220 protein-coding genes, 9 tRNA genes, 3 rRNA genes, 1 pseudogene and 1 other annotated feature (2 of these 234 running past the window's edge) are annotated in these 224,937 nt (G+C 59.3%); of the genes and pseudogenes, 91 read left to right on the top strand and 142 right to left on the bottom strand.

Going from position 1 to position 224,937, the window contains the following annotated elements:
- Positions 1-285 carry the 5' portion of a nuclear transport factor 2 family protein gene (locus EDY99_RS01665; RefSeq protein WP_033651063.1) on the bottom strand. 120 nt of this gene lie to the left of the window's left edge, so the window shows 285 of its 405 coding nt (coding positions 1-285); it begins with the start codon at positions 283-285; its stop codon lies off the left edge, out of view.
- Positions 286-381: 96 nt separating this feature from the next.
- On the opposite strand from EDY99_RS01665, the gene EDY99_RS01660 reads away from it, so the two are divergent.
- Positions 382-1,125, top strand: coding sequence for an AraC family transcriptional regulator (locus EDY99_RS01660; protein ID WP_047572480.1), 744 nt, complete (start codon positions 382-384; stop codon positions 1,123-1,125).
- A gap of 36 nt (positions 1,126-1,161) precedes the next feature.
- Here EDY99_RS01660 and aroL read toward each other — a convergent pair whose 3' ends face one another.
- From aroL to EDY99_RS01640, 4 genes are all read right to left on the bottom strand, one after another.
- A complete protein-coding gene (gene aroL, locus EDY99_RS01655; protein WP_060659886.1) occupies positions 1,162-1,686 on the bottom strand; it encodes a shikimate kinase AroL in 525 nt (174 codons plus the stop codon).
- Positions 1,687-1,795: 109 nt separating this feature from the next.
- Positions 1,796-2,314 (bottom strand): GNAT family N-acetyltransferase, encoded by a 519-nt coding sequence (locus tag EDY99_RS01650; RefSeq protein WP_123061413.1) that lies wholly within the window; start codon positions 2,312-2,314, stop codon positions 1,796-1,798.
- 53 nt (positions 2,315-2,367) lie between these two features.
- The gene (locus EDY99_RS01645; protein WP_123061412.1) at positions 2,368-4,491 is read right to left on the bottom strand and encodes a TonB-dependent siderophore receptor; all 2,124 of its coding nucleotides are present in this window, start codon (positions 4,489-4,491) and stop codon (positions 2,368-2,370) included.
- Entirely contained in the window at positions 4,484-5,599 is a 1,116-nt protein-coding gene (locus EDY99_RS01640) for an ABC transporter substrate-binding protein (RefSeq protein ID WP_046688335.1), read from the bottom strand. Before EDY99_RS01640 ends, EDY99_RS01645 begins: the two co-directional genes overlap by 8 nt.
- Positions 5,600-5,815: 216 nt before the next feature.
- Between EDY99_RS01640 and EDY99_RS01635 the strand changes: the two genes are divergently transcribed.
- Complete coding sequence (locus EDY99_RS01635) at positions 5,816-6,277, top strand: GNAT family N-acetyltransferase (RefSeq protein WP_033642028.1); 462 nt, start codon at positions 5,816-5,818, stop codon at positions 6,275-6,277.
- Here the strand turns inward: EDY99_RS01635 and EDY99_RS01630 are convergent, their stop codons facing one another.
- Positions 6,278-6,835, bottom strand: coding sequence for a class I SAM-dependent methyltransferase (locus EDY99_RS01630; RefSeq protein WP_033642027.1), 558 nt, complete (start codon positions 6,833-6,835; stop codon positions 6,278-6,280).
- Positions 6,836-7,075: 240 nt separating this feature from the next.
- Entirely contained in the window at positions 7,076-7,360 is a 285-nt protein-coding gene (locus EDY99_RS01625; RefSeq protein WP_033634035.1) for a YdgH/BhsA/McbA-like domain containing protein, read from the bottom strand.
- A 310-nt stretch (positions 7,361-7,670) separates the two neighbouring features.
- On the opposite strand from EDY99_RS01625, the gene EDY99_RS01620 reads away from it, so the two are divergent.
- Positions 7,671-8,846, top strand: coding sequence for a low temperature requirement protein A (locus EDY99_RS01620; RefSeq protein WP_123061411.1), 1,176 nt, complete (start codon positions 7,671-7,673; stop codon positions 8,844-8,846).
- Positions 8,847-9,047: 201 nt separating this feature from the next.
- On the opposite strand, the gene EDY99_RS01610 is transcribed toward EDY99_RS01620, so the two are convergent.
- Entirely contained in the window at positions 9,048-10,409 is a 1,362-nt protein-coding gene (locus EDY99_RS01610) for an esterase-like activity of phytase family protein (RefSeq protein ID WP_069099941.1), read from the bottom strand.
- A 426-nt stretch (positions 10,410-10,835) separates the two neighbouring features.
- On the opposite strand from EDY99_RS01610, the gene aqpZ reads away from it, so the two are divergent.
- Positions 10,836-11,531 carry an aquaporin Z gene (aqpZ, locus tag EDY99_RS01605; RefSeq protein ID WP_033642023.1) on the top strand — a complete coding sequence of 232 codons (696 nt, stop codon included), beginning with the start codon at positions 10,836-10,838 and terminating at the stop codon, positions 11,529-11,531.
- Positions 11,532-11,588: 57 nt separating this feature from the next.
- On the opposite strand, the gene EDY99_RS01600 is transcribed toward aqpZ, so the two are convergent.
- A complete protein-coding gene (locus EDY99_RS01600; protein ID WP_069099942.1) occupies positions 11,589-12,359 on the bottom strand; it encodes a class I SAM-dependent methyltransferase in 771 nt (256 codons plus the stop codon).
- Between the two features lie 117 nt (positions 12,360-12,476).
- Between EDY99_RS01600 and EDY99_RS01595 the strand changes: the two genes are divergently transcribed.
- From EDY99_RS01595 to EDY99_RS01585, 3 genes are all read left to right on the top strand, one after another.
- Positions 12,477-13,280 (top strand): helix-turn-helix transcriptional regulator, encoded by an 804-nt coding sequence (locus tag EDY99_RS01595; protein WP_033642020.1) that lies wholly within the window; start codon positions 12,477-12,479, stop codon positions 13,278-13,280.
- A gap of 107 nt (positions 13,281-13,387) precedes the next feature.
- Complete coding sequence (locus EDY99_RS01590) at positions 13,388-14,119, top strand: DUF2076 domain-containing protein (protein WP_033642019.1); 732 nt, start codon at positions 13,388-13,390, stop codon at positions 14,117-14,119.
- 95 nt (positions 14,120-14,214) lie between these two features.
- Positions 14,215-14,763: a GNAT family N-acetyltransferase gene (locus EDY99_RS01585; protein WP_123061410.1), complete on the top strand. Its 549-nt coding sequence runs from the start codon at positions 14,215-14,217 to the stop codon at positions 14,761-14,763.
- Here the strand turns inward: EDY99_RS01585 and EDY99_RS01580 are convergent.
- The 5 genes from EDY99_RS01580 to EDY99_RS01560 form a co-directional block, all read right to left on the bottom strand.
- Positions 14,754-15,005, bottom strand: coding sequence for a hypothetical protein (locus EDY99_RS01580; protein WP_033642017.1), 252 nt, complete (start codon positions 15,003-15,005; stop codon positions 14,754-14,756). The two genes, EDY99_RS01585 and EDY99_RS01580, sit on opposite strands and share 10 nt — an antisense overlap.
- Positions 15,006-15,091: 86 nt before the next feature.
- A complete protein-coding gene (locus tag EDY99_RS01575) occupies positions 15,092-15,544 on the bottom strand; it encodes a thiol-disulfide oxidoreductase DCC family protein (protein ID WP_033642016.1) in 453 nt (150 codons plus the stop codon).
- A 75-nt stretch (positions 15,545-15,619) separates the two neighbouring features.
- Complete coding sequence (locus EDY99_RS01570) at positions 15,620-15,949, bottom strand: hypothetical protein (RefSeq protein WP_123061409.1); 330 nt, start codon at positions 15,947-15,949, stop codon at positions 15,620-15,622.
- A gap of 151 nt (positions 15,950-16,100) precedes the next feature.
- Positions 16,101-16,727: an isochorismate family cysteine hydrolase YcaC gene (gene ycaC, locus EDY99_RS01565; RefSeq protein WP_004928476.1), complete on the bottom strand. Its 627-nt coding sequence runs from the start codon at positions 16,725-16,727 to the stop codon at positions 16,101-16,103.
- 116 nt (positions 16,728-16,843) lie between these two features.
- Positions 16,844-17,725, bottom strand: coding sequence for a pirin family protein (locus EDY99_RS01560; RefSeq protein ID WP_016928920.1), 882 nt, complete (start codon positions 17,723-17,725; stop codon positions 16,844-16,846).
- A gap of 125 nt (positions 17,726-17,850) precedes the next feature.
- Between EDY99_RS01560 and EDY99_RS01555 the strand changes: the two genes are divergently transcribed.
- Complete coding sequence (locus EDY99_RS01555; protein ID WP_043135578.1) at positions 17,851-18,759, top strand: LysR family transcriptional regulator; 909 nt, start codon at positions 17,851-17,853, stop codon at positions 18,757-18,759.
- Here the strand turns inward: EDY99_RS01555 and EDY99_RS01550 are convergent, their stop codons facing one another.
- Positions 18,760-19,143, bottom strand: coding sequence for a VOC family protein (locus EDY99_RS01550; RefSeq protein ID WP_089194336.1), 384 nt, complete (start codon positions 19,141-19,143; stop codon positions 18,760-18,762).
- Between the two features lie 2 nt (positions 19,144-19,145).
- A complete protein-coding gene (locus EDY99_RS01545) occupies positions 19,146-19,928 on the bottom strand; it encodes a DeoR/GlpR family DNA-binding transcription regulator (RefSeq protein WP_033642011.1) in 783 nt (260 codons plus the stop codon).
- Between the two features lie 138 nt (positions 19,929-20,066).
- Between EDY99_RS01545 and EDY99_RS01540 the strand changes: the two genes are divergently transcribed.
- Together EDY99_RS01540 and EDY99_RS01535 are read left to right on the top strand one after the other, a co-directional pair.
- Complete coding sequence (locus tag EDY99_RS01540; RefSeq protein WP_033651048.1) at positions 20,067-20,756, top strand: hypothetical protein; 690 nt, start codon at positions 20,067-20,069, stop codon at positions 20,754-20,756.
- 106 nt (positions 20,757-20,862) lie between these two features.
- The gene (locus EDY99_RS01535; protein WP_033642009.1) at positions 20,863-21,480 is read left to right on the top strand and encodes a hypothetical protein; all 618 of its coding nucleotides are present in this window, start codon (positions 20,863-20,865) and stop codon (positions 21,478-21,480) included.
- A gap of 35 nt (positions 21,481-21,515) precedes the next feature.
- Here the strand turns inward: EDY99_RS01535 and EDY99_RS01530 are convergent, their stop codons facing one another.
- The 3 genes from EDY99_RS01530 to pagP form a co-directional block, all read right to left on the bottom strand.
- Positions 21,516-21,779, bottom strand: coding sequence for a DUF333 domain-containing protein (locus EDY99_RS01530; protein ID WP_019454261.1), 264 nt, complete (start codon positions 21,777-21,779; stop codon positions 21,516-21,518).
- Between the two features lie 51 nt (positions 21,780-21,830).
- The gene (locus tag EDY99_RS01525) at positions 21,831-22,319 is read right to left on the bottom strand and encodes a DUF2501 domain-containing protein (protein ID WP_033651046.1); all 489 of its coding nucleotides are present in this window, start codon (positions 22,317-22,319) and stop codon (positions 21,831-21,833) included.
- Positions 22,320-22,445: 126 nt separating this feature from the next.
- Complete coding sequence (gene pagP, locus EDY99_RS01520; protein WP_033642007.1) at positions 22,446-23,036, bottom strand: lipid IV(A) palmitoyltransferase PagP; 591 nt, start codon at positions 23,034-23,036, stop codon at positions 22,446-22,448.
- A gap of 1,047 nt (positions 23,037-24,083) precedes the next feature.
- Between pagP and EDY99_RS01515 the strand changes: the two genes are divergently transcribed.
- Entirely contained in the window at positions 24,084-25,763 is a 1,680-nt protein-coding gene (locus EDY99_RS01515) for an alpha-keto acid decarboxylase family protein (protein ID WP_123061408.1), read from the top strand.
- A 52-nt stretch (positions 25,764-25,815) separates the two neighbouring features.
- Here the strand turns inward: EDY99_RS01515 and EDY99_RS01510 are convergent, their stop codons facing one another.
- Complete coding sequence (locus EDY99_RS01510) at positions 25,816-26,919, bottom strand: DUF1615 domain-containing protein (RefSeq protein WP_089191235.1); 1,104 nt, start codon at positions 26,917-26,919, stop codon at positions 25,816-25,818.
- 178 nt (positions 26,920-27,097) lie between these two features.
- Here EDY99_RS01510 and tehB point away from each other — a divergent pair, with 178 nt between their 5' ends.
- Complete coding sequence (gene tehB, locus EDY99_RS01505) at positions 27,098-27,985, top strand: SAM-dependent methyltransferase TehB (protein ID WP_123061407.1); 888 nt, start codon at positions 27,098-27,100, stop codon at positions 27,983-27,985.
- On the opposite strand, the gene EDY99_RS01500 is transcribed toward tehB, so the two are convergent.
- On the bottom strand, positions 27,980-28,693 hold the full coding sequence (locus EDY99_RS01500; RefSeq protein ID WP_103101592.1) for a 2OG-Fe(II) oxygenase: 714 nt from the start codon (positions 28,691-28,693) through the stop codon (positions 27,980-27,982). The two genes, tehB and EDY99_RS01500, sit on opposite strands and share 6 nt — an antisense overlap.
- The gene (gene ada, locus EDY99_RS01495; RefSeq protein ID WP_042783753.1) at positions 28,690-29,745 is read right to left on the bottom strand and encodes a bifunctional DNA-binding transcriptional regulator/O6-methylguanine-DNA methyltransferase Ada; all 1,056 of its coding nucleotides are present in this window, start codon (positions 29,743-29,745) and stop codon (positions 28,690-28,692) included. Before ada ends, EDY99_RS01500 begins: the two co-directional genes overlap by 4 nt.
- Before the next feature lie 237 nt (positions 29,746-29,982).
- Here ada and leuE point away from each other — a divergent pair, with 237 nt between their 5' ends.
- On the top strand, positions 29,983-30,621 hold the full coding sequence (leuE, locus tag EDY99_RS01490) for a leucine efflux protein LeuE (RefSeq protein ID WP_004940625.1): 639 nt from the start codon (positions 29,983-29,985) through the stop codon (positions 30,619-30,621).
- Positions 30,622-30,780: 159 nt separating this feature from the next.
- Positions 30,781-32,280, top strand: a complete 1,500-nt coding sequence (locus EDY99_RS01485) for an aldehyde dehydrogenase family protein (protein WP_042783752.1) — start codon at positions 30,781-30,783, stop codon at positions 32,278-32,280.
- 33 nt (positions 32,281-32,313) lie between these two features.
- Here the strand turns inward: EDY99_RS01485 and feaR are convergent, their stop codons facing one another.
- Complete coding sequence (feaR, locus tag EDY99_RS01480; RefSeq protein ID WP_123062154.1) at positions 32,314-33,213, bottom strand: transcriptional regulator FeaR; 900 nt, start codon at positions 33,211-33,213, stop codon at positions 32,314-32,316.
- A gap of 223 nt (positions 33,214-33,436) precedes the next feature.
- Here feaR and EDY99_RS01475 point away from each other — a divergent pair, with 223 nt between their 5' ends.
- The gene (locus EDY99_RS01475; RefSeq protein ID WP_033641998.1) at positions 33,437-34,159 is read left to right on the top strand and encodes a phosphatase PAP2 family protein; all 723 of its coding nucleotides are present in this window, start codon (positions 33,437-33,439) and stop codon (positions 34,157-34,159) included.
- 35 nt (positions 34,160-34,194) lie between these two features.
- Here EDY99_RS01475 and EDY99_RS01470 read toward each other — a convergent pair whose 3' ends face one another.
- Positions 34,195-34,836, bottom strand: a complete 642-nt coding sequence (locus EDY99_RS01470) for a DsbA family protein (protein ID WP_033651040.1) — start codon at positions 34,834-34,836, stop codon at positions 34,195-34,197.
- A gap of 233 nt (positions 34,837-35,069) precedes the next feature.
- A complete protein-coding gene (locus EDY99_RS01465) occupies positions 35,070-35,474 on the bottom strand; it encodes an Exc2 family lipoprotein (RefSeq protein ID WP_033651039.1) in 405 nt (134 codons plus the stop codon).
- Between the two features lie 192 nt (positions 35,475-35,666).
- Between EDY99_RS01465 and EDY99_RS01460 the strand changes: the two genes are divergently transcribed.
- Complete coding sequence (locus tag EDY99_RS01460; protein WP_004940639.1) at positions 35,667-35,915, top strand: hypothetical protein; 249 nt, start codon at positions 35,667-35,669, stop codon at positions 35,913-35,915.
- Here the strand turns inward: EDY99_RS01460 and EDY99_RS01455 are convergent.
- The gene (locus tag EDY99_RS01455) at positions 35,912-36,679 is read right to left on the bottom strand and encodes an NAD(P)H-dependent oxidoreductase (RefSeq protein WP_033651038.1); all 768 of its coding nucleotides are present in this window, start codon (positions 36,677-36,679) and stop codon (positions 35,912-35,914) included. The two genes, EDY99_RS01460 and EDY99_RS01455, sit on opposite strands and share 4 nt — an antisense overlap.
- Positions 36,680-36,763: 84 nt before the next feature.
- Between EDY99_RS01455 and EDY99_RS01450 the strand changes: the two genes are divergently transcribed.
- From EDY99_RS01450 to EDY99_RS01425, 6 genes are all read left to right on the top strand, one after another.
- Positions 36,764-37,144 (top strand): helix-turn-helix domain-containing protein, encoded by a 381-nt coding sequence (locus tag EDY99_RS01450; RefSeq protein WP_042783750.1) that lies wholly within the window; start codon positions 36,764-36,766, stop codon positions 37,142-37,144.
- A gap of 128 nt (positions 37,145-37,272) precedes the next feature.
- A complete protein-coding gene (locus EDY99_RS01445; RefSeq protein ID WP_042783749.1) occupies positions 37,273-38,874 on the top strand; it encodes an ABC transporter substrate-binding protein in 1,602 nt (533 codons plus the stop codon).
- 277 nt (positions 38,875-39,151) lie between these two features.
- The gene (gene cybB / locus EDY99_RS01440) at positions 39,152-39,676 is read left to right on the top strand and encodes a cytochrome b561 (RefSeq protein WP_123062153.1); all 525 of its coding nucleotides are present in this window, start codon (positions 39,152-39,154) and stop codon (positions 39,674-39,676) included.
- Between the two features lie 53 nt (positions 39,677-39,729).
- Positions 39,730-41,016: a hypothetical protein gene (locus EDY99_RS01435; protein WP_123061406.1), complete on the top strand. Its 1,287-nt coding sequence runs from the start codon at positions 39,730-39,732 to the stop codon at positions 41,014-41,016.
- On the top strand, positions 41,013-42,188 hold the full coding sequence (locus tag EDY99_RS01430) for a hypothetical protein (RefSeq protein ID WP_123061405.1): 1,176 nt from the start codon (positions 41,013-41,015) through the stop codon (positions 42,186-42,188). Before EDY99_RS01435 ends, EDY99_RS01430 begins: the two co-directional genes overlap by 4 nt.
- A 16-nt stretch (positions 42,189-42,204) precedes the next feature.
- Positions 42,205-42,909 (top strand): hypothetical protein, encoded by a 705-nt coding sequence (locus EDY99_RS01425; RefSeq protein ID WP_123061404.1) that lies wholly within the window; start codon positions 42,205-42,207, stop codon positions 42,907-42,909.
- A gap of 3 nt (positions 42,910-42,912) precedes the next feature.
- On the opposite strand, the gene EDY99_RS01420 is transcribed toward EDY99_RS01425, so the two are convergent.
- Positions 42,913-44,010 (bottom strand): hypothetical protein, encoded by a 1,098-nt coding sequence (locus tag EDY99_RS01420; protein WP_123061403.1) that lies wholly within the window; start codon positions 44,008-44,010, stop codon positions 42,913-42,915.
- 503 nt (positions 44,011-44,513) lie between these two features.
- On the opposite strand from EDY99_RS01420, the gene EDY99_RS01415 reads away from it, so the two are divergent.
- Entirely contained in the window at positions 44,514-45,047 is a 534-nt protein-coding gene (locus tag EDY99_RS01415; protein ID WP_033641986.1) for a hypothetical protein, read from the top strand.
- Between the two features lie 50 nt (positions 45,048-45,097).
- Here EDY99_RS01415 and EDY99_RS01410 read toward each other — a convergent pair whose 3' ends face one another.
- The 8 genes from EDY99_RS01410 to gpt form a co-directional block, all read right to left on the bottom strand.
- Complete coding sequence (locus EDY99_RS01410) at positions 45,098-45,316, bottom strand: TM2 domain-containing protein (RefSeq protein WP_033641985.1); 219 nt, start codon at positions 45,314-45,316, stop codon at positions 45,098-45,100.
- 429 nt (positions 45,317-45,745) lie between these two features.
- Positions 45,746-46,525, bottom strand: a complete 780-nt coding sequence (locus tag EDY99_RS01405; protein WP_123061402.1) for an alpha/beta hydrolase — start codon at positions 46,523-46,525, stop codon at positions 45,746-45,748.
- 262 nt (positions 46,526-46,787) lie between these two features.
- A tRNA-Thr gene (locus tag EDY99_RS01400) sits at positions 46,788-46,863 on the bottom strand.
- Between the two features lie 190 nt (positions 46,864-47,053).
- Entirely contained in the window at positions 47,054-48,307 is a 1,254-nt protein-coding gene (gene proA / locus EDY99_RS01395) for a glutamate-5-semialdehyde dehydrogenase (RefSeq protein WP_015376739.1), read from the bottom strand.
- Positions 48,308-48,316: 9 nt separating this feature from the next.
- Positions 48,317-49,420 (bottom strand): glutamate 5-kinase, encoded by a 1,104-nt coding sequence (proB, locus tag EDY99_RS01390; protein ID WP_047572529.1) that lies wholly within the window; start codon positions 49,418-49,420, stop codon positions 48,317-48,319.
- A 116-nt stretch (positions 49,421-49,536) separates the two neighbouring features.
- Positions 49,537-49,938: a sigma factor-binding protein Crl gene (gene crl / locus EDY99_RS01385; protein WP_047572530.1), complete on the bottom strand. Its 402-nt coding sequence runs from the start codon at positions 49,936-49,938 to the stop codon at positions 49,537-49,539.
- Between the two features lie 60 nt (positions 49,939-49,998).
- The gene (frsA, locus tag EDY99_RS01380; protein WP_047572531.1) at positions 49,999-51,246 is read right to left on the bottom strand and encodes an esterase FrsA; all 1,248 of its coding nucleotides are present in this window, start codon (positions 51,244-51,246) and stop codon (positions 49,999-50,001) included.
- Positions 51,247-51,549: 303 nt separating this feature from the next.
- A complete protein-coding gene (gene gpt, locus EDY99_RS01375) occupies positions 51,550-52,008 on the bottom strand; it encodes a xanthine phosphoribosyltransferase (protein WP_025301674.1) in 459 nt (152 codons plus the stop codon).
- A gap of 337 nt (positions 52,009-52,345) precedes the next feature.
- Here gpt and pepD point away from each other — a divergent pair, with 337 nt between their 5' ends.
- Positions 52,346-53,806, top strand: a complete 1,461-nt coding sequence (pepD, locus tag EDY99_RS01370; protein WP_046688291.1) for a beta-Ala-His dipeptidase — start codon at positions 52,346-52,348, stop codon at positions 53,804-53,806.
- A 42-nt stretch (positions 53,807-53,848) separates the two neighbouring features.
- Here pepD and dinB read toward each other — a convergent pair whose 3' ends face one another.
- Complete coding sequence (dinB, locus tag EDY99_RS01365; protein ID WP_047572536.1) at positions 53,849-54,910, bottom strand: DNA polymerase IV; 1,062 nt, start codon at positions 54,908-54,910, stop codon at positions 53,849-53,851.
- Between the two features lie 183 nt (positions 54,911-55,093).
- Here dinB and EDY99_RS01360 point away from each other — a divergent pair, with 183 nt between their 5' ends.
- The 3 genes from EDY99_RS01360 to EDY99_RS01350 all read left to right on the top strand — a co-directional run bounded on the left by EDY99_RS01360 (position 55,094) and on the right by EDY99_RS01350 (position 57,103).
- Entirely contained in the window at positions 55,094-55,990 is an 897-nt protein-coding gene (locus EDY99_RS01360; protein ID WP_033651023.1) for a glycerophosphodiester phosphodiesterase family protein, read from the top strand.
- Positions 55,991-56,378: 388 nt separating this feature from the next.
- Complete coding sequence (locus EDY99_RS01355; RefSeq protein ID WP_072022492.1) at positions 56,379-56,897, top strand: type VI secretion system amidase effector protein Tae4; 519 nt, start codon at positions 56,379-56,381, stop codon at positions 56,895-56,897.
- On the top strand, positions 56,894-57,103 hold the full coding sequence (locus tag EDY99_RS01350; protein ID WP_033651022.1) for a hypothetical protein: 210 nt from the start codon (positions 56,894-56,896) through the stop codon (positions 57,101-57,103). Before EDY99_RS01355 ends, EDY99_RS01350 begins: the two co-directional genes overlap by 4 nt.
- Before the next feature lie 136 nt (positions 57,104-57,239).
- Here the strand turns inward: EDY99_RS01350 and EDY99_RS01345 are convergent, their stop codons facing one another.
- The 9 genes from EDY99_RS01345 to EDY99_RS01300 all read right to left on the bottom strand — a co-directional run bounded on the left by EDY99_RS01345 (position 57,240) and on the right by EDY99_RS01300 (position 64,945).
- Positions 57,240-57,659 carry a putative T6SS immunity periplasmic lipoprotein gene (locus tag EDY99_RS01345; RefSeq protein ID WP_047572539.1) on the bottom strand — a complete coding sequence of 140 codons (420 nt, stop codon included), beginning with the start codon at positions 57,657-57,659 and terminating at the stop codon, positions 57,240-57,242.
- Positions 57,660-57,835: 176 nt separating this feature from the next.
- A complete protein-coding gene (gene nqrM, locus EDY99_RS01335; protein WP_016928987.1) occupies positions 57,836-58,063 on the bottom strand; it encodes a (Na+)-NQR maturation NqrM in 228 nt (75 codons plus the stop codon).
- Positions 58,064-58,070: 7 nt separating this feature from the next.
- Positions 58,071-59,102 (bottom strand): FAD:protein FMN transferase, encoded by a 1,032-nt coding sequence (locus EDY99_RS01330; RefSeq protein WP_047572543.1) that lies wholly within the window; start codon positions 59,100-59,102, stop codon positions 58,071-58,073.
- A complete protein-coding gene (gene nqrF, locus EDY99_RS01325) occupies positions 59,103-60,326 on the bottom strand; it encodes an NADH:ubiquinone reductase (Na(+)-transporting) subunit F (protein WP_047572546.1) in 1,224 nt (407 codons plus the stop codon). It lies immediately after the preceding gene.
- Positions 60,327-60,341: 15 nt separating this feature from the next.
- Positions 60,342-60,938 (bottom strand): NADH:ubiquinone reductase (Na(+)-transporting) subunit E, encoded by a 597-nt coding sequence (gene nqrE / locus EDY99_RS01320; protein WP_004930235.1) that lies wholly within the window; start codon positions 60,936-60,938, stop codon positions 60,342-60,344.
- A gap of 6 nt (positions 60,939-60,944) precedes the next feature.
- Positions 60,945-61,574: an NADH:ubiquinone reductase (Na(+)-transporting) subunit D gene (locus tag EDY99_RS01315; protein WP_004930232.1), complete on the bottom strand. Its 630-nt coding sequence runs from the start codon at positions 61,572-61,574 to the stop codon at positions 60,945-60,947.
- On the bottom strand, positions 61,567-62,361 hold the full coding sequence (locus EDY99_RS01310) for a Na(+)-translocating NADH-quinone reductase subunit C (protein ID WP_033641975.1): 795 nt from the start codon (positions 62,359-62,361) through the stop codon (positions 61,567-61,569). Before EDY99_RS01310 ends, EDY99_RS01315 begins: the two co-directional genes overlap by 8 nt.
- Positions 62,351-63,592 (bottom strand): NADH:ubiquinone reductase (Na(+)-transporting) subunit B, encoded by a 1,242-nt coding sequence (locus EDY99_RS01305; protein ID WP_016928991.1) that lies wholly within the window; start codon positions 63,590-63,592, stop codon positions 62,351-62,353. The genes EDY99_RS01310 and EDY99_RS01305 overlap by 11 nt, the downstream gene beginning before the upstream one ends.
- A gap of 3 nt (positions 63,593-63,595) precedes the next feature.
- Positions 63,596-64,945: a Na(+)-translocating NADH-quinone reductase subunit A gene (locus EDY99_RS01300; protein ID WP_042783737.1), complete on the bottom strand. Its 1,350-nt coding sequence runs from the start codon at positions 64,943-64,945 to the stop codon at positions 63,596-63,598.
- Between the two features lie 552 nt (positions 64,946-65,497).
- Between EDY99_RS01300 and dpaA the strand changes: the two genes are divergently transcribed.
- A complete protein-coding gene (gene dpaA / locus EDY99_RS01295; RefSeq protein ID WP_033641973.1) occupies positions 65,498-66,265 on the top strand; it encodes a peptidoglycan meso-diaminopimelic acid protein amidase in 768 nt (255 codons plus the stop codon).
- Here dpaA and EDY99_RS01290 read toward each other — a convergent pair.
- Positions 66,200-67,003 (bottom strand): class II glutamine amidotransferase, encoded by an 804-nt coding sequence (locus EDY99_RS01290; RefSeq protein WP_019454310.1) that lies wholly within the window; start codon positions 67,001-67,003, stop codon positions 66,200-66,202. The genes dpaA and EDY99_RS01290 overlap by 66 nt on opposite strands.
- 102 nt (positions 67,004-67,105) lie before the next feature.
- The gene (lpcA, locus tag EDY99_RS01285; protein WP_004930220.1) at positions 67,106-67,687 is read right to left on the bottom strand and encodes a D-sedoheptulose 7-phosphate isomerase; all 582 of its coding nucleotides are present in this window, start codon (positions 67,685-67,687) and stop codon (positions 67,106-67,108) included.
- Positions 67,688-67,933: 246 nt separating this feature from the next.
- Here lpcA and fadE point away from each other — a divergent pair, with 246 nt between their 5' ends.
- Both fadE and EDY99_RS01275 read left to right on the top strand, forming a co-directional pair.
- A complete protein-coding gene (gene fadE, locus EDY99_RS01280; protein WP_004930218.1) occupies positions 67,934-70,390 on the top strand; it encodes an acyl-CoA dehydrogenase FadE in 2,457 nt (818 codons plus the stop codon).
- Between the two features lie 289 nt (positions 70,391-70,679).
- A complete protein-coding gene (locus EDY99_RS01275; RefSeq protein ID WP_004930217.1) occupies positions 70,680-70,832 on the top strand; it encodes a Hok/Gef family protein in 153 nt (50 codons plus the stop codon).
- 73 nt (positions 70,833-70,905) lie between these two features.
- Here the strand turns inward: EDY99_RS01275 and EDY99_RS01270 are convergent, their stop codons facing one another.
- The 10 genes from EDY99_RS01270 to mtnK all read right to left on the bottom strand — a co-directional run bounded on the left by EDY99_RS01270 (position 70,906) and on the right by mtnK (position 80,111).
- Complete coding sequence (locus EDY99_RS01270; RefSeq protein WP_052133748.1) at positions 70,906-71,949, bottom strand: HoxN/HupN/NixA family nickel/cobalt transporter; 1,044 nt, start codon at positions 71,947-71,949, stop codon at positions 70,906-70,908.
- Positions 71,950-71,989: 40 nt separating this feature from the next.
- Complete coding sequence (yut, locus tag EDY99_RS01265) at positions 71,990-72,967, bottom strand: urea transporter (RefSeq protein WP_033651015.1); 978 nt, start codon at positions 72,965-72,967, stop codon at positions 71,990-71,992.
- Between the two features lie 19 nt (positions 72,968-72,986).
- On the bottom strand, positions 72,987-73,934 hold the full coding sequence (locus EDY99_RS01260) for an urease accessory protein UreD (RefSeq protein ID WP_047572551.1): 948 nt from the start codon (positions 73,932-73,934) through the stop codon (positions 72,987-72,989).
- On the bottom strand, positions 73,931-74,566 hold the full coding sequence (gene ureG, locus EDY99_RS01255; RefSeq protein ID WP_047572554.1) for an urease accessory protein UreG: 636 nt from the start codon (positions 74,564-74,566) through the stop codon (positions 73,931-73,933). The genes EDY99_RS01260 and ureG overlap by 4 nt, the downstream gene beginning before the upstream one ends.
- A 19-nt stretch (positions 74,567-74,585) precedes the next feature.
- Positions 74,586-75,272: an urease accessory protein UreF gene (locus EDY99_RS01250; protein ID WP_042783734.1), complete on the bottom strand. Its 687-nt coding sequence runs from the start codon at positions 75,270-75,272 to the stop codon at positions 74,586-74,588.
- Positions 75,269-75,865 (bottom strand): urease accessory protein UreE, encoded by a 597-nt coding sequence (ureE, locus tag EDY99_RS01245; protein WP_047572557.1) that lies wholly within the window; start codon positions 75,863-75,865, stop codon positions 75,269-75,271. The genes EDY99_RS01250 and ureE overlap by 4 nt, the downstream gene beginning before the upstream one ends.
- A gap of 12 nt (positions 75,866-75,877) precedes the next feature.
- A complete protein-coding gene (locus EDY99_RS01240; protein WP_033641966.1) occupies positions 75,878-77,593 on the bottom strand; it encodes an urease subunit alpha in 1,716 nt (571 codons plus the stop codon).
- Positions 77,594-77,596: 3 nt separating this feature from the next.
- Entirely contained in the window at positions 77,597-78,043 is a 447-nt protein-coding gene (locus EDY99_RS01235) for an urease subunit beta (RefSeq protein WP_033641965.1), read from the bottom strand.
- Between the two features lie 55 nt (positions 78,044-78,098).
- The gene (locus EDY99_RS01230) at positions 78,099-78,401 is read right to left on the bottom strand and encodes an urease subunit gamma (RefSeq protein ID WP_025160087.1); all 303 of its coding nucleotides are present in this window, start codon (positions 78,399-78,401) and stop codon (positions 78,099-78,101) included.
- A gap of 510 nt (positions 78,402-78,911) precedes the next feature.
- Positions 78,912-80,111: an S-methyl-5-thioribose kinase gene (mtnK, locus tag EDY99_RS01225; protein WP_069099965.1), complete on the bottom strand. Its 1,200-nt coding sequence runs from the start codon at positions 80,109-80,111 to the stop codon at positions 78,912-78,914.
- A 146-nt stretch (positions 80,112-80,257) separates the two neighbouring features.
- On the opposite strand from mtnK, the gene mtnA reads away from it, so the two are divergent.
- Positions 80,258-81,286 (top strand): S-methyl-5-thioribose-1-phosphate isomerase, encoded by a 1,029-nt coding sequence (gene mtnA / locus EDY99_RS01220; protein WP_033641962.1) that lies wholly within the window; start codon positions 80,258-80,260, stop codon positions 81,284-81,286.
- 17 nt (positions 81,287-81,303) lie between these two features.
- On the opposite strand, the gene EDY99_RS01215 is transcribed toward mtnA, so the two are convergent.
- Genes EDY99_RS01215 through EDY99_RS01205 form a run of 3 tightly spaced genes read right to left on the bottom strand, consistent with a single transcriptional unit; the run spans position 81,304 to position 83,143 of the window.
- On the bottom strand, positions 81,304-81,846 hold the full coding sequence (locus tag EDY99_RS01215; RefSeq protein WP_033641961.1) for an acireductone dioxygenase: 543 nt from the start codon (positions 81,844-81,846) through the stop codon (positions 81,304-81,306).
- Positions 81,843-82,532 carry an acireductone synthase gene (gene mtnC / locus EDY99_RS01210; protein WP_046688277.1) on the bottom strand — a complete coding sequence of 230 codons (690 nt, stop codon included), beginning with the start codon at positions 82,530-82,532 and terminating at the stop codon, positions 81,843-81,845. Before mtnC ends, EDY99_RS01215 begins: the two co-directional genes overlap by 4 nt.
- On the bottom strand, positions 82,529-83,143 hold the full coding sequence (locus tag EDY99_RS01205; RefSeq protein WP_122016495.1) for a methylthioribulose 1-phosphate dehydratase: 615 nt from the start codon (positions 83,141-83,143) through the stop codon (positions 82,529-82,531). The genes mtnC and EDY99_RS01205 overlap by 4 nt, the downstream gene beginning before the upstream one ends.
- Before the next feature lie 164 nt (positions 83,144-83,307).
- On the opposite strand from EDY99_RS01205, the gene EDY99_RS01200 reads away from it, so the two are divergent.
- Both EDY99_RS01200 and EDY99_RS01195 read left to right on the top strand, forming a co-directional pair.
- On the top strand, positions 83,308-84,468 hold the full coding sequence (locus tag EDY99_RS01200; protein WP_033641958.1) for a pyridoxal phosphate-dependent aminotransferase: 1,161 nt from the start codon (positions 83,308-83,310) through the stop codon (positions 84,466-84,468).
- Positions 84,456-85,229, top strand: coding sequence for an amidohydrolase (locus EDY99_RS01195; protein WP_033641957.1), 774 nt, complete (start codon positions 84,456-84,458; stop codon positions 85,227-85,229). The genes EDY99_RS01200 and EDY99_RS01195 overlap by 13 nt, the downstream gene beginning before the upstream one ends.
- On the opposite strand, the gene hpxK is transcribed toward EDY99_RS01195, so the two are convergent.
- From hpxK to EDY99_RS01160, 7 genes are all read right to left on the bottom strand, one after another.
- Complete coding sequence (gene hpxK, locus EDY99_RS01190; protein WP_123061401.1) at positions 85,230-86,474, bottom strand: allantoate amidohydrolase; 1,245 nt, start codon at positions 86,472-86,474, stop codon at positions 85,230-85,232.
- The gene (locus EDY99_RS01185) at positions 86,471-87,715 is read right to left on the bottom strand and encodes an alanine--glyoxylate aminotransferase family protein (RefSeq protein WP_033641955.1); all 1,245 of its coding nucleotides are present in this window, start codon (positions 87,713-87,715) and stop codon (positions 86,471-86,473) included. Before EDY99_RS01185 ends, hpxK begins: the two co-directional genes overlap by 4 nt.
- A gap of 46 nt (positions 87,716-87,761) precedes the next feature.
- Positions 87,762-88,505 (bottom strand): amino acid ABC transporter ATP-binding protein, encoded by a 744-nt coding sequence (locus tag EDY99_RS01180; RefSeq protein ID WP_033641954.1) that lies wholly within the window; start codon positions 88,503-88,505, stop codon positions 87,762-87,764.
- On the bottom strand, positions 88,486-89,142 hold the full coding sequence (locus tag EDY99_RS01175; RefSeq protein WP_033641953.1) for an amino acid ABC transporter permease: 657 nt from the start codon (positions 89,140-89,142) through the stop codon (positions 88,486-88,488). Before EDY99_RS01175 ends, EDY99_RS01180 begins: the two co-directional genes overlap by 20 nt.
- The gene (locus tag EDY99_RS01170; RefSeq protein ID WP_033634112.1) at positions 89,142-89,807 is read right to left on the bottom strand and encodes an amino acid ABC transporter permease; all 666 of its coding nucleotides are present in this window, start codon (positions 89,805-89,807) and stop codon (positions 89,142-89,144) included. Before EDY99_RS01170 ends, EDY99_RS01175 begins: the two co-directional genes overlap by 1 nt.
- A gap of 12 nt (positions 89,808-89,819) precedes the next feature.
- Positions 89,820-90,611, bottom strand: coding sequence for a transporter substrate-binding domain-containing protein (locus EDY99_RS01165; RefSeq protein WP_033641952.1), 792 nt, complete (start codon positions 90,609-90,611; stop codon positions 89,820-89,822).
- Between the two features lie 216 nt (positions 90,612-90,827).
- Complete coding sequence (locus EDY99_RS01160) at positions 90,828-91,667, bottom strand: MurR/RpiR family transcriptional regulator (RefSeq protein ID WP_033644199.1); 840 nt, start codon at positions 91,665-91,667, stop codon at positions 90,828-90,830.
- 142 nt (positions 91,668-91,809) lie between these two features.
- Between EDY99_RS01160 and EDY99_RS01155 the strand changes: the two genes are divergently transcribed.
- From EDY99_RS01155 to hpxZ, 4 genes are read left to right on the top strand one after another with little or no spacing between them, the layout of a single operon-like run.
- On the top strand, positions 91,810-93,396 hold the full coding sequence (locus EDY99_RS01155; RefSeq protein ID WP_103101617.1) for a gamma-glutamyltransferase family protein: 1,587 nt from the start codon (positions 91,810-91,812) through the stop codon (positions 93,394-93,396).
- A 24-nt stretch (positions 93,397-93,420) separates the two neighbouring features.
- Positions 93,421-93,612 (top strand): oxalurate catabolism protein HpxX, encoded by a 192-nt coding sequence (gene hpxX, locus EDY99_RS01150; protein WP_033651000.1) that lies wholly within the window; start codon positions 93,421-93,423, stop codon positions 93,610-93,612.
- The gene (locus tag EDY99_RS01145; RefSeq protein ID WP_033650999.1) at positions 93,609-95,003 is read left to right on the top strand and encodes an AtzE family amidohydrolase; all 1,395 of its coding nucleotides are present in this window, start codon (positions 93,609-93,611) and stop codon (positions 95,001-95,003) included. The genes hpxX and EDY99_RS01145 overlap by 4 nt, the downstream gene beginning before the upstream one ends.
- Before the next feature lie 3 nt (positions 95,004-95,006).
- Positions 95,007-95,396, top strand: coding sequence for an oxalurate catabolism protein HpxZ (gene hpxZ / locus EDY99_RS01140; protein ID WP_033641948.1), 390 nt, complete (start codon positions 95,007-95,009; stop codon positions 95,394-95,396).
- A gap of 48 nt (positions 95,397-95,444) precedes the next feature.
- On the opposite strand, the gene EDY99_RS01135 is transcribed toward hpxZ, so the two are convergent.
- Complete coding sequence (locus EDY99_RS01135) at positions 95,445-96,323, bottom strand: siderophore-interacting protein (protein WP_047572593.1); 879 nt, start codon at positions 96,321-96,323, stop codon at positions 95,445-95,447.
- Positions 96,324-96,552: 229 nt separating this feature from the next.
- On the opposite strand from EDY99_RS01135, the gene EDY99_RS01130 reads away from it, so the two are divergent.
- A complete protein-coding gene (locus EDY99_RS01130; protein ID WP_046688270.1) occupies positions 96,553-98,793 on the top strand; it encodes a TonB-dependent siderophore receptor in 2,241 nt (746 codons plus the stop codon).
- A 105-nt stretch (positions 98,794-98,898) separates the two neighbouring features.
- On the opposite strand, the gene EDY99_RS01125 is transcribed toward EDY99_RS01130, so the two are convergent.
- Positions 98,899-98,975, bottom strand: a tRNA-Asp gene (locus EDY99_RS01125).
- A gap of 144 nt (positions 98,976-99,119) precedes the next feature.
- Entirely contained in the window at positions 99,120-99,863 is a 744-nt protein-coding gene (gene dnaQ / locus EDY99_RS01120; RefSeq protein WP_033641945.1) for a DNA polymerase III subunit epsilon, read from the bottom strand.
- A 72-nt stretch (positions 99,864-99,935) separates the two neighbouring features.
- On the opposite strand from dnaQ, the gene rnhA reads away from it, so the two are divergent.
- A complete protein-coding gene (gene rnhA, locus EDY99_RS01115) occupies positions 99,936-100,403 on the top strand; it encodes a ribonuclease HI (RefSeq protein WP_033641944.1) in 468 nt (155 codons plus the stop codon).
- Here rnhA and EDY99_RS01110 read toward each other — a convergent pair.
- Positions 100,400-101,119, bottom strand: a complete 720-nt coding sequence (locus tag EDY99_RS01110) for a class I SAM-dependent methyltransferase (protein WP_116287022.1) — start codon at positions 101,117-101,119, stop codon at positions 100,400-100,402. The genes rnhA and EDY99_RS01110 overlap by 4 nt on opposite strands.
- Before the next feature lie 44 nt (positions 101,120-101,163).
- Between EDY99_RS01110 and gloB the strand changes: the two genes are divergently transcribed.
- Together gloB and mltD are read left to right on the top strand one after the other, a co-directional pair.
- On the top strand, positions 101,164-101,919 hold the full coding sequence (gloB, locus tag EDY99_RS01105; protein ID WP_047572599.1) for a hydroxyacylglutathione hydrolase: 756 nt from the start codon (positions 101,164-101,166) through the stop codon (positions 101,917-101,919).
- A gap of 71 nt (positions 101,920-101,990) precedes the next feature.
- Positions 101,991-103,373, top strand: a complete 1,383-nt coding sequence (mltD, locus tag EDY99_RS01100) for a murein transglycosylase D (protein ID WP_033650995.1) — start codon at positions 101,991-101,993, stop codon at positions 103,371-103,373.
- A gap of 52 nt (positions 103,374-103,425) precedes the next feature.
- On the opposite strand, the gene EDY99_RS01095 is transcribed toward mltD, so the two are convergent.
- Together EDY99_RS01095 and EDY99_RS01090 are read right to left on the bottom strand one after the other, a co-directional pair.
- On the bottom strand, positions 103,426-104,220 hold the full coding sequence (locus tag EDY99_RS01095) for an endonuclease/exonuclease/phosphatase family protein (protein WP_025160092.1): 795 nt from the start codon (positions 104,218-104,220) through the stop codon (positions 103,426-103,428).
- A 241-nt stretch (positions 104,221-104,461) separates the two neighbouring features.
- Positions 104,462-105,637, bottom strand: coding sequence for an MFS transporter (locus EDY99_RS01090; RefSeq protein ID WP_046688268.1), 1,176 nt, complete (start codon positions 105,635-105,637; stop codon positions 104,462-104,464).
- 105 nt (positions 105,638-105,742) lie between these two features.
- Between EDY99_RS01090 and yafC the strand changes: the two genes are divergently transcribed.
- The gene (gene yafC / locus EDY99_RS01085; protein WP_004930183.1) at positions 105,743-106,630 is read left to right on the top strand and encodes a DNA-binding transcriptional regulator YafC; all 888 of its coding nucleotides are present in this window, start codon (positions 105,743-105,745) and stop codon (positions 106,628-106,630) included.
- Between the two features lie 47 nt (positions 106,631-106,677).
- Here the strand turns inward: yafC and dkgB are convergent, their stop codons facing one another.
- The 9 genes from dkgB to rluD all read right to left on the bottom strand — a co-directional run bounded on the left by dkgB (position 106,678) and on the right by rluD (position 117,934).
- Complete coding sequence (gene dkgB / locus EDY99_RS01080) at positions 106,678-107,481, bottom strand: 2,5-didehydrogluconate reductase DkgB (RefSeq protein WP_033650993.1); 804 nt, start codon at positions 107,479-107,481, stop codon at positions 106,678-106,680.
- A 214-nt stretch (positions 107,482-107,695) separates the two neighbouring features.
- Positions 107,696-107,772: transfer RNA gene (locus tag EDY99_RS01075), tRNA-Asp, on the bottom strand.
- A 94-nt stretch (positions 107,773-107,866) separates the two neighbouring features.
- Positions 107,867-107,982, bottom strand: a 5S ribosomal RNA gene (rrf, locus tag EDY99_RS01070).
- Positions 107,983-108,157: 175 nt separating this feature from the next.
- A 23S ribosomal RNA gene (locus EDY99_RS01065) occupies positions 108,158-111,065 on the bottom strand.
- A 239-nt stretch (positions 111,066-111,304) separates the two neighbouring features.
- A tRNA-Glu gene (locus EDY99_RS01060) sits at positions 111,305-111,380 on the bottom strand.
- A gap of 88 nt (positions 111,381-111,468) precedes the next feature.
- A 16S ribosomal RNA gene (locus EDY99_RS01055) occupies positions 111,469-113,010 on the bottom strand.
- Together the 16S, 23S and 5S rRNA genes with 2 tRNA genes alongside form the textbook arrangement of a ribosomal RNA operon.
- A 511-nt stretch (positions 113,011-113,521) precedes the next feature.
- On the bottom strand, positions 113,522-116,095 hold the full coding sequence (gene clpB, locus EDY99_RS01050) for an ATP-dependent chaperone ClpB (protein WP_025301647.1): 2,574 nt from the start codon (positions 116,093-116,095) through the stop codon (positions 113,522-113,524).
- 130 nt (positions 116,096-116,225) lie between these two features.
- Positions 116,226-116,957 carry a purine nucleoside phosphorylase YfiH gene (gene yfiH, locus EDY99_RS01045; protein WP_033641938.1) on the bottom strand — a complete coding sequence of 244 codons (732 nt, stop codon included), beginning with the start codon at positions 116,955-116,957 and terminating at the stop codon, positions 116,226-116,228.
- Complete coding sequence (gene rluD / locus EDY99_RS01040) at positions 116,957-117,934, bottom strand: 23S rRNA pseudouridine(1911/1915/1917) synthase RluD (RefSeq protein ID WP_004932452.1); 978 nt, start codon at positions 117,932-117,934, stop codon at positions 116,957-116,959. The genes yfiH and rluD overlap by 1 nt, the downstream gene beginning before the upstream one ends.
- Before the next feature lie 131 nt (positions 117,935-118,065).
- On the opposite strand from rluD, the gene bamD reads away from it, so the two are divergent.
- From bamD to pheA, 4 genes are all read left to right on the top strand, one after another.
- The gene (gene bamD, locus EDY99_RS01030) at positions 118,066-118,797 is read left to right on the top strand and encodes an outer membrane protein assembly factor BamD (protein ID WP_123061400.1); all 732 of its coding nucleotides are present in this window, start codon (positions 118,066-118,068) and stop codon (positions 118,795-118,797) included.
- A 312-nt stretch (positions 118,798-119,109) separates the two neighbouring features.
- On the top strand, positions 119,110-119,451 hold the full coding sequence (gene raiA / locus EDY99_RS01025) for a ribosome-associated translation inhibitor RaiA (RefSeq protein ID WP_004932457.1): 342 nt from the start codon (positions 119,110-119,112) through the stop codon (positions 119,449-119,451).
- Between the two features lie 122 nt (positions 119,452-119,573).
- Positions 119,574-119,700 (top strand) — a sequence feature (Phe leader region).
- Complete coding sequence (locus EDY99_RS01020; protein ID WP_101428074.1) at positions 119,575-119,622, top strand: hypothetical protein; 48 nt, start codon at positions 119,575-119,577, stop codon at positions 119,620-119,622. Its footprint overlaps the feature before it by 48 nt.
- A gap of 42 nt (positions 119,701-119,742) precedes the next feature.
- Complete coding sequence (gene pheA / locus EDY99_RS01015) at positions 119,743-120,900, top strand: bifunctional chorismate mutase/prephenate dehydratase (protein ID WP_033641936.1); 1,158 nt, start codon at positions 119,743-119,745, stop codon at positions 120,898-120,900.
- 54 nt (positions 120,901-120,954) lie between these two features.
- Here the strand turns inward: pheA and tyrA are convergent, their stop codons facing one another.
- Both tyrA and EDY99_RS01005 read right to left on the bottom strand, forming a co-directional pair.
- Positions 120,955-122,076: a bifunctional chorismate mutase/prephenate dehydrogenase gene (tyrA, locus tag EDY99_RS01010; RefSeq protein WP_033641935.1), complete on the bottom strand. Its 1,122-nt coding sequence runs from the start codon at positions 122,074-122,076 to the stop codon at positions 120,955-120,957.
- Between the two features lie 3 nt (positions 122,077-122,079).
- Complete coding sequence (locus EDY99_RS01005; RefSeq protein ID WP_016929016.1) at positions 122,080-123,156, bottom strand: 3-deoxy-7-phosphoheptulonate synthase; 1,077 nt, start codon at positions 123,154-123,156, stop codon at positions 122,080-122,082.
- A gap of 495 nt (positions 123,157-123,651) precedes the next feature.
- Here EDY99_RS01005 and EDY99_RS01000 point away from each other — a divergent pair, with 495 nt between their 5' ends.
- Positions 123,652-124,416 carry a YdiY family protein gene (locus EDY99_RS01000; RefSeq protein ID WP_033641933.1) on the top strand — a complete coding sequence of 255 codons (765 nt, stop codon included), beginning with the start codon at positions 123,652-123,654 and terminating at the stop codon, positions 124,414-124,416.
- A 46-nt stretch (positions 124,417-124,462) separates the two neighbouring features.
- Here EDY99_RS01000 and EDY99_RS00995 read toward each other — a convergent pair whose 3' ends face one another.
- Entirely contained in the window at positions 124,463-125,359 is an 897-nt protein-coding gene (locus EDY99_RS00995) for a helix-turn-helix domain-containing protein (protein ID WP_103101724.1), read from the bottom strand.
- Between the two features lie 242 nt (positions 125,360-125,601).
- On the opposite strand from EDY99_RS00995, the gene EDY99_RS00990 reads away from it, so the two are divergent.
- The 22 genes and pseudogenes from EDY99_RS00990 (at position 125,602) to EDY99_RS00885 (ending at position 144,203) form a co-directional block, all read left to right on the top strand.
- The gene (locus EDY99_RS00990) at positions 125,602-125,907 is read left to right on the top strand and encodes a hypothetical protein (RefSeq protein WP_089196602.1); all 306 of its coding nucleotides are present in this window, start codon (positions 125,602-125,604) and stop codon (positions 125,905-125,907) included.
- A gap of 78 nt (positions 125,908-125,985) precedes the next feature.
- A complete protein-coding gene (locus EDY99_RS00985; RefSeq protein ID WP_033641931.1) occupies positions 125,986-126,207 on the top strand; it encodes a TraR/DksA C4-type zinc finger protein in 222 nt (73 codons plus the stop codon).
- Complete coding sequence (locus EDY99_RS00980) at positions 126,191-128,287, top strand: replication endonuclease (protein WP_123061399.1); 2,097 nt, start codon at positions 126,191-126,193, stop codon at positions 128,285-128,287. Before EDY99_RS00985 ends, EDY99_RS00980 begins: the two co-directional genes overlap by 17 nt.
- 63 nt (positions 128,288-128,350) lie before the next feature.
- Positions 128,351-128,545: a hypothetical protein gene (locus EDY99_RS00975; RefSeq protein WP_033641930.1), complete on the top strand. Its 195-nt coding sequence runs from the start codon at positions 128,351-128,353 to the stop codon at positions 128,543-128,545.
- 191 nt (positions 128,546-128,736) lie between these two features.
- Positions 128,737-128,940, top strand: a complete 204-nt coding sequence (locus tag EDY99_RS00970) for a tail protein X (protein WP_033641929.1) — start codon at positions 128,737-128,739, stop codon at positions 128,938-128,940.
- Positions 128,941-128,943: 3 nt separating this feature from the next.
- Positions 128,944-129,162, top strand: a complete 219-nt coding sequence (locus EDY99_RS00965) for an HP1 family phage holin (protein ID WP_033641928.1) — start codon at positions 128,944-128,946, stop codon at positions 129,160-129,162.
- Positions 129,146-129,658 (top strand): lysozyme, encoded by a 513-nt coding sequence (locus EDY99_RS00960; protein ID WP_046688264.1) that lies wholly within the window; start codon positions 129,146-129,148, stop codon positions 129,656-129,658. The genes EDY99_RS00965 and EDY99_RS00960 overlap by 17 nt, the downstream gene beginning before the upstream one ends.
- Before the next feature lie 53 nt (positions 129,659-129,711).
- Positions 129,712-130,176, top strand: a complete 465-nt coding sequence (locus EDY99_RS00955; protein WP_046688263.1) for a phage tail protein — start codon at positions 129,712-129,714, stop codon at positions 130,174-130,176.
- Positions 130,177-130,261: 85 nt separating this feature from the next.
- A complete protein-coding gene (locus EDY99_RS00950; RefSeq protein ID WP_047572604.1) occupies positions 130,262-130,897 on the top strand; it encodes a phage baseplate assembly protein V in 636 nt (211 codons plus the stop codon).
- Complete coding sequence (locus tag EDY99_RS00945) at positions 130,894-131,244, top strand: GPW/gp25 family protein (protein WP_033641924.1); 351 nt, start codon at positions 130,894-130,896, stop codon at positions 131,242-131,244. Before EDY99_RS00950 ends, EDY99_RS00945 begins: the two co-directional genes overlap by 4 nt.
- A gap of 4 nt (positions 131,245-131,248) precedes the next feature.
- Entirely contained in the window at positions 131,249-132,157 is a 909-nt protein-coding gene (locus EDY99_RS00940) for a baseplate assembly protein (protein ID WP_123061398.1), read from the top strand.
- Positions 132,150-132,671: pseudogene (locus EDY99_RS24940) on the top strand (phage tail protein I); the annotation flags it as partial. The gene EDY99_RS00940 and the pseudogene EDY99_RS24940, both read left to right, overlap by 8 nt.
- Positions 132,672-135,439: 2,768 nt before the next feature.
- The gene (locus EDY99_RS00930; protein ID WP_033641921.1) at positions 135,440-137,317 is read left to right on the top strand and encodes a phage tail protein; all 1,878 of its coding nucleotides are present in this window, start codon (positions 135,440-135,442) and stop codon (positions 137,315-137,317) included.
- Positions 137,317-137,874 (top strand): tail fiber assembly protein, encoded by a 558-nt coding sequence (locus EDY99_RS00925; protein WP_050594401.1) that lies wholly within the window; start codon positions 137,317-137,319, stop codon positions 137,872-137,874. The genes EDY99_RS00930 and EDY99_RS00925 overlap by 1 nt, the downstream gene beginning before the upstream one ends.
- A gap of 140 nt (positions 137,875-138,014) precedes the next feature.
- Complete coding sequence (locus EDY99_RS00920) at positions 138,015-139,184, top strand: phage tail sheath protein (protein WP_033641920.1); 1,170 nt, start codon at positions 138,015-138,017, stop codon at positions 139,182-139,184.
- Between the two features lie 12 nt (positions 139,185-139,196).
- The gene (locus tag EDY99_RS00915) at positions 139,197-139,706 is read left to right on the top strand and encodes a phage major tail tube protein (RefSeq protein WP_033641919.1); all 510 of its coding nucleotides are present in this window, start codon (positions 139,197-139,199) and stop codon (positions 139,704-139,706) included.
- Between the two features lie 64 nt (positions 139,707-139,770).
- The gene (locus EDY99_RS00910) at positions 139,771-140,058 is read left to right on the top strand and encodes a phage tail assembly protein (RefSeq protein WP_033641917.1); all 288 of its coding nucleotides are present in this window, start codon (positions 139,771-139,773) and stop codon (positions 140,056-140,058) included.
- Between the two features lie 32 nt (positions 140,059-140,090).
- Positions 140,091-140,213, top strand: a complete 123-nt coding sequence (locus EDY99_RS00905) for a GpE family phage tail protein (protein WP_033641916.1) — start codon at positions 140,091-140,093, stop codon at positions 140,211-140,213.
- Positions 140,206-142,299: a phage tail tape measure protein gene (locus EDY99_RS00900; protein WP_116287064.1), complete on the top strand. Its 2,094-nt coding sequence runs from the start codon at positions 140,206-140,208 to the stop codon at positions 142,297-142,299. The genes EDY99_RS00905 and EDY99_RS00900 overlap by 8 nt, the downstream gene beginning before the upstream one ends.
- Positions 142,300-142,321: 22 nt before the next feature.
- Entirely contained in the window at positions 142,322-142,795 is a 474-nt protein-coding gene (locus tag EDY99_RS00895) for a phage tail protein (RefSeq protein ID WP_116287063.1), read from the top strand.
- Positions 142,792-143,886 carry a phage late control D family protein gene (locus EDY99_RS00890; RefSeq protein WP_116287062.1) on the top strand — a complete coding sequence of 365 codons (1,095 nt, stop codon included), beginning with the start codon at positions 142,792-142,794 and terminating at the stop codon, positions 143,884-143,886. Before EDY99_RS00895 ends, EDY99_RS00890 begins: the two co-directional genes overlap by 4 nt.
- A gap of 89 nt (positions 143,887-143,975) precedes the next feature.
- Positions 143,976-144,203, top strand: coding sequence for an ogr/Delta-like zinc finger family protein (locus EDY99_RS00885; protein WP_033641912.1), 228 nt, complete (start codon positions 143,976-143,978; stop codon positions 144,201-144,203).
- 143 nt (positions 144,204-144,346) lie between these two features.
- On the opposite strand, the gene rplS is transcribed toward EDY99_RS00885, so the two are convergent.
- From rplS to ffh, 5 genes are all read right to left on the bottom strand, one after another.
- Positions 144,347-144,703 carry a 50S ribosomal protein L19 gene (gene rplS / locus EDY99_RS00880; protein ID WP_015376707.1) on the bottom strand — a complete coding sequence of 119 codons (357 nt, stop codon included), beginning with the start codon at positions 144,701-144,703 and terminating at the stop codon, positions 144,347-144,349.
- A gap of 48 nt (positions 144,704-144,751) precedes the next feature.
- A complete protein-coding gene (gene trmD / locus EDY99_RS00875; protein WP_033641911.1) occupies positions 144,752-145,519 on the bottom strand; it encodes a tRNA (guanosine(37)-N1)-methyltransferase TrmD in 768 nt (255 codons plus the stop codon).
- A gap of 52 nt (positions 145,520-145,571) precedes the next feature.
- Positions 145,572-146,120: a ribosome maturation factor RimM gene (rimM, locus tag EDY99_RS00870; RefSeq protein WP_019455135.1), complete on the bottom strand. Its 549-nt coding sequence runs from the start codon at positions 146,118-146,120 to the stop codon at positions 145,572-145,574.
- A gap of 18 nt (positions 146,121-146,138) precedes the next feature.
- Complete coding sequence (rpsP, locus tag EDY99_RS00865) at positions 146,139-146,387, bottom strand: 30S ribosomal protein S16 (RefSeq protein ID WP_004932501.1); 249 nt, start codon at positions 146,385-146,387, stop codon at positions 146,139-146,141.
- Between the two features lie 214 nt (positions 146,388-146,601).
- On the bottom strand, positions 146,602-147,963 hold the full coding sequence (gene ffh, locus EDY99_RS00860) for a signal recognition particle protein (RefSeq protein ID WP_116287061.1): 1,362 nt from the start codon (positions 147,961-147,963) through the stop codon (positions 146,602-146,604).
- Between the two features lie 169 nt (positions 147,964-148,132).
- Between ffh and EDY99_RS00855 the strand changes: the two genes are divergently transcribed.
- Both EDY99_RS00855 and EDY99_RS00850 read left to right on the top strand, forming a co-directional pair.
- Positions 148,133-148,924 (top strand): inner membrane protein YpjD, encoded by a 792-nt coding sequence (locus EDY99_RS00855; RefSeq protein WP_004932506.1) that lies wholly within the window; start codon positions 148,133-148,135, stop codon positions 148,922-148,924.
- A 42-nt stretch (positions 148,925-148,966) separates the two neighbouring features.
- Positions 148,967-150,256, top strand: a complete 1,290-nt coding sequence (locus EDY99_RS00850; RefSeq protein ID WP_016929024.1) for an HlyC/CorC family transporter — start codon at positions 148,967-148,969, stop codon at positions 150,254-150,256.
- Positions 150,257-150,321: 65 nt separating this feature from the next.
- Here the strand turns inward: EDY99_RS00850 and luxS are convergent, their stop codons facing one another.
- The 14 genes from luxS to pncC form a co-directional block, all read right to left on the bottom strand.
- Positions 150,322-150,837: an S-ribosylhomocysteine lyase gene (gene luxS / locus EDY99_RS00845; RefSeq protein ID WP_033641910.1), complete on the bottom strand. Its 516-nt coding sequence runs from the start codon at positions 150,835-150,837 to the stop codon at positions 150,322-150,324.
- Between the two features lie 166 nt (positions 150,838-151,003).
- The gene (gshA, locus tag EDY99_RS00840; RefSeq protein WP_033641909.1) at positions 151,004-152,566 is read right to left on the bottom strand and encodes a glutamate--cysteine ligase; all 1,563 of its coding nucleotides are present in this window, start codon (positions 152,564-152,566) and stop codon (positions 151,004-151,006) included.
- 82 nt (positions 152,567-152,648) lie between these two features.
- Positions 152,649-153,077: a YqaA family protein gene (locus tag EDY99_RS00835; protein WP_004932520.1), complete on the bottom strand. Its 429-nt coding sequence runs from the start codon at positions 153,075-153,077 to the stop codon at positions 152,649-152,651.
- Entirely contained in the window at positions 153,074-153,640 is a 567-nt protein-coding gene (gene yqaB, locus EDY99_RS00830) for a fructose-1-phosphate/6-phosphogluconate phosphatase (protein ID WP_033641908.1), read from the bottom strand. Before yqaB ends, EDY99_RS00835 begins: the two co-directional genes overlap by 4 nt.
- A 315-nt stretch (positions 153,641-153,955) precedes the next feature.
- Positions 153,956-154,032: transfer RNA gene (locus tag EDY99_RS00825), tRNA-Arg, on the bottom strand.
- A 75-nt stretch (positions 154,033-154,107) separates the two neighbouring features.
- A tRNA-Arg gene (locus EDY99_RS00820) sits at positions 154,108-154,184 on the bottom strand.
- Between the two features lie 190 nt (positions 154,185-154,374).
- Positions 154,375-154,451, bottom strand: a tRNA-Arg gene (locus EDY99_RS00815).
- 61 nt (positions 154,452-154,512) lie between these two features.
- Positions 154,513-154,589 (bottom strand) — tRNA-Arg (locus tag EDY99_RS00810).
- Positions 154,590-154,592: 3 nt separating this feature from the next.
- Positions 154,593-154,685, bottom strand: a tRNA-Ser gene (locus tag EDY99_RS00805).
- A gap of 310 nt (positions 154,686-154,995) precedes the next feature.
- Positions 154,996-155,181, bottom strand: coding sequence for a carbon storage regulator CsrA (gene csrA / locus EDY99_RS00800; protein WP_004091602.1), 186 nt, complete (start codon positions 155,179-155,181; stop codon positions 154,996-154,998).
- Between the two features lie 252 nt (positions 155,182-155,433).
- Entirely contained in the window at positions 155,434-158,061 is a 2,628-nt protein-coding gene (alaS, locus tag EDY99_RS00795) for an alanine--tRNA ligase (protein WP_033641907.1), read from the bottom strand.
- Positions 158,062-158,194: 133 nt separating this feature from the next.
- A complete protein-coding gene (gene recX, locus EDY99_RS00790) occupies positions 158,195-158,710 on the bottom strand; it encodes a recombination regulator RecX (RefSeq protein ID WP_033641906.1) in 516 nt (171 codons plus the stop codon).
- 60 nt (positions 158,711-158,770) lie between these two features.
- Positions 158,771-159,835: a recombinase RecA gene (recA, locus tag EDY99_RS00785; protein ID WP_004932541.1), complete on the bottom strand. Its 1,065-nt coding sequence runs from the start codon at positions 159,833-159,835 to the stop codon at positions 158,771-158,773.
- 111 nt (positions 159,836-159,946) lie between these two features.
- On the bottom strand, positions 159,947-160,435 hold the full coding sequence (pncC, locus tag EDY99_RS00780) for a nicotinamide-nucleotide amidase (RefSeq protein ID WP_033641905.1): 489 nt from the start codon (positions 160,433-160,435) through the stop codon (positions 159,947-159,949).
- Between the two features lie 243 nt (positions 160,436-160,678).
- On the opposite strand from pncC, the gene EDY99_RS00775 reads away from it, so the two are divergent.
- On the top strand, positions 160,679-162,058 hold the full coding sequence (locus EDY99_RS00775; RefSeq protein WP_033641904.1) for an MFS transporter: 1,380 nt from the start codon (positions 160,679-160,681) through the stop codon (positions 162,056-162,058).
- Positions 162,059-162,067: 9 nt separating this feature from the next.
- Here the strand turns inward: EDY99_RS00775 and chbG are convergent, their stop codons facing one another.
- From chbG to EDY99_RS00745, 6 genes are all read right to left on the bottom strand, one after another.
- Positions 162,068-162,829 carry a chitin disaccharide deacetylase gene (gene chbG, locus EDY99_RS00770; RefSeq protein ID WP_033641902.1) on the bottom strand — a complete coding sequence of 254 codons (762 nt, stop codon included), beginning with the start codon at positions 162,827-162,829 and terminating at the stop codon, positions 162,068-162,070.
- Positions 162,830-162,977: 148 nt separating this feature from the next.
- Complete coding sequence (chbR, locus tag EDY99_RS00765; RefSeq protein ID WP_004932550.1) at positions 162,978-163,826, bottom strand: transcriptional regulator ChbR; 849 nt, start codon at positions 163,824-163,826, stop codon at positions 162,978-162,980.
- 15 nt (positions 163,827-163,841) lie between these two features.
- A complete protein-coding gene (locus tag EDY99_RS00760; RefSeq protein WP_060659937.1) occupies positions 163,842-165,227 on the bottom strand; it encodes a glycoside hydrolase family 1 protein in 1,386 nt (461 codons plus the stop codon).
- A gap of 43 nt (positions 165,228-165,270) precedes the next feature.
- A complete protein-coding gene (gene chbC, locus EDY99_RS00755; RefSeq protein WP_033641899.1) occupies positions 165,271-166,632 on the bottom strand; it encodes a PTS N,N'-diacetylchitobiose transporter subunit IIC in 1,362 nt (453 codons plus the stop codon).
- 12 nt (positions 166,633-166,644) lie between these two features.
- A complete protein-coding gene (locus tag EDY99_RS00750) occupies positions 166,645-166,962 on the bottom strand; it encodes a PTS sugar transporter subunit IIB (RefSeq protein ID WP_004932561.1) in 318 nt (105 codons plus the stop codon).
- A 417-nt stretch (positions 166,963-167,379) separates the two neighbouring features.
- A complete protein-coding gene (locus EDY99_RS00745; protein WP_123061396.1) occupies positions 167,380-168,273 on the bottom strand; it encodes a LysR family transcriptional regulator in 894 nt (297 codons plus the stop codon).
- A 106-nt stretch (positions 168,274-168,379) separates the two neighbouring features.
- On the opposite strand from EDY99_RS00745, the gene EDY99_RS00740 reads away from it, so the two are divergent.
- The 5 genes from EDY99_RS00740 to EDY99_RS00725 all read left to right on the top strand — a co-directional run bounded on the left by EDY99_RS00740 (position 168,380) and on the right by EDY99_RS00725 (position 171,999).
- On the top strand, positions 168,380-169,180 hold the full coding sequence (locus EDY99_RS00740; protein WP_049866646.1) for an SDR family NAD(P)-dependent oxidoreductase: 801 nt from the start codon (positions 168,380-168,382) through the stop codon (positions 169,178-169,180).
- A 12-nt stretch (positions 169,181-169,192) separates the two neighbouring features.
- Complete coding sequence (locus EDY99_RS00735) at positions 169,193-170,164, top strand: aldo/keto reductase (protein WP_033641894.1); 972 nt, start codon at positions 169,193-169,195, stop codon at positions 170,162-170,164.
- A 29-nt stretch (positions 170,165-170,193) separates the two neighbouring features.
- On the top strand, positions 170,194-171,015 hold the full coding sequence (locus tag EDY99_RS00730; protein ID WP_232094646.1) for a hypothetical protein: 822 nt from the start codon (positions 170,194-170,196) through the stop codon (positions 171,013-171,015).
- On the top strand, positions 171,002-171,187 hold the full coding sequence (locus EDY99_RS24740; RefSeq protein WP_232094645.1) for a hypothetical protein: 186 nt from the start codon (positions 171,002-171,004) through the stop codon (positions 171,185-171,187). The genes EDY99_RS00730 and EDY99_RS24740 overlap by 14 nt, the downstream gene beginning before the upstream one ends.
- Positions 171,188-171,381: 194 nt before the next feature.
- Positions 171,382-171,999, top strand: a complete 618-nt coding sequence (locus EDY99_RS00725; RefSeq protein ID WP_089191196.1) for a Fic family protein — start codon at positions 171,382-171,384, stop codon at positions 171,997-171,999.
- Here the strand turns inward: EDY99_RS00725 and EDY99_RS24455 are convergent.
- The gene (locus EDY99_RS24455) at positions 171,996-172,163 is read right to left on the bottom strand and encodes a hypothetical protein (protein WP_164489250.1); all 168 of its coding nucleotides are present in this window, start codon (positions 172,161-172,163) and stop codon (positions 171,996-171,998) included. The genes EDY99_RS00725 and EDY99_RS24455 overlap by 4 nt on opposite strands.
- A 394-nt stretch (positions 172,164-172,557) precedes the next feature.
- Here EDY99_RS24455 and mutS point away from each other — a divergent pair, with 394 nt between their 5' ends.
- Positions 172,558-175,113: a DNA mismatch repair protein MutS gene (mutS, locus tag EDY99_RS00720; RefSeq protein ID WP_033644194.1), complete on the top strand. Its 2,556-nt coding sequence runs from the start codon at positions 172,558-172,560 to the stop codon at positions 175,111-175,113.
- 79 nt (positions 175,114-175,192) lie between these two features.
- On the opposite strand, the gene rpoS is transcribed toward mutS, so the two are convergent.
- The 8 genes from rpoS to ftsB form a co-directional block, all read right to left on the bottom strand.
- A complete protein-coding gene (rpoS, locus tag EDY99_RS00715; protein ID WP_019455119.1) occupies positions 175,193-176,191 on the bottom strand; it encodes an RNA polymerase sigma factor RpoS in 999 nt (332 codons plus the stop codon).
- 54 nt (positions 176,192-176,245) lie between these two features.
- Positions 176,246-177,244: a murein hydrolase activator NlpD gene (gene nlpD, locus EDY99_RS00710; RefSeq protein ID WP_160880184.1), complete on the bottom strand. Its 999-nt coding sequence runs from the start codon at positions 177,242-177,244 to the stop codon at positions 176,246-176,248.
- A 325-nt stretch (positions 177,245-177,569) separates the two neighbouring features.
- On the bottom strand, positions 177,570-178,196 hold the full coding sequence (locus tag EDY99_RS00705; RefSeq protein WP_004932585.1) for a protein-L-isoaspartate(D-aspartate) O-methyltransferase: 627 nt from the start codon (positions 178,194-178,196) through the stop codon (positions 177,570-177,572).
- Positions 178,190-178,951: a 5'/3'-nucleotidase SurE gene (gene surE / locus EDY99_RS00700; protein WP_060659942.1), complete on the bottom strand. Its 762-nt coding sequence runs from the start codon at positions 178,949-178,951 to the stop codon at positions 178,190-178,192. The genes EDY99_RS00705 and surE overlap by 7 nt, the downstream gene beginning before the upstream one ends.
- Positions 178,932-179,978 carry a tRNA pseudouridine(13) synthase TruD gene (gene truD, locus EDY99_RS00695; RefSeq protein WP_033641888.1) on the bottom strand — a complete coding sequence of 349 codons (1,047 nt, stop codon included), beginning with the start codon at positions 179,976-179,978 and terminating at the stop codon, positions 178,932-178,934. The genes surE and truD overlap by 20 nt, the downstream gene beginning before the upstream one ends.
- Before the next feature lie 4 nt (positions 179,979-179,982).
- Complete coding sequence (ispF, locus tag EDY99_RS00690) at positions 179,983-180,456, bottom strand: 2-C-methyl-D-erythritol 2,4-cyclodiphosphate synthase (protein ID WP_004932594.1); 474 nt, start codon at positions 180,454-180,456, stop codon at positions 179,983-179,985.
- A 10-nt stretch (positions 180,457-180,466) separates the two neighbouring features.
- Entirely contained in the window at positions 180,467-181,174 is a 708-nt protein-coding gene (gene ispD / locus EDY99_RS00685; RefSeq protein WP_004932598.1) for a 2-C-methyl-D-erythritol 4-phosphate cytidylyltransferase, read from the bottom strand.
- A 3-nt stretch (positions 181,175-181,177) separates the two neighbouring features.
- Positions 181,178-181,498: a cell division protein FtsB gene (gene ftsB, locus EDY99_RS00680; RefSeq protein WP_016929043.1), complete on the bottom strand. Its 321-nt coding sequence runs from the start codon at positions 181,496-181,498 to the stop codon at positions 181,178-181,180.
- 403 nt (positions 181,499-181,901) lie between these two features.
- Here ftsB and EDY99_RS00675 point away from each other — a divergent pair, with 403 nt between their 5' ends.
- The 3 genes from EDY99_RS00675 (at position 181,902) to EDY99_RS00665 (ending at position 184,212) form a co-directional block, all read left to right on the top strand.
- Entirely contained in the window at positions 181,902-182,672 is a 771-nt protein-coding gene (locus tag EDY99_RS00675) for a basic amino acid ABC transporter substrate-binding protein (RefSeq protein ID WP_033641887.1), read from the top strand.
- Positions 182,673-182,786: 114 nt separating this feature from the next.
- Complete coding sequence (locus EDY99_RS00670; protein WP_042706788.1) at positions 182,787-183,506, top strand: amino acid ABC transporter permease; 720 nt, start codon at positions 182,787-182,789, stop codon at positions 183,504-183,506.
- The gene (locus EDY99_RS00665; protein WP_089194290.1) at positions 183,490-184,212 is read left to right on the top strand and encodes an amino acid ABC transporter ATP-binding protein; all 723 of its coding nucleotides are present in this window, start codon (positions 183,490-183,492) and stop codon (positions 184,210-184,212) included. The genes EDY99_RS00670 and EDY99_RS00665 overlap by 17 nt, the downstream gene beginning before the upstream one ends.
- A 52-nt stretch (positions 184,213-184,264) precedes the next feature.
- Here EDY99_RS00665 and EDY99_RS00660 read toward each other — a convergent pair whose 3' ends face one another.
- The 5 genes from EDY99_RS00660 to cysG form a co-directional block, all read right to left on the bottom strand.
- A complete protein-coding gene (locus EDY99_RS00660; RefSeq protein WP_016929047.1) occupies positions 184,265-184,591 on the bottom strand; it encodes a DUF3561 family protein in 327 nt (108 codons plus the stop codon).
- An 84-nt stretch (positions 184,592-184,675) separates the two neighbouring features.
- Positions 184,676-185,365 (bottom strand): adenylyl-sulfate kinase, encoded by a 690-nt coding sequence (gene cysC, locus EDY99_RS00655; RefSeq protein WP_079656228.1) that lies wholly within the window; start codon positions 185,363-185,365, stop codon positions 184,676-184,678.
- Positions 185,304-186,731, bottom strand: a complete 1,428-nt coding sequence (cysN, locus tag EDY99_RS00650; RefSeq protein WP_033641884.1) for a sulfate adenylyltransferase subunit CysN — start codon at positions 186,729-186,731, stop codon at positions 185,304-185,306. The genes cysC and cysN overlap by 62 nt, the downstream gene beginning before the upstream one ends.
- 11 nt (positions 186,732-186,742) lie before the next feature.
- Positions 186,743-187,651, bottom strand: coding sequence for a sulfate adenylyltransferase subunit CysD (cysD, locus tag EDY99_RS00645; RefSeq protein ID WP_123061394.1), 909 nt, complete (start codon positions 187,649-187,651; stop codon positions 186,743-186,745).
- Between the two features lie 22 nt (positions 187,652-187,673).
- Entirely contained in the window at positions 187,674-189,104 is a 1,431-nt protein-coding gene (gene cysG, locus EDY99_RS00640; protein WP_123061393.1) for a siroheme synthase CysG, read from the bottom strand.
- A 261-nt stretch (positions 189,105-189,365) separates the two neighbouring features.
- Here cysG and EDY99_RS00635 point away from each other — a divergent pair, with 261 nt between their 5' ends.
- Entirely contained in the window at positions 189,366-190,436 is a 1,071-nt protein-coding gene (locus EDY99_RS00635; RefSeq protein ID WP_060660852.1) for an aminopeptidase, read from the top strand.
- Positions 190,437-190,491: 55 nt separating this feature from the next.
- Here the strand turns inward: EDY99_RS00635 and EDY99_RS00630 are convergent, their stop codons facing one another.
- From EDY99_RS00630 to cysJ, 3 genes are all read right to left on the bottom strand, one after another.
- Positions 190,492-191,226, bottom strand: coding sequence for a phosphoadenylyl-sulfate reductase (locus EDY99_RS00630; RefSeq protein ID WP_047025218.1), 735 nt, complete (start codon positions 191,224-191,226; stop codon positions 190,492-190,494).
- Positions 191,227-191,287: 61 nt separating this feature from the next.
- Entirely contained in the window at positions 191,288-193,003 is a 1,716-nt protein-coding gene (cysI, locus tag EDY99_RS00625) for an assimilatory sulfite reductase (NADPH) hemoprotein subunit (RefSeq protein ID WP_123061392.1), read from the bottom strand.
- Positions 193,003-194,802, bottom strand: a complete 1,800-nt coding sequence (gene cysJ / locus EDY99_RS00620; RefSeq protein WP_033651649.1) for an NADPH-dependent assimilatory sulfite reductase flavoprotein subunit — start codon at positions 194,800-194,802, stop codon at positions 193,003-193,005. The genes cysI and cysJ overlap by 1 nt, the downstream gene beginning before the upstream one ends.
- A gap of 436 nt (positions 194,803-195,238) precedes the next feature.
- Between cysJ and queD the strand changes: the two genes are divergently transcribed.
- Positions 195,239-195,598 (top strand): 6-carboxytetrahydropterin synthase QueD, encoded by a 360-nt coding sequence (gene queD / locus EDY99_RS00615; RefSeq protein ID WP_004932638.1) that lies wholly within the window; start codon positions 195,239-195,241, stop codon positions 195,596-195,598.
- Positions 195,599-195,624: 26 nt separating this feature from the next.
- Here queD and EDY99_RS00610 read toward each other — a convergent pair whose 3' ends face one another.
- Positions 195,625-196,134 (bottom strand): GNAT family N-acetyltransferase, encoded by a 510-nt coding sequence (locus tag EDY99_RS00610; protein ID WP_049866645.1) that lies wholly within the window; start codon positions 196,132-196,134, stop codon positions 195,625-195,627.
- 43 nt (positions 196,135-196,177) lie between these two features.
- On the bottom strand, positions 196,178-196,849 hold the full coding sequence (queE, locus tag EDY99_RS00605; protein ID WP_033641878.1) for a 7-carboxy-7-deazaguanine synthase QueE: 672 nt from the start codon (positions 196,847-196,849) through the stop codon (positions 196,178-196,180).
- 327 nt (positions 196,850-197,176) lie between these two features.
- On the opposite strand from queE, the gene EDY99_RS00600 reads away from it, so the two are divergent.
- From EDY99_RS00600 to EDY99_RS00585, 4 genes are all read left to right on the top strand, one after another.
- Positions 197,177-198,517 (top strand): aromatic acid/H+ symport family MFS transporter, encoded by a 1,341-nt coding sequence (locus EDY99_RS00600; protein WP_089191193.1) that lies wholly within the window; start codon positions 197,177-197,179, stop codon positions 198,515-198,517.
- A 375-nt stretch (positions 198,518-198,892) separates the two neighbouring features.
- On the top strand, positions 198,893-200,584 hold the full coding sequence (gene hutU / locus EDY99_RS00595) for a urocanate hydratase (protein ID WP_123061391.1): 1,692 nt from the start codon (positions 198,893-198,895) through the stop codon (positions 200,582-200,584).
- The gene (hutH, locus tag EDY99_RS00590; RefSeq protein WP_025301604.1) at positions 200,581-202,116 is read left to right on the top strand and encodes a histidine ammonia-lyase; all 1,536 of its coding nucleotides are present in this window, start codon (positions 200,581-200,583) and stop codon (positions 202,114-202,116) included. The genes hutU and hutH overlap by 4 nt, the downstream gene beginning before the upstream one ends.
- A gap of 102 nt (positions 202,117-202,218) precedes the next feature.
- Entirely contained in the window at positions 202,219-203,613 is a 1,395-nt protein-coding gene (locus EDY99_RS00585) for an amino acid permease (RefSeq protein ID WP_123061390.1), read from the top strand.
- Between the two features lie 36 nt (positions 203,614-203,649).
- Here the strand turns inward: EDY99_RS00585 and EDY99_RS00580 are convergent, their stop codons facing one another.
- From EDY99_RS00580 to rlmD, 9 genes are all read right to left on the bottom strand, one after another.
- Positions 203,650-204,846, bottom strand: a complete 1,197-nt coding sequence (locus EDY99_RS00580; RefSeq protein WP_123061389.1) for a methionine gamma-lyase — start codon at positions 204,844-204,846, stop codon at positions 203,650-203,652.
- 30 nt (positions 204,847-204,876) lie between these two features.
- Positions 204,877-205,281, bottom strand: a complete 405-nt coding sequence (locus EDY99_RS00575; RefSeq protein WP_080280870.1) for a hypothetical protein — start codon at positions 205,279-205,281, stop codon at positions 204,877-204,879.
- On the bottom strand, positions 205,278-206,468 hold the full coding sequence (locus tag EDY99_RS00570) for an FAD/NAD(P)-binding oxidoreductase (RefSeq protein ID WP_123061388.1): 1,191 nt from the start codon (positions 206,466-206,468) through the stop codon (positions 205,278-205,280). Before EDY99_RS00570 ends, EDY99_RS00575 begins: the two co-directional genes overlap by 4 nt.
- 284 nt (positions 206,469-206,752) lie before the next feature.
- Positions 206,753-208,048: a phosphopyruvate hydratase gene (eno, locus tag EDY99_RS00565; protein WP_004932670.1), complete on the bottom strand. Its 1,296-nt coding sequence runs from the start codon at positions 208,046-208,048 to the stop codon at positions 206,753-206,755.
- An 81-nt stretch (positions 208,049-208,129) separates the two neighbouring features.
- Complete coding sequence (pyrG, locus tag EDY99_RS00560) at positions 208,130-209,767, bottom strand: glutamine hydrolyzing CTP synthase (protein WP_004932674.1); 1,638 nt, start codon at positions 209,765-209,767, stop codon at positions 208,130-208,132.
- Between the two features lie 393 nt (positions 209,768-210,160).
- Positions 210,161-211,024, bottom strand: coding sequence for a hypothetical protein (locus EDY99_RS00555; protein ID WP_033651656.1), 864 nt, complete (start codon positions 211,022-211,024; stop codon positions 210,161-210,163).
- 71 nt (positions 211,025-211,095) lie between these two features.
- Complete coding sequence (mazG, locus tag EDY99_RS00550; protein ID WP_033651657.1) at positions 211,096-211,890, bottom strand: nucleoside triphosphate pyrophosphohydrolase; 795 nt, start codon at positions 211,888-211,890, stop codon at positions 211,096-211,098.
- 99 nt (positions 211,891-211,989) lie between these two features.
- Positions 211,990-214,221 (bottom strand): GTP diphosphokinase, encoded by a 2,232-nt coding sequence (gene relA, locus EDY99_RS00545; RefSeq protein ID WP_033641872.1) that lies wholly within the window; start codon positions 214,219-214,221, stop codon positions 211,990-211,992.
- A 9-nt stretch (positions 214,222-214,230) separates the two neighbouring features.
- Positions 214,231-215,580 carry a 23S rRNA (uracil(1939)-C(5))-methyltransferase RlmD gene (gene rlmD / locus EDY99_RS00540; RefSeq protein ID WP_033641871.1) on the bottom strand — a complete coding sequence of 450 codons (1,350 nt, stop codon included), beginning with the start codon at positions 215,578-215,580 and terminating at the stop codon, positions 214,231-214,233.
- Positions 215,581-215,646: 66 nt separating this feature from the next.
- On the opposite strand from rlmD, the gene barA reads away from it, so the two are divergent.
- Positions 215,647-218,373: a two-component sensor histidine kinase BarA gene (barA, locus tag EDY99_RS00535; protein WP_033641870.1), complete on the top strand. Its 2,727-nt coding sequence runs from the start codon at positions 215,647-215,649 to the stop codon at positions 218,371-218,373.
- Between the two features lie 68 nt (positions 218,374-218,441).
- Here barA and degP read toward each other — a convergent pair whose 3' ends face one another.
- Both degP and dgt read right to left on the bottom strand, forming a co-directional pair.
- On the bottom strand, positions 218,442-219,884 hold the full coding sequence (gene degP, locus EDY99_RS00530) for a serine endoprotease DegP (protein WP_033641869.1): 1,443 nt from the start codon (positions 219,882-219,884) through the stop codon (positions 218,442-218,444).
- Between the two features lie 181 nt (positions 219,885-220,065).
- Positions 220,066-221,583 carry a dGTPase gene (gene dgt, locus EDY99_RS00525; protein ID WP_099785551.1) on the bottom strand — a complete coding sequence of 506 codons (1,518 nt, stop codon included), beginning with the start codon at positions 221,581-221,583 and terminating at the stop codon, positions 220,066-220,068.
- Between the two features lie 128 nt (positions 221,584-221,711).
- Here dgt and mtnN point away from each other — a divergent pair, with 128 nt between their 5' ends.
- From mtnN to EDY99_RS00510, 3 genes are read left to right on the top strand one after another with little or no spacing between them, the layout of a single operon-like run.
- Positions 221,712-222,413 (top strand): 5'-methylthioadenosine/S-adenosylhomocysteine nucleosidase, encoded by a 702-nt coding sequence (gene mtnN / locus EDY99_RS00520; RefSeq protein ID WP_019455094.1) that lies wholly within the window; start codon positions 221,712-221,714, stop codon positions 222,411-222,413.
- Position 222,414: 1 nt separating this feature from the next.
- Positions 222,415-223,221 (top strand): vitamin B12 ABC transporter substrate-binding protein BtuF, encoded by an 807-nt coding sequence (gene btuF / locus EDY99_RS00515; protein WP_123061387.1) that lies wholly within the window; start codon positions 222,415-222,417, stop codon positions 223,219-223,221.
- A complete protein-coding gene (locus EDY99_RS00510) occupies positions 223,221-223,835 on the top strand; it encodes a TRIC cation channel family protein (protein ID WP_033641866.1) in 615 nt (204 codons plus the stop codon). The genes btuF and EDY99_RS00510 overlap by 1 nt, the downstream gene beginning before the upstream one ends.
- A gap of 164 nt (positions 223,836-223,999) precedes the next feature.
- On the opposite strand, the gene erpA is transcribed toward EDY99_RS00510, so the two are convergent.
- On the bottom strand, positions 224,000-224,344 hold the full coding sequence (gene erpA, locus EDY99_RS00505; RefSeq protein WP_033641865.1) for an iron-sulfur cluster insertion protein ErpA: 345 nt from the start codon (positions 224,342-224,344) through the stop codon (positions 224,000-224,002).
- 89 nt (positions 224,345-224,433) lie between these two features.
- Positions 224,434-224,937, bottom strand: the 3' portion of a protein-coding gene (gene clcA, locus EDY99_RS00500) for a H(+)/Cl(-) exchange transporter ClcA (RefSeq protein WP_033641864.1). It continues 936 nt past the right edge of the window; only the last 504 of its 1,440 coding nucleotides appear in the window; the start codon falls outside the window, past its right edge — the gene reads right to left on this strand; its stop codon occupies positions 224,434-224,436.

The following is a 224,937-nucleotide window of genomic DNA, read 5'->3' as shown; positions in this document are numbered from 1 at the left end:
GCGGCTGCAGGTGCCGTCACGCTTTTCCACCTCGACCAGATGGTGGGTCAGCACCGACTCATCCTGCGCCGCCGCCGCGAGCACCTTCAGCGTCATGCGGCGGGTTTGCCGTTTCAGCAGCGCCATATGTTGCTCAAACTGCTCGAAGTTCAGCACCTTGCCATCCACCTGCTGGCGGTAGCCTGCGCTGAAACGGGCGGCGAGCTGCGTCGGCCGATGCTCCGGGCTGGCGACCACCTGCTGCAGCGTATCGAGCACCAGGTTCAGCGGGGTAAGTTGAGTCATCACGTTTCTCCGAAATGGGGTGAATGGCGATCCTATCCCGGCCAGGCGATGGCATAATAACCGCATTAAGACTTTCAATAACGTTAAACGGCCAACATGACGCAGATCCGCAGCCAACGCCTTCAGCATGAAAGAAAGCACCTGACGCCCTGGCACCGGCACGACGGCGGCCAGATCTATCTCTTGACGCGCGGCATGCTGGCGCTGGAACTGCCTGGCCGGCAATGGGCGATCACCGGCGGTGCGCTGGGCTGGCTGCCGCCGGGGTGCCCCCATCAGGCGCTGGCCTGTGGCGATGTGGCGGGCTGGAGTCTGTATCTGCCGGTGGAAAGCGCGCCGGAGATGCCGCCGCAGCCGCAGCTGTTCACCGCCTCAGCGCTATTGCAGGCCCTGGTGGAACGCATCGCGCAGTTCTCCGCCGGCCCGATGAGCGCGCCGCAACGGCGGCTGCTGCAGGTGCTGCTGGATGAAATGCACACGGCAAGCCGCGCGCCGTTGCAATTGCCGCTGCCGCAGGACGCCCGGTTGCTGAACATCGCCCGGGCGCTGCTGAACGATCCCGCCAGCCTGCACAGCCAGCGCGACTGGGCCGCCTGGGCCGGGCTCAGCCCACGCACCCTGAGCCGCCGCTTTCTGCAGGAAACCGGCATCAGCTTCGCGCTGTGGCGCCAACAGGCGCGGGTATTGCGTTCACTGGAGGGATTATCACGCGGCGAAGCGGTCAGCGAGGTGGCCGACGCCTGCGGCTATGACAACGTCAGCGCCTACATCGCCGCCTTTCGCCGCCGCTTCGGCGTCACGCCCGGCGCGTACTTTGCGGCCGCTCGGCAAAGGGAATAAGAAAACGGGCGCCCAGCGCCCGAAGAGAAGAAAAGGTTATTTCACCGTCTCGCGCGGCAGCACCGCGAGGATTTGTTCCACCACCTGCTGAGGATCGGCGGCGCCGTCCATCACGTAATGCGCGGCATCCTGATACAGCGCTTCACGCGCGGCCAGCACCTCGAGCATCTCTTCGGCGATCGGCCTGCCGGTGAGCGTCGGGCGCTGCGCATCTTCCGGGTACTCTTCCAACCGCTGCGCCAACACGCTGGCCGGCGCGCGCAGGTAGATAACGGTGCCATGCTGGCGCATAAACTGGCGGTTTTCCTCCGCCAGGATCGCCCCGCCGCCGGTGGCAACTATAGTTGACGGTTTGGTCACGGTTTGCAACGCGATGGTCTCGCGGCGACGAAACCCCAGCCAGCCCTCGCGCTCGACCATTTCCGCCACGCTCATCTGCGCCGCCTGCTGCATAAACAGATCGGTATCGACGAACTGATAGCCCAACGCCAGCGCCAATGCGCTGCCTACCGTGGTCTTGCCGGCTCCGCGAGCGCCTATCATGAACAGGGTTTGTGTCATTACGGGTTGTCCCTTATGCGGTGACTTGAGTGCATTGCATACCAAAATACCGAGCGGGTGCGATGGCGTGGTGGCAGCATCATACCCCGCCCGCTCTGTATTTCAATATTTACGATAGTGTAAATTCCATGGCACAGCGACTGCCAGCGGCAAAGCCGTGCGCCAGATCCTCATCCAGATGCCGCCGCAAGGCGGCCGTGAGCCGCGCGTCGTCGAGCGGCCGGAACCCCAGCCGCCGGTAATAAGGCGCATTCCACGGCACGTCAACGAAGGTGGTGAGCGTCAGGCGAGCGGCGCCCTGGCGTTTGGCTTCTTCCGCCACCGCCCCGATCAGGCGGCGGCCGACGCCCTGCCGTTGCCAGGCACCGGCGACCGACAATTCGGCGATATGCCAGTCTTTTCCCTGAGCCTGCACGGCGATAAAACCGGCGCACTCGCCGTTGTCGCTTTCGGCCAGCCATTCACGGCGTTCGGCGATAAACGCGGCGTGCTGTTGCGGGCTCATCACCTCGCCTTCGGCGATAAAGCGCCACGCCGGCTGCTGGCGAAACAGCTGCGCCGCCGAGCGTTCAACCGCCATCAGATGCGCGATATCCCGCTGCTGCGCCAAACGAATTTGCAGGCTCATGGGTTCTCCTTAACGTTGGGGCGGTTATTTAAGCAAATTTCACCGCCCGCGGCTCAGAAATCGATACTGCCGCGCAGCACCACCTCACGCGGTTCCCCCACCGCCACGCGCAAATTGCCGCCGCTGGACGGGTAATAGGTTTTATCGAACAGGTTCTTCACGTTCAGCTGCCATTTCACCCGATAGCCGTTGATCGGCATAGTGTAAGCGGCGAACGCATCGGCAACGGTGTAATTATCCAGATTGAAGCTGTTGGCGGCGTCGCCCGGACGGCGGCCCACGTAGCGCGCGCCGGCGCCGATACGCACCTCATCGCCGCTGTACAGGCCGGGGCTGCCCAGGTTCTGGGTCAGGAACAGCGAGGCGGTATGGCGCGCCACGTTGGTCATCTCTTTGCCCTTGTTGTCCGGATCGTCCACCACGCGCGCGTCAGTATACGCATAGGAACCGATCAGGCTCAGCGAGTCGGTGAGGTTACCGGCCACGTCCAGCTCCACGCCCTGCGAACGCACGCGCCCGGCGGTGCGCGTCACGGTTTCGCCCTCCACCAGCTCATTGACCATCACGTTGCGCTTGGTGATGTCGAACAGCGCCAGCGTGCCGGTGACGCCGTTCGGCAGCGCCAGCTTGCCGCCGACTTCCCACGACTTGCCCTGCTCCGGCGGCAGCGAACCAATTTGGGTGGCGATGGAGGAGTTAGGCTTGAACGACTCGGTATAGCTGCTGTACAGCGACACGTAAGGCGTCAGCTTGTACACCACCCCGGCGCGCGGCACCAGCTTGCCGTCCGAGCTGTCGGTATTGGTCTGGAACGGCCGCCCCTTGCCGGCATAGACGTCGAAAGCGTCGTAGCGCAGCCCACCCATCACCAGCCATTTATCGGTCAGTTGGATGGAATCCTGCATAAACCAGCCGTAGCTGGTGAGATTTTCCCGCTGATCGCTGTCTTTGGCGCTGACCGCGGTCGAGGGCGGCATCAGGCCGTATACCGGATGATAGATATTGAAATCGCTGTTCTTTTTGCCGCGGATCATGTCGCCGCGGTAGGTGCGGTTATCTTCAAAATCGAAGCCGAACAGCATCTGGTGGTTGATACGCCCCCAGTCCACGTCGCCATTGAGCGTCAACTGCACCGCGTTGGCGTGGCTGACGGCATGGGCGGTCGAGTCGGCCTGGCGAGTCAACACGCCAGTCACCGGATTCAGCGCCGTGGCGCGCGCCTGGTTGTCGCTGTAGCTGTTGCGGCTGTAGGCGTAGGTCAGCGAGCTTTTCCAGCGCTCGTTGAGCGTTTGATCGATCTGCAGGGTAATGCTGTCCTGATCGCCGCGGGTGGCGTTATAGGCTTCGTCGAAACGGCGATCGCGCGGCGTATTCACCGGTTTGCCGGTGCGCGAATCGATAATGGTGCCGCGATCGAACGGCACCCGATATTCCATATGTTCATAGGCCAGCCGCACGGTGGTGTTCTCGCCGTACCACATCAACGAGGGCGCGATCACCGTCTGGCGGTTGCGGCCGAAATTGCGCCAGTAGTCGGTTTCATCGTGATCGACGATCATGCGATAGGCGAAGCCCGACGTGCCGAGCGGCCCGGTAACGTCGAGCTGACCGCCGCCGCCGTTGAAGCTGCTGCCCCAGCCTTCCACGTGGGTATGTTGCTGCAGCTGGGGTTTTTTGGTGATCATGTTGATCATGCCGCCCGGTTCCCCCATGCCGTACAGCATCGAAGCCGGCCCCTTGAGCACCTCTACCCGCTCGGTGGTCGGCGTGAAGTTGCGCGCCTGCACCGAGCGCACGCCGTCGCGCAGAATGGAGCCGTCGCGGTTGTCGCCGAAACCGCGTTTCATGACCGCGTCCTGGGTGCCGCCCAGCGTGTTGGCCTGGGTAATGCCGCTGACGTTGTACAGCGCTTCATCCAGGCTGCTGACCGCCTGATCGGCAATCACCTGCTGCGGCACCACGTCGATCGCCTGCGGCACGTTCAGCAGATTGGTTTCGCTGCGGGTGCCGGTGACGCTGGTCAACGGCTGATAGCTCTGCACGCCGTCGACGTCTTTGCGGCCGATCACCACCAGGCTTTCTTCCTGCGACGCGGTTTTTTCCGCCGCCCACGTCGGCGATGTCGCGCAGGCCGCCAACGGCAATGCGCACCACCAACCGCGTTTGTTGTTATTCATTATCTAACTGACTCCAATAGGTCCCTGAAAAAGGTAACGGCAAAAACTGCTGATAAAGCTGTTGGAAGGTCTGCTGCGGGTTGATGTCGGCGAACAGATCCGGGTAAAACGCTTTGGCGAACACCTCGACCAGCACCACGTGGTACGGGCTGAGGTAAAAGTTGTGCCAGACGCTCCAGGCGCGGTGGTTTTTCACCGCCTGCAGGTTGGTCAGCATCGGCTGTTTGGCGATCAGCCGGCGGAAGCTGTCGGCGGCCTCTTGGCGGCTGACCTGCGGCCCGAGGCGCAGATCGGACAGCCGTTTGCCCTGCGGCCCGGCCATGCCGGTGGCGAGGTACACGTCGGGATTGGCGCTCAGAATGGTTTCCGGGTTCAGCTCGCCATACACCCCTTTGACGCTGGCGTTGGCGATGTTGTCGCCGCCGGCGAAGGTCAGCAGATCGCCAAGGTTGCCATGCGCGGCGGTGGTGCAGCAGGTGTCGCGCCGCCCCAGATGCAGGTGCAGCATCACTTTGGGCTTCGGCCCCTGATAGCCCGCCAGGCGTTGCTGAATCACCGCCATGTGCTGCTGATAAAACTGGATGAACTGCTCGGCGCGCTGCCGGCGATTGAGCACGTCGCCCAGCAGCCGCACGCTCGGCACGGTGTTGTTCAGCAGATCGATGCGCAGATCGACGTAGATCACCGCCACGCCGGCCTTGTTCAACGCAGAAACCAACCGATCGTTGTCGCCGTCTTCACGCGCATAGCGCGCCAGGATCACCAGATCCGGTTTCAGCTGCAGCAGGCTTTCGACATTGACCTGGCGAAAGTTATTGCCGCTGATGACGGGGATCTGGGCTATCTGCGGAAACTGCTGCGTATAAAGCTGCCAGCTTTGCGCATCGAAACGCGCCAGATCCGCCGGCCAGCCGACGATGCGCTGCGCCGGGTTGCCCGGCTCCAGCAGCGCCAGCGTATACAACATGCGGCTCTCCCCCACCACGATGCGCTGCGGATTGTCCGGCACCACAACCTGACGGCCGGTGATATCGGTCACCGTCTTCGCCTGGGCGGAGAACACGCCGAACCACAGAGAAAGCAGCAGTAAAATGAGGAAATTGCGCATGATTGAGCCGAAAGGGGGAAATAATGTGCGCATGATAATCACTCTCATTAGCACTTGCAATCCCGCGCCGCCATTGCCAAAAGAAATCCGGGAAACGGCGCCGGGCGTGCGGCAAACACGGCGAAACCGCTAAAATAACGGCTTTAAAAAGTTAAAAAAATGGCGGGGAAATCGGTTAAATAGAACGGGGAAACAGCTAAAAACCGGGAGACCTCCATGACTCAACGCATCATTCCGCTGTCGGATTGCCCGCAGTTTGCCGATGTGTGCGCCGCCTGGGCATTCGGCCAGTGGGGTTCACAGCGCGGCGGCTCGCTGGAGCGCACCCAGCTGCGTTTCGCCCAATGCAGCCGACCGGGCGACGACCACCTGACGCTGATGATGATCGACGGCGATCGTCCGGTGGGCATGGCCAGCCTATGGCCCAGCGACGACCATCAGCGCCAGGATCTCACCCCGTGGCTGGCCGGCGTCTTCGTGCATCCCGATCACCGCCGCAAGGGCATCGCCCGCCGTCTTGAAATGGCCATCGTCGAGGCGGCGCGGCAGCGCCATCACTCGGTTCTGCATCTCATTACCGACAAATCGGAAGCGCTGTACGCCGGCTGGGGTTGGCAACCTCTGGAGCGCCGGCGGCAGCATGACGAAGAGGTGGTGGTGATGGAGAAAAAACTGTAGCTAACGCGGCGTACAGACATACACCAGCGCCGGCGGGAAGTTGCGCACCACCCGCAGGCGCTTCCAGTGAAAATAGCGCGACAGCAATTTTTCCGACAGGTGGCTGTATTGGAACAGCACCAGCGTGCCGTTGCGCGCCAGCAGCCGCTGCCGGGCCTGCTGAAGAATGCGCACGCTGATCCTGACCGGGATCGACAGCAGCGGCAGGCAGGAAAACACCACGTCGTAATCCGTGGCCATCCGGGTCGCCGAATGGCCCATCACCTGCAGCCGCCGATCGTCAATCCCGCGCAGCCGATGCACGAAATGGGGTTGGATCTCGAAGGCCTCCAGCGCCGCATCGGCGCGCATCCGCCCCAGAATGCGTTTGGTCAGCACGCCGTCCGCCGCGCCCAGTTCCGCGATCGACAGCGCCCGGGTCCATTCAACCTGATTCAGCATCGCCTGACACAGCCACGGGGAAGAAGGCGCCAGCGTACCGACGGTGCGCGGTGAAGCCATAAATTGCTGCAGGTAAGCGAAGTGATTCATCAGTTGCAGTCGGGTCGCATTTAACATTGAGGCCTCCTTGGGTTAAGCCCTCAATGTGAGCCGAATTTCTTAAGTAATCATTAACATGATTCCGAAAGCGGCGGACACAGTTGTAATAAAATGCAACCTCATCAGCGGCGCGCAAAGAAAAACGGTCGCAATAATGATCTGAGAATAAGCGGTTTATGCGCCGACCGTTCAGATAATTATTGCGACCGTTTATTTTTTTGGCCGCGTTGCCGCGGCCAGAGGGTAAAAAGCTAACGCTTAGCGATAAATTTCCGCATTGCCGCGCCAGTTGCTGGAGTCCCCGGGGGTGTCCAGACCGATAATGCGATAATGACTGGCGCCGTCCGCCGCGGCTTTTTCTTTCAGGGCGGTGATGGCGTCATGCGGTGAGCCGCTAACGCCGGAAACCGACACGACGCCGAGGCTTTGCAGATTGGCGGCCTGCTCGCTGTTGACCTGTTTTACCGACGACAGCGGCGCGGCGAAAGTGGAAAATGAAGCGGCGGCGATCAATACGGCTGCGATGCTTGGGATAAGTTTCATGATTGACTCCAGGTGTTCTTGTTTATTCGCTCGTTGTCAGTGATGTTAATTATCCGCTAGCCAATGAAAACGGACGTCATGCAACGTAAAGAACATCAATCATTGTGAGGAGAATAAGGAGGAAGTGAGAGCGGGTGTGTATTTTCAGGCGAGAATGACTTTATAGGCTTCACCTTACCCCTATTTGATGAACAATTAAAGACGGCGCGTGATAAAGAATGCGCGCCGCGTCTATTTAAGATTTTTTACCCGCCGGAGCGCGCTGAGCTACGCTGAATTTTGTGGCTTACCCTTTTAAGGAAGAACGCTTATGTCGCAAAACCTGCTGCGCGTGCGTGACGGTCAGGGCGCATCGGTCTCATTTTCCGAGCTGCTGTTCGATCTGATCTACGTTTTCGCCGTGACCCAACTTTCCCACTATCTGTTGCATCACCTGACGCTGACCGGCGCGCTGGAAACCCTGCTGCTGTGGTTTGCCGTCTGGCTGGCCTGGCAATACACCGCCTGGGTCACCAACTGGTTCAATCCGGATACCCGCCAGATCCGCCTGTTGCTGTTCGCGATCATGCTGCTGGGGCTGTTCGCCGCCGCCGCGTTGCCGCAGGCGTTTGGCGAACGCGGTCTGATCTTCGCCCTGTTCTACGTCGCCATTCAGGTCGGGCGCTCCGCCACGGTATTGCGCCTGCTGGCGCCCGATCATCCGTTAAAACATAACTTTCGCCGCATTCTCGGCTGGCTGTGCATCTCCGCCGTCTTCTGGATCGCCGGCGGGCTGGCGGAAGGCCATGCTCGCCTGGCGCTGTGGGCGATCGCCGTCTTGTGCGAGTACGTCTCGCCGATGTTCGGTTTTCACCTGCCGGTGCTGGGGCGCTCGGACAGCAGCAGCGAATGGACCATCGAAGGCCACCATCTGGCGGAGCGCTGCCAGCTGTTCGTGATCGTGGCGCTGGGGGAAACCATTCTGATCACCGGCGCCACCCTGAGCGAAATGGAAAGCTGGAGCCTGCCGGTGCTCATCGCTTCGCTGGTGGCCTTTCTCGGCAGCCTGGCGATGTGGTGGGTTTACTTCGACACCAGCAGCAAAGCCGGCAGCCACGCCATCAGCCAGGCGGAAAATCCCGGCCAGCTGGGCGCTTATTTCCATTATGTGCACGTCGCGCTGGTGGGGGCGATCATCGTCTGCGCCGTGGCCAACGAGCTGGTGATCGCCCATCCCGACGGCCGCATCCAACACGCCACGGCGGCGGTGCTGCTGCTCGGCCCGGCGATTTACCTGTTCGCCAACGCGCTGTACAAACGGCTGGTGTATCGCCGCTTCCCGCTGTCGCATCTGGTCGGGCTGCTGGCGCTGGGGGTATTGGCCCCGATCGCCTATTTAACCGACCTGCTGATGGTCAATGGCCTGACGACGCTGATCATGGTGGTGGTGGCGGCGTGGGAGAGCATCTCGCGCGGCAAAGCGCCGCAGCGGCACGCACAAGCCTGAATCAAACGGGGGCGCAATCGCCCCCCAATGTGAGATTGATGACAAACCTCATGCCATTACCGGGTTTGTAGAGAGCAGCGGATAAAAAAACAAGGAAAATCAATTTATTGATTTTCGACTGATGGCCACAAAGGAGGAAAAACCACGTTTTTTCCTCCTTTGTCAACGGTCTGACGGGGGCGCAATCGCCCCCGATATCGGTCACTTCAAGGATTGCGGCAAGGTGAGCACCCAGAGCTCACTCAGCGATTCCGGCTGCTCCAGAGGGCGCAATTCGATGTGGGCGTCGGTTTTGTCACCGTCGAGGCTCAACCGCCCTCCTTTCTCCAGCTGATAGTCGCCGATTTTCTTGCTCTTTGGCGACGCATCCACCAGCGTGGCCTGCAAGCCGAAATCGTTGTCATTGATCACCGCCAGCGTGCGATCGTCGATCAGCGCCAACCCTTCCGCTTTCTCCTGGCGCCAGCCCAACTGACGCAGATCCGCCACTTCCCGTTTCTGCGCCAGCTTCACGCCGCGTTTAGCCAGATCTTTCGCATCGTCGAACTCCAGCGCTTTACCCTGGCCGTCAAACGCGCTCAGATCGCTGGCCTGCGCGAGATCCACCAGATAGATCTTGTTGATCATCGACTTATCTTTACCGGTTCCCTGTTCAATCAACAGGATGCGCTGGTTGTCCAACGCCACGACATCGCCAATTTTGGCGTCTTTGGCTTTTTTATAGCTGTCGATATCGATGGGATAGCCGTACATGGCGGTTTTGCCACTGCGCGGATCGAAGCTCACCAGCCGGGTAAACTGCGCCTTGTTTTTGCTTTTGCCATCGACATCCAGCGTGCTCTGCACCGCCGCCAGAATTCGCCCGTCCGGCATCCGGGTCAATCCTTCAAAACCGCGGTTGGGCTGACGCCATTTCAGGATGTTCGGCAAACCGCCCGCCACCGCTTGTTCGCCGGCCTGCGGCGTTGGGCCATATTTGGCGAGGATTTTACCTTTGCCGTCGATATGGATCAGAAACGGGCCGTACTCATCACACAGCCAATAGCCGCCGTTGCCGTCACCGGTCACCCCTTCGGTATCCAACCCGCGGCGATCGCCGGACAGCGGCTGCAACGCGTCGTTCAACGCCACTTCGTTTGTAGAACCAATCAGCTCGCCCGGCAACGGCAGCCCGCCGATCGGCCCTTTTTCGTCGTGCAAGGGCCGCGCATTCTCGGCTACGGCCTTGCCGCCGCCGATACGAATGTCCATCAACAGAGGCGTGAATTGCGGATTGGCGAAAATCTTGGCCTCTTGCTTGTCTACCGCCGGGGCATCGGCATTCGGGCCGCGATCGGTCAGCGTCGTCAGCACCAAATCGTCGCCCTGCTTCTTGTTGAACATCAATCCGGAGCCGATCCCTACCGGCAATCCCTGCGGGAAATGCTTGGCGAACGCCCCCTGATAGGCGACGCGTTCCCCGCCGGGGAAGCCGACCACATAACGCGCCACCTCAATGTCGGCAGCGTGAGCCAATACCGGAAACAGTGAAGCCAACAGCAGGGAGAGCGATTTTATTTTCATATTTTTTACCCGAGGTTAAATGAAGCGTTGTCAGGCAGAAGACGATATTAATTTAGCATGACACTTAGATGACAATAGGCAATTCGTCAAATGCACATCAGGCAATAAGGTTGGCTGGCAAATAGAAATTAGCAATTAACCTGAGCGTATTGAATGGAGAAAACCGCTGGAAAAAACCGCCCGGAAATAGCCCGTCGTTTTGCTTAGGGTAAATTCTTATAACAAAGATAAAAAAATCGGCAAACGCGCGTCAACACGCCGAAAAACGGTGTTTTTCTCATAGACAAAATAAAATGTCAGGGATTTAATACCGCCGTTATTCAAGGTGCATTAAGAAAATTCTATAGAATATCTGCATGAACTTAAAAAGCTGTTCTATAGTTTTTAGTGCTAACGCCCGTTAGTCTATTCCGCAGGATGGAATCTATGTCAAAGCGACTTTTTGCTGAATTTTTTGGCACATTTTGGTTGGTGTTTGGTGGTTGTGGTAGCGCAGTATTGGCAGCGGCATTCCCACAGCTGGGTATTGGTTTCCTCGGCGTCGCGCTCGCTTTCGGTCTGACCGTAGTGACGATGGCCTATGCCGTCGGCCATATTTCCGGCGGGCATTTTAACCCGGCGGTCACCGTCGGCTTATTCGCCGGCGGCCGTTTCGCGGCGAAAGACGTGATCCCTTACGTTATCGCACAGGTGATCGGCGGTATCGCCGCAGCGTCGGTGCTGTATTTGATCGCCAGCGGCAAAGCCGGTTTCGACGCCACGGCAGGCGGTTTCGCCTCCAACGGTTACGGCGAACACTCACCGGGCGGTTACTCTCTGCAAGCCGCAATCGTGATTGAGCTGGTGCTGACCGCCTTCTTCCTGATCGTTATTCATGGCGTGACCGACAAGCGCGCGCCGGCAGGCTTTGCCCCGCTGGCTATCGGCCTGACGCTGACGCTGATCCACCTGATCAGCATCCCGGTGACCAACACCTCCGTCAACCCGGCGCGCAGCACCGGCGTAGCGATCTTCCAGGGCACCTGGGCGCTGCAGCAGCTGTGGGTGTTCTGGCTGGTGCCGCTGGTCGGCGGCATTATCGGCGGCCTGATCTACCGCTGCCTGCTGGAAGACAAAAAATAAGCGTATCGCAGTCGATCGCGTTTCACGGGGCAGCCTTCATCGGCTGCCCCGTTGCTTTCAGCCCTTCGTCACTTCAAACATCATGATATCGCTGGTGAAGGAGCCGTCCGGCTGGATGGCGAAATGCTCCGCCACCTCCTGCGACACGCTTTGCTGCAGCGCGCGGATCGCGGTGACGAAATGCGCCGGCGTGCGCATACGCGCCACCCAACTGCCGAACTCCAGCGTCAATCGATCCGCCGTCACCTCGCGTACCACCAGCCCGGCCTCGGTCAGCAACGTCAGCCACTCGCCCGGCGCATAGTTGCGCACGTGCGAGGTGTCGCGCAGCACTTCCACGGTTTGCAGGTAGATATCCAGCAGCGGGTGCCCCGGCGAGACCACGTCCATAAAGATCGCGCTGCCGCCCGGTTTGAGTACCCGCCTGACCTCGCGCAGCGCCTGACCGACATCGCGCCAGTGGTGCGCCGAATAGCGGCTGATGACCAGATCGAAACTGGCATCCTCAAACGGCAAAGACTCCGCCACGCCCTGCTGCTGCTGAATGTTGTTCAGGCCTTTTTCCGCCGCCGCCTGCTTCACCACCGCCAACATTTGCGCCGACAGATCGTAGGCCACCACCTGCGCTACGCTGGCCGCCGCGGTGAAGCTGGCATGCCCGGCGCCACAGCCCAGATCGAGCAAGCGCGCTTCGGCGTGCGGCGCCAGTAACTGCGCCAGACGTTGCAAATCCTTGCCCTGCGCATGCACCGCGCTGGTTAAATAGGCGTTGGCCTGCTCGCCGAACTGCCGGTCTACCGCATTGTTATGGCTGTTGCTGTTGCTCATGTTTGCTCCTGTTATTATCCGGCTTGCGCCTGTGCCTGAAGGCTTTCGGCTACTATAATCAGGCTACTATACGGGTACAATATGAGCAGTTATCCTGGTATAAATAGGTACCATGCTATGTCATCAGAAGCCTTATCCGGGCCAAAAGCCCTCGGCGCGTTTCTGCGCGCGCACCGCGAACGCATCACGCCGGAAATGATCGGCCTGCCCAGCTCTTCGCGCCGCCGCACCAGCGGCCTGCGCCGCGAAGAGCTGGCGCAAATCAGCGGCATCAGCGCCACCTGGTATACCTGGATCGAACAGGGCCGCGAGGTGTCCATTTCCCCTTTCACGCTGGCGCGCATCGCCAAAGCGCTGCGGCTCGGCCCGGCCGAACGCCACTACCTGTTTACCCTGGCGCGTATCGCCGACCCCGAGCAGGAAGCGCACCGCGAAACCGCCAATGACGCGGTGCTGCAAAGCGTGCATCAGATGACGGTGCCCTGCTATCTGCTGGACGTGAGCTGGAACGTCGTCGCCTGGAACCCGCAGGCGGCGGCGCTGTTCAGCGGCTGGCTGGATGTGGCCAACAGCCCCAACCTGCTGCACTTCATGTTCTTCCACCCGTTGGCGAAAACGCTGGTCAGCGATTGGGAAGAGCGCGCGCGCCGCGTGGTGGCCGAGTTTCGCGCCGAGACCAGCCATCATCAAAATACCGAAGAGATGCGCGCCTTCGTGCGCAACATGACGCACAACAGCGCGGACTTTAATCACTGGTGGAAGCAACATGACGTCATGGCGCGCGAAGGCGGCGAAAGAGCGTTCGAGCATCCTCAGCGAGGCGCGCTGCGCTATCGCCAGCTCACCTTCCATCCGGCGGAGCATGCCGGTCTGAAGCTGGTGATGCTGATCCCGCTGCCGCAATTGGTAACAAATTCATAGGCAGGTTTACCCGCCATTTATTTATTGGTTCATGTAAACGCGCTAGGGTAATTGATATCGATGATAGTGATCATCCAGCACCGTTATTTATCTCCTGAGGTACTCCTATGCAATCCGAAGAACAACGCCTTATCGATGGTCTGTTTGGCCGCCTGAAAGAAGCCGAGACCAAGACGGGCCCACGGGATCTCCAGGCAGAGCAGCAAATCAACCAGCATATTCGCGAGCAGCCTTCCGCCCCTTATTACATGGCGCAGGCGATGATTATTCAGGAAGCGGCGCTCAAGCAGATGGATCAGCGGGTCAAAGAGCTGGAGGCCCAGGTGGCGCAGCTGCAGCAAACCGCCAACGGCCAGCAGAGCAGCGGCGGCTTCCTGGCCGGCTTGTTCGGCGGCGGCAGCCGCAGTACGCCAAGCCCGCGCGAACAGTATCAGGCGCAGCAGCAAAATACGGCGGCCTGGAACAACGCGCAGCAGCCGCAGCAACCGGCCTATGCCCCACCGCAGCAGGCGGCGCCTTCACGCGCCGGCGGCTTCCTGGGAGGCGCCTTGCAAACGGCGGCGGGCGTCGCCGGCGGCGTAGTATTGGCCGACATGCTGACCGGCATGTTCCGCCATTCACAACCACAGGAAATCGTAAATATTATCGAGGAAACCCCGGCGCCGCTGGACGACAGCGCAATGCGCAATTTCGACGCCTCCAACAACCTGGATACCTTCAACAACGGCGATGGCGGTAGCTTCCTCAACCAGGACAACGGCTTCCAGAACGCCAACTATCAGGACGACACGGACTACGCCGACGACGATTACAGCGACGACGACGACTCCTTCCTGTAATTCCCTTCGCCCCCTCTCACCCGCAGAGGGGGATTTCCCGTTTCGCCATTCTGGTCTACAGTGAACACTGTTCATTTATCCAGCAGAGAGAAACGATGACAAGCTTTAATCCTTCCACCCCTTTCTTCAGCGAACACCTGCAGATGCGCCCACCGGTGATGGCGGATCTCGCGCGTTTCTACGCCATCTTCGGCGATCCGCAAACGCAGCGTTTCAATCCCGCCGGCCCACTCACCAGCGAAGCGCAGGCCGCATCGGCGCTGCAAGAGAGGATTTCCGGGTGGCAACAACACGGTTACGGTTCCTGGGCGATCGCTCTGCGCGAACGGCCGGATTGGATTATCGGCTTTGGCGGATTGTCCCGGAAACCGCTCGGGGCGCAGCGCACCGTGAACCTCGGCTATCGCTTCGATACTCGCGTTTGGGGCATGGGATTGGCCACCGAGATGGCGCGGGCATCGCTGCAATACGGTTTTGCCGGATTGGCGCTGGAGGAGATTTCCGCCATTGTGCGTGCGGAGAATCAGGCGTCGTGGCGAGTGCTGGAAAAGATCGGCATGCAGCGGGTGGATACACTGGATGACGTGCCCGGCGCGGCGCCGAGCCTGGTGTATACGCTAAAGCGCTGCGACTATCAGGGCTGATCGTCGCTGATTTTGGCCAACGCCATGCGGTAAGATTTGACCTTCTGGCGCTTTTTCAACCAGGTGGCGGTAGAGACAATGAATACCGCGCCCGACATCGCCAATACGCCGGTTGGATGGCCATAAAACACCATCAAGGCAAAGTAGACGGCGGAAACGATCGCCACCCATTTCGCCGTATTGCCCATGTCGTTTTTCTCTTGGGTCAAACGGCGGATGTGCTCTTCTTCACTGATTCCCATACGCGCTCCTTGTTGGCTGAATGCCCCATTATATGGAGCTGGAGTGCTGATATTTCAAGCGGTTGGATGGTAAAGAAGCGTAAAGCTCAGGCCGGCGGCTCCCGCCGCCGAGGCAGATAGCGCCCGGGCTGGTCGGCACCCGGCAGGCCGCTGCCGTCGTTGCGGCCAAACAGCCGGTAGCGATTGCCGGCGACCGCATCGTAGATCTTGTCCGCCAGTCGCGGCGGCAAGCAACGCGCCAGCGCCAGCGCGCGGTACGGCCATCCCACTTGGCGCAGCGCCCGAAACAACGCCGCCGAACGCAGCCAACAGCGCCCCTGTTCCACATAGACCACGGAATCGAAACGGTCGGTCGGCAATCCCAGCGCCTGCAGGATTGCCTGCCCTTCGACGGATTGCACCGTCGCCAACAGAATGCGCCGCTGCCGATCGGCGCGAACAAGGTATCTCACCAGCCCATGACACAGGTTGCATTCGCCGTCGAACAACAACGCGCGATCGCCGGGCTGCAGATAAGGCAGCTGTGATAAAGGGGTCATCCCGCCTCCCGAAAAATGCTCGCCTTAGCCTAACGCGCCTGGTGCGCCCAGGCCAGAGCGGGATGACGGGGCGTGTTAAGGCCCGGGCGGTGCGTCAGGCACCGCCACCACCGCGACGCGCACTTCGTAATGTTTGGCGCTGCCCGCCGGGATCACCGCCGTCAGTTTGTTGATGGTTTCCACCGGATTGTCGCTGGCCGAGGTGGCGCAGAACAGCTCACCGCCGCGGCAGAACCCCGGCTTGGGCGGGTGCCCGCCCGGGAAAGGCGGCATGCGCATCGGTTCATCCGCCACAGTCGGCAACGCTTTGGCCGCAGGCGCCTCGGGGGCAGACATCGCGCTCGCACTGAACAACAGCGCCATGCCCATGCAGGGCAGCGCCAGGATCTTGATTGCTTGTTTCATTGAATTAGCCTCATTTGCCGGGTTCGGGATTACGCTACCCCGCCCCCGGCCCATGAGAAAGCCGCTTTTCGCTACCTTTTCGCCCCGCTGCGCTTTGCTTACACGCGCTTAACGTGATGAGAGGCAAAAGGTTGGGTAAAGGGCCGTCGCGTTACTTGCCGTTCGTCAGCGTGTTGTAACTGGTCATCAGATTGCGGTAGTCCGGGATATGGTTGGAGAACAGCGTGCCCAGGCCTTCGATGTCGTTGCGCCAGTCGCGGTGCAGCTCGCAGGCGACGCCGAACCAGGTCATCAGCTGCGCGCCGGCGGCCTCCATGCGGCTCCAGGCCGACTGACGCGTCAGCTCATTGAAGGTGCCGGAGGCGTCGGTCACCACAAAGACCTCGAAACCTTCATTGAGCGCCGACAGCGCCGGGAATGCCACGCACACTTCGGTCACTACGCCGGCGATGATCAGCTGCTTGCGGCCGGTGGCTTTTACCGCCTTAACGAAATCGTCATTGTCCCAGGCGTTGATCTGGCCAGGGCGAGGAATGAAGGGGGCATCGGGGAATTGGGCTTTCAGTTCCGGCACCAGCGGGCCGTTGGGGCCGTTTTCGAAACTGGTGGTAAGAATGGTCGGCAGGTTGAAGTACTTCGCTAAATCACCCAGCGCCAGCACGTTGTTTTTAAACCGATCGGGATCGATATCACGCACCAGCGAAAGCAGCCCTGCCTGATGATCCACCAGCAATACGGCGGCCTGGTCTTTGTCGAGGCGCTTGTAATTTGCAGTCATGGTTTTACTCCTGTGGGGTTGATGTTGCGGATGAAACGCCCCGCCGCAGGGCGGGGCGTTGAGGTTTAAGTGTAGCGCCTGAGCCGGGGAACACTGTCCGCCCCAGGCGCCAAGGTTCAACCGGCGCTCGCTTCGGCGTTCATGCTGCCGAACTTGCCGCTGTTGAAATCGCGGAACGCCTGCTGGATTTCCGCGTCGCTGTTCATGACGAACGGGCCGTAGCCGACGATAGGCTCATCGATCGGTTCGCCGCTCAGCACCAACAGCGCGACGTCGTTGTTAGCTTCGATGGTGATCGAATCCCCCGCCCGGTCGAAACGCACCATTTGGGTTTCGCGCACCACGTCTTCACCGTTAACCAGGATCGCGCCGTGCAGCATCACCAGCGCCAGCGTATGGCCTTCTTTCACCGTCAGTGTGGTGGTATGGCCGGCATTCAGCTTCATGTCCCACACGTTAAGCGGGCTGAAGGTGCGCGCCGGGCCGGCGTGGCCGCCAAAGTCACCGGCGATCACCCGCACCTGCCCTGCGCCGTCCGCCAGAGGAACCACCGGAATATCGGCGTTCAGCAGCGTCTGATAGCCCGGCTCGGCCATTTTGTCCTTGGCCGGCAGGTTGACCCACAGCTGTACCATTTCCATGGTGCCGCCCTTGCGCGAGAAGTCCCGCGAATGGAACTCTTCGTGCAGAATGCCGGAGGCGGCGGTCATCCACTGGACGTCGCCGGGGCCAATCACCCCGCCGCTGCCGGTCGAGTCGCGGTGTTCCACTTCGCCCTGATAGACGATGGTCACCGTTTCAAACCCGCGATGCGGGTGCTGACCCACGCCACGGGTGCCGGAGGCGGAGCGGAATTTGGTTGGCGCTGCGTGATCCAGCAGCAGGAACGGGCTCATTTCCGCTCCCAAATCGTTATAAGAGAACAGCGAATTCACCAGGAAACCGTTACCGACCCAATGTGCTTCCGGGCTGTTGTGAATACCGAGGATTTTTTTCATCTTGAACTCCCGTTTCAGACCTCACGGCCTTAAGTTGATGTCAGAAGTTTAATCCGCCGGGGTTTGCTGCAGTAGTAGGCAAGATGTACACTCATCGTTCTACTGGTAGAACGATAAGGGATGCGATGCTGACCGATCTGAACGACCTGTTTTTCTTCGCCAGCGTGGTCGATCACCAGGGATTCGCCCCCGCCGGCCGGGCGCTGGGCATTCCCAAATCCAAACTCAGCCGCCGCGTGGCGCTGCTGGAAGAGCGGTTGGGCGTGCGCCTGATCCAGCGCTCGACGCGGCGCTTCTCGGTGACCGAACTCGGCCAAACCTATTACGCGCACTGCAAGGCGATGCTGGTGGAAGCGGAAGCCGCGCAGCAGGCGATCGAGCAGACGCGCGCCGAGCCCTGCGGCACGGTGCGCATGTCCTGCCCGGTGGCGATCCTGCACACTCGCGTCGGCAGCATGGTGGCAGCCTTTATGGCCGATTATCCCAAGGTGACGGTGCATCTGGAGGCCACCAACCGCCGGGTGGACGTGGTGGGGGAAGGGTTGGATCTGGCGATCCGCGTGCGGCCGCCGCCGCTGGAGGACAGCGATCTGGTGCTGAAGATCCTCGCGCAGCGCACCTGGTGCGTCGCCGCCAGCCCGGCGCTGGTGCGCACCCTCGGGCCGGCGCAAACGCCGGAAGACCTGCGTAAATACCCAACGCTCGATCTCGGCCCGGCGCGCGCTCAGCACCAATGGCGGCTGACCGGCCCACAGGGTGAACGGGTGGAGTGGGAGCACACGCCGCGGCTGGTCACCGACGACATGCTGATGCTGCGCACCGCCGCCATCGCCGGCGCCGGCATCGTACAACTGCCGGCGATGATGATGCGCGACGACATGCTGCGCGGCGAGCTGGTGCAACTGTTGCCGGGCTGGCAGCCGCAGGGCGGCGTGGTGCACGCGGTCTACCCGTCGCGCCGCGGCCTGCTGCCGGCGGTGCGGCTGCTGCTCGACTATCTGGGTGAGCAGTTCGCCAGCATTGAAGAAGAGTGATCAGGCGGTGATTTCGATCGCGTTGCCGTCTGGATCGCGAATGACGGCCTCGTAGAAGCCGTCGCCGGTCCAGCGCGGCGCGGACAGCAAGATGCCCTCCTGCCGTGCGCGCTGCGCCAACCGATCGACCTGCAGCTCATCCCCCAGCGACAGCGCGATGTGCGCCCAGCCTACCCGCTCCTCCTGCGCCTGCGCAGGCAGCAACGTCGGCACGCGCATGATCTCCAGCGTCGGCCCGGCCGCCAGATTGACGAAGCGGGAAACGAACCCCGGCCGATTGCGGCTGACGTACTCCTCCCCCGCTTCACCGTTGAAATAGCGCTGCCAGAACGCCAGCTGCGCGTCGATGTCACGGGTCCACAGGGCAACATGGGCTATTTTCATCATCATTCTCCGGTCGATAAATCGCTGTGCCAGATCTGGCCGCCGCCCTGCGCCACCTGCTGCTCAAGCTGCGGGTGCGCGCCGCGCGCCGTCACCAGATGATCCACCCGCCCGGCGGGCAGGAAGGGGTAGGGGGCGTAGGTATTGAGTTTGTCGCGGGTGCACAGCACCGCCACGCTGCCGGCGCGCGTCAGCAACCGCTTTTTGAACGTGGCGTCCTGGTAACTCAACGCGGAGAAGCCGCCGGCCGGGTCGTAGGCGCAAATGCCGGTGAACACCAGATCGAAATGAAATCCGTCGATCTCTTCCGCCGCCTTGGCGTCCACGCAGCCGCCGACCTGCGCATCCAGTTCGCCGCCGATCAGGATGGTGCGGATCCCCGGCCGTTCCAGCATTTTGCCGGCGATGCTCAACGCATTGGTTACCACCGTCAAACGCCGATCGCGCGGCAACAGATCCGCCAGATACAGGTGGGTGCTGCCGGCATCGAGGAAGATCAGCTGTTCTTCGCCGATCACCCCCAGCGCGGTCTGCGCCAGCGCCAGCTTCTCATCGCCGCTGAGGGCAATGCGCGCCGCAACGGGGCCTTCGGCCGGCGTCGGCGCCAGCGCACCGCCATAGATGCGTTTGCACAGATTCTGTGCCGCCAGCTGACGCAGGTCGCGGCGGATGGTCGCTTCGGTGGTATTCAGCCGCTGCGCCATCTCCAGAGCCAGCACTCGCCCCTGTTGGCGGAGCGTGTCGAGAATGGCCTGATGGCGCTCATTCGGTAACAGTTTGGACATCATGTCAATCCGGCGATGCTAAAGTGATCATGAATGTACACAAACGTACACAATCGAACAAACACTTTTTTGGCAACACTCAAGCGGCGGCGCTCGTCTAGACTGAAAGTGACATCACAGATAAGGGATTATGACGCGATGACTTCCGCCGTGCTTTATACGCTGTTTCCCGCCGCAGCCACCGTCGTCGGCGCAGCGGTGGCGCTCTATCGCCGCCCCGGCGACGCCGCGATGCGCGTCATCCATCACTTTACCGCCGGCATCGTGTTCGCCGCCGCCGCCACCGAAATCTTGCCCGATCTCAAACAGCAGTCGCCTTTGGCGGTGTTGCTGGGCGGCGCTGTGGGGGTGCTGTTAATGTTGCTGGTTCGGCGGCTGGGCGAAAAAGCGCAGGGGCCGGTCGGTTTTATCGCCGCGGTCGGCGTCGATATCTTTATCGATGGGCTGGTGCTGGGCATTGCCTTCGCGGCCGGCGCCAAAGCCGGCCTGCTGTTGACGCTGGCGTTAACGCTGGAAGTGCTGTTCCTGGGATTGTCGATCGTCGGCGATTTGCAAGACTTTCTCGGCAGGCGGCTGCGCGTCATGGCGGCGATAGTCGGCCTGGCGCTGCTGTTGCCCATCGGCGGCCTGCTGGGGGCGCCGGTGGCCATGCTGGGCGCATTTTGGCTGACCGCCTTTCTGGCCTTTGGCCTGATCGCCCTGCTCTACCTGGTGACCGAAGAGCTGCTGGTCGAAGCGCATGAAGGCGGAAAGGAAACCCCGTTCGCCGCCGCGATGTTCTTTGCCGGCTTCCTGCTGCTGTTGCTGTTGGAAGAAGGTTTAGGATAAAAAAACAGGAATTTCATGGCGCATGCCGCCCGGTGGCAACGCTTTGGCTATACTGAGGCAAGCGAAGTTACCGCAGACGTAACGGCTTGGGCGTAAAGGGAAAACGATGTTATTGACGATCGCAAGGTGGCTGTTTCAATTACCCGGGAAGCTGTTTGGGCTGATTTTTAAAAATCGCCTGAGGGTATTTCTGTTCTTCATGCTGGTCGCCCTCGGGGTGCTCGGCGTCAAGCGCTATCTGCTCACCCACCAGTATGACGACGAATTCAGCCTCGCCGCCCCCACCGATTACAACCGCGCCATCAAGCGCGAAATGCCGCAGCGCGAAGCACGTGAGCAATGCGGCGGGCCGCTGCACGATAATGCCGGGCAACCCTGGCCCGCGTCAGCCGGCTATCTGCATCAGCCGACCGGCCTGCCCGCAACCGGCCTGCATCGGCTGACGCTGGACAATCAAGGCAACGATTTCGCGGTGTTGGTCAAAATGGAAACGCCCGCCGCGCCGCAGCAGCTGGCGGAAGTCTTTATTCCGGCCGCCGGCAGCTTCGAGGTTAAAATGAATGCGGATGCGGAACACGTGATGAAAATCAAGAACATCAAGACCGGCTGCATGTTCCGCTCCAGGCCGTTCAACCTGGATAAACGGAGCGATTGGCGCATACCGTTATCGCTGCAAAAGGACGGCAGCCTGCAGCTGCAGTCGATAGGCGATCGGCAATTCTGATCGGGCGCCGGGCAGAGTCGCCGGCGCCGCAGAGGTTACTTTTTCACCGGGTGATCGCGGCGGAACAGCTCCCAACTTTCAATTTCCTGCCCATTCGGCAGCGTACAGGTCGAATACTGGCCCGCCGCGTTTTCTTTGGCGTTCAGCTTGCCGCCGATTTTGGTGCAATACACGTCGGCCGGGTTCGCCATGCCGATCGGTTTCACCTGCGGCGGTGGCGGCGCATCGTTAGATTTCACGGAACACCCCTGCAACATCGTCATCCCTGCCAGCAGGGAAAGCATCAACGTTTTTTTCATTTTTCCAGCTTATGCAAAATACCCACGGCGGAACGCTCCGCCGTGGGTTGATCATGAAATAAAGGATTTGCCCTGTTTCAGCACCAGATCGCAGGCTTTTTGCTTCACCTTCTCGGTGATCTGCGAGGTGCCCAGGCTGTTGAGATCCAGGCTCTTGCCTTCACCGGTCTGCAGCAAGCCACCCAGGCCCTGCTGATAATCCTGGCTCTTGGCGTTTTCAGTGCTGGTGATGCCCAGTTTGCTGAGCAACTGATCTTTCACCCCTTCGGCGCCGTTAGCCGACAGCACGTTGTTTTTCACACAGTACTGCAGGATGCCGGCGGCGTTGGTCATGCTGCTGGAGCTTAACGCCTTGTCGCCGCCGTTCAGCAGGCCGGTCAACGAGGAGAGCGACATGCCGCCGCCGCTTTCGCCGCCAGACTTGCTCAGTTCGCCCGCCGCGCTGTTGAGAGAATCCATCAGACCGGCGGCCTGGGTGGCGCCGCTGGCCAGGGTCGCGGACAGCGCCAAAGCCAGCAGTAAACGATGTTTGGTGATCATAGTGATAAAACTCCTGTAAGAACGGCATGCAATCGGCGCAGCGCGCCGGGATACCTCTCCGACGCCGCCTGCGGCGACAAGTTCCTTTTATCTCGCCGCCGCGCCGTTTTTCGGAATTCAGGAAGTTTAGAACTGCCAGCGCAGCCAGGCGAAGAACACGTTGCCGTTGTTATAGGTGCCGGGAATGTAGGTCGCCTGGAACGTCAGCCGCTGATAGCCGATAGAAGCCAGCGGCAGCGGCGCCGGGATAGGAATATATTTCCAGTTATCGCGCGCGGTGACGCTGGCGGTGAAACCCAGCCCCAGGCGGAAATCCTTGTCATCCAACGGACGCCAGATCTTCTCGTAGGCGTAGCCGCCGATCGGCTCCCACTTGTTGAAGGAGTCCTTGAACGCCATGATGTAGATGCCGTGCCAGTCACCGTCGCTGTCGTAGCGGGAGATGCCATAACCGGCGCCCCACGGGCGCTCGTTGTACTTATCGATATGTTCGTCATCGTAAGTCCAACGGTTATGCCAGGTGATGGCCGGAATATAGAGATCGTGGTTCGGCGAATTGTTCCAGGTCTCCGACACGTTATGGGTAAAGCGCTGCCATAGACCCGGTTTTTCGGCCTGCGCGGTATTGCCACTTTCTGTACTAACCTCAGCGTAAGAAGGCAGTGCAGGAAATATCAACGCCAGAGAACATGCCAACAGAGTCCGTTTGAGAAACATGGTAAAGCTCCTGTAAAAATACGGCCGAAGATTTTTACCGATAGCCCAGGCAAGATCAAGCTGTATCCAATTTATCCAACGCCCGTTTCGCCTTGGTTAAGCTTAGCATCGGAAAATTCGCATTGGTTTATAACGGGTTGCACCGACATCTGCATGTTAGCGCCTTTCGGACGGCAAAACCGTGGGAAAAGTCCGCTTTGTCGTTCGCTACTCGCGGGCCAGGTGCTTGACCAACACATCGACATCGAGGCGGTTCACGAACGCCAGAGAATAAGGCCGAACAGTCGATTTTAAAACGCCGAAGGGTGACGCGCGGCAACGGCAACCCATCACGCTCGTCGTGGATCAGCACCAGCACATGTCGATAGCTTTTCATGGCTATTTCCCCCTCAGACGAGCCCCGCTGGGACGCAGGCCCTTTGGTAGGTATACGCCATCCAGGCGCACGTAGAGAAAAGTTTACGTATCGGCCCCAAGGAATGTGATGGTCGCCACGTTATATTAGCGCCCGTAACGACGCTTGTTTACGCCGGCCCGAGGCGGCGCGCATTGCAGCCCCGTAAAATAAAACTGACAACACGACGCGAATAAAAAAGCGACATTGTTAATTTTTTGTTTTTGATTGGTTACGCGATGGTTTCATGAAATAAGCGTGCGGTGGATCACCAAAATGCCCCTTTGCGCCGGCTTCTGCCTTTCTTTACCAGCAAAAGAGCGTTACGCCACCCGATGGGATTTAACGCGGCGTCAAAAGTACCGGATGATTCGCTCTGCATCATGATAAATGCCAATACGCCGCCATTTTTCTGTCGATATACCGCCAGGGAAAAATACCGCACCGTCCTCCTGCATAATAACCACACTATTTATACATTATTCAATCGCGTAAAGCGCCGAATACAAACCGCCTATTCATCGGCTGCCACGCCTGTCTTGAACAAGCCGACACTTTAAATAACTGTTAATGCTAACGACACAACATCGCCAGCAATTTATTTTTGCTGATTTTCGCCTGACAAAATAAAGATAAATAATTCGGAGCAATCAATGAAAATAACTATCGGGTCATTCATTCTGCAACAGCTTCACGCCCTGAACGTCGATCGTATTTACGGCGTGCCCGGCGACTATAATCTCAGCCTGCTGGAGCTGCTGGAAAACGACGAGCGGCTGGCGTTTGTCGGCAACTGCAATGAATTGAACGCCTCCTACGCCGCCGACGGTTACGCCCGCATGAAAGGCGCCGGCGCGCTGATCGTCACCTACGGCGTCGGCGATCTGGCCGCGCTGTCCGGCATCGCCGGGGCCTATGCCGAATCTTCGCCGGTTATCTGCATCGCCGGCACGCCGCCGCTGCATGCGATGAAAAATCACCAGCTCTTGCACCATACCCTGGGCGATGGCAATTTCGACAACGTCATGAACTGCTTTAAACAATTCACCGTTGCGCAAGCCTTGATTACGCCGGAAAATGCCGCACAAGAAATCCCACGCGTTATTTCCCGCGCCTGGATAGAGAAGAAACCGGTGTATTTACAGCTGCCGTCGGATATTTGCGATGTGGAAATTGAAATCGCCGCGGCGGCGACGGCACCGCAATTACCGGCCAGCGATAAATACAATGTGCAATTAGCGGCGATGGCGCTGTTAACCAAAATCAAACGCGCACAGCGCCCAATCATGTTGGTCGATCAAATGGTGGATCGCTACCAGTTGCAGCAGTTGGTCATCGCGGTCGCTCACCGCTTCGCCATTCCGCTGACCAATATGCCCACCGCCAAATGCATTATCCCGGAAAACACCGCCGGTTGGATGGGCGGCTACAGCGGCAATCTGTCGCGCCCCGAACTGTATGAACACATGGCCCACTCGGACTGCGTGCTGAGCTTCGGCGTGCGTTTGGTGGATTCCACCACCGGCTATTTCTCCCAGCACATTCCCGCCGCCGCTCAGGTGGACATCCAACCGTTCTCAATGAAGCTGGGCAACACCTCCTACCCGGCGGTGTCGACGGCGGATCTGCTGCAGGCGCTGTTGGATCTGAGCGAAGACGCGCCGGCGCAGCCCCTGACGCCGTTGGCCAGCCCGCATGAGAAGCTGGCGACGCCGAGCGACGCGCCTATCGACCAGGCCTATCTGTGGCGGCGCATCCAACGCTTCATCCGGGCGGATGACGTGGTGGTGGTGGAAAACGGCACCTCCGGCGCGGCCATCGGCGGCATGCGCATGCCGGACGGCGTCAAGGTGGTCAACCAACCGATTTGGGGCTCAATCGGCTATACCCTGCCGGCGCTGCTCGGCACCCTGATGGCGGCCCCTGAACGCCGCCACCTGCTGTTCATCGGCGACGGCTCTTTCCAGTTGACCGCGCAGGAAGTGTCCACCCTGCTGCGCTGCGAGCAAAAGCCGATCATCTTCCTGATCAATAACGACGGCTACACCATCGAACGCTATATCCTCGGCGAAAGCTCGTCCTACAACGACATCAGCCCGTGGGACTACGCCAAACTGCCGGCGGTGCTGAATACTCGATCGCAGCCGTTCAGCGTGGCGGTGGAAACCACGCAACAGCTGGAAATGGCCCTGGAACACGCCTCGCGGCAGGATAGGCTGGCGTTTATCGAGGTGAAAGTGCCGATGATGGACACGCCGCCGGTGATGAAAGAGTTCTGCAACCGTTGCAACAGCTTTAACTTCGGCCTGACCAACCCGCGCCGCAGCGCCTGATGCGCGATCGCGCCGCCGGTGACTCAGGCCGCCGGCGGCGTTTTCTTTAGGGTTAACCGCCGGCGCGCGCCATGCAGCGCTGGCGGCGTTCATCCACCCGCTTGGCGAACCAGGCGGTGGTCAGCTTGCGGGTGATTTTCGGGCTTTCCAGTTGGATGCCCGGCAGCATCTCGCGCGGCAGCTTGCCGCCCGCCAGCGCATAGACCTTCTTATACAGGTCGGTATCGGCAAAGTCGGCCGTGTCGCCTTTCTCCAGCGCCCGGCGAATGGCGCTGTCGCTCATGTTCAGGCGCTTGCCGAGCGTGCGCACCGCCAGCTCGGTGGAGCCGGGCTTGTCGCTGCCAAAGTCGATCAGATCGCCGTCCAGCGCCAGCGGAATGGCGCTCGCCCGGCTGACCGCGTTTTGGAACGCCGCGTTGCGGCTGGCGTACCAGCCGGCGTTGAAGTCGGCGAAGCGGTAGATTGGCCGGCTATAGTCGGCCGGGTACCCCAGCAAATGCATAATGCCGAAGTACATGCCGCCGCGTCGGCTGAAGACTTCGCGCCGAATCGAACCGTCAACCGGATAAGGATACCCTTTGGCATGCGCCTCGGCGAAGGCGACGCTCACCTGCATCGGGCCGCCGGTATGAACCGGGTTCAAATGACCGAACAGCTTCTGCCCCATCGGCACGCGGTCGATCATGTCATCGAAGATATCGCTCAGATCCTTTTCGGTGCGCACCTTATCCAGGCGCTCGCTGTAGCTCTGGCCGTTCGACGACGAGATCTTCAACGCGGTATGCACCAAAAAGTTCGGGATGTGCATCTGATCGGCGCGGCGGTCGATCTCCTTCCAGGCGATCTTCGGCAGCCCCGGCACCTGCGGGTTAGCCTGGAACGTCGACTCCTGTTCGGTGACCGCCAGCACCGAGCACAGGTTCTCATCGCTCGGCTCGATGCCCTGCGCGGCGAACGCGGCGGTGATATCGGTGGCCCAACCCTGACGATCGCCGGCGTTGGCCGGGATCAGCGTCATCAGTCGCGCTTTGACGTCGGCGGGGCGCGCCGCCGGCGAGGTGGTGGTGGTTTTGCTGGTACAACCCGCCAGCGCCAGCAGCGCGGCCAGGCTCAGCAAACTGAGGGGCTTCGGGTGGCATAAACGGCGTATCGGCATCTTTTCCCTGAACGTGATGACATGAACAGCACTGAAATTAGCCCAGCCGCCGCGCACAATCCAGTATAAAGATCTCCCCGCGCCTTTCCTTCAGGCTGCTATGTTCAAACGAACCATAAAGATGTATTTTATATGCATCATATAAATCACTTTGCTTGCCCAGCCAGAGGAGCCCCCTATGGAGCAGCAGTTGCTTTGCTATAAAACCCTGCCGGAATGGAACAGCGAAACCCTGCCGGAATGGAACAGCGACACGCTGCCGGAAGCCTTTCGTCAGCGCCACAACACCCAGAGCGGCACCTGGGCGAAGCTCACCGTGCTGAGCGGCAGCCTGACGTTCGCCATGATGACCGAAGACGGCGCCACCACCGAGACCTGGCAGTTCAGCCCTGAAAGCCAGCCGCCGTTTATCGCCCCCCAACAGTGGCATCGCATCGTTTCCTTTTCGGACGACATGACCTGCCGGCTGGCGTTTTACTGCACGCCGGAAGATTACTACCACAAGAAATACGAACTGACGCGCACTCACTCCGAAGTGGTTGAGGCGGCGGCGCGCATCGCGCCGGGCAAGGCGCTGGATCTGGGCTGCGGCGGCGGGCGCAATTCGCTCTACCTCAATCTGAAAGGTTTCGATGTCACCGCCTGGGACAAGCATGCGCCGTCGATAGCCCGCCTCAACCAGATCGTCGACGCCGAGCAATTAACCCGCCTGAGCGCCGGGGTGCAGGATCTCAACACCCACCGCTTCAGCGGCGACTACGACTTTATCCTGTCCACCGTGGTCTTGATGTTCCTCGAACGGCAGCAGATCCCGCATATCGTGCAAGACATGCAGGACAGCACCGTGCGCGGCGGCCATAACCTGATCGTGGCGGCGATGGATACCGAGGATTATCCCTGCCCGCTGCCGTTCCCGTTTACCTTCCGGCCGGGTGAGCTGAAGCATTATTATCGCGACTGGGAGATCCTCAAATACAACGAAGACGTCGGCCAACTGCACAAGACCGACGCCGCCGGCAACCGCATCTCGCTGCGCTTCGCCACCCTGCTGGCGCGCAAGCTATAGCGCGTCGTGAAAGATAATCCCCAGCGAGTGGCGTTGGCCGGCGCGTATTCGGCTGACGCCGTGGCGCAGATTGACCCGATAACAGCCTTTCACCCCCGCCACCGGCCGGTGATGCACGGCGAACACCACCGCGTCGCCCTGCTGCAGCGGCACCACCTCCGCCCGGCTCTGCATCCGCGGCCGCTGTTCGGTCAGCACGAACTCGCCGCCGGTGAAGTCCTGCTCGGGGGCGGAGAGCAGAAACGCCACCTGCAGCGGAAACACCCGCTCGCCGTACAGGTCCTGATGCAGACAGTTGTAATCCCCCGTTTCGTAGCGCAACAGCAGCGGCGTCGGCCGCCGCTGGCCGGCCCGGTGGCATTCCGCCAGGTAGGTTTCATGTGCGGCGGGATAACGCGTCTCCAGCCCCAACAAGGCGTTCCAACGGTTGGCCACCGGCGCCAGCCGCGCATACATCAGTCTGCGCGCTTCGGCCACTGGCGGCGGCAGCGGATAGGCGAAATAGCGGTACTCGCCGCGGCCAAAACCGTGCTTCGCCATCACGACGCGGCTGCGAAAATGCGCATCCTGCGGGTAGAGCGCCGAAAGCTCGCGGCACAGCTCTTGGCTGAGCACGCCCGGCAGACGCACGCAGCCCTGCGCATCGAGTTCACGTTCAATTGCCGCCCAGTCCAATTCGGCCAGCCGGGTCACCAGCGCGCCGCTCATCGCTGCGCCTCTTTTTCCAGCAACGCTTTCTTGCGATCGACGCCCCAGCGGTAGCCGGACAGCGTGCCGTCGTTGCGCACCACCCGGTGGCAGGGGATCGCCACCGCCAGCATGTTGGCGGCGCAGGCGCCGGCTACCGCGCGCACCGCTTTGGGCGCCCCAATGCGCCGAGCGATATCGGCATAGCTGACGGTTTCGCCGACCGGTATCGCCTGCAGCGCCCGCCAGACCCGCTGTTGAAACGCGGTGCCGCGAATATCCAGCGGCAGCGCCAACCCGTTCTCCGGCGCTTCAATCAGGCCCACCACCTGCGCCATCAGCGCTTCATACTGCGCGTCGCCGCCGATCAGCTCGGCGTTGGGGAATTTGTCCTGCAGATCCTGCACCAGTTGCTGCGCATCGTCCCCCAGCAGAATGGCGCAGATGCCCACCTCGCTCTGGGCCGCCAGGATCTCGCCCAGCGAACAGCGCCCGACGGCGAAATGGATGCGCATGCCTTTGCCGCCCGCCCGATAGGCCTTCGGCGTCATGCCCAACGCGGCGTTGGCCTGCTGGTAGAAGCGGCCGTTGGCGCCATAACCGGCGTCGAAGATCGCGTCGGTCACCGTTTCCCGCTGCGTAAGACCGGCGCGTAAGCGTTGGCTGCGCTGCGCGTCGGCGTAGCCTTTCGGCGTCAGGCCGGTGATCGCTTTGAACAGCCGGTGGAAATGGTATTGGCTCAACCCGACGTGGCGCGCCAGCGTCTGCAGCGACGGCGCTTTTTCCGCCTGCTCGATATAGCGGCAGGCCTCAGCTATCTGCCGCGCATGCTGTTCCGTCAGCGGCGTCAGCCCCTGCCGGCAGCGTTTACAGGGCCGATAGCCGGCCGCCTCCGCCTGCTCCGCGTCGTCAAACAGCTCCACGTTTTGCCGATTCGGTTGGCGTGACGGGCAGGAAGGCGAGCAATACACGCCGGTGGTTTTCACCGCGTAGATAAAGCGGCCGTCGGCGTGCTTGTCGCGGCTGACAATCGCCAGCCAGCGCGGATCGGCGCTGTCGATTACGTTTTTCATCATCCGTTCCTCACTGCGGTTTCGATGTTAACCAGCATAGTGACGGGCCGTTGGCGAAACACGCCGACTCTTGCTTTTTAATTCGGCGCCGACGTTTTCAACAATCTTTCGACAATTTTTAACCAACAACATGAAGTTTATTACGTTGCCAACCCGGTTGCACGGCGTTAGGATCGCGGCCGGCCACGGGCGTGGCCAGTGTTTCTGCCTGTTAGTTGCGCGCATGGAGAGGTTATTGTGTTAGAGAGTTTTGGCGTCCTGAATTTATGGACCTATTTGGCCGGGGTGGTCTTCATCATCATTCTGCCGGGGCCGAATACGCTGTACGTGCTGAAAACCGGCATATCGCGCGGCGTGCGCGCCGGCTATACCGCGGCGCTGGGCGTGTTTATCGGCGATGCGATCCTGATCTTTTGCGCCTATATAGGCGTGGCTTCGCTGATCCGCACCACGCCGTTCCTGTTTACCCTGGTGCGTTTTCTCGGCGCGATTTACCTGCTGTTCCTTGGCGCAAAAATCCTCTACGCCACCTTCGTGCAGAAGGCGCAGGCGCAACAGCAACAGATTGAGGGCGGCCACAGCATTCTGCGCAAATCGCTGACGCTGAGCCTGACCAACCCGAAAGCTATTCTGTTTTACGTGTCGTTCTTCGTGCAGTTCATCGATTTCAACTACGCGCACACCGGGCTGTCGTTCACCATTCTGGCGCTGATCCTCGAAGCCGTCAGCTTTATCTACATGAGCACGCTGATCTTCTCCGGCGCGATGCTGGCGCATTTCTTCAACCACAAGAAAGGCCTGGCGAAGCTCGGCAATGGCCTGATCGGCCTGCTGTTCCTCGGTTTCGCCACCCGTCTGGCAACCCTGAGTTCGTAATCCTTCCCGGCCGGCGCCCGCCGGCCGCGGTTTACTGTTCCGTCACGGCAAAATGACACGCAGGACAAATCGAATGTCAGGCAGAGCAAAGCCGCCGCTTTACCGCTGATCTAGACTCTCAGGGTTAACGATAACCTGATGAATCTGATCGGAGGATGTATGTCTGACAATACCGTAGCCGTGCTGGATAGCGTGTCGCGTTTTCTCGATCGTCAGCATGGGCTGTATATCGACGGCCAGTGGCGCGCGTCCGCTGCGGAAGGCCGCCTGGCGGTGTATAACCCCGCCAATGGGCAGCAAATCGCCACCACCGCCGACGCCAACGAACACGACGTGGCGCAGGCGGTGGAGTCCGCCCACAAAGCCTTCAGCGAAGGCGTCTGGGCGCAGCGTCTGCCGGTCGAGCGCGAACGCATCCTGCTGCGCTTCGCCGATCTGGTGGAGCAGCACGCCGAAGAGCTGGCGCAGCTCGAAACCCTGGAGCAGGGCAAATCCATCAACATCGCCCGCGCTTTCGAAGTCGGCAGTACCCTGAACTGGATGCGTTACACCGCCGGGCTGGCGACCAAAATCACCGGTCAGACGCTGGACGTGTCCATTCCGATGCCGCCGGGCGCCAAATATCAGGTTTATACCCGCAAAGAGCCGATCGGCGTCGTCGCCGGCATCGTGCCCTGGAACTTCCCGCTGATGATCGGCATGTGGAAAGTGATGCCGGCGCTGGCGGCGGGCTGCTCCATCGTCATCAAGCCGTCGGAAACCACCCCGCTCACCCTGCTGCGCATCGCCGAACTGGCGAGCGAAGCCGGCGTGCCGCCGGGCGTGTTCAACGTGGTCACCGGCCGCGGCACCGTGTGCGGCAAGGCGCTGACCGAACATCCGCTGATCGCCAAAGTCAGCTTTACCGGCTCCACGCCGGTGGGCAAAAGCATCGCGCGCGCGGCGGCGGATCGCCTGACCCGCGTGACGCTGGAGCTGGGCGGTAAAAACCCGGCCATCGTGCTGCAAGATGCCGATCCGCAGCAGGTGATCGAAGGCCTGATGCTCGGCAGCTTCCTCAACCAGGGGCAGGTGTGTGCCGCCAGCTCGCGAATTTATATCGAAGCGCCGATTTACGATCGGTTGGTGGCCGGATTCGAACAGGCGGTGAAATCGCTGTCAGTCGGGCCGGGGATGGATACCGGGGCACAAATCAACCCGCTGGTGTCGCTCGCGCACCGCAACAAGGTGGCGGCCTACCTGGACGACGCCCGGGCGAAAAACGCCGAGCTTATCGGCGGCGCGGCCGGCCCGGACGCCAACGGCTTCTACATTCCGCCGACGCTGGTGATCAACCCGGATGACCGGCTGAACCTGACGCGCGAGGAAGTGTTCGGCCCGGTGGTCAACCTGATCCGGGTGGCGAGCGCCGAAGAGGCGCTGAGCAAAGCCAACGACACCGACTTCGGGTTGACCGCCAGCCTGTGGACCACCAGCTTGCAAAAGGCGATGGCGTTTACGCCGCGCATTCAGGCCGGCACCGTGTGGGTCAACACCCATACGTTGATCGACCCGAACATGCCGTTCGGCGGGTTCAAACAGTCGGGCAGCGGCCGTGATTTCGGCCCGGATTGGCTGGATGCCTACACCGAGTCGAAATCGGTCTGCATCCGCTATTGAGTGCAGCGGCGCGGGCCTGGCCCGCGCCCTGACTTATTGATACTGTCGACGGTACTCGCTCGGCGACATGCCGAAACGCTGCTTGAAAGCGGTCGAGAAATGGCTGTGATCGGCGAAGCCCCAGTCAAGACCAATGCCGGCCAGCTTTTCCTGCCCGGCGGCGCTGCGCAGCGCCTGCGCGCACAGATCCAGCCTGCGGTTCCTGATGTACTGCGCCACCACCAGCCCCTGACGGGCGAACAGCCGATACAGGCTGCGTAACGATACCCCCAGCTCGGCCGCTACCCACTCAGGACGCAGCTGCGCCGACTGAATATGCCTGTCGATCAGCGCCAGCGCCTTGTCAAAGACCGGGTGCTGCCCTTCCGGCCGCGCCTGTTCGAGCGCCAGAGCCGGGCGCAGCAGCGCCGCCAGCGCATTCAGCACCGCCTCGCTTTCCGCCGCGGCGAGCTGAGGATCCTGCATACTGCTCAGCACCAGCTGGCGGCTGAGGCGCACCGCGCTGAGCTCGGCCCCGAGACGCTGGGCGCAAGGCGGCGGCACCGGCAGGCAGCCGCGCGGCAACAGCAGAGAGATTTGGCGCGAATCGCGCTGGAAGGTGAAGCTGCTGGGCTGTGAGGTGTCGATCAGCGTCATGTCGCCGGGAGAGAGCATCGTTTGACGATCGCCCTGCTCCATCAACGCGCTGCCGCGCAGCTGGAAGACGGTAAAAAAGTGCGCGCCGTCGCTGCGGGCGATTTCACGCGGCGTGCGATACAGCCGGGCCTGGGCCACGTCGACCACGCTCAGACGCAGCGCATGGGCGCGGAACTCCTGCATCGCCCCGCTGAAACCCGGCCCCAGCGTTTTCGCGCAGAACCTGCCGCAGGCGGTGTTGATTTTGCCCAGCCACTCTTCGAAGCCGGCGTCGCGGAGCGTTGCCAATGCCGTCATGATCTCTCCCTTCAAACGCCGGCGGCGCTGCGCCGTTGAACAGAAAATCACCATAACAACCCGTTAACACACAATCAATGGCGAGCGGGGGATTTGGCACCGCGATCACAGTTCGCCCGGCGCGTCGTCATCAATCCGTCACGAAATCGTCATCTCATCTTCACAGGCCTCGCCAAAGATACAGGCTGCTCCCCCTTCACGTTGACACCCTGGACATGACCCGATGAAATCATTGCAAAAATCTGTTTTAGCGCTGTGTTTGTTTACCACCAGCGCCCTGGCCGCGTTCCATGCGCAGGCGGCAGAGGAAGCCCAACCGTTCACCACCGCGCAGCAGGTGGATCTGACCCACATCCTGCCGCCGCCGCCGGCCAACGACTCGGCGCAGACCCAGCGCGAACTGCGGGAAGTCCTCGACATGCAGCAAAAACGCACGCCGGAAATGGCCAGCCAGGCCAAGGCGGATGCGGAAGAGAACGTCTGGGTGTACAGCAATGTGATGGGGCCGAAGTTCAACGCCAAAGCGTTGCCGGCCGTGAGCGCTTTCTTCGATCGCATCGTAGCGACCGAAGCGGCGGTGGTCGATCCGGCGAAAGATTTCTGGAAGCGCCCGCGCCCGCATATGCTGGACAGCCGCATCGAGCCGATCGTCAAGCGCTCCAGCTCCGGCTCCTGGCCTTCCGGCCACACCACGCTGGGCACGCTGATGGGCATCACCCTGGCCAACATGGTGCCGGAGAAGCGCGCCGCCATCATGACGCGCGCCTGGCAATATGGCGACAACCGGGTGGTGGCGGGGATCCACTACCCTTCCGATATCGAGATGGGCCGCATCGCCGGCAGCGTGATCAGCCAGCAGCTTTCGCAACAGCAGGATTTCCAGCAGCAGTATCGGCAAGCCCGTGATGAGCTGCGTCAGGCGCTGGATTTACCCGCGGCGAAATAGACCCGGCGGCTGACACCGGGCCCTAACGGCCCGGTTTACGGCTGTTTGTCCAACAGGTAACGCACCACCGCCGCGTACTCTTTGGCGTAGCCTTCAACACTGGTGGCGGCCATGCCGGCATTGTCTATCTTGTATTGGCCGGCCACGTAGAACGACGGGGTGCCGCGCACGTCAAACGCTTTCACCGCTTCATTCTGCTTGGCGATCAACCCTTTGACCAGCAGGCTGTGGCGCGCGTTTTCATAGGTGGCAGCATCGATGCCGGCCGCCGTGAACACCCGCTGAATATCGTCGGCGCTGTTAACGGCGCGCTGTTTTTGCACCGCGTCGAACATCGCCCCTTCAATCTTGTCTTCCACGCCCAGCACCGTCGCCACCGCCCAGGCTTCGGTCAGCGCATTGCCCAGTTTGCCCATCAAGCTGACGTGATATTTGGTGACTTTCTCGCCCGCGGGCAGCGCCTGCGCCACGGTGCTGCCCACGCGGTAAGTTTCGGCGAACTGATAACAAGGGCCGCAGTAGAAGGAGAAGAACTCCACCACCGCCGGCGCGGCGGCCACCGGCTTATCCAGCCGGGTGTATTGCTCGCCCGCGCGGTAATCCGCGGCCTGAACCGCGGGCAGCGCCAACATCAATACGACGGCGGCGGCGAACGAACGCTTAACTTTTGCCAACATAAACACTCCTGGTTTCATCTATGAACATCGTCCTTAGCGGCGGTTTTTATAATCAAATAACCGCCAGAAGACCAGTTTTTATTACCTTCTATACCCTAAATAATTGGAGTTGCATCACGGCGGCAAGAGCGGGAATCCCCAGGAGCTTACTCAAGTAAGTGACTGGGGTGAGCGCTCGCAGTCAACACAGATGCAGCTTCAAGTATGACGGGTATATTTGTGAGGGATTATGTTCAGCGCCCTTCGTAACCGTCCCAGTACGCGCCCACCGCTTCCTGCGAGAACACCTGGCGGCGTTTAGGGTTGTCGGAGCCGCTGTAAGTGCGGTTGATGAAAATGGTTTTGTGTTCCATGTTCTGCTGGAATTCCGGGCTGGCCAGATAGTCAGCCTTTTTCTGCGCCTCGCTGCGCGCCACGCCTGCCGCGCGATCCTTTTTCCCCAGCTGGTAGAACTGTTCGAACATCGGCACGGCGTTCTTAATACTGCCGTTCACATCGGTGCGGAATTGCGGATCGAAATCGTCGCGGGTTTGATAAATGTAGTGCTTGGCATGCAGCTCGGCGCTGCTGAGGTGATGGGTGCAGGCGCTGAGCGCCAACAGCGGCAACAACAGCGCCGCGCTTTTCAGTCTTTTCATGTCGTCTGTCCCTGTCAGTGAGGAAGGTTCCTTTAGCGCCTAGAGCATAGCGCCGGCCCCCGGCGAACGTCAAACGACAAAACGCGCATCACCTTGTTTTATATTAATATTATATACATTGATTGGTATTCATTGCCTGAAACACTATGCTTTAACAGACAGGATAAACACTCACCGACAGCGAGGCGGCCAATGAAACCGATCGACAAAAGCGTGGGAGAGTACGACCTCACGGCGGAAAAAAAAGCGGGCATGATCACCGGCACCATCCGCGGCGAACTGCCGGACAGCGACGCGAACCTGCCGCTGCTGCCCTTCTCCGGCACCTTCGCCGGCCCGAGCGTGGCCGAAGCCATCGCCGATATTCAGCAGCAGTTCCCCGACATCGAACCGGCGATTATCGACGATTTGCGCGAGGAACTGCTAAAGGCCGGATTCTAATCCGGATCGCAATGCCGCACGAACGGGCTGTACACCGGCGCGCCGGGCTTCAGCGCCAGATCGGCGTCAAAATCTTCATTGCGGTTGAAGGGCACCGCCGGCCAGGCGGAAAACGCGTTCAAACCGTCCCGGTACGCCTGCGTCACCTGCGCCAAAGCGGCGTTTTGCGCCTGCAGAGCCTCGCCCGCCAACCCGCCGCGCACGCCATAGACCAGGAACGGCTCCAGCACGCTAAAGCCGATATAGTGCAACGCATGCATGATGGGCCACAGCATCAGCCGCATATCGCCGTCGCGCCCGTTCGGCGCGCAGGCCTGTGCGGAAGCGCCGGCGGTGACGGTCAGCAGCGCCCGTTTGCCGCGCATTACGCCGTTCTCATGGCGGTGGCGGCTGTCGTAGATCCCGCCGTAAACGAACACCCGATCCATCCAGCCCTTGATGATAGCCGGCGCGCCGAACCACCAGAAAGGAAACTGCAGCACCAGCGTATCCGCCCAGTGCAGCAGCTCGATATGCCGCCGGATCTCCGCCGGCAGCGCCTGAGTCGTCCAGTGATGGCGCTGCTCCTGCATCGCATCAAATCTGTCCGCCTGCTTTCTGCTGGGGTAATGGCCGGCGCCCTCGCGCGGATCAAATCCCTCCTGATACAGATCGACCGTCTTCACCTGATGCCCCTGCGCCAGGCAGGCCTGCCGCGCCTGTTCGGCCAAATGAGCATTGAAGGAATGCGGCTCGGGGTGAGCCAGCACAATCAGCACGTTCATCCTGTTTCTCCCGTTGTAAGGTGGTGCTGCTATGCTGTGGCTTTATCGCACCCTTGGCAATTACGCACCTGAAGGTAACCCCCAATGGCTTATCCCGGCGACGTCTATTCGAGCAAGTGCTCCGCGCGCGATGCGCTGGCGCTGATCTCCGGCAAGTGGGTGATGTTGATCCTGCCTGCGCTGGCGCAGCGCCCGATGCGCAACGGCGAACTGCTGCGCCGCATCGACGGCATTTCGCAGAAGGTGCTGACGCAAACGCTGCGCCAGCTGGAACGCAACGGGCTGCTTGAACGGCTGGATTTCAGTGAAAAAAATCAGGCGCATGTGGAATATCGGCTCAGCGCCGTCGCCTGCTCGCTGGTCGAGACGCTGACGGCGCTGGACCGCTGGGCGGAATACCATTTCCCCGAGCTGGACGCCGCTCGCGAGCGCTATGATGCCGACCACAAGCGCGAGAGCGAGTAAAGCGGTTTGGCAAGCAACGCCCGGCGCACAGAATGCGCAGGTGAGACGCTTGTTCCCGGTCTCGCCATCCGTTATCTATAGTTAATTCAATTCGCCGGTAACGGCCCACTCCACCTGAGGATCTTGCCTTGACGTTTTTAAAACACCCAATCGCCGCGCTGGTGCTGGCCGGCTGCGGCCTGCTGTCGGCGGGCGGCGCGCTGGCCGCTTCCGATGCGCTGGTGTACTGCACCGTTGCCTCGCCGGAATCGTTCAACCCGCAGCTCTCCAGCTCCGGGCCGACCTTTATCGCCACCTCGCAGGTGCTGTACAACCGCTTGGTGACGCTGCGCGAAAGCGATAAAACGCCCGCCCCGTCGCTGGCCACCGAGTGGAGCGTCAGCCCGGACGGCAAGACCTACACCTTTACCCTGCGCCAGGGGGTAAAATTCAACAGCAACAAATACTTCACCCCAACGCGCGACTTCAACGCCGAAGACGTGGTGTTCACCGTGATGCGGCAGAAGGATCCGGCCAACCCGTATCACAAGGTCTCCGGCGGCAACTATGAATACTTCACCGACATGGGTCTGGATAAGCTGATCACCAAGGTGGAAGCGGTGGACGAACACCACGTGCGCTTCACGCTGAGCCAGCCCAACGCCGCGTTCGTCGCCGACTGGGCGATGGATTTCGCCTCGATCCTGTCCGCCGAGTACGCCGACGCGATGCTGAAAAAGGGCACGCCGGAATACGTCGACAACTGGCCGATCGGCACCGGGCCGTTTGCGCTGCAACAGTACAAGCAGGATTCGCTGATCCGCTACATCGCCAACCCGCACTACTGGCAGGGCGAAGTGGCCAGCAAGCACCTCATCTTCTCCATCACGCCGGATCCGCAAACCCGGCTGGCCAAGCTGAAAACCAACGAATGCCAGATCATCCCCGCGCCGCTGCCGGAACAGTTCGCCGCCATCAAGGCCGACGGCAACCTGCAGTTGCACGACATTACCGGGCTGAACGTCGGCTATCTGGCGTTCAACACCCAGAAAAAACCGTTCGACAACCTGCTGGTGCGCCAGGCGTTGAGCTATGCGGTGGACAAGAAAGCGATCGTCGCCGCGGTGTTCAAAGACAGCGGCACGCCGGCCAATTCGCTGCTGCCGCCGGGCATGCTGGGCTACAACGACAAGCTGCCGGAATACGCCTACGATCCGCAGAAGGCGCGCGAGCTGCTGAAGCAGGCCGGGCTGGAGCAGGGCTTTGAGACCGACATCTGGTCGATGCCGGTACAGCGCCCTTACAACCCGAACTCGAAGCGCATCGCCGAGATGATCCAAAGCGACTGGGCGAAGGTGGGCGTGAAGGCCAAGATTGTCACCTGGGAGTGGGGCCAGTATCTGGCCGGGCTGCGCAAAGGCGAGCAGCAGAGCGCACTGTACGGCTGGGTCTCGGACAACGGCGATCCGGACAACTTCGCCACCCTGCTCGGCTGCGCCGGCGTGCAGAGCGGCGCCAACGTGGCGCGCTGGTGCGATAAGGATTATGACAGCCTGATCCAGCAGGCGATCCAGGAGAACCAGCCGCAGGCGCGCGCCAAGCTGTACCAACAGGCGCAGGTGATCTTCGCCAAACAGGCGCCGTGGCTGCCGCTGGCCACCGGCAAAGTATTCTACGCCACCCGCAGCAACCTGAGCGGCTACGTGGTGGACGTGAACGGCAGCGATTTCGCCAAGGCCAAATTGAACTGATCCCAGGCGCCGCAGCGAGGGCTGCGGCGCAACCCGTGTCATCGCTTAATAAGCTGCCGGCCTCGGAATCTACCGCCTGTTAACTTCATACCTTACGACGCTCACGGCCTCCCCTGCCGTCAGGCGCATAACCCACTAAACCAATCGCTTAATAAGTGAGTTGAGCCTGGCGTTTTGCCTAAATTGCGCGCACGCGCTTTCCTCCGATGTAACATTTCGTTACCATCGGCGCACAGACCCTTTAACATCAAAAGGTAACCCGGTGCAGAACACCTATATGCCGTGGCAAATTCGCCTGCACTGGCTGGTGGCTATCCTGCTGGTCATCACCTGCGTCACCATCGAGCTGCGGGGCTTTGCCGAACCGGGCAGCGCCCCCTGGTACGCGCTGGTTGTCACCCACTTCAGCTGCGGCGTAACGGTGTTTGCGCTGATGCTAGCTCGCCTGTTCCTGCGCTGGCGCCGCCCCTCGCCCGCCATTGCGCCCAAACCGCCGAAGTGGCAAACCGGCCTGGCGCACCTGACGCATACCCTGATTTATCTGCTGCTGCTGACGCTGCCGGTGCTGGGGGTGTATTCGCGCTATCTGGGCGGCAAGGAGTGGTATCTGTTCGGCCTGTCGATGCCGTTCACCGACGTGGCCGATCGGCCGCAGGCGCGGATGATTATCGGCTGGCATAAAACGCTGGCCTCATTCGGCTACTGGCTGATCGGCCTGCATGCCGCCGCCGCGCTGTTCCATCACTACATCGTCAAGGACAATGCGCTGGTGCGCATGCTGCCATTGATGAAAAAACGCTGAATACCCGGCGCCAGGGATGACTTTTCGGGCCACGCCCGCTGACAGGGAATGACATGCAAACCCAATTTTTTAATGTGACCGTCGAACAATGCGCCTGCCAGCAGACGGCGCCCGACAACCTGGTGAGGATCATCGCCTCCGGCCAGACGTTCTTTTTTTACCGTGACGACTTCAGCGACAGCGAAAATCTGCTGGCCACGCTCGCCGCCGGCGATCGGGTGAAGATCGGCGCTCACCGCCTGCGTGACGGCAGCTACTGGCTGCACTGGCTGCTGCACGGCACGAAAGGCCGGCTGGAACCCGACAGAACGCTGAAATACAAGCTGAAATACTTCGCCCTGCTGGTGCTGGGCGCCGCGTTGGCCGGTGGCTTCCCGGCTGCCTTTTTCATCATGGACCGGGAAGATTCCTGGCTGACCATTGTCCTGTTCTTTATCGCCATCATCGCCGGCCTCATCGGCATCGGCATAGTGCTGTTCGTCGGTTCGGAGCTCTTGCTGATCGGGCATCGCGGCCGCAGGCGCCTGCTCCGGGCGCTGGATCGCGTGCTGCTGGGGCAAGACGTCACGCCGCCCGGCTCGCTCAGCCTGAAAATCCCCGGCATCAAATACCGGGCTGTCCGCGCAGACGCTGTGCCGGCAACCGCACCGCTGCAGACCGCGCCCCCCCTCCCGGACGGCGTCGAGGCCTCCGGCATCGAGACGGTCAACGCCCTGAACTACGAACTCTGCCAATATGAGATCCCGCGGCAGGTGCAGTATTTGGATACGTATGCGTGGCGCCAGAAGGAGACGCACTTCGCGGTGACGACCCGCGCGCTCAACGTCCCCAATACCAAACTGCATCCGGTATTTCGTCGGCAACATCCGCTTTTCATCGCCAAAGGCGATCCGCTGCAGGTGCTGTATTGCGAGAACGACGTCATTCCCGAGTTGCCTAAAGTGCGTGGGATCATCAATCATCGCGATCGCCAAACCTATCTCATCGGCGGCAATCGCTACTTCACCGAAGCCGGTCTTAACCTGTGCGCGCGCGTTGTCTTCATTTTTGGGGCAATCGTGGCGTGTTTTGTGCTCGGCATGATGGTGGTGGATAACGCCGATACCCCGGCCGGCTTTCACCTGGATGCTTGGACCCTGAAGCGTCTCGGCAGCGAATTGCCGCCGATTATTCTGCTGCTGATGCTGATGGTCAGCGGCCTGGCGCTGTTGATCGAGGGGTTCGCCCAGATCTGCCGCCTCTACGCGTTTGACCAGCACCGCACGTTTAAAACGTTCAAATACCTGCGCCATCTGCGCCGCAGGCTATGGCGGCAGGCTCAGGTGACGGAGCTGAAATGATGACGTTAGCGCTTTATAAAAGACCCCTTATTATCCTGACGCTGTTTTTGGCCAGCGCGCTGGGCGTCTATTTGCTCGCCCCTGAGCAACGCTATGCGCAGTGGCAATGGACTCAGGGCGACCAGGCGTTGCCGACGATAGCCCGTTATGATCTCATCCACAGCTACCCGGCGCAGGACGGCGCCCTGCTGCTCACCAGCAAAAGAAGTGAAGACCGCGCGTACAATAGCTTTTACGGCTGGGCGGCCAACTACCTCAGCCAGGTGCTGTTTGCCGGCCCAAAAGGGTTACAGATGCTGGGGGAACTCGACGACTTGATCCACGATGCGGTGTGCGGCGAACAGGAGTGCGTGCTTTTTCTCTCTGAGGGCCGCAGGCTGGTTGATGTGCAACGGGGCACCATCGGGGCGCTGATCCCCTGGCCGGAGGGCGACGACAACCGGCCTTCCTTTGTCGGTGGCAAACTGGTGGCGCAACCGGGAAAACGCGCGCTGTATCTCATCAGCACCGAAGGCGTATTCTACAGCCCGGACTTCGGCGCCCATTGGCGGCAGACGCTGGAGCTGCCGGCGCTGCTGGACGCGCGGCAACTGCTGGGCTTTGAGCGCGGCGAAGAGGACTCACCGACGGCTTACGCCTCCGGTAAGCGCAAATCCATGCCCGAGATTTTTACCGCCGTTGATGGCGATCGCGTGCATTTCTGGATGAACCCGGTGCTCGGCTCCGGCGCGTTACACATCGCCGTTAACGGTAAAACCGGCGAGGTGACTGAACTGCATTGGCTGCTGGTGCGCGTCAAGGAAAGCGCGCAGGCTCCGGATGGCGGCATCTACCTGATCGCGCAAACGCTGGACAGAGGGCTGTATCAGCTCCTGCGTTATCAATCCGACGGGCAGTTGGCGATGCTGTTGGAAAACGGCGATAAATCGCTGTATCAGCTGTGGGCGGGCAACGACAAGCTGGTCGCTCAAACGGATAACGGCGATGCGCGCCTTTCGCTGATTTTCGATCTGCGCTCATCCGACGTGCGCTACCGACAGCCGTTGGAATACCGCTACAACGGGCGCGACGACGCACGCCAAACCGTGATCGAACCGGAAAGCCACTATGGCGATGACGGGAAGACCCCGCCGCTGCCCTACTTCGTTCGCTATCGATCCACCACGCCATGAACATGAGGAACCTGCCATGCTGTTAGGCTATGGCGCCGGCGCCGCGGGGCTGGTGGCGCTGTTGTTGGCGCTGCTGCCCACCGGCATCCTGCTCGCCTGGTGGGGCTGGCGCTACGCCGCCGCCCGCTGCGGCCGCCCGCGGCCGCCGCTTTCCTGGCTCGGCTTTCTGCTGGCCTCGGCGCTGGCGGTCTATCCGGTGGCGTGCGTGCTGATGCTTATCGGCATCGCCATCCAGGATATCAAGAGCCAGCGGGCGGAAGAACACTGGAATCGGCGCAGCTACCTGACGCTCGAGTCGGCAAAACCGTTCGGTGAAATCACGCTGCCGAAAGGCAGTTGGGTGAACCGCCAGGAACCACGCCAGCCCGGCACCGAAGACAGCCCTATCACGATGAACGGCGTGACCGCCGTGCGTTTTCCTCAGCCACAGAGCGTGGCCGGCGTGCCGATCATCGCCTTCGAGGTTTTACCGCCGGTGATGGAGCTGGCAGGTGCGCATACCTTCACCCGTCCAACCGGCCAAACGGTGCACTGCGAAGCCGGTTGGCTGGTCTCTTTCTCTTTACCGCCGGATAAGCCGACCCCGCAGTGGGAGGAGTGGCAGGCCGGGCTGCCTGCGGCGGCGTTTCGGCCCAGCGACTGGATCTTTAGGGAGTGCTTCTCCGGCAGCCCGATCGCGGTGCTGACCTTGCACAACGGCGAAGTCAGGGTGCTGCCTTAAGCCTTACGCCGTGGCGTTGGGCAAACGCACGGTCACGCGGTTGTTGGCCGTTGGCAACTGCAGCGGCGTTTCCTGCCAACTTACCGCGATAACCAATACCGGCGGGGCCGGCACGCGCGGCTCACGCCCGCCTGGCCCCACGCTGTAGGCATCCCATTCAATCACAAACACCCCGCCGTCTTGCGGCTCGACCCGCTCGACGAAAAAGGTGGTGTCCGAACCGCGCCCGCCCGCCGGTTTATGCGCATAAGAGAGCAGGCTGAACCACTCGCCGGCGAAGTAGAGATGGTATAGGCCATCGACGATATGCTCGCCGCGGAACTGGCAGCCGCCGACGCTCAAACCGTCACCCGACGGGGATTCCGCCACGCGTTCGAGATCGCGCACGAAGCGATCGGTCGGCCTGTTATCCAACAACAGTTCATAAGGCGGCGTGTGCAGCAGCGCGGCAGGATCGTCCGCCTGGCGCAGATCCGCCGGCAACATCGAGCGCGCCGCCAGCACGCGGCCGCTGGGCAACGTGATCTCCAGCCGATCCGCCGGATCCGCTACCCACTGCGGCACCCACAGACCGCGCACAAGGTGCAACGGCGTGGCCTCCACCTGCCGACACGTCGCCCGCAGCCGCACCAGCGCCTCAGCGGAACCGGCGGCCAAGGCTCCCAGCTCGCGATCGGTCAACGCAGGCAGCGCATACATCGCCCGGGCGGCGGGCTCGTATACCGTCAGCTCCTCTCCCTCGCGGCTGCGGGTCGGTATCAGGCGCAGCTTGCCATCGTCCACGTCCTGCGGCGCGGCGCATGCGCCATGCACAATCGCCCCGTCGCGCAGCAGCAGCGTCCAAAAGCTGGGGCCGCCCATGCCCAGTTCCCCCACGCCGCCTATCTGCCGGTCGCTGTCGCCGGCGTGCGCCATCTCAATCGGCTGCGAACGCCAGTCGGTCTTGCGCCACTCTGTCGCCTCTTCGGGTTCTTGCCCGCTTTTAGCGGCGCACTTCGCCCATTGCAGCACGGCAAACAGCGCGATGCACAGCACACCCCAAACCGAGTGATCCTGCCAAATCAATAACCAACCGACGATCAAAAGCGCCCAGGCGGCCATGGCGATATCCTTTTCGAAGAGAAAACCGCCTGATTCTAGCTCAGGCGGTTAGTGGGGTTGAAGCCTATGCCATGAATAATTAGCCGCTAAATAGAAAGGTAATAATTTCAGCGTTATTTCTGTGACTATGAAGATCACATAAATAATGCTTCACTGCGTGATTTTAACGTAGAAAAGACAACTCCCTGTTTCTCAATGCAATATTTATAACCCTGTTAAAAAAAGAAAAATGAAAGTGAAAAAAACCGCAATAATTTGTGCATATTCTAAACATTGACTATGTTTATACATACTCTTTATATGCAGGTAAACAGACTGAAAAACAAAAGATAAAGACTCTCAATATAATTAAACAAACCTCGCGTACCGCGTGGGTGAAACGCTATTTATTATAAAAATTCCGAGGCTATTTTATCTCCACGGAACGGGTCACTTTGCGTTTTATCAGGCCAATAGGCTACACACCGCAATTAATATCATTATTAGCATTCCGGAGACCGACAATGAAAATCGTTACGGGCATTATCCTTACCTCTGTGGCCGCCTTCAGCGGCGCGGCTTACGCGGCCGATGCACAACCTACCACCGGCAACGCGGAAGTGATGCTGGAACACGTGCACGCCGTGATGGAAAACGGCAGCCCGGCGCCGCAGCACGACGCCGCCTGCCAAAAAGAACTTTCCATGCCGGAATCGAAATATATGGGCATGAAGGTCAAAACCGATTACACCATCAACAGCAGCACTATGATGATGTCGGCCAAGTCGATGTTCCCATCGCCGGATTCCATGAAACCCATGGAGCTGACGGTCGATCTCTCTGCGCTGGGCCTGGCGGATATGTATGCCTTCGGCGCCTTTAAACCGGCTGCACTACCGCAGGCCTATATTTATTTCACCATCGACAAGGATTTTAAAAATCCGGTCAGCACCTTTATGATCATTAACCAAGGCAAGCAATATAACTGCGTGATCTCCAGCTCGAATAAAATGATGAGCAAAGAGATGCGCGGCAAGATGATGATGAAGAAACAGTAACGGAATGAAAAACGGCGCTTCCCTTAGCAGGAAGCGCCGTCAGAAAAGCCTTAAATCAGACCAGGATTGTATTTCTGGTTGAATTTCTCTTCCGATTGGAACAGATAAATAATGCCTTCGATAAAGCCGACAATCGATGGGATCCCCGTCCAGCAGAACAGCAGGTAGAACAGCCCCCACCACTTCATCCCTAAGTAAAACTTGTGAATGCCCAGTCCGCCCAGGAAGATGGCCAACAGGGCCGCCGCAAGCTTGTCTTTTCTGCTCATAGTTCACTTCTCCTAACTTCTCACCGAACCACCGGCATGCCTAAAAACGGATGCCGCTCCACAGAGCGCCGCATCGCAATGCTTGAGGAGGAAAACATTCATCCATCAAGGCTCAACAGGGGTAATTATAACAGCGATTAATTAAACGGTTGTTTAACCGGCGAAAGGATAAGCAGGGGGATGCATGGAAAGTGAGGCTACAGATACTCGGTTTCGGCTCAAAAAAACACGCACGCTCGCAGGAGCTCGTCGGCATAATAGATGAGCGAAAATTATCCCGCAGCCGTCATTGTAAGATATAAGGTTAAAACAGATTTTCATTGCCTGATATCGGCATATCGTTATAATTTTTAGTTTCCCTGGTGAATGCCTGCAGACGATTAATAGCAGCTCACTTGCAGGTGTTCAAAAAATGATTATATCACGACGCTAAAGCCCATCACGTTGAGTATTATGCGCCGCAATCGCATTCGCCATCAGTGCATAATCCTTGATGACCCCTTGGTGACGACGCCCTGAGCAGAAAATAAAATCACAGCGTTGCTCATCTTCGATCAGTTTTTTTGCCAGATGCCTGACTCGCAATTTGGGTGTTGCATTAATTCTGGTCACCCGCCCTCTTTCAGTTTCATTACTTTGCGGATGAACCTTTTCCTCATACTCGCCAATCATCAGGGTTATTTTATTAACGCTTTCAGCGATTGTTAACTTGCCATCAGGAAGCAACGCCCCATTCCCCCACCAGATCGATGGACTGGCCGCTAGATAATTTTGAAACGCGTCAGGATGGTTCAACAGCGTATAAAGTACAAAATGCCCGCCATGTGAATGACCTGCCAGCGTTTGTTTGTCTGTATTGATTGGGTAGCGTGACTCAATCCAGGGCTTAACGCATGTGGTGATAAACTGATAAAACGCCGGCGCTCCGCCACCGTCAATAAACTCTTTATCATCAGAGGGAACCGTATAGTCGCGGGTTCTTGCTTTTAGTATATCCACCCCATCCTGATAGCCGATGCCCACATAAAGAATATTGTCGTTGTTTCTACTCTGATGGCGTTCGGTCAGCTTGGTGAATTGAGTATTGGCATCGAGAAAGTAAAGCGCGTTTAAATCGCCATGCGCTTGCTTGTCATGAGCAATAAAAACCCTATAACGTTGACCATTAAAGTTAAAGTCCTTCGTTCTTGAAATCAAACATCCACGCATAACAACCTCACTTTATAAATAAGCCAGTGATTTAACATTGGCGATAATGTCTTTTCCCAGATAAAAAAAGACGGTGAGGTTCAACCGTAGCAACGTATTATTCTGCTTACGACGCTTGCTGGTTGTGTGAGTGATTAAACAAACACGTTTGTATTATACCTTGCAGCGCATTGCCACGTCGCGATAAGCAGAAATATCAACCGCAAGCGTTGCAGACGCCAGTGCTGCGTATTTTTACTAAGGAAGGCAGTGAAACTTGAAATGGTGCCGATAATAGGAGTCGAACCTACGACCTTCGCATTACGAATGCGCTGCTCTACCAACTGAGCTATATCGGCATCGAGCCGGGCCTGCGGGGCAAGCCGGAAGTGCGTTGAACAAGGTAGACCTGCGCGCGAAATGAGTCAATAGCCGCCGGGGCGTTTGGTTGTTTTGCAAGCAACCAGACTGTCGTGCAGTCCCCCTTTTCCAAAAACAATCAGGGCGCAGCATGCTGCGCCCTGACCTCTTTATGACCGCAATGCGGCCTTAGCTACGCACCAGATCGTCGCCGTAGCCAATCCACTTGTAGGTGGTCAGCGCGTCCAGGCCCATCGGGCCGCGGGCGTGCAGTTTCTGGGTGCTCACCGCCACTTCAGCGCCCAAGCCGAACTGGCCGCCGTCGGTGAAGCGGGTGCTGGCGTTGACGTACACCGCCGAGGAGTCCACCGCGCGCACGAAGTGCTCGGCGCTGCTCAGCGAACGGGTGAGGATCGCGTCGGAATGGTTAGTGCCGTGGGTGCGGATGTGATCGATGGCCTGATCGATATCGTCCACCAGCAGCACGTTCAGATCCAGCGACAGCCATTCGTCGTCGTAATCCTCCGCGTTCACCGGCACCACCGTCGCCGGGCCGCCCTGCAGCAGCGGCAGCGCGTTTTCCGCCGCGTGCAGCGTCACGCCCGCCGCCGCCATTTTGGCGCTCAGCGCCGGCAGGAACTCGGCGGCGATGCTGCGGTTCACCAGCAGCGTCTCCAGCGAGTTACAGGCGCTCGGGCGCTGGATCTTGGCGTTTTCAATCACCGTCAGCGCCTTGTCGAAATCAACGTCGGCATCCACATAGGTATGGCACACGCCGATGCCGCCGGTGATCACCGGGATGGTCGATTGCTCGCGGCACAGCTTGTGTAGGCCGGCGCCGCCGCGCGGGATCAGCATGTCGACGTAGCGATCCAGGCGCAGCAGTTCGTTCACCAGCGCGCGATCCGGGCTGTCGATCGCCTGCACCGCCGCCGCCGGCAGGCCACACTGTTCCAACGCCTGCTGGATCACTTTCACCGTCGCCTGGTTGGTGTTGTGCGTCTCTTTACCGCCGCGCAGGATCACTGCGTTGCCGGTTTTCAGGCACAGGCTGGCGACGTCGATGGTGACGTTCGGCCGCGCCTCGTAAATCACGCCGATCACGCCGAGCGGCACCCGCCGGCGCTCCAGCTTCAGCCCGCTGTCCAGCAGGTTGCCGTCCAGCACGTGGCCGACCGGATCGTTCAGGCGGCACACCTGGCGCACGTCGTTGGCGATCGCCGCCAGCCGCGCCGGGGTCAGCAACAGGCGATCGAGCAGCGCTTCGCTCATGCCGGTGGCGCGCGCCTGCGCCATGTCTTGTTCATTCGCCAGCAGGATCGCTTCACTGTTGGCTTCCAGCCTGTCGGCCATCACCGACAGCACCTGATTCTTCTTCGCCGTGCTCAGCACCGCCAGCTGCCAGGAGGCCTGCTTGGCGGCCTTCCCCATCTGCTCCAGCATGCTCACTCCTTAACTGACAATCATATCGTCGCGGTGCACTGCCACCGGACCGTATTCATAACCGAGGATCTCGCTGATTTCCTGCGAGTGGTGCCCGGCGATCATGCGCATCGCGTCGCTGTTGTAGCGGCTGACGCCGTGCGCCAGATCGCGCCCCGTCAGGTTGCGGATACGGATCACTTCGCCGCGCGAGAAGTCGCCCTTCACTTCGCGGATGCCCTTTGGCAACAGCGAGCTGCCGCGCGCCATCATCGCTTCCACCGCGCCGTCGTCGACGGTGATCTCACCGGCCGGTGGCGCGCCAAAGATCCAGCGCTTGCGGTTTTCCAGCGGGGTTTCCAACGCGTGGAAACGGGTGCCCACCGGTTTGCCTTCGATCACGTCCGCCACCACGCCCGGCTTGCTGCCCGCGGCGATCACCACGTCGATGCCGGCGCGGCAGGCCACGTCGGCCGCCTGCAGCTTGGTGCCCATGCCGCCGGTGCCCAGACCGGAGACGCTGTCGCCGGCGATGGCGCGCAGCGCGTCGTCGATGCCGTGCACTTCACGGATCAGTTCGGCCTGCGGATTGTTGCGCGGATCGGCGGTGTAGAGGCCCTGCTGATCGGTCAGCAGCAGCAGTTTGTCGGCCCCGGCCAGAATGGCCGCCAGTGCCGACAGGTTATCGTTGTCGCCCACCTTGATTTCGGCGGTGGCGACGGCGTCGTTCTCATTGATTACCGGCACGATGCGGTTGTCCAGCAGCGCCGTCATGGTATCGCGCGCGTTGAGGAAGCGCTCGCGGTCTTCCAGATCGGCGCGCGTCAGCAGCATCTGCCCGACGTGGATACCGTAAATGGAGAACAGCTGTTCCCACAGCTGGATCAGCCGGCTCTGCCCCACCGCTGCCAGCAGCTGCTTGGAAGCGATGGTGGCGGGCAGCTCGGGGTAGCCCAGGTGTTCGCGCCCGGCGGCGATGGCGCCGGAAGTGACGATGACAATGCGGTGGCCCGCGGCGTGTTGCTGCGCACATTGGCGCACCAATTCGACAATGTGGGCGCGGTTCAGACGCAGCGATCCGCCGGTCAACACGCTGGTGCCCAATTTCACAACCAATGTCTGGCTGCCGTTCATAGTATTTCTGCCGTGTGTAATGATGAGAAGAAGAGTGCAAAGGTCTTTGTAACAGGAGAGACGCGTTATGCCAACAGGCACAACGCGAAATCAGCACAATACGTGGTCAAACGGGGTCAGGCGGAGAGTTTGATCAGTTTTTCTTTGAAATCGTCGGCGGGTTCCAGCCCCAGTTCCATGGTCGCCAGCAGTTCGCCCAGGCGGCGATGGAAGTCGCGCAGGGTGTCTTCCAGCTTGGCGTTCACTTCATCATCCTTAATGTTTTCCGCCGTCCAGTCGCCTTCCTTGTCGAACAGGCCGAATTGGTACGAATAGGTGAAGCGCGCCTCTTCCGCCTGCAGCTCCATCCACCAGCCCCAGAACTCGCGCTTCTCCGGAGCGGGCTTTACATTGACGCAGACGGCCAAACAATCAAAGAAAAACCGGTCGTTCTCACATTGCCCTTCACGCAGGTACGGCCCCAAGCTGGCAAAACGTTTCATTAGTCGGCTTTTAGGGTGACCACTCGGTAACGTCATTCTCTAACCTCCTCAATGTAGACCACTCTTTTTAACAAATTGTTAAAATTTAGCAACTAATTAACGCATTTTATCCTTCAGCCAACCGGACATCTGCAACAACGCCCGGTGGAAGCTATCGTAAACCGGGGTGCGCGGGATGGCGATCAGCTTGCCGCTCACCGAAGAGGTGACGATCAGCTGCGACTCTTCTTTCGGGCTGAGCGTATCGCGCTCCCAGTAGCCGGAGATCATCGGCGTCGGGCAACGGCGCCCCAGCAGCCCCTGCATTTTCAGCGAGTAGCTGTTCAGTTCCACCTTCAGCACGTTGTCCGAGGCATTGGCCATGCCCATGCGGCTGGCCAGCACGTCCATATACATGTCCGGCACGTTCAGCTGGGTGCTGCTGTCACACAGCAGGCGATGTACCACCGGCCCCAGGCAGGCCACGCCGCGCAGCCGCTGCGGCTCCAGATAGGCCAATCGCACCGCCACGTTGGCGCCGAAGCGGAAGCCGAAGGCGCTCACCCGCTGATGATCCACCCACGGCACCGAGGCCAGCTGGATCAGCACCTGCTGGTGCAGGTAGCTGGAGTCCTGCGTCAGCTTCCATTTGCACGAAGAACCGATCGACGGCATGTCGAGCGTCAGCATGGCGATGCCGTGCGGCGCCAGGTAGTCGCGGAACAGGCGATGATAGTCGGTCTGCAGCGTGTCGAGGCTGCCGCACATCAGCACCGTCGGGAACGGCGCTTCGCCCTTCTCCGGCATGTGCAGGAAGCCGGTGACGCTGGCGCCGCCTTCAATGCGAAACTCCAGCTCTTTCAGCTGATACGGCAGCAGCAGCGCCGCCTCTTCGTACGCGCGGTTGGCGAGCATCTCCGCCTGTTCGGCCAATTCGTCGCCCTTCAGGTGCGGGTAACCGGCGATGCTGTACAGGCTCGCGGCCTTCAGCCAGTATTCGCCGCCGAGCAGCGGATCCTGCTGCTCCGTCGCCCGCTGCTGCCACTGCATGCCCTGATGGATCCACTCGTAGATCCAGTTGCCATTGCGGTAGCCCACCACGGTATCCAGCCGCTGCGGATTGCTGCGCTCGGCGTCCGAGGCGGCGATACGCGCCAGCACTTCGTGGATTTCGATCGGGCTGACGCCGCGCCAGGCCCACAGCAGCGGGTTCAGCATGCGATACCAGCTGCCGGTAGTGTCGCCTTCCAATGCGGAATGCATGGCGGCGCTCACTTTGTTGCGCGCGCGCAGCACCAGCGTCGAGGTTTCAGGGTGTTTGAATTTGGGCTTGAAAAGAATTTCAGAAAGGTTGGCCTGTGCCATGGTAACAACAGCCTCCGTAAATCTGGCGATAGGCCGCAAAAGGCCTACTTAACTGGAGGTAGTGTACCTAACTCTGGCGGGATAAACCAAGATAACGCAAACGCCCGGCATAACCGGGCGTCAGGCGGCTGACAAAGGAGGAAAAAGCGTGGTTTTTCCTCCTTTGTGGTCAATGGCCGAAAATCAATAAATTGATTTTCCTTATTTTTTATATCTTGCCTTCGGTAAGCCTGATAATGCCATCACGTTTATCATTAAACAAACGCCCGGCATAACCGGGCGTTGACTTGGAACTGGCTGGGCTTAGCGACCGCCGATAGGGGGAACGAAGCTGACGCCCATGTCCCACGGCTGTTCGATCCAGGTATCCTGCGGAATGTCGACCTCGTAGTCGTCCACCAGCGGACGGCCCGCTGGTTTGGCGAAGATGGTGACGAAATGCGCTTTCGGGTACATATCGCGGATCGCTTTCGCGGTGCCGCCGGTATCCACCAGATCGTCCACCACGATGAAGCCTTCACCGTCGCCTTCGGCGCGCTTGAGCACTTTCATTTCGCGTTGGTTGTCATGGTCATAGCTGGAAATGCAGACGGTATCCACATAGCGGATGCCCAGTTCGCGCGCCAGCAGGCCCGCCGGTACCAGACCGCCGCGGCTTACGGCAATGATGCCTGTCCATTTGTCGGCAGGCAGCAGGCGGTGCGCCAGCTTGCGTGCGTGCATTTGCAGCATATCCCAGGTAACAACGTATTTTTCGCTCATAGAATCGTGTCCCAGCCGGCGGTGAAGCGGCTTATTTATAGTTCAGGGGAAAAAAGGTTGCGCGAGATTATAGAGACTGGCCGCATTGAATTCCAGCTGTACCGAGGAAAACCTCGTGATTTCCGCCGGGCGGCTTTTCGGTGATTGATGCTGAAAAAACGAACGTTCCCGCCGCGAAGCCGTGTGATCAAGCGCTTAAACCGCACAATACGGGGCGCGCACCGCCGGAAATAAAGTGATATTCTCTGACGATCGTGCCACGACGCACAGATACCCGCTCACCTTAACCGCGCGGCACGCCCGTCCTGTCGGAGCTTGCCGTCACAGGAGACTTATAGTGTCTGAATTGTCTCAGCTTTCGCCACAGCCGCTGTGGGATATTTTCGCCAAGATCTGTTCTATCCCGCACCCTTCTTATCATGAAGAAGCGCTGGCGCAGCACATCCTCACCTGGGCCAAAGAAAAGAACCTGCACGCCGAGCGCGATCAGGTCGGCAATATCCTGCTGCGCAAACCGGCCACCAAAGGCATGGAAAATCGCAAGCCGGTGGCGCTGCAAGCGCACCTGGACATGGTGCCGCAAAAGAATAACGACACCGTGCACGACTTCGCCAAGGATCCGATCCAGCCTTATATCGCCGGCGAGTGGGTGAAAGCGCGCGGCACCACGCTGGGCGCCGATAACGGCATCGGCATGGCCTCCGCCCTTGCGGTGCTGGCCGACGACAGCGTTGAGCACGGCCCGCTGGAAGTCCTGCTGACCATGACCGAAGAAGCGGGGATGGACGGCGCCTTCGGGCTGCAGCCGAACTGGCTGCAGGCGGACATCCTGATCAATACCGATTCCGAAGAAGAAGGCGAAATCTACATGGGTTGCGCCGGCGGTATCGACTTCATCACCACCCTGCCGCTGCAGCGCGAAGCGGTGCCGGCCGGTTACCAAACCCTGAAGCTGACCCTCAAGGGCCTGAAAGGCGGCCATTCCGGCGCCGAGATCCACGTCGGGCTGGGCAACGCCAACAAACTGCTGGCGCGCTTCCTGTTCGCCCATGCGGAGGCGCTGAACCTGCGCGTGCTGGACCTGAACGGCGGCACCCTGCGCAACGCCATCCCGCGTGAAGCCTCCGCGGTGGTAGCGGTACCGGCGGAAAAAGCCGACGCGCTGAAAGCGCTGAGCCAAGAGTTCCTGGCCGTGCTGCAGAACGAACTCTCCGCCAAAGAGAAGAACATCACCGTGTTGCTGGAGCCGACCACCAGCGCTTCGCAGGCGCTGAGCGCCGACAGCCAGCAACGCTTCCTGGCGCTGCTGAACGGCACGCCGAACGGCGTGATCCGCATGAGCGACGCGGTGAAAGGCGTGGTGGAAACCTCGCTGAACGTCGGCGTAGTCACCACCAGCGAAAACGAAGCGGAAATCATCTGCCTGATCCGCTCCCTGATCGACAGCGGCAAAGATTACGTTGTCGAGATGCTGACCGCGCTGGGCCAGCTGGCCGGCGCCAACGTGGCGCCGAAGGGGGGCTACCCGGGCTGGCAGCCGGACGCCGACTCGCCGGTGATGCACCTGGTGCGCGAGCTGTATCAGGAGCTGTTCAACAAGACGCCGAACATCATGGTGATCCACGCCGGTCTGGAATGCGGTCTGTTCAAAAAGCCGTATCCAAACATGGATATGGTATCGATCGGGCCAACCATCACCGGCCCGCACTCGCCGGATGAGCAAGTGCATATCGAAAGCGTCGGTCTGTACTGGAAGCTGCTGACCTCGCTGCTGAAAGCGATCCCTGAGCGCGCGTAATCTGCGCGCTTAACGCAAAAAGCCGGCGACTCGCCGGCTTTTTTATTCCCAAGGCAGCGCCAGCTGCCGCTCCAGCTGCGGATCGAGCAGCGTCACATGCAACCCCACCAGCCGCACGCCGCGCCCTTCGCGCCGCTCGCGCCACGCCTGCCGCGCCACCTCCAGCAAATCCTGCCGGTTCAACACCGGGAAGACGTGCTCCTGGGTGGTTTGCTGAAAATCCTGAAACTTCAGCTTCACGCCCTGCCGGGCGATGTGCAGATCCGGCTTTACCTTGCGCAGCCGCATCTCCAGCTCGGGATAGAGTTTGTCGATAATCAGCGTTTCGCAGTCTTCCCAGTCGTGAATGTCTTCCGCCAGCGTGCGCTCCACCCCCACCGATTTGCGCAGCCGCTCCGCCGAGATTTCGCGCCGATCGATGCCCTGACACCGCTCCCACAACACCCGGCCAAACTTGCCGAAGCGCTTGAGCAGCTGCGCCAAATCGTATTGCTGCACGTCGGCGCAGGTGATGAGCCCCACTTCCTCCAGCCGTTTGGCGGTCACTTTGCCGACGCCGGGGATCTTGCTGAGCGGCAGCTGCTGCAAAAACGCCGGCACCTGCGCCGGCGTGATCACGTATTGCCCGTTCGGCTTGTTCATCTCGGAGGCGATTTTGGCGAGAAACTTGATCGGCGCGACGCCGGCCGACGCGGTCAGGTTCAGCTCGTCGGCAATCGCCTGACGGATTTCCTGGGCGATCAGCGTCGCCGAGCCGTTGCATTGCCGGCTGTCGGTCACGTCGAGATAGGCTTCATCGAGCGACAGCGGCTCGATCAGCGGGGTATAGCGAGCGAAGATTTCGCGGATGTGCAGCGAAGCCTCTTTATAGGCCGCCATGCGCCCCGGCAGCAGGGTGAGATGCGGACACAGCTTGAGCGCCATCGCCGTGGACATGGCGCTGTGTACGCCATAGCGCCGCGCCGGGTAGTTGGCGGTGCTGATCACCCCGCGCCGATCGGCGCTGCCGCCAATCGCCAGCGGAATATCGCGCAGGCTGGGATCGTCGCGCATTTCCACCGCCGCGAAGAAGCAGTCCATATCGACATGAATGATTTTACGCATCGCACCCTCCAGTAACACTGTATAAGTATACAGTCAGATACCGAAAGCTCAAGGCCGCGGAGCTCGAGGAAAGCGGCGTTTCCGCCAGATATTTCCGCGTTGTTAAAAAAGCTTAATTTTTCAATAGTATGATTTCCGCCATCCCGTGCGGCTCTCCACAACGATAACGACAAGGTATCCTACATGATCAGATTTTCTCATTTGCTGCTGGCTTCCGCGCTGTCGCTGAGCGCGCTGGCGGCCAGCGCCGCCGCCGGTCATGCGCCGGCGATCGTCGCCCACCGCGGCGGCACCGCCGATGCGCCGGAAAACACCCGCATCGCTATCGAAACGGCGTTGAAAAACGGCGCCGACGCCATTTGGATCACCCTGCAAGAATCCAAAGACGGCGTCATCGTGCTGTACCGCCCCTCGGATCTGAAAGCGTTGACCAACCGGCAGGGCCCGGTCTCTGCCTATACCGCCGCGCAGCTGGCCGAGACCGATGCCGGCTGGGCCTTCGCCAAGGGTGACGCCCACCCGTTCCGCGGCCAGGGCATCGGCATTCCGCGCCTCGACGACGTGCTGAAGGCGTTTCCGCACGTCACCTTTTATCTGGACATCAAATCCCCGGACGCCGATCCGGCGCAGTTTGGCCAGGCGCTGCTGGCGACGTTGCAAAGCACCGACAGCCTGAACCGCACCCGCGTCTACTCTACCGACGCCAAATACCTGCAGGCGCTGCCGCCGGCCATCCCGCGCTTTGAAAGCCGCGACGAGACCCGCACGCTGCTGGCCAACGTCACCATGGCGCACCAGTGCGACGTCAAACCGGACAACCGGCAGCCGCGCTGGTACGGGCTGGAGCTGAAGCGCGAGGTGGAGGTGGTAGAGAAATATACTCTCGGCGAAGGGCGTTCGAAGGCGTTTCTGACCTGGGATAAAGAGTCGATGGACTGTTTCCGCTCGCAGGGCCCGGCGCACATCATCCTGTTCGGGGTCAACTCGCCGCAGGAATATCAGCAGGCGCTGGCGCTGGGCGCCGACGGCGTGATGGTTAACTCCCCGGCCGAGGCGAAAAGCTTCCGCAAGGCGAAATAACAATAGAACACCGGAGAAAATCTGAGGAAATGGGGATACTCATGCTCCCCAATGAAGGGAATTCCTCCGGGATTTCACAATCAATCAATATTAACATTTTATTTATTATCAATTAAATATATTAAAAATAAAACGTATAGCCACATAATATTCGGTGCATAAATATCCTCTTCTCATAATGCGATCAACGTCTGTTTTTCGAACAAAACATCACCATTAGTGACGGCAATACTCTAGGATCTGGCCATCTTTGGAAAGACGCCAACAATCAGTCTTTCTTAGACTTTTCTAAATAGCACCTCCACTCATCTAAATAGCTCTACGGGTATCAACATATGCTATGGCATCGGAGGGCTAGAGAATAATGGAATGCTTTAAAAGGAATTATATGTCGATAACTTTTAACAAACTTTGGGAAAAACATCCTCAAATCAATGGGGATGAGTATCCATGCCGCACTGTCCATGGTGATAAAGCCTTTGATGATCAGTGTGCTATACGCATCGGTGCAGCTTTGGTTCATTGTGGGTATGATGTCAGTAAATTGTCAGGCGTGAACTTTTGTTGGTTACACAAGAAAAGTGAGGGCCATATTTTGCGTGCTGAAGAACTGGCAAATGCTTTAGCACGAACACCGATACCGGGGCTAGGACGCATGGTAAAAGTCACACCCAACCAGTTTGAGCGGGTGCTGAAAGGCAAAACCGGCATTATCTTTTTTAAAGATTACTGGCAGCGAGGGAAAGAAAACTTTCGCAATCGCTCGGGAGATCATATAGATCTGTGGAACGGTTCTCGTTTAACCACACTATCGAGCTATTTTCGTATTCAATGGGGGCTTTCTTGGGATGGGCGTTTTAGCGATTTTTTTAAATCAAAAGAAGTCTGGTTCTGGCAGGTGATATGAAACGGATAGCAGCAATTATTGCCGGTGCGATAATAGGTATCGGCCTCATGCTCCTGGCTTTTCCCTTTCTCTCAGACTGGATTATTGGCCACGTTGAGGGCGAGGATCAGATGTCGGCTAACTTCGAGTTACTGGCGATTGGCCTGGTGTTGTGCTGTTTCGTGGGAGGTTCACTCGGCAACCTGGCCTATTCCAAAAGTAAATAACCCCTCATAAATGAATGCGTTGAACACTGATGCCTTACATCGATACGAAAAGCTTCCGCAAGGCGAAATAAGTAACCGGCTACGGCATAAGGCGGTTCGACATCCCACCTTATGCCCGTATGGCTTTCAACATCCGTTAGCGAGCAGGAACTACCTGGATGAAGCCATTTTCATTGCGAACACTAAACCCAACGCCGAATAGCCGGGCGGCAGGCTCAAGGCCTTTATTTCGTTTATCCGGCGACAACAGCGTCACCGATACCCCGTAAGACTTCCCGTCTTCGAATTTATAATTATCGCCGGGAATGCACGTAGCCGCGGTGACCGCAGGCATCTCGTTATCCGTGAAGTGCTTGCCGAAGATAGCGTTGGCGTTGCCGATTTCTTCGATAATAACGCCGGCCAACCGCTCGTCCCCTTCAGGTTGAACCCGCACACAAACGTGGTTATCAACGACAGTGACGTTGGCCGCGTAGTTTTTTGGCCTCGGATCGTTCATGTGCATGCAGCCGGCGAGCAGCAAAGTTAGCGTTCCAACCAAAATAATGCGGTTCATCCTGTTACCTCTGCTTAAGAAACTGAGAAAGCGTATATTCGTATTTTCTGGCGATCGTTTTATCCGTTACGCCCTGAAAATTCACGCCATTGTTAATCGCACCCAGCCAAACGTTCATGCGCCTTTCGGCAAGGCCTCAAATAAAAAACCCGGCCAAGGCCGGGTTTTCGCTACAGCTACAGAATGCGGTGCTTTTCCAACTGCTCGCGCCGCTGCGCCGCTTTGGCTTCGCGTTTTTTGCGCGCATCGCACGGCTCCGGGCAGTCGCAGACTTTCTCCATGCCCAGCGCGGTGATGCCGCCGCAGCTGCCCTGCAGGCTTTTGCGTTTGAACACATAGCCCAGCGACATGCCGCCGACGATCAGCAGAAACAACACGAAGGTAGCGGCGAATACCGTCAACATAGCAACCTCACGAACGCTTTTTCAGATAGGGCTTGAACGCGTCTGAATAACGCTCCTCAAAGCCGTCGGCGGTTTTCACGATCATGAACACCGGGATGCCGAGCAGGTTGGCCAGCGCCATGCCGCGCTCCGGCCCCATCACGTTCAGGCCGGTGGACAGGCCGTCGGCGGTCATGCAGGTCGGGCTCAGCACAGTGATCGACACCAACCGATGATGGATTGGGCGCCCGGTGACCGGATCGATGGTGTGCGAATAGCGCATCCCGTCTTGCTCGAAGTAGTTGCGATAGTCACCCGAAGTGGCGATCGACATCTCCCCGGGTTGGATCACCAGCTGCGCCTGCTGCTGCGTACCGGCGGTCGGGCGCTCGATGGCGATGCGCCACGGCTTTTGTTCGCCGTTATGCCCGCGCGTGCGCACCTCGCCGCCGATATCCACCATGTAGTTCTTCACATGCCGGGACTGCAGATATTCCGCCACCACGTCCACGCCATACCCTTTGGCGATCGACGACAGATCGACGTACAGCTCAGGGATGCTTTTCACCAGCGCGCTGCCCTGCACCGACAGTTTGTCGGCGCCGGTCCAGGCGCGACGATGCTCCAGCTCCGCCTCGCTCGGCACTTTGTCCGGCCGCCCTTCCGGGCCGAAGCCCCACAGGTTGACCAGCGGCCCGACGGTCACGTCCAGCGCGCCATCGGTGACGCGGTTGATGCGCAGCGCTTCGCGCACCACTTCGGCGGTGGCCGGCGAAACCGGGAACGGCCGGTCAATGTCGCGGCTGGCGTTGAAGCGGCTCAGCTCGGAATCCGGCCGGTAGGTGGACATCTGATCGTTCACCTGCTCCAGCCGTTTGTCGATCTCCGCCTGCATCTCGCGCGCCGACGGCGTATCTTCGCCGGTCACGTAACGGATCGAATACGAGGTGCCCATGGTTTTACCCGTCAGGTCCACCTGTTCCGGCCCGCAGCCGGTCAGCAGCAGGGTGGCGCTCAGCGCCACGCCCGTCAGCCAGTTCTTCATCGCCAATGCGCGCATTTAGCCACCAAAGTCATCCAGCATGATGTTTTCGTCTTCGACGCCCAGATCTTTGAGCATCTTGATCACCGCGGCGTTCATCATCGGCGGCCCGCACATGTAAAACTCGCAGTCCTCCGGCGCCGGGTGGTTCTTCAGGTAGTTCTCCAGCAGAACATTATGGATAAAGCCGGTGTAGCCGGTCCAGTTATCTTCCGGCTGCGGATCCGACAGCGCCACGTGCCAGGTGAAGTTTTCGTTCTCCGCCTGCAGCTGGTTGAAGTCGTCTTCATAGAACATCTCGCGCAGCGAACGCGCGCCGTACCAGAAGGTGATCTTGCGTTTCGAGTTCAAACGCTTGAGCTGATCGAAGATGTGTGAACGCATCGGCGCCATGCCCGCGCCGCCGCCGATAAAGATCATTTCGGCGTCGGTGTCCTTGGCGAAGAACTCGCCGAACGGCCCGGAGATGGTCACCTTGTCGCCCGGCTTCAGCGACCAGATATAGGAAGACATGATGCCCGGCGGCACGTCCGGATTGTTCGGCGGCGGCGTGGCGATACGCACGTTGAGCATGATGATGCCCTTCTCTTGCGGGTAGTTGGCCATCGAGTAGGCGCGCACCGTGGTGTCGTTCACCGTCGAACGGTAGCGAAACAGGTTGAACTTGTCCCAGTCGCCGCGATACTCCTGCGGCACGTCGAAGTCGGCGTAACTGATGTCGTGCGCCGGCGCTTCGATCTGGATGAAACCGCCCGCGCGGAACGGCACGTCTTCGCCATCGGGGATCTTCAGCTTCAGCTCTTTGATAAAGGTGGCTTTGTTATCGTTGGAGATAACCTCGCACTCCCATTTCTTCACGCCGAAGATCTCTTCCGGCAGCTCGATCTTCAGGTTCTGCTTCACGTTCACCTGGCACGCCAGGCGGCACCCTTCTTTCGCTTCGCGCTTGTTGATGTGCGAGAGCTCGGTCGGCAGGATATCGCCGCCGCCCTCTTTGATCACCACCCGGCACTGGCCGCAGGAGCCGCCGCCGCCGCAGGCCGAGGAGACGAAGATCCCCTGGCTGGAGAGCACGTTGAGCAGCTTGTCGCCCGCAGGCGCATGGAAGCTTTTATCCAGATCGCCATTGATTTCCACCGCGATGTCGCCGGTGTTCACCAGCTTCGATTTGGCGAACAGGATCAGCAACACCAGCACCATCACGATGGCGGTGAACATCGCTACGCCTAAAATAATTTCCATAAATTCTTCCCGCCTTTACAACTGAACACCGGAGAAGGACATGAAGCCCAGCGCCATCAGTCCGGTGGTGATAAAGGTAATGCCCAGACCGCGCAGCCCTGCCGGCACGTTGGCATACTTGAGTTTTTCGCGGATCCCCGCCATGGCAACGATCGCCAGCATCCAGCCGGTGCCGGAACCAAAGCCGTACACCACCGATTCGGCGAAGTTGTAGTCGCGCTGCACCATGAAGGACACGCCGCCGAAGATGGCGCAGTTCACGGTAATGAGCGGCAGGAAGATGCCGAGCGCGTTATACAGCGATGGGAAGAAGCGATCGAGGATCATCTCCAAAATCTGCACCAGCGCCGCAATCACGCCGATGAAGGTGATGAAGTTGAGGAAGCTCAGATCGACGCCCTCCACCAGCGCGCCGTCGCGCAGGATCAGGTTGTAGACCAGGTTATTCACCGGCACCGAAATGCCGAGCACGATGGTCACCGCGATGCCCAGGCCAAAGGCGGTCGACACCTTCTTCGACACCGCCAGGAAAGTACACATCCCGAGGAAGAACGCCAGCGCCATGTTCTCGACGAACACCGCGCGCACAAACAGGCTGATATAGTGTTCCATCGGCCTTTACTCCTTTTCGATCTGCGCCGGCTTCAGGGTGCGCAGCACCCAGATCAGCAGGCCGATGATGAAGAACGCGCTCGGCGCCAGCAGGAACAGGCCGTTCGGCTGATACCAGCCGCCGTTCTGCACCGTTTCCAGCACCGGAACGCCGAACAGCTTGCCGGAGCCAATCAGCTCGCGCAGGAAACCGACCAGCACCAGGATCACCCCGTAACCCAGCCCGTTGCCGATGCCGTCCATAAAGCTCTCGATCGGCGGCGACTTCATGGCGTAGGCCTCGGCGCGCCCCATCACGATGCAGTTGGTGATGATAAGGCCGACGAACACCGACAGCTGCTTGGAGATCTCGAACGCATAGGCGCGCAACAGCTGATCGACCACGATCACCAGCGAGGCGATGATCGCCATCTGCACGATAATGCGCACGCTGTTGGGAATATGGTGACGGATCAGCGAGATGAAGAAGCTGGAGAATGCCGTGACCAGCGTCACCGCAATGGTCATCACCACCGCCGTCTCCAGCTTGGTGGTCACCGCCAACGCAGAACAGACGCCCAGCACCTGCAGGGCGATCGGGTTATTGTCGAACAGCGGCCCCAGCAGGACCCGCTTTATCTCTTTGGAATCAGCCATTTTTCAGCGCTCCTTCACGAACTTTTTTCAGGAACGGGCCGAAGCCGTGCTCGCCCAACCAGAAATCAAACGTATGCTGCACGCCGTTGGAGGTCAGCGTGGCGCCGGACAGGCCGTCCACCCCGTGTACGTCCCCCTGACGCGCGCCGCCTTTCACCACGCGGATCGCCGGCTGGCCGTTGTCGTCGAACAGCTGCTTGCCGACCCACTGCTGGCGCCAGGACGGGTTCTCGACCTCACCGCCCAGCCCCGGCGTTTCCCCCTGATCGTAGTAGGTGATGCCCTTGACCGTGTTGCCGTCGTTATCCAATGCCACGAAGGCGTACATCATCGACCACAGACCGGTGCCGTATACCGGCAACACAATCTTATTCACCTGGCCGCTTTCATCGCGCACCAGGTAGATTTCCGCCTGGTTGCTGCGGCGCTTGATGCCGGCCGGATCGTCGCCCGCGGGCAACGCCACGCTTTTGGCGTCGTCGCGCAGCGCAGCGCCCAGATCGAACGCCGCCGCCTTGCCGGCGACAAATTCGCCGCTGTTCAGATCCACCAGGCGCGGTTCGATGCGCTCGCTATACAGGCGCTTGACCTGCTCGCTCTCCATTTTCGGCTGCAACAGGCCGGCTACGTCGAGAATATTGCGCTGCTTGTCGAGCAGCTTTTGCTCCTGCTGTTTGGACTTCAGGCCGACGGCGGAGCCCGCCACCACCACTGAACACACCAGACACAGCAGCAGCACTACCAGCAGCGTTTTACCGATGCCGTCGTTTTTCGCTTCATTCGCCACGGGCTTTTCTCCGCTTGATGTTGGCCTGCACCACCAGGTAATCGAACAGCGGCGCGAACAGGTTGGCGAACAGGATCGCCAGCATCATGCCTTCCGGATAGGCGGGGTTGACCACCCGGATCAGCACGCACATCACGCCGATCAGAATGCCGTACCACCATTTCCCCTTGTTGGTGAAGGAGGCGGAAACCGGGTCGGTCGCCATAAAGATCATGCCGAAGGCGAAGCCGCCCAGCACCAGATGCCAGTACCACGGCATGGCAAACATCGGATTGGTGTCCGAACCGATGGCGTTGAACAACAGGGCGGAAGCCACCATGCCGAGCATCACGCCGGCGACGATGCGCCAGGAGGCCACGCGGCCGAACAGGATAATCGCCCCGCCGATCAGGATCATCAGCGTGGAGACTTCACCGATGGAGCCGGGAATGTTGCCGAGGAAGGCGTCCAGCCAACTGATGGACTGGCCGGTGGCCACGTTGCTCAGGCTGTGCGCCCCGCCTGCGCTCCACTGCGCCAGCGGCGTCGCGCCGGAGAAACCGTCCGCGGAGGTCCACACCAAGTCGCCGGAGATCTGCGCCGGATAGGCGAAGAACAGGAAGGCGCGGCCGGCCAGCGCCGGGTTGAGGAAGTTGCGCCCGGTGCCGCCGAAGATCTCTTTGGCCACCACCACGCCGAAGGTGATGCCCAGCGCGGCCTGCCACAGTGGCAGGGTCGGCGGCACGATCAGCGCGAACAGGATAGAAGTGACGAAGAAGCCTTCGTTGACCTCATGCTTGCGGATAATGGCGAACAACACTTCCCAGAAGCCGCCGACGACGAACACCACGGCGTAGATCGGCAGGAAGTAACAGGCGCCCAGCACCATCTTGCTGACCCAGCCGGCGTCGGCCGCCAGCGAGGCGCCGAGCCACTGCGCCAGGCGATAATGCCAGTCGCCCGCCAGCACCTGTTGCAGCGCGTCGCCGCTGTACAGATGGTGCAGCGCCGGGATCGCCTGCTGGCCGACGTTGTACATGCCCCAGAACATCGCCGGGAACACCGCCAGCCACACCAGGATCATCATGCGTTTCAAATCGATGGCGTCGCGCACGTGCGAAGCGCCGCGCGTCACCGTGCCGGGGGTATAAAACACCGTGGTGGTCGCTTCATACAGCGGGTACCACTTTTCCAGTTTGCCGCCCGGCGTGAAGTGATGCTCTATCTTCTCAAAATAATTCTTCAGGCCCATCGGTTATCCTTCCTGCTCAATCTTGGTCAGCACCTCGCGCAGCACCGGCGCGTACTCATACTTGCCGGGGCAAACGAAGGTGCACAACGCCAGATCTTCCTCGTCCAGCTCCAGGCAGCCCAGCGCCTGCGCACTGTCGCTGTCGCCCGCCAGCAAATCGCGCAGCAGCAGCGTCGGCAAAATATCCAGCGGCATCACCCGCTCATAGTTGCCGATCGGCACCATGGCGCGTTCGCCGCCGTTAGTGGTGGTCGAGAAGGCGAACAGTTTGTTTTTCAGGAAGTGGCCCAGCGTGGTGCGGGTAATGGAGAACTTGTTCGGCGACGGCACGATCCAGCCGAACAGCTCTTTGTCGCGCCCTTCTTCCAGCACCGACACCTGCGAGTGGAAACGGCCCAGCCAGGCGTTCGGCCCGGCGGCCTGCATACCGTTCAGCACCGAACCGGAGATCACCCGGTTCTCGCCCTCTTTCAGGCGGCCGGCGGTCAGCTCATCGAGGCTGGCTCCCAGGCGGGTGCGCAGCAGCGTCGGCTGCGCCACCTGCGGCCCGGCCAGCGCCACGACCCGGCGGGTATCGAGCTTACCGGTGGTGAACAGGGTGCCGATGGCGATCGCGTCCTGGTAACCGATGTGCCAAACGGTTTTCTTCAGGCTGACCGGTTCAAGGAAGTGAATGTGGGTGCCCACCAGCCCGGCGGGATGCGGGCCGGCAAATTCGCTGTAGGCGATCTGCGGGCCGCTCTGCTGGCCAACCGAGGCGCCGGCGGCGTGGCATACGTGTACCTTACCCGCCGTCAGACGCGCCAAGACCACCAGCCCGGCGTTGAACGCCGCCTGCTGTTCGGCGATGATCACTTGCGGATCGGCGGCCAACGGTTGGGTATCCATCGCGGTGACGAAAATGGCGCGCGGTTCGCTGCCGGGGCTTGGCGTTTTGCTGAACGGGCGGGTGCGCAGCGCGGTCCACAGGCCGCTGGCGATCAGTTCGCTTTCGACCTGTTCGCGCGGCAGTTGGCTGAGTTCACCCAACGGATAATGCGCAAACTCAAGCTGATCGTCGCCGCCGTTTTCCAGCGCAATCACCACCGATTGCAAGACGCGCCGCTCGCCGCGGTTAATCGCGACGATGCGGCCGCTGGCGGGAGCCGTGAAGAAAACCCCGGGGTTTTTCTTATCTTCGAACAACGCCTGGCCTTTCTTAACGGTATCGCCTTCCTGCACCAGCATGGAGGGACGCATTCCGACATACTCTTCCCCAAGCAGGGCGACATGCTGAATGTTCGGGCCATCTTGGATCGCCTGAACCGGGGCTCCGGCTATCGGCAGATCTAACCCTTTTCTGATCTTAATCATAGGATTTATACGATGTAGTTTGGTTTACACGTCTGACCGGCCCCAGAGGCGGGTGCTGACGATGCCAGGATTGCCGGGCAGTGCGCACAACGGCACGCCCAACATGAACTTTCTCGCAGTGAAAAACTGGGGTAACGCGCATTCCCTTGAATCCCCCTTCCGTTGTTTGCGCGACAGTCGATGTGTTAACGGCATGTAGCCAAATAACCATCAAAACGGCCGGGTTATATGCAATAACTCTTGCCGCTTCAATCGCCACAGCGCGTTAAATTGAAGAGAGAATATTAACATTGTTCGCAACATTGTTCTGCGTTCCGTCGTGACTTGTGTCAAGCAAACGCAATTAAATTTCGCCTGTTTTTCACTACTTATCGTTAAAATCTGCCGGTCATTTCACTTTTATCGAGCTTTGTCGTTTTTTTATACATATCACGTATTGCTAAAAATAAACGCGCTGGTAATCTGGCGGTGTTTTGCAGCAGTAAAAACAATAATCAGTGGCACGCTGGCCAATCTCATTGCGCCGGCAGATAAATATAAGCAGGAATAATAATGAGCAAAATCGCGCTGTTGTTTGCGATGCTTGTTTCTATGCCGATGATCACGGCCTGCAGCGCCAGCGAGCAGGTACCCGAAGCGCCGGTAGTTAAACAGCAATTATTGGGGTCGCCGGTCTATATTCAGATCTTCAAAGAGGAACGCAAGCTGGAATTGTATGCCAAAATGGGCAATGAATTCCGCTTGGTCAATACGTTCCCGATCTGTAATTTCTCCGGCGGGCTGGGTCCTAAACGTCGTGAAGGCGACTTTAAAAGTCCGGAAGGCTTTTATAGCGTTGACGCGCGCCATCTGAAACCCGACAGCAAGTATTATCGGGCGATCAATATCGGTTTCCCTAATGATTACGATAAGTCACAGGGCTATTCCGGCGCTTATCTGATGATCCACGGCGAATGTAAATCGATCGGCTGTTACGCGATGACCAACACCTATATGGATGAGATCTATCGCTACGTCGAAGCCGCCTTCGCCTATGGCCAAAGCCGCGTCGACATCAGCATCTACCCGTTCCGCATGACCGAACAGAACCTGAAGCGCCATGCGTCATCCAGCTATATCGCCTTCTGGCGCCAGCTGAAGCCGGGCTATGATTACTTCGCGAAGAACCACCAGCCGCCGATGATGACCGTGGACAACGGCCAGTATGTGCTGGGTCAACCGTTGATGAGCAGCGGCCAGATGACGCAGTACGCGTCAACCAGCCCGACGCCCAACACCAATCCCTTCGCTCAGAACAAGCCGCTCACCGAAGTGAAATAACGCGAACTCGCCTGGCTCAATCTTGTGCCAGGTTTCGTTGGCGGTCAGCGGTTGGGTGGCGATCACCGTGACCACATCGTTCGGTGTGGTCTGCTGCTGAAAATCGATCTCCACGTCCTGATCCAGTAGCGTCGCCTTGCCGAACGGCGCGCGGCGCGTGATCCAATACAGGTTGGTGGAGCAATAGGCCATCACGAAGCGCCCGTCCGACAACAGCATGTTGAACACCCCTTTCTTGCGCAGCTGGCTCGCCAACAGGCCGATATAGCGGAACACCGCCGGCCACTGGCTCGGGGTGCGCGGGTATTTCAACGCCAGCTGATGCAGCAGCCAGCAAAACGCGTATTCGCTGTCGGTCTGGCCGACCGGGCGAAACGTGCCGGTATCCAGCTGGCGATAGCCTTTCAATTGGCCGTTGTGCGCGTAGGTCCAGTTGCGGCCCCACAGTTCGCGGGTGAACGGATGGGTGTTTTCCAGCGCCACTTCGCCGCGGTTGGCCTGGCGAATATGGGACACCACCGCGCAAGACTTGATCGGATAGTCCTGCACCAGGCGGGCGATCGGCGAGTTGAAGCTCGGCTGCGGATCCTTGAATGTGCGGCAGCCGTTCCCTTCATAGAAGGTAATGCCCCAGCCATCCTTATGCGGCCCGGTGCGGCCGCCGCGCTGTACCAGGCCGGTAAAGCTGAAGCAGATATCGGTCGGTACGTTTGCGCTCATCCCGAGCAGTTCACACATCGCCAGCACTCCTTAACCACACTGACATACGCTGTGCGGGCGCGGCATGCATGCGGCGCCCGCCGTCTTATTCCTGGGGGAGCCGGAGCCCCCCGAAGGCTATCAAGCCTTAACCATCTCTTTTTCGATCAGCTGAATCAAGATGTGAATCGCTTTGATGTGGATTTCCTGAATGCGATCGGCGTAGCCGAAGTGCGGCACACGGATTTCCACATCGGCGGAACCCGCCATTTTGCCGCCGTCCTTGCCGGTCAGGGTGATCACTTTCATCCCCTTGGCGCGCGCCGCGTCGATGGCCTTGATGATGTTGCCGGAGTTGCCGGAGGTGGAAATGCCCAGCAGCACGTCGCCTTCGCGGCCCACCGCTTCCACATAGCGGGAGAACACATACTCATAGCCGAAGTCGTTGCTGACGCAGGACAGATGGCTCACGTCCGAGATGGCAATCGCCGGGTAGCCCGGGCGGTTTTCACGGTAGCGGCCGGTCAGCTCTTCGGCGAAGTGCATCGCGTCGCAATGGGAACCGCCGTTGCCGCAGGAGATCACTTTACCGCCGGCTTTGAAGGAGTCCGCCAGCAGCACCGCCGCGCGTTGGATGGCGTCGATGTTGGCGTCGTCATTGATAAATTTCGCCAGGGTATCAGCCGCTTCGTTCAGTTCACTGCGAATAAGGTCGTGGTACATGAGGAACCTCTTGTTATCGTCAAATCTTCCGCTCCGCAGTGTACCGGATCGCGGAAACAGCGAGAAGCATTCTCAGCCAAACAGCGCGCCAGTTAAGGAAGCGGAGAGGTTTTTGATGATTGGTGCTGTCAGTTTGTGACCTGAGTTGTAATTAAACTGTAAACGCATTGATAAAAATTCTGCCTTGTACTAAAACCTATTACATACATACAACAGGTCAGACCTCTTACTACTTCGGAGCTTCTTATGATGGTTCTTAGTATTGTCGTTTTACTGGCTCTCCTCGGCGTGGTGTTCTACCACCGAGTGAACCTTACCCTCAGCAGCCTGATCCTGGTAGCGTACACCGCCGCCATGGGCGCGATCGGCCTGTGGAGCTTCTGGCTGTTGCTGCCGCTGGCGATCGTGCTGCTGCCGCTGAACCTTTCCTCTGTGCGTCGCTCTCTGCTCTCCGCGCCGGCGCTGCGCGCCTTCCGCAAGGTGATGCCGCCGATGTCCACCACCGAGAAGGAAGCGATCGACGCGGGCACCACCTGGTGGGAAGGCGATCTGTTCCGCGGCGCGCCGGACTGGAACAAGCTGCACAGCTACCCGAAACCGCGCCTGACGGAAGAAGAGCAGGCGTTTATCGACGGCCCGGTGGAAGAAGCCTGCCGCATGGCCAACGACTTCCAGATCACTCACGAACTGGCCGATCTGCCGCCTGAACTCTGGGCGTACCTGAAAGAACACCGTTTCTTCGCGATGATCATCAAGAAAGAGTACGGCGGTCTGGAATTCTCCCCTTACGCTCAGGCGATGGTGCTGCAAAAACTGGCCGGCGTTTCCGGCATCCTGGCGATCACCGTCGGCGTGCCGAACTCCCTCGGCCCAGGCGAACTGCTGCAGCATTACGGTACCGAAGAACAGAAAAACCACTATCTGCCGGGCCTGGCGCGCGGCGACGAGATCCCTTGCTTCGCGCTGACCAGCCCGGAAGCGGGCTCCGATGCCGGTGCCATTCCAGACGTCGGCACCGTGTGCATGGGTGAATGGCAAGGCAAGCAGGTGCTGGGCATGCGCCTGACCTGGAACAAGCGCTACATCACGCTGGCGCCGGTCGCCACCGTACTGGGTTTGGCATTCAAACTGCATGACCCGAACCGCCTGCTGAGCGACAACGAATCCCCGGGCATCACCTGTGCGCTGATCCCGACCAGCACGCCGGGCGTGGAAATCGGCAACCGCCACTTCCCGCTGAACGTGCCGTTCCAGAACGGCCCGACCCGCGGCACCGACGTGTTCGTGCCGATCGATTACATCATCGGCGGCCCGAAAATGGCCGGCCAGGGCTGGCGCATGCTGGTTGAATGCCTGTCGGTCGGTCGCGGCATCACCCTGCCGTCCAACTCCACCGGCAGCCTGAAATCCATCGCCCTGGCGACCGGCGCCTACGCGCACATTCGCCGTCAGTTCAAGATCTCCATCGGTAAAATGGAAGGGATCGAAGAGCCGTTGGCGCGCATCGCCGGCAACACCTATGTGATGGACGCCGCCGCTTCGCTGATCACCTACGCGCTGGTGCAGGGCGAGAAACCGGCCGTGCTGTCGGCCATCGTCAAATACCACTGTACGCACCGCGGCCAGCAGTCGATCGTTGACGCCATGGACATCGCCGGCGGTAAAGGCATTATGCTGGGCGAATCCAACTTCCTGGCTCGCGCTTATCAGGGCGCACCGATCGCCATCACGGTGGAAGGCGCGAACATCCTGACCCGCACCATGATGATCTTCGGTCAGGGCGCGATCCGCTGCCATCCTTATGTGCTGGATGAAATGGCGGCGGCGCAGAACAACGATCTGAACGCCTTCGATAAATCGCTGTTCGGCCACCTGGGCCACGTCGGCAGCAACAAGGTACGCAGCTTCTGGCTGGGCCTGACCAACGGCCGCACCAGCGCCACGCCGACCAAGGACGCGACCCGTCGTTACTATCAGCAGTTGAACCGCCTGAGCGCCAACCTGGCGTTGCTGTCGGACGTTTCCATGGGCGTGCTGGGCGGCAGCCTGAAGCGCCGCGAGCGCATCTCCGCTCGCCTGGGGGATATCCTCAGCCAGATGTACCTGGCTTCCGCCGTGCTGAAACGCTTTGACGACGAAGGCCGTCAGAAAGAAGATCTGCCGCTGGTGCATTGGGGCGTGCAAGACAGCCTGCATAAAGCCGAACAGGCGCTGGATGATCTGCTGCGCAACTTCCCGAACCGCTTTATCGCCGGCGCGCTGCGCTTCGTGGTCTTCCCGTTCGGCCGCGTGCATACCGCACCGTCCGATCGCCTGGATCATCAGCTGGCCAAGATCCTGCAGGTGCCTTCCGCCACCCGCAGCCGTCTGGGGCGCGGCCAGTACCTGACGCCGAGCGAGCATAACCCAATCGGCCTGCTGGAAGCGGCGCTGGCCGACGTGATGGCCGCCGAGCCGATTCACGAACGTCTGTGCAAGGCCGCCGGCAAAAACCTGCCGTTCACCCGTCTGGATCGTTTGGCGGAACGCGCGCTGGAAGAAGGCAAGATCAGCGCCGACGAAGCGAAGATCCTGGTGAAAGCCGAAGAGAGCCGTCTGCGCTCCATCAACGTGGACGACTTTGCGCCGGATGCGCTGGCGGCCGCCAAGCCGGAAAAGCCGGCGGCGCAGTCTAAGCGCCAACAGCAGACCGAAGCGGCTTAACGCCAATTCCTACTCCACGCATCCAAGGGGCGATCATCATCGCCCCTTTTTCTTTTCTTGCATCACGAACTGCGCACCGCGCCGCAGGTTGGCGCAACGGCGGATTTCACGGGAAGGAAGTTCGGGTAGACTGCGCAGCGGGTGCTCTGGATCTTTCTGTCCGGAGCCTTGGCAAAGGAGAGAAAGAGAAAGGCCCCGAGTCGATATTATCAACCCGAGGCCACTCTGATGCCAAGCAACATCAGGTTAGCCTCTTACCCGCCGCAAGGCAAGGATAGGGAGGTCAAAAATGCAGCAAAAACGGGTCGTGCTTAAGCTGGTGATCGTCTGTATGACGCTGATCGCGTTCATCTGGCTAACCCGCGGTTCGCTGTGCGAACTGCGCATCAGGTTGGGAGACTCGGAGGTTGCGGCCACTTTGGCTTACGAATCCGAACGGTAAGGCAACCCAACGGCGGGGTTCGCCCCGCCCGTTGGCGGATGGTGTCAGGCAGGATCCACGAGCACCCGCCTTTTCAGCCGCTGACCGTCAGCTTGTCATAGCCGCGCAGGCGGTAATTCACCACCGACACCAGCCAGCAGAAAATGAACACGGCGATCACCCAATAACCCATCTCCCCCAGATGATCGTTGAGCCGCGCCACGGCGTCCCACAGCGGGCCGGACAGCGCCAGCTTGTCGGCGATAAGTCCGAGCGCTTCGATGCCGCCGATAAACACCGCGATGATCACCGACGCCGCCGTGATGGTCATGTTGTAGTACAGTTTGCGGATCGGTTTGGAGAACGCCCAGCCGTAAGCGCCAATCATCACGAAGTTGTCGATGGAGTCGATCAGCGCCATGCCGGCGGCGAACAGCGCCGGGAACAGCATGATGCTCCACAGGTTCATGCCGTGGCCGGCGCCGGCAGCCGAAATCCCCAACAACCCGACCTCGGTGGCGGTGTCGAAGCCCAGGCCAAACAAGAAGCCCACCAGGTACATGTGCCAGCTCTGATTCACCAGCCTGAACAGCGGGCGGAAGCAGCGCGCCAGCGCACCGCCGCCGCTCATCAACAGATCCAGCGATTGATGCGCAGGCAGCTCGCCCGCCTTCACCTGCCGGAAAGCGCGCCACACGGAGATCAGCACCAGCAGGTTGATAAAGGCCACCGTCAGCAGAAACAGCGCGGACACCAGCGTGCCGATCAAACCGCCGGTTTCGTGAAACCAGCCCATCTGTCGGCTGAACATCATCGCCGTGGCGGCAATGGCGGCCGAGGCCAGCACCACGATGGTCGAGTGGCCGAGCGAGAAGAAGGTGCCGACCGCCACCGGCGTTTTGCCTTGTTGCATCAGCTTGCGGGTCACGTTGTCGATCGCGGCGATGTGATCGGCATCCACCGCATGGCGCAGACCAAAACTGTAGGCCAGCAAGGCGGTGCCCATCAGCGCCGCATTGTCTTTGAACACCGCCAGCGCCAGCAGCCAGACAACGACGTTGACCGCCACCAGCCCCAGCAGCAGGGATACAGCCCGCTGCCGGGCCGCGCCATGCAATCCTTCGGAAATTACCGCCATACCCACACTCCCGTTTTCTCGTTATGTTGAAATCAATGGATTAGCGCCGCGCCGCGATCACCGCCGGATTGGCGCTCAAAAACAGCCAGGACGCGATCACGAACGGCATGGTCAACGACGGCATCCCCAGCGGAGCCAGCAAGGTATTGAAAGCCCCCTGCACCAGCACCGTGAAAATCACGCCGAGCAGCGTATAGATAAGCACCCGCCGGCCGGGCGGGTTGAAGACGGAACCCAGCGCCACCGCCGTCAGCACCGCGCTGAAAGCATATAGCCCGGCGAAGACCGCCTGCGGATCGGCGCCGATCGCCAGCGCGGTGATCACCGCCAGCAAGGCGCCGAAAAAACCCAGCGCCATCGCGCGCGGCGACGAAACCGCCAGCCCGAGCAACAGCAGCACGCCGCCGCTCACGCTGCTGCACAAAAAGACCTGGGAGACGCCGTGCAACGCACCGCTCAACACCTCCGCCAGGTCGGGATGCGGGTTGAACACCGCGCCGTCGGCCGGGATGGCCGCCGGCGGCAACCGCACATGCCGCAGATGGCTGAACGGGTAGCTGGCCAGCAGCACCGTCCAGGTGGTCAGCACGAAAGGCGCGGTCAGCGCCGCGATCTTCCAGGTACGCAGCAGCCGATTGAGGCCGACGGTGACGATCACCGAGATCGCGCTGCTGAAGATCACGCCGATCCACAGCCAGACAGAGGGCAGCAAAAAAGTCGGCAGCGCGGCGCCGACCAGGCAGCCGTTGTAGCCATAGAGACCGGTGCGCAACGCTGCGCGATCGTCCACCAACCACGCCGCGCTGAGCGTCGCCGCCGCCGTACCCAGCAGGCAGCCGAAGGCCACCTGCGGCAGCCCTTCTTCCCAGGCGCCCACGAAAATGGCGATGAAAAACAATAATCCGGTCAAAGGGTTATTTTGAAACATCACCTGCGAACAGCCGCGCAGCACCGCATCCGTCACCGCCGCTATTCGGCTGCGGGCGCACAACGCCGCCCAACTCCACTTTGTCGTCATGACCGCTTCCCGCTGCAGACTAGCGCCAGATAAAAGGCTCGGGCAGCGTCACGCCCAGGATTTCCTCCCGGGCGACGCGCCAGAAAGCGCGAATCGCCGCCTTCACCTGGCGCGCCTCTTTGCCCAAAGCCTTAAAGATCAGCCCGCACTCATTGGGCAACCGGCTGACGCCGCTGGCGATCCCCTCAGCCTCGTCATAGCGGGGCGCGATGCGATCGAGGATCCGCTGATGATGCTCGGGCGGCGTCAGCAGGATCACATTGCCGAACACATCGAACGGCCCCATCACGCCGACCCCGTTCAACGGGTGTTTATGCGGTTCCAGCACATAGCGCTCGACAAACAGCATGTTGCCCGCGGGGCGACAGGCGCTAATGCGCGAAGAGTAAATGTCGAATCTGAAACCGCGATCCGCCTGATGGTGTTTGCGCCCCGACATCAGGATCTCGCCATAGAGCAGCGTCGCCGTGGGGTGCAGCGTAATGCGGGTATCGGTAATGAAGCGCGAGCCGCAGTGAGGGATCACCGGATCGGGCATCATCTCCAGATAGCTGCCCTCTTCGAGCGTCAGCGTCTGCATCTGCGCCGCGTAGTTATTTTCCATGGCGTGGATCTTGGTCGCCGATTGAGTGGTGACATGCCCGCAGGCCCGGGAGGCGACCTGCACCTCGAGCGTCAGGCGATCGCCCTGCAAGATGCAGCCCGAGGTGGAGATGACGAATACGCACGGCATCTGCGGCAGCGCCTCGTCCCAATACAGCGCCCGCTGCACCAGAAACGGCACGCGCCGCTCCATTTGCCGCAGCACGCTGCGATGCCCGTTCAGCGCGAACCCCAGCCGCAGATAGCCGGTTTTGCCCACGCCGCCGCTGGCCATCTGCGGCGGTTCGTCCTGGTAGGCGGCCAACTCCGGCGCGTCGGCGCCGAGTTGCGCCACGCGCCTCGCCGCTTCGCTGACGGCCGTCATACCGCCGCCGACGGCGCGTGGGTGAACAGGAAATCACGCATGATCATATCCACCAGTTCGTCGATGCCTTCGCCGGTTTTGCAGTTGGTGAGGATATAAGGCCGCTCGCCGCGCACCACGCGCGTATCGTGTTCCATCACCGCCAGGCTGGCGTCGACGTACGGCGCCAAATCGATTTTGTTGATCACCAGGATGTCGGCCTGAACCAGGCCCGGGCCGTTTTTGCGCGGGATCTTTTCCCCTTCGGCGACGTCGATAACGTAGATGTAAAAGTCCGCCAGCGCCGGGCTGAAGGTCAACGTCAGGTTATCGCCGCCGCTCTCGATCATCACCACGTCGCTGTCCGGGAAACGGGCCTCCATCTCCTCCACCGCGGCGATATTCATGCTCGGATCCTCGCGCACCGCGGTATGCGGGCAGGCGCCGGTTTCCACGCCCAGAATTTTCTCCTCGTCGAGGATCCCCTTGAGCGTGCGCTTGACCTGTTTGGCGTCTTCGGTAGTGACGATGTCGTTGGTGATGATTAACGGGCTGATGCCCCGTTCGATCAGACGCGGCGTAATGACTTCGATAATCGCGGTCTTGCCCGAGCCTACCGGGCCGCCGATGCCAATGCGGGTAATTTTCTTCACTCTGCTCGTTCCTTTATCATTAGTTGCTGAACAGTCGGGTAAATGCGCCGACGTGCAGCGCGGCCAGGACGTCGGTCACCGGCGCGTAAGAGGCCATTTGTTCAACGCCGCCGCGTTCGGCTTCGTCACAAAAAACGTCGATGTCCCGGTTGAGTTGAAACAGGATGCGTTGGGTGTCGATATGGGTGACGCGCATCAGGCGCATGGCGGCGCTGAGAATGGTCATCGCCACGCCGTACTGATGCATCACCGCCACCTCGCGCGGCCCCGCGCCCAGCGCCGTCATCACTACCGCCTGCGTCACCGGATAGGTGCCGGCGGCGCGGCCGGTTTTGATCTGCTCAAGCCACCAGACCACCTGGGGCTCATCACAGATGGCCGCCGTCATTTCCGCCAGCTTCTTTCCCATCCTCACCACCATGCTGCGGCCTTCTTCATTCAGCTTGCGGTTGAACAGCGCCCAGTCGTGCCCGATAACCGCCTCGCGATCGCCCCCCTGCAGCGCCCGGCAGGCCGCCGCGACCGCCCGGCCGTCGCCGCCCGCCGCCTGTTGTAAAGCGGTGCGGGTGAACGATTTCAGCGTGTCGACATCGCGCACGATGCCGGCCTGGATCGCCGACTCGACGCCATTGGAAAAGGCAAACGCCCCCACCGGCAGCACCGAGTCGGCAAACTGCAGGATGCGAATCAGCTGAACAGCGTTCATTTCAATTTGATCACATGCTGACCGAGGAATGGGCTGTCAACATGCACATGGGTCGCGGAATCCTCCGCGCCGCCGAACAGCAGGCGCGCTTCGGGCTGGGTCAGATGCGGCAAAATGCTTTCGCCCTTCACGAACGAATAAGGCAGCGCATGAAAGCCGTGGGTTTTCATCACCGAATCCATCACCTTGGTCGCCACCGTCAGCGGAATAAAGATGCGATTCCCTTTGATGACCGATTTCCAGTGCTGATTGCCCAGGGCATGCCCCAGTTCGAACGCGGTCTTCAGCACCGTCGCCATATCGGTCGCCAGCAGCGACTCAAGATGGATTACCATCACATCGCGCAGGTTCATCTGCACCACCACCGCGCTGCGGTTCGCTTCGTCCCAGAGCAACACGTCGCCGTCGGCCAGCACCTGGTGACGATCGAGGGAAATACCGAGGTCCTGGCCGTCGCGGGTGGTTTTGCGGCAGCGGCTTTTCTGCGCCTCCCACTGCGAGAGCGCCAGCACGTCCAGCGAGGCATGTTGCAAGCGCTCACGCCAGTCGGCATCCCGTTTGATATTGCCGAGTATCTTTTCAATCACGATCATGAGCGGCGGTTCCTAGCTGAAGAAGTAGCGTTGATTAAGCACGGCGGTGGCGATCGGCTTCACCGTGGCGTGTTCGCCGTTGACCTTGACGGCGAAGGTTTCGGGGTCCACCTCGATGTGCGGCGTTTCCGCATTGCGCACCATGTCCTGCTTGGAGATCGCGCGGCAGTTATGCACTGCCATCACCTGCCGCTCCAGCCCCAGTTTCTCTTTGATGCCGTCGTGCAATGCCGCGCCGGAGACGAAGGTGACGCAGGTTTCCTGCAGCGATTTGCCCATGGCGCCGAACATCGGTCGGTAGAACGTGGGCTGCGGCGTCGGCAACGACGCGTTGGGATCGCCCATCACCGCCCAGTTAATCATCCCGCCCTTGATCACCAGCTTCGGCTTGGCGCCGAAGAAGCGCGGCTCCCACAACACCAGATCGGCCATCTTGCCGACCTCGACCGAACCCAGCACGTGGCTGATGCCCTGCGCGATCGCCGGGTTGATGGTGATCTTCGCCACGTAGCGCAGCACGCGGAAGTTATCGTGTTCCGCCGCATCTTCCGGCAGCTTGCCGCGCGCGGCTTTCATCGCGTGCGCCGTCTGCATCACCCGCAGCCAGTTTTCGCCAACCCGCCCCATCGCCTGGGAGTCGCTGGAAAACATCGACAGCACGCCCATGTCGTGCAGCACGTTTTCCGCGGCGATGGTTTCCGGCCGCACCCGGCTTTCGGAAAACGCCACGTCGGCCGGCACATTGGGGTTGAGGTTGTGGCACACCATGATCATGTCGAACAGTTCGGCCTGACTGTTGATGCCGAACGGCAGCGTGGGGTTGGTGGAGCTCGGCAAGACGTTCATCTGCGCGGCAACCTTGATGATATCCGGCGAGTGCCCGCCGCCGGCGCCTTCGGTGTGGAAGGTGTGGATAGTGCGCCCTTCGAAGGCGTCGATGGTGTCCTCGACGTAGCCGCCCTCATTCAGGCTGTCGGTATGCACCGCCACCTGAATATCCATGTCGTCGGCCACCCGCAGCGCGTGGCGCAGCGCGGAGTTGGTGGCGCCCCAGTCCTCATGCACCTTCAGCCCGGCCACGCCGGCGGCGATCTGTTCGACCAGCGGCGCAGCGTGCGAAGCGTGCCCCTTGCCGAGCATCCCCACGTTGACCGGCATGCTCTCAAAGGCGCGCAGCATGCGGTGGATATGCCAGGGCCCGGCGGTCACCGTGGTGCCGTTGGAACCGTCGGTCGGCCCGACGCCGCCGCCGAAGAAGGTCGTCACGCCGTTGGAGAGCGCATGTGCGGCCTGCTGCGGCGAAATGAAATGAATGTGCGTATCGATGCCGGCGGCGGTCAGGATCAGGTGTTCGCCCGAGATGGCGTCGGTGCTGACCCCCACCACCATGCCGGGCGTGACGCCGTTCATCATCGCCGGGTTGCCGCTTTTGCCAATGCCGGCGATCAGGCCGTTTTTAATGCCGACGTCCGCCTTGATCACCCCTTGCCGGGCGTCCAGAATGGTCACATTGGTAATGACCAGATCCAACACATTGTCGCTGGTTAATCGGTTATCGGCGCCCATGCCGTCGCGCAGCGACTTACCGCCGCCGTAGACCGATTCCTCACCGTAACCGCGCAGATCTTTTTCTATTTCAATAAACAGTTGCGTATCGCCCAAGCGAATTTTATCGCCGGTGGTCGGGCCGAACAGCCCGGCATATTCCTGCCTGGAGATCGTTGGCATGCTTTATTCCTCGTCCGTCTTGATGGGCGCCTGATCGCGGTTTTTATAACCCAGCTCAATAGCTCGCTTTACATCTATAGTTTTCTTTACTCTTTCACCGGCGGCTACCGGGCTGTCGCCCGCCCAACCGTCCACCAGATTATTAAAACCATAAACCGTTTGCTTGCCGCCGATGGCAATAAGCGCTACCTCGATTTCATCGCCGGGTTCAAAACGGATCGCCGTCGTGGCGGTGATATTTAACCGTTTGCCAAAGGCGGCGGCGCGATCGAACTGCAGCGCTTTGTTGGCTTCGAAGAAATGAAAGTGTGAGCCAACCTGAATAGGCCTGTCGCCGGTATTGCGCACCGTTAAAATAACCGTCTCGCGATCTTCATTGAAGGTGATGGGACTTTCGGACAGGATATAGCCGCCTGGCGGCACGTGCTTTTCTTTGTCATGCTTTTTCATCGGAATACCTGTGCTGATAAGATTCGTCCATGGGATTCAGGAAGGCCATCGGCGCTTATTGAATAGGATCGTGCACCGTCACCAGGCGGCTGCCGTCGCTGAATATCGCCTCGACCTGCACATGCGGGATCAAGTCCGCCACGCCGTCCATGACGTCATCGCGGCTCAAAACCTGCCGCGTGTCGTTCATGACTTCTTCCAGCGTTTTTCCCTCGCGGGCGCCCTCCAGCGCCGCGGTGGTAATAATGGCCACCGCCTCGGGATAATTAAGCTTTATCCCTCTGGATTTTCGTTTTAATGCGACGTCAGCCAGGGTATAGACCATCAGCTTTTCGATTTCTCTTGGCGTTAATTGCATGTAGCACTCCGATCTCGATAGAAATAATCAGACAAAGTGAGGCCAAAGGTTACTTATAGTTAATAACCTTGCGTTATTTATTTACGGTTGTCCGATACTCGAATAATCTAGGGGGTAATATTGAGATAATCAACCCGCTGCTTTATTCAAACCCGAGCATGAGCTATCCCATTTCCTAAAAAAGTAACGGCGACGTGATAGTTTTTATCGATAAAAAGTCTTTTTTCATCTCCCCACTCCCACAATAAAACGATCAAAAAAAGAACGGATGGCGTTTTTTTATTTTAATTACCGTCATGAAATCCAGATAAATAAGCACTGTCCTTATGGATGGCATTAATATTAAAGACATGTAACCAACGGTCAGAAAATATAATTAAATTTACAAATAAGACGCGAGTGAAAATACCTTTTTAGTTAAAAACAATTTATCTATTCTGTTACTGATGCCAATAAGTTATTAAAAAAAAACCGGCCGCAGCCGGGTTTGCCTCATTACTGTCGGGCTCTTCAGCCTTGCTGACGAATGCGCGCCAACAGCGCGTCGATATGCTCGATCTGCGGCGCATTGACGATCAGCGTGCGCCCCAAACCCAGCGCATGACGCTGACAGTCGAGGCGCATGTCGGCGTCGGCGATGCTGTCCAGATCGGCGACGTGCGCCAGGCCGATAGTGCGCCGAATCAGCTCGGCGCCGCAGTACCCTACCGCATCAATCCAGACCTGCTGCAGGAACTGCTCGGCGTAACCCGGCGTCGCCAGCGCCGCATCACGGCTTTGCTGATGGCACAGCGCCAGGAAACGATCGGCAAAGATCAGCCACAGCTCGCGCACATCCTGCAGACGCTGCTCGCGCCCGGCGGCGGCGTCGCGCGGCCCGAACAGCCCAGGCTGGCCGCAATAGTTGAGCAGCAGATTGCCTAACGCAGTGCCGACATCAAAACCGATCGGGCCGTAGAAACCGAATTCAGCGTCGATCGCTTTCAGTCGCCCTTCCGCCACGAAAATTGAACCGCTGTGGATATCCCCGTGCAACAACGCCTCCGCCTTGCTGAGAAAGCGGTGTTTCAGGCCGGCGACCGCCAGCTTCAGCGGCGCATCCTCACGCAGCGCCTGCACCTGCGGCAACAGCGCCGCCTCGAACTGATTGCGCTCATGGTCGATATAGGGATCGGTAAAGAACAGATCTTCGGTGATCTGGCACAGCTCGGGGTTGGTGAAGCGGCTGACTTCCGCTTTTTTCTGCTGCGCCGACTGATAAAAATCGGAGGTGTGGAACAGCGTCTGCGCCAGGTATTCCGCCAGCTGACCGGCCGCCAGCGGATGATAGTTCCCCTGCACCAGTTCGCTGCGCCAGATGCGATGATCGGAGAGATCTTCTTGCACCATCACCGCCAACTCGGGATCGTGGTGCAGGATTTTTACCGTATGTCGCGGGCAGAAACCGCCGTGGATCAACAGCGTTTCCGCTTCGATGCGCGCCCGATCCAGCGTCAGCGGCCAGGATTCGCCCACGCAGCGCACGTACGGCAACGCCTGTTTGACGATCACCCGGCTCACGCCTTCGCGATCGCGGATCTTGAACACCAGGTTCAGGTTGCCGTCGCCGATCTCGTCGGCGCTCACCAGCGCTTGCGGATCGGCCACCTGCCCGTATTGGCGGGCGTATTCAACGGCATCGGCAGCCGTAAACGTACGATAAAGCGACATTCCCCAACCCCTCTGTTCTCTCTCGCTGCCCCCAGCGATTCTGTTTATTTAGACGTAAAAGCATTTGGACGTCTATACATCTGGAAGTCATGTTGGCAGAATAGCGTTTCAGATGCAATAACCTCGCAACAAGGAATTAACCGCCGATGCAAGCGCTTAACACCACCAGTTTGACCCTGCGGGACAACCGCCTTTGGATCCTCGATCAGCAAGCCCTGCCGCAGGAAAAGCGGTGGCGCACCTGCGACAGCGTGGAGGAGTTGGTCGGGCACATTCACAGCCTGCGGGTGCGCGGCGCGCCGCTGATCGGGCTGTCCGCCAGCCTGCTGTTGGCGCTGCTGGCGGAACGCGGTGTGCCGCGCGCCGAGCTGGAACAGGCGCTGCACACGCTGCGCGCCGCCCGCCCGACGGCGGTTAACCTGATGAACAATCTGGATCGCATGAAGCTGGCGCTGGCGGAGCCGGACTGGGCGCCGGCGATGGTGAACGAAGCGCTGCGGCTGGTGGAGGAAGATCGCCGGCTGTGCGATCGCATCGCCGATCACGGCGCTGGGCTGGTCAAGCCAGGCAGCCGCCTGCTGACCCACTGCAATACCGGCGGGTTGGCCACCGCCGGCGTCGGCACCGCCATCGGCGTGCTGCTGCGCGCCCACCAGCAGGGCAAAGTGCAACAGGTATGGGTTGATGAAACCCGGCCGTTGCTGCAGGGCGGCCGTCTGACCGCCTGGGAACTGGGCGAGCTGGGCATTCCCTATCGCCTGATCTGCGATTCGATGGCCGCCAGCCTGATGGCGCAGGGCCAGGTCGATGCGGTGTGGGTCGGCGCGGATCGCATCGCCGCCAACGGCGACGTCGCCAACAAGATTGGCACCTACAGCCTGGCGGTGCTGGCGCACTACCATGGCATTCCATTCTACGTGGCTGCCCCACATACCACCCACGATCCGCACTGTCCGGACGGCGCCGCCATCCCGATCGAGCAACGCGCGGCGGCCGAAGTCACCGGCGTTTCAGGCAGCTTCGGCGCCTGCCAGTGGGCGCCGGCCGATGCGCCGGTCTGCAATCCGGCGTTCGACGTCACGCCGGCCAAGCTTATCAGCGGGTGGGTGTTCGACAGCGGCGTGATCACGCCGCAGCAGGTTGAAGCGGGGATTTTCCAGCGGGCGCTGGGTTAACGCCCGCCGGTTGACGATCAGTCCAGGCGCGGATAGGCATCGGCGATCGTGTCGCCGGTGAAATGCGCCACCCAGCCTTCCGGGTTGTCAAATACCCGGATCGCGGTAAAGTGCGGCGCCGAGCCCATATCGAACCAGTGGCGAGTGTTGGCCGGCACCGAGATCAGATCGTTCTTTTCGCACAGGATCTGGAAGATCTTGCCGTCCAGATGCAGGCAAAACAGCCCCGCCCCTTCAACGAAAAAGCGCACTTCATCCTCGCCGTGCGTGTGTTCGGACAGGAATTTTTCGCGCAGCGCCTGACGCTGCTCGTGGTCCGGCCGCATGCTGATCACGTCCCAACTCTGGTAGCCCTTTTCCGCCACCAGCCGGTCGATCTCATGCTGATAGGCGGCGATCACCGCCTCCGGCTGCGGGTTGTCGCCCAACTCGCGATCCGCCTGCCAACGCTCAAAGCGCACGCCGATCTGCGCCAGCTGGCGCTGGATTTCCTGCGCGTCGCGGCTCTGCCACAGCGGCTGCTGCGGTGCTGTATCACTGAAAATGGTCAATCCACTCATGAGACAAACTCCCCTAAATCGATGTGATCAAAACGGCTGACCTGCGGATGCCGGCTCTGTGCGTCCGCCTCATCGCGGATCAGCTGGCAGGTATGCCAGCCGGCGGCCTGCGCGGCGTCCAGCTCCTGGTGAATATCGGACAGGAACAGCAGTTCGTCGGGCGCGATGCCGATAGCCTGCGCGATGTTGCGGTACGACGCGGTTTCACGCTTGGCGCCGACGCGGGTGTCGAAATAGCCGCTGAACAGCGGCTGCAGATCGCCGGCGTCGCTGTGGCCGAACAGCAGCTTCTGCGCCTCCACCGAACCGGAGGAATAAACGTAAAGCTTCAGCCCCTGGCGCTGCCAGGCAGCCAACTGCCCGGCGACCTCCGGATAAAGATGTCCGCGGAAGTCGCCCTCGCGATAGCCGCTGCGCCAGATGATGCCCTGCAGCGCCTTGAGCGCGGTGGATTTGCGATCTTCATCCATAAAGCGATACAGCGCGGCGATCAGCGCATCGAGATCCGCCTGCGGCTGGTCAATTTCAGCGCGCAGCGCCGCCAACGGCGCGGCGACTTCGCTCTCCGTGGCGTGACGGCGTACAAAATCCGCCAGCCGCTCGCGGGCATAGGGAAACAGCACCTGATGCACGAAGCGAATATCGCTGGTGGTGCCTTCAATATCGGTCACGATAGCGCGGATCATTTCGCCTCCAGCAAGCGACGTTGCAGTTCACACTGGAACAGGAATTCCAGCCCTTCGAGATGGCGGCGGGCTTCCGCCACCTGACCTCCCCAGCAATAGAGACCGTGGCCGCGCACCAGAAAACCGTACTGCAGCGGCGTGACCTCGGCATAGGCCGCGACGCGCGACGCCAGCCGGGGAATGTCCTGATCGTTATCGAAAATGGGGATCGCCACGCTGTCCAGGTGGCTGCGCTGACCGGCGAGCGACTTTTGCATTTCGTACCCCTGCAGCACCAACGCATCGCCGCGTTCCACCCGCGACAACACGGTGGCGTTGACGGAATGGGTATGCAACACCGCGCCAAGGTGCGGGTACAAGCGATAGAGCAGCGTATGCAGCCCGGTTTCCGCCGACGGCGTACGGCCGCTCGGCACGTGATTGTCAGCGATATCCACCCGCAGAAAATCGGCGGCGCTCAGACTCCCTTTGTCTTTGCCGGACTCGGTGACCAGGCACTGGCGTTCGTCGAGGCGCAGCGACATGTTGCCGCCGGTCGCCGGACACCAGCCTTTGTCGCCAATCCAGTGGCAGGCCGCCAGTAATGCGGTAAGTTGCGGATTCTCCGTCATTGTTATCGTTTCCCGTTCGGTATAGCGGTCAGCAGGTGAGGCTTAGCCGGCTGCGCGACAGGCTAAGCACTTTTTCGCATTTAGCCATCTAAGCGTCTTGATTGCCAAATACTAGCATCGTGTTATATTGACGGCAATATAAGCGCCTGGAGTATTCACCTGCTATGAGCACTTCCGCATTGATTCCCGACAGTAAACTGCCTGCCCTGGGCACCACCATCTTCACCCAGATGAGCGCGCTGGCGCAGCAGCATCAGGCGATCAACCTGTCGCAGGGCTTCCCTGATTTTGACGGGCCGGACTACCTGAAAGCACGCCTGGCCTGGCACGTCGCCCAGGGCGCCAACCAATATGCGCCAATGACCGGCGTGGCGGCGCTGCGCGAAGCCATCGCCGACAAAACCGCCGAGCTGTATGGCTGGCAGCCGGATGCCGGCAGCGAAGTGACCGTCACCGCCGGTGCCACCGAAGCGCTGTTCGCCGCCATCACCGCGCTGGTGCGCCCCGGCGATGAGGTGGTCTGTTTCGATCCGAGCTACGACAGCTACGCGCCGGCGGTGACGCTGGCCGGCGGCGTACTCAAACGCCTCGCCCTGCAGCCGCCCGCATTTGCCGTGGATTGGCAACGGTTCGCCGCCGCGCTGTCGCCGCGCACCCGTCTGGTGATCGTCAATACGCCGCACAACCCGTCCGCCACCGCCTGGCAGGCGGAAGACATGCAGCAGCTGTGGCACGCCATCGCCGAGCGCGAGATCTACGTGCTCAGCGACGAAGTCTACGAACACATCTGCTTCGCCAAAGGCGGGCACGCCAGCGTGTTGGCCCACCCACAATTGCGCCAACGGGCGATCGCGGTGTCCTCCTTCGGTAAAACCTTCCACATGACCGGCTGGAAAGTGGGTTACTGCGTGGCGCCCGCCGCGCTGAGCGCCGAGGTGCGCAAGGTGCATCAATACCTGACCTTCTCGGTCAACACCCCGGCGCAGCTGGCGCTGGCGGATAGCCTGCGCGCCGAGCCGGAGCACTGGCGACAGTTGCCGGCATTCTACCGCGCCAAGCGCGACCGCTTCGTGCAAGCGCTGGCGAGCAGCCGACTGGAAATTTTACCCTGCGCCGGTACATACTTCTTGCTGGCGGACTACAGCGCCATCTCCGATCTGGACGATGTGGCGTTCTGCCATTGGTTAACCGAGCACGTGGGCGTGGCGGCCATTCCGCTGTCGGTCTTCTGTGCCGATCCTTTCCCCCATAAATTGATCCGGCTGTGCTTCGCTAAACAGGACGCCACGCTGGATGCAGCTGCGGAGCGGTTATGTCGACTTTAAAAATTACCCTGTTGCAGCAACCTCTGGTCTGGCGCGACGGCCTCGCTAACCTGGCCGCCTTCGACGCGTTGCTGGCGCCGATCGTCGGGCGCGATCTCATCGTCTTGCCGGAAATGTTCACCACCGGTTTTGCCATGGATGCCGGCGAGAGCGCCCTGCCCGAACAGCAGGTGATCGACTGGCTGCACGGTTGGGCGGTGAAAAGCCACGCGTTGATCGGCGGCAGCGTGGCGCTGAAAACCGCCGAAGGCGCGGTCAATCGCTTTCTGCTGGTGGAGCCGGGCGGCCAGGTGCATGCCTATGATAAACGCCATCTGTTCCGCATGGCCGGCGAACACCTGCACTATCAGGCCGGCAACCGGCGCGAAATCGTCGAGTGGCGCGGCTGGCGCATTCTGCCGCAGATCTGCTACGACCTGCGTTTCCCGGTCTGGGCGCGCTATCAGCAGGATTACGATCTGGCGCTGTACGTCGCCAACTGGCCGGCGCCGCGCAGCCGCCATTGGCAAACGCTGCTGGCGGCGCGGGCGATTGAAAATCAGGTGTATGTGGCGGGCTGCAACCGGGTGGGCGACGATCCGAACGGCCTGAACTACAGCGGAGACAGCCTGATCATCAGCCCGCAGGGCGAGATCCTGGCGGATGCCGAGCCCGGCGCAGCCGCGCGGCTGGACGCCGAGCTGTCGCTGGAAACCCTGCAGAGTTACCGCAGCGCCTTTCCGGCCTGGCGCGATGCCGACAGCTTTCTGCGTCTTGACTGATTAAACGCGATCCCAGCCGGCGATCGCCAGGCAATAGGCCTGGATCGCCAGCGCTACGTCAGCCTGCCGCACCGCTTCAGCCGGATGATGGCTGACGCCGCCGGCGCAACGCACGAACAGCATGCCGACCGGCCATTGCGCCGCCACGGCGATGGCGTCATGACCAGCGCCGCTCGGCAGCGCCAGACTCTGCCCCTGTACCTGCTCGACGGCCGCCTGCCAGCGGCGCTGCAGATCGCTATCGCAGGCGGTGGCGTCAATGCGGTAAAACTCCTCGCTGGCGAAGCGCGCTCCGCGGCGTGCGCAGATCGTCTGCGCCTGCGCCAGCAACGTCGCCAACAGCGCCGCCAGCGGCGCATCCTGCGGGCCGCGCACGTCGAGCGTCAATCGCACTTCGCCCGGGATCACGTTGGCCGCGCCCGGCAGGCTCTCGATGCAGCCGACGGTGGCCACCAGATGCGGATCGGCGGCGAGGGTCAACGTTTCAACCGCCGTTATCCATTCCGCCGCGGCCGCCAGCGCGTCTTTGCGCTGCCCCATCGGCACCGTACCGGCATGGCCCGCCTCCCCGCTAAAGACGCAGTTAAGCCGACGCGCGCCGTTGATCGCCGTCACCACCCCCAGCGCCAGGTCGGCCGCCTCCAGACATGGGCCCTGTTCGATATGCAATTCCAGATAAGCGCGGATTTCCTGCGGCGCGCGGCGCGCCTGCGCGATCGCCGTCGGCTCCAGCCCAAAGTCGCGCATGGCCTGCGCGATGCTCACCCCGTCCGCGTCAGTCTGCGCCAGCCATTCCTGCGGCCATTGGCCGGTCAAGCCGCGGCTGCCCAGCAACGTCACGCCGAAGCGAGCGCCCTCTTCGTCGGCAAAGCCGATCACCTCCAGCGCCAGCGGCAAACGACGCCCCTGGCGGTGGTATTGCGCCACCGTTTCCAGCGCCGTGAGCACGCCGAGCATGCCGTCATAACGCCCGGCGTTGCGCACCGTGTCCAGATGCGAACCCAGCAGCAGCGCGGGGGCGCCGGGCGTTAGCCCTTCATAACGGCCACAGATATTGCCGACGCTGTCTTGCCACACCCGCATGCCGCTCTCGCGCATCCATTCGCCCACCAGAACGTTGGCGCGCCGATGTTCCGCAGACAGATAAAGACGCGTCAGTTTACCGGGCTCCGCGCTGATCGCCGCCAGCTCGTCACAGCGCGCCATCACCCGCGCGGCGGCCTGCTGCGCCTCCTGCGGCGTCATTCTGGCCGTCCTGCATCGTACAGGTTCCAGGCCGCCTGGAGGGCCTCCCCCTGTTGCGTGGCGAAGCCCAACCGGTTCAACACCGCCTCCAGCGCCGCCAGCGTTTGCAGCACGCAATCTTTGCGCGCGTTGTAGCCCATGGTGCCGATGCGCCAGATCTTGCCCTGCAGCGGGCCGAACGAGGTGCCGATTTCGATAGCGAAATCGTTCAGCATCATCTGCCGCACCTGCTCGCCGTGCACCTGCGGCGGGATCATCACGCCGAGCACGTTATTCATGCGGTGCTCGAGATCGCCGAACACCGCCAGCCCCATGCCTTGGATGCCCGCCAGCATCGCCGCGCCGTGCAGCCGGTGGCGGGCAATGGCCTGATCCAGCCCTTCCTCGAGGATCACCCGCGCGCATTCTCGTGCCGCGAACAACATGCTGGTGGCTTCGGTATGGTGATTCAGGCGTTCCGGCCCCCAATAATCCATGATCATGCCGAGGTCGAAATAGTTGGAGTAGATCATCTCGTCGTCGCCGTCGGCATGTTCGGCGGTGCGGATCCCCTCCTCCACGCATTTGCGACGGCGCACGATCTCTTCAAACTGCGGGCTGAGGGTGACCGGCGAACTGCCGGAAGGGCCGCCCAGGCACTTCTGCAGCCCGGCGGAGACCGCATCCAGCCCCCAGGCGTCGGTCTCCAGCGGGTTGCCGCCAAAGGACGCCGTCGCATCGGTATAGAACAGCACGCCGTGGCGGCGGCAGATATCGCCCAGCTCATGCAGCGGCTGCAGCATGGTGGTGGACGTGTCGCCCTGCACCGTCAGCAGCAGGCGCGGGCGCACCCGCTTAATCGCGTCTTCGATGCGATCGGCGCTGAACACCTCGCCCCACGGCGCGTCGATCGTGTGTACCTCGGCGCGACAACGGCGGGCAATTTCGCACAGCAGATGTCCGAAGCGGCCGAATACCGGCACCAGCACCTTATCGCCCGGACGAATGGCGGAAACCAACAGCGCCTCGATGCCGGCGCGTGAGGTGCCGTCCACCAGCATCGTCCAGCGGTTTTCGGTGCGGAACAGCGCGCGATACAGCGCCATGACCTGATTCATGTAACCGGTCATTGCCGGATCGTACTGGCCGATCAGTTGGCTCGACATGGCGCGCAGCACGCGCGGATCGGCGTTGATCGGCCCCGGCCCCATCAACAGGCGCGCCGGCGGGTTAATCTGTTCGAACTGCGGAGTAGTTAGCATGTTATTTCCTTACCAGCTTAATAACTTGTCATTTTATTTGCCGAAATCAGGCTTCTGACAACCCGCGCACAGAAGCGATAAACTGTTTCAATTCCTGCGTTTGCGGATTGGCGAACAGCGTGCGGCTATTTCCCTGCTCCCACACCTTGCCCTGGTGCATAAATACCACCCGGTCGCCCACCTCGCGGGCGAAGCTCATTTCATGAGTGACCAGAATCAGCGTCATGCCCTCTCGCGCCAACTGTTCCAGCACCTTCAGGACTTCACCCACCAGCTCGGGATCCAGCGCCGAGGTGATCTCATCGCACAGCAACACCTTCGGTTTCATCGCCAGCGCCCGGGCGATCGCCACCCGCTGCTGTTGCCCGCCGGAAAGGTTGGCCGGCGCGTAATGCATGCGCTCACCCAATCCCACCTTGTTCAGCATCTGTTCGGCCAACTCGCGGCACTCGGCAGCGCTTTTTTTCAGCACCCGGCGCGGCGCCAGCATCACGTTTTCCAGCGCCGTCATATGCGGGAACAGGTTGAAGTTCTGAAACACCATGCCAATCGAGCGGCTGATTTCACGCGCCTGCGAATCGCGATCGGTGATGGTCATGCCGCCCAGTTTGATGCTCCCTTCCTGATACCCTTCCAGCCCGTTGATGCAGCGCAATAGCGTGCTTTTACCAGACCCGCTGCGGCCGATGATCGACACCACCTGCCCCATGTCGATATCCAGATCCACGCCCTTCAACACATGATTCTGACCGTAATATTTTTGAACCTGATTAATGGTGATGATCGGCATGGCATTTCTTCTCCAGATAATGGCTGTAACGCGACAAGGGATAGCACATCAGGAAATAGCCCAACGCGACCAGACCAAACACTTTGAAGGGCTGATAAGTCACATTGTTCAGCATGGTGCCGGCCTTGGTCAGCTCGACGAAGCCAATGATCGACGCCAAGGCGGTGCCCTTGATCACCTGAACCGAGAAACCGACGGTCGGCGCAATGGCGATACGCACCGCCTGCGGCGTGATGACGCGCATCAGCGTCTGCGTGAAACTCAGCCCGAGACAACGGGCTGCCTCCCACTGACCTTTCGGCAAAGCGGCGATGCTGCCGGACCAGATATCCACCAGAAAAGCGCTGGTGAATAGCGTCAGCGCCAGTGCGGCCGCGGTCCATGGGCTGACGTCGACGCCGAACAGCGCCAGACCGAAAAACGCCAAAAACAGCTGCATCAGCAGCGGCGTGCCCTGAAACAGTTCAGCGTAAACGCGGACAAAACGCATTGCCCAGCGGCGCTTGCTCAGGCGCATCAACACCAGCGGCAGCGCCACCAGCGTGCCGCCGAAGAACGCCGTCAACGACAGCAGCAGCGTCCAGCGAGCCGCCAACAGCAGATTGCGCACGATGTCCCAATCGGTAAACGTCAGCATCAGTTCCGGCTCCCTAAAAAACGCCGCCCGGCGGCCAGTAACAGTTGACGCATCAACAGCGACAACAACAGATAAAGCAGCGCCGTCACCAGATAGACTTCAAAGCTGAGGAAGGTGCGCGACTGGATCAGGTTGGCGGCGAAGGTCAGCTCTTCGAATGAGACCTGCGACACCACCGAGGATCCCAGCATCACGATGATGCACTGGCTCACCAACGCCGGATAAATACGCTGCAGCGACGGCGGCAGTACGATGCGTAAAAAGGTCTGGCTGCGGCTGAGCCCCAACACGCGTCCCGCTTCCCACTGCCCCTTCGGCGTGACCTGAATGCCGGCGCGAATAATTTCGGTGCTGTAGGCGCCAAGGTTGATCACCATCGCCAGCAGCGCCGCCTGCCCGGCCGTCAGTTTCCAGCCCAGGCTCGGCAGGCCGAACACGATGAAGAACAACTGCACGACGAACGGCGTGTTGCGCACCACTTCGACGTAAACGCCCCAGAGGCGGCTCAGCGCGCCGGCCCGGCCGCTGCGGATCGCCGCGCCGCAAATGCCCAGCGCAACCCCCATCAACGTCGCCAGCGCCGTCAGCGCCATCGTCGTCAGTAACCCCGCCAACAGCTCAGGCATGTAGGGCCAGAGCGCGGAGAAATTCAGCTGATAGGTCATCCGCCGCTCCCGTTATGCGCCAAAACCATCGGGCAGCGGCGCCTTCAACCATTTCTCCGACAGGCCATTCAGCGTCTTGTCCGCCAGCGCCTGTCCAATCAGCGCATCCACCGCCGCTTTCAAGGCCGGTTCTCCCTGGCGCAACCCCACGAAGCACGGCGAATCTTTCAACATGAACTTGGCGGCCGGCGCCTTGCCCGGATTCTGGCGCGCCAGGGCGCTCACCACCATGTTACCGGTGGCGATGTACTGCACCTGCCCGGAGAGATAGGCCGACAGCGTCGTGTTGTTATCCTCATAACGCTTGATCTGCGCCCCTTTAGGCGCGCCGTCGCTCAGCACCATATCCTCCACCGCACCGCGCGTGACGCCGACGGTCTTGCCATCGAGCTGCGCCATGTCCGCCAACGCGCCGTCTTTAGGACCAAAGACCCCCAGGAAGAACGGCGCATAGGCGCGGCTGAAGGCGATGGTCTTTTCACGCTCCGGATTTTTGCCCAGGCTGGAGATCACCAGATCCACTTTATTAGTCTGCAGATAAGGCACCCGGTTGGCGCTGGTGACCGGCACCAACTGCAACTTAAGTTTCATCTTATCGGCCAGATAACGCGCCATATCGATGTCATAACCCTGGGGCTGCAGATCGGTGCCCACCGAGCCGAATGGCGGGAAATCCTGCGGCACCGCCACGCGCAGGACGCCGCGCTGCCGGATCTCTTGCAATTGATCCGCCATGGTCGGCGCGGCCTGCGCCAGCAAGGCGATCCCAGTGAAAACCGTCCACAGCGTTTTTTTGATGTTCATAGCGTATCCCCGATGGTGAAAAGATGAAACAAAAGATTCTTACACCACAAGCTCTGCAACTAATGTGCCAATCGAAAATACGTCGAACCCATGCCTTAACTGGCGCTGATTAACGAGAAAAAACCTGCCGACCTCAGCGGGCCGGCGACGGAGAAAGGGAAAGCAGGCAGGCCAGAGCCGCACTAAAAGTGTGCATCAGCACCAAAAAAGCGCCGGTTAGCGCGGTTCCAGTTCGTCCAAATCCTGATACAGACCGGCAATATGATGAATACGCGATCGCCCCTGCTCCAACATCTCATGCAGCAGGGCGTTGCTGAGCAGGTTACATAAGCTCATGGCGGCTGAATAGCTGTCGAAGGCGGAGACGCTGTCCAGCGAAGCGGCCAAATGCCAGTCCGCCAGCGGGATCAGCGACTGCGCCTGCGGTTCGCAGATCAACAGCGTCGGCACCCGGCGAGTTTGCAGTTGCGTCAGTATCGCCTTGAGCTGACGCGGCCGGCGCCGAAACGCCACCACCACCGCCATATCCTGCGGCGCGAGATCCACCAGCTCCTCCGCCAGCGTCTGGCCGGGCTGCGGCATCAGCAGCACCCGCTCCCGCACCTGCATCAGCTGCTGACGCAGATGCATGGCTATCGGATAGCTGTTGCGAAATCCCAGCAGCGCGACCCGCCGCGCCCGCGCCAACGCGGCGATCACCGCGCCGAATTGCTCCACATCGAGATGGCTCACCCAGTGCGAGAGGTTAGCCATTTCCTGCTTGTAATGCCGCGCCAGCAGCGTATTGCCCTGCACCGCATGCCTCTCGTCGGTCACCGGCATGCCGCTCTGGCGCAGGGTGCGCAGCTCAGCGCGCATGTCCTTGTAGCTGCGATACCCCAACCGCTTGAACAGCCTGCTGACCGTGGCTTTAGAAACCCCGCTCAAGCGCGCCAACTCGGCGCTGTTGTAACTGATCAGGTCATCGAAATGATCGAGGATAAAGTCGGCGACGCGCTGTTCCTGCGGCGCCAATTGCGGATATTCGTTGCGCAGGCGTTCATCGAAGGGCTGCATCATCACTCTCGCTGTAACTTTTGTTTCACCGGAACATAGCACGCCCCGGCCCCTCTCTGACAAGCAATTAATCGTCCTGATTAAAAGTGGAACGCCTCTTGCTTCTGTTACCCGAACGCTCACCTCAGACAAGGGCAGAAACATGATTAACAGCAATACCGCGCCACAGGGCATGGCGGTCACGCCACACCATCTCGCCAGCGAAAGCGCGCTGGCGGTGCTGCGCGAAGGCGGCAACGCCATTGAGGCGATGGTGGCCGCCGCCGCGACCATCGCCGTGGTCTATCCGCACATGAACGGCATCGGCGGTGACGGTTTCTGGCTGATCGTGCCGCCGCAGGGCGAGCCGCTGACCATCGACGCCAGCGGCGCCGCCGGCTCGCTGGCGACGCCGACGCTGTACGCCGGAGAAAACCGCATCCCGCAGCGCGGCCCAAAAGCGGCGTTGACCGTGGCCGGCACCGTCGGCGGCTGGCAGGAGGCGTTGGCCTATTCGGCCGAACTGGGCGAAACGCCGCTGCCGCTGTCGCGGTTGCTCGCCGACGCCATACGCTACGCCGCCGACGGCATTCCGGTCACCGCCTCCCAAGAGGCGGCGACGCGCAGCAAACGCCACGAGCTGGAGGAGTTCGCCCCCTTCGCCCGCATTTACCTGCCGCAGGGAAAGATCCCGCTTGCCGGCCAACGATTCTGCCAACCGCAGCTGGCCGATACGCTGATCGCACTGAGTGAGGACGGGCTCGACAGTTTTTATCGCGGGCCGCTGGCTGAAAGCATGGCGGCGGACATGGCGATGTTGGGCATGCCGCTCACCGCTCATGATCTGGCGAGTTATCGGCCATGCCGCCGTCCTCCGCTGCGCCTGGAACACCAAAAAGGTGAAATATTCAATCTGGCTCCCCCGACCCAAGGGCTGGTGTCGCTTGCCATCCTCGGGCTGACCGACCGTCTGCCGCTGGTCGGACAGAGCGAAGGCGCCGTGGTGCACGCCGTGGTCGAGGCCACCAAGCTGGCGTTCGATCTGCGCGACCGTTTCATCACCGATCCGCGCCACATGACGCAGGATCCGCAGGCGCTGCTGGCGGCCGACCATTTGGATAGGCTGGCCGGGCGCATCGACGGCCAAAAAGCGGCCGACTGGGGCCAGGGCAAAGGACCCGGCGATACGGTCTGGATGGGGGTGATGGACAGCAGCGGGCTGGCGGTCTCCTTCATTCAGAGCATCTACCACGAATTCGGCAGCGGCATGGTACTGCCGAACAGCGGCGTCCTGTGGCAAAACCGCGGCGCCTCTTTCAGCCTGGACGCCGATCATCTGCTGGCGCTGGCGCCGGGCAAGCAGCCGTTCCATACGCTGAACCCGGCCGCCGCCCGGCTGTATGACGGACGCACGCTGATCTACGGCTCGATGGGCGGTGACGGCCAGCCGCAGACTCAAGCGGCGTTGTTCGTGCGGCACGTGGTGCAAGGGCTGCCGCTGCAGCAGGCGATCAGCGCGCCGCGCTGGCTGCTGGGGCGAACCTGGGGCGAAAGTTCGGACTCATTGAAGCTTGAGGGGCGCTTTAACGCGGCGACCCTCGACTATCTGCGACAGCGCGGCCACGCCGTTGAACTGCTGCCGGCGTTCAGCGAAACGGTCGGCCATGCCGGCGCCGTCGTACGCCACACCAACGGCATGTTCGAAGGCGCTTTCGATCCGCGAAGCAACGGCAGCGCCGCCGGCTTCTGACTCTCTTATTTATCGGGATCGCTTATGAACAATCAACACGCCGCCGATTGGGCGGCCTATATCCACCAGATGGAAACCGTGCTGGCCGTGGAACTGGACGATGTCCGCCGCCGGGAACTGTTGAAACAGATCGAACGCATCGCCGCGCTGGCCGAACCGCTGATGGCCTTCCCGCTGGATCCGCGCCAGGAAATCGCGGGGGTATATCGCCCATGAATCCCTTAAGCGCCCTGTCGCTCGCCGAGATCCGTACGGCCCTTGAACGCGGCGCGCTCTCGGCGCGCGAGATCGTCCGGCATACGCTCGATCACATCGACCGTCAGAATCCCGCGCTGAACGCCTTTACGCACATCACCCGGGAACGCATGCAAAAAGAAGCCGATCGCCTTGACCGTTCGCGCGCGCTTGGGCAAACGCTGCCCGCTTTGGCCGGCATTCCCTATGCGGTAAAAAATCTGTTCGACGTCGCCGGTGAAAACACGCTGGCCGGCGCCCGCCTGTTCAGCGATCGGCCACCGGCCGGCCGCGACGCCTGGGGCGTCTCCCGGCTGGCGGATCAAGGCGCGTTGCTTTGCGGCATGTTGAACATGGACGCCTACGCCTACGGTTTCACCACCGAGAACAGCCATTACGGCGCCACCCGAAACCCACATGACCTCGGGCGCATCGCCGGCGGCTCTTCGGGCGGCTCGGCCGCAGCGGTGGCAGCCGGCCTGGTGACCTTTTCGCTCGGCAGCGACACCAATGGCTCAATACGCGTGCCCGCCTCGCTGTGCGGCATTTATGGTCTGAAACCGACCTTCGGCCGTCTTTCGCGCAGCGGCAGCCAGCCGTTTGTCGACAGCCTGGATCACATCGGCCCGTTCGCCCGCCGGGTGCACGATCTCGCGACGGTGTATGACGCGATGCAGGGCATCGACGCCGAGGATCCGTTCCAGAGCGATCGGCCGATTTCCCGCACCGAAGCGTTGCTGGCACAGGGCAGCCAGAACCTGCGCTGCGCCGTGTTAGGCGGCTATTTCCTGCAATGGTGCAATGATGACGCCAAAGCCGCAGTCAACCAGGTGGCGCAAGCGCTGGCAGCCAGCGCCGAAGTCGAGCTGCCGCAGGCCGAGCTGGCCCGATCGGCGGCCTTTATCCTCAGCGCCTCAGAGGGCGGCCATCGCTATCTGCCGCAGTTGCGCAGCCAACCCGAACGCTTCGAGCCACTGTCGCGAGAACGACTGCTGGCCGGCGCCATGCTCCCCGCCACCTGGTATTTGCAGGCACAGCGCTTTCGTCACGCGTTTCGCCGGCAAGCCGCGCCGCTGTTCAAGCACTGGGACATTTTGATCGCCCCGGCGACGCCGTGCAGCGCCACGCCGATCGGCCAGGAAACGATGCGCATCAACGGCGTCGATCTGCCGATCCGCGCCAGTATGGGCATGCTGACGCAGCCGATTTCCTTCCTTGGCCTGCCGGTCGTGACGGTTCCTTTGAAAAGCGCATCCGGTCTGCCGATCGGCCTGCAACTGATCGCCCCGCCGTGGCGCGAAGATTTGGCGCTGCGCGCCGCCTATGCGCTGGAATGCGCCGGCATCGCCACTTGCGTCTGCAAACAGGAGTAATCAATGAACAGTGAACATATCGATCGGCCGGCGGTGCTGGCGGAGGTCAACGCCGCCTTTTACCGCTATGAGCAGGCGTTAATCAGCAATGACATCGATGTGCTGGACGAGTTGTTCTGGCACGACGCGCGCACGGTGCGCTATGGCGCCACCGAAAGCCTCTACGGTATCGACGAAATCCGCGATTTTCGTCAACGGCGCCCGGCCAACGGACTGGAGCGGCTGTTGGAAAACACCCAAATCACGACTTTTGGTGAAGATATGGCGGTGGCCAGCACGGAATTTCATCGGCCGGGCAGCAACCGCAGGGGGCGGCAAATGCAAACCTGGGTCAAGCTGCCCTGTGGCTGGCGCATCGTAGCGGCGCACGTCAGCCTGCTCGACGCGCCTTAGGCCTCCAGGCGGTAGAGCCCATGATGGAGGCGCACGGCGGCGGCCGACTCAGCACCAATAGGCCATGAAGTTGACGGTGGAGCGATCCAGATCGCGTTCGCCAATCAGGTAACGCCGCAGCGTTTTCACCGCGGAAGATTCGGCCGCCACCCAGGCATAGAAAGCGTTGCTGCCGGCCGCCCGCTCCCACAACACCTCATCGCTCAGGCTGCTTTCCGCCAGGGACTGCGCTTGCGCACAGGCCGATGCGGGGATATCCACCCGCTGGCGCACCGCTTCCACCAGCAGCGTGCCGTGCACCAGCTGGCGGCCGACGTCACGCGGCAGCCAATAAACGTCGGCGAACGGGAAATGCGCCAAATCCAGGCAATCCGCCGCCACCGGCACCTCGAAAAACGCCTGCACCCGCGGCGGATTGGCCTGCAGCGCCAGCTGTTCCAGAATCGCCATCGCCGCCGGCACCGCCGTCTCATCGGCGATCAGCAACGCCTGTTGCAACTGCGCCGGCGGCGCCCATTCGTAACCGCCGCTGTCGCCGTCGAAGTCACCGTTGGGGGCGACCGTTTGAATCGTGTCTCCGGGTTCGGCATGGGTCGCCCAGGCTGAAGCCGGGCCGTTCACGCCATGCAGCACGAACTCGACGTCCATCTGATTCTGCTCGCGGCGCAGCGCACGCAGCGTATAGGTGCGCATTACCGGACGCTGTTCTTTGGGGAGCGCCATGTAATCGCCGTACCAGTCCGGGCCGTTGGCCAACGGCGTGATCTTGCCGTCCGCCGCCGGGAACAGCAGTTTGATGCGCTGGTCAGGCGCTTCCAGCTTCATGCGATGAACATCCGCACCTTCAAACACGCAGCGCAGCAGCGAGGGCGAAATCAGCGTTTTGCTTTTCAGGGTGATATCAAAAATTCTGTAGCTGGCGGACATGTTCTCGACTCTCCGGCAACGGCTGTCGCTTTTACGTATGACCGATCGGCTGCCGTGTTGGCGGCGTGGCCGCGCGATCGCGCAGCGGATAAATGTTAATAAAACTAATTAATTACGTTAATGCATAGCAAAAAATCATATCATGATTTTATTGATAACAAGAAACGTTATTGATAAAAGAAGCATTCTCAAAAAACAACGTAACGACAATATCACCTGGGAAATAACGATGAAACGCAAACCTCTTTGGGTATTAAACCCATGTCTGCTGGCGTTGCTTGCGCCGGCGGCCTGGGCAGAAGATCAGAAAAACGGCAGCGAAGAGCAGGTGGTCGTCTCCGCCAGCCGTTCGCACCGCAGCGCGGCGGAAATGGCGCAGACGACATGGGTGATCGAAAGTCAGGAGATCGAACAGCAGGTCCAGGGCGGCAAAGAGATCAAGGACATGTTGGCTCAGCTGATCCCCGGCATGGACGTCAGCGGCCAGGGCCGCACCAACTATGGCATGAATATGCGCGGCCGTTCGATGATGGTGATGATCGACGGCGTACGCCTGAACTCGTCGCGCAGCGACAGCCGCCAGTTGGATTCGATCGACCCGTTCAATATCGACCATATTGAGGTGATTTCCGGCGCGACCGCACTGTACGGCGGCGGCAGCACCGGCGGCCTGATCAATATCGTGACCAAGAAAGGACAGAAAGAGCAGCAGGTCGAATTGCAGGTCGGCGGCAAAACCGGCTTCGGCGGCCATAACGATCACGACGAGAACGTGGCGGCGGCGGTCAGCGGCGGCAACGACAACGCCTCGGGGCGGCTGTCCGTTTCTTACCAGCGTTACGGCGGCTGGTACGACGGCAAAGGCAACGAGGTGCTGATCGACAATACTCAAACCGGCCTGCAGTATTCCAATCGCCTCGATGTGATGGGCACCGGCACCCTCAACATCGACGATCATCAACAGCTGCAGCTGACCACCCAATACTACAAAAGCCAGTCCGACGGCGATCACGGCCTGTTTCTGGGGGAAAACTTCGCGGCGGTGACCGGCAATGCCAAGGCGTACAACAGCGGTAACTTAAACTCCGATCGCATCCCCGGCACCGAGCGCCACCTGATCAACCTGCAATATTCCAACACCGATTTCCTCGGCCAGGATCTGGTGGCGCAGGTCTACTACCGCGACGAAACGTTGACCTTCTATCCGTTCCCAACGCTGGCGGGTAAAGCGCCGAACTATTACGTCAGCAGCATTGGCGCTTCGCAGCAAAAAACCGATTTTTACGGCGGCAAACTGACGTTAAACAGCAAACCTGTCGACGCGCTGACGCTGACTTACGGCATCGACGCCGAGCATGAAAGCTTCAACGCCAACCAGCAGTTCTTCAACCTGGCGAAGGCCCAACAGTCCGGCGGCATGACGCTGGAGAACGCTTACGGCACCGGCCGCTACCCGAGCTATACCACCAGCAACCTGGCGTCGTTCCTGCAGGCCAGTTACGACATCAATCCCATCTTCACCCTGAGCGGCGGCGTGCGTTACCAGTACACCGAAAACAAGATCGACGACTTCGTCGGCTATAACCAGCAGCAGGCGATCGCCACCGGCGTCGCCGCCTCCGCCGACGCCATCCCGGGAGGGAAAACCGACTACAACAATGCGCTGTTCAACGCCGGTCTGTTGGCGCACTTGACCGAGCGTCAGCAAACCTGGTTCAACTTCTCTCAGGGCTTCGAGATCCCGGATCCGGGCAAGTATTACGGCAACGGCACCTACGCGTTGAACGGCGGACATTACCAGTTGCTGAAGAGCGTCAACGTCGGCGATTCCAAGCTGGAAGGCATCAAAGTCAACGCCTACGAGCTGGGCTGGCGCTATACCGGCGATAACCTGCGCACGCAAATCGCCGCCTACTACTCGTTGTCCGACAAGAGCATCGCCATCAACAAAACCGACATGACCATTAACGTCAATGCGGACAAGCGGCGCATATATGGGCTGGAAGGTGCGGTGGACTACTTCTTCGAAGACAGCGACTGGAGCGCCGGCACCAACTTCAACTTCATTCGTTCTGAAACCAAGGTCAACGGCGAATGGAAGAAGCTGGTGGTCGATACCGCCAGCCCATCGAAAGTCACCGCTTACGTCGGCTGGGCGCCGGGCGACTGGAATCTGCGCTTGCAGTCGCAGCAAACCTTCGACGTGTCGGACGACGGCGATTATACCAAGGCCAACTCCACCCAAGGCCGCAAAATAGATGGCTACAACACCCTCGATTTCCTCGGCAGCTATGCCCTGCCGGTGGGGAAAATCAGCTTCAGCGTGGAAAACCTGTTGGATAAGGAGTACACCACCGTTTGGGGCCAACGCGCGCCGATCCTGTACAGCCCGACCTACGGCTCACCTGAGCTGTACAGCTATAAAGGCCGCGGACGCACCTTCGGTTTGAATTACTCGGTGTTGTTCTGAGGATAAGGGGCCGGTCTGCCGGCCCCGTTCCCTGGGCCGCACCGTTTTGCCGAGAGCGGAAACGACGAAGCCCTGAGTTATCGCTAACTCAGGGCTTCTGAATAGTGGCGGAACGGACGGGGCTCGAACCCGCGACCCCCTGCGTGACAGGCAGGTATTCTAACCAACTGAACTACCGCTCCGCGCCATTCCCTCTTGCGGGGGAACGAGGCGCATATTACGGACGCCTCTCGGTTCCGTCAACGCCTTTTTCTCCGCAAATGAACCGTTTGCACAGTTTTTCAACGAAGGGTTGCCCAGTGCGTTTTTTTCGTGCAAAAACGCCGTTATTCCGCCGGCGCCCCGCGCCACAGGCAGCTGCCGCCCTTCTTCGCCACCAGATCCAGACGCGCCTCGTGCGCCTTTATTTCTTCGTCGCTGGCGTAGACCACTTTCATCGCCGTAGCCGGGCGGACGATACGCTGTATTTCTTGCGCGGCATCGTTTTGCTGGGTGTCGCCTTCCATTTGGAACGCTATCGACGTCTGACCGCCGGTCATCGCCAGATAGACTTCCGCCAGGATCTCGGCATCGAGCAATGCGCCGTGCAGCGTACGCTTGCTGTTGTCTATCTCATAGCGGCTGCACAAGGCATCGAGGTTGTTGCGCTTGCCCGGGAACAGGCGGCGCGCCATCATCAGGCTGTCGGTGATGGTGCAGAAGGTCTCGGTCTTCGGGATCCCCTGCTGCAGCATGCGGAATTCGTGATCCATAAAGCCGATATCGAACGCCGCGTTATGGATCACCAGCTCGCCGCCGCGGATAAAGTCGAGGAATTCGTCGGCAACCTGATCGAAGGTCGGTTTGTCGGCCAGGAAGTCGTCGCTGATGCCGTGTACGCCGTACGCTTCCGGATCCACCAGCCGATCCGGCTTGATGTATACGTGGAAGTTGCGCCCGGTCAGGCGGCGGTTAATCACTTCCACCGCACCGATTTCGATGATGCGGTGCCCTTCGTAGTGCACCCCAAGCTTGTTCATACCGGTGGTTTCGGTATCGAGGACAATCTGTCTGGTGGTTGTAGAGATCATATTGCAGTGCTCACAGCGCTCGTTTATGTCAGACTTGGCTTTTATAAAACTGATAGGAAGAGTCTACCAGAGATGCTCAAACAGGTAGAAATTTTCACCGACGGCTCCTGCCTTGGCAACCCTGGCCCCGGTGGCTACGGCGCGATACTGCGCTATAAGCAGACGGAAAAAACCTTCAGCGAAGGATTTCGTCTGACCACCAATAACCGCATGGAAATGATGGCGGCGATCGTGGCGCTGGAAGCGCTGACGGTGCCTTGCGCCGTGACGCTCAGCACCGACAGCCAGTACGTGCGCCAGGGCATTACCAGCTGGATCCATAACTGGAAGAAACGCGGTTGGAAAACCGCCGACAAAAAACCGGTCAAGAATGTCGATCTGTGGCAGCGGCTGGATCAGGCCATTCAGCGCCACACCGTTAAATGGGAGTGGGTCAAGGGCCACGCCGGCCATCCGGAGAACGAACGCTGCGACGAGCTGGCGCGCGAGGCGGCGGGTAAACCGACGCAGGATGACGTCGGCTACCAACCGGAAGCCTAAGGCAGCTTGCGATAACTCTTGGTCGCGCCCACCGCGCGGCTGAGAGACGGCTTTCTCGCCCCCAGTTTCATCGGCGTGGGCGTCAGCGGCAAGGTGCGCTTGCGCGCCACAATCACGCTCATGCAGCCCAGCGCCGGCAAATGGGTGCATAAAAACTTGCCGCCCTTGCGCTGCCACGGCAGCACGTGAAAACGCGCCTGGTGCAACACCTCGTAATTCAGCAGGCTGAGCCAATCCAACAACCGCATCTGGGTAAACATGCGGCTGACATAGGGCTGACGATGGCGCAATCCGGGCACCAGTTTGCCCAATCCCAGCAGGCTGAACGGATTGAAGCTGCTGACAACCAGCCAGCCGTCGTCGATCAACACCCTATCCACCTCACGCAGCATCCGATGCGGATCGTCCGCGTAGGACAGCGTATGTGCCAACAGGCAGGCATCCACCGATTTGACGGCGAACGGCAGTTGATAGGCGTCGGCGATCACCTGCAGCCCTTCCCCCTCCAGCCCTACGTTGACCTGGTGGGAGATTGCGCATTTATCCGTGGCCAGCTCGGCGCTGAGCATGCCCATCTTCAGCAGATGGAAACCGAACAGCTTGGGCCACCAGGGTTGCAACTGCCGCTCGAGCGCTTCACGATAGTACTCCCCCCACGGCAGCTCAGCCCAGGACTGCGGGCCGGTGAGCTTTTGTAGAGTATGGGCTGGTTTCATGATTTATTATCTTCTTTCAAGCCGTTGCCAACGAGAGGTACACCATGAATCTTATCAGCATTCCCGCCTTCCAGGACAATTACATTTGGTTATTGGATGACCGGCAGGGGCGCTGCATTATCGTCGATCCGGGTGAAGCGCGGCCGGTGCTCGAGGCGCTGCAGCGCCTGCAGCTGGCGCCGTCGGCGATCCTGCTGACCCACCACCACCACGATCACGTCGGTGGCGTGGCGCAGATTGTCTCACAATACCCGGGCCTGGCGGTCTACGGGCCGCAGGAAACCGCTGGCAAAGGCGCCAACCACGTCGTCCACGACGGCGACACCTTTGATATCGATGGCCGCCAATACAGGACTATCGCCGTTCCCGGCCATACGCTGGGCCATGTGGCATTCTATAGTGCCCCTTATCTGTTCTGCGGCGACACCATTTTCTCCGCCGGCTGCGGCAGGCTGTTTGAAGGCACCGCAAAACAAATGTACGACTCATTTCAACAACTCGCGCAACTTCCCGATAACACCTTAATTTGCTGCGCGCATGAATATACTCTTTCAAATCTTAAGTTTGCGCGGGCTATTTTGCCGGAAGATCGAGAGATTGAAACATATCAACAACATGTTGAAGCGTTAAGGGCAAAAGGCCAAGCTAGCGTGCCGACCACATTGCAATTAGAGCGCAAAATTAACCTGTTTTTACGTTGCCATGACACTGATTTACAAAATAAATTAGGCTTTAATTCACCACCAGAAAGCCTTCATTCAGTTTTTTCCGAATTACGCCTGCGGAAAGATAACTTCTAAGCTTTTAGTTGTGTTATTTGGCGAAGCAAAGTATTATTGCTCGTCTTTTAAGCAACTACATTGACACACACATGAAGGCTAAAGCGATATTTCTCGCCTCGGTCTTGCTAGTGGGTTGCCAGTCGTCCAGGCAGGACGCACCGGCGCCAGAACAGCATGCACAGAGTTTGTCTTCGGCTGGTCAAGATGGTGAAGCAGGAGAGTACACAGGAAATGGCCGAGCGAGCTCGGCGCGGTGGTTGGATAACAACAGTCCCGCCGCGCAACAGGACCTGTGGAACTTCATTAGCGACGAGCTGAAGATGGAGGTTCCGGAAAATTCCCGGATCCGTGATCAGAAAAGAAAGTACTTAAAAAGTAAGAGCTATCTCCACGATGTAACATTACGGGCAGAGCCGTACATGTACTGGATAGTCGGGCAGATTAAGAAACGTAATATGCCGATGGAACTGGTACTGCTACCCATAGTGGAGAGCGCTTTTGACCCACACGCCACGTCAAGTGCCAACGCCGCAGGGCTATGGCAAATCGTGCCGCAAACGGGTCGCAATTATGGTTTGAAAAACAATCAGTGGTATGACGGTCGACGCGATGTCGTCGCCTCGACAACCGCTGCGCTTAACATGATGCAGCGCTTGAACCGCATGTTTAACGGCGACTGGTTACTGACCGTAGCCGCCTATAACAGTGGTGAAGGCCGCGTGATGCAAGCGGTGAAGGCAAACAAACGCCAGGGTAAGCCAACCAATTTCTGGGCATTGTCGCTTCCGCGTGAAACGTCAATCTATGTCCCGAAAATGCTGGCGCTGAGCGACATCATCAAGAACAGCAAGAAGTACGGCGTGAAACTCCCGAAAACGGATGAAACCCGTGCGCTGGCTCGTATCGATGTCGGGCAGCAGATCCAGCTGACTCAGGCGGCTGAGATGGCTGGGCTTTCAGTCACCAAGATGAAAGCGTATAACCCAGGCTACAAAAAAGGCGTTACGGCACCCAACGGGCCCCATTACATCATGGTTCCCAAAGGGCATGCCGATCAGCTGAAAGACTCGCTGGCCGATGGCCAGATCGCCGTGACTCAGCCAACGACGCAGTTGGCGAAGAACAGCGGTTTGTCCGGTGGCAGTTCGTATAAAGTTCGCTCCGGCGACACCTTATCGGCCATAGCCAAGCGGCTGAACGTTAAGACCAGCGATTTGCAGAGTTGGAACAACTTACGCGCCAAGAGCGCCTTAAAAGTTGGGCAAACCCTGCAAGTGGCCAGCAATACTGGCAGTAACAGCAGTATCACCTACCAGGTTCGTAAAGGTGATTCGCTCGCCAGTATCGCACGTCGTCACGGCGTCGATATTAACGACGTGATGCGTTGGAATTCAACGCTCGCCAAAGGCAACCTGCAGCCAGGTCTGAAGCTGACCCTGTTTGTCGGCAACAAGATGACGCCGGATACTTAAATGTTCGGCACAAAAAAAGCACCCTTCGGGGTGCTTTTTTATTAGCTGCGATTCACCATACCGGCGAGTCTTTCTCCGGATGAAACTCCACCAACAGCGGGTTGTGATCCGATGCGCTGGTCACCAGCACCGACGCCTCCACCACTCCCAGATTGCGGTAAAATACGAAATCCAGTGGACGACCGAAGGCCTTGCGGCGATGGTCGTCGGTGAAACTCACCTCGCGCAGCGCCATCTCTCCGGCAAAGTCATACAGCGCATTGATGCGCTTGCGGCTCCAGGCGTTGAAATCCCCCGCCATAATCACCGGCCCCCGGTGACTGGCGATCTGTTCGCCTATCGGCCCCAACTGCTTGCTGTAGACGTCGACGCCTAGGCTAAAGTTCACCGCATGGATGTTCACCACCATCAACAGCTCGCCGTTGTACAGCGGATAAACGGTGATCAGAGCCGACTTGGAAAGCCGCAGCAGCGGCTCCCGCTCACGCAGCGGGCAACAGTAAACAGGATGAGCGGCAGCCAGCGTCATCACGCCGGAAGGGTGCTGCGGCAGCACAAAGGCCGGCACCTGATCGGCCGCCAGATAGTTGGCGGTAGCGTAGCTCACCAACTCTGGCGTGGTTTGCGCCTCTTGCAACAATACCAGCTGCGCGTCTTTGCCATGGTTCTTCAGCACCGAAAGCCAGTCGGCTCGCTGCTGTTTGAAAATATTCCATACCATGACGCGCAGGGCGCCGGTCGTCGGCAGCGCCGCCCCTGGCGGCAACGGCTGGTTAACGGCACCAGGAAAGATTCGCTCAACTGGCTGACCTGCAACATACCTCATTGCATAAGTTCGTTTCGGCACGCGATTCGCCTATTACCCATTAACATGAAAACTGGCGATGAACACTCGCCAACGATGAATTGATTATACGCCTACCCTGCATAGAGGGCATGGCTTTTGCGGGCATCACCTTTTCAGTTATAGGGGCCGCCTGCAGCGATTTCAATCTTCTGACGGTATAGCTGTGTAAAGGTGAGGGGTAATAGGTGAAAAATGCGAAAAGGCCCGCAAAATGCGGGCCAGGCAGCAAGAGTTTTACGTATTAAGCCGTTTGCAGCTGAGACTTTTTATCCAGGCGACCGCTGAAGCTAACCAGTAACAATGCAACCACCACGATCAACGCGCCAATCCAGGGGGTCTGCGCCAGCCCCAGTGAGGCAACGGTCTGGCCGCCAATCACCGAGCCGAGCGCAATGCCGATGTTGAACGCCGCGATGTTGAGACCGGACGCCACATCCACCGCATTTGGCGTGTATTGCGCGGCTTTCTGCACCACATACACCTGCAGCCCCGGCACGTTGCCGAAAGCGAACACGCCCATCACAATCACCGTCAGCAACGCGGCAATACTGTGGCTGGCGGTAAACTGGAACACCAGCAACAAAATGGCCAGCGCGGCAAAGATAAAGCTCAGCGCACGCACGGCCCCATGACGATCGGCCAGCTTGCCTCCCCAGATGTTACCCACCGCCACCGCGACGCCATAAGCCAATAGTATCCAGCTCACGGTCGGAGCAGAGAAGCCGGCCAGTTCCTGCATCATCGGCGCAAGGAAGGTAAAGGTCGTGAAGACCCCGCCGTATCCCAATGCGGTAATCGCGTAAATCAGCAGCAGACGAGGATGAGTCAGCACTTTCAGCTGTTCCCGCACGCCGGCGCTGCCCTGGTTCTTGATATTGCTCGGTACCAGAATAACGCTGGCCAGCGTGGCGACAGCGCCAATCAGAGAAACGGCCAGGAAGGTCTCACGCCAGCCAAACTGCTGGCCGATGAACGTCCCCAGCGGTACGCCGGTCACCAACGCCACCGTCAGGCCACCAAACATGATGGCGATGGCGGAGGCCGCCTTCTCTTTCGCCACCAGGCTAGTGGCGATAGTGGAGCCGATAGAGAAGAACACGCCGTGAGCCAGGCCGGTCAACAACCGAGCCACTACCAGCGATTCATAGCTGGGTGACTGCCAGGCCAGCAGGTTGCCGAGAGTGAACAGCACCATCAGGCCAACCAGCAGCAGTTTGCGAGGTATGCGGCTGGTCAGGGCCGTCAGCACCGGCGCACCAATGGCCACGCCGAGGGCATAGATAGTCACCAGCAATCCAGCGGACGGTACGGTCACCCCAAGCTGCTCCGCGATAGTCGGGATCAACCCGACTATCACGAACTCGGTCGTGCCGATAGCAAAAGCGCTGATGGTTAAGGCAAGTAATGCGAGTGGCATTTTTTACTCCGAAATAGCATTCAAGTTGATGACGGCTATTATCGGCCTATGCTTAAATGATAAAAATGCTCAAAATTTCAAATTAACTTTGCTATCGGAGCAAAAATGAAAGCAAACTCTGACGAGTTGATCACCTTTGTCACCGTCGTAGAAAGCGGCAGCTTCAGCCGGGCGGCCGAACGCCTGGAACAAGCGAACTCCGTAGTCAGCCGAACGGTGAAAAAACTGGAAAGCAAACTGGGCGTAACGTTGCTCAACCGCACCACGCGCCAAATCAGCCTGACTCAGGAAGGAGAGAATTACTTTCGCCAGGTGCAGAAGGTACTGAACGACATGGCCGCGGCGGAAAATGCGCTGATGGAAAGCCGCCAGCGCCCGCAAGGCCTGCTGCGCGTCGATGCGGCAACGCCGGTGGTGCTGCATATGCTGACGCCTTTAGTGGCCGAGTTCCGCGAACGTTATCCAGAAATGTCGTTATCGCTGGTGTCTTCGGAAAACTTTATCAATCTGATCGAGCGAAAAGTGGATATCGCGATCCGCGTAGGCGAGCTGACCGATTCTACGCTGAAAGCACGCAAACTGATGACCAGCTACCGACATGTGCTCGCCTCCCCCGCTTATCTGGCTCAGCACGGCACGCCGCTAACGGTAGAAGATCTTGCACATCACTGCTGTATCGGTTTCAACGACCTGCCCAGCTTGAACCGTTGGCCACTGGCTTGTTCAGATGGCAGCCAGTTGGAAATCACCCCCGGTTTGACCACCAATAGTGGAGAAACCCAGCGCCATCTCTGTCTGCATGGCAACGGTATCGCCTGCCTGTCCGACTTTATGAGCGACGAAGATATCAAACGTGGAGATTTGGTCCCGATTCTGGTGGAAGCGACACTGCCGGTCGCCATGCCGATCAACGCGGTTTACTACAGCGACAGCGCCGTCAGCAACCGTCTGCGCAGCTTTATTGATTTTGTGAGTGAATACCTGAAACGATAAAAAAGGCGCCCCGATGGACGCCTTATGCTGACTACTGCGAGGAATGATTAATCCCAGTTTGGCGCCAGGCCTTCCGGACTAACCAGACGGCCGTTGCACTCCAGTGCGGCGATCTGCGCCATATCTTCGTCGGTCAGCGTCAGTTGCTGTGCCAATAGGTTGCTCGCCAGGTTTTCACGCTTGGTCGAGGAAGGGATCACCGCATAACCCAGCTTCAATGCCCAAGCCAGGACCACCTGTGCTGGGGTCGCATTGTGACGAGCAGCGATGCTTTTGATCGTTTCATCCTGCAGCGCTTTGCCGTAGGCCAACGTCATGTAAGAGGTGATGGCGATGCCGTGCTGCTGTGCAAATTCGACCACCTTGCGGTTCTGCAAGAACGGTGACAGCTCGATTTGGTTGGTGGCGATTTCATCGGCGCCAATCGCGTCAATCGCTTGCTGCATCAAATCGATGGTGAAGTTAGATACGCCAATTTGACGGGTCAGCCCCAGCTTTTTCGCTTCCAGCAGCTCAGCCATAAATTCGGCAACCGGCACTTCGTCGTGGGGTGACGGCCAGTGGATCAACGTCAGATCAACGTAGGACGTTTGCAGTTTTTTCAGGCTTTCTTGCAGGCTTGGGATCAGCGCGCCTTTCGCCAGGTTCGCGATCCAAATCTTGGTGGTGATGAACAGGTCTTCACGTTTCACACCGCTGGCAGCGATAGCCTGGCCAACAGCCGCTTCGTTTTCATAGATCTGTGCGGTATCGATAGTGCGATAGCCCAGCTCGAGTGCGGTGCTGACAGAATCGATAACAACCTGATCCTGAAGGCGGAAAGTACCTAAACCAAATGCAGGGATGCTCATAATGTTTTCTCTCATTAACGGGTAGATGCGGTATGAGGAAGATTATGGCAACTTTTTTATTGATCAAAAACGCCTGGTTCGGCATAAGACTTTTGATCTAAAGGCAACAATATGGAGAAAGCAAGGCTGTCAGGAGGGACAATTCCAGCCTGAGAAGCGCAAAATTCAGATATGAAAAAGCCCTGAGTCAGAGACTCAGGGCTTATCAATTAAGTGGCGGAACGGACGGGGCTCGAACCCGCGACCCCCTGCGTGACAGGCAGGTATTCTAACCAACTGAACTACCGCTCCACCGATTCTTTTACGTTGCATCTTTCGATGCCGGCAATATCGCGCTCTGCGATTTGCGCATTACCAGTCGTCACACTGATAACGTTTGTTTGATGCCTGGCAGTGTCCTACTCTCGCATGGGGAGACCCCACACTACCATCGGCGCTACGGCGTTTCACTTCTGAGTTCGGCATGGGGTCAGGTGGGACCACCGCGCTATTGCCGCCAGGCAAATTCTGTTTCATTCCAACCGCCTCACTTCCGTGAAGCCATCAGAACCAATCTTGGAACGTCGCTGAAAATTATTCGTATCATCCTGATACTCACCCCTTCGGGGCCAACGCTCCTCGTTGTTCAAAATCGTTCCCGACGATTTTGTCTCTCTAAAAACACCTTCGGTGTTGTAAGGTTAAGCCTCACGGATCATTAGTACTGGTTAGCTCAATGCATCGCTGCACTTACACACCCAGCCTATCAACGTCTTAGTCTTAAACGTTCCTTCAGGGGCCTTGAAGGCCCAGGGAAGACTCATCTTGAGGCAAGTTTCGCGCTTAGATGCTTTCAGCGCTTATCTTTTCCGCACTTAGCTACCGGGCAATGCCATTGGCATGACAACCCGAACACCAGTGGTGCGTTCACTCCGGTCCTCTCGTACTAGGAGCAACCCCTCTCAATCTTCCAACGCCCACGGCAGATAGGGACCGAACTGTCTCACGACGTTCTAAACCCAGCTCGCGTACCACTTTAAATGGCGAACAGCCATACCCTTGGGACCTACTTCAGCCCCAGGATGTGATGAGCCGACATCGAGGTGCCAAACACCGCCGTCGATATGAACTCTTGGGCGGTATCAGCCTGTTATCCCCGGAGTACCTTTTATCCGTTGAGCGATGGCCCTTCCATTCAGAACCACCGGATCACTAAGACCTACTTTCGTACCTGCTCGAGCCGTCACTCTCGCAGTCAAGCTAGCTTATGCCTTTGCACTAACCTCACGATGTCCGACCGTGATTAGCTAACCTTCGTGCTCCTCCGTTACTCTTTGGGAGGAGACCGCCCCAGTCAAACTACCCACCAGACACTGTCCTCACCCCAGATTATGGGGCCGAGTTAGAACATCAAACATTAAAGGGTGGTATTTCAAGGATGGCTCCACGCAGACTGGCGTCCACGCTTCAAAGCCTCCCACCTATCCTACACATCAAGGCTCAATGTTCAGTGTCAAGCTATAGTAAAGGTTCACGGGGTCTTTCCGTCTTGCCGCGGGTACACTGCATCTTCACAGCGAGTTCAATTTCACTGAGTCTCGGGTGGAGACAGCCTGGCCATCATTACGCCATTCGTGCAGGTCGGAACTTACCCGACAAGGAATTTCGCTACCTTAGGACCGTTATAGTTACGGCCGCCGTTTACTGGGGCTTCGATCAAGAGCTTCGCCTTGCGGCTGACCCCATCAATTAACCTTCCAGCACCGGGCAGGCGTCACACCGTATACGTCCACTTTCGTGTTTGCACAGTGCTGTGTTTTTATTAAACAGTTGCAGCCAGCTGGTATCTTCGACTGGCTTCAGCTCCATCCGCAAGGGACTTCACCTACATGCCAGCGTGCCTTCTCCCGAAGTTACGGCACCATTTTGCCTAGTTCCTTCACCCGAGTTCTCTCAAGCGCCTTGGTATTCTCTACCTGACCACCTGTGTCGGTTTGGGGTACGATTTAATGTTACCTGGAGCTTAGAGGATTTTCCTGGAAGCAGGGCATCAACTACTTCTGCACCGTAGTGCATCGTCATCACGCCTCAGGGTTAGTATGCAACCGGATTTACCAGGTCACACCCCCTACACGCTTAAACCGGGACAACCGTCGCCCGGCCAGCCTAGCCTTCTCCGTCCCCCCTTCGCAGTAACACCAAGTACAGGAATATTAACCTGTTTCCCATCGACTACGCTTTTCAGCCTCGCCTTAGGGGTCGACTCACCCTGCCCCGATTAACGTTGGACAGGAACCCTTGGTCTTCCGGCGAGCGGGCTTTTCACCCGCTTTATCGTTACTTATGTCAGCATTCGCACTTCTGATACCTCCAGCAACCCTCACAGGCCACCTTCAACGGCTTACAGAACGCTCCCCTACCCAACAACGCCTAAGCGTCGCTGCCGCAGCTTCGGTGCATGGTTTAGCCCCGTTACATCTTCCGCGCAGGCCGACTCGACCAGTGAGCTATTACGCTTTCTTTAAATGATGGCTGCTTCTAAGCCAACATCCTGGCTGTCTATGCCTTCCCACATCGTTTCCCACTTAACCATGACTTTGGGACCTTAGCTGGCGGTCTGGGTTGTTTCCCTCTTCACGACGGACGTTAGCACCCGCCGTGTGTCTCCCGTGATAACATTCTTCGGTATTCGGAGTTTGCATCGGTTTGGTAAGCCGGGATGGCCCCCTAGCCGAAACAGTGCTCTACCCCCGAAGATGAGTTCACGAGGCGCTACCTAAATAGCTTTCGGGGAGAACCAGCTATCTCCCGGTTTGATTGGCCTTTCACCCCCAGCCACAAGTCATCCGCTAATTTTTCAACATTAGTCGGTTCGGTCCTCCAGTTAGTGTTACCCAACCTTCAACCTGCCCATGGCTAGATCACCGGGTTTCGGGTCTATACCTTGCAACTAGTCGCCCAGTTAAGACTCGGTTTCCCTACGGCTCCCCTATACGGTTAACCTTGCTACAAAATATAAGTCGCTGACCCATTATACAAAAGGTACGCAGTCACACCACGAAGGTGCTCCCACTGCTTGTACGTACACGGTTTCAGGTTCTATTTCACTCCCCTCGCCGGGGTTCTTTTCGCCTTTCCCTCACGGTACTGGTTCACTATCGGTCAGTCAGGAGTATTTAGCCTTGGAGGATGGTCCCCCCATATTCAGACAGGATGTCACGTGTCCCGCCCTACTCATCGAACTCACGACCTGTGCATTTTAGTGTACGGGGCTATCACCCTTTGCTGCGCGACTTTCCAGACGCTTCCACTAACACACAAGCCGATTCAGGTTCTGGGCTCCTCCCCGTTCGCTCGCCGCTACTGGGGGAATCTCGGTTGATTTCTTTTCCTCGGGGTACTTAGATGTTTCAGTTCCCCCGGTTCGCCTCATGCCACTATGTATTCATGACATGATAGTGTGTCGAAACACACTGGGTTTCCCCATTCGGGTATCGCCGGTTATAACGGTTCATATCACCTTACCGACGCTTTTCGCAGATTAGCACGCCCTTCATCGCCTCTGACTGCCTAGGCATCCACCGTGTACGCTTAGTCACTTAACCTCACAACCCGAAGATGTTTCCATCGTTCGCGCTGCAAACATTTGAGAGACTCTATGACAGGTTACTCTTCATCCCAATACATCTACGGAGGGATAAATTTCAGCCGTCATGTTTCAATTTTCAGCTTGTTCCAGATTGTTAAAGAGCAATATCTTAAACATGACTCGGAAGTCATCTTTAAGATATGGTGTATCGTCAGATACTTGAGACCGCCGCTTTCACCGGGTGGGTCGGAAGCTTGGCGTCCCCTAGGGGATTCGAACCCCTGTTACCGCCGTGAAAGGGCGGTGTCCTAGGCCTCTAGACGAAGGGGACACGACACCGTACTTTTATGACGCTTTTGCTCGTTACTTTTTCATCAGACAATCTGTGTGAGCACGCCACTCGAACTAATATCTTTAGGTAAGGAGGTGATCCAACCGCAGGTTCCCCTACGGTTACCTTGTTACGACTTCACCCCAGTCATGAATCACAAAGTGGTAAGCGCCCTCCCGAAGGTTAAGCTACCTACTTCTTTTGCAACCCACTCCCATGGTGTGACGGGCGGTGTGTACAAGGCCCGGGAACGTATTCACCGTAGCATTCTGATCTACGATTACTAGCGATTCCGACTTCATGGAGTCGAGTTGCAGACTCCAATCCGGACTACGACGTACTTTATGAGGTCCGCTTGCTCTCGCGAGGTCGCTTCTCTTTGTATACGCCATTGTAGCACGTGTGTAGCCCTACTCGTAAGGGCCATGATGACTTGACGTCATCCCCACCTTCCTCCAGTTTATCACTGGCAGTCTCCTTTGAGTTCCCGGCCGAACCGCTGGCAACAAAGGATAAGGGTTGCGCTCGTTGCGGGACTTAACCCAACATTTCACAACACGAGCTGACGACAGCCATGCAGCACCTGTCTCAGAGTTCCCGAAGGCACCAATCCATCTCTGGAAAGTTCTCTGGATGTCAAGAGTAGGTAAGGTTCTTCGCGTTGCATCGAATTAAACCACATGCTCCACCGCTTGTGCGGGCCCCCGTCAATTCATTTGAGTTTTAACCTTGCGGCCGTACTCCCCAGGCGGTCGATTTAACGCGTTAGCTCCGGAAGCCACGCCTCAAGGGCACAACCTCCAAATCGACATCGTTTACAGCGTGGACTACCAGGGTATCTAATCCTGTTTGCTCCCCACGCTTTCGCACCTGAGCGTCAGTCTTCGTCCAGGGGGCCGCCTTCGCCACCGGTATTCCTCCAGATCTCTACGCATTTCACCGCTACACCTGGAATTCTACCCCCCTCTACGAGACTCTAGCTTGCCAGTTTCAAATGCAGTTCCCAGGTTGAGCCCGGGGATTTCACATCTGACTTAACAAACCGCCTGCGTGCGCTTTACGCCCAGTAATTCCGATTAACGCTTGCACCCTCCGTATTACCGCGGCTGCTGGCACGGAGTTAGCCGGTGCTTCTTCTGCGAGTAACGTCAATTGATGAGCGTATTAAGCTCACCACCTTCCTCCTCGCTGAAAGTGCTTTACAACCCGAAGGCCTTCTTCACACACGCGGCATGGCTGCATCAGGCTTGCGCCCATTGTGCAATATTCCCCACTGCTGCCTCCCGTAGGAGTCTGGACCGTGTCTCAGTTCCAGTGTGGCTGGTCATCCTCTCAGACCAGCTAGGGATCGTCGCCTAGGTGAGCCATTACCCCACCTACTAGCTAATCCCATCTGGGCACATCTGATGGCAAGAGGCCCGAAGGTCCCCCTCTTTGGTCTTGCGACGTTATGCGGTATTAGCTACCGTTTCCAGTAGTTATCCCCCTCCATCAGGCAGTTTCCCAGACATTACTCACCCGTCCGCCGCTCGTCACCCAGGGAGCAAGCTCCCCTGTGCTACCGCTCGACTTGCATGTGTTAAGCCTGCCGCCAGCGTTCAATCTGAGCCATGATCAAACTCTTCAATTAAAAGCTTGATGTGCTTCCACTCGAGAAGCGATGCTCAAAGATTTACTGCATGAATTTTACTTCAGTTAGTCACTCTTCAAGACTTGATATTTTTTTGCATCCGAAGATGCTGGATATCGTCTTGTGGAGTGCCCACACAGATTGTCTGATAAATTGTTAAAGAGCAGTGCCGAGAAACTCATCGGCGCGGGCTGCGTATATTACGCTTTTCACCCGGAGAGTCAAGCGTTTATTTCGCTTTCTTCTCGCTGACCCGGCGGCTTGTCAGTCGTTGTTCCCGGTCAGTGGAGGCGCATTATAGGGAGTTCTCGGCGGGCCGCAACCCCTAAATGCAAAAAACTTTTCAAGCGTTCAAATAATCACCAAAAACGCCTTTTTAGGATGTTTATTAGTCAGAAAATACCGGTTTTAGCACAGTAATAGCGGCAAACCCTGTAAACAGGGACAAACGAAGGTAAAGAAAAGGGAGCGGTCACCCGCTCCCTTTCATCTTTATTATCCTTAATTGCCGTTATTGTCGGGCAACGATATGGTCGTTTTCCACATCCAGCGTTACCAGCTTGCCGGGGATCAGCTTGCCGGACAGGATTTGCTGCGCCAGCGGGTTCTCGATTTCCTGCTGAATAGCGCGTTTCAACGGGCGTGCGCCATATACAGGGTCGTAGCCGGTTTTGCTTAACAGCGCCAGGGCCGGTTCGGTCATGGTCACTTCGTAACCGCGCTCTTCCAAACGCTTGTACAGACGCGACAACTGAATCTTGGCGATCGCGGCGATGTGTTTCTCGCCCAGCGGGTGGAACACCACCACTTCGTCGATACGGTTGATGAACTCTGGACGGAAGTGGTGACTCACCATCTCCATCACCGACTCTTTCATCTGCGCGTAGTTCATCTGACCGAAATGCTCCTGGATCAGATCGGAACCCAGGTTGGACGTCATGATCACCACGGTATTGCGGAAATCGACGGTGCGGCCTTGACCATCGGTCAGGCGGCCGTCATCCAACACCTGCAACAGAATATTGAACACGTCCGGGTGCGCTTTCTCGACTTCATCCAGCAGAATCACCGAATAAGGCCGGCGACGTACGGCTTCCGTCAGGTAGCCGCCCTCTTCATAACCGACATAGCCCGGAGGCGCGCCGACCAGACGCGAAACGGAGTGTTTCTCCATAAACTCGGACATATCGATACGCACCATGGCGTCGTCGCTGTCGAACAGGAACGAAGCCAGCGCCTTGCAAAGCTCGGTTTTCCCTACCCCGGTCGGACCGAGGAACAGGAACGAACCGATCGGTCGGTTAGGATCGGACAACCCCGCACGGCTGCGGCGGATCGCATTGGAGACTGCGCTGACCGCTTCGTCCTGGCCAATCACTCGCGAATGCAGTTCTTGTTCCAGGCGCAGCAGCTTGTCGCGCTCGCCTTCCAGCATTCTTGCGACCGGGATCCCGGTGGCACGCGCCAGCACTTCGGCAATCTCCGCATCGGTCACCCGGTTGCGCAGCAGCTTCATGCTCTTGCCTTCGGCCTGCGTGGCGGCGGCGAGCTGTTTTTCCAGCTCAGGGATTTTGCCGTACTGCAGTTCCGACATCCGCCCCAGATCGCCGACGCGACGCGCCTGCTCCAGGGTGATTTTGGCCTGCTCGAGTTCTGCCTTGATATTCTGGGTGCCGGAGAGCGACGCTTTTTCCGCTTTCCACTCTTCTTCCAGCTCCGAGTATTCGCGCTCTTTCTGCCCCAGCTCATCGCTCAGCATGTCCAGGCGTTTCTTGCTGGCGTCGTCAGACTCTTTATTCAGCGCCTGCTGTTCCAGTTTCAATTGGATGATGCGGCGCTCAAGCCTGTCGAGCGACTCCGGCTTGGAGTCCATCTGCATGCGAATGCTGGACGCCGCTTCGTCGATAAGGTCAATAGCCTTGTCCGGCAATTGACGATCGGCGATATAGCGGTGCGAAAGCGTTGCCGCCGCCACAATGGCCGGGTCGGTTATCTGCACGTGGTGGTGCAGTTCGTAACGCTCTTTCAGGCCGCGCAGAATAGCAATGGTGTCTTCCACGCTCGGCTCCGCCACATATACTTTCTGGAAACGACGTTCGAGCGCCGCATCCTTCTCTATATATTGACGGTATTCATCCAGCGTGGTGGCACCAACGCAGTGCAGCTCGCCGCGCGCCAGCGCCGGCTTCAGCATGTTGCCTGCGTCCATCGCGCCATCCGCCTTACCGGCGCCGACCATGGTGTGCAGTTCGTCGATAAACAGGATAACGCTGCCTTCCTGCTTGGCCAGATCGTTGAGCACGCCTTTCAGACGCTCTTCAAACTCGCCGCGATATTTGGCGCCGGCGATCAAAGCGCCCATATCGAGGGACAATACGCGCTTGTGCTTCAGTCCTTCCGGCACTTCGCCGTTAATGATGCGCTGCGCCAGGCCTTCGACGATGGCGGTTTTACCCACACCAGGTTCGCCGATCAACACCGGGTTGTTTTTGGTACGGCGTTGCAGCACCTGAATGGTGCGACGGATCTCTTCGTCACGGCCGATCACCGGGTCAAGTTTGCCCTGCTCAGCACGTTCGGTCAGATCGATAGTGTATTTCTTCAATGCCTGCCGTTGGTCTTCGGCGCCTTGGTCTTCCACGCTGTCACCGCCTCTCATTTGTTCAATGGCTTTGCTGATTTTATCGGCCGTCGCGCCGGCCGCTTTCAACAAGTCGGTCAACGAGCCGCGGTCTTCCAGCACCGCAAGCACAAACAGCTCGGAAGAAATGAATTTGTCCGCACGCTTTTGCGCCAGCTTGTCGCACAGGTTCAGAACGCGCACCAACTCGTGGGACGGTTGAACGTCGCCACCGGTGCCTTCTACCTGCGGTAAACGGGACAGCGCCTGTTCGATCTCGGTGCGTACACGCCCGGCATCGATACCTGCGGAAGTTAATAGTGGACGAACCGTGCCCCCTTCCTGATTGAGCAGGGCGCTCATCAGATGTAGCGGTTCAATAAACTGGTTGTCGTGCCCAAGGGCTAGTGACTGGGCATCGGCGAGGGCAAGCTGGAATTTGTTGGTAAGACGATCCAGACGCATAACACCTCCAAGATGGGTCGAAATTGCTACTGGAGATTAAATGAGGTCATCCCTCAAATTTTCAAGGTTATCTCGACGCTAAATTTTCGGTACAACGCCATGCGTCGTTGGATCGTCCTAATTCAATAGGTTATATCAGCCAGATTAAACTTGCCAGACGTCCGGTTATTCCATCGCGTCGATAGGAGAAAAAATGGCTCATTTCGTTAACCGTACAGCGGTCGCCGCCATAAATGGCCTGAACGCCCGCACGCAACAAGCGTTGGCGAGCCAGCAAGTAGATATTAGCCAAAAACTTATCGCCATGCGGGGTAAATGCCGCTGCGGCCTCAGCGTCTTCCGCCATGAAAGCGGCGCGCACCTCCGGCCCGACCTCGAACTGCTGCGGGCCGATCGCCGGCCCCAGCCAGGCGCTGATTTGGCCCGGTGCGGCGCTGAACGCCGCCACGGTTTGCTCCAGCACGCCGTGGCATAGCCCACGCCAACCGGCGTGAGCGGCGGCCACTTCGTCGCCTTGCTGCGAGCAGAACAGCACCGGCAGACAATCCGCCGTCATCACTGCGCACACCTGACCCGGCACGTTGCTGTACACCGCATCCGCCCGCAGATCGGCGGGCGCTTGTCCCGTCAACGTCACCACGCGGGTGCCGTGCACCTGCTCGAGCCATACCGGCATCTGCGGCAAGCCGGCGGCGGTAACCAACCTTTCCCGATTGCGCTTCACCGCTTGCGCCTCGTCACCCACGTGAGCGCCGAGGTTCAGCGAGTCATAAGGTGGCAGGCTGACGCCACCATCGCGCGTGGTGCTGCAAGCTTTAACGCCGGGAGGCAACGGCCAGTCGGGCAGAATGAGCGAGCGCATTACCAGTCCATCTGATCTTTGAATTCTTCGGTGTCCGCCTTCAGCGCGTTGATCAGATCAACCATGTCCTGCGGCAGCGGCGCATGCCACTCCATCTGGATGCCGCTGATCGGGTGATACAAACGCAGCATGGTAGCGTGCAGCGCCTGGCGGTCAAAGCCGCGCAGCGTGTTGATGAAGGCCTCCGAAGCGCCTTTCGGCGGACGCGGACGGCCGCCGTACAGCGGATCGCCCACCAGCGGATGGCTAATGTAAGCCATGTGCACGCGGATCTGGTGAGTACGGCCGGTTTCCAGGCGCAGGCGCAGACGAGTGTGCGCGCGGAAGTGCTCCATAATGCGATAGTGCGTCACCGCCGGCTTACCCATCGGGTGCACCGCCATGTGAGTGCGCTTGGTGGAATGGCGCGCGATGGGTTCTTCTACCGTACCGCCTGCCGTCATGGTGCCGATCGCCACCGCTTCGTATTCACGGGTGATTTCGCGCGCCTGCAGCGCCTCCACCAGCCGGGTTTGCGCCGGCACGGTTTTCGCCACCACCATCAGGCCGGTGGTGTCTTTATCCAGACGGTGCACGATGCCGGCACGCGGCACGTCGGCGATTTCCGGGTAGTGATGCAGCAGCGCATTGAGCACCGTGCCGTCCGGGTTACCGGCGCCAGGGTGCACCACCAAATCGCGCGGCTTGTTGATCACCAGGATATCGCTGTCTTCATAGACGATATCCAGCGCGATATCCTGCGGCTCCCAACGCGCTTCTTCTTCTATCTGTGCATCGATGGCGACTGTCTCTCCGCCCAGCACCTTCTCTTTCGGTTTGTTTGACGTTTTGCCATTGACCTTCACCCGATCGCCCAGGATCCACTCTTTTATGCGAGATCGTGAATAATCAGGGAACAATTCGGCCAAAGCCTGATCTAAACGTTGTCCGAGTTGAGATTCGGCCACCGTTGCGGTGAGTTGTACTTGTTGTGCCATATGCAGCTTCTTCGTTAACGTTGGGTTTTCACGGCGATGCCGTTTAATATAATGTGCTATTGTACCTGGTCTTTGTCGGGAGCTTAACGGACAGTCTCCCGGAATAACACCCTGAGGATAATCAAAACGTCATGACGCGTATGAAATATCTGGTGGCGGCAGCCACGTTGAGCCTGGCGCTGGCAGGTTGCTCCACATCCAAGGATGCGGTTCCCGACAACCCGCCTTCGGAAATCTATGCTACCGCGCAGCAAAAACTGCAGGACGGTAACTTCAAGGGCGCGATTACGCAACTCGAAGCGTTAGATAACCGCTATCCTTTCGGGCCGTATTCCCAGCAGGTCCAGCTGGATTTGATTTACGCCTATTATAAGGCTGCCGACTTGCCAATGGCTCAGGCATCCATCGATCGCTTCATGCGCCTGAATCCGACGCACCCGAACATCGATTACGTGATGTACATGCGCGGCCTGACCGACATGGCGCTTGATGACAGCGCGCTGCAGGGCTTCTTCGGGGTTGACCGTTCGGACCGCGATCCTCAGCACGCTCGCGCTGCGTTCCGCGACTTCAGCCAGTTGATTCAGCAATACCCGAACAGCCAATACGCGACCGACGCCAACAAGCGTTTGGTGTATCTGAAAGATCGTTTGGCCAAGTATGAGCTTTCGGTGGCGGAATACTACACTAAACGTGGTGCTTACGTCGCGGTCGTTAATCGCGCCGAGCAGATGTTGCGTGAATTCCCGGATACCAAAGCGACGCATGACGTGTTGCCGCTGATGGAAAATGCCTACAGGCAGCTGCAGCTGAACGGCCAGGCTGACAAAGTGGCCAAAGTGATCGCCGCCAACCCACAATAAGCGCGCGTCGGCAGCGGCAGAAAAACCAAACGGCAGCCAAGGCTGCCGTTTTCATTGGCGTCGACCTGGTTTTTACTGGAAAAATACACAAGTAAAAACACGGTGTTAGCTAGCGCTCCTCACCGGTCAACTCATCGATAATGCGCCATCCGGCGGCAACTCTCAAGCATTAGATAGCCAATTCAAATGCTGAATCACAGATTGAACTAACTTTGCAAAAAGTGACAAAAAATCGTGATTTACATCACGCATTTAAACAAAAAGCGGGGTATGCTGGATTCACCAAGACGGAAAGACAGAGAGGTAAGTTATATGACATTGAACATTACCAGCAAACAAATGGATATCACTCCCGCAATCCGCAATCACGTCGAAGACCGTCTCACCAAACTGGAAAAATGGCAGACCCAGCTGATTAACCCGCATATCGTCTTATCCAAAGAGCCGCAAGGGTTTGTCGCCGACGCTACCATTACCACGCCTAACGGCCCGCTGGTCGCCAGCGCCAAACATGATGACATGTATACCGCCGTTAACGAGCTGATCGCCAAACTGGAGCGCCAGTTGAACAAGGTGCAGCACAAAGGCGAAGCGCGCCGCTGCAATGCCAGCGTGAAAGACATCGTGCCGGAAGTCACGCAAGAGCAGGAATAACCGTCCGACAGCGATTGCCGCATCAAACGCGCCCGAGGGCGCGTTTTTTGTCGGGTATTTTTGTTGACGAGGTAAAAACCAGCGGTTACTTTAAAACCTGTTCGCATTAACCTTAGGTAGACCATGCCACGCACACCGTTTTTCTTCGCATTCTTTTTTACCTTCCCCTGACTGGGAGGCGTTTCGTCGTGTGAGAAAGAATGCGAAGACGAACAACAAGGCCTCCTGGAAACAGGGGGCTTTTTTTATGGCTGTTTTACAACGAATAAGAACTGAAGGCGGAAGCTGATTATGACTGACAACCCGTTATTGGTGCTGCGCGAGCGCATCAGCGCACTGGACTTGAAACTGTTGGCCTTGCTGGCGGAACGCCGTGAGCTGGCGATCGAAGTCGGCAAGACTAAGCTGCACTCTCACCGCCCGATCCGTGACAAAGAGCGCGAACGCGATCTGCTGGATGCGCTGATCGCCGCCGCCAAGCCTTACGACCTGGACGGTTTCTACGTCACCCGCCTGTTCCAACTGATCATTGAAGACTCCGTTCTGACCCAGCAGGCGCTGTTGCAGCACCAGCTCAACCCCGTCAGCCAGCATTCCGCCCGCATCGCTTTCCTCGGCCCGAAAGGCTCTTATTCACATCTGGCGGCACGCCAATACGCTGCCCGCCACTTCGATCGGCTGATCGAATGCGGCTGCCAGAAGTTTCAGGATATTTTCGCCCAGGTGGAAACCGGCCAGGCGGACTATGCGATTTTGCCGATCGAGAACACCAGCTCCGGTTCGATAAACGAGGTCTACGATCTGCTGCAACACACCAGCCTGTCGATCGTCGGCGAACTGACTAACCCTATCAACCACTGCGTTCTGATCGCCGGCGACAGCGATCTGAGCCAGATAGAAACCGTCTATAGCCATCCGCAGCCGTTCCAACAGTGCAGCCAGTTCCTTAACCGCTTCCCGCACTGGAAAATCGAATACACCGAAAGCACGGCGGCCGCGATGGAGAAAGTCGCCAAGCTGAATTCACCGAAGGTGGCTGCACTGGGCAGCGAGGCCGGCGGCGCGCTGTACGGGTTGCAGGTGCTGGAACACAATCTCGCCAACCAGCAGCAAAACATCACTCGCTTCATCGTGCTGGCGCGCAAAGCGATCGATGTCTCCGAACAGGTGCCGGCAAAAACCACGCTGATCATGGCGACCGGCCAACAATCCGGCGCGCTGGTCGAAGCGCTGCTGGTATTGCGCGATAACGGCATCATCATGACCAAGCTGGAATCACGTCCGATCAACGGCAATCCGTGGGAGGAGATGTTCTATATCGATGTGCAGGCCAACCTGCGCGCCGAGGCGATGCAAAAAGCGCTGCGCGATCTGGCGCCGATCACCCGCTCGCTGAAGGTGCTGGGCTGTTACCCAAGCGACACCGTGGTGCCGGTCAACCCATCCTGAAACTGTAAAAAAGGGTTCGGCCAAGCCGAACCCTTTATGTTTACTGCCCGCGTTTTACTGCCGGCTGTCGTTAGCCTGCCGCAACAACGTACGGCTCTCCACCAGGAAGCGCTGGGCGTAATCGCCGAACCAATGCTCTACCTTGCGGAAGCTCTCGATAAACGCCTGTTTGTCGCCATGCTCCAACAGCTTTATCGCCTCGCCGAAGCGCTGGTAGTAACGCTTAATCAGCGCCACGTTTTCTTCCGACGACATAATGATATCGGCGTACAGCTGCGGATCCTGCGCGAACAGGCGGCCAACCATCGCCAGCTCCAACCGGTAGATTGGCGAAGAGAGCGCCAGCAGTTGCTCCAGTTGCACGTTCTCTTCCGCCAGGTGCAGCCCGTAGGCGAAGGTAGCGAAGTGCCGCAGCGCCTGAATAAACGCCATATTCTGATCGTGCTCGGCCGCGCTGATGCGATGCAGCCGCGCGCCCCACACCTGCAACTGTTCAAGCAGCCACTGATACGCCTCCGGCTGGCGGCCGTCGCAGTAGACCACCACCTGCTTGGCCACGCTGCCCACGTCCGGGCCGAACATCGGATGCAGACCGACCACCGGGCCGCTGTGCGCCGCCAACATCGCGTGCAAAGGCCGGTTCTTCACCGACGCCAGATCCACCAGAATACAATCGGCAGGCAGCGTCGGCAGGCGGCTTATCACCTGCTCGGTCACGTGGATCGGCACGCTGACGATCACCATGCCGGCATCCGCCAACAGCTGCTCCGCCTGCGGCCAATCTTCCTGATCCAACACCCTGACCTGATAACCCGACAACGTCAGCAAGCGATTGAACAGCCTGCCCATTTGGCCGTTGCCGCCGATAATGACGATCGGCCGCAGCTGCGGGCACAGGGTTTTAAAGCCCTTATCGTTCTCGCTGACGTAAGACTCGCGCATCACGCGGCGCAACACATCTTCGATCAGATCCGGCGGCACGCCGAGATTTTCCGCCTCCCGGCGGCGCGAGGCCAGCATCGCGGCTTCGCGCTCCGGCACATAAACCGGCAAACCGTGGCGGCTTTTGACTTCGCCCACTTCCGCTACCAGATGCAGGCGTTTCGCCAGCAGATCCAGCAGCGCTTTATCCACCTCATCGATTTGATCGCGCAGCGCGGTCAGTTCTGCCACCATAACTTACTTTTCTCCCGTGCGGGCCGTCAGCGCAGCGCCGAGTTCCTGATGCATATGGCGCAACAGGGTTTCCGTACTCTCCCAGTTGATGCAGGCGTCGGTGACGGACACACCGTAACGCATGTCTGCACGCGGCTGTTCGGAAGACTGATTGCCCTCATGCAGATGGCTCTCCAGCATAATGCCGGTGATTGAGCGGTTACCCGCCTTGATCTGCTCCACCACGGACTCGGCAACCGCCGGCTGACGGCGATAGTCTTTATTCGAGTTGCCATGGCTGCAATCTATCATCAAGGACGGGTGGAGTCCCGCCTCAAGCATCTGTTTTTCACAGGCCGCAACGTGCTCAGCGCTGTAGTTCGGAGTTTTGCCGCCGCGCAGGATCACGTGCCCATCCGGGTTGCCCTGAGTCTGCAGCAGGCAAACCTGGCCTGCCTGGTTAATGCCGACGAAGCGATGCGGCATGGCAGCGGCGCGCATGGCGTTGATGGCGGTGCCCAGGCTGCCGTCGGTGCCGTTTTTGAACCCGACCGGCATCGACAGGCCGGATGCCATTTCTCGGTGGGTCTGAGATTCGGTGGTACGCGCGCCGATCGCCGACCAGCTGAACAAATCACCCAGGTACTGCGGGCTGTTCGGATCCAACGCTTCGGTAGCCAACGGCAAGCCCATGCCCACCAGATCCAGCAACAGGCGACGCGCGATATGCAAGCCTGCTTCAACATCAAACGAACCGTCCATGTACGGATCGTTGATCAAACCTTTCCAGCCGACAGTGGTTCTGGGTTTTTCAAAGTAGACGCGCATAACGATATACAGCTGATCGCTCAAGTCAGCCGCCAGGGTTTTCAAACGACGGGCGTAGTCCAGCGCCGCATCCGGATCGTGGATCGAACAAGGCCCACACACCACCAACAGGCGATGATCGCGCCCCTGCAAAATGTTGGCGATGGTGTTACGCGCAGTGGCGATTTCATTTTCGTCGTCGGCGCTGAGCGGGAACTGGTTCTTCAGCTCCTCCGGCGTGATGAGAACCTGTTCTGCACTGATGTGTACGTTATTGAGCGCGTCTTTTTGCATGATGCTATTCCTGTCGTTTGGCGTTATGCGTTGAAATGGAACATTGAGCGTTTCAGGGGTCTACCCTATCACGATATGTAAAGTTTTCAATCCATTTTCCGTAAATAAAAGATTACCGTCATTATCTTGCTTAAAACACCTTTGAATCAGGGTTGCGAAAATAGATTTAAACTAAACAAATACAATATATTAAACAATTAAACAGCCCATCATCACGCTGTAACCCCTCCTGCCTAACAAAGCCATTTATCGTAAACATATTTGTACATTATATTTTACAGCGAGGATGCACGCCCCATCTCGGCACCGGCGGGCGGGCGAAGCAGGATCAGCACGAAATGCCGTCGAAAGCGATGAATTTAAGTAGAAGAAAAGCGAATAAATGAGGGATAAAAATTAAAAACTTAAGCTAATGGCGGCTATTTTTGTCGCCGAAATGAACCGATATAATGTGACCGTCATCAACAATAATCACCCTTAACAACTGGATCCAAGATGCTCTCTTCCCGCGCTCGTCGCGCTTTTCCGCTGTATATTTGCTGCTTAACGACTTTCACCAGTGTTTCAGCCCTTGCCGACAATACGCTTTTCACCGCGATGGACGATCCGGCCACCGCCAAGAAACCGTTCGAAGGCAACGTGCAGGCGGGCTACAACGCCCAGTCCGGCAACTCGCAGAGTTCCACTCTGTTGGCCAACACCAACATGACCTGGTTCAACACCGACGCGGCGTACAGCCTGTGGGGGGCGGCCAACAACACCACCTCCTCCAACGTGCGCTCGTCCGAAAAGTATCAGGCCGGCGGCCGTACGCGCTATAACCTGACCGATCGCAACTACCTGTTCGGCCAGGCCAGCTGGCTGAGCGACCGTTTCAACGGTTACGACTCACGCTCCACGCTGACCAGCGGCTATGGCCGTCAAATCCTCAACGGGCCGCTCAGCGACCTGCGGGTGGAATTCGGTCCCGGCGTGCGCCATGACGAATACCATGGCGGCGGCCGCTCGACCAAAGGGCTGGCCTATGGCGCGGCCAACTATTCCTATCAGCTCACCGACAACACCAAGTTCATTCAGGGCGTCTCCGCACTGGCGAACGAAGAAACCACGCTGAACTCGGAAAGCGCGTTGAACGTGGCGATCAACGATCGCTTTTCACTGCGCGTAGCTTACACCGTGACCTACAACAGCAAGCCACCGGCCTCCGCGCCGAAGAATACCGACACGACAACCTCGGTCACGCTGGTCTACGGCCTGTAACCTGCCCGCCCATGATTTCTCGAAGCCCATCATCGATGGGCTTTTTTTATGCCTGCGGCGTCAACGTTAACCAGACCATGCCAAGCGCTTTCAATGCATCCGGAGAACATTGAAAGTCGACGTTGCCGCCGCTGACCCGCACCTGGTTACCCGGTAAACGCGCTATATCGTATACGTCCAGGTTACCGTCGATGTCCACCAGCCAGCGGCCATTGGCGATATGCGTAACGGCCAGATCCACCAGCCAGGATACGCGCCCGCCATCAACATAAGCCGGCTGAGCCACGCCGTCAGGAATCAAAGAACAGTCTGCCGACCACTGCCCCCCCTCTTTCAACTGCCCGGCGAGCAGGCGATATTTCGGTATCGTGCGAACTCCGGATACCGGAACCGCCGATGCGGCATCACCCCACATCTCCCCCTGGCCCGTCGCCAGCCACAGCAGCGAGACGCCTGTATCCAGAGCACAGGTCACCACGATATCGCCGGGGAAGTAGTTGCGGCGGACCCAGGTGCTCATCGTGCCTGAAGAGATACCCAGCAGGTCGCCCAATTCTTTTTGCAGATTGAAACCGTAAGCATCCAAAATGCGGCGCAATACCCCTTTCCCGCCGGAAGCCAAAACGCGATCGTAAAGCGCTTTACCTTGCGCAGATGACGCAGGCTTGCGATTTACTTTTGAATTTGCAAGTTCACCAGTCATCAGCCAGGCCAGGTCTGCTCCCGTAGTTAACGCGCAGTTGATAATGACATATCCGGGAACACTACCCCGCTGTTGCCAACTACTGATGTTATTCGGCGCTATCCCAAGGATTTCACTCAATTCCTTCTGCGTGCCAACGCCATAAGATGAAAGAACTCTCTCAATTACCGCTCCCACGGAGGTGTTGTTGTTTGTTGCATCTTCACGCATATCATCACCGATTAAAAATGAAATTCGCATTTACAAGTCGCATTTTGCGATTTAAAGTACCATCAATTCGCCGTCACTCGGCATGTCGATCGCTTTAGTTAAGATGATGCGACATGGGTGATGAAAATGCAAATACCGCAAGGCGACAACAATCTTGCGTAATCACTTTGTTTACAGCGTGTTTACTCAAGTTTTCGCCTTTAAACGACGGATAACCAAACCTTGCTTTTGCGAGTATTCATCCATCATCAAATTCAGATAAGGAGGCTGTCATGCTACTGGCCAGCGAGGAGCAACGGGCTATCGGCCTGCGGCGTATTGCTGAAATCCGCCGCACACTGTTTGCCCGGCAACCCAACCATGCCGAAGAGATTTACGACACGGCGCCGCTGCACCTGCGCCATACGTTTTGCTTCCACGCCGGGCTGACTGAACGCTATGTGTGGTTAAAGTTTCACGAAATGGGTTATGCCGAACGGCGGAAAATCGTCGCGGCACTCAATGAACTCATCTCGCTCAGTCAATCGTTGCCGCGCTATATCAGCGAAACAGACTGTCTGTTACCCCCAAAAAAATAACCTTTCGAATCAAGCTGGCGTGCAACCCGCCGGGCACCGCTCGGCCCAAATTCACCCTATTAAATACTGGAAAATATTATGGCTGATACTATTGATATGGCGCAGGAGCGCCAGGCATTGATGCTCGAGAAACAAATTGCGTATGCCAGGCCGGTTGCCACAGCGCCCTCGGCGTTCTGCTGTGCCGATTGTGACGCGGCGATTCCTGTGGCGAGACGCATTGCGATTCCCGGCGTCAGCCGCTGCGTGACCTGCCAGCAGCTATCAGAAGCCAAGCAACGTCATGTCGCTCGCCGTTAAAAATAGGCCGGCGGAGCATCTGCCGGTCAACGCCTCTGCCATACAACACGCAGCGTACGGTGATTACGCCTATCCATGGAATGCCCCACGACGTGCGATAGGGCGCGAAGCGGCGCTGAATCGCGACCAACTGCGCCAATGGCAAGCGATACTGCAGTGCATTCATGACCTGCCTTATTATTTGCGCACGCCGTTCCTTGAGCGCCACCGCCAACTGCTCAGCCAGAAGGGAGCCCACGCCGCCTGGCATTATCTGGTGCGAGTTTTCCATCGGCGGATATGGCCACGCATTCAGCAGGTAAATAATAATTTCGGTTTGGATCAACGCAAATCACTGCACTTTAGCAGCGAAGCGGACAGCTATAGCGCACTGCCCGCGCTGGGCGATAAAGCGCTGGAGCAGTTGGCGCGGCGTATCGGGGGCCAACTTTCTGCGCTCTACCAGAGTGAATGTGACGCCTTGCTGGCGAAGCATGGCAATAATGCCGAGATCCTGCTACACGCGGATATACAGCGCCGCCTCTATCGCCAAATCGCCACGATGGCCCGCGCCTTCAATATCCAGCCCATGCACTGGCGCTGTTATCGTAAAGGCAAGTTGGACAGCGAGCGGGCAATTGCGGCGCTGTCGCGCCTGACCGACGATCGCTGGTGGCTGCGGCGTCTCAAAATGCAACGCATGCAGTGGCGCGAGGCGCTGCAAATCGCGATAGGCAACGTCCGCAACAACACGTCACCTTATGCCAGCAGACAGGCCCTTCACGATGTCAAGGCTCGGCGTCAATCGAACCTCGATTATCTTCACCGTTGCGAGCTGGAAAACGTCGCCACGGGCGAGCGCGCCGATCTTATGGATAAAGTGCTCGGCAGCATCGCCAATCCCGCCATTCGTCGTATGGAGTTGATGAATACCCTCGCCGGTATAGAAACCTACGCCACTCGCAACGGCCACTGCGGGTTGTTTATCACGTTGACGACGCCGGCACGCTTTCACCCTATCCAGCATGTCGGCACACGAGGCAAAATGCGCTTCAATACACGCTGGCAAGGACAAGCCCTAACACCGAAGGATGGCCAGCGTTATCTGGTTGCCCAGTGGGGGAAAATGCGAACCGCCTTCAAGGATCGCCGTCTGCAGGTCTACGGTATGCGAGTGGTTGAGCCTCATCATGACGGCACGCCGCACTGGCATCTGATGATGTTCACTCCACAAATGCAACGTCAGGCAGTGCTTGACATCATGCAGCGTTATGCGCTGCAACAGGATGCAGCAGAACCTGGCGCCCAACAACATCGTTTCCAGAGCAAACACCTCAACCGGGGTGGCGCAACCGCCTATCTGGCCAAATATGTCGCAAAAAACCTCGATGGATATGCATTGGAGGAAGAGCTCGATCGCGAAACCGGCGCCCCGCTGAGCGATACCGCCCGCGCGGTCAGCGCCTGGGCCGCCACCTGGCGCATCCCCCAGTTTCATCCCTTCGGCCTGCCCGGTCTCGGGGTCTACCGCGAATGTCGACGTATTCGCGGCCAAAACCTGACGCCGCAGTTTGACGCCGGCACCGAAGCCGTGCGCGCCGCTGCCGACGCCGGCGACTTTGCCGGTTACATACAGGCGCAAGGCGGCGCCAATGTGCCACGCAGCCACCAGTGGGTGCGTGTCGCGCGCGAAGCCTCAGAAACCCGGAACGCTTATGACGAGCCCGTCACAAAAGTTGTCGGCATTTATGCACCGCATTTGGGAATTGAGCGGGTATACCGAACGCGCACCGTACAATGGCGGATCGTCGCTAAAACACTCGCCGCCGCGACGCCTTGGAGTTCTGGCAATAACTGTGGAACGCGCGCTCTTTACTTGCCGCCGGCACCCGCGCCGTCGGCTCGTTTGACGCCGCCACAGCGGCAGCATTGTCTGAATATTGCCCGCAAACTTCGAGGTATTGGCATAGAACCGCAACGCTGGCAGTTGGAGGTTCTCGCACGCGGCGGCAAAATTCATTTTGACGGCCTCCTTGTACAATTTCCGCTAATCAATGATTGGCCGTATTTTTACTGCACAAATGATAAGTCCAACCATTGACGCCTTTAGCGTTTTGCTTAATACTGTATAAATACACAGTATAATCAAGAGAGGGCAAAAACAGTGGAAATTATGGATAAACAACAAGTAACACTGTCCCGCATCCAATTCATCGCCGATGTTTCACAGGCTGCGCAATGCAGTGCCTCCGAGTTTCTGATCGCCATGTCGCTGATCTCCGATTTGGCCAGTCAGGTGCTGCCGAACAATGATTATCAAGAAATATTTTATCCCGCTGACGAACACCCCCCCTGCTAATCCCTCCAGCCAAACGTTTTTCATCCCCCCGCCGCCGGCGGGGTTTTTATTTCTGCCGGCGGCACTTTTGCGCCTCAGTTGTGCCATCTCATCCACAACCCCCTCGCGTTGCCCCTCCCTCCCACGCGCGCGAAACTGAAGATATCCGGGGCCACAGCCCTCTCTCCCAACGCTATCGCAGGATGGTAATGATGAAAATTTATGCACAACAAGGTGACACCATTGATGCGATTTGCTGGCGCTACTACGGCAGCACGCAACGCCAGGTGGAACAAGTCTATCTGGCTAACCGTGGCCTCGCCGATCTGGGGCCCCTGCTGCCGCACGGTCAACCGGTGGAATTGCCGGACCTGCCTGCGGCGGCCCAACGAGAAACCGTCAAATTGTGGGATTAAGCGATGGAGAAACTCACTTCAACCCTTGCCTATTTCGTCGCGGCTTGCCTGGCCTGGTTAGGGAGCCACTCTGCACAGGACATTGCCATCCTGGTCGGCGCCGCAGTCGGCGTCGGTACCTTTGCAGTGAATTGGTACTACCGGCGTAAAAGCTACCAGTTGCTGAAATCGCTAAAAAAAAACGGCCTGAAACGCGGAGTCTACGATGAGCTCACTCGCTAAACGCTGCAGCGTGGCGGCTATTTTAACCCTCGCTGCCCTGCTGCCTCAGTTCAATACGCTGAAAACCTCTGAGGAAGGTTTGCGCCTGATCGCCGATTTCGAAGGCTGCCGGCTTTCACCCTACCAATGCAGTGCCGGCGTCTGGACCAACGGCATCGGCCACACCGCCGGCGTGAAGCCGGGCGCCGTCATCAACGAACGCCAGGCGGCCGCCCATTTGATCGACGATGTACGCGCCGTAGAGCGCGGTCTCGCGCGCTGTATGGATGTCAAGATGCCGCAGCCGGTTTACGACGCCGTCAGCGCTTTCGCTTTCAACGTCGGCGTCAACGCCGCCTGCAATTCAACGCTGGCCACCTTTGTCAAACGTCGTCAGTGGCAGGCGGCTTGCGATCAACTGCCTCGTTGGATTTATGTCAACGGCGTCAAAAACAAAGGACTGGAGCGCCGCCGCACGGCCGAACGTGCGCTATGTCTGAGCGGCATCTCACGCTGATCGTTTTTCAACAAACGCCCACTCAAACCGCTCCCTTTTTCAGGAGATACATCATGTTAAAACCCGAACAGCTCCGTGCAGCACTGTTCAATGCCATTCCCGTGTTGCAGCAAAACCCCGAACGATTGCGCCTTGGCATTGCTAACGGCCGCGTGATCTCAACGCTCGCCCCCTCGCTGTCCTTCGAATATCGCTATCAGCTCAATCTGGCGCTGGATGGGCCGTCAGCTGACGACGACCGGGTCATGGTCGCCGTACTGGCCTGGCTGCGCAGCCACCAACCAGACCTTCTTGCCAATCCGGACAAGCGTAAAAATGATTTTTCGTTTCAGAGGGATATAGACACGCCGAACCAGTTGATATTGCAGCTGCAACTCACCGAACGAATCCGGGTGGAACTGCGCGATGGCGCATTGCATATCACCCCGCTGGCTGAACCTCCCGAACCGGAGAACGTCGTTCGCTTCACCCAGGTTTATTTGCACGGAGAGTTACTCAGCGAATTTGGTCAGCCGTAGCGCCCTACAGGCAGCTTCGGTTGTGCCGGCGGCAGCCAAACGCCGTCGCGTTGTCCCCCTTTTCATCCAGCGGCATTCTTGAGACATGAACACAGACAACTTCGATATTCAGCGCCTGGTGCGCAACCTGATACGGATCGGGACCGTCAGCGAGCTCGACTTGGAACGCGGGCGCTGCCGCGTCGCCACCGGCGGCAATCTTACCGACTGGCTCAACTGGCTGACCGGACGGGCCGGCGACGCACGCAGCTGGTGGGCGCCCAGCATTGGTGAACAGGTCTTGGTGCTGTCACTTGGCGGGGAACTTGAAACCGCTTTCGTGTTGCCCGGCGTATTTTCCGATGCTCACCCCGCACCGTCGGCCTCAGCACAGGCGGCGCATATCGCTTTTCCTGACGGTGCAGTGCTCGAATACGAGCCGGCTACCGGGGCGCTTAAGGCCGTCGGCATACAAAGCGCCACCATTGAAGCCGCCGAGCGGATCACTCTGACGGCGCCAAACATCACCTGTATCGCCAGCGGAAAAATTACGCTGGACGCTCCCGAAGTGGAGTGTACCCAGCAACTCACTACCGGCACCATCGCCATCCATCAGGGCGGCTCGATGACCGGCGATCTCAATCACACCGGTGGCAGCATCAGCTCTAACGGCATTGTGGTGCATACCCACACCCACGGTGGAGTGCAAAACGGCGGAGGCCAAACGGACAAACCAGCATGAACAACGCGAAATTTCTTGGCATGAATCGCGGCAACGGCCGCGCAATCGCCGATCTCGAGCACATTCGCCAGTCGGTGAGCGACATCCTGATTACGCCTATCGGCTCACGCGTCATGCGCCGCAGCTACGGTTCGTTGCTGTCCGAGTTGCTGGATCAGCCGCAAAACGACGTACTGCGATTGCAAATGATGGCGGCCTGCTACAGCGCACTGCTGCAGTGGGAACCACGCATTCGGTTGACGGGCATCAGTTGCAACACCACCTTTGACGGAAAAATGGTGGTCGACATTACCGGCAACCGCACAGATACGCCGGATGCCTTTTCTCTTTCTATTTCAGTGAGCTGACACCATGGCAACCATTGACCTGAGTTTATTACCCGCCCCGACGGTGGTGGATCCTCTCGATTACGAATCGCTGCTGGCCGATCGCAAGGCCACGCTGATTTCCCTTTACCCGGAAGAGCAGCGCGAAGCCATCGCCCGCACATTGGCGCTGGAATCGGAGCCGATCGTCAAACTGTTGCAAGAAAATGCTTACCGCGAACTGCTGTTACGCCAGCGCGTGAATGAAGCCGCAAAGGCCGTGATGCTGGGTTATGCCAGCGGCAGCGACCTCGACCAACTGGGCGCAAACTTCCAGGTGCGACGCCTGGTGGTGCAACAGCCGGATGACAGCGTCATCCCGCCCTTGCCGGCGGTCATGGAATCGGATAGCGATTTCCGCGTGCGCATCCAACAGGCATTCGAAGGCTTAAGCGTGGCTGGATCCAGTGGCTCTTACGAGTATCACGGTCGTTCCGCCGATGGCCGGGTCGCCGACGTTTCCGCAATAAGTCCGAGTCCGGCCAACGTGCTGATTTCCGTACTGTCACGCGAAGGAGACGGTACCGCCAGCGCCGAACTGGTGGCGATCGTCGATAAAGCGTTGAACGATGAAGATGTGCGCCCGGTGGCCGATCGCGTCACCGTCCGCTCTGCCAACATCATCAGCTACAACATCGATGCCATACTGTACCTCTACCCTGGCCCTGAAGCAGAACCGGTACGTCGCGCTGCCGAAGCCAAACTGAAAAATTACATCAGCGCCCAGCACCGTTTAGGCCGTGACATTCGCTTGTCGGCAATCTACGCCGCACTGCATGCCGAAGGGGTGCAACGCGTTGAATTGAAGACCCCGCAGGCCGACATCGTATTGGACAAAACCCAGGCGTCACATTGCGCTTCTTATCGTCTGACGGTGGGAGGCTCCGATGAGTAACCGTCTGCTGCCGGTCGGCTCTTCCCCGCTGGAGGTCGCGGCTGCGGCCGCCTGTGCCGAACTGGCCGCCATGCCGGTGCCGCTGCGCGATCTGTGGGATCCAGCCACCTGTCCGGTCAATCTGCTGCCGTACCTGGCCTGGGCCTTCTCGGTCGATCATTGGGATGAAACCTGGACGGAAGATGCCAAACGCAGCGTCGTAGCCGCCGCTTTCTTCATCCACCGTCACAAGGGCACCATCGGCGCTATTCGCCGTGTGGTGGAACCGTTGGGTTACCTGATCAAACTGCGCGAGTGGTGGGAAACCAACGGTGAGCCCGGCACCTTCACGCTGGATATCGGCGTGTTGGAGAACGGTATCACCGAAGAGATGTATCTGGAAATGGAGCGGATGATCGCCGATGCCAAGCCGGTCAGCCGCCATCTGACAGGCCTGGCGCTGAACCTCGAAGCCGCTGGCGCAATCGACGTCGCCGGCGGTCAATATGATGGAGAGCTTACTACCGTGTACCCCGACTATGCCAGTCTCGCCCTGCAAATGCTGGAGGGACATTACCAATTCTTGCAACGCAATACCGGCACCACGCTGGACTCGACTCAGCAACACTTCGTGTTCAACGACGAACATGTTTTGGCCGATTCCCGTCATGAACGCGAGCTGTCGCGCATGGCGGGGCTGCCTAACGACGCCACCACCGAAGGACAGGCTCTGCAGATCCTTGGCTATGCCCATGCGTATCTGGCGACCGGAGAACAAAAATATTTGGATCAGGCCATCGCCTGTTTTGACGCCTATGTGACCTACTTTTACGACGGTGCGCCGATCCCTGACAGCCCTCAACGCTGGATCGCCAACTGGATCGTCAACGCCAAAGAGCCTGTGCCCGCCAATTGGCCGGTCGATACGAGGGATCCGACGCATAGCGGTTTCAAAGGTATTCCGCTAACGTTCAACAAGGGCCGTACGCAGATCCCTCACGGCGCGCCCTACTGGGGTGAATATCTCGACATCGCTACTTTCGCCTTCGACGGCGCGCTGGCCTGGGATGCCGTCAACGCCCAGGTGCGCGCGGTCAATGCCGCCGGTGAAATCGACTGGAATAACGACGGTACACGCTATGACGTGGACTGGATCATCAATTGGCAGGGTTACCAGATCGGCGCCGACGGCGAGATCCTGGCCAAAGGACTGCCCGCTGAACAAATCGGTACGGTGCAATTAAAAGACGCCACGCTCGGCGGCAATCACAAGCTGAATTTCGCCAATCGCCAACCGGTCGAACACGGCGGCGTGTTAATCGAACGCAATCAGGTACAGCATAACCGTCCGCTGCATGTGCCGGTCCCGCACAACGCCATGGGCAACGCGGCCGATGCCGAGCTGTGGTTTGCCGACGCCTGCTATCTGCTACACAGCATCACCGGCGAGCAGCGCTATTTCAACGCCTGGAAAAGCGTTGAATTCACCGCGATGGAATATACCGATATTGATGCGCAGGATAAGTTCTTTCGCCAGAGCCGCAGCGCCAATACGCCGTTTACCGACGGCATCTCCTACGATTGGTCATACCCTTCCGGTGCGCCGGTAAGCTACGGCCGCAGCGCCGAAGGCATGATCACCATTCGCAAAGAGATAGCATCGCAACAATCGCTGGAACAACAGGCAATCTGGTTCCGCATTAATCGCCAGTCAAAAATCCGCACCTGCTTTGGCGGCGTCGACGATCAGAATCAGCCGATCTCCTGCAAAATACAGCTGTCTATAGCACCGGAAAAAAACGCGGCGAGCACCACGGAATGGGGCATCGGCCTGCCGCAGTCGCTCCAACCTCAGGTAAAAACTTACGACATCGCGCTCAGCAGCCTGGCGGCGCTGACGAAAGAAGACGGCAGCGACTATCTGCTGGCCGATCTGCGCGCAGTGACCGACTACGGCGGTTGCGCGATCGCCAGCCAATTTGAGGAACAGGTTTACGACAGCCGCAGCGCGACAGTGATCCAAGCCCGTTTCCCCAATGACGACGCAGGTATGGTGATCGGCGCCTGGTTGACCGCAGAGGAAAGTTTCCCCGTTACGCAGTTGGTCTATCGCGCGGACGCCGACTTCAACCTGCGGCTCGAAGATGATGACAAATGGCGCTGGTATTGGATGCTGCCCGCCACCGGCGGCAAATGGCAAATCGCAAATTTCGCCCCGCAAGCGGCTACGCTGAGCGGCTATCAGCCGGACCATCAGGATGTCGAGCCCAAACCGGCTGCACCTCGCTTCAGCCGCGTCAAGCAAGTAACCATTCTGCAAGACGGAAATGTACCGGACGCCACGTTCAGCTACTACGTACTGAACGACATTCCACCGACGCTCAACGCCGATGACGGCTACACGATCCGCTATCGCATCACGTTCCAGGCGGCACACCCCTACACCGCGCTGTTGGGAGACTGCACCCTCCTGAATCACCGCCGCGACGGCCTGTTCTGTACGCCGGGCGTCATGCCGTTCTCCAACATTTATCAGGCGGACAGCCAACAGTTCGATGGTTGGCACGGCATGCCTTATCCGGGCTACCAGTACCCGTTCATTTTCGTGCACGCCGCCGCCGATCCCGACGGGGTGATGCTCAACAACATGGTCGAGTTTCTGTGGCAGTCGCAGCAGTGGTATCAGCAGCAATTCGGCGTGCTGGGCCCCAGCGCATCGGCCTATATCTGGAACCGTTGGGACAATCTGAGTTACGGTCCGGCGGATACCTGGACCATGTATCACTGGGGTGACGGCACGGCCTGGTCCGGCTATCAGCCACGCGCCTTCTTCGGTGCCGCGCGCGCCTGGCTCGAGTTACAGCAGGCGAGCAAAACGCCACCGCTCAAGCTGGTGGAATATGTCGAAAACTGGCTGCGCTGGCTGATTGATTTTACCAATGACGCCGGCGGTGTCACGCCGACCGATTTCCCGATGGCCGGCCTGCCGCAGCCCGATGCACAGGATTTTACCGGCCACATGTGCGGCCTGTGGCTGGCTGGCGCGGTGCTGGCAAGAATGGCCGGCAGTGAAATTGAGGGCCTCGAACACTTTATCGAACAATGCGTTACGGAATTACAAAGACATTACCTCTCCACCGGTGACGTGATGGACGGCGGCTGGTCGCCCGCGCCGCGTCTCGGCACCGATAACGGCATGTTCTTCGGCTTTTGGTCAGGCGAGATCCTGCGCGGATTGAGTCTGTATGTGATGTATAAAAACGGCCTTACCTACCCGGCCGGCAAACAGAAGAGAACCACACCATGACAGCAAAATACCGCGCCCTGCTCACCGAACAGGGCAAAGCGCTGCTGGCTAACGCTGCAGCAACCGGCCAAAAGCTGGAAATTACGCATATGGCGGTCGGCGACGGCGGCGGTTCGCCAACGCAGCCCGATGAAAGCCAGACCAAGCTGGTGAACGAAAAACGGCGCGCCGAGCTGAATTCACTGCAGATAGATACCGGCAACAGCAACCAAGTGATCGCTGAACAAGTGATCCCGGAGGACGTTGGCGGTTGGTGGATCCGCGAGCTGGGGCTGTATGACAAAAACGGCGTGCTGGTGGCGATCGCCAATACGCCCGACACCTACAAGCCGCAGTTGACCGAAGGTGCCGGCCGCACCCAGGTCGTGCGCATGGTGCTTCTGGTAAAAGGCGACGCCAATGCGGCGATCGTCGCAGACAAGACCGCCTTACTGGTCTCGCGCGATACGCTGAGTGCAGCCATTGCCGAACATGCCCGCTCGCGCAATCATCCTGACGCCACCTTGCTGGCAAAGGGTTTCACTCAATTGAGCAACGACAGCAATAGCGGTAGCGAAACGCTGGCCGCTACCCCGAAAGCCGTCAAAGCGGTTAACGATGCCTCGCTGAAAATCGCGGCGAACCTGAAAGACCTGCCAAACAAGTCCGTCGCGCGCGGCAACCTGGAGCTGGGTACTGCCGCCACACGCAACGTCGGCGCGCAAAAAACCAACCTGATGGAGGTGGGCGCGTTCGGTTTGGGGGGGGGCCCGATACATCGCGAAGACGCTCTGAGCAACCGTGGCGAAATCTATCGGGTTACGGGTGCATCGAAAAATGCGCCGGGCGGCGGTGTTTATGGCGTCTTGAACCTGCCGTGTGACGGCGGCCCTTCCAGCGGCTATCTGGCGATCCAGCCTAATGGATCATCTTACATCGGCACGTCCACGACCCCTGACAAACCGCTGAACTGGTACCGAATTTACACTACCGGCTTTAAACCGACGGCCACAGACGTCGACGCCTACAGCAAGGCGGAAGCCGACGGGAAGTTCGTCAAACAGAGCGGCGATACCATTACCGGCGCTTTAACGGTCAATGGAGCGATTGAGAGTAAATCCGGCCTCACTACACCCTCTTTAGCCGTAAATGGCAGCGTAACCATCGCCGGAGCGTTGACCACAAAAGCCGGTGTCGAGCTGTTCGGTACCACCCCCTATCTGGATTTTCATTACGGCAATAGCAACGGTGACTTCGATGTCAGACTCATCAATGACAACAAAGGCACCTTAGCCTTTCACGGCAATGAATATTACGTCAATGGCAAGCTGAGCGCGACGGGTGATGCCTGGATAGGCGGAAAGGCCAATATCAACGGTATGGCCGCTTTTTATAGTTCTGATTTTATTACTAAACAAGGAAATCTTACTCATCCCGACGGCAATCGCCAAACAAACGGTATGCGTCTACAGGGGCAAGGTAATCTGCTCGTCGATCTTTACCACTATGAGAAGGTCGGGAGCCACCATGAGTTCGGTATCCATGTTGCCAACGGCGGGGCCGATGGCTGGTTCAGCTTCCGTAATAACGGTGAACTCCGCGCGAACGGCACCTTATTTGCTGCAGGTGCCGCTTATCAAACAGACGGCAATATTAACGGCGGCATTTGGGGAGGCTATTTAAGCAACTATCTCAATCACAACTTTGTGCGGGATGTTCGCCTGGGTAATGTGGAAAGTATCGCTACCTGGCGAGGCCCCGGCTATTCGGATAGCGCGGGTTATGTCCTGACCGGCGCAGCAAACAACAACGTGGATGAATACATCGACGTAATTTTCCGTCGTCCGCTGCAAAAACACATTGGTGGCAATTGGGTTACCGTCTGGAGCGTATAATGATGAATAACATGAAAAACTTTACCCTCGCCGCGCCGGAAACGGTAGAACAGAAACAGCTGGCCGCCTCGCACGGTGTTTTGTTTTTAAAATCCGATGCCGGGGAAGACTGGTATGAATGTCAAAAAAGCTTCCGTCCTGAGACGGTAAAACTGATGTATGACAAGGACGGGATCATTCGTTCAATCACCGCGAAACCGAATGCCGAAGGCCATTATGACGTTTCCGGATTTTTCCCAGAAAATATGAGTGTGGCGGAGGTCGAAAACTTGCCGGAAGGCGCTGATATCAACGGCCGCTGGATTTTTGATGGAGAAAACATCATACCAAGATCGTATTCAACTCAGGAGCTACGGCAACAGGCCGCCAATAAAAAACAAGAGTTGATTAAGCAAAGTTCGCTGCAGATAGAAACGCTTAACGACGCTACTGACCTGGGAATGGCGAGCGAAGAGGAACTGCGGCTGCTGACCCGCTGGAAAACCTACCGCGTATTGCTTAATCGGGTCGATCCCGAAGCGGCCCCGGATATCGACTGGCCGCAACCACCGCAATAACGTCGTTCAACGCCCCGCCCGGGGCGTTTTTTTTCTTTATTTTTCCTGCTGTTGTACCAGTTATCCCACACCCCGAATGAGATGCGGCACCACCTCCCAACAGGCATGCTGTCATCACCAACCACAAACGGAGTAATGCTATGGGTGACTATCACCACGGCGTGCGTGTCCTCGAAATCAACGAAGGCACCCGCGTAATTTCCACCGTCTCGACGGCCATTGTCGGCATGGTTTGTACCGCAGAAGATGCCGATGCAACCCTGTTTCCTCTCAACACCCCGGTGCTGATTACCGACGTCCTGGCCGCCAGCGGCAAAGCAGGTAAAAAAGGGACGCTGGCGCGTTCGCTGCTGGCGATCGCCGAGCAGACTAAGCCGGTAACCGTCGTGGTACGCGTGGCGGAAGGGAAAGACGAGGCCGAAACCACGTCCAATATCATCGGTGGCGCCGATGAAAACGGTAAGTACACCGGCATGAAAGCGCTGCTGGCCGCTCAGGCCGAGCTGGGCGTGAAACCACGCATTCTGGGCGTACCGGGCCATGATAATCAGGAAGTGGCGACCGCGTTGGCCGGCATCTGCCAGCAGTTGCGCGCTTTCGGCTATATCAGCGCTTACGGCTGTAAAACCGTGTCCGACGCCATCAAATATCGCGCCAACTTCAGCCAGCGCGAACTGATGCTGATTTGGCCGGACTTCATCAACTGGAATACCACCACCAACAGCAGCGACATCGCCTTCGCCACCGCTCGTGCACTGGGGCTGCGTGCCAAGATCGACCAGGAGACCGGCTGGCATAAAACCTTATCCAACGTCGGCGTCAACGGTGTGAGCGGTATCTCGGCCAGCGTATTTTGGGATCTGCAAACCGCAGGCACCGACGCCGATCTGCTGAATGAAGGTTGCGTCACCACCCTGATCCGCAAAGATGGCTTCAAGTTCTGGGGATCTCGCACCTGCTCCGACGAGCCGCTGTTCCAGTTTGAAAACTATACCCGTACCGCGCAGGTATTGGCCGACACCTTGGCCGAAGCTCATCTGTGGGCGGTTGACCGTCCGCTTACCCCGACGCTGATCCGCGACATGATCGACGGCATCAAGGCCAAGTTCCGCGAACTGAAATCCGCCGGTCTGATCATCGACGGTGACTGCTGGTATGACGAAAGCGCCAACGACAAAGAGACCCTGAAGGCCGGCAAGCTGTTTATCGATTACGACTACACCCCGGTACCGCCTCTGGAGGATCTGACTCTGCGTCAGCGCATTACCGATCGCTACCTGGCGAACTTCGCCGCATCCGTGAACAGCTAAGGAGACTGAAGCATGGCACTGCCAAAAAAACTGAAATACCTGAACCTGTTTAACGACGGCTTCAACTACATGGGCGTGGTTTCCTCAATGACGCTGCCGAAACTGACACGCAAGCTGGAAAAATTCCGCGGCGGCGGCATGAGCGGCGCAGCCTCGGTGGACTTCGGCCTGGACGACGATGCGCTGGTGGTGGAATGGACCATGGGCGGCATTGACGAACTGGTGCTCAAGCAATGGGGCCGCGTCGATGCGGTACCGCTGCGCTTTACCGGCTCTTTCCAACGCGACGATACCGGCGACGTCTCTGCGCTCGAAGTGGTGATGCGCGGCCGTCATAAAGAGATCGACAGCGGCGACTTCAAGCAGGGTGAAGATACCGAAACCAAAGTTTCCACCGACTGCACTTACTTCAAGTTGAGCATCGACGGCAAAGAGCTGATCGAGATCGATACCGTCAACATGATCGAAAAAGTCGACGGCGTAGATCTGCTGGCAGCGCACCGCCGCGCCATCGGCCTGTAATTTTTCACCTCAAACGGCCAGCCCCGCGCTGGCCCCCTTTTTCCGACTGAAAACTGGATACCCCATGGAACTGAATGCATCCCAGGAAAACACCGTCGTCCTGAATACTCCGATTAAACGTGGCGATAGCGAAATCACTCGCGTGCAAGTGACCAAGCCGAATGCCGGCAGCCTGCGCGGCATCGGTCTGGCCGCGCTGGCCAACGCCGATGTCGATGCGTTGATCACTATTCTGCCTCGGGTCACCTACCCGAACCTGACCAAGGAAGAGTGTGCCCGTTTGGAACTGCCTGACCTGATTGCGCTGGCCGGCCAGGTGATCGGTTTTTTGTCGCCGACATCGGCCGAGTAACGGTCGATCCTACTCTGACAGTAGATGACCTGATGGCGGATATCGCGGTGATTTTCCACTGGCCGCCGTCAGAAATGAACGGCATGACGCTGGCGGAGCTGATCGGCTGGCGCCACAGAGCGCTGCAACGTAGTGGAGTAAAAACAGATGAGTAACAGCAGACAGGAGCTGGAGTCACAAAACGAGATTGTCATCGGGCTTCAAGCGATAGCCAAGCAGAGCAAAGAACTGATGAGGCAGTTGCGCAGGCCCACCGGGGATAAAAACCTGTACAACAGTCTGGGACAGGATATCCAACGAGCAGAGAAAAAAGTCAAACATCTGCGCCGGCAGGAAAATGACATCGACGCTTTCCAAAAGACGAACCAGTCGCTGGCTGAGACCAATAAGTTGCTGGCAGCGTCGCGCAAAAAATCCGCCGCGCTGGCAATGCTGACGAAATATCGCGAGCCAAGCCAGCGTTCCCGATTTATGAACAAAGAGATTGCGCAGGTCGCGGAGACGATAAATGCCCTGGAAAAGAAACGTGATCTCCTCGCCGCAATCGATAAAAGCCAGCGCCATCATCTTACCCAGCAAGGGATTAATCTACAATCGCTCGGCAATGAGCGCAAAAATCTGCGTGACGGCAGAATTAATGCCGGCGCCGCTATCGTTACCCTAAAAGAACAACGGCAATCGATAGCGCAGGAGCGCTATCGATCCGCACAGGCAGGCAATCAAGCGCGCCTCGACAAGCTGGAAAAATTACGCAACACCAGCAGCGCAGGCTTTTCTGTCGCCAAAAGTGCCGCCATAGGGGGAGCTAACCTGCTGGCGCCGGGAATCGAATTTGAAAAACAGCTTTCTCAACTGCGGGCACAGCTGAATCTGGGCAAGTCCGATCCGCAGCTCACGGCTCTCGAGCAGCAGGCTCGCGGTATGAGCCAATCCGGTTATACCCCGGATCAAGCCCTACAAGCGCAAACAGCGCTGGCAAAACAAGGGTTGAATGCCAAGGAAATTTTAACGGCTTCGCCCGCCGCACTGACACTCTCCGCCGCGACGGGCAGCAGCGTCAACGAAATCGTCGCAACGATGACGGAAATGCAGCGCAGCTTCAATCTGGGCCCCGATCAATTCGATCGTATTGCCGATGTATTGGCGCTGGCCAGCAATCAATATGGCATGGATGTTCGGGCCGTTGGTGCAGCCATGAAAAGTAAAGCCACAACAGGTGCCGATATCTTCAGTGCGGCGCAACAGATTGCGCCTTTGGGCAGAGAAAAACTCCAGGCCAACCAGGTTGCCGGCTCAGCGCAGCACTTGGTCACCGTCAAAGGCGACAATATAGAGGGTGATATCCAAAAGCTTTTTGCCTCATGGGATAGCCTGAGAATCAACTTGTTTACCGGCCAAAACGCAGCCCTGCGGGAACTGACCCAAACGGCGACAGAGTGGCTGGTAAAACTGAATACCTGGATAACCAATAATCCGGCGTTAGCCGGCACCTTGCTGCAGGTCGCCGGTGGGCTCACGTTATTGCTCGGCGGCCTCAGCGGCGTCAGCCTGGTCGCCACCCAGGTACTCTCAGGGTTCTCTATTATCAGCGGCGCGATCCTAAAGGCCGGGCAAGCCATGATGTGGCTGGGGCGTATAGCGATGGCCAACCCGCTGCTGGCCATTGTCGGCCTGGTTGCGCTTGCCGCTTTCACCCTGATTGAAAACTGGGACAAGGTCGGCCCCTTCTTTAGCCACCTTTGGGAGCAGATATCGGCAGGGTGTGAGGCGCTGAAGAATTACATTTCAGACACCATTGATGGCTGGATAAAACAACTGACTTCATTGACCGAATATCTTCCCGACTGGATGCAATTTGGCGATAAGAGCGGCACCTCTGGCAATGCCGAAAACGGCAGCGCCTGGTTTGCCGGCAAGTTCGATCGCGGGGGAGACATTCCTGCCGGACAATTCGGCATTGTAGGTGAAAACGGTCCTGAGTTGGTCAGCGGCCCCGTTCAAGTGACCGGCCGCCGCCATACGGCCGCCATGTCGGCGGCTTTACTGTCGCTCAGCGCGCCTGTAATGCCGGCCTCACCGGTAGCAGGTTCGCCGGTAACCCAAATCCAGGTTCCGTCGGTCACTATCAACATCACTGCCGGCGCCGGTCAGAATGAACAAGACATCGGCCGCGAAGTCGCGCGGCAATTTGAATTGCTTGCTCATCGCCAAGCGGCAAACGCCCGCAGTCGGATGAGTTAATCTCGCGAATAGGAGAAATATGATGATGCTGACCCTCGGCATGTTTGTTTTTATGTTGAAAACCGTGCCTTATCAAAGCATGCAACGCAGCGCCAATTACCGCTGGCCGACCCTGCCGCGCATCGGCCAGCGCCCTGCCGCGCAGTTTCTGGGAGTAGACAATGAGAAAATAACGCTGACGGGAGTCTTGGTACCGGAAGTAACCGGAGGGACATTATCATTGATGGCGCTTCAGCTCATGGCTGCCCAAGGCAGAGCCTGGCCGCTGCTCGAGGGCAATGGAACTATTCATGGGATGTATGTCATTGAAAGCATAGTCGACACGAAAACCCAGCTTTTCTCGAACGGCAGCGCGCGACAGATAGAGTTTACGATCAATCTGATGCGCGTTGATGAATCGCTGATCGCCATGTTCGGCGATCTGCGCCAACAAGCCTCTGACCTTGCCGATAAAGCAGGTCAGGCTGCGGCGCGGCTCGGGGAGATGCTGCCGTGATCACGCAAACCCCCTTCCCTATTGGCGCGCTCATTGCGCCAGACTATGCCCTGTTTTTACAGCAAGCGGACATCACGGAGGCTTTCCGCCACCGTCTGCTCTCATTGACGTTAACCGATAATCGCGGTTTTACCGCGGATCGATTGGATCTTGAGCTCGACGATGCGGATGGGCAAATCGCCATGCCCAAACGCGGCCAAACGCTCACCGTGAAGCTCGGCTGGAAAGGACAAGCCTTGATCGACAAAGGCAAGTTTATCGTTGATGAAATCGAACATCGTGGCGCACCGGATAAACTCGTCATTCGAGCCCGCAGCGTCGACTTTCGAAACTCGATGAACGTGGCGCGAGATCATTCCTATCACGATCGCACCCTTGGTGACATCGTCAACGAAGTGGCCAACCGTAACCGGATGGGGCATACGCTGGCGGCAGGACTGGCAGAGATCAAAATCACGCACATCGATCAGTCTCAGGAAACGGATGTCGCCTTTCTTACCCGGCTGGCGACCATGAATGGTGCCGTCGCCGCCATTAAAAATGAACGCCTGCTGTTTCTGGTCCCAGGTTCCGGTCTAAGCATCTCGGGCAAACCTCTGCCGTCACTGACTTTGGAACGCAGCGATGGCGACCAGCACTACTTCAATGTGGCCGATCGAAACGCTTACACCGGCGTTATTGCCAAATGGCAAGATATTCAGCATGCCAGGCAACAACAGATGACAGTACAACGTGAGGAAGGGAATACCACAGATGAAAATGCGGCTTCAAGCTATCTGGCAGGTGAAAGCAATAACGTTTTTACCCTGCCGACGCTCTACGCGAACAAAGAAAGCGCAATGCGTGCGGCAAAAGCGAGGTGGGCAAACATTCAACAAGGGAATGTGCAATTTTCCATAAACCTCGCCGTCGGCCGGCCTGATCTCAGTCCAGAAACGCCGATCCACCTAAGTGGATTCAAAGAGGTTATCGACAGACAACCTTGGATCATTAGTCAAGTCGTTCACACGCTTAATGATCGAGGTTTCTCCACCAGCCTCGCATTAGATGTACTGACTCAACGCATGGAGTTTGCAATCACGGAGGGGTGATAATTCATTTGCATCTTAATCTTGCTTTTGCGAGTTAATGAGCTATTATAAGTCATATAACCTGATGTAGCAGAACGAGGGATTCAACTATGATGCACTGTCCATTATGCGGTCACGTGGCCCACACTCGCTCCAGCCGCTATCTGAGCGAGTCGACCAAAGAGCGTTACCATCAATGCCGCAACATCAATTGCAGCTGCACGTTCGCCACGCACGAGTCCGTCGCGCGGGTGATCGTCAAACCTGGCGATGACATTATCCCGGCGCAGCCTCACCCGCCGGAGAGTCAGCAGAAACAAAGCGCCGCGGCGCTGTAATGCAAAAAGCCTGCTTATGCAGGCTTTATTATGTTGGCGGTGCGCAGACGAAATCTCGCAAATGCAACGCAGCCGGATTTTCAGATAAAAAAAGGGGTTGGCATAGGCCAACCCCTGATAACTATTAACTTTTGGATGCAGCGTTAGTTAACGCGGTTCAGACGCTCTTTGATACGAGCAGCCTTACCAGTACGTTCACGCAGGTAGTACAGTTTAGCTTTACGAACGGCACCACGACGTTTAACAGTAATGCTGTCGATTACTGGGGAGTGAGTCTGGAATACGCGCTCAACACCTTCGCCGTTGGAAATCTTACGAACAGTGAATGCAGAGTGCAGACCGCGGTTACGGATAGCGATAACCACGCCCTCGAATGCCTGCAGACGTTTTTTGCTACCTTCAACGACCCATACCTTCACTTCCACGGAATCACCCGGACGGAATGCAGGTACGTCTTGTTTCATCTGCTCTTGTTCAAGTTGCTTAATAATGTTGCTCATAATATGTCTCTTACCCTAGGTAAACTGATATATCGGTCCCGTCTGATGTCAGACGTTTCCTTCATAGTCCTGTTGCCTGGTCTGATGTTCCCGTTGGAACTCAGCCAGCAACACCGCTTGCTCGTCAGTCAGAGCTAGGCTTTCTAGAAGTTCAGGTCTTCTAAGCCAGGTTCGGCCCAGCGACTGCTTTAAGCGCCAGCGACGTATCTCGGCATGGTTGCCCGACAGCAGAACTGGCGGTACTTCCATTCCTTCCAACACCTCGGGGCGGGTATAGTGCGGGCAGTCCAGCAATCCGTCGGCGAAGGAGTCTTCCTCCGCTGAGGCCTGATGGCCCAGCACACCCGGTATGAAACGGGCGACTGAATCAATCAGGGTCATCGCCGGCAGTTCCCCGCCGCTGAGAACGTAATCGCCGATTGACCATTCTTCGTCAATTTCGGTTTGGATTACACGCTCGTCTATCCCTTCGTAACGGCCGCACACCAGAATCATCTTCTGATTGGCCGCCAGTTCGCACACGCCGGTTTGATCCAGCTTGCGCCCCTGAGGTGACAGATAAATCACCTTTGCTCCCTCGCCTGCCGCTGCTTTCGCCGCATGAATGGCTTCCCGTAAAGGTTGCACCATCATCAGCATTCCCGGGCCGCCGCCGTAAGGGCGATCGTCCACGGTACGATGCCGGTCGTAGGTGAAGTCGCGCGGACTCCAACACTGCACGCTCAGCAGGCCATTTTTTACTGCCCGGCCAGTCACCCCGTAATCGGTGATAGCGCGGAACATCTCAGGAAACAGGCTTACAATACCGATGAACACAAGCCAATCCCCTTACCGTTATTCCACTTGCTTCGACCGTTTGATCCGGGGGTCAAAAACCAGGATCCCAATCTGCCTCAATCACGCGGGCAGTGAGATCGACTTTCTTGATAACCTGCCCATGAAGAAACGGAATCAACCGCTCCTTCATGCCGAACGCATCTTTCAGGTTCGCTTTCACAACCATCACATCATTCGAGCCGGTTTCCATCATATCGATGACTTTACCCAGCTCGTAGCCGGCGGTGGTGACTACCTGGCAGCCCATCAGGTCTTTCCAGTAGTAATCGTCACCCTCCAGCGGAGGAAGTTGCTCAGAATCCACCATAATCTCGCGATTAGTCAGCAGATTCGCCGCGTCCCGATCGTCAATGCCTTTGACTTTGATGATCAGATCCTGACTGTGGCGCTTCCAGTCTTCCAACTCGATATGCTGCCACTGACCCGCCTGCTGGATAAACCACGGCTGATAGTCAAAAATGCTTTCGGCGTTCTCGGTGGATGAAAACACTCTGAGCCAACCACGAATGCCGTAAGCGGACCCCATTTTACCGAGTACAATCGGCTGCTTAGGCGCTACCGGTTTGAGTTGCTTGCTCATTGCCACCACCGCGACAGATTAAGCTGCTTTCTTAGCGTCTTTGATCAGCGCGTGAACGCGATCAGAAACGGTTGCACCCAGACCAACCCAGTGCTCGATGCGGTCCAGGTCCAGACGCAGTGCTTCAGCCTGACCGGAAGCGATCGGGTTGAAGAAGCCTACGCGCTCGATGAAACGACCATCACGAGCGTTGCGGCTGTCGGTCACTACTACTTGATAGAACGGACGCTTTTTAGCGCCGCCACGTGCCAAACGAATTGTTACCATAACATCCTCTTTAGTTAATAAAACAGCCGGGCCCCATTGAGGGACGGGGCCCGGTTGCAATATAAAAAGCCCGAAAATTTTACTCATTTTGGCGCAAAAAGCAATCTAAAGCGTCGATCGCAGGGGACAACTTTTGCAGCCTGTCAAATTTCGGGCGGTTTTCACCGCGAACGGCGAATGCTGAAAGCGCCCGCACTCGGCGTGCGGAGGCCCGTCAGCGGCCAGGGAAGCCCGGCGGCATCATACCTTTCATGCCGCGCATCATCTTCGCCATACCGCCTTTCTTCATCTTCTTCATCATACGCTGCATTTCGTCGAACTGCTTCAGCAAGCGGTTGACGTCCTGCACCTGCATGCCGGCCCCCATCGCGATGCGGCGCTTGCGCGAGCCCTTGATGATTTCCGGTTTGGCACGCTCTTTCAGCGTCATCGAGTTGATGATCGCCTCCATGCGCACCAACACTTTGTCGTCCATCTGCGACTTGACGTTATCCGGCAGCTGGCCCGCGCCCGGCAGCTTGCTCAGCATATTGGCCATGCCGCCCATGTTGCGCATCTGCTTGAGCTGCTCCAGGAAGTCGGTCAGATCGAAACCGTCGCCCTTCTTCAGCTTGTTGGCCAGTTTCTCCGCCTGCTCGCGGTCGACCTTGCTTTCGATATCTTCGATCAGCGACAGCACGTCGCCCATGCCCAGGATGCGTGACGCCACGCGATCCGGATAGAACGGCTCCAGCGCTTCGGTCTTCTCGCCGACGCCGAGGAACTTGATCGGCTTGCCGGTGATGTGGCGGATGGACAACGCCGCACCGCCGCGCGCATCGCCGTCGACCTTGGTCAGCACCACGCCGGTCAGCGGCAGCGCTTCGTTAAACGCCTTGGCGGTATTGGCGGCGTCCTGGCCGGTCATGGCGTCGACCACGAACAGGGTTTCCACCGGCTTGATGGCCGCGTGCACCTGTTTGATCTCGTCCATCATCGCTTCGTCAACGTGCAGACGGCCGGCGGTATCGACGATCAGTACGTCATAGAACTTCAGCTTGGCCTGCTGCAACGCGTGGTTGACGATGTCGATCGGTTTTTCTTTGACGTCGGACGGGAAGAAATCGATGCCGACACCTTCCGCCAGCGTTTCCAGCTGTTTGATCGCCGCCGGGCGATAAACGTCCGCGGAAACCACCAACACTTTCTTCTTCTGTTTTTCTTTCAGGAACTTGCCGAGCTTACCGACGCTGGTGGTTTTACCGGCGCCCTGCAGGCCCGCCATCAGCACCACGGCCGGCGGCTGAGCCGCCAGATTCAGCTCGGTGTTGACTTCGCCCATCGCGGCGATCAGCTCACCCTTGACGATCTTGACGAACTCCTGCCCCGGCGTCAGGCTCTTGTTGACTTCATGGCCAACCGCGCTCTCTTTTACGCGGTTGATGAAGTCGCGCACCACCGGCAGCGCAACGTCCGCTTCCAGCAATGCCATACGCACTTCACGCAGGGTTTCCTTGATATTTTCTTCGGTCAGCCGCCCGCGGCCGCTGATATTGCGCAACGTGCGCGACAATCGATCGGTTAAATTTTCAAACATCGTCTCATGCTCAACGTGTAATGACAGGCCGCTCCGGCGACACAATTGCGCCGATGATAACACGAAGCGAGCAGGATCTCTGCCTCAGCGTTGGAGATAGGTTGGAGTGAAACGCGCGCAACGTTATACTGACATTCCAATTAACCACGCCGAAGCAAAATTAAACGCTATGCCAGTTTTCTCCATTGTGGCTTTGATGGCCTACCTGCTCAGCCTTGGACTGATCATTCCCAGTTTGTTGCGGAAGAACAGCGCATACCGTCGGCTTGCCCTCGTCTCGGCGGTGGTGGCGCTGATTTGCCACGCCATCGCGCTGCAGCAGCGCATCTTTGACGTCAGCGCCGGGCAGAATCTCAGCCTGCTGAACATTGGTTCCATCGTCAGCCTGATCATCTGCTCGGTGATGACCTTCGTCGCTTCGCGCGATCGCGGCTGGTTCCTGCTGCCAATCGTCTACAGCTTTGCGATGATCAACCTGGCCTTCGCCAGCTTTATGCCCGGCGAGTTCATCACTCACCTGGAGGCCAGCCCGGAACTGATGGTGCATATCGGCCTGGCGCTGTTCTCTTACGCCACCCTGATCATCGCCGCGCTCTATGCCTTGCAGCTCGCCTGGCTCGACTACCTGTTGAAAAACAAGAAGCTGACCTTCAGCGCCGACATGCCGCCGCTGATGAGCATTGAGCGCAAGATGTTCCATATCACCCAGATCGGCGTGGTGCTGCTGACGCTCACTCTGTGCACCGGCCTGCTGTACATGGATAATCTGTTCAGCAAAGAGAACGTGCATAAAGCCGTGCTGTCGATCATGGCCTGGTTCGTGTATATCGTGCTGTTGTGGGGCCACTACCATGAGGGCTGGCGCGGCCGCCGCGTCGTCTGGTTCAGCTTCGCCGGCGCCTTCCTGCTGACGCTTGCCTACTTCGGCAGCCGTCTGATTCAGCAGGTGATGGTGCGCTAGGCCAGCCTGGCTCAATTCTCCCTCTCTATAAGGAATACTGCATTGGAGCATGTGTCGACGGGGACCCTCATCATTATCCTGGTGATCATGATCGTGGTCTCCGCTTACTTCTCCGCCTCCGAAACCGGCATGATGACGCTCAACCGTTATCGCCTGCGTCACCTGTCCAAACAGGGCAACCGCTCGGCGCGTCGGGTCGAGAAGCTGCTGCAAAAACCGGATCGGCTGATCGGCCTGGTGCTGATCGGCAACAACCTGGTCAACATCCTCGCTTCGGCGCTGGCGACCATCGTCGGCATGCGGCTGTATGGCGATCTCGGCGTGGCGATTGCGACCGGCATACTGACTTTCGCCGTGCTGCTGTTCGCCGAAGTGCTGCCGAAGACCTTCGCCGCACTCTATCCGGAACGCATCGCCTTCCCCAGCAGCGTCCTGCTGGCCCCGTTGCAAAAGGTGATGTTCCCGCTTGTCTGGCTGCTCAACGGCATCACCAGCCTGACCTTGCGCCTGTTCGGCATTCGCACCAACGTGCGCATCAGCGACGCCGTCAGCAAGGATGAGCTGCGCACCATCGTGCGCGAATCCCAGTCGCAGATCTCCCGCCGCAATCAGGACATGCTGATTTCGGTGCTGGATCTGGAAAAGGTGACGGTCAACGACATCATGGTGCCGCGCACCGAGATCGTCGGCATCGACGTCAACGACGACTGGAAGTCGATCATGCGCCAGCTGACCCACTCGCCGCACGGCCGCATCGTGCTGTATCGCAGCTCGCTGGACGATGCGATCGGCATGCTGCGCGTGCGCGAAGCCTACCGCCTGATGACCGAGAAAAAAGAGTTCAACAAAGAGAACCTGCTGCGCGCCGCCGATGAGATCTATTTCGTTCCGGAAGGCACGCCGCTCAACGTGCAGCTGGTGAAATTCCAGCGCAACAAAGAGAAGGTCGGCATCGTGGTCGACGAGTACGGCGACATTCAGGGCCTGGTCACGGTGGAAGACATCCTCGAGGAGATCGTGGGCGATTTCACCACCTCGATGTCACCCACGCTGGCGGAAGAAGTCACGCCGCAGAGCGACGGTTCGGTCTTGATCGACGGCACCGCCAACGTGCGCGAGCTGAACAAGGCCTTCAACTGGACCTTGCCGGCCAACGAGGCTCGCACCGTCAACGGCATGCTGCTGGAAGAGCTGGAAGAGATCCCCGAAATCGGCACCCGGGTGCGCATCGGTCATTACGATATCGACATCCTCGACGTGCAGGGCAACATGATTAAACAGGTGCGGGTCACGCCGATCACCTCGCTGCAGTCCAGCGTCGGCCATCATTAGTCCTCGGCCAGAACGTAAAAAAGACGCGAAATCGCGTCTTTTTTTATTTTGCGGGCCACGCACGACTAGATATGCAGTTCCTGCAGCTTCTCTTTCGGCAGCGCCAGCTCGTCGTTGTGGTTCACCACCACGCCGTGATCCAGAATGTGCTTGGCGATTTCCTGCGCTTCTTCCAGCGAGTGCATATGGTAGGTGCCGCACTGGTACTCGTTAAGCTCAGGGATCTTGCGCTGGTCGGTCACTTTCAGCACGTCGGCCATCGCCGCTTTCCAGGCATCGGCAACGCGCTGCTCTTCCGGCACGCCGATCAGGCTCATGTAGAAACCGGTGCGACAGCCCATCGGGGAGATGTCGATAATTTCCACGCCCTGGCCGTTCAGGTGGTCACGCATAAAGCCGGCGAACAGGTGCTCCAGCGTGTGAATGCCGCGCTCGGGCATCACTTCCAGGTTCGGGCGGCAAAAGCGCAGATCAAACACCGTGATGGTATCGCCATGAGGCGTTTTCATGGTTTTTGCAACGCGGACAGCCGGAGCTGCCATACGGGTATGATCGACGGTAAAGCTATCCAGCAATGGCATTTCGCTACCTCCTCGTAAAAGAGCATTTATTTCGAAACTTTTTTTCCTAACCGGGAAACCTTTTCCAACCCTGCGAGTCTGAGTATGTGAAAGACGCGCATTTGTTATCATCATCCCTGTCATCAGAGATGCATATTTGGCCACATTGATGTGGCCTTTTTCTTTTTCAGCTTCCGCCGTTTTGCTTCAGGAACGCTTCAAAGCTTAGCGTATCATTGGCTTCTATGTCGCGTTGACGCTGCCACGAGGCTTCTCGCTCTTTATCCAGCTCGGCTTCGTTCAGGATTTCCAACGGTTCTTCCAGCAATGTCTGGCGATACTGCTCCGCCAGCTGCAAACCGACGCGCCCGGTGCCTTCCGCCTTCATGGCCTTGAGAATGCGCGCGGAGAAGGTCAACTCGGGATCGTCAAACGCGGCGACCAGCTCATCGCACACCTGCTGGTATTGACGATCGCCGGCTTCGCCGTCCAGCACTTCCGCCACCCGGCGCAGATCGGCGAACAGCGCCTTGCCGACTTTCTCCAGCGGCTCATGGCTGGCGCCACAGCCGATGCCGATGGTCTGGCCCGGCTTGCGCCCTTCGAGGATCACCCGGTTCCAGTTCTTGCGCGTGCACAGCAGCTCATCGCTGCTCATCTCCGGTGCATCCGCCAGCGCGCACCACACCAGGAACAGATCCAGGAAACGCGCCTGCACCGCATCCACGCCGATCGGCGAGAATGGGTTGATGTCCAGCGAACGCACTTCAATGTATTCGATACCGCCGCGCAGCAGCGCGTCCGACGGCGTCTCGCCGCTTTGGGTCACGCGCTTTGGCCGGATCGGCGCATACAGCTCGTTCTCGATTTGCAGAACGTTGCTGTTCAGCTGCAGGTAGCGATCGCCCTCTTTCACGCCCAGCTTGGCGAACTCTTCGGAAGGCGTGGCGATCGCCCGCTTCAAACCGGCCACATAGCTGTGCAGATCGTTGAAGGTGATACCCAGATTACTCTGCGATTTATTGGTATAACCCAAGTCGCTCAGGCGCAGCGAAGTGGCGTACGGCAGGTAGCACATCCCCTGCTCGGTGCGCTCGAACGGCAGATTGGTCTCGCGCCCTTTGAGGAACGAAGAACAAATGGCCGGCGATGCGCCGAACAGATACGGGATCACCCAGCCGAAACGGTAATAGTTGCGGATCAGGCGGAAATAACCGGCCGAGATCTGCTCTTTACCGCTTTCTGCGTCCTGCACGCCGGCCCAGGCCTGCCAAAATTCCAGCGGCAGCGAGAAGTTGTAGTGCACGCCGGAAATGGTCTGCATCAGCGCGCCATAGCGATTCTTCAGCCCTTCACGGTACAGCGTCTTCATGCGGCCGATGTTCGACGAACCGAACTGCGCCAGCTCGATGTCCTGCTCGGCTTCGATAAAGCACGGCATGCTGAGCGGCCACATGCGCTCATCGCCAATGTTGCGCGCCACGTAGCGATGAATATCGCGCAGGAACGTCAGCAAGTGATCGATATTGTCATCAACCGGCGTAATGAACTCTAACAGCGCCTCGGCGAAATCCGTGGTGATCCAGTGGTGCGTCAATGCCGCCCCCAGCTTTTCCGGATGCCCGGTGGTCGCCAAGGTGCCGTTCGGCGTGACTCGCAGCGTTTCACGCTCGATGCCGCGACGAATGCCTTTTAATGCCTGGGGATGGGCTTCCAACCAAGAAAGCGCCTGTGATACGTCCGGGATCAAATTGACCTCCCGCTTCTAAAAACAATAACTCGTAAGCATACTGAATCCGCACCCGAGAGAATATTGAGTTATATTCACTTGGTTACTGCCACCAGGCGATGCCCTGTACCGTTATCATAGCCAAAACGATGTAACGCAGCGCCTTTCCGATACACAGAAACAGCGCGACAGAGCCCCAGGGCATGCGCAGCCAACCTGCCAACACGCACAACAAATCGCCCACTACCGGCACCCAGCTGAGCAACAGCGCAGCCGGGCCAAAGCGCTGCAACCACCCGAGCGCCGTTGCCAGCCCCCGCTGTGGTTTCAACGCCGGTAACAGGCGCCCGATAATGACATTGGTCAACCCGCCAAGAGTGTTGCCCAGGGTCGCGGCCAGCACCAGCAACTCCGGCGAGACGCGACTCTGGGTCAGCAAGGCGACCAGAACGATTTCTGAATTTCCCGGCAGCAGCGTCGCACTGAGGAAGCTGCTGCCAAATAACGATATTACGGCTAGCGTACTACTCACAGCGTACGAACGTCTACCACAGCCATGCCGGCATTTTTCGCCGCCTGAATGCCAAACTCGGCGTCTTCAAACACCACGCATTTTTCCGGCGGCACGCCGATCAGTTCGGCACAGCGCAGGAAGGTATCCGGCTCCGGTTTATGGCGCTGCACGTCGTCCGCACCGACGATCGCGTCGAAGCAGTTGAACAGGCCGAGATGACGCAGCAGCATTTCCGCCATGCGGTGCTCGCTGCCGGTGCCGACCGCCATCGGACGGCGGCCGTGATAGGACTTCACCACCTCGATCAATGGCAATGGACGCACGCTATCCAGCAGCATCGCTTCCACCGCGCGCGTTTTCTCCGCCGCCAGGTGATGTGGATCGAGATCGGCCTGATGGCTGGCGATAATCGCCTGAGCGATGCGCCAGGTCGGTGAACCGCTCAGCGCCACCATGGCCGCTTCATCAAACGTCATGCCATAACGGGACAGCACTTCGCGCCACGCTTTACGGTGCGTTGGCTCAGTGTCCAGAATCGTGCCGTCCATGTCGAAAATAAGACCCTGGTAGCGGTCGTACATCGTTACTCCATGATCGTTGAGGAAAGAAAACTACTTTAGCGTAAAGCCGTTGGGTTGTCGCTGACTGCGTCATAGCGGAATGTGCTGTGATCGATCGGATGCAAAGAAGGAAAGGGGTGAAGAGAGAATGGCTAAATGCTGAAAAGCGAAAAACCCGCCAAAGCGGGTTTCTCTTAGATGGTGCATCCGGGAGGATGATTCGGCGCCAACGCCTCACCCTGCGGGCCGTTGCTAAAGCAACGTTATCCTCCCCAAGGACACTTTCTTTTTACCACCCGCATGACGATTTCTCTTCGCGATACGGGAGGTTAAACATGGTGCATCCGGGAGGATTCGAACCTCCGACCGCTCGGTTCGTAGCCGAGTACTCTATCCAGCTGAGCTACGGATGCATGACTGTTTTTGCCGCTTGCCTGTTTCACGAATAACAGAAAAGCAAAAACCCGCTAAGGCGGGCTTCTCTTAGATGGTGCATCCGGGAGGATTCGAACCTCCGACCGCTCGGTTCGTAGCCGAGTACTCTATCCAGCTGAGCTACGGATGCATTACTATTTTTACCGCGTGCCGGCTTTGCTAATAAAGCCAGACTTGAAGAATGGTGCATCCGGGAGGATGATTCGGCGCTAGCGCCTTACCCTGCGGGCCGTTGCTTAAGCAACGTTATCCTCCCTGGTAACACTTTCTTTTCTTCCACCCGCTTGAAGATTTCTCTTCGCGACGAGTGAGATTAAGAATGGTGCATCCGGGAGGATTCGAACCTCCGACCGCTCGGTTCGTAGCCGAGTACTCTATCCAGCTGAGCTACGGATGCACAGGAATTATTTTTTGATACCGTATGGTACGTTGTTACTACCCCACCATACTGCAAAATATGGTGCATCCGGGAGGATTCGAACCTCCGACCGCTCGGTTCGTAGCCGAGTACTCTATCCAGCTGAGCTACGGATGCAAATGGCGGTGAGGCGGGGATTCGAACCCCGGATGCAGCTTTTGACCGCATACTCCCTTAGCAGGGGAGCGCCTTCAGCCTCTCGGCCACCTCACCATACGCTTCTTTCGAATTGTGCCTAACTTGCTTTGGAGAAGCTCATCGGCACTGCGTGGCGCACATATTACTTTCTCCGACTTTTAAGTCAAACAATTTTTCCCAACTCATGCGCGTTTGCACAATTCGCACCCAACATGGGCGATTTCACGGCAAAAAGGGCGTTTTATCAACAGGCAACCGCAACGTCTGCAGCAATAAAGCAGGAAACTAACCGGGAAAATAATCACGAAAAAGAGAGGGGAGAACGAAAGAAGTGGGTAAAACGATGCAGTAGCGTCTCGTCTGGCAACGAGACGCTGCTTCGGAATCAGTAAGTCGTCTGCTGAGACTTCTCTGCCTGAATGCGCTGATAGATTTCTTCACGGTGAACTGAAACCTCTTTGGGGGCGTTCACACCAATACGCACCTGGTTGCCTTTTACCCCTAGCACAGTGACCGTAACCTCATCGCCAATCATGAGGGTTTCACCAACTCGACGAGTCAGAATTAACATTCTTTGCTCCTTGAAAGATTAAAAGAGTCGGGTCTCTCAGTTTCCCCGTCATTATCCATCATATGTGGTGAAAACGTAAGCCGCGCAATCCACAATAAGTGTAAGCAGACTTGGTCCCACCTCAGATAATGGTAAGTTTAGCCGACCAGAAAAACTTTGTTCCCGCAATTGTAACTAAATTGTGTTAGCACAGTATGAAAACGCCATAATCAACAAAGTATTATGGCGTTTGTCCGTGCTATTTATTTATGTTCACAGCTTTGAGGCCACCCAGGCTTCTACGCTGTTTAACGCCGCTGGCAGGGCGTTGATATCCGTCCCCCCCGCCATCGCCATATCAGGGCGACCACCGCCCTTGCCGCCGACCTGCTGCGCCACGTTGCCGATCAACTCGCCGGCTTTCACGCGGTCAGTCAGATCCTTGGTCACACCTGCGACCAGGCTGACTTTGTCATCAGCCGTCGTCGCCAACACGATAATGGCCGAACCCAATTGATTTTTCAGGTCATCCACCATGGTGCGCAGCATTTTGGCTTCGACATTGTCCAACTGGCTGACCAACAGCTTCACGCCGTTAACCACTTTCGCCTGGCTGGACAGCGACGCGCTTTCCTGCGCCGCCTGCTGATCTTTCAGTTGCTGCAGTTCTTTTTCCAGCACGCGCGTGCGATCGAGCACCGAGCGCACTTTATCGGTCAGGTTGTTGCTGTCGCCCTTCACCAATTGAGCAACGTCTTGCAACAAATCGCTTTGCTGATGCAGCGTAGCGATAGCGCCAGCGCCGGTCACCGCTTCAATACGGCGGATGCCCGCCGCGGTGCCCGATTCGCTCAGAATGCGGAACAGGCCGATATCGCCGGTGCGGCTGGCGTGGGTGCCGCCGCACAGCTCGGTGGAGAAGTCGCCCATGGTCAGCACGCGCACGTTGTCGTCGTACTTCTCACCGAACAGCGCCATTGCGCCCTTCTCTTTCGCGTCTTCCAACGCCATCAGCTCGGTCTGCACCGGCAGGTTACGACGCACCTGCTGGTTAACCAGATCTTCCACCGCACGAATTTGTTCCGGTTTCATCGCTTCAAAATGCGAGAAGTCGAAGCGCAGGTATTTGTCGTTAACCAGAGAGCCTTTCTGCGCAACGTGCTCGCCCAACGTTTGGCGCAGCGCGGCGTGTAGCAGGTGGGTCGCGGAGTGGTTCAGACGGATGCTGTTGCGGCGCTCAGTGTCGATCTGCGCGTCCACGCGATCGTTCAGCTTCAGCGAACCTTGCGCCAGCTTGCCTTGATGGCCGATAGCCTGACCGTATTTCTGGGTGTCGTTGACCACAAACTCGGCGCCGGCGGCTTTCAGCACGCCTTTATCGCCGACCTGGCCGCCGGATTCACCGTAGAACGGCGTCTCGTCCAGCACCACCACCGCCTCTTCGCCGGCGTTGATCTGCTCGACCGGCTGGCCGTCACGGAACAGCGCGATCACCGTCGCCTGCTGCTCGTCATGATCATAGCCGCTGAACTGGCTGCTGCCGTCCACACGGATCAGGCTGTTGTAGTCGGCGCCGAAACCGCTGGATTCGCGCGCGCGGCGGCGCTGCGCTTCCATCGCTTCTTCAAAGCCCGCTTCGTCGACTTTCAGACCGCGCTCGCGGCAGACGTCTGCGGTCAGATCCACCGGGAAGCCGTAGGTGTCGTACAGACGAAAAGCGGTCTCGCCGTCCAGGGTATCGCCCTGCAGCTTGGCCAGCTCTTCGTCCAACAGCGCCAGGCCACGCTCCAGCGTGCGGGCAAACTGTTCTTCTTCGGTTTTCAGCACCTGCTCCACCAGCGATTGCTGGCGTTTCAGCTCGTCGGCCGCCGGGCCCATCACTTCGATCAGCGGCGCCACCAGCTTGTAGAAGAAGGTGTCTTTCGCGCCCAGCATGTTGCCATGACGGATCGCGCGACGAATGATGCGGCGCAGCACGTAGCCGCGGTTTTCGTTAGACGGGATCACGCCGTCCGACACCAGGAAGGCGCAGGAACGAATGTGGTCGGCGATAACGCGCAGGGATTTGTTATCCAGATCGGTCGCGCCGGTCACTTTCGCCACGGCAGCGATCAGGGTGCGGAACAGATCGATCTCATAGTTGGAGTTCACATGCTGCAACACCGCCGCAATACGCTCCAGACCCATACCGGTATCCACCGAAGGTTTCGGCAGCGGCAGCATGGTGCCGTCGGACTGACGGTTGAACTGCATGAAAACGATGTTCCAGATCTCGATGTAGCGGTCGCCGTCTTCTTCCGGGCTGCCCGGAGGGCCGCCCCAGATGTGATCGCCGTGATCGTAGAAAATCTCGGTGCACGGGCCGCATGGCCCGGTATCACCCATCTGCCAGAAGTTATCTGAAGCGAAAGGCGCGCCCTTGTTATCGCCGATGCGGATAATGCGCTCGGCCGGTACGCCGATTTGCTTCTGCCAGATGTCGAATGCTTCGTCATCGGTTTCATACACGGTGACCCACAGTCTCTCTTTCGGCAGGTTGAACCAGTTTTCACCGGTCAGCAGTTCCCACGCGTAGCTGATAGCATCGTGCTTGAAGTAATCGCCGAAGCTGAAGTTGCCCAGCATTTCAAAGAAGGTGTGGTGACGAGCGGTATAACCGACGTTTTCCAGGTCGTTATGCTTGCCGCCTGCGCGCACGCAGCGCTGCGAGGTGGTGGCGCGGGAATAGGCGCGTTTGTCGAGCCCCAGGAAAACATCCTTAAATTGGTTCATGCCGGCATTGGTAAACAGCAATGTCGGATCATTGTTAGGCACCAGGGAGCTGCTTGCTACAACCTGATGACCCTTACTATGAAAGAAATCGAGAAACGCTTGACGGATCTCAGCGGTGCTCTTGCTCATAATTTTCCTGGAAAGGCTAGAATAACGACACGTGAGCCGGTGACGCGTCATCCCGACGATGACAACCAGCTCACGAACAAAAAGTGGGGATAAGATAAATTTTCTTCAGAGGGAAGTAAAACCCCGTGTGCGCTCATTGCGCAAAATCACGGTAAATTGACTGAATTTCTTCTTGGAAGAAGCCGCGATAGAGCAGATAACGCTGCACTTTGGCTTTCTCTTTCCAGTCGGTTGGCAACGCATCGCCAAATTTTCGCTGCGCCACCTGTTTCGCCTGTTCGCACCAGTCGATATCGCATTCCGCCAACGCGTCCTGCACCAGCGCTTTATCCACGCCTTTTTGCATCAGTTCGCTGCGGATGCGCTGCGCGCCATAACCTTTGCGGCTGCGGCTGCCGATGTAGCTGTGGGCGAAACGCTTATCGTCCAGCCAGTTGTGCTGGTAACAGTAGACGATAACCTGATCGATCAGCGCGGGATCTACCGGCTCTTCGGCTACCGGCGGCGACGATGTCGGCGCATGCGGCCCCTTGCCGCCAAACCGGGCTTTCGCCACAAACGGCTGCGCCGCAAGTTTGCGGCGCAGTTCAGCTTCACTATGATCGCGTTGCGACAGCAGGCGCATGGCGCGGCTTAGCAAGTCATTCATCATTCAAGCCTGAATTCAGGGGATGTGCACCACATAAACGGCGGCGCACATCTTCAGCGATTAAAACTGCTCGCTGGTTTCCGCTTCGTCATCTTCGAAGTCGTCACCGGAGGCAGCCACCAGCTCACCGCCGCTGTGCAGCAGCAGGTCGCGCAGTTTCTTATCCAGCTCGGCGGCGATAGCCGGGTTTTCTTTCAGGAAGTTACAGGCGTTCGCCTTGCCCTGACCGATCTTCTCGCCGTTATAGCTGTACCAGGCGCCGGCTTTTTCGATCATCTTGTGCTTCACGCCCAGATCGACCAGCTCGCCACGGCTGTTGATGCCTTCGCCGTACATGATTTGGAACTCAGCCTGTTTGAACGGCGCAGCGATTTTGTTTTTCACCACTTTCACGCGGGTTTCGCTGCCCACCACTTCGTCGCCCTCTTTGATGGCGCCGATACGACGGATATCCAGACGCACCGAAGCATAGAACTTCAGAGCGTTACCACCGGTAGTGGTTTCCGGGTTGCCGAACATCACACCAATTTTCATACGGATCTGGTTGATGAAGATCAGCAGGGTATTGGCATTTTTCAGGTTGCCGGCCAGCTTACGCATCGCCTGGCTCATCATGCGCGCCGCCAACCCCATGTGCGAATCGCCGATTTCACCTTCGATTTCCGCCTTCGGCGTCAACGCCGCCACGGAATCGACGATGATGACGTCAACCGCGCCGGAACGGGTCAGCGCATCACAGATTTCCAGAGCCTGCTCGCCGGTGTCCGGCTGGGAGCACAGCAGGTTGTCGATATCGACGCCCAGCTTCTTCGCATAGATAGGATCCAGCGCGTGCTCGGCATCGATGAACGCACAGGTTTTGCCTTCGCGCTGCGCGGCGGCGATCACCTGCAGCGTCAGGGTGGTTTTACCGGACGATTCCGGGCCGTAGATTTCGACGATGCGGCCCATCGGCAGGCCGCCGGCGCCCAGAGCGATATCGAGTGACAGTGAGCCGGTGGAGATGGTTTCCACGTCCATGGAGCGGTCTTCACCCAGGCGCATGATGGAGCCTTTGCCGAACTGTTTCTCAATCTGGCCCAGTGCCGCAGCTAACGCCTTTTGCTTGTTCTCATCAATAGCCATTTTTGCTCCTTCGTTTCGCAATGCCGGTGTTACCCCACACTGCCACTGAATGTATGTTGTGCAGGAAATGTCACCAATTATACTGTATGGTCATACAGTATCAAGCCTAATTTACAAAAATTCGTCGATGGCGGTTTGCAGCGCGAAAATCGTCGCCTGCAGCCGCACCGCATCGCGGTCGCCCTCGAATTGCATCTTGCGCGACAGCCCCCGGCCATCGCTGCTGGCGAAGCCGAACCACACGGTGCCGACCGGCTTTTCCGCGCTGCCGCCGTCCGGGCCGGCGATGCCGCTCACCGACAGCGCCAGATCGGCCTGCGCCGCCCGCAGCGCCCCTATGGCCATCTCGCGCACCACCTCTTCGCTGACCGCGCCATGCGCCGCCAACGTCGCTTCGCTCACCCCCAGCAGATCATGCTTCGCCGCATTGCTGTAGGTCACGAATCCGCGATCGAAATAGGCAGAGCTGCCCGCGACATCGGTAATGGCCTTGGCGATGCCGCCGCCGGTGCAGGATTCCGCGCAGGTGATCCAGCGGCCCTGCGCCTTCAGTTTTTCCCCTGCCAGCACGCTGAGCCGGCGCAATTGGTTTTGACTCATAACCCCTCCCTCGCGAATTCAGGTATATGCGCCCGATAGTAGCATTTATCAAGGCGGCGCGGCGGCTGGCGCGCAGAAATGCGCAGCGCCTCGCAGGAGGTGCGGTTTTAAGCGCCCGGCCAAGCTGCTAGTATCAAAAGAAGCGCCCCATCGAGCGGCGGCGCACCAGCACAAGGAACATCACGGAGGCGGCACGCTGCGGCGGCGGCCTCAGGGCGCACCAGAAGAGATTAGGATGATAGAGTGAAAAAAACGTTGGGCGTATTTTTGCCGTTGTACACCACCACCCTGCTGCTGCTGTTGGGCTCAGGCCTGCTCACTACCTACGTCTCGCTGCGGCTGACCTCCATTCACGTCAGCAGCGCGCTGATCGGCGCCATCATCGCCGCCAACTACATCGGGCTGGTGATCGGCGGCAAGGTCGGCCACTTTCTCATCGCCCGCGTCGGGCATATCCGCGCCTACGTGGCCTGCGCCGGCATCATCACCGCCGCGGTGCTGGGCCACGGCCTGACGGAGTTCATTCCCGCCTGGGTCGCGCTGCGCCTGGTGATCGGCCTATGCATGATGTGTCAGTACATGGTGCTGGAGAGCTGGTTGAACGACCAGGCGGAATCCAACCAGCGCGGCATGGTGTTCGGCTTCTATATGGCGGCGACCTATCTCGGCATGTCGCTGGGCCAGATCGTGCTGATGCTGCAAAGCAATCTGGGCATCGCCACGCTGCTGGTGATCGCGCTGTGCTTCGCGCTCTGTCTGGTGCCGATCGCTCTGACTACCCGCACCAATGCGCGCCACATGTCGCCGGCGCCGATGGAACTGCGTTATTTTGTCGGCGCCATTCCCAAGGTGCTGGCCACCACGCTGGTGATCGGTATGGTCGTGGGCTCATTTTACGGACTGGCGCCGGTCTACGCCAGCCTGCAGTCCTTAACCACTCAGCAAACCGGCCTGTTCATGGCGCTCTCCATCTTCGCCGGGCTGGTGGCGCAATTCCCGCTCAGTTGGCTGTCGGATCGCTATAACCGCCCCTTGCTGATGCGCCTCAACGCCATTCTGCTGATCGTGGCGGCGCTGCCGCTGGCGCTGCTGCCGCACATCGATTTTCCGCTGCTGCTGGCGGTAGGATTCGTCGTCAGCATGCTGCAGTTTACGCTCTACCCGCTGGCGGTGGCGCTGGCCAACGATCTGATCGAGCCGGAGCGCCGCGTCTCGCTGGCCGCCTGTCTGCTGATGGCGTTCGGCGTCGGCGCCAGCATCGGGCCGTTGGCGGTCGGCGCGCTGATCGAGCCGCTTGGCGGCAATATTCTGTACGCCTTCTTCGCCCTGTGCGGCGTGCTGCTGGCAGCCCTGAGCCGGACGGCCAAAGCAGAGGAACCGCAGCTGGCGCAGGACGCGCCGGTGCCGCATATTGCACTGCCGGACAGCCTCGCCAGCTCGCCGCTGTCACCGGCGCTCAATCCAACCTTCGATGAGCAGATCATTCACGACACCATGCCGCCGCCGGAAGCGGCGCCCGATGTCGAGGAGCCGCAGCCCGAAGAACAGGAAGCGGAACCCTCAGCTCAGGGGGCGGATCCGGAAGAAGACACCGGTCTGAAAAAGGCGCACGCCATGCTGTAAATGACTGCGTTACAGATCCCGGAAAGAGCCCAGCAGAAAACCGCGTTCGGCGATCGCCGCTTTCAGCGTCGGCGCGGTCAACACATCCAGCTCGGCGAGGCGCGGATGGCAGTATTGGCTCTGCAGGATCGTCGCGTCGAGGAAGGCCGGGTGGCACATCATTTCCAATGACTCGGCGCCCTGCTCGTCGGCGCGCGCCAACCGCTGCAAGAACAAGGCTTCGGAAATCATTTCACCGTAGAATCCCGCGTCAAACGCGTCGGTGCTGCAGGGAGTCTGCAACGCAATGTCGCGCCGTTTCGCCTCTTCGCGATCGATGCGCAGCGGCAGATCATGCGCCAGCGCGAACGCCTCCACCAGCGGGTAAATCTGCGGCTGCATATGCACATGGTGGTGGCTGTCAATGTGCGTCGGCGGCCTGCCGAACAGCGTCACGAACCGCGCGAACTGGCGCTGCAGCTCTTCCTGAATCTCGTCCAGCGGCAGCTCGCCGGCCTCGGCGCGGCGCCACAGCCATTTGCCCAATTCGCCGCGCTCGTTGACCAGCGAAGGCATGGCGCCCAGCGGCCTGCCATGGGTCAAAACGAAGTGCAGCCCGATCGGCAATCCGGGATATTGCCGGCTGAGCGCTGCAGCATGCTCCGCGCCGCCGCCGTTCACCATTGCCGTGGTGGAGGAAACGACGCCATGCTGATACGCCTCGATAACGCCATAGTTCTGTCCTTTGCTCAGACCGAAATCGTCGGCATTCACGATCAGTAGTTTTTCCATAGTGGCTCCCGCGGGATGAATTTTTGGCAAGGGAGGGCCGACCGACCGGTGCGGCATTCCCCTTCGCTAAGATAAAAATCAAATGATTAACCGACCGGCGCCCTGAAGCTCATCGGCATATCGACGTTGATACTGATCGGGAGCGGCCCTAAAGAGGGCCGTAACACTTTTTTCGGTAGTTGCCTGGGGTCACGTCGGTGAGCCGCTTGAAGTTTTTAATGAACAGGCTGACATCGCCATAGCCGGAATCAAAGGCGATGTCGGAGACCGAATAGTTGGTGACCTCCAGCTGCGTCTTGGCGAAGTTGATGCGGATCTCATTGATCACCTGCATCGGCGTCTTCTGGTAGTAGCGCCGCATCGCCCGGGTCAGGTACTCCTGAGTTTTCCCCGACAGCGCCACCATGTTCGCCAACGCCCGCTCGCCGAACATCGCCTTGTCATGCATGCCGGCGAGGGTGTTCTTCAGCCACTGCGGGATATCATCGCCGCCGTCGGTGTCTTCTTTATAGTGACGAATACGGCTGATCACGTAGAAGGTCAGCGTTTCGAGAAATTCGGCGAAATCGTCCTCGCGAAACTGCGGCGAACTCACCACCGATTCGATATAGGCCAAAAACTCGCTTCTCAGGCTGTAGGCCTGCGAGGCGACAAAGCAGCGCGGCAGTTGCTGCAAATAGTGCTCTTCAAAGAACGCTTTGCTGACCGCCACGTTGAAGATTTTCGTCGCGCCGAACTCGTAAAAGCTCTGGTGGTAGGAGCCGATAGGGATAAAGACGAAATCCCCGCGTTCCAGCAGCACCCGCTTGCCGTTGATCTCCTGATAGCATTTGCCGCTCAGCACGATGGTGAATTCGTAATAGTCGTGCTGATGCAGCCCGGTGGCGCTTTCCACCTTGTTATAGATAAACAGGTGAAAGTCTTTGCAGTTAAAGAAATCCTGCTCGCGAATCAGCTTCACGTCGTTCGCACTCAGCGAAATTCGGTTATCGGACACGGCCCCGGCCTCCCGTTAGTCAAATCCGTTGCGTCTGGCCGCCTCGGCAAACCAGTAGCCGCTTTTTTTGATGGTGCGCCGCTGCTCCGCCCGATCCAGCCGCACCAGCCCATAACGATTCTTGTAGGCGTTCAGCCAGGACCAGCAGTCGATAAAGGTCCACAGATGATAGCCCTTGCACTGCGAGCCTTCCGCCAGCGCGCGGTGCAGCCACTTCAGGTGATCGCGAATAAACTCGATGCGGTAATCGTCCTCCACCCGCCCATCGGCGCCGATAAACGCCTCTTCGCCCTCAACGCCCATGCCGTTTTCGGAAATATAACAAGGCAGATTGCCGTAGTTCTCTTTTAGATCCATCAGAATGTCGTACAACCCCTTCTCATAGATCTCCCAGCCGCGATGCGGATTGATTTTGCGGCCCGGCATTGCATAGTAACTGAACAAGTCCTCCGGCAGCGCGATCGGCTCCCCGGCGCGGCGCCCTGCTTTCGCCTGTACCCTGCGCGGCTGGTAGTAGTTGACGCCGAGGATATCCACCACGCCGCCTTCGATCAGTTGCGCGTCCTGCGGTTCGCAGTAAGGCATCAGCCCATGCTGCGCCAACAGATGCAGCAACGCCGCCGGATAACGCCCTTTGGCGACCGGGTCGAGAAAGCTGCGATTGAGCAACAGATCGGCGTCGTGTGCCGCCTGCAGATCCTCCGGCGCGTCGGAGCGCGGATAGGTTGGGCTCAGGTTCAAAATGATGCCGATGCTCCCCGGCAGCCCCCGCGCTCTGAAACGCTGCACCGCCATGGCGTGCGCCAGCACGCTGTGATACGCCACGGTGACCGCCCGTTTGAAGTCCACCACGCAAGGGTAGTGCAAGTCATTCAGGTAACCGGCCTCTACCGGCACGATCGGCTCGTTGAAGGTGAACCAGTGGGTAACCCGATCGCCAAACAGGCCGAAGCAGATGTCGGCGTAACGCGCATAGGCGTCGATCACCGCCCGGCTTTCCCAGCCGCCGCGCTGCTGCATGCACAGCGGCATATCGAAGTGGTAGAGATTGATAAACGGGGTGATGCCCTGCGCCAACAGCTCGTCGATCATCGCGTTGTAGAATGCCGCCGCCTGCGGGTTCACCTCGCCGTCCCCGTCCGGGATCAGCCGTGACCACGAGATCGAGGTTCTGAAGGTATTGTGGCCCAGCGTTTTGAGCAGCCCGATATCGGTGCGGAAATGGTCATAAAAGGTCGAGGCCTCGGCCGGCCCCACCCGATCGTGAAAGCGCTCGGGCGCGATCTCGTACCAATAGTCGAAGATGTTGCGGCTCTTGCCGTCCCGCGCTGCCGCACCTTCAGACTGCGGCGCGGAGGTGGCGCTGCCCCACCAAAACCCGTCGGCAAATTGATATTCCATATTCGCGTCCCTCGCGGGGCGGCCGCGCCGCCCCGTTCCACAGTTAGAATTTCAGCGCCTTGGCGATGTCTTCTTCGCTTTCCGTCGCCGCGTCGATCTGGCTTTGCGCCTTGTTGGAAATCGCCACGAACGGCAGATAAATCACGGTGGCGACCGCCAGGTTGAACAAGCTCAGCAACAGGGCCATGATGCTGCCGTTGGTGTTGAAGAACGCTCCCAGGCCGACCGGCATGGTCCAAGGCGCGATGTTGGTGATCGGCGGGATCAGCCCGGAGTAGTAAGCCAGCGAGGTGATAAGGGTCAGCACCGGCTGAACCAGGATGAACGGAATGAACATCACCGGGTTCATGATCACCGGCAAACCGAACAGGATAGGTTCGTTGATCTGGAAAATGCCGGATGGCGTCGCCAGTTTGGCGACCTGGCGGTAATCTTCGCGGCGCGAGGCGATGAAGATGGCGATGATCAGGCCCAGCGTCGAACCGGTGCCGCCGAGGTAAATATAAGAGTCGACGAACGGTTTCGCCCACATGTGGAACTCTTTGCCGGCGGCCACCGCCGCCTCGACCGAACCGTATTTATTGTACAGCTCCACGTTTTCCAGCGCGAAAGGCGTCATGATGCCGCTGTCCAGCGCCGCCAGCGCCATGGAACCGTGTACCCCAAAGAACCACAGCAGCGAAGAGAAAAGCACGTATACCCAGCCCACCACGCTGCCCATCTTGGCCAGCGGCGCCGAAATGCCGTCCATGATGATCTGGTGGAAGTTGGTGCCCCAGTGCGCCAGCGCGAACGCCACCAGCCCCATGATGGAGAGGATGATGAAGCCGGGGATCAGCGCCGAGAAGGAGCGCGACACCGAAGCCGGCACGCTGTCCGGCAGGCTGATCACCCAGTTGCGCCGCACGATGAAGGCAAACATCTCAGCCACCGCCAGCCCGATCACCATACCGGAAATGATGTTGGCGCCGCCCAGCCAATTGGCGCCCACCGCATAGGCCTCGCCGACGTTGAACGGCGTGACGGTCATGAAGGCCGCCACCGCCAGCAACGCCGAGGCCAGGGGATCGACCTTGCGCTCTTCGGCCAGCGCCATGCTGATAAAGAACGGCGTCATCAGGGACATGATCCCCAACGTACCGTTGTAAACGCTGCCGCCAATACTCTTCAGGCTATTGAGCGTCTCGATGGTGGAGGCGTCCAATCGCACGCCCAGCGAATAGAAGAACGATCCCTCGCCAAAGCTCAGGAACACGTTGTTGATCAACACGAACATCGCCCCGGTCAAGGTCAGCGGCATCAGGCGGATAAAGCCGTTTTTGATGGCGTTGACGTGGGGCTGCTTACCGATTTTTACGGCGAAAGGCAGGATAACCTTCTCGAGCGAGGCAATGAGGGTATTCACGGCGGCCTCCTGTTATTGATTGGCTTTCTTGATGGCGGCCACCGCGGCCTTCAGCACGCCCAGCCCATCGACCTTGCCGTACAGCAGCGGATCGATGACTTCAACAGGTTTATTGGGCAACTGTTTCTGCACTTCCGGCAGGGTGTAGGCGATCTGCGGCCCCAGCAGGATCAGATCCGCTTCAACCCCCTTCTCCGCGGCCAGCGCTTCCGGATAGGCGGCGATGATCACCGGCACTTCATATTTTTCGGCCTGCGCCTTCATTTTTGATACCAACAGGGAAGTGGACATACCGGCAGAACAAAACAGATAGATTTTTTTCTTTTCCATACCAAGCACCTCAGATAATCAAAAAAACCCGGTGTTATTTGTATGCCAGATGCAATCACGATTGCTTCACGCACATTCCTTATGAAAATTTCCGTCACGTTGCCCTGGTTACAGACAGTATACGGAGCATGAAAAACGGATCGGTAAGCCAGAAGGAGACAGAACCGTCTCTCATTGACCTGATGGATTGACCCTCTTCACATTTCGCACAAAAAAATAGTGTGACCGGGCTCTCAAATAACCGATAAAAACTCAGAATATTCGTAATAAATAATCAAATAGCAATTATAAACAGCAAGTTATAAACTCGCTGAGAATTTAAGGGTTTATTTGCGCCCGAACAAACGGCGTGGGAATAAAAATAGTTCAAGCTTGATTCACCCACTGCCAACCGAACGCGATGGCAGGCGAAGAGGATTACGTGGGCAGACGCAGCAACTCAATCACCGTGGCCAGCGCCACGGAATGGTTTCTGCGGTTGGGGTAATAGAGGTAAAAACCGGGAAACGGCGCGCACCAATCGGCCAGCACCCGCCGCAGCCGCCCGCTCGCCAGGTATTCCTCTGCCTCCTGCTCGATGGCAAAAGCGATGCCGACGTTCGCCAGCGCCGCCTGCACCATCATCCTGCCGTCATCGAGTATCAACGGGCTGTTGACCGCCACGGAAAACCGCTGCTCCCCCTGCTGAAAGGCCCATTTGTAGCGCTCGCCTGAAGAAGCTTTGCGCCAACTGATGCAGCGATGCTGCAGTAAATCCTGCGGGTGCGTCGGTTCACCGTGCCGTTGAAAGTAATCCGGCGTGGCGACGATGGCAAAACGCAGATCCGGCGTCAGGCGCACCGCGCGCATATCGTTGTGCAGATCCTCGCCGAGCCGGATGCCAGCGTCAAAGCCTTGCTCGACGATGTTGGCGAACCCCTCGTCCGCCACCACTTCCAGCGTAATGCCGGGGTATTCGCTGGCCAGCCGTCCCAGATGCGGCACGATGGCGAGATCGATCGCCGAACGCGGCGCGTTGATACGCACCAGGCCGCGTGGCCCTTCGCGAAACGCATTCAGGCTCTCCAGCGCGGCGTCGATGTCGGTAAAAGCCGGCACCAGCTGCGCCAGCAGATGCTCTCCGGCCTCCGTCGGCGAGACGTTACGGGTGGTGCGGTTCAGCAGGCGAATGCCCACCTGCGCTTCAAGTTCGCGCAGGGTGTGGGTCAGCGTCGGCGGCGTCACGCCCAATCGGGCGGCGGCGCGGCGGAAGCTGCGTTCACTGGCGATAGCCACGAAGGCCGCCAGGCCGGACAGTTCGGGTTTCTTCATGCTATTGATATAAATTATCTAATAGTGAGATGAATTTTTAGCGGATAGTTATCCGTCATCTAACAACATAGCATTGCGATCGAACCCATTACCAGGTATCGATGCGATGATTAATGCTACAGCTCCAACCCATGAAACGCCGCGCCGTCTGGCGGGCAAAGTCGTACTGGTGAGCGGCGGCGGCACCGGCATCGGCCGCGCCGCCGCGCTGGCCTATGCCCGCGAAGGCGCCAACGTGGCGCTGGCCGGCCGGCGCGCGGCGGAGATCGAAGCCACGGCGCGCGATATCGCGCTGGCTGGCGGCGATGCCCTGCCCATCGTGACCGACGTCTCCCAAGAAGACGATATCCGCCGGCTACTCGCCGCGGTGACCGCCCACTACGGCCGGCTCGACGTCGCTTTCAACAACGCCGGCATCATCGGCAACTTCGCCCCCATCACCGAACAGAGCAGCGAGGATTTTGACCGGGTGATTGCCATTAACCTCAGAGGCGTCTGGCTGGCGATGAAATACGAGATTGAAACCTTCCTGGCTCAGCGGTCGGGCGGCGTGATCATCAACACCTCCTCCTGGCTGACCCACGGCGCGCTGGCCGGCTCATCCAGCTACTCCGCCAGCAAAGGGGCGCTCGATGCGATGATCCGCGCGGTAGCGCTCGAATACAGCGGCCAGGGCATCCGCGTCAACAACATCAACCCCGGCATCATCGACACGCCGATGGCGCGCGGCAGCGTAGCCGACAGCGCGGCGTTCGCGCCCTTTATCGCCCATACGCCCGCCGGCCGCCTGGGCGAATCGGAAGACATCGGCGATGTGGCGCTGTGGTTGGCGACGGACGAGGCCCGCTTCATCACCGGCCAAAGCCTGCTGGTGGACGGCGGTTACACCATCGCCGGCATGCGCTGAGGAGATGATGCCATGAACTACGTTCGGCTTGGCGACAGCGGCCTGAAAGTGTCTCGTCTCTGCCTAGGCTGCATGACCTATGGCGATCCGGCCTGGCGCCCCTGGGTGCTGAAGGAAGATGAAGCGCGCCCCTTTATCCGCGAAGCGCTGGAAGCGGGCATCAATTTTTTCGATACCGCCAACATTTACTCCGGCGGAGAAAGCGAGCGCATTCTCGGCCGCGCCCTGAAGGCGTTCGCCCGCCGCGAAGACGTGGTGATCGCCACCAAGGCCTACTTTCCAATGGACGCGCAGCCGAACAGCCGAGGGCTGTCGCGCAAGCACCTGCTGCACAGCGTCGACGCCTCTTTGCAGCGGTTGGGGACGGATTACCTCGATCTGTTTGTGCTGCACCGCTTCGACACCGAAACGCCGATCGAAGAAACCGCCGACACCCTCGACGGCCTGGTACGGGCGGGCAAGATTCGCTATCTCGGCGCCTCCTCGCTGCACGCCTGGCGCCTGATGAAAATGCTGGCCTTTCAGCGTCAGCACCGCCTGGCGCCGTTTATTTCGCTGCAAGGCCAATACAACCTGGTGACGCGTGAAGATGAAGAGGAGCTGATCCCCCTGTGTCTGGAGGAGGGGCTCAGCCTGACGCCCTGGTCGCCGCTGGCCCGCGGCGTGCTGGCCGGTTCCGGCAACGCCGGCACGCTGCGCGCCGCCACCGACGAACAGGCGCCCCGTTGGTACGGCGGCAGAAACGAAGTAGAACGCACCGTCGCAGCGGTAGCGGAGGTGGCGGCCACGCGCGGCGTTCCACCGGCGCAGATCGCGCTGGCCTGGCTGCTGGCCAAACCCGGCGTGGCGTCACCGCTGGTGGGCATGTCCAAGCCGCACCATCTACAGGATGCGCTAGCGGCGCTTAATCTCAGCTTATCGCCGCAAGACGTGGCCGCGCTGGAGGCGCCGATGGCGCACGCTGCCCGCCCCGATCGCTGGTAGCCCCTTTTCCGTCATTCCAGGAGAGAAACATGTCATATGTGCTTACCGCGCGAGCAGCGTTGTTCACCCTCGCCGCCGCACTCCCCCTGACCACTCCGGCGCAGGCCGCCGCCAATACCCACTGCGCCGAAAGCAGCATGACGCTGCCGCCCGGCGCGCTTTATCCCAACGGCATCGCCCGCGCGGCGGACGGCACGCTGTATGTCGGGCTGATCACCAGCGGCAACGTGCTGCGCAAGCGGCCGGGTAAAGCGTGGGAAACCTTTTTCCCTGGCGCTGACACGGTGTTCGCCTCAAACGCGCTGCGGCTGGACGAACGGCGCGGGTTGCTATGGGGCAATTCGCCGGACTTCCTTTCCGGCGGCAAATCGCGCGCCAACCGCATCTATGCGCTGAACGTCGCCGATGGCACGCTCAACCGCAGCCTGGCGCTGCCGACGGGGGAAATGGGCAACGATATCGTGCTCGGCACAGACGGTACGGTGTACGTGACAGAAACCCGAGGCGGCGGCATCCTGCGCCTGCGGCCGGGCGAAGCGGCATTCAGTACGCTGTTTCAGGATGCGCGGTTGGCGGCTCCGAGCGGGCTGGGCGCGGCCGGGATCGTGCTGCTCGACGATCGGCTGATGGCTGTCGCCAATTTCGGCACCGGTAAGCTTTACACTCTCAGCTATCACGATCCAAAGCCGCAGCTGACGGAAATGCAGCTGCCGCGCCTGATTGAAAACCCGGACGGGAATGGGATTGGCGCCGGACGGCGCATTGATCGTGCTGGAGAACGGGATCCAGAGCGGCCAAGGGCGGATCCTGCGGATCGCGTTGCCAAAAGCGACCGGCATGCATCGGATTGAGGTCTTGCGCGAAGGCATGGAGTCGCCGGTCAACCTGACTATCACCCCACAAGGCTGCGCCTTCGTCAGCGAGTCGCGCATCCGCCACCGCCTGCTGCCCGGCCATGAAACCGAAGTGCCCGACAGCTTCCGCATCTATCAACTGCCCTTGCCTCTCACCGCCGCGCAATAACCTCTACGCCGCCTCAGCGGGCGGCCACTCGCGTTGTATCGTTAACATCCAATAAATTGAAACTATTTACTTCGATGCCATTAATCATACTTATGATTAATCCTAACTTAACAACCTGATTTTAATTAAATTGTTCCGCCGCGTATCGCTGATTATACTTGCCTTATCTCCCGCCTCATTTACCGAGCGTAAGCATGAGCCGATACCATGTTTCCAGCAGCGAAGGCCAATATGAGAAAGAATCCGGCGAGCAAGTTCTAGCCAACAAGCTGGGTATTGCCGATAGCAATGAACTCGACGATGCCGAATTGGTATTGCTGGAACAGCTCTACCATTCCGTTTTCGAACAGCATTTTCCGTTAGGGAAAATCACAGTCGAGATGATCAAGGGCTGGCATCGCCGCTGGTTAGGCAATATCTATGCATGGGCTGGACAAGCAAGAACTGTCAATATCAGCAAAGGGGGCTTTATGTTTGCCCCTTCGACGCGATTGCCCAAACTACTGGACGATTTCGAGGTGGAATACCTGGCTCGTTACACACCTTGCTCAGCCATGAGCGAAGAACAGCTGATAGAAGCGATTGCAATAATCCATGTTGAACTGATACTCATACATCCCTTCAGAGAAGGGAATGGCCGTTTGTCACGGCTGTTGGCCGATGTGATGGCGGTTCAGGGCGGGCATAAACCGTTGGATTATCAAAGCTGGGAACAAAACAGAGCCCAATATATCTCAGCGATTCACTCAGGTATGAACATGAACTACGAACCGATGAAACACTGGGTCAGTCAAGCACTAAGAAGGTATTAGGCAAGGCGTAAATGAGCAAATTTTTTACGCGCTTCTTCTAAAGAAGCTTCAACTCTGGCTGAGGGTTGACCTGTTTCAACCGCCGTTGATGTCGCCACGGAACGCACAATGTCCGTACGGGACGGCTTAGCATAACCCACCTGCACTTTTTTGCTGTTACTCATGACAACCTCTGTTCGCAAATTTGCTGAAGACATTATATCAAGGAATGTACAGGACTTCATTCCCTTGCCTCTCACTCCCGAGCAATAGCTTCACCACCACTCCGGGCGGCCACTTGCGTTGTTGCCCGCAGGCGAACAACAATCTCACCGCGTTACAAACCCGTCTTGCGCAGCGCTTCCCATTTTTACCTGTGACAGCCGATTGCCCGCTGGGCTAGTATAAGCGTCTGTGCAAACCTCAGGTTTGAGTGCGCCGTTTGGCGTTTTGATGATTTGATTTGCGCCGCCCGCCAAGCGCTGAGTGGGGCGACGCCTGCTGAAACAATGTGATAGCGAATGACGACAATGAAAATCACAGTTCCCTTTACATTCAATGGATTGGAAAAATAATCGCATGAATAGCACCGATAAACTCGATTCGCACACGCCGATGATGCAGCAGTACCTGCGCCTCAAGGCCCAGCATCCTGAAATCCTGCTGTTCTACCGCATGGGTGACTTCTACGAGCTGTTTTACGACGACGCCAAGCGCGCTTCCCAACTGCTGGATATCTCGTTGACCAAACGCGGCGCCTCGGCGGGCGAGCCGATCCCGATGGCCGGCGTGCCGCACCACGCGGTGGAGAACTACCTGGCCAAGCTGGTTCAACTCGGCGAATCCGTCGCCATCTGTGAACAGATCGGCGATCCGGCCACCAGTAAAGGGCCGGTCGAGCGCAAAGTGGTACGCATCGTCACCCCCGGCACCATCACCGACGAAGCGCTGCTGCAAGAGCGCCAGGACAACCTGCTGGCGGCGATCTGGCAGGATGCGCGCGGCTTCGGTTACGCCACGCTGGACGTGAGCTCCGGCCGCTTCCGCGTCGCCGAGCCGCAGGATCTAGAGACCATGGCCGCCGAGCTGCAGCGCACCAATCCGGCCGAGCTGCTCTACCCGGAAACCTTCGAACAAATGGCGCTGATCGAACAACGCCACGGCCTGCGCCGCCGTCCGCTGTGGGAATTCGAACTGGAGACCGCACGCCAACAACTCAACCTGCAGTTCGGCACCCGCGATTTGACCGGCTTCGGCGTCGAGCAGGCGCATCAGGCGCTGCGCGCCGCCGGCTGTCTGTTGCAGTACGTGAAAGATACCCAGCGCACTTCGCTGCCGCACATTCGCGGCATCACCATGGAGCGTCAGCAGGACGGCATCATCATGGACGCCGCCACCCGCCGCAACCTGGAGCTGACGCAGAGCCTGTCCGGCGGCAGCGACAACACGCTGGCGGCGATCCTCGATCGCACAGTCACGCCGATGGGCAGCCGCATGCTGAAACGCTGGCTGCACATGCCGACCCGAGACATCAAGGTGCTGACCGCCCGCCAGCAGGCGATCGGCGCATTGCAGGAACGGTTCGCCGATCTGCAGCCTTCGCTGCGCCAGGTGGGCGATCAGGAGCGAATTTTGGCGCGCCTGGCGCTGCGCACTGCGCGTCCGCGCGATCTGGCCCGCATGCGTCATGCTTTCCAGCAACTGCCGGACATCCGCGCGCTGCTGCAAGATGTGGATACGCCGCATGTGCAGCAACTGCTATCTCAGGTAGGCCAGTTCGACGAGCTGCGCGAACTGCTGGAACGCGCGATCGTTGAATCGCCGCCGGTGCTGGTGCGCGATGGCGGCGTGATCGCCCCCGGTTACAACAGCGAGCTGGACGAGTGGCGCGCGCTGGCCGACGGCGCCAGCGACTACCTCGATCGGCTGGAGATCCGCGAACGTGAAAAGCTGGGGCTGGATACGCTCAAAGTCGGCTTCAACGGCGTACACGGCTACTACATCCAGGTGAGCCGCGGCCAGAGCCACCTGGTGCCGATCCACTATGTACGTCGCCAGACGCTGAAAAACGCCGAGCGCTACATCATCCCGGAATTGAAAGAGTACGAAGACAAGGTACTCACCTCCAAGGGCAAAGCGCTGGCGATCGAGAAAAGCCTGTACGACGAGCTGTTCGATCTGCTGCTGCCGCACCTGGCGGAACTGCAACAAAGCGCCGCCGCGCTGGCCGAGCTGGACGTGCTGGCCAACCTGGCCGAGCGCGCCGACACCCTGAACTACGCCTGCCCGGTCATGAGCGAACAACCGGGGATCCGCATTACCGAAGGCCGCCACCCGGTGGTGGAGCAGGTGCTGAGCGAACCGTTTATCTCCAACCCGCTCTCCCTGTCGCCACAGCGCCGCATGCTGATCATCACCGGTCCGAACATGGGCGGTAAAAGTACCTATATGCGGCAAACGGCGCTGATTGTGCTGATGGCGCACATCGGCAGCTACGTTCCGGCTGCCAAAGCCACCATCGGCCCGGTGGATCGCATCTTCACCCGCGTCGGCGCGGCGGACGATCTGGCTTCCGGCCGTTCCACCTTCATGGTGGAGATGACCGAAACCGCCAATATTCTTCACAACGCCACCGAGCACAGCCTGGTGTTGATGGATGAAATCGGCCGTGGCACCTCCACCTACGACGGCCTGTCGCTGGCCTGGGCCTGCGCCGAGAACCTGGCCAACCGCATCAAAGCGATGACGCTGTTCGCCACCCACTACTTCGAGCTGACGACGCTGCCGGAAAAAATGGAAGGCGTGGTCAATGTGCATCTGGACGCGCTTGAGCACGGCGACACCATCGCTTTTATGCACAGCGTGCAGGACGGTGCCGCCAGCAAAAGCTACGGCCTGGCGGTCGCCGCGCTGGCCGGCGTGCCGCGCGACGTCATCAAGCGCGCCCGCCAAAAGCTGCGCGAGCTGGAATCCATCTCCAGCCACACCGCGTCGGGCAGCGTTGATGCCACCCAGATGACGCTGTTGCAGGAAGAGACTTCGCCGGCGGTAGAAGCCCTGGAGGCGCTGGATCCGGATTCCCTGTCGCCGCGCCAGGCGCTGGAATGGATCTACCGGCTGAAAAATATGGTGTAGTCAGACGCCAAACGCGGGCATAAAAAAACGGTGAGCATCATGCTCACCGTTTTTATTTGATGCGGTTCAACAACCGGCGTTATTCGCGGAACAGCGCCTCAATGCTCAGGCCCTGCATCTGCAGAATCTCACGCAGGCGACGCAGACCTTCAACCTGAATCTGACGGACGCGTTCACGCGTCAGGCCAATCTCCCGGCCCACGTCTTCCAGCGTCGCCGCTTCATAGCCCAGCAGGCCGAAACGACGCGCCAACACTTCACGCTGTTTGGCGTTCAGTTCGAACAGCCATTTGACGATGCTTTGCTTCATATCGTCGTCTTGCGTGGTGTCTTCAGGCCCGTTGTCCTTCTCGTCGGCCAGAATGTCCAGCAGCGCTTTCTCCGAATCCCCGCCCAACGGCGTATCCACCGAGGTGATGCGCTCATTCAGGCGCAGCATGCGGCTGACGTCATCCACCGGCTTGTCGAGTTGCTCGGCAATCTCTTCAGCGCTCGGTTCATGATCCAGTTTATGGGAAAGCTCGCGCGCGGTGCGCAGATAAACATTCAGTTCTTTGACGATATGGATAGGCAAACGAATGGTGCGGGTTTGGTTCATGATCGCCCGTTCAATCGTCTGACGGATCCACCAGGTTGCGTAAGTGGAGAAACGGAAACCGCGTTCCGGGTCGAATTTTTCCACCGCGCGGATCAGACCGAGGTTACCCTCTTCGATCAGATCCAGCAGCGCCAGACCGCGGTTGCTGTAGCGGCGGGCGATTTTCACCACCAGCCGCAGGTTGCTTTCAATCATGCGACGGCGGGACGGCACGTCACCGCGCAGAGCACGCCGCGCAAAATAGACCTCTTCCTCTGCGGTCAACAGAGGTGAATAACCGATCTCACCCAGATAGAGCTGCGTCGCATCCAATACGCGTTGCGTAACGCCTTGAGACAACAGCTCTTCTTCCGCTAAATCGTTCTCGCTGGCCTCTTCTTCTACCAGCGCTTTTTCATCAAACGACTCAGCCTCAGCTCCATTCTCGTCGAAATCCGCATCATCATGTAACTCGTTAACTTTCAGCGTATTTTGGCTCATATGCTGCTCCTACCCGTGATACCGCGAGCAGAATCTCAGCGTATTCTGCCCAATCTATCGCTGCGGAAGATAACGCAGCGGGTTTACGGATTTCCCCTTGTAACGAATTTCAAAATGCAAACGTACTGAACTGGTACCGGAGCTACCCATGGTGGCTATTTTTTGACCCGCCTTCACTTCTTGTTGTTCCCGGACCAGCATTGTGTCGTTATGAGCGTAGGCGCTCAGGTAATCATCATTATGTTTGATGATGATTAGATTACCGTAACCCCGTAAAGCGTTGCCTGCATACACTACGCGACCATCGGCGGTAGCGAAGATAGGCTGCCCACGGGAACCGGCGATATCGACGCCCTTATTCCCACCTTCTGATGAGGAAAAGTTATCAATAATCTTGCCGTCAGTCGGCCATCTCCAGGTACTGACCGGAGCGCTGTTGCTGACGGTGCTGCTCACTGGTGGAGCGGCTTCCGGTGCGGTAACAGGCGCAGTCGCGGTCCCAACCGCTACGGCGCCCGCTGCAGGTAACATCTTACCTACATTCTGTTTACCCGAGTTTTCAGAATACGCGTTAGTTGATTGAGAATCAACCGTTGCCGTCTGGATCTGGGTGCTGGAAGGTGGCTTCGGAACACCGCCTTTGGTCGCGTCAGTCGTCGCCAGCATACCGCCGCCGCCATTGGCAGAACCATTACCAAGTTGAATGGTTTGGCCAACATTCAGGCTGTAAGGCTCGGGAATATTGTTGCGCTGCGCCAGGTCGCGGAAATCGTTGCCGGTGATCCAGGCGATGTAAAACAGCGTATCACCGCGCTTGACCGTATAGGTGTCGCCGCCGCTGTAGCTCCCTTTAGGGATAGCGTTATAACTGCGGTTATAGACAATGCGGCCCTCTGGGCTGGCCTGCTGCGCTCCGCCATTATTATTGCCGGATGGAACGGCGCCGCCGCCGCCCACGCTGCTGATAGGGGCTGACGTCGAGGCCGTGTTTGTACAACCCGCCAACCACAAACTTACCATCGTACACACCGCAACCCGGCGTAACGTAATCATTGGGCTTCCCGTGCTCATGCTTCCCCCATGACAGCAATATCAGTGATATATCCAAAATACCCTTTACATCGTAGCCGAGCTTTTGCCACTTCCCAGTTTCTGCGATGTAAAGGCGCCGCCGGCCGATCCCTGAACGCCAGGTCATCTCCCGCCGGAGCATCAAAACGCGCGCCAATGCTAACCACATTGGCGTCACCGCACCATAAGACAACTACGTAGAAAGGCCAATTCTAGTGAAAATTAGCCTGATTGGAACGAGAAAACCTTATCCGCACGTGATGAAAGTGCAACAGATTTTTCAGACGGTCGAAAAATCAGACAATCGCTAGGCCAATTCGCCTTTCACCAGCGGCACAAAGCGCACCGCCTCTACCGCGTCGACCACGAAATCGTTGCCATGGCGCTGAATGCGTTTGAGGGTTTGGGCCTGCTCGCCCACCGGCAACACCAAAATGCCGCCGTCGTCCAACTGCTCAACCAGCGCCTGCGGGATCTCCGGCGGCGCGGCAGTGACGATGATCGCATCGAACGGGCCGCGCGACGCCCAGCCCTGCCAGCCGTCGCCGTGGCGAGTGGAAACATTATGAAGGTCGAGCTGCTTCAGGCGGCGCTTGGCCTGCCACTGCAGCCCCTTGATGCGCTCGACGGAACAAACGTGTTGCACCAGATGCGCCAGGATGGCGGTTTGATAACCGGAACCGGTGCCGATCTCAAGCACCCGTGAAGTAGGCTTCAGATTCAGCAGCTCGGTCATCCGCGCCACCATATAAGGCTGAGAAATAGTCTGGCCGGAACCGATCGGTAATGCAGTGTTTTCGTAGGCTTTATGATCCAGCGCTTCGTCGACAAAACGCTCGCGCGGCACCGCTTCGATCGCTCGCAGCAGCTTTTCGTCCCGGATCCCTTGCTGACGCAGCTGCGTCAGCAATGTTTGCATACGCTTGTTCACCATTCCCCGCTAACCTCTGCCTTGGTTAACCATGTTTTCACGACTTCCTGCGCCGCGTAGGCGGTCAGATCCACCTGTAGCGGCGTGATCGCCACATAGCCTTGTTCCACCGCCGCAAAGTCGGTATCCGGCCCGACATCAAATTTATCACCAGGCGGCCCGATCCAGTAGAGATTTTGTCCACGCGGATCCTGCTGGCAGAAGACCTTATCGGCGGGATGGCGGCTGCCACAGCGAGTGACGCGCAGTCCTTTGATCTCCACCAGCGGCAAATCCGGCACGTTGATATTCAGGATTTTTCCGGTGCGTAACGGTTCACGCTGCAGCGCACGCAAGATGCGGCAGGTAATGGCCGCTGCAGTCGCGTAGTGTTGGTGACCGTTCAGCGACACCGCCAGCGCGGGCAGCCCCAGGTGCCGGCCCTCCATCGCCGCCGCGACGGTGCCGGAATAGATGACGTCATCGCCTAAATTCGGTCCGGCGTTAATGCCGGAGACCACGATATCCGGCGCAGGGCGCATCAATGCGTTGACGCCAAGATAAACGCAGTCGGTCGGCGTCCCCTGCAGCACCGCGATATCGCCGTTGGCCAGCGTCTGCGTGCGCAGCGGCGACTCCAGCGTCAGGGCATTGGAAGAACCGCTGCGGTTACGATCCGGCGCCACGACCTGCACCTCGGCAAACTCCCGCAGCGCCGCCGCCAGCACCTGAATGCCCGGGGCGCTGACGCCGTCATCGTTACTCAGCAATATCCGCATCACTGTTATCCTGCTGCATGATTTCGCGAACCACGCTGGTAGCAAAGCTGCCTGCCGGCAACCAGAAGCGCAGTTCCACGGTAACGTCATCCCACCAGTTCCACTGCAAATTTTGCGGCTGCAACAGCAGGGCCCGGCGAGCGGGTTCGACACGCTCGCGCTTTAAAAGCGTAAGCAATTCCGGTTGTTCCGCCAAGCATTGTTGTTCAAAAGCCAAGGCTTGGCCGGCGGTGCCTGGCTCTCCGTCGCCCGGCAAGGAGGCCGTGATCGCCAGCTCGCCGGCATCCAGCCGCTGTTGCAACGTCTCCAGCTCATCGGCTTTGGCGACGAACCAGCTACCGCGGCCGCTCAACTGCAGGGCATCCCCTTCCAGCACGGTGCGCTGCAGGCCGTCGGCCAGGCGCCGGCCGGCTATCAGATTGAACAGCGCACTGCGGCTGGCGGAAAGGTAGAAGCTGCGCTTGCTGCGCTCTTTAACGCGGATTTCGTCGTTCGCCCAGCGGCGCGCCATCACCAGATTGTTGCCGCCGCGGCCGAAGCGTTGGCTGCCGAAATAGTTTGGCACGCCCTGCGCGGCGATAGCCTGCAGGCGGCGCTCAACGTCCTGACGATCGGAAATCTGGCGCAGCACCAGCGTAAAGTGGTTGCCCTTCAGATTGCCGATGCGCATTTTGCGCAGGTGGCGGGCGAACGAGAGCACCTCGCAGCCTTCCAGCGCAAACTGTGAGAAATCCGGCGTGTCTTTGCCCGGCATATGCAGGCAGAACCACTGTTCGGTCACCGCGTGGCGATCCTTCAAGCCCGCATAGCTGACGGAACGGGCGTGAATACCGGCGAAGCGCGCCAGATAGTCGGCCACGAACTGGGTATTGCAGCCGTTTTTACGGATGTTCACCAGCACATGCTCGCCTTCGCCGTCCGGCGCAAAGCCCAGGTCTTCCACCACCACGAAGTCTTCCGGATTGGCTTTCAACACCCCGGTGCTCTGCGGCTGGCCATGCAGCCAGGTCAGATTCGCCATATCCATGCGGTTATTCCTTGATCAGCAAGGCGACCGCTTCGCAGGCGATGCCCTCGCCGCGCCCGGTGAAGCCGAGCTGCTCGGTGGTCGTGGCCTTCACGTTGACGTCATCCATATGGCACTGCAGATCTTCCGCCAGGAAGACGCGCATCTGCGGGATGTGCGGCGCCATTTTCGGCGCCTGGGCAATAATCGTGATGTCGAGGTTGCCGAGGCGGTACCCTTTGGCGCGGATGCGCTTCCAGGCTTCGCGCAGCAGCTCGCGGCTGTCCGCGCCCTTGAAGGCCGGATCGGTATCGGGGAACAGCTTGCCGATATCGCCCAGCGCCGCCGCGCCCAGCAAGGCGTCGGTCGCGGCGTGCAGCGCAACGTCGCCGTCGGAGTGGGCCAACAAGCCTTTGTCGTAAGGGATGCGAACACCGCCGATCACCAACGGGCCTTCGCCGCCGAATTTATGTACGTCAAAACCGTGACCGATACGCATGGTGCGCTCCTTAATTGTCCAACTGAGTCAAATAGAACGCCGCCAGCGCCAAATCCTCCGGCCGCGTTACTTTAATGTTATCCGCCCGGCCGGCGATCAGCAGCGGATGATAACCGCAATGCTCCAGCGCCGAGGCTTCGTCGGTGACGTTTGCGCCTTCATCCAGCGCGCGCTGCAGGCACTGCTTGAGCAGCGGCAGCGGAAACAGCTGCGGCGTCAGCGCATGCCACAGATCCTGCCGTTCAACGGTGTGGGCGATGGTGTCGCGGCCGGGTTCGGCGCGCTTCATGGTGTCGCGCACCGGCGCAGCGAGAATGCCGCCCACCTTGCTGTGTGCGGTGATCGCCAACAGGCGCTCGAGATCGTCGGCGTGCAGACAGGGGCGCGCAGCGTCGTGTACCAGCACCCAGTCCGCATCACCCGCGAGCTTCAGCCCGGCCATCACCGAATCGGCGCGCTGTTTGCCGCCCTCGGTGACGGTCACCCGCGGATCCTGAGCGATGGGCAGCCGTTCGAACTGACGATCTTCCGGGCCGATAGCCACGATCACCCGTTCAATGCGCGGGTGGCGCAACAGGGCATGGATAGCGTGTTCGACGATGCTGTGCCGGCCGATGGTTAAATATTGCTTCGGGCATTCCGCCTGCATGCGGCTGCCGATACCGGCAGCGGGCAGGACGGCAATCACCGAGGGAAAGGTGCCTGCGGAGTGATTCATGCGTTATTTTTGTGCGTTATTTTGCGAGGAAGACGCCGCGTTGCGTCTGGATTGGTCAGGAACCAGACGATAGAAAGTCTCACCGGGCTTGATCATGCCCAGCTCATTACGCGCTCGCTCTTCGATCGCTTCCTGACCGCCGTTCAAATCATCGATTTCGGCAAACAGCTGATCGTTACGCGCTTTCAACTTCGCGTTGTTGCCCTGTTGGACCGCAACGTCTTCATTGACCCGCACGTAATCGTGAATACCATTTTTGCCCAGCCACAGTGAATACTGTAACCAACCGAGCAATGCCAGCAATAGCAGCGTAAGTTTTCCCATCTCCGCCCCCTGAAAAACCGACCAATCATCCCACAACTTCTCGTTGGACTCCACACTGAGAGCGGCATTTCAACGCCAAATTCAGAATACGGATGAAGGATTCCCGTGTTTATCGCCTAATTCCACTGCGAAAGCGGCAAAAAAAGCCGCTTTAGTCCGGCGCGCGCGCCGCGTTTTCCAATGAGACACACGCTGCCCCACCTCCATTATGCAGCAAGAATCACTGCACCATCGCATCCTGACCCGTCGCTTACGCCAAGGCAAAGCAAGAAGTGAATATTTAACACCATAGAAAGAATAATCCTCATGCAGTGGTTGCACTTTCATTCATTGAAGCTTATTTTTATGCACTCATAGTGCATAAATAATTCCAATATATAACCATTCATTATCGGGGATCGCGATGTTAAAACGTTTAGTTCTGATCGGCGCCTGCCTGGCCGCCACCTTCTCCACCGCCGCGTTGGCGGCTGAACCTACCTACGTCGTTGGCTCCGGCGGCACCTATCGGCCGTTCGAATTTGAAAACAGCCAAAAGCAGCTGGAAGGTTTCGACATCGACATAATCAAAGCGGTAGCCAAGGCCGAAGGTTTCCAGATAAAACTGATCAATACGCCGTGGGAAGGGATCTTCGCCACGCTGAATTCCGGCGATCGCGATATCATCATCTCCGGCATCACCATCACCGATAAACGCAAACAAATGGTTGATTTTTCTGCGCCTTACTTCCCGGCAGAGCAGGCCATCGTGGTGCCGCAAAACTCGAAGGTAGACTCCATTGCCGCGTTGAAAGCGCTGAAGGTCGGCGTGGTGAACTCCAGCACCGGCGACATCGTGGTGTCCGACGCACTGGGCAAAAACAGCACCGCCATCAAACGCTTCGACAATACCCCGCTGATGCTGCAAGAGCTGTATGAAGACGGCATCGGCGCGGCGGTCGGCGACGTCGGCGTGGCCAAGTTCTACATCAAAACCCACCCTGAGAAAGCCTTCAAGCTGGTGCCCGACGCCAAGTTCGAACGTCAGTATTTCGGCATCGCCGTCGCCAAAGGCAACGATGAGCTGCGCAACAAAATCAACGCCGGCCTGAAGAAAATCATCGCCGACGGCACCTACGCCAAGATCTACCAAGCCTGGTTCGACAGCAACGTACCGACGTTGCCGGCGGAATAATGCCCTGCCGCCGGCGCCCGCAAGGCCGTCGGCGCGCCACCGTTTCAGCATACCAAGAAGGAATACCCTTTGAACTTCCGCTGGGAGATCATCCAGGAATACGCGCCGCTGTTTATGGAAGGCGCCTGGATGACCATCAAATGCACCATTATCTGCGTGCTGCTGGGCACCACCTGGGGATTGATCCTCGGTCTGGGGCGCTTGGCGCAGGCGCCGCACGGCATCTGGAAACCCATCCTGCATTACGGCGTTCAGTGGCCGGTACGTATCTACATCAGCGCCTTTCGCGGCACCCCGCTGTTCGTGCAGATCATGGTGGTGCACTTTGCGCTGGTGCCGCTGTTCATCAACCCGCGCGACGGCCTGCTGGTCACCAGCGGCCTGATGAGCGTCGACTTCGCCCGCGCGCTGCGCGCCGACTACGGCGCCTTTCTCTCCTGCGTGGTGGCGATCACGCTCAACGCCGGCGCCTATGTGTCGGAGATCTTCCGCGCCGGGATCCAATCGATCGACCGCGGCCAGATGGAAGCATCGCGCTCGTTGGGCATGAGCTACGGCAAGACCATGCGCCAGGTTATCTTGCCGCAAGCCTTCCGGCGCATGCTGCCGCCGCTGGGCAACAACGCCATCGCCATCGTCAAGGATTCGTCGCTGGCCTCCGCCATCGGCCTGGCGGATCTGGCCTATGCCGCCCGCACCGTCTCCGGCGCCTACGCCACCTATTGGGAGCCCTACCTGACCATTTCGCTGGTCTATTGGGTCATCACCTTCCTGCTCTCGCTGCTGGTGCAACACATGGAAAAGAGGTTCGGTAAAAGTGATTCGCGTACATAACCTGCAAAAACAGTTCGGTGAAAGCCACGTGCTGCGCGGCATTTCCTGCCGGATCGCCGCCAACGAAGTGGTGTGCGTCATCGGCCCCTCCGGCTCCGGTAAAAGCACCTTCCTGCGCTGCATCAACGCGCTGGAAACGCTCTCCGGCGGCGAGATAGAGGTGAATGGCTTCGCCGTCCACGATCAGAAAACCGACCTGAACAAGATGCGTGAAAGCGTGGGCATGGTGTTCCAGCGCTTTAACCTGTTCCCGCACATGACGGTGTTGGAAAACATCATCATGGCGCCGGTAAGCGTGAAAAAACTGCCGCGCGCCGAAGCCATCGCGCAAGCGGAACAGCTGCTGCGCAAGGTCGGCCTGCTCGACAAAATCGACGCCTATCCCAACAGCCTGTCCGGCGGCCAGCAGCAGCGGGTAGCGATCGCCCGCGCGCTGGCGATGGAGCCCAAAATCATGCTGTTCGACGAACCGACCTCCGCGCTCGATCCGGAGCTGGTGGGCGAAGTGTTGACGGTGATGAAATCGCTGGCCCATGAGGGCATGACCATGGTGGTCGTCACGCATGAGATGGGCTTTGCCCGCGAGGTAGCCGACCGGGTACTGTTTATCGATCAGGGGATCATTCAGGAAGAGGGGCAGCCGCAGCAGATCTTCAGTCACCCGTCCAATCCGCGCACTCAGGCATTTTTGAGCAAAGTTTTGTAACCTTCGGCACGGCTTTGCAATCCTGCGGGCGCCGGCCTCGGCGCCCACTCTCTCACCACCCGGTCAGGAAGCTGAACACCAGCCAGAACAGGCACAGCACAACGGCGCCGGTCAGCAGCAGCGTCAAGATCAGACGGCCGCGCAGCAGCATGCTGAGAGTGATGCCGATCAGCACCGACAGCGGCATTAGCGCCAGGAAGAATGGCCAGGTATAAAGCAGGAAAAACAGCGTATTGGAACCGTAAACCAAAAACGGCAACGCGAACGCCAGCCAGTAGAAAACAAAGCCGCTGACGCCGCCCAGGAAAGAATAAGAAGGCTCCTCTCTCTCCTGTTTTGACTGCTTGGAGTCGATCAAGATAGGCGTGACATTTTGCATAGTGATCCCTGGTTATTCGGCTCGCTCTGCGGCGGCTTAGAGTAAAAAGCGCATGGCGAAAAACGCCACACGCTTTTTTTGAATTCAGGGTTTGATAATAGCCTGACCACGCAACACGTCTAACAATTGCGCAATCAAATTTGTTACCAATTGTTGGCCATCAAGGTGGATTTCCGGCTGCTGCGGCGCCTCGTAAACCGCGTCGATACCGGTGAAATTGCGCAGCTCGCCGGCGCGCGCTTTCTTATACAATCCCTTCGGATCGCGCGCCTCGCAGATCGCCAACGGCGTATCGACAAACACCTCGATAAAGCGATCGTCGCCGAGCATCTCACGCACCATCTGCCGTTCGGCGCGGTGCGGCGAAATGAATGCGGTCAGCACCACCAGCCCGGCGTCCACCATCAGCTTGGCCACTTCCCCCACCCGGCGAATGTTCTCGCGCCGATCCTCGTCGGAGAAGCCGAGATCGCGGCACAGGCCGTGGCGCACGTTATCGCCGTCCAGCAGGTAGGTGCTGACGCCGAGCCCATGCAGCGCCTGCTCCAGCGCGCCGGCGACGGTGGATTTGCCCGAACCGGACAGCCCGGTAAACCACAGCACCGCGCCGCGATGGCCGTTGCGCGCTTCGCGATCCGCGCGCGTCACCGCGTGCGGATGCCAAACCACGTTCTCATCGTCCGGCCCGGTCGCCCTCAGTTCAGCGGCCACCTTATCGGCCACCGAGCAGATCGCGCGCGCCCCAGTGCGGGAAGTGCTTGCGCACCAGCGCATTCAGCTCCAGCTCGAAGGCGCTGAATTCGCCGCGCGCCGCCGATGCGGCCTGCAGCGTTTCACGCACCAGCCCGGCGCCCACCGTGACGTTGCTCATGCGATCGATGAAGATCAGCCCGCCGGTGTCGTGATTGCTCTGGTAGCTGTCCAGCACCAGCGGTTCGTCGAAGGTCAGCTCCACCAATCCGATGCCGTTGAGCGGCAACGTGTCGGCCGGATGCTGCGCCAGCGTATTGATCTCCACCTGATGACGGATGCTCTCCACGCGCGCGCGGGTCTTTTTACCGGCGATCTTGATGTCGTAGCTCTGGCCCGGCACCAGCGGCTGCTCGGCCATCCATACCACGTCTACCAGCGCGCTCTGCGCCGCCTGCAGACTTTCGCCGGCGTCGACCAGCAGATCGCCCCGGCTGATGTCCACTTCATCCTTCAGCACCAGCGTAATCGCTTCGCCCGGCACCGCCTCAGGCAGATCGCCGTCGAAGGTCACGATGCGCGCCACGCTGGACTCCACGCCGGAAGGCAGCACTTTGATGCGTTGCCCCACACGCACCACGCCGGCGGACAGCGTGCCGGCATAGCCGCGAAAATCGAGGTTCGGGCGGTTGACGTACTGCACCGGGAAGCGCAGCGGCTGGTTTTCTCGCTCGCTGACCACGTCAACGCTCTCCAGCACTTCCAGCAGCGTCGGGCCGCTGTACCACGGCATATGGGCGCTTTCGCTCGCCACGTTGTCGCCGTCCAGCGCCGACAGCGGCACAAACTTGATGTCCAGATCGCCTGGCAGCTGCTGGGCGAAGGTCAGGTAATCCTGTTTGAACTGCTCGAACACCGCTTCCTGATAGTCCACCAGATCCATTTTGTTTACCGCGACCACCAGATGGCGAATGCCCAGCAGAGTCGCGATAAAGCTGTGGCGGCGAGTCTGATCCAACACCCCTTTACGCGCGTCGATCAGCAGGATCGCCAGATCGCAGGTGGAGGCGCCGGTGGCCATGTTGCGGGTGTACTGCTCATGCCCCGGGGTATCGGCGATGATAAATTTACGTTTTTCGGTCGAGAAATAGCGATAGGCCACGTCGATGGTGATGCCCTGCTCGCGCTCGGCCTGCAGGCCGTCCACCAGCAGCGCCAGGTCGAGCTTTTCGCCCTGGGTGCCGATGCGTTTGCTGTCGCTGTGCAGCGTCGACAGCTGATCCTCGTAGATCTGGCGGGTATCGTGCAGCAGGCGGCCAATCAGGGTGCTTTTGCCGTCGTCGACGCTGCCGCAGGTCAGAAAGCGCAGCAGGCTCTTGTGCTGCTGCGCGTGCAGGTAAGATTCGACGCCGCCCTGGTCAGCGATTTGTTGTGCAATTGCGTTGTTCATCCGGCGGCTCCTTAGAAATACCCTTGACGCTTTTTCAGCTCCATCGAGCCGGACTGATCGCGATCGATCATCCGCCCCTGGCGTTCACTGGTGGTGGAGACCAGCATTTCTTCGATGATCTCCGGCAGGGTTTGCGCCTGCGAGTCCACCGCGCCGGTCAGCGGCCAGCACCCCAGGGTGCGGAAACGCACCATGCGCTGGCTGATCACTTCACCCGGCTGCAGATCGATGCGATCGTCGTCCACCATCATCAGCATGCCGTCGCGCTCCACCACCGGGCGCGGTTTCGCCAGGTACAGCGGCACGATGTCGATGTTTTCCAGGAAGATGTACTGCCAGATATCCAGCTCGGTCCAGTTCGACAGCGGGAAGACGCGGATGCTCTCCCCTTTGTTGATCTGGCCGTTGTAGTTGTGCCACAGCTCCGGCCGCTGGTTTTTCGGATCCCAGCGGTGGAAGCGATCGCGGAACGAATAGATGCGCTCTTTGGCGCGCGATTTCTCCTCGTCGCGCCGCGCACCGCCGAAGGCGGCGTCGAAACCGTACTTGTTCAACGCCTGCTTCAGGCCCTCGGTTTTCATGATGTCGGTATGCTTGGCGCTGCCGTGCACGAACGGGTTGATGCCCATCGCCACCCCTTCCGGGTTTTTATGCACCAGCAGCTCGAAGCCGTACTCCTTCGCGGTGCGATCGCGGAATTCGTACATTTCGCGGAATTTCCAGCCGGTATCGACGTGCAGCAGCGAGAATGGCAGCGTGCCGGGGAAGAACGCCTTACGCGCCAAATGCAGCATCACGGAAGAGTCTTTGCCGATGGAATACAGCATCACCGGGTTGGCGAATTCAGCGGCGACTTCACGGATGATATGGATACTCTCCGCCTCCAATTGCCGCAAATGAGTGAGTCGTTTTTCGTCCATAACAGGTCCTTAAAAGCCTTGCCTATGCCAAATTCACGACGGCCGGGCGCGCGGCCCCTTCCGTCTGCGATTGATGCCCGAACCAGGCGATTTGGTGGTGCAGTTCCACCACTTCGCCGATCACCAGCAGCGCCGGCAACGGCGCCCGTTGGGCCAGATATTCCAGTTGTTCCAGCGTGCCGATCTGCACCTGCTGATCGGCGCGCGTACCGCGGCTGATCACCGCCACCGGCGTCGCGGCGTCGCGACCGTGGGCGATCAGGCGCTGGCTGATGTCCGCCGCCTTCATGGTGCCCATGTAGATAGCCAGCGTCTGCCGCGCCCGGGCCAGATCGGCCCAGTCCAGGCCATCGCCGTCGGGGCGGCAGTGGCCGGTGATAAAGGTCACGCTCTGCGCGTGGTCGCGGTGCGTCAGCGGAATGCCTGCGTAGGCAGTCGCCCCCGCGGCGGCCGTGACGCCCGGCACCACCTGGAACGGAATGCCGGCGGCGGCGGCCACCTGCAGCTCTTCACCGCCGCGGCCGAAGATGAACGGATCGCCCCCCTTGAGGCGCACCACGCGCTTGCCCTGCTGCGCCAGTTCCACCAGCAGCCTATTGGTCTCTTCCTGGATCACCGAGTGCGCGCCGGCGCGCTTGCCCACGCAGATGCGCTCGGCGTCGCGGCGCACCAGATCGAGGATTTCGCCGCTGACCAGATGGTCATACAGCACCACGTCCGCCTGCTGCATCACCTGCAGCCCGCGCAGGGTCAACAGCCCCACGTCGCCCGGCCCGGCGCCCACCAGGGCTATCTCGCCCTGGGCGCCCTCATCGCCTGCGGCGAAGCGGTGTAAATCCTGCTCCAGCTGGCGTTCCGCCTGCGCCGTCTGGCCGTTGGCCACCAGCGTGGCGAAACGGCCACCGAAGGTTTTTTCCCAGAAACGGCGACGTTCGCCGATCGAAGCCAACCGCTGTTTGACCTGGCCACGCCAGCGGCCCGCCACCTGCGCCATCAGCCCCAAACTGGCGGGCAGCAACGCCTCCAGCTTTTCGCGCAGCAACCGCGCCAGCACCGGCGCCTGGCCGCTGGACGATACGGCCACCACCAGCGGCGAGCGATCGATGATCGACGGGAAGATGAACGAACAGCGCGGCTGATCGTCCACCACGTTGGCCAGCACCCGGCGTTTATCCGCCTCGGCGAACACCGCAGCGTTCAGCGCATTGTCGTCCGTGGCAGCGATCGCCAGAAACACGTCGTCCAGCTGCTGCGGATCAAAGGTTTTCCCCAGCCAGAGCACCCGCCCTTGCTGACGTTGTTGTTCCAGTTCCGGTGAGAGCGACTGCGCAACTATCCGTATTTCAGCCCCGACGCGCTGAAGCAGGGAGACTTTACGCGCCGCCACGTCACCACCGCCAACGACCAGCACCGGACGTTGTTTCAGGTCGGCGAATATTGGTAGATAGTCCACAACAGCCTTTTCATATAACAGAAAGATAGTGTGACTATACGGGCTGAGATTTAGCCTCTGAAATGACGAAAAGGAATGATTAGTTCCTTTATGGAATATAGGCCGCAGCGCAGGAGGCAAACCATGCTCATCGCGACGGCAATTTGCGCGTTCGCGCGAAAATTAAGAGACAGGGAAATTGTGTAATGCCGCCCGTCGTCTCATACTGGGCGCCGAAGAAAAATGATCGGCAGCGCCGATAGCAAAGAAGGATTTTTCGGTATGTTTTCCCGTTTTTACCTGAAGACCAGCCTGCTGGCCCTCGCACTCGGCGGCGTCTTCAGCGTTTGTGCCGCACAGCCCGTAAAAGACGCGCCAATGGGCCGTTTCGCCGCCGAACAGACCCGCCACATCGCCACTTACTTCCCCGGCCGCATGGCGGGCAGCCCGGCAGAATTGCTCACCGCCGACTATCTCAAGCAGCAGTTCGGCAAGATGGGTTACCAAAGCGACATTCGCAGCGTCAATACGCGCTATCTCTACACCAGCAAAGACGGCAAGAAGAACTGGAATAACGTCACCGCCAGCTCGGTGATCGCCGCCCGCAACGGCAGCAGCCCGAAACAGGTCGTGATCGTCGCCCACTTCGACACCTATACGCCGCAGAGCGACGAGGATCTGGATAACAATCTCGGCGGCCTGACGCTGCAGGGCGTCGACGACAACGCCTCCGGCATCGGCGTAATGTTGGAGCTGGCGGAACGCCTGAAGGATATCCCCACCGCCTACGGCCTGCGCTTCGTCGCCACCAGCGCTGAAGAGATCGGTTCGCTGGGCGCGCAGAACTACCTGCAGCGCATGAGCGCGGAAGAGAAAAGCAACACCGTGCTGGTGATCAACCTCGACAGCCTGATCACCGGCGATCGTCTGTACTTCAACGCCGGGCGCAACACGCCGCCGCAGATGGCGAAGCGCTCCCGCGATCGCGCGCTGGATATCGCCCACCGCTACGGCATCGCCGCCGCCACCAACCCAGGCAACGCGCAGCATCCGCAAGGCACCGGCTGCTGTTCCGATCAAGAGGTGTTCGACGCCGCAGGCATCCCGGTATTGTCAGTGGAGGCCACCAACTGGTCGCTGGGCGACAAAGATGGCTACCAGCAGCGCGCCGTCAGCCCGCACTTCCCGCAGGGCATCACCTGGCACCGCCCGCAGTACGACAACCTGCAATATCTGGATCGCTACCTGCCGGGGCGGATCGACAAACGCAGCCGCGACAGCGTGCAGATCCTGCTGCCCTTGATCAAAGAGCTGGCGCAGGCGCACCCGCCGAAAGCGCAAAAGAAAAAGTAGCCCGTAAAAAAGCAGGGCCCAGCATTGCTGAGCCCTGTGATGTCATTCGCGTCGTTTAGCCTTCGTGCAGACCGCACTCGCGCTTCAGGCCAAAGAAGCGCGTCTCTTCCTCGCTCATGCCCGGCTCCCACTTTTGGGTGGTGTGGGTATCGCCGACCGACAGGTAGCCCTGCTCCCACAACGGGTGGTAGCTCAGCCCGTGTTCGGTCAAATACTGGTAAATCTTGCGGTTGTCCCAGTCGATGATCGGCAGGATCTTGAACACCCCACGCTGCACCGCCAGCACCGGCAGATTGGCGCGGCTGCCGGACTGCTCGCGCCGCAGGCCGGCGAACCAGCTCTGCGCGCCCAGCGTCTCCAGCGCGCGGTTCATCGGCTCGACCTTATTGATCTGGTTATACTTTTCAATGCCTTCCACGCCCTGCTCCCACAGTTTGCCGTAGCGCGCCTCTTGCCAGGCGGGAGACTGTTCGGCGCGGAACACCTGCAGATTCAGCTTCAGCTGGTCGGTCAGTTGATCGATAAAGCGGTAGGTTTCCGGGAACAGATAACCGGTGTCGGTCAGGATCACCGGGATATCCGGCCGGATGCGCGTCACCAGGTGCAGACATACCGCCGCCTGAATGCCGAAACTGGACGAGAGTACGAACTCGCCGGGCAGATGCTCCAGCGCCCATGCAACGCGCTGTTCGGCGCTGAGGCTCTCCAGCTGGCCGTTGACCACCGCCAATGCCAGCGCCTGCCCGGATTTGGGCAACGCGTTCAGCGCCGCCAGATCGAATTCAGCCATGTTGTCTCTCCTGATACTTGAAATTACCTGTGCGGCCCCTCTGCCCAGGGGCCGCCCGGCCTCACTCCCAGAAATCTCGCGCCGGATCCAGCACCGGTTTGACGATGCCCGCGCGAACGGTGAAGTCGCCGAAGCCTTCGCCGGCGTTGCGCTCCTTCGCCCAGCGCCCCACCAACAGGTCGATCTCGCTCAGGATCTCGTCTTCGTTGATGTTTTCGCGGTACATGCGCGGAATGCGCGTGCCTTCGCGGTTGCCGCCCAAATGCAGGTTATAGCGGCCGACCGCCTTGCCCACCAGCCCCAGCTCCGCCAGCAGCGCGCGGCCGCAGCCGTTCGGGCAGCCGGTGATGCGCAGCACGATATGCTCGTCGCCCATCCCGTGCCGATGCATGATCGCCTCAACCTTGGTGACGAACTGCGGCAGGAAGCGCTCGGCCTCCGCCATCGCCAGCGGGCAGGTCGGGAACGACACACAGGCCATCGAGTTCTTGCGTTGCTCGCTGATCTGGTCGTCGATCAGGCCATGATCGCGCGCCAAGGCGTCGATCTTGGCCTTCTCGCTTTCCGGCACGCCGGCGATGATCACGTTTTGGTTCGCCGTCAGACGGAAGTCGCCTTTATGGATCTTGGCGATCTCCGCCATGCCGGTCTTCAGCGGGCGCCCCGGATAGTCCAGCAGGCGGCCGTTCTCGATAAACAGCGTCAGATGCCACTGATCGTCGATGCCCTTCACCCAACCGATGCGATCGCCGCGGCCGGTGAATTCATACGGGCGGATCGGCGCGAAGGTGATGCCGGCGCGCTTTTCCACTTCGGCGCGGAAAACGTCCACGCCGACGCGCTCCAGCGTGTATTTGGTCTTGGCGTTCTTGCGGTCGGTGCGGTTGCCCCAGTCGCGCTGCGTGGTGACCACCGCTTCCGCCACCGCCAGCGTATGCTCGAGCGGAATGTAGCCGAACTCGCTGGCCTGCCGCGCGTAGGTTTTCTTGTTGCCGTGCTCAATAGACAGCCCGCCGCCCACCAGCAGGTTGAAGCCCACCAGCTTGCCGTTTTCGGCGATCGCCACGAAGTTCATGTCGTTGGCGTGCAGATCGACGTCGTTCTGCGGCGGGATCACCACCGTGGTTTTGAATTTGCGCGGCAGGTAGGTCGGCCCCAGAATCGGCTCTTCGTCGGTGGTGGCCACCTTTTCCTGATCCAGCCACACCTCTGCGTAGGCGCGGGTGCGCGGCAGCAGGTGTTCAGAGATCTTCTTCGCCCACTCGTAGGCTTCCTGATGCAGCTCGGACTCCACCGGGTTGGAGGTGCACAGCACGTTGCGGTTCACGTCGTTGGCGGTCGCCAGCGCGTCCAGCCCCAGGCGATTCAGCAACTGGTGCACCGGTTTGACGTTGCCTTTCAGGATGCCGTGAAACTGGAACGTTTGGCGGTTGGTGATGCGAATGCTGCCGTACAGCGTGCTCTCCTGCGCGAACTTGTCGATGCCCAGCCACTGCTGCGGGCTGATGACGCCGCCCGGCAGGCGGCAACGTAGCATCATGGCGTGGCGCGGCTCCAGCTTCTGCTCGGCGCGTTCGGCGCGAATGTCACGATCATCCTGCTGGTACATGCCGTGAAAACGGATCAGCAGGAAGTTGTCGCCGTTGAAGCCGCCGGTCAGGCCGTCGTTCAAATCTTCGGCGATGGTGCCGCGCAGGAAGTTACTCTCCTTCTTCATGCGCTCCGCATCGGCCAGTTTGCCTTCGACTACCAAAGGCCCGGGGTGTTTATCACTCATCAGTAAACATCTCGCTGATAACGGCGCTCAAGGCGCAGCTCACTTAAAAATTCATCCGCCTGCTCGGTATCCATGCCACCGTGCTCGGCCACCAGTTCCAGTAATGTGTGTTCCACGTCTTTCGCCATGCGATTGGCATCGCCGCAGACGTAAATGTGCGCGCCTTCCTGAATCCAGCGCCACACTTCCGCGCCCTGTTCGCGCAGTTTGTCTTGTACGTATATTTTATGTTGCTGGTCGCGGGACCAGGCCAGATCGATGCGGGTGAGCAGGCCGTCTTTCACGTAGCGCTGCCATTCAACCTGGTACAGGAAATCTTCGGTAAAGTGCGGGTTGCCGAAGAACAGCCAGTTTTTGCCACCGGCGCCGTCAGCGTCGCGCTGCTGCATAAAGGCGCGGAACGGCGCGATGCCGGTGCCCGGGCCGATCATGATCACCGGCGTTTCCGGGTTGGCCGGCAGACGGAAGTTGTCGTTGTGCTCGATAAACACCCGCACGTCGCCGTCCTCCTCCAGGCGGTCCGCCAGGAAACCGGAGGCGCCGCCGCTGCGAGCGCGCCCGTCGATGTCGTAACGCACGACGCCCACGGTGATGTGCACTTCGTTCTCATTTTCCGCCTGTGAAGAGGCGATGGAGTACAGGCGCGGCGTCAGCGGACGCAGCAGCCCGACCAGCTGTTCGGCGCTCAGATCCGCCGGCGCCTGGCGCACCATGTCGACGATCGGCGTGTTGTGCGCATACTGCTGCAGCGCGGCTTTATCCGCCAACAGACCGATCAGCTTTTCGTCGCGCGACAGCGCGGCGTATTTATCGACGATCGGCGTGGTGTTCTGCGTCAGTTCGAAATGGCTGCGCAGCGCCTGCGCCAGCGGCAGGGTTTGCCCTTCCACCTCGACCGGTTCGTCGCCTTTCAGCCACAATAGCTGCACCAGTTCGTCCACCAGCGCCGGATCGTTGTCGAACCATACGCCGAGCGCATCGCCAGGCTGGTAGCGCAGGCCCGAATCGCCCAAATCGATCTCGATATGGCGCACGTCTTTATCGGACGCGCGGCCGGTAATTTTCTGCTTGACCGCCAGTTGGGCGGTGAGCGGTTGTTCCTTGCTGTATGGGCTGCTGTCGATCAGGTCGACCGCGCCGCTGGCCAACGCGCCCGGCGCGGCGCTTTCCGCCGGCGCGCGCGCCTTCAGCACCGACACCACCTGTTTGCGCCAGGCGGCGGCCAGTTCCTGATACTCCACGTCGGCATCCACGCGCTCCACCAGGCGCTCGGCGCCCAGTTCGGCCAACTTGGCGTCGAAATCTTTACCGGACTGACAGAAATTCTCATAAGAGGTGTCGCCCAGCCCGAACACCGCAAACGCGGTGTCACTCAGCTTCGGCGCCTTTTTCGAGAACAGGTATTTATGCAGCGCCACCGCTTCTTCCGCCGGCTCGCCTTCCCCTTGCGTGGAGGCGACGATCACCAGCAGGCGCTCTTGCGCTATCTGTTTGAATTTGTAGTCGCCGGCGCTGATCAGCGTGGCGTTCAGATTGGCGGCCAGCAAATCGTCGCGCAGCTGCTCCGCCAGGCGGCGCGCATTGCCGGTCTGCGAAGCGGAAATGATGGTGATGCCGGCGGCGGCAGGGGCGGCGGGCGCAATGGCCACGGCTCCTGGCTGTTGATTGACCATGCCCCAAAAATAACCGGACAGCCACGCCAGCTGCGTCGGCGAATAGTCGCCGATCGTCGCCTGCAGGCGTGCCAGCTGTTCGGGCGTCAGCGGGAGCAAAGATGTTGGAGGAGCCTGAGTCGTCATTGCTGTACTTATTTCCTATACTTAGCGCCTTTCCTGCCAGGCGCGCGCCAGTGTCAGTCGCTGTCTCTTCGCTGCGTCGGGTGTGCGGAAAAGATCAGGAGAGTTTGTAAGGTTACCGAGCAGAATAGCAACGATTAAATAAGGGATAGCAATAAATCATAACCAAAATGACTAAGCTGTTTTTCTGGTAAGGGATAACGCTTAAACCGTTAAACAAAGTTTTTTATCCAGATGAAAATAAAGCACTTTTTTTCATCATTTTTTCACCGTTCAATATTTCGGCTCATAACCCCAGCCGATAGGTGCCGCAGACACCAAACAAAAAAAGTGTTAACCGGATGCGTTTGCCGTGGCGGTAGACCATAACGGTATAAATGGCAAGCAGACGCGCTTTCCGGTACTATGCGGCGGTTTTTGAGTCAATGAGGCCGTAATAATGGCAACCACGCTGTTTAAAGATTTTCAGTTTGAAGCCGCACACCGTTTGCCGCATGTGCCGGAGGGCCACAAATGCGGCCGTCTGCATGGGCATTCGTTTATGGTGCGTCTGGAAGTGACCGGTGAAGTGGATCCCCACACCGGTTGGGTGATGGATTTCGCCGAGCTCAAGGCTGTGTTTTCCCCGATCTGGGAGCGGCTGGATCACCATTATCTGAACGATATTCCAGGATTGGAAAATCCCACCAGCGAAGTGCTCGCCGCCTGGATTTGGCAGCAGCTCAAGCCCCAGTTACCGGAACTGACTGCGGTGATGGTGAAAGAGACCTGTACAGCGGGATGCGTATATAAAGGTTGATGCCGTGAGGGTATGTGCAGATACCCTCACACTACCTCGCCTTGCAGATCCAAGCGCCGCGCCGTCCAGGGCCTTTCCGACAGGCTCAGCGCCATTCCCCCTCGATAGACAAACGTTTTGCTCTCGCCATCCTCAATGAACGCCGTCTCGTTTTCCATCGCCCGATAGCCGGCGCCGGTATAGTACTTTTCGCTTACCGCAAACAGTATGGAATACGCGATCCCTTTACTGCGCAAATAGTCATGCGCCTTCACCAGCATGTTTGCGGCCACGCCGCGGCGCCGATGCGTGTGTGCCACGGCCACCAGCCCGATGATGCCGATCACCTCGGCCTCACCGTCAATCAACACCGGCCGCTCATGCACCGCCAGTTGGCCAACGATCGCCTCGCCTTCCGTGGCGGTCACCAGGCAAGCCGGCACCTGCCGCCGATAAAATCCGTCGGTTATCTCGGGGAAAGCGTCGGACAACAGCGAGCGAATCGACCGCAATTCCGCTTCCGTCACCGCCTCGAATGCACGCGATACAATTTTCACCGTAACTCCCGTCCCGTTCGAAGGCCTGCGGCCAATAAAAAACTCAGGCGATATTCAGATATTTGTGGGTCTGCATCGACAACCGCCAATTGCGCGCAATGCAGGTTTCGATGCACAGGCGGGTCGCCTCTTCTTTCTGGCTGATCGGCTGCAGCGCGATAATGCGCGCCTTATCGTCCTGCAGCGTCGCCAGCAGCGCATCCAGCGCCTCGATATCGCGCTCGCGCGCCACCGGATGCTTCACCTCGTCGGCGCGCCGCAGCGCCTGATCCAGCACCTTCATGCCGCCGCGCATATTCACCTTGGGCGAAACCGTCACCCAGGTGTTGGCGGAGCAGCGAATTTCGTGGGTGCCGCTGGTTTCAATCTGGCAACGGTAGCCGTGCTGCTCGAACAGCTCGGTCAACGGCGCCAGATCGTAGATGCAGGGTTCACCGCCGGTGATCACCACATGGCGCGCGGTGTAACCTTGTTGGCGCATCACCGCCAACAGCTGCTCGGCGCCGGCATTGCCCCAGGCGTCGCTCTCTTCTGTTTTGACCAGGATCCGTTGCAGGTCGACTTCCCGATGGGCTTCCTTTTCCCAGGTATGTTTGGTGTCGCACCAGCTGCACCCTACCGGGCAGCCCTGCAGGCGGATGAAAATGGCCGGAACGCCGGTGAAAAAGCCTTCGCCCTGCAAGGTTTGGAACATCTCGTTGATCGGGTACTGCATCGGTTTCTCAATCTGGAAAAGTAAAAAGCGATTATCGCAGATTCCGGCCCGGCGACCAAACGGCCAAAATTGTATTAAATTTTATCCTCCGCGCCGCCGTCAGCATATCTCACCGCCAATGGCGTTCATTTAATTTGTTAACCGGTCTTTGGCCTTTCATCGGCGGTGCAACCTGCTCCACAGAAAACAACACACAGTTAACAAATAAGATAATTATATTTGACATAAAGCGCCGACGCGCAGATGTATATACAAGCAAACACAAGCCGAGCGCCAGTTTCGGCCACGTTCCATCCATCACGACTACATCTGCGTTTAGAGGGTGCCATGACTCATTCCACCAGCGAGTTAAACATTCAACAGGCCATCGACGACAGCAAGTTTTCGCTGTTTCACTGGACACTGATCATTCTCGGATTTCTGATCCTCGCCATCGACGGCTTCGATACCGCCGCCATGGGCTATATCGCCCCCTCGGTCGCCAAAGACTGGGGCATCGTGAAGCAGGATCTGGGGCCGGTGCTGAGCGCTGCGCTGCTGGGGCTGTCGCTCGGCGCGCTGATCGCCGGGCCGATCTCCGACCGCATCGGCCGCAAGCGCGTGCTGGTGTTTTCCTGCCTGTTCTTCGGCCTGTCGAGCCTGGCCACCGCCTACGCCGGTTCGCTCAACAGCCTGACGCTGTGGCGCTTCCTCACCGGTCTCGGGCTGGGGGCGGCGATGCCCAACGCCATTACCTTGATCTCCGAATACGCGCCGCAGCGCTGCCGTTCGCTGGCGATCAACACCATGTACTGCGGTTTTCCGCTGGGCGCGGCCGGCGGCGGCGCCATTTCATCGTGGCTGATCCCGACCTACGGCTGGCACAGCGTGCTGCTGCTCGGTGCCATCGCGCCGCTGGTCTTGACTGTCCTGCTGATCCTGCTGCTGCCGGAGTCGGTTAAATATATGGTTAACCGCGGCCAGGATGCGGCGAAGATCAAGCGCATCGCGCAGCGCTTCGTCAGCCGGAGCCTCGACGGCGTGACGCGTTTTTACCTGTACGAAGAGAAGCTGGCGCAGACCAAGACCAGCGTCGGCCTGCTGTTCAGCCGCCCTTACCTGCTCGGCACGCTGATGCTGTGGCTGACCTACTTTATGGGGCTGGTGATCTACTACGTGTTGCTGAGCTGGATGCCAATCCTGATGCAGGGATTGGGCTATCAGTTGGAGCAATCGGCGATGCTCACCTCGCTGTTCACCTTCGGCGGCACGCTGGGCATCCTGGTGGCCGGCTGGTTGATGGACCGCTGGAATGCGCACAAAGTAGTCTCGAGCGGCTTTGTCGTCACCGCCCTGCTGATCGTGGCGATGGCCACCGAGGATAAACAGATCGTGCTGCTGGGCGCCTTCATCTTCCTGATGGGCGTCACCATGAACGGCGCGCAGTCCGGGCTGCAAACGCTGGCGGCGACCTTCTACCCGACCCACAGCCGCGCCACCGGCATCGCCTGGATGCAGGGCATCGGCCGCTTCGGCGGCGTCGCCGGCACCATGATGGGCGCCCAACTGCTGGCTATGCAGTGGGAAGTGCAGAGCATCCTGATGTTCCTGTGCGTGCCGGCGCTGATCGCCGCCATCGCCACGGTGTGCAAGATGAGCCGCAAACCGACGCTGCAGCCGGCCGCCTGACCCTTGCAAGCCCGCCCACGGCGGGCTTTCTTCCTGCGGTGATAGGGCTTTTTTATCCTCCGCCGTCAACTGTAATCAGACTGTAAAAATATTGTGACTAGCCGCCCAAAAATGAGTCAATTTTAATTCATTTTTGCCGAACAGCTCACTTTTCTCCGGCTTTCCGTACCTGAGGCCGGCGATAAAAAATCGCATATCAACCTGATATAAAAAGAAAATAACTTTTTCTTATGCCACTTTTCAGCGGCAACTGGTCAGTGTTGCATATGCTTGTACATACAAGTATATGTTAATAAGCCCTACGCATTGTTATGCCGTGGTACTCATCCCCACCGCGGCATGGAATCTGCACCGATACTGTTTGAGGAAAATGCTGTGACTACAAATAACAAAGTTCGCAATGTCGATGTACGCGCGCCACGCGGCACACAATTAAACGCAAAAAGCTGGCTGACCGAAGCGCCGTTACGCATGCTGATGAACAACCTCGATCCTGAAGTTGCGGAGAACCCACACGAGCTGGTGGTGTACGGCGGCATCGGCCGCGCCGCGCGCGACTGGGATTGCTACGACAAGATCGTCGAAACCCTGAAAACGCTGGAAGAAGACGAAACCCTGCTGGTGCAGTCCGGCAAACCGGTCGGCGTCTTCAAAACCCACAGCAACGCGCCGCGCGTGCTGATCGCCAACTCCAACCTGGTGCCGCACTGGGCAACCTGGGAACACTTCAACGAGCTGGACGCCAAAGGCCTGGCGATGTACGGCCAGATGACCGCCGGCAGCTGGATCTACATCGGCAGCCAGGGCATCGTTCAGGGCACCTATGAAACCTTCGTCGAAGCGGGCCGCCAGCACTACGACGGCAGCCTGCAGGGGCGCTGGGTGCTGACCGCCGGTCTGGGCGGCATGGGCGGCGCGCAGCCGCTGGCCGCGACGCTGGCGGGCGCCTGCTCGCTGAACATCGAATGTCAGCAGAGCCGCATCGATTTCCGTCTGAAAACCCGCTACGTCGATGAGCAGGCCAAAGATCTGGACGACGCGCTGGCCCGCATCAAGAAATACACCTCAGAAGGCAAAGCCATCTCCATCGCTCTGTGCGGCAACGCGGCGGAAATCCTGCCTGAGCTGGTGCGCCGCGGCGTGCGCCCGGACATGGTCACCGACCAGACCAGCGCCCACGATCCGCTGAACGGCTACCTGCCGAAGGGCTGGAGCTGGGAAGAGTATCGCCAGCGCGCTCAAACCGAGCCGGCCAAAGTGGTCGCCGCCGCCAAGCAATCGATGGCCGATCACGTCAAAGCCATGCTGGCGTTCCAGCAGATGGGCGTGCCGACCTTCGACTACGGCAACAACATTCGCCAGATGGCGAAAGAAACCGGCGTCGACAACGCCTTCGACTTCCCGGGCTTCGTGCCGGCCTACATCCGTCCGCTGTTCTGCCGCGGCATCGGGCCGTTCCGCTGGGCGGCGCTGTCCGGCGATCCGCAGGACATCTACAAAACCGACGCCATGGTGAAAGAGCTGATCCCGGATGACGAGCACCTGCACCGCTGGCTGGACATGGCGCGCGAGCGCATCAGCTTCCAGGGCCTGCCGGCGCGCATCTGCTGGGTTGGCCTCGGCCAGCGCGCCAAGCTGGGCCTGGCGTTCAACGAGATGGTGCGCAGCGGCGAACTGTCCGCTCCGATCGTCATCGGCCGTGACCACCTGGATTCCGGCTCCGTTTCCAGCCCGAACCGTGAAACCGAAGCGATGAAAGACGGCTCCGATGCCGTTTCCGACTGGCCGCTGCTGAACGCGCTGCTGAATACCGCCAGCGGCGCCACCTGGGTTTCCCTGCACCACGGCGGCGGCGTCGGCATGGGCTTCTCCCAACACTCCGGCATGGTGATCGTCTGCGACGGCACCGACGAAGCCGCCGAGCGCATCGCCCGCGTCCTGCACAATGACCCGGCTACCGGGGTCATGCGTCACGCCGACGCCGGTTACGATATCGCTATCGACTGCGCCCGTGAGCAAGGCCTGAACCTGCCGATGGTTGCCGCGACCCAAGGAGAAAAAGCATGAAAGCGCTGACTATTCGCCCAGGCAAACTGACGCTGGCCCAGCTACGCGACGTGTATCAACACCCGGTGACGCTGACGCTGGACGACAACGCCTACGGCCCTATCCAGCAGAGCGTGGCCTGCGTGGAACGCATCGTTGAAGAAAACCGCACCACTTACGGCATCAACACCGGGTTTGGCCTGCTGGCTTCGACCCGCATCGCCCGCGACGATTTGGAAAACCTGCAGCGTTCGATCGTGCTGTCACACGCCGCCGGCGTGGGCGAGCCCACCGACGACAATCTGGTGCGCCTGATCATGGTGCTGAAAATCAACAGCCTGTCGCGCGGCTTCTCCGGCATTCGTCTGGAAGTCATCCAGGCGCTGATCGCGCTGGTCAACGCCGAAGTTTATCCGCATATCCCGCTGAAGGGCTCGGTCGGCGCCTCCGGCGACCTGGCGCCGCTGGCGCACATGAGCCTGGTGCTGCTGGGCGAAGGCCAGGCGCGTCATCAGGGCCAATGGCTGCCGGCGACCGAAGCGCTGGCCAAGGCCGGTCTGAAACCGCTGACGCTGGCGGCGAAAGAGGGCCTGGCGCTGCTGAACGGCACCCAGGTCTCCGCCGCCTTCGCGCTGCGCGGCCTGTTCGACGCGGAAGACCTGTTCGCCGCCGCGACCGTGGCGGGCAGCCTGACGGTGGAAGCTGCGCTGGGCTCCCGCAGCCCGTTCGATGCGCGTATCCATGAGGTGCGCGGCCAGCGCGGCCAGATCGACGCCGCCCTCGCCTACCGCCACCTGCTCGGCGCGCGCAGCGAAGTCTCCGACTCGCACCGCAACTGCGAAAAAGTGCAGGATCCTTACTCCCTGCGCTGTCAGCCGCAGGTGATGGGCGCCTGCCTGACGCAGATCCGCCAGGCCGCCGAGGTGCTGGAGATCGAGGCCAACGCCGTCTCCGATAACCCGCTGGTGTTCGCCGAGCAGGGTGACGTGCTGTCCGGCGGCAACTTCCATGCCGAACCGGTAGCGATGGCCGCCGATAACCTGGCGCTGGCGTTTGCCGAAATCGGTTCGCTGTCCGAACGCCGCATCTCGCTGATGATGGACAAGCACATGTCGCAGCTGCCACCGTTCCTGGTGGAGAACGGCGGCGTGAACTCCGGCTTCATGATCGCTCAGGTCACCGCCGCGGCGCTGGCCAGCGAAAACAAAGCGCTGGCGCATCCGTCGAGCGTCGACAGCATCCCAACCTCCGCCAACCAGGAAGACCACGTCTCCATGGCGCCGGCCGCCGGTCGCCGCCTGTGGAGCATGGCGGACAACGTGCGCGGCATTCTGGCGGTCGAATGGCTGGCCGCCTGCCAGGGCCTGGATTTCCGCAACGGCCTGAAGACCTCGGAAGGTCTGGAGCAGGCGCGCCGTCTGCTGCGCGAGCATGTCAGTTTCTACGACAAGGATCGTTTCTTCGCCCCCGACATTGAAGCCGCCAGCCAACTCTTGGCGGCCGGTCACCTGACATCGCTGCTGCCTGCGGCGCTGCTGCCTAGCCAGGCATAATCATCACACACTGAATCACGCAGTTTGTTCTGCCCCGCCGGGTGCGTTCCACCCGGTGCGGGCAGCGCGTGCCTGTTCGGCAAACACTTAACGGGAAACAACATGCGTAACGAAACGACACAACTCAGACGCGGACTAAACGCGCGGCATATCCGTTTCATGGCTCTCGGCTCGGCGATCGGCACCGGCCTGTTCTACGGCTCCGCCGGCGCCATCCAACTGGCCGGCCCGGCGGTGCTGCTGGCCTATCTGGTGGGCGGCGCGGCGGTATTCATGGTGATGCGCGCGCTGGGTGAAATGGCGGTGCATCAGCCGGTTTCCGGCTCGTTCGGCCACTACGCCAGCCACTATCTCGGCCCGCTGGCCGGGTTCCTCACCGGCTGGACCTACACCTTCGAAATGGTGATCGTCGCCCTGGCGGACGTCACCGCCTTCGGCATCTATATGGGGCTGTGGTTCCCGGACGTCGCTCAGTGGGTTTGGGTGCTCAGCATCATCCTGTTTATCGGCGCGCTCAACCTGTGCAGCGTCAAGGTCTTCGGCGAGCTGGAATTCTGGCTGTCGCTGGTCAAGGTCGTCGCCATCGTGGCGATGATCGTCGGCGGTGCAGCGGTGATGCTGTTCGGTTTCGGGCAAACCCAGCACGCCACCGGCATCAGCAACCTGTGGCAACACGGCGGCTTTATGCCTAACGGCATCGGCGGCGTGGTCGCGTCATTGGCGGTGGTGATGTTCGCCTTCGGCGGCATCGAGATCATCGGCATTACCGCCAGCGAGGCGAAAGACCCCGCCAAAGTGCTGCCGAAGGCGATCAACGCCGTGCCGGTGCGCATCCTGCTGTTTTACGTGCTGACGCTGACGGTGCTGATGGCTATCTATCCGTGGAACAGCATCGGCCAGAACGGCAGCCCGTTCGTTGAGATCTTCAGCAACCTCGGCATCAGCTCCGCCGCCAACGTGCTGAACGTGGTAGTGATCACCGCCGCCATTTCGGCCATCAACAGCGATATCTTCGGCGCCGGCCGCATGATGTACGGCATGGCGCAGGACGGCCAGGCGCCGCGCAGCTTCACCAAACTGACCGCCAGCGGCGTGCCGTGGATGACGGTGCTGGTGATGTCAGTCGCCCTGCTGTTGGCGGTGGTGCTCAACTACCTGATCCCGGAGAAGGTCTTCATGATCATCGCTTCGATCGCCACCTTCGCCACCGTCTGGGTGTGGCTGATGATCCTGCTGTCGCAGATCGTCATGCGCCGCACGCTGTCGCCGGAAGAAACGCGTCAGTTGAGCTTCCCGGTGCCGTGGTGGCCGGTGGCGCCGGCATTGGCGACCGCCTTTATGGCGTTCGTCATCGGCCTGCTCGGCTATTTCGAAGAGAGCCGCATCGCGCTGTACGTCGGGCTGGTGTGGATCGCTTTACTCACCGTGGCTTACTGGCTGTGGGTGCGCAAGAAAGGCGGCGGCTCGCCGGTGACCGCGGCGACGCAACAGATGTAACGCTCGCTTCTGCTAAAACCCGCTGCGGCGGGTTTTTTATTGCGCCTGCGCCAACGCCTGCAGGATATCTGCCTGCAGATCGTCAAACGCCTCCAGCCCGGCGGACAACCGCACCAGCCCCTCGCTGATGTGGTGCCGTTTCCGCTCTTCCAGCGTGTAGGCCGAGTGCGTCATGCTGGCCGGGTGCTGCGCCAGGCTTTTGCAATCGCCCAGGCTGACCGCGCGCAAGATGAGCTGCAGCGCGTTGAGGAAACGAATGCCCGCACGCAGGCCGCCCCGCAGCTCAAACGCCAGCATGCCGCCGGGGCGCGCCATTTGCCGCTGCGCCAACGCATGCTGCGGGAAGTTCGCCAGGCCGGGGTAATATACCCGCTCGACCGCCGGATACTCCGCCAACATCTCCGCCAGGCGCTGCGCGTTATCGCAATGACGATCCATGCGCAGCGGCAGGGTTTTCATCCCGCGCAGCACCAGCGCGGCATCCTGCGCCGACAGTACCGCCCCGGTCATGTCCTTTAGCCCCTCCAGACGGATCGCTTCGGCCAACGCCTGACGCGTCACCGCTATTCCGGCCAGGAGATCGCCGTGTCCGCCGAGGTACTTGGTCGCCGAGTGCACCACGATATCGGCGCCTAGCGCCAAAGGCCGCTGCAGATAGGGCGTGCAATAGGTGTTGTCCACCAGCAACAGCGCCTGATGCCGATGGGCAATCTCCGCCACGGCGGCGATATCGATCAAACGCATATTGGGATTGGCCGGCGTTTCGCAATACACCAGGCGGGTACGCGGTCCAATGGCCGCCGCCAGCCGCTCCGGCCGGGTCAGATCAACGTGGGTTATCTTGACGCCAAAGTGCGCCAGGCCATGATGAAAGTAGCTGAAGGTGCAACCATACACGGTTTCGTCGACAATCAGCTCATCGCCCGGTCTGAGCAGCGTCCAGCAACAGGCGGTGATCGCCCCCATGCCGGAAGCGAACGCCACCGCCGCCTCCCCCTCCTCCAGGTTGGCGATGCGTTGCTCGAGCAGGTTTAACGTCGGATTGGCGATGCGCGAGTAAAAGTACCCCGGCTCGGTGCCGGCAAAGCAGGCGCCGCCGTATTCCGCAGTGGGAAAAGCAAACGTAGAGCTCATAAACACCGGCGGAGACAGTGCCCCCTGATACCGCTGCGGATCGTAGCCGTAATGAATAGCCCGGGTGGCAAAGTCGTGGCCAACTGCTGTAGCGGACATAACACAACTCCTTACCTGAGTGGGTGAAGCTTAATTTTTTGATTCATCCGAAAGGGCCGGCGGCAATGCGCTGTCTCGCGTGCGCTGGCCGATGATTTGTAAAGTACGCAGCAGCAGCGTCAACCCCAGCAGGGTATCCGGCTGCTTCAGCAAGGCGTACAGCGCGCGAAAACTGGCCGGCGGAGGATTCAATTGCAGCTCGCTGTGCGCCATCTGCAGCGCCGTTCCGCCTTCCCAACCGATGGTCACCAAACCTTCAAAGACGCCGGCCAGTTTCTCCACCAGCGCGTTGTCGGCGATGTCCACCGCGTCCGACAGCAGCGACAACAGATCGACCACGTTATCCAAACGGCCGCCCGCCAGCAGCGGCTGCAGTTTCTCGAGCAACGCCGCCAATGATTGCAGGTCAGCCGCGTGCACCGTGCTTTCCGTCATATCAGCCCCCTTACCGTGGCCCAGTAAAGGCCGCGGTTGAACCCGTTGCGCAGCATGCCGCCCGCCTTGGTGGCGGGCGTCGGCAGCACGTCGTGACGGTAGTCGTACACCAGCGGCATGCCGGCATTCAGCCCCATTTGCGCGACCGCCTGCACCTTGCCGTCATAATGGCTCACGGTTTGGCCCAGCCGCATTTCCGCCACGATGTTGTCGGCAATGACCGGCGCCTGATTATGGCAAGAGCCGCCGGCCTTGCTGACCGGCAAATCCACGGTATCGCCTATGACATACACCCCCTGCTGGCCGTAGACCTGCAGCGTTTGATGATCGGTCGGCAGCCAGCCTTCGCCGTTTTGGCTCTCGCTCAACCCGGTATTGCGCACCGCCTCCACTGCACGGATGGGCGGCGTCGCCATCAGAATGTCGAACGGCTGTTCTTCCCCCTCGGCGGAATAGGCGATGTTGCGCTTAGCGTCCACCCGGCTGAGGGTAAACCCACGCTGGTGGCGAATGTCGCGCGCGGCAAAAATAGCGGGCAGCGCTTCGCCGGTCGGGCGCTGTAAAAACAGACAGTTGCGCAGCAGTTGAGAAATGGTTGGATAGGTATAAACGATCTCCACCGCCTTGCGCACGCCGCGCCGCCGCAGGTAGTCGTCCAGCATCAGGGTGGTTTCGATCGGCGCGATGCCGCACTGATGGGGCACATTAGGCGTTTCAGGGAAGGACACGGTGATGAAAATGCGGCCTTTCTCGATCGTCGCCAGCTTATGCGCCAACCGCCGCGCGGCCTGATACTGGTAGAAATGATCGCCCGCCTGCGCCAACCCTTCGATGCGCTCCGGCCAGGGCACGCAGCCGGTGGCGAAAACCAGGAAGTCATACGGATAATGCTTGCCGCTTTGCGTAATGATATACCGCTGTTTTAAATCAAAAGATTCCGCTTTATCGACGACAAACTGTATTTCCGGCCGCAATAAACTCCGCTGTGAACGCGTGAGCTCCTGCTTGAAAAAATTATTGAATGCAACATACATAAACGCCGGCTTGTAATAATGCAGCGGCGAATCCGAAATCATTAATAACTCAACTTTATTATTGAGAATTTCCCAGTGCAATTTCACGGCCAGCAGATTGGCTAGCATGGTGCCGCCGGTTCCACCGCCGACAATGACGACTCGCTGTCGCATCTGGCCCTCCCCCAGCCGAAACCCGGCAGTATGAAAGAACGCATTACGATGATGGCGATATTTAACGGCAAGAAAAAAATAACGCCGCCTTATTGGCAGTCTAGTAACGAATAATTATAAAGCAAATAAAAACGGAATATAAAAACCGGCAAGAAAACTGCACAATAAATTTATTAGGGTAAACGCAGAGATTGTTAATAAATAAAACAGGGTTAACATCGGGACGTCAGCCATAAAAAAACCCGCCGCGGCGGGTTTTTATTTAGCAACCGAATCGGTCGAACTTACTGGCCTTTAACTTCTTTCAGGCCGTTGAACGGCGCACGGTCACCCAGCGCTTCTTCGATGCGGATCAGTTGGTTGTACTTGGCAACGCGGTCAGAACGGCTCATGGAACCGGTTTTGATCTGGCCAGCTGCAGTACCTACCGCCAGGTCGGCGATGGTTGCGTCTTCGGTTTCACCGGAACGGTGAGAGATCACCGCAGTGTAGCCGGCGTCTTTCGCCATCTTGATAGCCGCCAGCGTTTCGGTCAGAGAACCGATCTGGTTGAACTTGATCAGGATGGAGTTAGCGATGCCTTTCTCGATGCCTTCTTTCAGGATCTTGGTGTTGGTCACGAACAGATCGTCGCCCACCAGCTGGATTTTGTCGCCCAGCACTTTGGTCTGGTAAGCGAAGCCCGCCCAGTCGGATTCATCCAGGCCGTCTTCGATAGACACGATTGGGTACTGTTTGGTCAGCTCTTCCAGGAAGTGAGTGAACTCTTCGGAAGTGAAGGCTTTGTTGCCTTCGCCGGCCAGCACGTATTTACCGTCTTTGTAGAATTCGGAAGCCGCGCAGTCCATCGCCAGAGTGACGTCTTTGCCCAGCTCGTAGCCCGCCGCTTTTACCGCTTCAGCGATAACCGCCAGCGCTTCGGCGTTGGAACCCAGGTTTGGCGCGTAGCCGCCTTCGTCGCCCACGGCGGTGTTCATGCCTTTGGCTTTCAGAACTTTCGCCAGGTGGTGGAACACTTCGGAACCGATACGCACCGCTTCTTTCAGGGTCTTCGCGCCAACCGGCTGAATCATGAATTCCTGAATGTCGACGTTGTTGTCAGCGTGCTCGCCGCCGTTGATGATGTTCATCATCGGCAGTGGCATGGAGAATTTGCCTGGGGTGCCGTTCAGTTCAGCGATGTGCTCGTACAGCGGCATGCCTTTAGAGGCTGCGGCCGCTTTCGCTGCTGCCAGGGAAACCGCCAGAATGGCGTTGGCGCCGAAGTTGGATTTGTTTTCGGTGCCGTCCAGCTCGATCATGATCTTGTCGATGTTCGCCTGGTCTTTGGCATCTTTACCCAGTACTGCCTGAGCAATCGGACCGTTTACTGCAGCAACGGCTTTCAGTACGCCTTTACCCAGGAAACGAGACTTGTCACCGTCACGCAGTTCCAGCGCTTCGCGGGAACCGGTAGAAGCACCTGACGGCGCAGCAGCCAGGCCGACGAAACCGCCTTCCAGATGAACTTCGGCTTCAACAGTCGGGTTACCGCGGGAGTCGATGATTTCACGACCGATGACTTTAACGATTTTGGACATTAGGTTTTCCTCAGTACAAGTTAAACTAAAACTCCAGACAAACAGCGCGCGGTTCTCACCGCGCGCCGCCTACCAAATATTTTATTTCACCTGGCGCTTCTGATGCTCGCCTGCGGCTTTCACGAAGCCGGCGAACAGCGGATGCCCATCACGCGGCGTCGATGTAAATTCCGGGTGGAATTGACAGGCCACAAACCACGGGTGATTCGGCAGTTCAATGATCTCGACCAGCTTGTTGTCGGCGGAACGACCGGCGACACGCAGCCCTGCGGCTTCGATCTGCTTCAACAGCATGTTGTTAACTTCGTAACGGTGACGATGACGCTCGACAATGGTCGGTTCGCCGTACAGCTGACGCACCAGGCTGTTGTCGCTCAGGTTGCACTGTTGGCCACCTACGCGCATCGTGCCGCCCAAATCGCTTTCTTCGCTGCGCACTTCGACGTTGCCGTCTTCATCGCGCCATTCGGTGATCAACGCCACCACCGGGTACTTACAGTCTGGCATAAACTCGGTGGAGTTGGCGTTCTCCATCCCCGCCACGTTGCGAGCGAACTCCATCAACGCCACCTGCATGCCCAGGCAAATGCCCAGGTAAGGAATGTTGTTCTCGCGCGCATAGCGTGCGGTCATCACTTTGCCTTCCACGCCGCGGTAGCCGAAGCCGCCCGGGATCAGGATCGCGTCCAGCCCTTTCAGCACTTCCACGCCGCGGGTTTCCACGTCCTGCGAGTCGATCAGCTTGATGTTCACGGTCAGACGGTTTTTCAGCCCGCCGTGCTTCAGCGCTTCGATCACCGACTTGTAGGCGTCCGGCAACTCAACGTATTTGCCGACCATACCGATGGTCACTTCGCCGCCCGGATTGGCTTCTTCGTAGATCACCTGTTCCCATTCGGCCAGGTTGGCTTCCGGCGCGTTCAGGCTGAATCGTTTACAAATATAATCGTCCAGCCCCTGAGATTTCAATAGGCCTGGGATTTTATAAATAGAATCAACGTCTTTCAGAGAGATAACCGCTTTTTCCGGCACGTTGCAGAAAAGCGCGATTTTCGCGCGTTCGTTAGCAGGAACCGCGCGGTCGGAACGGCAAATCAGCACATCAGGCTGAATACCGATGGAAAGCAGCTCTTTTACGGAATGCTGGGTCGGCTTGGTTTTCACTTCGCCCGCCGCCGCCATGTACGGCACCAGCGTCAGGTGCATGTACAGGGTGTGCTCGCGGCCCACTTCCACCGCCATCTGACGGATGGCTTCGAGGAACGGCAGCGATTCGATATCGCCGACGGTGCCGCCGATTTCCACCAGCACCACATCATGGCCTTCGCCGCCTTCGATGATGCGTTCTTTGATCGCGTTGGTGATGTGCGGAATGACCTGCACGGTCGCGCCCAGATAGTCGCCGCGGCGTTCTTTACGCAGCACGTCGGAGTAGATGCGGCCGGTGGTGAAGTTGTTGCGACGCGACATTTTGGTGCGAATGAAGCGCTCGTAGTGACCCAAATCCAGATCGGTTTCTGCGCCGTCTTCGGTGACGAAAACTTCCCCATGCTGAATCGGGCTCATGGTGCCCGGATCCACGTTGATGTACGGGTCCAGTTTCATGATGGTAACGTTGAGGCCACGGGCTTCAAGAATAGCCGCCAGAGAGGCTGCGGCAATGCCTTTACCCAGAGAGGATACGACCCCGCCGGTCACAAAAATATAATTAGTTGTCATGCTGAACCTGAGAGTTTAGGTTTAAAGACGATGGAAGAACCAGGACGGGAAAGTAGTATACCCGAACCTCTCCTGACCTACAAACGATCGTTTTGCTGTCCATCATCTCGGCCGCCCTCCCGTGTTCATCAGGGTTTACTCCGCCGGCGCGCCCAAAACCCTCCAGGAAATACAAAGAGTTAGCGGAGAAAATTTCTTTTTACCGCCCCTCTCGAGCGATAAAACACCTTAGATTTCAGTTTGTTGGCCTTTTGCTGCCGACGGCAGCCCTGCGCCTGTGACCTGACCGTAAGCTTAACCGTTTCAGCTTGAGTGAACCTTGTCGTCGATCAACATTGTAGCGGCGGTTCAGCTTCCCTAAACCCGATTAGCCTGGGATCGAGGCGCATCGGGTTAACGACTGATGTAGAGCCTGCGTTCAGGCATATCAATAATCACACGATGCCCCCGCATAAAGCCCATCCCCAGCAGACCATCAAAACCCAGCGCCTCAGACGTTGGGCCTTCGGTAACGATGGCCAAATCGTTGTGATGCCGGCCCCGGCGATCGGTCAAGGTGAATCTGGTCACTCGGCAATCCAGGTTCTCGGCCTCAGGCTCAATGGAACGACAGCCGGAAAACAAGAGGCCAGCCGGCAAGCCTGCGGCAAACAAAAGAGAATGGCTGGCGCCGGTATCAACAATCAGGCGCAACGGTTTATTGCCAACGAAGGCCGTCACGCTCAGCCCCTCATCGGTCTGTTCGAATGGATATGAAGCCCATATTGCAATGTCTGAAGGCAGATGAGTCAACATTTGCAAGCGGTCGTTTTCGAAATCCATCAGCACCTTTCGATCGCGGAACAACCCAAGCCCCATCACTTCACTTACCGGCAGCTCGTTTCCCAGGCTGAGTCCCCAGGGCTTAAAACTCACCGCTTCGACGTCGTTAAACGGGATATTGCCAATGAACAGCCGACTAATCCGCCAGGCAGACACCTGATTTTCACCGCCAGAGAGATCTCTCAACCGCCGAGGCGCCAGCCGCACCGCCTTCAGACTCGGTTGCTCGACCAGACGCTCCAGATCGTGTTGATAAAGGTGTATCCCTTCTGAGCTGCCGGTATCCAGCATGAGCGTGTGTAACCGGTTATCGATCTGCACATCGACTAATGGCAGCCTGCGTTCATCATACCGCAACCGCCCAACATCAGCAGGAGGAGACGCCATGCTGAAACCGGGGAAAAAACATGCTAAAAGCATTAGCCTCTTGATCATGACGCCACCTTCCTTTGTCTGCGCGGAACGTCCTTCATGTTCACCCCGGCGCCATGAACGCCGGAAGCGCATCAGATTTCAGATTTCTTCACCTGCTGCCAGGCGTCTTCCATCTGCTCCAGCGTGGCGTCTTCAAGCCGCAGCCCGCGTTGCTTGACGATCGCCTCCACCTCGCGGAAGCGGCGTTCGAACTTGCGGTTGGCCGCCTGCAATGCGTTCTCGGCCTTGTGGCCCAAATGGCGCGAGAGGTTCACCGTGGCGAACAGCAGATCGCCGATCTCCTCTTCCAGCTTGCTCTCATCGACCACCGCCTGGCGGGCTTCGTGCATCACTTCGTCGATCTCTTCATACACTTTGTCCAGCACCGGGCCCAGCGTGTTCCAGTCGAAGCCGACCGAGGCGCAGCGTTTTTGGATCTTGTGCGCCTTCATCAACGCCGGCAACGCCTGCGGAATGTCGTCCAGCACTGAGTGCAGCGCTTTTTCGGCGCGCTCGCCGGCCTTGAGCTGCTCCCAGCGCGCCGCCACGGCTTCGCTGTCTCCGCCCTCGGCGTCGCCGAAGATGTGCGGATGACGGCGCTCCAGCTTGTCGCTGATGGCAGTACACACCTCATCAAAATCGAACAGCCCCTGTTCCTGCCCCATCTGAGCGTAGAACACTACCTGAAACAGCAAGTCGCCCAGTTCGTCGCGCAGATCGGCGTAGTCCTGCCGTTCGATGGCGTCCAGCACTTCGTAAGTCTCTTCCAGCGTGTAGGGCGCGATGGTGGCGAAGGTTTGCTTACGGTCCCATGAGCAACCGTTCTGCGGGTCGCGCAGCGTTTTCATGATGTTCAGCAGGCGCTGCAACGAAGTGGATTGGGTCATAAAAAATCTCTGAGAAAATGGGGGCGCACGGACATGTCCGCCGGAACTGATGGAGTTCGGGCCGCATCGACCTCGGATGCGGCCCGAAAGGCGCAGGAGTTAGTTGCCGTGCAGACGCTTGGCGTCTATCACGTCCGGCAGCTGGTTCAGCTTCGCCAGCACCCGGCCCAGCACCTGCTGGTTATAAATTTCGATGTCCATATCGATGGTGGCCAACTGCTTCTTGGTATCGCTGCGGCTGGCGACGCCCAGCACGTTGACCTTTTCGTTGGCCAGAATGGTGGTGATATCGCGCAGCAGCCCGCTGCGATCGTTGGCCATCACGCGCACCACCAGCGAATAACCGCTGGAGTAGCTTTCTCCCCACACCGCATCGACGATGCGCTCCGGCGCATGCGATTGCAAATCGGCCAGCTGATCGCAGTCCGCACGGTGGATCGAGATGCCGCGCCCCTGGGTGATAAAGCCGACGATGTCGTCGCCCGGGATCGGCTGGCAGCAGCGGGCGATGTGGTGCATCAGGTTGCCCACGCCCTCCACCACCACGCGGCCGTTATCCTTGTTGCGGGCCGGCGGCGGCGCTTTCTGCTGCACCAGCTGGCGCAGCGCCTCGCGATCCTGCTCTTCGGCGCTCGGCTTGTTGAACTTGCCCTGCAGGTAATTCACCATCTGGTTCAGGCGAATGTCCCCGCCGCCGATCGCCGCCAGCACCTCGTCCAGCGAGTTCATGTTGTAGCGCGGGATCAGCAGCTTCTCGGCCTCTTTCAGGCTGATGCCGAGGTGTTCCAGCTCGTTGTCCAACATCTGGCGGCCGGCGAGAATGTTCTTGTCGCGATCCTGCTTGCGGAACCAGTTGTGGATCTTCGAGCGCCCGCGGCTGGTGGTCACGTAGCCCAGGTTCGGGTTCAGCCAGTCGCGGCTCGGGTTCGGCTGTTTCTGGGTGATGATCTCAATCTGATCGCCCATCTTCAGCTGATAGGTAAACGGCACGATGCGGCCGCCGATCTTGGCGCCGATGCAGCGGTGACCAACGTCGCTGTGAATGTGGTAGGCGAAATCGAGCGGCGTGGAGCCGGCCGGCAGATCCACCACGTCGCCTTTCGGGGTAAAGACATAGACCCGATCGTCGAACACCTGGCTGCGCACTTCGTCGAGCATCTCGCCGGAGTCCGCCATCTCTTCCTGCCAGGCGATCAGCTTACGCAGCCAGGCGATGCGCTCTTCATAGCCGGAGCGCACGGTAACCCCCGCGCCCTCTTTGTACTTCCAGTGTGCGGCCACGCCCAGCTCGGCGTCTTCATGCATTTGCCGGGTGCGGATCTGAATCTCGACGGTTTTGCCGCGCGGCCCCAGCACCACGGTGTGGATCGACTGGTAGCCGTTGGGTTTCGGGTTGGCGACGTAGTCGTCGAACTCGTCCGGCAGGTGGCGGAAGTGGGTATGCACGATGCCCAACGCCGCGTAGCAATCCTGTAGACGCTCCGCCACGATGCGCACCGCGCGCACGTCGAACAGTTCGTCAAACGCCAGGTGCTTTTTCTGCATCTTGCGCCAGATGCTGTAGATGTGTTTCGGCCGGCCGTAAATCTCCACCCGAATGCCTTCTTTGGCCATCTCGGCGCGCAGCCCGGCGACGAAGTCGTCGATGAACTGTTCGCGATCGATGCGGCGCTCATGCAGCAGCTTGGCGATGCGCTTGTATTCTTCCGGGTGCAGGTAGCGGAAGCAGAAATCCTCCAGCTCCCACTTCAGTTGGCCGATGCCGAGCCGGTTAGCCAACGGCGCATAGATGTTGGAACACTCTTTCGCCGCCAGCACGCGTTCGTCTTCCGGCGCGTCTTTCACCTCGCGCAGGTGGGCGATGCGCTCCGCCAGCTTGATGACGACGCAGCGGAAATCCTCAACCATCGCCAGCAGCATGCGGCGCACGTTGTCGACCTGTTCGGAGGCCATCGAATCGTTTTGGGTGGCTTTCAGTTGGCGAATGGCGTCCATGTCCCGCACGCCATGCACCAGGGCGACGATGCCCTTGCCGAACGTTTCCGTCAGGATCTCTTCCTGCACGATGCCGGCATCCACCAGCGGGAACAGCAGCGCGGCGCGCATGCTGTCGTTGTCCATGCTCAGCGTCGAGAGGATTTCCACCATCTCCAGGCCGCGCCACAACAGCAGCGAGGCGTCGGGATGGTTTTGGGTCTGCTGCTCACAATAACGCCAGGTTGCGGCCAATCGCTCACATGACTGCGGGTTGGGTAGCCCCAAGCCGGCGATCCACTCATCGAGAGCGAACTCACCCGCCGTATTCAGATGTGCACTTCTTACCGCAACCATAACTTCTCCCTACTTTGCAGCGACCTCTGGCGCGCGCTCGTTGATAAACAGCGCCATTGATTCAAGATGCCCCGTGTGCGGAAACATATCCAACATCCGCACGCGCGCAAGACGATAACCGGCGTTCAACAGCACTTTGCTGTCGCGAGCCAGCGTGGTGGGGTTACAGGAAACATACACCACCCGCGCCGGCGCCAGTTTTACAATGTGTGACATCACCCCGGCCGCACCGGCGCGGGCGGGATCCAGCATCACCTTATCAAACCCTTGTGCTGCCCAAGGTTGCCGCTCAACGTCGTCCTCCAGATTCTCATGGAAGAACGACGCATTATTCAGCTTATTCTTATGTGCATTATATTGCCCATTCGCTACCAGCGTGGCAACACCTTCGATGCCCACCACCGCAGCGGCGCGGCGCGCCAGCGGCAGGGTGAAATTCCCCATGCCGCAGAACAGGTCCAGCACCCGATCATTGGGTTGAATGTCGAGCCATTCAAGGGCCTGCGCCACCATTTGTTGGTTTACGGCGTCATTGACCTGAATAAAGTCGCGCGGACTGAAGTCTAAGCGTAGCCCGTCAACCTGATAATACGGCGTTTCACCGCACAGTTTTTCCACCCGATCGCTGTCCGGCGCCAGATAAACGGCGACCTTTTCCCGCTCGCCAAACGCCAACAGCGCCTGGCGATCCGCCTCTTTCAGGGCATCGAGATGGCGCAGCACCAGCAGCGGGCCGTTATCCGCCAGCACCAGCTCCACATGCCCCAGCCGCCGCACCGCCAGCAGCCCGCTCAGGCAGGCGCGCACTGGTGCCAGCAGCTGTTCCAGCTCCGGGCGCAGCACCGGGCAGTGCTCCACCGCCACCAGCTCGCTGGAGGCCGCCTGTCGAAACCCCATCATCAGGCGCTGCAGCTTCGGCTGCCACGCCAGGCTCAGGCGGGCGCGGCGGCGATAGCCGTATTCCGGGCCGGCGATCACCGGTTCCTGTTGCGGGGTCACCCCGGTTTCGCGGGCGATCATGCGCACCAGCGCCGCCGCCTTGCTCTGCTGTTGCAGCGCCTCATCCGCATGTTGCTGCTGGCAGCCGCCGCACACGCCGAAATGCGGGCAGCGCGGCTCCACCCGCTGCGGGCTGCGGCTCAGCAGGCGCTTGAGCTTGCCTTTGGCGAACTGGCGCTTGTCTTCGGTCAGCTGGATTTCCGCCTGCTCGCCCGGCAATACGCCCGGCACGAACACTGCTTTGCCGTCGTGGCGCGCCACGCCCTGGCCGAAAGGATCGAGATCGCTCACCGTCACGGTGAAGATTTGTGAGCTCTGCCGGGTCGTCACGCGGCGTTTGGGAGAGTAGAATTGCGCCATATTTGTCGATTGTGTGCTGGTTCATTAAGCTAGTGTCAGCTGTCAATTCTCCCACATTGGAATCCCATGACCAAATACAGCCTGCGTGCGCGCATGATGATCCTGATTCTGGCCCCGACCTTGCTGATTGGTTTGCTGCTCAGCACCTTCTTCGTGGTGCACCGCTATAACGAGCTGCAGGAGCAATTGGTCGACGCCGGCGCCAGCATCATCGAGCCGCTGGCGGTAGCCAGCGAGTACGGCATGACGTTCCGCAGCCGCGAATCGGTCAGGCAACTGGTCAGCCTGCTGCACCGCCGCCATTCGGACATCGTGCGTTCGATCACCGTGTTCGATGCGCAGAACAACCTGTTCGTCACCTCCAATTATCACCACAACTTCGCTCAGCTGCAGTTGCCGAAAGGCGTGCCGTTGCCCACCGAACTGATGCTCACCCGGCGCGGCGATTCGCTGATCCTGCGCACGCCGATCCTGTCGGAAAATCAGTATCCGGATGAAACCGCCGACGGCGGCAGCCACCCCGACAACAACCTGGGCTATGTGGCGATCGAGCTGGATCTGCAGTCGGTGCGGCTGCAGCAGTATAAAGAGGTGTTCGTCTCCACCCTGCTGCTGCTGCTGTGCATGTGCATCGCCATCCTGTTCGCTTACCGCCTGATGCGCGACGTGACCGGCCCGATCCGCAACATGGTGAACACCGTCGATCGCATCCGCCGCGGCCAGCTCGACAGCCGCGTGGAGGGCTACATGCTCGGCGAGCTGCACATGCTGAAGAACGGCATCAACTCGATGGCGATGTCGCTCACCGCCTATCACGAAGAGATGCAGCAGAACATCGATCAGGCCACGTCTGACCTGCGTGAAACGCTGGAGCAGATGGAGATCCAGAACGTCGAACTGGATCTGGCGAAAAAACGCGCGCAGGAGGCGGCGCGCATCAAGTCCGAATTCCTGGCCAACATGTCGCACGAGCTGCGTACCCCGCTCAACGGCGTGATCGGTTTTACCCGCCAGATGCTGAAAACCGATCTGAGCGCGACCCAAACCGACTATTTGCAGACCATCGAGCGCTCGGCCAACAACCTGCTGACCATCATCAATGACGTGCTGGACTTCTCCAAGCTGGAGGCCGGCAAACTGGTGCTGGAGCATATTCCGTTCGCCCTGCGCGAAACGCTGGACGAAGTGGTGGTGCTGCTGGCCCCCAGCGCCCACGACAAAGGGTTGGAGCTGACGCTGGATGTGCACAACGACGTGCCGGAGCAGGTGATCGGCGACTCGCTGCGCCTGCAGCAAATCATCACCAACCTGCTGGGCAACGCCATCAAGTTCACCGAAACCGGCAATATCGATATTCGCGTCGAGCTGCGCAAACAGCTGGAGCGCCGGGTGGAAGTGGAAGTGCAGATCCACGACACCGGCATCGGCATCTCCGAACGCCAGCAGTCGCAGCTGTTCCAGGCGTTCCGCCAGGCGGACGCCAGCATCTCCCGCCGCCACGGCGGCACCGGGCTGGGGTTGGTGATCACGCAAAAGCTGGTGAAGGAAATGGGCGGCGACATCTGCTTCCACAGCCAGCTGAATCGCGGCTCGACCTTCTGGTTCCACATCACGCTGGATCTGAACGAGGGCATGCTGTCGCTGGCGCCGAACCTGCCGGATCTGAACGGCAAAACGCTCGCCTATATCGAGTCCAACCCGACGGCGGCACAGGCGACGCTCAACATGCTCAGCGTCACGCAGCTGGTGATCACCCACTCGCCGACGCTAGGCCAACTGCCGTCAGGCCATTACGATTTCCTGCTGGCCGGCGTGCCGATCCCGTTCCGCGACAACATGGCGCAGCATCAGGACAAATTGTTGGCCTCGCTGAAGCTGGCCGATCGGGTCATTCTGGCGCTGCCGTGCCAGGCGCAGATCGACGCCGAGCTGCTTAAGCAACAAGGCGCGCTCGGCTGCCTGATCAAGCCTATCACCAGCACGCGTCTGTTCCCGCTGCTGAGAATGGAAACGCCCGATCGGCTCGCCGCCCCGCCTGAGCGTAAACGTCTGCCGCTGACGGTGATGGCGGTCGACGACAACCCGGCCAACCTGAAGCTGATCGGCACGCTGCTGGGCGAACAGGTGGAAAAAACGCTGCTGTGCGAGAGCGGTGAGGAAGCGCTGGCGCTGGCGCGCAACAACGTGCTGGATCTGATCCTGATGGACATTCAAATGCCGAAGATGGACGGCATTCACGCCAGCGAACTGATCCGCCAACTGCCGCACCACAACTCCACGCCGATCGTCGCCGTCACTGCCCATGCCGCCAGCGGCGAACGCGAGCATCTGCTGCAGGCGGGGATGGACGACTACCTGGCCAAGCCGATCGACGAGAAAATGCTGACCCGCGTGCTGTCGCGCTACCACAGCGGCGACGTGGAAAGCGCCGTCGCCGACGATGCCCCGCTGTCGCTCGACTGGCCGCTGGCGCTGCGCCAGGCGGCCAATAAGCCGGATCTGGCGCGCGATCTGCTGCAAATGCTGCTCGATTTCCTGCCGCAGGTGCGCGAACGGGTGCAGGCGCTGCTCGAGGGGCAACACGACGACGAGATCCTCGACCTGGTCCATAAGCTGCACGGCAGCTGCAGCTACAGCGGCGTGCCGCGCCTCAAGCAGCTGTGTTTCTACCTCGAGCGGCAGCTGCGCCAGGGCATCACCAACGACGAGCTGGAGCCGGAGTGGCTGGAGCTGTTGGATGAGATTGAACTGGTGATCCACGCGGCGCGCGCGCATCTGGCGCAACCGGCCTGAATCCTCAGGCCATAATGCAAAAAGGCACGCCGTAGCGTGCCTTTGTTGCTTTTAGCGCCTGACGTTTATCACTGCGCCAGCAGGTACAGCTGGCTATCGCCGCGCTGAATATTCAACGCCAGCACCGACGGTTTGCTGTCGAGGATTTTACGCAGCTCGCCCAGGTTCTGGATCGGCTGTTGGTTCACGCCCAGGATCACGTCGCCCTTTTTCAGGCCGATGCGTGCGGCGGCGCTGCCGGCTTTCACGCTGTCGACCTTAACGCCTTTCACGTTGCCGACCTGGGTATTGCTCAGCTCGGCGCCTTCAATGCCGGTGTAGATATTGCCCGAGGCCACCTGGGTCTGCGCGCTTTGCTCCAGCGTGACGTCAATCGTTATCGGCTTGCCGTCGCGGATAATGCCCAGCGACATCTTGCTGCCGACCGGCAACGTGCCGATCTCTGCCCGGAACGAGGCGAAGCTGGAGATGGCCTTGCCGTTCATGGTGACGATCACGTCACCGGCCTTGATGCCCGCCTTCGCGGCGGAAGATTTCGGCATTACCTGGCTGACGAAGGCGCCGCGCTGCGCGTCGACCTTCATCGCCTTGGCCAGCTCCGAGTTCAGCTCGGTGCCCATGATGCCCAGCTCGCCGCGTTTCACCTGGCCATACTCGACCATTTGCGCCGTCAGGTTTTTCACCATATTGCTCGGAATGGCGAAGCCGATGCCGATGTTGCCGCCGTCCGGCGCCAGGATCGCGGTGTTGATGCCGATCAGCTCGCCGTTCAGGTTAACCAGCGCGCCGCCGGAGTTGCCGCGGTTGATTGCCGCATCGGTCTGGATAAAGTTTTCGTAGTTTTCGATGTTCAGGCCGCTGCGCCCCAGGGCGGACACGATGCCCGAGGTGGCGGTTTCACCCAGCCCGTACGGGTTGCCGATCGCCACGGTGTAATCGCCGACGCGCAGCTGATCGGAGTCCGCCATCTTGATCGCCGTCAGGTTCTTGAAATCTTTCAACTGGATCAGGGCGATGTCGGAACGCGGATCCTTGCCGATCACTTTGGCGTCGAAACGACGACCGTCGCTCAGCTGCACCTGGATCTTGTTGGCGTTGTCCACCACGTGATTGTTGGTCACCACATAGCCCTTGGCGGCATCGATAACCACCCCGGCGCCCAGCGCCTGGAATTTCTGCTGCGTGCCCTGCGGCTGCTGGCCATCCGGTCCGGGCTGTTCAGCGCCCTGACACATCGGCGAGCCCTGGAACGGTGAACCGTCCTGGCAGAACGGCGAATCTTCACCGAAGAACTGTTGGAACTGTTGCGGCATGCGCGGCGTATTGACCGTGGTGCTGCCCTCAACGTTAATGCTCACGACGGAAGGCATCACCTTCTCCAGCATCGGCGCCAGGCTCGGCAACTGCTGGGTGCTGGAAGACGCGGTTTCAGCGGCGCTGGCCGTAACCGGGCCCATCGCCATACCGATGCTGAATGCCAGTGCGCTCAGAACTAATGCGGTTTTTTTCATCTGTGTGTCTCTTATAAAGTCGTTCAAAAAAGAATGGCTGTCTTGCGTGCTTATTCAGAGTTAATTAATAGCCCGAAGTTCCGGCACAGATGATTGGCAATAGTAAACAAATATTGTTCGTCTTTACAAAACTCGAGACAGCCAACCGGTTGGAATTGCTGATAATTATTCCTCCGCTTAATTATTCCGCCGCCATTAATCGACGATATTCATCATAGGCATAAAGGTCGGTCATTCCGCTGATATAGTCCTGCAATAAACGCGCGCGGAAATAATATTCCCGAATGGTTTGCTGCTCCGGCGATAAATGCTGCAGCCCTTCTACCGCTTCCACATAAGCCAGCCGATGCTTGGTGGACAGCTTGTGGAACAGGCGCGTTTCGATCGGGTAAGCGCGATGGCTGTCCTCGCGCACCAACCGGCTGAAGTCCGCCAGCGACATCGCCAGCAGCGGGCTGTAAATGTCCAGCAGGCCGCTGATCACCCGGTAGCCTTGCAGCTCGAGCTGCTCGACCTCCGGGTGGTTGAACACGTGCTTGAACGCCACATTTTTAAATATTTTCAGCAGCTGATAGGCCGGGCTGGAATCTTCCAGCAGCGCCTGATTGAAACTGCCCTGATAAACCGCGTCAAGATTGTCGATAAATCGCTGCGCCGCGTGCGGCACCAGCCGCGCCACGGTAAACACCCGCAGATACATGAAGAACTGATCTTCCGCGCTGCGCCGCGCGCCGCCGCGGTCGATCTTGCGAAACGCGCTGGCGACGGTCTTGTCGAACAGATCGCCCGGCACCACCTCGCCCCACTCCTGAATCAGGTGCTGATACAGCTGCTCGACGGTGAAAATGCTCTTCTCCACCGCATCTTCCAGATCGGCCACGCAGTACGAGATATCGTCGGCGGCCTCCATGATGTAGGTCAGCGGAAAACGATCGAACTCGCCCATGTGCAGCTCGCGCCGCAACCTATCGACAAAGGCTTCTTCCGCCAGATAATAGCCGGGCTTTTTCATCAAATAGCTGTGGCTGGCGGGGATGTCGCCCGCCCAATAAGCCGGGCGGGTGTATTTCAAAATGCAGCCGACCTGCGCGTAGGTCAGATTGAGTTTCAGCAGGCTGTACACCATGCGGATCGCCTGGGCGTTGCCCTCGAAATGGCTGAGATCCTGACGGATCCGGCTGCGCAGCCGGTTCAGATCGCTCTCCCCTTCATGCAGCCGCAGCGACGCGACCTGGCAGCGATCGTGACTGCCCGGCTCGCTGCCGCAGCTGGCAGGATCGAGCCGCTGGGCGAACCAGTCGTTGATCGCCGACTCGCCGAAGTGACCGAACGGCGGATTGCCGATATCGTGCATCAGACAGGCCATTTCCACGATGCTCTCAAACGGATCGAGTAGCCGGGTCAGGCCGAATTCATCGATCTTACCCGCCTGTTTGAAGCGGTTGAGGATCTCTTTGGCGATATGGCGCCCGACCTGCTGCACCTCCATCGAGTGCGTCAGGCGGCTGCGCACCGCCGCGTTGCGCTCCAGCGGAAACACCTGGGTTTTTTGCTGCAGACGGCGAATGGCGGCCGAGTTGACGATGCGCCCGCGATCGCTCTCGAACTGCCGCACGATGTCGTACTCTTCCTCGGCCTCGATCGGTTTGCTGAAAGGCCGTTGGAAGCTGATTTTTTGCTTGAAGTCGATCCCGGACATCTGTTTCTCCGCCGTTGCGCCCTGCCCCCGTGATAACAATTCCCGGCGGCGGATGCAACGCATTATCTCTGATACACAGCCATGATAGACTATGCCGCAATTCTCACGGCCAATCAGCGAGTGTTATTATGAAAGTAGGCATCATCGGCGCAATGGAGCAGGAAGTCACCCTGCTGCGCGATCAAATCGAAAACCGTCAAACCATCCAGCGCGCGGGCTGCGAAATCTACACCGGCCAGATCGGCGGCGTTGAAGTGGCCCTGCTGAAATCCGGCATCGGCAAAGTCTCCGCAGCCATGGGCACCACCCTGCTGCTGGAGCACTGCAGCCCGGACGTGGTGATCAATACCGGCTCCGCCGGCGGCCTGGCCAGCACGCTGCGCGTGGGCGACATCGTGGTGTCGGAAGAAGTGCGCTACCACGACGCCGACGTCACCGCCTTCGGCTACGAGCCGGGCCAGATGGCCGGCTGCCCGGCGGCGTTCGTCGCCGACGACGCACTGATCGCGCTGGCGGAAAGCTGCATCAAACAGCTGGATCTGCACGCGGTGCGCGGCCTGATCTGCAGCGGTGACGCCTTCATCAACGGCGCCGAGCCGCTGGCGCGCATCCGCGCCACCTTCCCGCGCGTCGCCGCCGTGGAAATGGAAGCCGCGGCGATCGCCCACGTCTGCCATCTGTTCGGCACGCCGTTCGTGGTGGTGCGCGCCATTTCCGACGTCGCCGACAGCGAGTCGCACATGAGCTTTGACGAGTTCCTGGTGGTAGCGGCCAAGCAGTCTACGCTGATGGTCAACGCCATGCTGCAAACCCTGGCCAAGCGCGGTTGATGTGAGGCTGCGCTTCACCTCGGCGCTCTGGCTGCTGGCGTTCTGGCTAGCCCTGCCGGCCGGGGCCGCCCAGCGAGTGATCAGCCTGGCGCCCAATGCGACCGAACTCGCCTATGCCGCCGGCATGGGCGAGGTGCTGGTGGCGGCGAGCGCCTATTCCGATTATCCGCCGCAGGCCGCCAGGCTGGAGCAGGTGGCCTCCTGGCAGGGCATCAACCTGGAGCGGGTGCTGGCGCTCAAGCCGGATCTGATCCTCGCCTGGCGCGGCGGCAATCCGCAGCGCGTGCTGGATCAGCTCGCCGCATTCGGCATCCCGATCTTCTATGCGGACGCCGATAATCTCGAAGGGATCGCCGGCTTGCTGGATAAGCTGGCGCAATACAGCCCGCACCCGGACCAGGCGCATCAGGCCGCCGCCGGCCTTCGCCGCCAGTTCGCCGATCTCAGGCAACAGTACGCCGATAACCCTCCGCGACGCGTGTTGCTGCAGTTCGGCACCCAGCCGCTGTTCACCAGCTCCGGCGCCACGCTGCAGAGCCAGGTGTTGACGCTGTGCGGCGCGCAGAACGTCTTCGCCGACAGCCGCACGCCTTGGCCGCAGATCAGCCGCGAGCAGGTGCTGGCGCGCCAACCCCAGGCCATCGTCATCACCGGCGGCGCGAAAGAGGCCGCCAATGTGAAAGCCTTCTGGGCGCCGCAGCTGCAGGTGCCGGTGATCGCGCTGAATGAAGACTGGTTCAATCGCGGCGGGCCGCGGCTGCTGTTGGCGGCGCAGCAACTGTGCCGCCAGCTGGCGGAGATCCGCTGATGCTGGTGTTCTGGTTGGATATTCTCGGTACGGCGGTGTTCGCCGTCTCCGGCGTACTGCTGGCCGGCAAACTGCGCATGGATCCGTTCGGCGTGTTGGTGTTGGGCGTGGTTACCGCGGTCGGCGGCGGCACCATCCGCGATATGGCGCTGGCCAACGGCCCGGTGTTCTGGGTCAAGGATCCCACCGATCTGGTGGTGGCGATGATCACCTGCGTCTTGACGCTGTTGCTGGTGCGCCAGCCGCGCCGCCTGCCGAAATGGGTGCTGCCGGTGCTCGATGCCGTCGGGCTGGCGGTGTTCGTCGGCATCGGCGTCAACAAGGCTTTCGCGGCCGGTACCGGCCCGCTGGTGGCGATCTGCATGGGGGTGATCACCGGCGTCGGCGGCGGCATTATCCGCGACGTGCTGGCGCGCGAGATCCCGATGATCCTGCGCACCGAAATTTACGCCACTGCCTGCATCATCGGTGGCATCGCGCACGCCACGGCGTTTTACACCTTCAACATGCCGCTGCAACAAGCCATGATGCTGGGCATGGTCATCACGCTGGCCATTCGGCTGGCGGCCATCCGCTGGCACCTCAAGCTGCCCGCCTTTATTCTCGAACGCTGAGCCGCCGCCCTGCGGGACGAATGCAGCCACGCGACGGCACAGCCGAATATCATCCACAACCCACCGGCCCAGGAGAACGGCGTGGCAGTGATCCTCGTGGAGTGGTAGGCATAAAAAAACCCGCCGGCTGGAAAGCAAGCGGGTTGATATTCTGACAGGCAAACTCAGATGCTGAACGACGAACCGCAACCGCAGGTGGTTTTGGCATTAGGGTTGGTCACCACGAAGCGCGATCCTTCCAGCCCTTCGGTGTAGTCCACCGAACCGCCAACCAGATACTGCAGGCTCATCGGATCGACCACCAGCGCCACGCCCTGCTTCTCGATGGTCATGTCGCCATCGTTGACCTTGTCGTCAAAAGTGAAACCGTACTGGAATCCGCTGCAGCCGCCGCCGGTAATGTAAACCCGCAACTTCAGGTTCGGATTTTCTTCGTCAGCAATCAGGTACTTGACCTTGTTTGCTGCTGCCTCGGTAAATTGCAGGGGCAGTGCCGTTTCATCACTCATACTCTTTACTCCCAACATTGTTCAGCATCAGATCGCGACCAGGGCTGCCTGATTAATATTAACGATTATCCGATACCTGAGTGTTGCGTTCAAGTATTCACCGCATTTGTTGTATTTTCTTTACTTGTTTTCTCCGCCGCTTCCCGCGCCAACTGCGCCTCCTGCCGTTGCAGGGTGCGCGCCAGGATCGACGAATACAGCGGCTTGCCGCCGAGCAGTTGCGCCACCACCGTAGCACCGAGGCAGGTGATGATCATCGGTAAAATCAGCTGGTAGTTGTCGGTCATTTCCAGCACCAGCACGATGCCGGTCAGCGGGGCGCGCACGGTGGCGGCGAACAGCGCCCCCATACCGGCGATGGCGAAAGTGCCCGCCTCGATGCCGTATTGCGGGAAAAGATGCGCCCCCGCCAGCCCGAAGGCGGTGCCGAACAGCGTGCCCAGCGCCAGCATCGGCGCAAAGATGCCGCCCGGCGCGCCGGAACCGAAGCACAGCAGCGTGGTGAAGATGCGGGTAATGAAGATAAACATCAACATGCCGACGCTGTAATTGCCCGCCGCGGCGATCGGGATCAGCCCAAAGCCGCCGCCCGC

The organism is Serratia sp. LS-1 (genome assembly GCF_003719595.1).
In the GTDB taxonomy this organism is placed as follows: Bacteria; Pseudomonadota; Gammaproteobacteria; order Enterobacterales; family Enterobacteriaceae; genus Serratia; species Serratia ureilytica.
The sequence above is the reverse complement of the archived record's forward strand: the minus strand, read 5'-3'. Positions and strand labels throughout refer to the sequence as shown.

What these genes read in the sequence shown, in the direction of transcription:
- EDY99_RS00965 (WP_033641928.1), top strand. Translation starts at nt 128,944, where the DNA reads ATGGAGAAACTCACTTCAACCCTTGCCTATTTCGTCGCGGCTTGCCTG.
- ycaC (WP_004928476.1), bottom strand. Translation starts at nt 16,727, where the DNA reads ATGACTGCAAATTACAAGCGCCTCGACAAAGACCAGGCCGCCGTATTG.
- EDY99_RS01130 (WP_046688270.1), top strand. Translation starts at nt 96,553, where the DNA reads ATGAAACGCAAACCTCTTTGGGTATTAAACCCATGTCTGCTGGCGTTG.
- rnhA (WP_033641944.1), top strand. Translation starts at nt 99,936, where the DNA reads ATGCTCAAACAGGTAGAAATTTTCACCGACGGCTCCTGCCTTGGCAAC.
- luxS (WP_033641910.1), bottom strand. Translation starts at nt 150,837, where the DNA reads ATGCCATTGCTGGATAGCTTTACCGTCGATCATACCCGTATGGCAGCT.
- EDY99_RS01465 (WP_033651039.1), bottom strand. Translation starts at nt 35,474, where the DNA reads ATGAAAAGACTGAAAAGCGCGGCGCTGTTGTTGCCGCTGTTGGCGCTC.
- relA (WP_033641872.1), bottom strand. Translation starts at nt 214,221, where the DNA reads ATGGTTGCGGTAAGAAGTGCACATCTGAATACGGCGGGTGAGTTCGCT.
- recA (WP_004932541.1), bottom strand. Translation starts at nt 159,835, where the DNA reads ATGGCTATTGATGAGAACAAGCAAAAGGCGTTAGCTGCGGCACTGGGC.
- EDY99_RS01650 (WP_123061413.1), bottom strand. Translation starts at nt 2,314, where the DNA reads ATGAGCCTGCAAATTCGTTTGGCGCAGCAGCGGGATATCGCGCATCTG.
- EDY99_RS01175 (WP_033641953.1), bottom strand. Translation starts at nt 89,142, where the DNA reads ATGCTGACGTTTACCGATTGGGACATCGTGCGCAATCTGCTGTTGGCG.
- EDY99_RS24455 (WP_164489250.1), bottom strand. Translation starts at nt 172,163, where the DNA reads ATGAGTAACAGCAAAAAAGTGCAGGTGGGTTATGCTAAGCCGTCCCGT.
- rlmD (WP_033641871.1), bottom strand. Translation starts at nt 215,580, where the DNA reads ATGGCGCAATTCTACTCTCCCAAACGCCGCGTGACGACCCGGCAGAGC.
- EDY99_RS00920 (WP_033641920.1), top strand. Translation starts at nt 138,015, where the DNA reads ATGGGTGACTATCACCACGGCGTGCGTGTCCTCGAAATCAACGAAGGC.
- EDY99_RS01620 (WP_123061411.1), top strand. Translation starts at nt 7,671, where the DNA reads ATGTCGCAAAACCTGCTGCGCGTGCGTGACGGTCAGGGCGCATCGGTC.
- EDY99_RS00725 (WP_089191196.1), top strand. Translation starts at nt 171,382, where the DNA reads ATGAGCCGATACCATGTTTCCAGCAGCGAAGGCCAATATGAGAAAGAA.
- EDY99_RS01530 (WP_019454261.1), bottom strand. Translation starts at nt 21,779, where the DNA reads ATGAAAAAAACGTTGATGCTTTCCCTGCTGGCAGGGATGACGATGTTG.
- nlpD (WP_160880184.1), bottom strand. Translation starts at nt 177,244, where the DNA reads ATGATTACGTTACGCCGGGTTGCGGTGTGTACGATGGTAAGTTTGTGG.
- EDY99_RS00745 (WP_123061396.1), bottom strand. Translation starts at nt 168,273, where the DNA reads ATGAAGAAACCCGAACTGTCCGGCCTGGCGGCCTTCGTGGCTATCGCC.
- EDY99_RS01660 (WP_047572480.1), top strand. Translation starts at nt 382, where the DNA reads ATGACGCAGATCCGCAGCCAACGCCTTCAGCATGAAAGAAAGCACCTG.
- EDY99_RS00570 (WP_123061388.1), bottom strand. Translation starts at nt 206,468, where the DNA reads ATGCGACAGCGAGTCGTCATTGTCGGCGGTGGAACCGGCGGCACCATG.
- gloB (WP_047572599.1), top strand. Translation starts at nt 101,164, where the DNA reads ATGAATCTTATCAGCATTCCCGCCTTCCAGGACAATTACATTTGGTTA.
- EDY99_RS01360 (WP_033651023.1), top strand. Translation starts at nt 55,094, where the DNA reads ATGATCAGATTTTCTCATTTGCTGCTGGCTTCCGCGCTGTCGCTGAGC.
- EDY99_RS00970 (WP_033641929.1), top strand. Translation starts at nt 128,737, where the DNA reads ATGAAAATTTATGCACAACAAGGTGACACCATTGATGCGATTTGCTGG.
- hutH (WP_025301604.1), top strand. Translation starts at nt 200,581, where the DNA reads ATGAAAGCGCTGACTATTCGCCCAGGCAAACTGACGCTGGCCCAGCTA.
- rpoS (WP_019455119.1), bottom strand. Translation starts at nt 176,191, where the DNA reads ATGAGCCAAAATACGCTGAAAGTTAACGAGTTACATGATGATGCGGAT.
- EDY99_RS01420 (WP_123061403.1), bottom strand. Translation starts at nt 44,010, where the DNA reads ATGGCCGCCTGGGCGCTTTTGATCGTCGGTTGGTTATTGATTTGGCAG.
- EDY99_RS00940 (WP_123061398.1), top strand. Translation starts at nt 131,249, where the DNA reads ATGGCAACCATTGACCTGAGTTTATTACCCGCCCCGACGGTGGTGGAT.
- EDY99_RS01410 (WP_033641985.1), bottom strand. Translation starts at nt 45,316, where the DNA reads ATGAGCAGAAAAGACAAGCTTGCGGCGGCCCTGTTGGCCATCTTCCTG.
- EDY99_RS01155 (WP_103101617.1), top strand. Translation starts at nt 91,810, where the DNA reads ATGATTAACAGCAATACCGCGCCACAGGGCATGGCGGTCACGCCACAC.
- mutS (WP_033644194.1), top strand. Translation starts at nt 172,558, where the DNA reads ATGAATAGCACCGATAAACTCGATTCGCACACGCCGATGATGCAGCAG.
- yut (WP_033651015.1), bottom strand. Translation starts at nt 72,967, where the DNA reads ATGACGACAAAGTGGAGTTGGGCGGCGTTGTGCGCCCGCAGCCGAATA.
- queE (WP_033641878.1), bottom strand. Translation starts at nt 196,849, where the DNA reads ATGCAGTACCCGATCAACGAGATGTTCCAAACCTTGCAGGGCGAAGGC.
- EDY99_RS01560 (WP_016928920.1), bottom strand. Translation starts at nt 17,725, where the DNA reads ATGAAAAAAATCCTCGGTATTCACAACAGCCCGGAAGCACATTGGGTC.
- EDY99_RS00635 (WP_060660852.1), top strand. Translation starts at nt 189,366, where the DNA reads ATGTTTTCCCGTTTTTACCTGAAGACCAGCCTGCTGGCCCTCGCACTC.
- EDY99_RS01170 (WP_033634112.1), bottom strand. Translation starts at nt 89,807, where the DNA reads ATGACCTATCAGCTGAATTTCTCCGCGCTCTGGCCCTACATGCCTGAG.
- dnaQ (WP_033641945.1), bottom strand. Translation starts at nt 99,863, where the DNA reads ATGATCTCTACAACCACCAGACAGATTGTCCTCGATACCGAAACCACC.
- EDY99_RS01250 (WP_042783734.1), bottom strand. Translation starts at nt 75,272, where the DNA reads ATGAACGCTGTTCAGCTGATTCGCATCCTGCAGTTTGCCGACTCGGTG.
- pagP (WP_033642007.1), bottom strand. Translation starts at nt 23,036, where the DNA reads ATGTTTCTCAAACGGACTCTGTTGGCATGTTCTCTGGCGTTGATATTT.
- ada (WP_042783753.1), bottom strand. Translation starts at nt 29,745, where the DNA reads ATGAAAAACGTAATCGACAGCGCCGATCCGCGCTGGCTGGCGATTGTC.
- EDY99_RS00735 (WP_033641894.1), top strand. Translation starts at nt 169,193, where the DNA reads ATGAACTACGTTCGGCTTGGCGACAGCGGCCTGAAAGTGTCTCGTCTC.
- mtnK (WP_069099965.1), bottom strand. Translation starts at nt 80,111, where the DNA reads ATGTCGCTTTATCGTACGTTTACGGCTGCCGATGCCGTTGAATACGCC.
- clpB (WP_025301647.1), bottom strand. Translation starts at nt 116,095, where the DNA reads ATGCGTCTGGATCGTCTTACCAACAAATTCCAGCTTGCCCTCGCCGAT.
- EDY99_RS01240 (WP_033641966.1), bottom strand. Translation starts at nt 77,593, where the DNA reads ATGCCAACGATCTCCAGGCAGGAATATGCCGGGCTGTTCGGCCCGACC.
- EDY99_RS01475 (WP_033641998.1), top strand. Translation starts at nt 33,437, where the DNA reads ATGAAATCATTGCAAAAATCTGTTTTAGCGCTGTGTTTGTTTACCACC.
- yqaB (WP_033641908.1), bottom strand. Translation starts at nt 153,640, where the DNA reads ATGTACGACCGCTACCAGGGTCTTATTTTCGACATGGACGGCACGATT.
- EDY99_RS01235 (WP_033641965.1), bottom strand. Translation starts at nt 78,043, where the DNA reads ATGAAAAAGCATGACAAAGAAAAGCACGTGCCGCCAGGCGGCTATATC.
- rplS (WP_015376707.1), bottom strand. Translation starts at nt 144,703, where the DNA reads ATGAGCAACATTATTAAGCAACTTGAACAAGAGCAGATGAAACAAGAC.
- eno (WP_004932670.1), bottom strand. Translation starts at nt 208,048, where the DNA reads ATGTCCAAAATCGTTAAAGTCATCGGTCGTGAAATCATCGACTCCCGC.
- fadE (WP_004930218.1), top strand. Translation starts at nt 67,934, where the DNA reads ATGATGGTTCTTAGTATTGTCGTTTTACTGGCTCTCCTCGGCGTGGTG.
- EDY99_RS00925 (WP_050594401.1), top strand. Translation starts at nt 137,317, where the DNA reads ATGATGAATAACATGAAAAACTTTACCCTCGCCGCGCCGGAAACGGTA.
- EDY99_RS01275 (WP_004930217.1), top strand. Translation starts at nt 70,680, where the DNA reads ATGCAGCAAAAACGGGTCGTGCTTAAGCTGGTGATCGTCTGTATGACG.
- EDY99_RS00945 (WP_033641924.1), top strand. Translation starts at nt 130,894, where the DNA reads ATGAACAACGCGAAATTTCTTGGCATGAATCGCGGCAACGGCCGCGCA.
- cysC (WP_079656228.1), bottom strand. Translation starts at nt 185,365, where the DNA reads ATGCGCTGGTGCGCAAGCACTTCCCGCACTGGGGCGCGCGCGATCTGC.
- EDY99_RS01300 (WP_042783737.1), bottom strand. Translation starts at nt 64,945, where the DNA reads ATGATTAAGATCAGAAAAGGGTTAGATCTGCCGATAGCCGGAGCCCCG.
- EDY99_RS01455 (WP_033651038.1), bottom strand. Translation starts at nt 36,679, where the DNA reads ATGAACGTGCTGATTGTGCTGGCTCACCCCGAGCCGCATTCCTTCAAT.
- EDY99_RS01415 (WP_033641986.1), top strand. Translation starts at nt 44,514, where the DNA reads ATGAAAATCGTTACGGGCATTATCCTTACCTCTGTGGCCGCCTTCAGC.
- hpxZ (WP_033641948.1), top strand. Translation starts at nt 95,007, where the DNA reads ATGAACAGTGAACATATCGATCGGCCGGCGGTGCTGGCGGAGGTCAAC.
- hpxX (WP_033651000.1), top strand. Translation starts at nt 93,421, where the DNA reads ATGAACAATCAACACGCCGCCGATTGGGCGGCCTATATCCACCAGATG.
- raiA (WP_004932457.1), top strand. Translation starts at nt 119,110, where the DNA reads ATGACATTGAACATTACCAGCAAACAAATGGATATCACTCCCGCAATC.
- EDY99_RS01180 (WP_033641954.1), bottom strand. Translation starts at nt 88,505, where the DNA reads ATGCCGATCATCACCATTAATCAGGTTCAAAAATATTACGGTCAGAAT.
- EDY99_RS00600 (WP_089191193.1), top strand. Translation starts at nt 197,177, where the DNA reads ATGACTCATTCCACCAGCGAGTTAAACATTCAACAGGCCATCGACGAC.
- EDY99_RS01355 (WP_072022492.1), top strand. Translation starts at nt 56,379, where the DNA reads ATGTCGATAACTTTTAACAAACTTTGGGAAAAACATCCTCAAATCAAT.
- aqpZ (WP_033642023.1), top strand. Translation starts at nt 10,836, where the DNA reads ATGTCAAAGCGACTTTTTGCTGAATTTTTTGGCACATTTTGGTTGGTG.
- EDY99_RS00670 (WP_042706788.1), top strand. Translation starts at nt 182,787, where the DNA reads ATGGAAGGCGCCTGGATGACCATCAAATGCACCATTATCTGCGTGCTG.
- gpt (WP_025301674.1), bottom strand. Translation starts at nt 52,008, where the DNA reads ATGAGCGAAAAATACGTTGTTACCTGGGATATGCTGCAAATGCACGCA.
- EDY99_RS01645 (WP_123061412.1), bottom strand. Translation starts at nt 4,491, where the DNA reads ATGAATAACAACAAACGCGGTTGGTGGTGCGCATTGCCGTTGGCGGCC.
- mtnC (WP_046688277.1), bottom strand. Translation starts at nt 82,532, where the DNA reads ATGATCCGCGCTATCGTGACCGATATTGAAGGCACCACCAGCGATATT.
- mazG (WP_033651657.1), bottom strand. Translation starts at nt 211,890, where the DNA reads ATGACCCAATCCACTTCGTTGCAGCGCCTGCTGAACATCATGAAAACG.
- proB (WP_047572529.1), bottom strand. Translation starts at nt 49,420, where the DNA reads ATGAACGGCAGCCAGACATTGGTTGTGAAATTGGGCACCAGCGTGTTG.
- EDY99_RS00915 (WP_033641919.1), top strand. Translation starts at nt 139,197, where the DNA reads ATGGCACTGCCAAAAAAACTGAAATACCTGAACCTGTTTAACGACGGC.
- EDY99_RS01315 (WP_004930232.1), bottom strand. Translation starts at nt 61,574, where the DNA reads ATGGCTGATTCCAAAGAGATAAAGCGGGTCCTGCTGGGGCCGCTGTTC.
- EDY99_RS00950 (WP_047572604.1), top strand. Translation starts at nt 130,262, where the DNA reads ATGAACACAGACAACTTCGATATTCAGCGCCTGGTGCGCAACCTGATA.
- EDY99_RS01425 (WP_123061404.1), top strand. Translation starts at nt 42,205, where the DNA reads ATGCTGTTAGGCTATGGCGCCGGCGCCGCGGGGCTGGTGGCGCTGTTG.
- nqrM (WP_016928987.1), bottom strand. Translation starts at nt 58,063, where the DNA reads ATGTTGACGGTATTCGCCGCTACCTTCGTGTTGTTTCTGCTGATCGTC.
- EDY99_RS01350 (WP_033651022.1), top strand. Translation starts at nt 56,894, where the DNA reads ATGAAACGGATAGCAGCAATTATTGCCGGTGCGATAATAGGTATCGGC.
- EDY99_RS01195 (WP_033641957.1), top strand. Translation starts at nt 84,456, where the DNA reads ATGTCGACTTTAAAAATTACCCTGTTGCAGCAACCTCTGGTCTGGCGC.
- EDY99_RS00555 (WP_033651656.1), bottom strand. Translation starts at nt 211,024, where the DNA reads ATGATCAAGAGGCTAATGCTTTTAGCATGTTTTTTCCCCGGTTTCAGC.
- recX (WP_033641906.1), bottom strand. Translation starts at nt 158,710, where the DNA reads ATGAATGACTTGCTAAGCCGCGCCATGCGCCTGCTGTCGCAACGCGAT.
- EDY99_RS00885 (WP_033641912.1), top strand. Translation starts at nt 143,976, where the DNA reads ATGATGCACTGTCCATTATGCGGTCACGTGGCCCACACTCGCTCCAGC.
- EDY99_RS01260 (WP_047572551.1), bottom strand. Translation starts at nt 73,934, where the DNA reads ATGACGGCCGTCAGCGAAGCGGCGAGGCGCGTGGCGCAACTCGGCGCC.
- rluD (WP_004932452.1), bottom strand. Translation starts at nt 117,934, where the DNA reads ATGGCACAACAAGTACAACTCACCGCAACGGTGGCCGAATCTCAACTC.
- EDY99_RS01555 (WP_043135578.1), top strand. Translation starts at nt 17,851, where the DNA reads ATGCTGACCGATCTGAACGACCTGTTTTTCTTCGCCAGCGTGGTCGAT.
- EDY99_RS00955 (WP_046688263.1), top strand. Translation starts at nt 129,712, where the DNA reads ATGTTAAAACCCGAACAGCTCCGTGCAGCACTGTTCAATGCCATTCCC.
- EDY99_RS00575 (WP_080280870.1), bottom strand. Translation starts at nt 205,281, where the DNA reads ATGACGGAAAGCACGGTGCACGCGGCTGACCTGCAATCATTGGCGGCG.
- queD (WP_004932638.1), top strand. Translation starts at nt 195,239, where the DNA reads ATGGCAACCACGCTGTTTAAAGATTTTCAGTTTGAAGCCGCACACCGT.
- pncC (WP_033641905.1), bottom strand. Translation starts at nt 160,435, where the DNA reads ATGAGTCAAAACCAATTGCGCCGGCTCAGCGTGCTGGCAGGGGAAAAA.
- EDY99_RS01595 (WP_033642020.1), top strand. Translation starts at nt 12,477, where the DNA reads ATGTCATCAGAAGCCTTATCCGGGCCAAAAGCCCTCGGCGCGTTTCTG.
- EDY99_RS01630 (WP_033642027.1), bottom strand. Translation starts at nt 6,835, where the DNA reads ATGTTAAATGCGACCCGACTGCAACTGATGAATCACTTCGCTTACCTG.
- EDY99_RS01450 (WP_042783750.1), top strand. Translation starts at nt 36,764, where the DNA reads ATGGCTTATCCCGGCGACGTCTATTCGAGCAAGTGCTCCGCGCGCGAT.
- EDY99_RS01185 (WP_033641955.1), bottom strand. Translation starts at nt 87,715, where the DNA reads ATGCTAACTACTCCGCAGTTCGAACAGATTAACCCGCCGGCGCGCCTG.
- EDY99_RS01405 (WP_123061402.1), bottom strand. Translation starts at nt 46,525, where the DNA reads ATGCGTGGATGTTTGATTTCAAGAACGAAGGACTTTAACTTTAATGGT.
- EDY99_RS01635 (WP_033642028.1), top strand. Translation starts at nt 5,816, where the DNA reads ATGACTCAACGCATCATTCCGCTGTCGGATTGCCCGCAGTTTGCCGAT.
- EDY99_RS00740 (WP_049866646.1), top strand. Translation starts at nt 168,380, where the DNA reads ATGATTAATGCTACAGCTCCAACCCATGAAACGCCGCGCCGTCTGGCG.
- surE (WP_060659942.1), bottom strand. Translation starts at nt 178,951, where the DNA reads ATGCGGATATTGCTGAGTAACGATGACGGCGTCAGCGCCCCGGGCATT.
- EDY99_RS01610 (WP_069099941.1), bottom strand. Translation starts at nt 10,409, where the DNA reads ATGAAAATAAAATCGCTCTCCCTGCTGTTGGCTTCACTGTTTCCGGTA.
- cysD (WP_123061394.1), bottom strand. Translation starts at nt 187,651, where the DNA reads ATGGACGAAAAACGACTCACTCATTTGCGGCAATTGGAGGCGGAGAGT.
- truD (WP_033641888.1), bottom strand. Translation starts at nt 179,978, where the DNA reads ATGGATATGGCGAATCTGACCTGGCTGCATGGCCAGCCGCAGAGCACC.
- mtnA (WP_033641962.1), top strand. Translation starts at nt 80,258, where the DNA reads ATGCAAGCGCTTAACACCACCAGTTTGACCCTGCGGGACAACCGCCTT.
- EDY99_RS00660 (WP_016929047.1), bottom strand. Translation starts at nt 184,591, where the DNA reads ATGCAAAATGTCACGCCTATCTTGATCGACTCCAAGCAGTCAAAACAG.
- frsA (WP_047572531.1), bottom strand. Translation starts at nt 51,246, where the DNA reads ATGGCACAGGCCAACCTTTCTGAAATTCTTTTCAAGCCCAAATTCAAA.
- EDY99_RS01525 (WP_033651046.1), bottom strand. Translation starts at nt 22,319, where the DNA reads ATGATCACCAAACATCGTTTACTGCTGGCTTTGGCGCTGTCCGCGACC.
- EDY99_RS01270 (WP_052133748.1), bottom strand. Translation starts at nt 71,949, where the DNA reads ATGGCGGTAATTTCCGAAGGATTGCATGGCGCGGCCCGGCAGCGGGCT.
- EDY99_RS01160 (WP_033644199.1), bottom strand. Translation starts at nt 91,667, where the DNA reads ATGCAGCCCTTCGATGAACGCCTGCGCAACGAATATCCGCAATTGGCG.
- yfiH (WP_033641938.1), bottom strand. Translation starts at nt 116,957, where the DNA reads ATGCGCTCGCTCATTCTGCCCGACTGGCCGTTGCCTCCCGGCGTTAAA.
- EDY99_RS01640 (WP_046688335.1), bottom strand. Translation starts at nt 5,599, where the DNA reads ATGCGCAATTTCCTCATTTTACTGCTGCTTTCTCTGTGGTTCGGCGTG.
- pheA (WP_033641936.1), top strand. Translation starts at nt 119,743, where the DNA reads ATGACTGACAACCCGTTATTGGTGCTGCGCGAGCGCATCAGCGCACTG.
- EDY99_RS00895 (WP_116287063.1), top strand. Translation starts at nt 142,322, where the DNA reads ATGATGCTGACCCTCGGCATGTTTGTTTTTATGTTGAAAACCGTGCCT.
- dinB (WP_047572536.1), bottom strand. Translation starts at nt 54,910, where the DNA reads ATGCGTAAAATCATTCATGTCGATATGGACTGCTTCTTCGCGGCGGTG.
- EDY99_RS00730 (WP_232094646.1), top strand. Translation starts at nt 170,194, where the DNA reads ATGTCATATGTGCTTACCGCGCGAGCAGCGTTGTTCACCCTCGCCGCC.
- EDY99_RS01535 (WP_033642009.1), top strand. Translation starts at nt 20,863, where the DNA reads ATGTTATTGACGATCGCAAGGTGGCTGTTTCAATTACCCGGGAAGCTG.
- EDY99_RS01430 (WP_123061405.1), top strand. Translation starts at nt 41,013, where the DNA reads ATGATGACGTTAGCGCTTTATAAAAGACCCCTTATTATCCTGACGCTG.
- EDY99_RS01545 (WP_033642011.1), bottom strand. Translation starts at nt 19,928, where the DNA reads ATGTCCAAACTGTTACCGAATGAGCGCCATCAGGCCATTCTCGACACG.
- rpsP (WP_004932501.1), bottom strand. Translation starts at nt 146,387, where the DNA reads ATGGTAACAATTCGTTTGGCACGTGGCGGCGCTAAAAAGCGTCCGTTC.
- feaR (WP_123062154.1), bottom strand. Translation starts at nt 33,213, where the DNA reads ATGACGGCATTGGCAACGCTCCGCGACGCCGGCTTCGAAGAGTGGCTG.
- EDY99_RS00750 (WP_004932561.1), bottom strand. Translation starts at nt 166,962, where the DNA reads ATGGAAAAGAAAAAAATCTATCTGTTTTGTTCTGCCGGTATGTCCACT.
- EDY99_RS01585 (WP_123061410.1), top strand. Translation starts at nt 14,215, where the DNA reads ATGACAAGCTTTAATCCTTCCACCCCTTTCTTCAGCGAACACCTGCAG.
- csrA (WP_004091602.1), bottom strand. Translation starts at nt 155,181, where the DNA reads ATGTTAATTCTGACTCGTCGAGTTGGTGAAACCCTCATGATTGGCGAT.
- EDY99_RS01510 (WP_089191235.1), bottom strand. Translation starts at nt 26,919, where the DNA reads ATGCCGATACGCCGTTTATGCCACCCGAAGCCCCTCAGTTTGCTGAGC.
- cybB (WP_123062153.1), top strand. Translation starts at nt 39,152, where the DNA reads ATGCCGTGGCAAATTCGCCTGCACTGGCTGGTGGCTATCCTGCTGGTC.
- aroL (WP_060659886.1), bottom strand. Translation starts at nt 1,686, where the DNA reads ATGACACAAACCCTGTTCATGATAGGCGCTCGCGGAGCCGGCAAGACC.
- EDY99_RS01600 (WP_069099942.1), bottom strand. Translation starts at nt 12,359, where the DNA reads ATGAGCAACAGCAACAGCCATAACAATGCGGTAGACCGGCAGTTCGGC.
- EDY99_RS01305 (WP_016928991.1), bottom strand. Translation starts at nt 63,592, where the DNA reads ATGGGCCTGAAGAATTATTTTGAGAAGATAGAGCATCACTTCACGCCG.
- nqrE (WP_004930235.1), bottom strand. Translation starts at nt 60,938, where the DNA reads ATGGAACACTATATCAGCCTGTTTGTGCGCGCGGTGTTCGTCGAGAAC.
- EDY99_RS01205 (WP_122016495.1), bottom strand. Translation starts at nt 83,143, where the DNA reads ATGACGGAGAATCCGCAACTTACCGCATTACTGGCGGCCTGCCACTGG.
- EDY99_RS00990 (WP_089196602.1), top strand. Translation starts at nt 125,602, where the DNA reads ATGCTACTGGCCAGCGAGGAGCAACGGGCTATCGGCCTGCGGCGTATT.
- EDY99_RS01500 (WP_103101592.1), bottom strand. Translation starts at nt 28,693, where the DNA reads ATGAGCGGCGCGCTGGTGACCCGGCTGGCCGAATTGGACTGGGCGGCA.
- EDY99_RS01515 (WP_123061408.1), top strand. Translation starts at nt 24,084, where the DNA reads ATGAAAATAACTATCGGGTCATTCATTCTGCAACAGCTTCACGCCCTG.
- ispD (WP_004932598.1), bottom strand. Translation starts at nt 181,174, where the DNA reads ATGAATCACTCCGCAGGCACCTTTCCCTCGGTGATTGCCGTCCTGCCC.
- EDY99_RS01590 (WP_033642019.1), top strand. Translation starts at nt 13,388, where the DNA reads ATGCAATCCGAAGAACAACGCCTTATCGATGGTCTGTTTGGCCGCCTG.
- proA (WP_015376739.1), bottom strand. Translation starts at nt 48,307, where the DNA reads ATGCTGGAGCAGATGGGGAAGGCCGCCAAGCAGGCCTCCTGGCAGCTG.
- EDY99_RS01290 (WP_019454310.1), bottom strand. Translation starts at nt 67,003, where the DNA reads ATGTGTGAACTGCTCGGGATGAGCGCAAACGTACCGACCGATATCTGC.
- EDY99_RS00905 (WP_033641916.1), top strand. Translation starts at nt 140,091, where the DNA reads ATGGCGGATATCGCGGTGATTTTCCACTGGCCGCCGTCAGAAATGAAC.
- EDY99_RS01575 (WP_033642016.1), bottom strand. Translation starts at nt 15,544, where the DNA reads ATGACCCCTTTATCACAGCTGCCTTATCTGCAGCCCGGCGATCGCGCG.
- EDY99_RS00930 (WP_033641921.1), top strand. Translation starts at nt 135,440, where the DNA reads ATGACAGCAAAATACCGCGCCCTGCTCACCGAACAGGGCAAAGCGCTG.
- bamD (WP_123061400.1), top strand. Translation starts at nt 118,066, where the DNA reads ATGACGCGTATGAAATATCTGGTGGCGGCAGCCACGTTGAGCCTGGCG.
- EDY99_RS01145 (WP_033650999.1), top strand. Translation starts at nt 93,609, where the DNA reads ATGAATCCCTTAAGCGCCCTGTCGCTCGCCGAGATCCGTACGGCCCTT.
- crl (WP_047572530.1), bottom strand. Translation starts at nt 49,938, where the DNA reads ATGACGTTACCGAGTGGTCACCCTAAAAGCCGACTAATGAAACGTTTT.
- EDY99_RS00995 (WP_103101724.1), bottom strand. Translation starts at nt 125,359, where the DNA reads ATGCGAATTTCATTTTTAATCGGTGATGATATGCGTGAAGATGCAACA.
- EDY99_RS01435 (WP_123061406.1), top strand. Translation starts at nt 39,730, where the DNA reads ATGCAAACCCAATTTTTTAATGTGACCGTCGAACAATGCGCCTGCCAG.
- ispF (WP_004932594.1), bottom strand. Translation starts at nt 180,456, where the DNA reads ATGCGTATCGGTCACGGTTTTGACGTACATAAATTCGGCGGCGAAGGC.
- EDY99_RS01570 (WP_123061409.1), bottom strand. Translation starts at nt 15,949, where the DNA reads ATGAAACAAGCAATCAAGATCCTGGCGCTGCCCTGCATGGGCATGGCG.
- ftsB (WP_016929043.1), bottom strand. Translation starts at nt 181,498, where the DNA reads ATGGGAAAACTTACGCTGCTATTGCTGGCATTGCTCGGTTGGTTACAG.
- cysJ (WP_033651649.1), bottom strand. Translation starts at nt 194,802, where the DNA reads ATGACGACTCAGGCTCCTCCAACATCTTTGCTCCCGCTGACGCCCGAA.
- EDY99_RS01135 (WP_047572593.1), bottom strand. Translation starts at nt 96,323, where the DNA reads ATGTCCGCCAGCTACAGAATTTTTGATATCACCCTGAAAAGCAAAACG.
- EDY99_RS01460 (WP_004940639.1), top strand. Translation starts at nt 35,667, where the DNA reads ATGAAACCGATCGACAAAAGCGTGGGAGAGTACGACCTCACGGCGGAA.
- rimM (WP_019455135.1), bottom strand. Translation starts at nt 146,120, where the DNA reads ATGAGCAAGCAACTCAAACCGGTAGCGCCTAAGCAGCCGATTGTACTC.
- EDY99_RS00985 (WP_033641931.1), top strand. Translation starts at nt 125,986, where the DNA reads ATGGCTGATACTATTGATATGGCGCAGGAGCGCCAGGCATTGATGCTC.
- EDY99_RS00900 (WP_116287064.1), top strand. Translation starts at nt 140,206, where the DNA reads ATGAGTAACAGCAGACAGGAGCTGGAGTCACAAAACGAGATTGTCATC.
- nqrF (WP_047572546.1), bottom strand. Translation starts at nt 60,326, where the DNA reads ATGGAAATTATTTTAGGCGTAGCGATGTTCACCGCCATCGTGATGGTG.
- EDY99_RS24740 (WP_232094645.1), top strand. Translation starts at nt 171,002, where the DNA reads ATGCATCGGATTGAGGTCTTGCGCGAAGGCATGGAGTCGCCGGTCAAC.
- degP (WP_033641869.1), bottom strand. Translation starts at nt 219,884, where the DNA reads ATGAAAAAAACCGCATTAGTTCTGAGCGCACTGGCATTCAGCATCGGT.
- hpxK (WP_123061401.1), bottom strand. Translation starts at nt 86,474, where the DNA reads ATGACGCCGCAGGAGGCGCAGCAGGCCGCCGCGCGGGTGATGGCGCGC.
- EDY99_RS01345 (WP_047572539.1), bottom strand. Translation starts at nt 57,659, where the DNA reads ATGAACCGCATTATTTTGGTTGGAACGCTAACTTTGCTGCTCGCCGGC.
- alaS (WP_033641907.1), bottom strand. Translation starts at nt 158,061, where the DNA reads ATGAGCAAGAGCACCGCTGAGATCCGTCAAGCGTTTCTCGATTTCTTT.
- tyrA (WP_033641935.1), bottom strand. Translation starts at nt 122,076, where the DNA reads ATGGTGGCAGAACTGACCGCGCTGCGCGATCAAATCGATGAGGTGGAT.
- ureE (WP_047572557.1), bottom strand. Translation starts at nt 75,865, where the DNA reads ATGATCGTGATTGAAAAGATACTCGGCAATATCAAACGGGATGCCGAC.
- yafC (WP_004930183.1), top strand. Translation starts at nt 105,743, where the DNA reads ATGAAAGCAAACTCTGACGAGTTGATCACCTTTGTCACCGTCGTAGAA.
- dgt (WP_099785551.1), bottom strand. Translation starts at nt 221,583, where the DNA reads ATGTCCGGGATCGACTTCAAGCAAAAAATCAGCTTCCAACGGCCTTTC.
- EDY99_RS01000 (WP_033641933.1), top strand. Translation starts at nt 123,652, where the DNA reads ATGCTCTCTTCCCGCGCTCGTCGCGCTTTTCCGCTGTATATTTGCTGC.
- EDY99_RS01485 (WP_042783752.1), top strand. Translation starts at nt 30,781, where the DNA reads ATGTCTGACAATACCGTAGCCGTGCTGGATAGCGTGTCGCGTTTTCTC.
- EDY99_RS00855 (WP_004932506.1), top strand. Translation starts at nt 148,133, where the DNA reads ATGCCAGTTTTCTCCATTGTGGCTTTGATGGCCTACCTGCTCAGCCTT.
- EDY99_RS00510 (WP_033641866.1), top strand. Translation starts at nt 223,221, where the DNA reads ATGCTGGTGTTCTGGTTGGATATTCTCGGTACGGCGGTGTTCGCCGTC.
- EDY99_RS01165 (WP_033641952.1), bottom strand. Translation starts at nt 90,611, where the DNA reads ATGAACATCAAAAAAACGCTGTGGACGGTTTTCACTGGGATCGCCTTG.
- EDY99_RS00980 (WP_123061399.1), top strand. Translation starts at nt 126,191, where the DNA reads ATGTCGCTCGCCGTTAAAAATAGGCCGGCGGAGCATCTGCCGGTCAAC.
- cysN (WP_033641884.1), bottom strand. Translation starts at nt 186,731, where the DNA reads ATGAACAACGCAATTGCACAACAAATCGCTGACCAGGGCGGCGTCGAA.
- EDY99_RS01580 (WP_033642017.1), bottom strand. Translation starts at nt 15,005, where the DNA reads ATGGGAATCAGTGAAGAAGAGCACATCCGCCGTTTGACCCAAGAGAAA.
- EDY99_RS01200 (WP_033641958.1), top strand. Translation starts at nt 83,308, where the DNA reads ATGAGCACTTCCGCATTGATTCCCGACAGTAAACTGCCTGCCCTGGGC.
- EDY99_RS01625 (WP_033634035.1), bottom strand. Translation starts at nt 7,360, where the DNA reads ATGAAACTTATCCCAAGCATCGCAGCCGTATTGATCGCCGCCGCTTCA.
- EDY99_RS00585 (WP_123061390.1), top strand. Translation starts at nt 202,219, where the DNA reads ATGCGTAACGAAACGACACAACTCAGACGCGGACTAAACGCGCGGCAT.
- mltD (WP_033650995.1), top strand. Translation starts at nt 101,991, where the DNA reads ATGAAGGCTAAAGCGATATTTCTCGCCTCGGTCTTGCTAGTGGGTTGC.
- EDY99_RS01215 (WP_033641961.1), bottom strand. Translation starts at nt 81,846, where the DNA reads ATGAGTGGATTGACCATTTTCAGTGATACAGCACCGCAGCAGCCGCTG.
- chbG (WP_033641902.1), bottom strand. Translation starts at nt 162,829, where the DNA reads ATGGAAAAACTACTGATCGTGAATGCCGACGATTTCGGTCTGAGCAAA.
- EDY99_RS01090 (WP_046688268.1), bottom strand. Translation starts at nt 105,637, where the DNA reads ATGCCACTCGCATTACTTGCCTTAACCATCAGCGCTTTTGCTATCGGC.
- EDY99_RS00960 (WP_046688264.1), top strand. Translation starts at nt 129,146, where the DNA reads ATGAGCTCACTCGCTAAACGCTGCAGCGTGGCGGCTATTTTAACCCTC.
- dkgB (WP_033650993.1), bottom strand. Translation starts at nt 107,481, where the DNA reads ATGAGCATCCCTGCATTTGGTTTAGGTACTTTCCGCCTTCAGGATCAG.
- ffh (WP_116287061.1), bottom strand. Translation starts at nt 147,963, where the DNA reads ATGTTTGAAAATTTAACCGATCGATTGTCGCGCACGTTGCGCAATATC.
- EDY99_RS00910 (WP_033641917.1), top strand. Translation starts at nt 139,771, where the DNA reads ATGGAACTGAATGCATCCCAGGAAAACACCGTCGTCCTGAATACTCCG.
- EDY99_RS00675 (WP_033641887.1), top strand. Translation starts at nt 181,902, where the DNA reads ATGTTAAAACGTTTAGTTCTGATCGGCGCCTGCCTGGCCGCCACCTTC.
- cysI (WP_123061392.1), bottom strand. Translation starts at nt 193,003, where the DNA reads ATGAGTGATAAACACCCCGGGCCTTTGGTAGTCGAAGGCAAACTGGCC.
- EDY99_RS01330 (WP_047572543.1), bottom strand. Translation starts at nt 59,102, where the DNA reads ATGCGCGCATTGGCGATGAAGAACTGGCTGACGGGCGTGGCGCTGAGC.
- EDY99_RS01470 (WP_033651040.1), bottom strand. Translation starts at nt 34,836, where the DNA reads ATGTTGGCAAAAGTTAAGCGTTCGTTCGCCGCCGCCGTCGTATTGATG.
- erpA (WP_033641865.1), bottom strand. Translation starts at nt 224,344, where the DNA reads ATGAGTGATGAAACGGCACTGCCCCTGCAATTTACCGAGGCAGCAGCA.
- EDY99_RS01550 (WP_089194336.1), bottom strand. Translation starts at nt 19,143, where the DNA reads ATGAAAATAGCCCATGTTGCCCTGTGGACCCGTGACATCGACGCGCAG.
- EDY99_RS00580 (WP_123061389.1), bottom strand. Translation starts at nt 204,846, where the DNA reads ATGTCCGCTACAGCAGTTGGCCACGACTTTGCCACCCGGGCTATTCAT.
- EDY99_RS01230 (WP_025160087.1), bottom strand. Translation starts at nt 78,401, where the DNA reads ATGCAATTAACGCCAAGAGAAATCGAAAAGCTGATGGTCTATACCCTG.
- mtnN (WP_019455094.1), top strand. Translation starts at nt 221,712, where the DNA reads ATGAAAGTAGGCATCATCGGCGCAATGGAGCAGGAAGTCACCCTGCTG.
- EDY99_RS01005 (WP_016929016.1), bottom strand. Translation starts at nt 123,156, where the DNA reads ATGCAAAAAGACGCGCTCAATAACGTACACATCAGTGCAGAACAGGTT.
- EDY99_RS00630 (WP_047025218.1), bottom strand. Translation starts at nt 191,226, where the DNA reads ATGGCTGAATTCGATCTGGCGGCGCTGAACGCGTTGCCCAAATCCGGG.
- EDY99_RS01110 (WP_116287022.1), bottom strand. Translation starts at nt 101,119, where the DNA reads ATGAAACCAGCCCATACTCTACAAAAGCTCACCGGCCCGCAGTCCTGG.
- tehB (WP_123061407.1), top strand. Translation starts at nt 27,098, where the DNA reads ATGGAGCAGCAGTTGCTTTGCTATAAAACCCTGCCGGAATGGAACAGC.
- dpaA (WP_033641973.1), top strand. Translation starts at nt 65,498, where the DNA reads ATGAGCAAAATCGCGCTGTTGTTTGCGATGCTTGTTTCTATGCCGATG.
- lpcA (WP_004930220.1), bottom strand. Translation starts at nt 67,687, where the DNA reads ATGTACCACGACCTTATTCGCAGTGAACTGAACGAAGCGGCTGATACC.
- EDY99_RS00760 (WP_060659937.1), bottom strand. Translation starts at nt 165,227, where the DNA reads ATGGAATATCAATTTGCCGACGGGTTTTGGTGGGGCAGCGCCACCTCC.
- barA (WP_033641870.1), top strand. Translation starts at nt 215,647, where the DNA reads ATGACCAAATACAGCCTGCGTGCGCGCATGATGATCCTGATTCTGGCC.
- EDY99_RS00705 (WP_004932585.1), bottom strand. Translation starts at nt 178,196, where the DNA reads ATGGTGAACAAGCGTATGCAAACATTGCTGACGCAGCTGCGTCAGCAA.
- pyrG (WP_004932674.1), bottom strand. Translation starts at nt 209,767, where the DNA reads ATGACAACTAATTATATTTTTGTGACCGGCGGGGTCGTATCCTCTCTG.
- EDY99_RS01540 (WP_033651048.1), top strand. Translation starts at nt 20,067, where the DNA reads ATGACTTCCGCCGTGCTTTATACGCTGTTTCCCGCCGCAGCCACCGTC.